Origin of the sequence: Terriglobus tenax (genome assembly GCF_025685395.1) — a bacterium.
Taxonomy (GTDB): Bacteria; Acidobacteriota; Terriglobia; order Terriglobales; family Acidobacteriaceae; genus Terriglobus; species Terriglobus tenax.
In genome coordinates this window covers 1,947,294-2,177,979 of sequence record NZ_JAGSYA010000004.1, presented here as the reverse complement: position 1 = coordinate 2,177,979, position 230,686 = coordinate 1,947,294, and the positions used below count along the sequence as shown (strand labels likewise).

Annotated in this window: 196 protein-coding genes, 2 tRNA genes and 1 pseudogene (2 of these 199 only partly in view); 108 read left to right on the top strand and 91 right to left on the bottom strand. The window is 61.2% G+C overall.

Annotation, left to right across the window (positions count from 1 at the left end; genetic code table 11):
• Both OHL13_RS14635 and OHL13_RS14630 read left to right on the top strand, forming a co-directional pair.
• Window positions 1-388: the final stretch of a LysR substrate-binding domain-containing protein gene (locus OHL13_RS14635; protein ID WP_263410868.1), read on the top strand. 512 nt of this gene lie to the left of the window's left edge; only the last 388 of its 900 coding nucleotides appear in the window; the start codon falls outside the window, past its left edge; it ends in the stop codon at window positions 386-388.
• A gap of 40 nt (window positions 389-428) precedes the next feature.
• On the top strand, window positions 429-1,070 hold the full coding sequence (locus OHL13_RS14630) for a pyridoxamine 5'-phosphate oxidase family protein (protein WP_263410867.1): 642 nt from the start codon (window positions 429-431) through the stop codon (window positions 1,068-1,070).
• On the opposite strand, the gene OHL13_RS14625 is transcribed toward OHL13_RS14630, so the two are convergent.
• Window positions 1,051-1,686: a YceH family protein gene (locus OHL13_RS14625; RefSeq protein ID WP_263410866.1), complete on the bottom strand. Its 636-nt coding sequence runs from the start codon at window positions 1,684-1,686 to the stop codon at window positions 1,051-1,053. The genes OHL13_RS14630 and OHL13_RS14625 overlap by 20 nt on opposite strands.
• 103 nt (window positions 1,687-1,789) lie before the next feature.
• Between OHL13_RS14625 and OHL13_RS14620 the strand changes: the two genes are divergently transcribed.
• From OHL13_RS14620 to OHL13_RS14610, 3 genes are all read left to right on the top strand, one after another.
• Entirely contained in the window at window positions 1,790-4,906 is a 3,117-nt protein-coding gene (locus OHL13_RS14620) for a ligand-binding sensor domain-containing protein (protein WP_263410865.1), read from the top strand.
• Between the two features lie 90 nt (window positions 4,907-4,996).
• Window positions 4,997-5,476 (top strand): MarR family winged helix-turn-helix transcriptional regulator, encoded by a 480-nt coding sequence (locus OHL13_RS14615; protein ID WP_263410864.1) that lies wholly within the window; start codon window positions 4,997-4,999, stop codon window positions 5,474-5,476.
• A gap of 243 nt (window positions 5,477-5,719) precedes the next feature.
• The gene (locus OHL13_RS14610) at window positions 5,720-6,307 is read left to right on the top strand and encodes a YceI family protein (protein WP_263410863.1); all 588 of its coding nucleotides are present in this window, start codon (window positions 5,720-5,722) and stop codon (window positions 6,305-6,307) included.
• 73 nt (window positions 6,308-6,380) lie between these two features.
• Here OHL13_RS14610 and OHL13_RS14605 read toward each other — a convergent pair whose 3' ends face one another.
• The 3 genes from OHL13_RS14605 to OHL13_RS14595 form a co-directional block, all read right to left on the bottom strand.
• Window positions 6,381-6,647 carry a hypothetical protein gene (locus OHL13_RS14605; protein WP_263410862.1) on the bottom strand — a complete coding sequence of 89 codons (267 nt, stop codon included), beginning with the start codon at window positions 6,645-6,647 and terminating at the stop codon, window positions 6,381-6,383.
• Window positions 6,648-6,845: 198 nt separating this feature from the next.
• Window positions 6,846-8,084, bottom strand: a complete 1,239-nt coding sequence (locus OHL13_RS14600) for a threonine ammonia-lyase (protein ID WP_263410861.1) — start codon at window positions 8,082-8,084, stop codon at window positions 6,846-6,848.
• Window positions 8,085-8,161: 77 nt separating this feature from the next.
• Window positions 8,162-8,620 (bottom strand): MarR family winged helix-turn-helix transcriptional regulator, encoded by a 459-nt coding sequence (locus tag OHL13_RS14595; RefSeq protein WP_263410860.1) that lies wholly within the window; start codon window positions 8,618-8,620, stop codon window positions 8,162-8,164.
• A gap of 41 nt (window positions 8,621-8,661) precedes the next feature.
• Between OHL13_RS14595 and OHL13_RS14590 the strand changes: the two genes are divergently transcribed.
• Window positions 8,662-10,248: a DHA2 family efflux MFS transporter permease subunit gene (locus tag OHL13_RS14590; RefSeq protein WP_263410859.1), complete on the top strand. Its 1,587-nt coding sequence runs from the start codon at window positions 8,662-8,664 to the stop codon at window positions 10,246-10,248.
• A gap of 65 nt (window positions 10,249-10,313) precedes the next feature.
• Here the strand turns inward: OHL13_RS14590 and OHL13_RS14585 are convergent, their stop codons facing one another.
• Window positions 10,314-10,469 carry a hypothetical protein gene (locus tag OHL13_RS14585; RefSeq protein WP_263410858.1) on the bottom strand — a complete coding sequence of 52 codons (156 nt, stop codon included), beginning with the start codon at window positions 10,467-10,469 and terminating at the stop codon, window positions 10,314-10,316.
• Between the two features lie 124 nt (window positions 10,470-10,593).
• Window positions 10,594-10,947, bottom strand: coding sequence for a hypothetical protein (locus tag OHL13_RS14580; RefSeq protein WP_263410857.1), 354 nt, complete (start codon window positions 10,945-10,947; stop codon window positions 10,594-10,596).
• A 369-nt stretch (window positions 10,948-11,316) separates the two neighbouring features.
• On the opposite strand from OHL13_RS14580, the gene trpB reads away from it, so the two are divergent.
• The 7 genes from trpB to OHL13_RS14545 all read left to right on the top strand — a co-directional run bounded on the left by trpB (window position 11,317) and on the right by OHL13_RS14545 (window position 19,061).
• Window positions 11,317-12,540 (top strand): tryptophan synthase subunit beta, encoded by a 1,224-nt coding sequence (gene trpB / locus OHL13_RS14575; protein ID WP_263410856.1) that lies wholly within the window; start codon window positions 11,317-11,319, stop codon window positions 12,538-12,540.
• 52 nt (window positions 12,541-12,592) lie between these two features.
• Window positions 12,593-13,354, top strand: coding sequence for a tryptophan synthase subunit alpha (gene trpA / locus OHL13_RS14570; protein WP_263410855.1), 762 nt, complete (start codon window positions 12,593-12,595; stop codon window positions 13,352-13,354).
• Between the two features lie 40 nt (window positions 13,355-13,394).
• Window positions 13,395-13,658 (top strand): chorismate mutase, encoded by a 264-nt coding sequence (gene pheA, locus OHL13_RS14565; protein WP_263410854.1) that lies wholly within the window; start codon window positions 13,395-13,397, stop codon window positions 13,656-13,658.
• 51 nt (window positions 13,659-13,709) lie between these two features.
• Window positions 13,710-14,726, top strand: coding sequence for a 3-deoxy-7-phosphoheptulonate synthase (aroF, locus tag OHL13_RS14560; protein ID WP_263410853.1), 1,017 nt, complete (start codon window positions 13,710-13,712; stop codon window positions 14,724-14,726).
• A gap of 275 nt (window positions 14,727-15,001) precedes the next feature.
• Window positions 15,002-16,111, top strand: coding sequence for an HlyD family secretion protein (locus tag OHL13_RS14555; RefSeq protein WP_263410852.1), 1,110 nt, complete (start codon window positions 15,002-15,004; stop codon window positions 16,109-16,111).
• On the top strand, window positions 16,111-17,730 hold the full coding sequence (locus OHL13_RS14550; RefSeq protein ID WP_263410851.1) for an MFS transporter: 1,620 nt from the start codon (window positions 16,111-16,113) through the stop codon (window positions 17,728-17,730). Before OHL13_RS14555 ends, OHL13_RS14550 begins: the two co-directional genes overlap by 1 nt.
• A gap of 11 nt (window positions 17,731-17,741) precedes the next feature.
• Window positions 17,742-19,061 carry a TolC family protein gene (locus OHL13_RS14545; protein ID WP_263410850.1) on the top strand — a complete coding sequence of 440 codons (1,320 nt, stop codon included), beginning with the start codon at window positions 17,742-17,744 and terminating at the stop codon, window positions 19,059-19,061.
• 7 nt (window positions 19,062-19,068) lie between these two features.
• Here the strand turns inward: OHL13_RS14545 and OHL13_RS14540 are convergent, their stop codons facing one another.
• The 3 genes from OHL13_RS14540 to OHL13_RS14530 form a co-directional block, all read right to left on the bottom strand.
• Window positions 19,069-19,755 carry a cell envelope integrity protein CreD gene (locus OHL13_RS14540; RefSeq protein ID WP_263410849.1) on the bottom strand — a complete coding sequence of 229 codons (687 nt, stop codon included), beginning with the start codon at window positions 19,753-19,755 and terminating at the stop codon, window positions 19,069-19,071.
• A gap of 218 nt (window positions 19,756-19,973) precedes the next feature.
• On the bottom strand, window positions 19,974-20,372 hold the full coding sequence (locus OHL13_RS14535) for a transcriptional regulator (protein ID WP_263410848.1): 399 nt from the start codon (window positions 20,370-20,372) through the stop codon (window positions 19,974-19,976).
• Window positions 20,369-20,980, bottom strand: a complete 612-nt coding sequence (locus OHL13_RS14530; RefSeq protein WP_263410847.1) for a hypothetical protein — start codon at window positions 20,978-20,980, stop codon at window positions 20,369-20,371. The genes OHL13_RS14535 and OHL13_RS14530 overlap by 4 nt, the downstream gene beginning before the upstream one ends.
• A 240-nt stretch (window positions 20,981-21,220) precedes the next feature.
• Here OHL13_RS14530 and OHL13_RS14525 point away from each other — a divergent pair, with 240 nt between their 5' ends.
• From OHL13_RS14525 to OHL13_RS14505, 5 genes are all read left to right on the top strand, one after another.
• Entirely contained in the window at window positions 21,221-21,826 is a 606-nt protein-coding gene (locus OHL13_RS14525) for an RNA polymerase sigma factor (RefSeq protein WP_263410846.1), read from the top strand.
• Window positions 21,823-22,299 carry a hypothetical protein gene (locus tag OHL13_RS14520; RefSeq protein WP_263410845.1) on the top strand — a complete coding sequence of 159 codons (477 nt, stop codon included), beginning with the start codon at window positions 21,823-21,825 and terminating at the stop codon, window positions 22,297-22,299. The genes OHL13_RS14525 and OHL13_RS14520 overlap by 4 nt, the downstream gene beginning before the upstream one ends.
• A 27-nt stretch (window positions 22,300-22,326) precedes the next feature.
• Entirely contained in the window at window positions 22,327-22,917 is a 591-nt protein-coding gene (locus OHL13_RS14515) for a periplasmic heavy metal sensor (RefSeq protein WP_263410844.1), read from the top strand.
• Window positions 22,918-23,226: 309 nt separating this feature from the next.
• Window positions 23,227-24,804: an outer membrane protein assembly factor BamB family protein gene (locus OHL13_RS14510; RefSeq protein WP_263410843.1), complete on the top strand. Its 1,578-nt coding sequence runs from the start codon at window positions 23,227-23,229 to the stop codon at window positions 24,802-24,804.
• A gap of 29 nt (window positions 24,805-24,833) precedes the next feature.
• Window positions 24,834-26,420: an outer membrane protein assembly factor BamB family protein gene (locus OHL13_RS14505; protein ID WP_263410842.1), complete on the top strand. Its 1,587-nt coding sequence runs from the start codon at window positions 24,834-24,836 to the stop codon at window positions 26,418-26,420.
• Window positions 26,421-26,479: 59 nt separating this feature from the next.
• Here OHL13_RS14505 and OHL13_RS14500 read toward each other — a convergent pair whose 3' ends face one another.
• From OHL13_RS14500 to trpC, 6 genes are all read right to left on the bottom strand, one after another.
• Complete coding sequence (locus OHL13_RS14500) at window positions 26,480-28,057, bottom strand: EAL domain-containing protein (protein WP_263410841.1); 1,578 nt, start codon at window positions 28,055-28,057, stop codon at window positions 26,480-26,482.
• Between the two features lie 115 nt (window positions 28,058-28,172).
• On the bottom strand, window positions 28,173-29,774 hold the full coding sequence (gene murJ / locus OHL13_RS14495; RefSeq protein WP_263410840.1) for a murein biosynthesis integral membrane protein MurJ: 1,602 nt from the start codon (window positions 29,772-29,774) through the stop codon (window positions 28,173-28,175).
• Window positions 29,775-29,893: 119 nt separating this feature from the next.
• On the bottom strand, window positions 29,894-30,361 hold the full coding sequence (locus OHL13_RS14490; protein ID WP_263410839.1) for a hypothetical protein: 468 nt from the start codon (window positions 30,359-30,361) through the stop codon (window positions 29,894-29,896).
• A 5-nt stretch (window positions 30,362-30,366) separates the two neighbouring features.
• Complete coding sequence (locus OHL13_RS14485) at window positions 30,367-30,867, bottom strand: MerR family transcriptional regulator (protein ID WP_263410838.1); 501 nt, start codon at window positions 30,865-30,867, stop codon at window positions 30,367-30,369.
• A gap of 142 nt (window positions 30,868-31,009) precedes the next feature.
• Complete coding sequence (locus OHL13_RS14480; protein ID WP_263410837.1) at window positions 31,010-31,681, bottom strand: phosphoribosylanthranilate isomerase; 672 nt, start codon at window positions 31,679-31,681, stop codon at window positions 31,010-31,012.
• A gap of 6 nt (window positions 31,682-31,687) precedes the next feature.
• On the bottom strand, window positions 31,688-32,470 hold the full coding sequence (gene trpC, locus OHL13_RS14475; RefSeq protein WP_263410836.1) for an indole-3-glycerol phosphate synthase TrpC: 783 nt from the start codon (window positions 32,468-32,470) through the stop codon (window positions 31,688-31,690).
• Between the two features lie 33 nt (window positions 32,471-32,503).
• Between trpC and OHL13_RS14470 the strand changes: the two genes are divergently transcribed.
• From OHL13_RS14470 to OHL13_RS14460, 3 genes are all read left to right on the top strand, one after another.
• Window positions 32,504-33,052, top strand: a complete 549-nt coding sequence (locus OHL13_RS14470; RefSeq protein ID WP_263410835.1) for an outer membrane beta-barrel protein — start codon at window positions 32,504-32,506, stop codon at window positions 33,050-33,052.
• 172 nt (window positions 33,053-33,224) lie between these two features.
• Window positions 33,225-34,586 carry an amidase gene (locus OHL13_RS14465; RefSeq protein ID WP_399255826.1) on the top strand — a complete coding sequence of 454 codons (1,362 nt, stop codon included), beginning with the start codon at window positions 33,225-33,227 and terminating at the stop codon, window positions 34,584-34,586.
• 141 nt (window positions 34,587-34,727) lie between these two features.
• Window positions 34,728-36,350, top strand: a complete 1,623-nt coding sequence (locus OHL13_RS14460) for a TIGR03435 family protein (RefSeq protein WP_263410833.1) — start codon at window positions 34,728-34,730, stop codon at window positions 36,348-36,350.
• A gap of 8 nt (window positions 36,351-36,358) precedes the next feature.
• On the opposite strand, the gene OHL13_RS14455 is transcribed toward OHL13_RS14460, so the two are convergent.
• On the bottom strand, window positions 36,359-37,759 hold the full coding sequence (locus OHL13_RS14455) for an aminotransferase class V-fold PLP-dependent enzyme (RefSeq protein WP_263410832.1): 1,401 nt from the start codon (window positions 37,757-37,759) through the stop codon (window positions 36,359-36,361).
• 7 nt (window positions 37,760-37,766) lie between these two features.
• Window positions 37,767-39,152 carry a dipeptidase gene (locus tag OHL13_RS14450; RefSeq protein WP_263410831.1) on the bottom strand — a complete coding sequence of 462 codons (1,386 nt, stop codon included), beginning with the start codon at window positions 39,150-39,152 and terminating at the stop codon, window positions 37,767-37,769.
• 140 nt (window positions 39,153-39,292) lie between these two features.
• On the opposite strand from OHL13_RS14450, the gene OHL13_RS14445 reads away from it, so the two are divergent.
• The 3 genes from OHL13_RS14445 (at window position 39,293) to OHL13_RS14435 (ending at window position 41,496) form a co-directional block, all read left to right on the top strand.
• Window positions 39,293-39,694 carry a DUF1801 domain-containing protein gene (locus tag OHL13_RS14445; protein ID WP_263410830.1) on the top strand — a complete coding sequence of 134 codons (402 nt, stop codon included), beginning with the start codon at window positions 39,293-39,295 and terminating at the stop codon, window positions 39,692-39,694.
• A 45-nt stretch (window positions 39,695-39,739) separates the two neighbouring features.
• A complete protein-coding gene (locus OHL13_RS14440; protein WP_263410829.1) occupies window positions 39,740-40,186 on the top strand; it encodes a hypothetical protein in 447 nt (148 codons plus the stop codon).
• Between the two features lie 179 nt (window positions 40,187-40,365).
• Entirely contained in the window at window positions 40,366-41,496 is a 1,131-nt protein-coding gene (locus OHL13_RS14435) for a glycoside hydrolase 5 family protein (RefSeq protein WP_263410828.1), read from the top strand.
• A 136-nt stretch (window positions 41,497-41,632) separates the two neighbouring features.
• Here OHL13_RS14435 and OHL13_RS14430 read toward each other — a convergent pair whose 3' ends face one another.
• Entirely contained in the window at window positions 41,633-42,196 is a 564-nt protein-coding gene (locus OHL13_RS14430) for a TetR/AcrR family transcriptional regulator (protein WP_263410827.1), read from the bottom strand.
• Window positions 42,197-42,306: 110 nt separating this feature from the next.
• Between OHL13_RS14430 and OHL13_RS14425 the strand changes: the two genes are divergently transcribed.
• Window positions 42,307-43,713: an amidase gene (locus OHL13_RS14425; protein ID WP_263410826.1), complete on the top strand. Its 1,407-nt coding sequence runs from the start codon at window positions 42,307-42,309 to the stop codon at window positions 43,711-43,713.
• A gap of 335 nt (window positions 43,714-44,048) precedes the next feature.
• Entirely contained in the window at window positions 44,049-46,151 is a 2,103-nt protein-coding gene (locus tag OHL13_RS14420; protein WP_263410825.1) for a right-handed parallel beta-helix repeat-containing protein, read from the top strand.
• Between the two features lie 61 nt (window positions 46,152-46,212).
• On the opposite strand, the gene OHL13_RS14415 is transcribed toward OHL13_RS14420, so the two are convergent.
• A tRNA-Leu gene (locus OHL13_RS14415) sits at window positions 46,213-46,299 on the bottom strand.
• Between the two features lie 148 nt (window positions 46,300-46,447).
• On the opposite strand from OHL13_RS14415, the gene OHL13_RS14410 reads away from it, so the two are divergent.
• Entirely contained in the window at window positions 46,448-46,687 is a 240-nt protein-coding gene (locus OHL13_RS14410; protein ID WP_263410824.1) for a hypothetical protein, read from the top strand.
• Window positions 46,688-46,732: 45 nt separating this feature from the next.
• Here OHL13_RS14410 and OHL13_RS14405 read toward each other — a convergent pair whose 3' ends face one another.
• Window positions 46,733-48,376 carry a M28 family peptidase gene (locus OHL13_RS14405; protein ID WP_263410823.1) on the bottom strand — a complete coding sequence of 548 codons (1,644 nt, stop codon included), beginning with the start codon at window positions 48,374-48,376 and terminating at the stop codon, window positions 46,733-46,735.
• A gap of 115 nt (window positions 48,377-48,491) precedes the next feature.
• On the opposite strand from OHL13_RS14405, the gene OHL13_RS14400 reads away from it, so the two are divergent.
• Entirely contained in the window at window positions 48,492-50,057 is a 1,566-nt protein-coding gene (locus OHL13_RS14400; RefSeq protein WP_263410822.1) for a methyl-accepting chemotaxis protein, read from the top strand.
• Window positions 50,058-50,255: 198 nt separating this feature from the next.
• Here OHL13_RS14400 and OHL13_RS14395 read toward each other — a convergent pair whose 3' ends face one another.
• The gene (locus OHL13_RS14395; protein WP_263410821.1) at window positions 50,256-50,789 is read right to left on the bottom strand and encodes a hypothetical protein; all 534 of its coding nucleotides are present in this window, start codon (window positions 50,787-50,789) and stop codon (window positions 50,256-50,258) included.
• Between the two features lie 103 nt (window positions 50,790-50,892).
• Here OHL13_RS14395 and trhO point away from each other — a divergent pair, with 103 nt between their 5' ends.
• The 3 genes from trhO to OHL13_RS14380 all read left to right on the top strand — a co-directional run bounded on the left by trhO (window position 50,893) and on the right by OHL13_RS14380 (window position 54,194).
• Window positions 50,893-51,609 carry an oxygen-dependent tRNA uridine(34) hydroxylase TrhO gene (trhO, locus tag OHL13_RS14390; protein ID WP_263410820.1) on the top strand — a complete coding sequence of 239 codons (717 nt, stop codon included), beginning with the start codon at window positions 50,893-50,895 and terminating at the stop codon, window positions 51,607-51,609.
• A gap of 100 nt (window positions 51,610-51,709) precedes the next feature.
• Entirely contained in the window at window positions 51,710-52,801 is a 1,092-nt protein-coding gene (locus tag OHL13_RS14385; RefSeq protein ID WP_263410819.1) for an acyltransferase family protein, read from the top strand.
• Between the two features lie 100 nt (window positions 52,802-52,901).
• A complete protein-coding gene (locus tag OHL13_RS14380) occupies window positions 52,902-54,194 on the top strand; it encodes an acetamidase/formamidase family protein (protein WP_263410818.1) in 1,293 nt (430 codons plus the stop codon).
• Window positions 54,195-54,356: 162 nt separating this feature from the next.
• Here the strand turns inward: OHL13_RS14380 and OHL13_RS14375 are convergent.
• Window positions 54,357-54,431, bottom strand: a tRNA-Phe gene (locus OHL13_RS14375).
• Between the two features lie 93 nt (window positions 54,432-54,524).
• On the opposite strand from OHL13_RS14375, the gene OHL13_RS14370 reads away from it, so the two are divergent.
• The 3 genes from OHL13_RS14370 (at window position 54,525) to glgP (ending at window position 58,269) form a co-directional block, all read left to right on the top strand.
• Window positions 54,525-56,045, top strand: a complete 1,521-nt coding sequence (locus OHL13_RS14370) for an adenosine deaminase family protein (RefSeq protein ID WP_263410817.1) — start codon at window positions 54,525-54,527, stop codon at window positions 56,043-56,045.
• The gene (locus OHL13_RS14365) at window positions 56,042-56,356 is read left to right on the top strand and encodes a hypothetical protein (RefSeq protein ID WP_263410816.1); all 315 of its coding nucleotides are present in this window, start codon (window positions 56,042-56,044) and stop codon (window positions 56,354-56,356) included. The genes OHL13_RS14370 and OHL13_RS14365 overlap by 4 nt, the downstream gene beginning before the upstream one ends.
• A 152-nt stretch (window positions 56,357-56,508) precedes the next feature.
• Window positions 56,509-58,269: an alpha-glucan family phosphorylase gene (gene glgP / locus OHL13_RS14360; protein WP_263410815.1), complete on the top strand. Its 1,761-nt coding sequence runs from the start codon at window positions 56,509-56,511 to the stop codon at window positions 58,267-58,269.
• 71 nt (window positions 58,270-58,340) lie between these two features.
• Here the strand turns inward: glgP and OHL13_RS14355 are convergent, their stop codons facing one another.
• From OHL13_RS14355 to OHL13_RS14320, 8 genes are all read right to left on the bottom strand, one after another.
• A complete protein-coding gene (locus tag OHL13_RS14355) occupies window positions 58,341-59,345 on the bottom strand; it encodes a HEAT repeat domain-containing protein (RefSeq protein WP_263410814.1) in 1,005 nt (334 codons plus the stop codon).
• A gap of 149 nt (window positions 59,346-59,494) precedes the next feature.
• Window positions 59,495-60,505: a HEAT repeat domain-containing protein gene (locus OHL13_RS14350; protein ID WP_263410813.1), complete on the bottom strand. Its 1,011-nt coding sequence runs from the start codon at window positions 60,503-60,505 to the stop codon at window positions 59,495-59,497.
• Window positions 60,506-60,535: 30 nt separating this feature from the next.
• Window positions 60,536-61,333 (bottom strand): anti-sigma factor, encoded by a 798-nt coding sequence (locus tag OHL13_RS14345; RefSeq protein WP_263410812.1) that lies wholly within the window; start codon window positions 61,331-61,333, stop codon window positions 60,536-60,538.
• Window positions 61,330-61,908 (bottom strand): RNA polymerase sigma factor, encoded by a 579-nt coding sequence (locus OHL13_RS14340; protein ID WP_263410811.1) that lies wholly within the window; start codon window positions 61,906-61,908, stop codon window positions 61,330-61,332. Before OHL13_RS14340 ends, OHL13_RS14345 begins: the two co-directional genes overlap by 4 nt.
• A 108-nt stretch (window positions 61,909-62,016) precedes the next feature.
• Window positions 62,017-63,036 (bottom strand): hypothetical protein, encoded by a 1,020-nt coding sequence (locus OHL13_RS14335; RefSeq protein WP_263410810.1) that lies wholly within the window; start codon window positions 63,034-63,036, stop codon window positions 62,017-62,019.
• 157 nt (window positions 63,037-63,193) lie between these two features.
• A complete protein-coding gene (locus OHL13_RS14330; protein ID WP_263410809.1) occupies window positions 63,194-64,048 on the bottom strand; it encodes a prephenate dehydrogenase in 855 nt (284 codons plus the stop codon).
• Entirely contained in the window at window positions 64,049-64,264 is a 216-nt protein-coding gene (iscX, locus tag OHL13_RS14325; protein WP_263410808.1) for a Fe-S cluster assembly protein IscX, read from the bottom strand.
• A 90-nt stretch (window positions 64,265-64,354) separates the two neighbouring features.
• Entirely contained in the window at window positions 64,355-64,828 is a 474-nt protein-coding gene (locus OHL13_RS14320) for a helix-hairpin-helix domain-containing protein (RefSeq protein ID WP_263410807.1), read from the bottom strand.
• Between the two features lie 342 nt (window positions 64,829-65,170).
• On the opposite strand from OHL13_RS14320, the gene OHL13_RS14315 reads away from it, so the two are divergent.
• The 7 genes from OHL13_RS14315 to OHL13_RS14285 all read left to right on the top strand — a co-directional run bounded on the left by OHL13_RS14315 (window position 65,171) and on the right by OHL13_RS14285 (window position 73,644).
• Window positions 65,171-66,769, top strand: a complete 1,599-nt coding sequence (locus tag OHL13_RS14315) for an outer membrane protein assembly factor BamB family protein (RefSeq protein WP_263410806.1) — start codon at window positions 65,171-65,173, stop codon at window positions 66,767-66,769.
• Entirely contained in the window at window positions 66,766-68,283 is a 1,518-nt protein-coding gene (locus tag OHL13_RS14310) for a PQQ-like beta-propeller repeat protein (protein WP_263410805.1), read from the top strand. Before OHL13_RS14315 ends, OHL13_RS14310 begins: the two co-directional genes overlap by 4 nt.
• Window positions 68,284-68,490: 207 nt before the next feature.
• Window positions 68,491-69,165, top strand: a complete 675-nt coding sequence (locus tag OHL13_RS14305; protein ID WP_263410804.1) for a (2Fe-2S)-binding protein — start codon at window positions 68,491-68,493, stop codon at window positions 69,163-69,165.
• Window positions 69,162-70,172, top strand: a complete 1,011-nt coding sequence (locus OHL13_RS14300; protein ID WP_263410803.1) for an FAD binding domain-containing protein — start codon at window positions 69,162-69,164, stop codon at window positions 70,170-70,172. Before OHL13_RS14305 ends, OHL13_RS14300 begins: the two co-directional genes overlap by 4 nt.
• 10 nt (window positions 70,173-70,182) lie before the next feature.
• Entirely contained in the window at window positions 70,183-72,435 is a 2,253-nt protein-coding gene (locus OHL13_RS14295; protein ID WP_263410802.1) for a xanthine dehydrogenase family protein molybdopterin-binding subunit, read from the top strand.
• A gap of 14 nt (window positions 72,436-72,449) precedes the next feature.
• Window positions 72,450-72,827, top strand: a complete 378-nt coding sequence (locus OHL13_RS14290; RefSeq protein ID WP_263410801.1) for a Dabb family protein — start codon at window positions 72,450-72,452, stop codon at window positions 72,825-72,827.
• A 28-nt stretch (window positions 72,828-72,855) separates the two neighbouring features.
• Window positions 72,856-73,644, top strand: a complete 789-nt coding sequence (locus OHL13_RS14285; RefSeq protein WP_263410800.1) for an NIPSNAP family protein — start codon at window positions 72,856-72,858, stop codon at window positions 73,642-73,644.
• On the opposite strand, the gene OHL13_RS14280 is transcribed toward OHL13_RS14285, so the two are convergent.
• The 4 genes from OHL13_RS14280 to OHL13_RS14265 form a co-directional block, all read right to left on the bottom strand.
• On the bottom strand, window positions 73,641-75,287 hold the full coding sequence (locus OHL13_RS14280; RefSeq protein WP_263410799.1) for a trehalase family glycosidase: 1,647 nt from the start codon (window positions 75,285-75,287) through the stop codon (window positions 73,641-73,643). The two genes, OHL13_RS14285 and OHL13_RS14280, sit on opposite strands and share 4 nt — an antisense overlap.
• 104 nt (window positions 75,288-75,391) lie before the next feature.
• Window positions 75,392-76,837 (bottom strand): efflux transporter outer membrane subunit, encoded by a 1,446-nt coding sequence (locus tag OHL13_RS14275; RefSeq protein ID WP_263410798.1) that lies wholly within the window; start codon window positions 76,835-76,837, stop codon window positions 75,392-75,394.
• The gene (locus OHL13_RS14270; protein ID WP_263410797.1) at window positions 76,834-78,042 is read right to left on the bottom strand and encodes an efflux RND transporter periplasmic adaptor subunit; all 1,209 of its coding nucleotides are present in this window, start codon (window positions 78,040-78,042) and stop codon (window positions 76,834-76,836) included. Before OHL13_RS14270 ends, OHL13_RS14275 begins: the two co-directional genes overlap by 4 nt.
• Window positions 78,043-78,055: 13 nt before the next feature.
• Window positions 78,056-81,250 carry an efflux RND transporter permease subunit gene (locus tag OHL13_RS14265; protein WP_263410796.1) on the bottom strand — a complete coding sequence of 1,065 codons (3,195 nt, stop codon included), beginning with the start codon at window positions 81,248-81,250 and terminating at the stop codon, window positions 78,056-78,058.
• 135 nt (window positions 81,251-81,385) lie between these two features.
• On the opposite strand from OHL13_RS14265, the gene OHL13_RS14260 reads away from it, so the two are divergent.
• The gene (locus OHL13_RS14260; RefSeq protein ID WP_263410795.1) at window positions 81,386-82,279 is read left to right on the top strand and encodes a LysR family transcriptional regulator; all 894 of its coding nucleotides are present in this window, start codon (window positions 81,386-81,388) and stop codon (window positions 82,277-82,279) included.
• On the opposite strand, the gene OHL13_RS14255 is transcribed toward OHL13_RS14260, so the two are convergent.
• Both OHL13_RS14255 and OHL13_RS14250 read right to left on the bottom strand, forming a co-directional pair.
• Complete coding sequence (locus OHL13_RS14255) at window positions 82,251-83,039, bottom strand: CHAD domain-containing protein (RefSeq protein ID WP_263410794.1); 789 nt, start codon at window positions 83,037-83,039, stop codon at window positions 82,251-82,253. The two genes, OHL13_RS14260 and OHL13_RS14255, sit on opposite strands and share 29 nt — an antisense overlap.
• Window positions 83,040-83,076: 37 nt before the next feature.
• Entirely contained in the window at window positions 83,077-83,790 is a 714-nt protein-coding gene (locus OHL13_RS14250; protein WP_263410793.1) for a class I SAM-dependent methyltransferase, read from the bottom strand.
• 47 nt (window positions 83,791-83,837) lie between these two features.
• On the opposite strand from OHL13_RS14250, the gene OHL13_RS14245 reads away from it, so the two are divergent.
• Window positions 83,838-84,332: a GNAT family N-acetyltransferase gene (locus OHL13_RS14245; protein WP_263410792.1), complete on the top strand. Its 495-nt coding sequence runs from the start codon at window positions 83,838-83,840 to the stop codon at window positions 84,330-84,332.
• On the opposite strand, the gene OHL13_RS14240 is transcribed toward OHL13_RS14245, so the two are convergent.
• From OHL13_RS14240 to OHL13_RS14230, 3 genes are read right to left on the bottom strand one after another with little or no spacing between them, the layout of a single operon-like run.
• A complete protein-coding gene (locus OHL13_RS14240) occupies window positions 84,333-84,725 on the bottom strand; it encodes a type II toxin-antitoxin system death-on-curing family toxin (RefSeq protein WP_263410791.1) in 393 nt (130 codons plus the stop codon).
• 2 nt (window positions 84,726-84,727) lie between these two features.
• The gene (locus OHL13_RS14235; protein ID WP_263410790.1) at window positions 84,728-84,955 is read right to left on the bottom strand and encodes an AbrB/MazE/SpoVT family DNA-binding domain-containing protein; all 228 of its coding nucleotides are present in this window, start codon (window positions 84,953-84,955) and stop codon (window positions 84,728-84,730) included.
• 36 nt (window positions 84,956-84,991) lie between these two features.
• On the bottom strand, window positions 84,992-85,840 hold the full coding sequence (locus OHL13_RS14230; protein ID WP_263410789.1) for a helix-turn-helix transcriptional regulator: 849 nt from the start codon (window positions 85,838-85,840) through the stop codon (window positions 84,992-84,994).
• A gap of 69 nt (window positions 85,841-85,909) precedes the next feature.
• Here OHL13_RS14230 and OHL13_RS14225 point away from each other — a divergent pair, with 69 nt between their 5' ends.
• The 3 genes from OHL13_RS14225 (at window position 85,910) to OHL13_RS14215 (ending at window position 88,327) form a co-directional block, all read left to right on the top strand.
• Window positions 85,910-86,971 carry an SDR family oxidoreductase gene (locus OHL13_RS14225; protein ID WP_263410788.1) on the top strand — a complete coding sequence of 354 codons (1,062 nt, stop codon included), beginning with the start codon at window positions 85,910-85,912 and terminating at the stop codon, window positions 86,969-86,971.
• Window positions 86,972-87,034: 63 nt separating this feature from the next.
• A complete protein-coding gene (locus OHL13_RS14220) occupies window positions 87,035-87,814 on the top strand; it encodes an SDR family NAD(P)-dependent oxidoreductase (RefSeq protein ID WP_263410787.1) in 780 nt (259 codons plus the stop codon).
• A gap of 27 nt (window positions 87,815-87,841) precedes the next feature.
• Window positions 87,842-88,327, top strand: a complete 486-nt coding sequence (locus OHL13_RS14215; protein WP_263411665.1) for a DUF488 domain-containing protein — start codon at window positions 87,842-87,844, stop codon at window positions 88,325-88,327.
• A 4-nt stretch (window positions 88,328-88,331) separates the two neighbouring features.
• On the opposite strand, the gene OHL13_RS14210 is transcribed toward OHL13_RS14215, so the two are convergent.
• On the bottom strand, window positions 88,332-88,997 hold the full coding sequence (locus OHL13_RS14210; protein ID WP_263410786.1) for a hypothetical protein: 666 nt from the start codon (window positions 88,995-88,997) through the stop codon (window positions 88,332-88,334).
• A gap of 67 nt (window positions 88,998-89,064) precedes the next feature.
• On the opposite strand from OHL13_RS14210, the gene OHL13_RS14205 reads away from it, so the two are divergent.
• From OHL13_RS14205 to OHL13_RS14185, 5 genes are all read left to right on the top strand, one after another.
• Window positions 89,065-89,847: a hypothetical protein gene (locus OHL13_RS14205; protein ID WP_263410785.1), complete on the top strand. Its 783-nt coding sequence runs from the start codon at window positions 89,065-89,067 to the stop codon at window positions 89,845-89,847.
• 79 nt (window positions 89,848-89,926) lie between these two features.
• The gene (gene ruvB / locus OHL13_RS14200) at window positions 89,927-90,979 is read left to right on the top strand and encodes a Holliday junction branch migration DNA helicase RuvB (RefSeq protein WP_317889945.1); all 1,053 of its coding nucleotides are present in this window, start codon (window positions 89,927-89,929) and stop codon (window positions 90,977-90,979) included.
• A 148-nt stretch (window positions 90,980-91,127) separates the two neighbouring features.
• The gene (locus OHL13_RS14195) at window positions 91,128-93,443 is read left to right on the top strand and encodes a xanthine dehydrogenase family protein molybdopterin-binding subunit (RefSeq protein WP_263410784.1); all 2,316 of its coding nucleotides are present in this window, start codon (window positions 91,128-91,130) and stop codon (window positions 93,441-93,443) included.
• 84 nt (window positions 93,444-93,527) lie between these two features.
• Entirely contained in the window at window positions 93,528-93,995 is a 468-nt protein-coding gene (locus OHL13_RS14190) for a (2Fe-2S)-binding protein (RefSeq protein WP_263410783.1), read from the top strand.
• 2 nt (window positions 93,996-93,997) lie between these two features.
• The gene (locus OHL13_RS14185) at window positions 93,998-94,858 is read left to right on the top strand and encodes an FAD binding domain-containing protein (protein ID WP_263410782.1); all 861 of its coding nucleotides are present in this window, start codon (window positions 93,998-94,000) and stop codon (window positions 94,856-94,858) included.
• Here the strand turns inward: OHL13_RS14185 and OHL13_RS14180 are convergent, their stop codons facing one another.
• The 5 genes from OHL13_RS14180 to kdsA all read right to left on the bottom strand — a co-directional run bounded on the left by OHL13_RS14180 (window position 94,859) and on the right by kdsA (window position 99,213).
• Window positions 94,859-95,620, bottom strand: coding sequence for an alpha/beta hydrolase (locus OHL13_RS14180; RefSeq protein ID WP_263410781.1), 762 nt, complete (start codon window positions 95,618-95,620; stop codon window positions 94,859-94,861).
• A 4-nt stretch (window positions 95,621-95,624) separates the two neighbouring features.
• Window positions 95,625-96,053: a hypothetical protein gene (locus OHL13_RS14175; protein WP_263410780.1), complete on the bottom strand. Its 429-nt coding sequence runs from the start codon at window positions 96,051-96,053 to the stop codon at window positions 95,625-95,627.
• 14 nt (window positions 96,054-96,067) lie between these two features.
• Window positions 96,068-96,625, bottom strand: coding sequence for a hypothetical protein (locus tag OHL13_RS14170; protein ID WP_263410779.1), 558 nt, complete (start codon window positions 96,623-96,625; stop codon window positions 96,068-96,070).
• 267 nt (window positions 96,626-96,892) lie between these two features.
• Window positions 96,893-98,269 carry an Nramp family divalent metal transporter gene (locus tag OHL13_RS14165; RefSeq protein WP_263410778.1) on the bottom strand — a complete coding sequence of 459 codons (1,377 nt, stop codon included), beginning with the start codon at window positions 98,267-98,269 and terminating at the stop codon, window positions 96,893-96,895.
• A 134-nt stretch (window positions 98,270-98,403) separates the two neighbouring features.
• Window positions 98,404-99,213 carry a 3-deoxy-8-phosphooctulonate synthase gene (gene kdsA / locus OHL13_RS14160; protein ID WP_263410777.1) on the bottom strand — a complete coding sequence of 270 codons (810 nt, stop codon included), beginning with the start codon at window positions 99,211-99,213 and terminating at the stop codon, window positions 98,404-98,406.
• A gap of 134 nt (window positions 99,214-99,347) precedes the next feature.
• Here kdsA and OHL13_RS14155 point away from each other — a divergent pair, with 134 nt between their 5' ends.
• Genes OHL13_RS14155 through OHL13_RS14145 form a run of 3 tightly spaced genes read left to right on the top strand, consistent with a single transcriptional unit; the run spans window position 99,348 to window position 100,821 of the window.
• Window positions 99,348-99,863 carry a rhodanese-like domain-containing protein gene (locus OHL13_RS14155; RefSeq protein WP_263410776.1) on the top strand — a complete coding sequence of 172 codons (516 nt, stop codon included), beginning with the start codon at window positions 99,348-99,350 and terminating at the stop codon, window positions 99,861-99,863.
• Window positions 99,860-100,411 (top strand): RNA polymerase sigma factor, encoded by a 552-nt coding sequence (locus OHL13_RS14150; protein ID WP_263410775.1) that lies wholly within the window; start codon window positions 99,860-99,862, stop codon window positions 100,409-100,411. Before OHL13_RS14155 ends, OHL13_RS14150 begins: the two co-directional genes overlap by 4 nt.
• Entirely contained in the window at window positions 100,408-100,821 is a 414-nt protein-coding gene (locus OHL13_RS14145; protein WP_263410774.1) for an OsmC family protein, read from the top strand. The genes OHL13_RS14150 and OHL13_RS14145 overlap by 4 nt, the downstream gene beginning before the upstream one ends.
• On the opposite strand, the gene OHL13_RS14140 is transcribed toward OHL13_RS14145, so the two are convergent.
• Both OHL13_RS14140 and OHL13_RS14135 read right to left on the bottom strand, forming a co-directional pair.
• Entirely contained in the window at window positions 100,818-101,279 is a 462-nt protein-coding gene (locus tag OHL13_RS14140) for a hypothetical protein (protein ID WP_263410773.1), read from the bottom strand. The two genes, OHL13_RS14145 and OHL13_RS14140, sit on opposite strands and share 4 nt — an antisense overlap.
• Window positions 101,280-101,326: 47 nt before the next feature.
• Window positions 101,327-101,938 (bottom strand): DUF4230 domain-containing protein, encoded by a 612-nt coding sequence (locus tag OHL13_RS14135; RefSeq protein WP_263410772.1) that lies wholly within the window; start codon window positions 101,936-101,938, stop codon window positions 101,327-101,329.
• 111 nt (window positions 101,939-102,049) lie between these two features.
• On the opposite strand from OHL13_RS14135, the gene OHL13_RS14130 reads away from it, so the two are divergent.
• Both OHL13_RS14130 and OHL13_RS14125 read left to right on the top strand, forming a co-directional pair.
• Window positions 102,050-102,508, top strand: a complete 459-nt coding sequence (locus OHL13_RS14130; RefSeq protein ID WP_263410771.1) for a hypothetical protein — start codon at window positions 102,050-102,052, stop codon at window positions 102,506-102,508.
• A 123-nt stretch (window positions 102,509-102,631) separates the two neighbouring features.
• Window positions 102,632-103,114 (top strand): Rid family hydrolase, encoded by a 483-nt coding sequence (locus OHL13_RS14125; protein ID WP_263410770.1) that lies wholly within the window; start codon window positions 102,632-102,634, stop codon window positions 103,112-103,114.
• Between the two features lie 106 nt (window positions 103,115-103,220).
• Here OHL13_RS14125 and OHL13_RS14120 read toward each other — a convergent pair whose 3' ends face one another.
• From OHL13_RS14120 to OHL13_RS14110, 3 genes are all read right to left on the bottom strand, one after another.
• The gene (locus OHL13_RS14120; RefSeq protein ID WP_263410769.1) at window positions 103,221-104,873 is read right to left on the bottom strand and encodes a CTP synthase; all 1,653 of its coding nucleotides are present in this window, start codon (window positions 104,871-104,873) and stop codon (window positions 103,221-103,223) included.
• A 172-nt stretch (window positions 104,874-105,045) separates the two neighbouring features.
• Window positions 105,046-107,634 carry a TonB-dependent receptor gene (locus OHL13_RS14115; protein WP_263410768.1) on the bottom strand — a complete coding sequence of 863 codons (2,589 nt, stop codon included), beginning with the start codon at window positions 107,632-107,634 and terminating at the stop codon, window positions 105,046-105,048.
• 92 nt (window positions 107,635-107,726) lie between these two features.
• Window positions 107,727-108,068 (bottom strand): hypothetical protein, encoded by a 342-nt coding sequence (locus OHL13_RS14110; protein ID WP_263410767.1) that lies wholly within the window; start codon window positions 108,066-108,068, stop codon window positions 107,727-107,729.
• 96 nt (window positions 108,069-108,164) lie between these two features.
• Here OHL13_RS14110 and OHL13_RS14105 point away from each other — a divergent pair, with 96 nt between their 5' ends.
• Window positions 108,165-109,160 (top strand): hypothetical protein, encoded by a 996-nt coding sequence (locus tag OHL13_RS14105; RefSeq protein WP_263410766.1) that lies wholly within the window; start codon window positions 108,165-108,167, stop codon window positions 109,158-109,160.
• Between the two features lie 117 nt (window positions 109,161-109,277).
• Here the strand turns inward: OHL13_RS14105 and OHL13_RS14100 are convergent, their stop codons facing one another.
• Window positions 109,278-109,811, bottom strand: a complete 534-nt coding sequence (locus OHL13_RS14100; RefSeq protein WP_263410765.1) for a YfiT family bacillithiol transferase — start codon at window positions 109,809-109,811, stop codon at window positions 109,278-109,280.
• 23 nt (window positions 109,812-109,834) lie between these two features.
• Here OHL13_RS14100 and OHL13_RS14095 point away from each other — a divergent pair, with 23 nt between their 5' ends.
• A complete protein-coding gene (locus tag OHL13_RS14095; RefSeq protein WP_263410764.1) occupies window positions 109,835-110,674 on the top strand; it encodes a glycoside hydrolase domain-containing protein in 840 nt (279 codons plus the stop codon).
• On the opposite strand, the gene OHL13_RS14090 is transcribed toward OHL13_RS14095, so the two are convergent.
• A complete protein-coding gene (locus tag OHL13_RS14090; protein WP_263410763.1) occupies window positions 110,671-112,239 on the bottom strand; it encodes an EAL domain-containing protein in 1,569 nt (522 codons plus the stop codon). The genes OHL13_RS14095 and OHL13_RS14090 overlap by 4 nt on opposite strands.
• A 320-nt stretch (window positions 112,240-112,559) precedes the next feature.
• Between OHL13_RS14090 and OHL13_RS14085 the strand changes: the two genes are divergently transcribed.
• From OHL13_RS14085 to rpoD, 3 genes are all read left to right on the top strand, one after another.
• Window positions 112,560-112,916 (top strand): hypothetical protein, encoded by a 357-nt coding sequence (locus tag OHL13_RS14085; protein WP_263410762.1) that lies wholly within the window; start codon window positions 112,560-112,562, stop codon window positions 112,914-112,916.
• Window positions 112,917-113,022: 106 nt separating this feature from the next.
• Complete coding sequence (locus OHL13_RS14080; RefSeq protein ID WP_263410761.1) at window positions 113,023-115,272, top strand: glycoside hydrolase family 31 protein; 2,250 nt, start codon at window positions 113,023-113,025, stop codon at window positions 115,270-115,272.
• Between the two features lie 372 nt (window positions 115,273-115,644).
• Window positions 115,645-117,342, top strand: a complete 1,698-nt coding sequence (rpoD, locus tag OHL13_RS14075) for an RNA polymerase sigma factor RpoD (protein ID WP_263411663.1) — start codon at window positions 115,645-115,647, stop codon at window positions 117,340-117,342.
• A 71-nt stretch (window positions 117,343-117,413) separates the two neighbouring features.
• Here the strand turns inward: rpoD and OHL13_RS14070 are convergent, their stop codons facing one another.
• Entirely contained in the window at window positions 117,414-118,487 is a 1,074-nt protein-coding gene (locus tag OHL13_RS14070; RefSeq protein ID WP_263410760.1) for a 3-deoxy-7-phosphoheptulonate synthase, read from the bottom strand.
• A 72-nt stretch (window positions 118,488-118,559) separates the two neighbouring features.
• Here OHL13_RS14070 and OHL13_RS14065 point away from each other — a divergent pair, with 72 nt between their 5' ends.
• Window positions 118,560-119,324, top strand: a complete 765-nt coding sequence (locus OHL13_RS14065; RefSeq protein WP_263410759.1) for an endonuclease III domain-containing protein — start codon at window positions 118,560-118,562, stop codon at window positions 119,322-119,324.
• 4 nt (window positions 119,325-119,328) lie between these two features.
• Here the strand turns inward: OHL13_RS14065 and OHL13_RS14060 are convergent, their stop codons facing one another.
• The 3 genes from OHL13_RS14060 to OHL13_RS14050 all read right to left on the bottom strand — a co-directional run bounded on the left by OHL13_RS14060 (window position 119,329) and on the right by OHL13_RS14050 (window position 124,217).
• Window positions 119,329-120,975, bottom strand: coding sequence for an AsmA family protein (locus OHL13_RS14060; RefSeq protein WP_263410758.1), 1,647 nt, complete (start codon window positions 120,973-120,975; stop codon window positions 119,329-119,331).
• A gap of 118 nt (window positions 120,976-121,093) precedes the next feature.
• A complete protein-coding gene (locus tag OHL13_RS14055) occupies window positions 121,094-123,889 on the bottom strand; it encodes a M16 family metallopeptidase (RefSeq protein WP_263410757.1) in 2,796 nt (931 codons plus the stop codon).
• A 121-nt stretch (window positions 123,890-124,010) separates the two neighbouring features.
• A complete protein-coding gene (locus tag OHL13_RS14050; protein WP_263410756.1) occupies window positions 124,011-124,217 on the bottom strand; it encodes a hypothetical protein in 207 nt (68 codons plus the stop codon).
• A gap of 223 nt (window positions 124,218-124,440) precedes the next feature.
• Between OHL13_RS14050 and OHL13_RS14045 the strand changes: the two genes are divergently transcribed.
• Window positions 124,441-124,866 carry an NINE protein gene (locus tag OHL13_RS14045; protein ID WP_263410755.1) on the top strand — a complete coding sequence of 142 codons (426 nt, stop codon included), beginning with the start codon at window positions 124,441-124,443 and terminating at the stop codon, window positions 124,864-124,866.
• 70 nt (window positions 124,867-124,936) lie between these two features.
• Here OHL13_RS14045 and OHL13_RS14040 read toward each other — a convergent pair whose 3' ends face one another.
• Window positions 124,937-125,866, bottom strand: coding sequence for a sugar phosphate isomerase/epimerase family protein (locus OHL13_RS14040; RefSeq protein WP_263410754.1), 930 nt, complete (start codon window positions 125,864-125,866; stop codon window positions 124,937-124,939).
• Window positions 125,867-125,980: 114 nt separating this feature from the next.
• Between OHL13_RS14040 and OHL13_RS14035 the strand changes: the two genes are divergently transcribed.
• Both OHL13_RS14035 and OHL13_RS14030 read left to right on the top strand, forming a co-directional pair.
• Window positions 125,981-126,376 carry a hypothetical protein gene (locus tag OHL13_RS14035; RefSeq protein WP_263410753.1) on the top strand — a complete coding sequence of 132 codons (396 nt, stop codon included), beginning with the start codon at window positions 125,981-125,983 and terminating at the stop codon, window positions 126,374-126,376.
• A 21-nt stretch (window positions 126,377-126,397) separates the two neighbouring features.
• Window positions 126,398-126,925 carry an SRPBCC family protein gene (locus OHL13_RS14030; RefSeq protein ID WP_263410752.1) on the top strand — a complete coding sequence of 176 codons (528 nt, stop codon included), beginning with the start codon at window positions 126,398-126,400 and terminating at the stop codon, window positions 126,923-126,925.
• On the opposite strand, the gene OHL13_RS14025 is transcribed toward OHL13_RS14030, so the two are convergent.
• Complete coding sequence (locus OHL13_RS14025) at window positions 126,897-128,573, bottom strand: sensor domain-containing diguanylate cyclase (protein WP_263410751.1); 1,677 nt, start codon at window positions 128,571-128,573, stop codon at window positions 126,897-126,899. The two genes, OHL13_RS14030 and OHL13_RS14025, sit on opposite strands and share 29 nt — an antisense overlap.
• 180 nt (window positions 128,574-128,753) lie before the next feature.
• Here OHL13_RS14025 and OHL13_RS14020 point away from each other — a divergent pair, with 180 nt between their 5' ends.
• Window positions 128,754-129,509: an ROK family protein gene (locus OHL13_RS14020; protein ID WP_263410750.1), complete on the top strand. Its 756-nt coding sequence runs from the start codon at window positions 128,754-128,756 to the stop codon at window positions 129,507-129,509.
• On the opposite strand, the gene OHL13_RS14015 is transcribed toward OHL13_RS14020, so the two are convergent.
• A complete protein-coding gene (locus OHL13_RS14015; protein WP_263410749.1) occupies window positions 129,506-130,531 on the bottom strand; it encodes an SPL family radical SAM protein in 1,026 nt (341 codons plus the stop codon). The genes OHL13_RS14020 and OHL13_RS14015 overlap by 4 nt on opposite strands.
• A gap of 132 nt (window positions 130,532-130,663) precedes the next feature.
• Between OHL13_RS14015 and OHL13_RS14010 the strand changes: the two genes are divergently transcribed.
• On the top strand, window positions 130,664-132,538 hold the full coding sequence (locus OHL13_RS14010) for a M61 family metallopeptidase (RefSeq protein WP_263410748.1): 1,875 nt from the start codon (window positions 130,664-130,666) through the stop codon (window positions 132,536-132,538).
• A 518-nt stretch (window positions 132,539-133,056) separates the two neighbouring features.
• Here OHL13_RS14010 and OHL13_RS14005 read toward each other — a convergent pair.
• Window positions 133,057-134,451, bottom strand: coding sequence for a TldD/PmbA family protein (locus OHL13_RS14005; RefSeq protein ID WP_263410747.1), 1,395 nt, complete (start codon window positions 134,449-134,451; stop codon window positions 133,057-133,059).
• Window positions 134,452-134,578: 127 nt separating this feature from the next.
• On the opposite strand from OHL13_RS14005, the gene OHL13_RS14000 reads away from it, so the two are divergent.
• The 3 genes from OHL13_RS14000 to OHL13_RS13990 all read left to right on the top strand — a co-directional run bounded on the left by OHL13_RS14000 (window position 134,579) and on the right by OHL13_RS13990 (window position 137,261).
• Window positions 134,579-135,367 (top strand): SDR family NAD(P)-dependent oxidoreductase, encoded by a 789-nt coding sequence (locus tag OHL13_RS14000; RefSeq protein ID WP_263410746.1) that lies wholly within the window; start codon window positions 134,579-134,581, stop codon window positions 135,365-135,367.
• Between the two features lie 257 nt (window positions 135,368-135,624).
• Window positions 135,625-136,701: an XdhC family protein gene (locus OHL13_RS13995; protein WP_263410745.1), complete on the top strand. Its 1,077-nt coding sequence runs from the start codon at window positions 135,625-135,627 to the stop codon at window positions 136,699-136,701.
• Window positions 136,698-137,261 (top strand): nucleotidyltransferase family protein, encoded by a 564-nt coding sequence (locus OHL13_RS13990; RefSeq protein WP_263410744.1) that lies wholly within the window; start codon window positions 136,698-136,700, stop codon window positions 137,259-137,261. The genes OHL13_RS13995 and OHL13_RS13990 overlap by 4 nt, the downstream gene beginning before the upstream one ends.
• Window positions 137,262-137,404: 143 nt before the next feature.
• Here OHL13_RS13990 and OHL13_RS13985 read toward each other — a convergent pair whose 3' ends face one another.
• Window positions 137,405-139,132 carry a hypothetical protein gene (locus tag OHL13_RS13985; RefSeq protein ID WP_263410743.1) on the bottom strand — a complete coding sequence of 576 codons (1,728 nt, stop codon included), beginning with the start codon at window positions 139,130-139,132 and terminating at the stop codon, window positions 137,405-137,407.
• 126 nt (window positions 139,133-139,258) lie between these two features.
• Window positions 139,259-140,881, bottom strand: a complete 1,623-nt coding sequence (locus OHL13_RS13980; protein WP_263410742.1) for an inorganic phosphate transporter — start codon at window positions 140,879-140,881, stop codon at window positions 139,259-139,261.
• A gap of 495 nt (window positions 140,882-141,376) precedes the next feature.
• Here OHL13_RS13980 and acnA point away from each other — a divergent pair, with 495 nt between their 5' ends.
• Together acnA and OHL13_RS13970 are read left to right on the top strand one after the other, a co-directional pair.
• Window positions 141,377-144,163: an aconitate hydratase AcnA gene (gene acnA / locus OHL13_RS13975; protein ID WP_263410741.1), complete on the top strand. Its 2,787-nt coding sequence runs from the start codon at window positions 141,377-141,379 to the stop codon at window positions 144,161-144,163.
• A gap of 574 nt (window positions 144,164-144,737) precedes the next feature.
• Window positions 144,738-146,483 carry a M20/M25/M40 family metallo-hydrolase gene (locus OHL13_RS13970; RefSeq protein ID WP_263410740.1) on the top strand — a complete coding sequence of 582 codons (1,746 nt, stop codon included), beginning with the start codon at window positions 144,738-144,740 and terminating at the stop codon, window positions 146,481-146,483.
• 72 nt (window positions 146,484-146,555) lie between these two features.
• Here the strand turns inward: OHL13_RS13970 and OHL13_RS13965 are convergent, their stop codons facing one another.
• Window positions 146,556-146,816: a hypothetical protein gene (locus OHL13_RS13965; RefSeq protein ID WP_263410739.1), complete on the bottom strand. Its 261-nt coding sequence runs from the start codon at window positions 146,814-146,816 to the stop codon at window positions 146,556-146,558.
• A gap of 168 nt (window positions 146,817-146,984) precedes the next feature.
• Here OHL13_RS13965 and ruvX point away from each other — a divergent pair, with 168 nt between their 5' ends.
• The 5 genes from ruvX to OHL13_RS13940 all read left to right on the top strand — a co-directional run bounded on the left by ruvX (window position 146,985) and on the right by OHL13_RS13940 (window position 150,109).
• Window positions 146,985-147,443: a Holliday junction resolvase RuvX gene (ruvX, locus tag OHL13_RS13960; RefSeq protein WP_263410738.1), complete on the top strand. Its 459-nt coding sequence runs from the start codon at window positions 146,985-146,987 to the stop codon at window positions 147,441-147,443.
• A gap of 100 nt (window positions 147,444-147,543) precedes the next feature.
• Window positions 147,544-148,017 (top strand): GreA/GreB family elongation factor, encoded by a 474-nt coding sequence (locus tag OHL13_RS13955; RefSeq protein WP_263410737.1) that lies wholly within the window; start codon window positions 147,544-147,546, stop codon window positions 148,015-148,017.
• A 5-nt stretch (window positions 148,018-148,022) separates the two neighbouring features.
• Window positions 148,023-148,361: a DUF2695 domain-containing protein gene (locus tag OHL13_RS13950; RefSeq protein ID WP_263410736.1), complete on the top strand. Its 339-nt coding sequence runs from the start codon at window positions 148,023-148,025 to the stop codon at window positions 148,359-148,361.
• 506 nt (window positions 148,362-148,867) lie between these two features.
• Window positions 148,868-149,431 (top strand): hypothetical protein, encoded by a 564-nt coding sequence (locus OHL13_RS13945; RefSeq protein ID WP_263410735.1) that lies wholly within the window; start codon window positions 148,868-148,870, stop codon window positions 149,429-149,431.
• 45 nt (window positions 149,432-149,476) lie between these two features.
• Complete coding sequence (locus OHL13_RS13940; RefSeq protein WP_263410734.1) at window positions 149,477-150,109, top strand: CDP-alcohol phosphatidyltransferase family protein; 633 nt, start codon at window positions 149,477-149,479, stop codon at window positions 150,107-150,109.
• 155 nt (window positions 150,110-150,264) lie between these two features.
• On the opposite strand, the gene OHL13_RS13935 is transcribed toward OHL13_RS13940, so the two are convergent.
• Together OHL13_RS13935 and OHL13_RS13930 are read right to left on the bottom strand one after the other, a co-directional pair.
• A complete protein-coding gene (locus OHL13_RS13935; protein WP_263410733.1) occupies window positions 150,265-150,843 on the bottom strand; it encodes a hypothetical protein in 579 nt (192 codons plus the stop codon).
• A gap of 9 nt (window positions 150,844-150,852) precedes the next feature.
• Window positions 150,853-151,908 carry a purine nucleoside permease gene (locus tag OHL13_RS13930; RefSeq protein WP_263410732.1) on the bottom strand — a complete coding sequence of 352 codons (1,056 nt, stop codon included), beginning with the start codon at window positions 151,906-151,908 and terminating at the stop codon, window positions 150,853-150,855.
• Between the two features lie 44 nt (window positions 151,909-151,952).
• Here OHL13_RS13930 and OHL13_RS13925 point away from each other — a divergent pair, with 44 nt between their 5' ends.
• Window positions 151,953-152,456, top strand: a complete 504-nt coding sequence (locus OHL13_RS13925; protein WP_263410731.1) for an O-acetyl-ADP-ribose deacetylase — start codon at window positions 151,953-151,955, stop codon at window positions 152,454-152,456.
• An 84-nt stretch (window positions 152,457-152,540) separates the two neighbouring features.
• Here OHL13_RS13925 and murQ read toward each other — a convergent pair whose 3' ends face one another.
• Window positions 152,541-153,449: an N-acetylmuramic acid 6-phosphate etherase gene (murQ, locus tag OHL13_RS13920; RefSeq protein ID WP_263410730.1), complete on the bottom strand. Its 909-nt coding sequence runs from the start codon at window positions 153,447-153,449 to the stop codon at window positions 152,541-152,543.
• A 91-nt stretch (window positions 153,450-153,540) separates the two neighbouring features.
• On the opposite strand from murQ, the gene OHL13_RS13915 reads away from it, so the two are divergent.
• The 4 genes from OHL13_RS13915 (at window position 153,541) to tldD (ending at window position 158,516) form a co-directional block, all read left to right on the top strand.
• Complete coding sequence (locus OHL13_RS13915) at window positions 153,541-154,845, top strand: alkaline phosphatase family protein (RefSeq protein ID WP_263410729.1); 1,305 nt, start codon at window positions 153,541-153,543, stop codon at window positions 154,843-154,845.
• Window positions 154,846-154,914: 69 nt separating this feature from the next.
• Window positions 154,915-155,841, top strand: a complete 927-nt coding sequence (locus tag OHL13_RS13910; protein WP_263410728.1) for a hypothetical protein — start codon at window positions 154,915-154,917, stop codon at window positions 155,839-155,841.
• Window positions 155,842-156,011: 170 nt separating this feature from the next.
• Window positions 156,012-156,794, top strand: coding sequence for a TIGR03435 family protein (locus tag OHL13_RS13905; RefSeq protein ID WP_263410727.1), 783 nt, complete (start codon window positions 156,012-156,014; stop codon window positions 156,792-156,794).
• A gap of 288 nt (window positions 156,795-157,082) precedes the next feature.
• Window positions 157,083-158,516 (top strand): metalloprotease TldD, encoded by a 1,434-nt coding sequence (gene tldD / locus OHL13_RS13900; protein ID WP_263410726.1) that lies wholly within the window; start codon window positions 157,083-157,085, stop codon window positions 158,514-158,516.
• Window positions 158,517-158,579: 63 nt separating this feature from the next.
• On the opposite strand, the gene OHL13_RS13895 is transcribed toward tldD, so the two are convergent.
• The 5 genes from OHL13_RS13895 to OHL13_RS13875 form a co-directional block, all read right to left on the bottom strand.
• The gene (locus OHL13_RS13895; RefSeq protein ID WP_263410725.1) at window positions 158,580-159,275 is read right to left on the bottom strand and encodes a phosphoadenylyl-sulfate reductase; all 696 of its coding nucleotides are present in this window, start codon (window positions 159,273-159,275) and stop codon (window positions 158,580-158,582) included.
• Window positions 159,272-160,855, bottom strand: coding sequence for a sulfate adenylyltransferase subunit CysN (cysN, locus tag OHL13_RS13890; protein WP_263410724.1), 1,584 nt, complete (start codon window positions 160,853-160,855; stop codon window positions 159,272-159,274). Before cysN ends, OHL13_RS13895 begins: the two co-directional genes overlap by 4 nt.
• Window positions 160,856-161,809 carry a sulfate adenylyltransferase subunit CysD gene (gene cysD / locus OHL13_RS13885; protein WP_263410723.1) on the bottom strand — a complete coding sequence of 318 codons (954 nt, stop codon included), beginning with the start codon at window positions 161,807-161,809 and terminating at the stop codon, window positions 160,856-160,858. It abuts the gene before it with no gap.
• A 183-nt stretch (window positions 161,810-161,992) separates the two neighbouring features.
• Window positions 161,993-165,199, bottom strand: coding sequence for a choice-of-anchor D domain-containing protein (locus OHL13_RS13880; RefSeq protein WP_263410722.1), 3,207 nt, complete (start codon window positions 165,197-165,199; stop codon window positions 161,993-161,995).
• A gap of 452 nt (window positions 165,200-165,651) precedes the next feature.
• Window positions 165,652-166,620 carry a LysR family transcriptional regulator gene (locus OHL13_RS13875; RefSeq protein WP_263410721.1) on the bottom strand — a complete coding sequence of 323 codons (969 nt, stop codon included), beginning with the start codon at window positions 166,618-166,620 and terminating at the stop codon, window positions 165,652-165,654.
• 398 nt (window positions 166,621-167,018) lie between these two features.
• Here OHL13_RS13875 and OHL13_RS13870 point away from each other — a divergent pair, with 398 nt between their 5' ends.
• Complete coding sequence (locus OHL13_RS13870; protein WP_263410720.1) at window positions 167,019-170,009, top strand: TonB-dependent receptor; 2,991 nt, start codon at window positions 167,019-167,021, stop codon at window positions 170,007-170,009.
• A gap of 190 nt (window positions 170,010-170,199) precedes the next feature.
• Complete coding sequence (locus OHL13_RS13865; protein ID WP_263410719.1) at window positions 170,200-173,271, top strand: amidohydrolase family protein; 3,072 nt, start codon at window positions 170,200-170,202, stop codon at window positions 173,269-173,271.
• Between the two features lie 98 nt (window positions 173,272-173,369).
• Here the strand turns inward: OHL13_RS13865 and OHL13_RS13860 are convergent, their stop codons facing one another.
• Window positions 173,370-175,379 carry a WD40/YVTN/BNR-like repeat-containing protein gene (locus tag OHL13_RS13860; RefSeq protein WP_263410718.1) on the bottom strand — a complete coding sequence of 670 codons (2,010 nt, stop codon included), beginning with the start codon at window positions 175,377-175,379 and terminating at the stop codon, window positions 173,370-173,372.
• 217 nt (window positions 175,380-175,596) lie between these two features.
• Here OHL13_RS13860 and OHL13_RS13855 point away from each other — a divergent pair, with 217 nt between their 5' ends.
• The 5 genes from OHL13_RS13855 to OHL13_RS13835 all read left to right on the top strand — a co-directional run bounded on the left by OHL13_RS13855 (window position 175,597) and on the right by OHL13_RS13835 (window position 181,273).
• A complete protein-coding gene (locus OHL13_RS13855) occupies window positions 175,597-176,772 on the top strand; it encodes a trans-sulfuration enzyme family protein (protein WP_263410717.1) in 1,176 nt (391 codons plus the stop codon).
• Window positions 176,773-177,043: 271 nt separating this feature from the next.
• Window positions 177,044-178,168: a trans-sulfuration enzyme family protein gene (locus OHL13_RS13850; protein ID WP_263410716.1), complete on the top strand. Its 1,125-nt coding sequence runs from the start codon at window positions 177,044-177,046 to the stop codon at window positions 178,166-178,168.
• 102 nt (window positions 178,169-178,270) lie between these two features.
• Window positions 178,271-179,146 carry a 2-dehydropantoate 2-reductase gene (locus OHL13_RS13845; protein WP_263410715.1) on the top strand — a complete coding sequence of 292 codons (876 nt, stop codon included), beginning with the start codon at window positions 178,271-178,273 and terminating at the stop codon, window positions 179,144-179,146.
• 63 nt (window positions 179,147-179,209) lie between these two features.
• Window positions 179,210-180,259, top strand: coding sequence for an SMC-Scp complex subunit ScpB (scpB, locus tag OHL13_RS13840; RefSeq protein ID WP_263410714.1), 1,050 nt, complete (start codon window positions 179,210-179,212; stop codon window positions 180,257-180,259).
• A 117-nt stretch (window positions 180,260-180,376) separates the two neighbouring features.
• Entirely contained in the window at window positions 180,377-181,273 is an 897-nt protein-coding gene (locus tag OHL13_RS13835) for a pseudouridine synthase (RefSeq protein ID WP_263410713.1), read from the top strand.
• Between the two features lie 182 nt (window positions 181,274-181,455).
• Here OHL13_RS13835 and OHL13_RS13830 read toward each other — a convergent pair whose 3' ends face one another.
• On the bottom strand, window positions 181,456-184,173 hold the full coding sequence (locus OHL13_RS13830) for an MGH1-like glycoside hydrolase domain-containing protein (RefSeq protein ID WP_263410712.1): 2,718 nt from the start codon (window positions 184,171-184,173) through the stop codon (window positions 181,456-181,458).
• Between the two features lie 185 nt (window positions 184,174-184,358).
• On the opposite strand from OHL13_RS13830, the gene msrA reads away from it, so the two are divergent.
• Complete coding sequence (gene msrA, locus OHL13_RS13825; protein WP_263410711.1) at window positions 184,359-184,835, top strand: peptide-methionine (S)-S-oxide reductase MsrA; 477 nt, start codon at window positions 184,359-184,361, stop codon at window positions 184,833-184,835.
• Between the two features lie 77 nt (window positions 184,836-184,912).
• On the opposite strand, the gene OHL13_RS13820 is transcribed toward msrA, so the two are convergent.
• On the bottom strand, window positions 184,913-186,295 hold the full coding sequence (locus tag OHL13_RS13820) for an amidohydrolase family protein (protein WP_263410710.1): 1,383 nt from the start codon (window positions 186,293-186,295) through the stop codon (window positions 184,913-184,915).
• A 373-nt stretch (window positions 186,296-186,668) separates the two neighbouring features.
• Between OHL13_RS13820 and OHL13_RS13815 the strand changes: the two genes are divergently transcribed.
• A complete protein-coding gene (locus OHL13_RS13815; RefSeq protein WP_263410709.1) occupies window positions 186,669-188,090 on the top strand; it encodes a DEAD/DEAH box helicase in 1,422 nt (473 codons plus the stop codon).
• A 60-nt stretch (window positions 188,091-188,150) separates the two neighbouring features.
• Window positions 188,151-189,041: a segregation and condensation protein A gene (locus tag OHL13_RS13810; RefSeq protein WP_263410708.1), complete on the top strand. Its 891-nt coding sequence runs from the start codon at window positions 188,151-188,153 to the stop codon at window positions 189,039-189,041.
• Here OHL13_RS13810 and OHL13_RS13805 read toward each other — a convergent pair.
• The gene (locus OHL13_RS13805; RefSeq protein WP_263410707.1) at window positions 189,038-189,460 is read right to left on the bottom strand and encodes a DUF6640 family protein; all 423 of its coding nucleotides are present in this window, start codon (window positions 189,458-189,460) and stop codon (window positions 189,038-189,040) included. The two genes, OHL13_RS13810 and OHL13_RS13805, sit on opposite strands and share 4 nt — an antisense overlap.
• 88 nt (window positions 189,461-189,548) lie before the next feature.
• On the opposite strand from OHL13_RS13805, the gene OHL13_RS13800 reads away from it, so the two are divergent.
• A complete protein-coding gene (locus OHL13_RS13800) occupies window positions 189,549-190,145 on the top strand; it encodes a TetR/AcrR family transcriptional regulator (protein ID WP_263410706.1) in 597 nt (198 codons plus the stop codon).
• Here OHL13_RS13800 and OHL13_RS13795 read toward each other — a convergent pair.
• The 4 genes and pseudogenes from OHL13_RS13795 to OHL13_RS13780 form a co-directional block, all read right to left on the bottom strand.
• On the bottom strand, window positions 190,142-190,864 hold the full coding sequence (locus OHL13_RS13795) for a hypothetical protein (protein WP_263410705.1): 723 nt from the start codon (window positions 190,862-190,864) through the stop codon (window positions 190,142-190,144). The two genes, OHL13_RS13800 and OHL13_RS13795, sit on opposite strands and share 4 nt — an antisense overlap.
• 46 nt (window positions 190,865-190,910) lie before the next feature.
• On the bottom strand, window positions 190,911-192,104 hold the full coding sequence (locus tag OHL13_RS13790; RefSeq protein ID WP_263410704.1) for a hypothetical protein: 1,194 nt from the start codon (window positions 192,102-192,104) through the stop codon (window positions 190,911-190,913).
• Window positions 192,105-192,227: 123 nt separating this feature from the next.
• Window positions 192,228-193,919: pseudogene (gene treS / locus OHL13_RS13785) on the bottom strand (maltose alpha-D-glucosyltransferase); the annotation flags it as partial.
• A gap of 76 nt (window positions 193,920-193,995) precedes the next feature.
• Complete coding sequence (locus tag OHL13_RS13780) at window positions 193,996-194,604, bottom strand: TetR/AcrR family transcriptional regulator (RefSeq protein ID WP_263410703.1); 609 nt, start codon at window positions 194,602-194,604, stop codon at window positions 193,996-193,998.
• A 78-nt stretch (window positions 194,605-194,682) separates the two neighbouring features.
• Here OHL13_RS13780 and OHL13_RS13775 point away from each other — a divergent pair, with 78 nt between their 5' ends.
• The 6 genes from OHL13_RS13775 (at window position 194,683) to OHL13_RS13750 (ending at window position 205,493) form a co-directional block, all read left to right on the top strand.
• Window positions 194,683-195,252, top strand: coding sequence for an isochorismatase family protein (locus tag OHL13_RS13775; protein WP_263410702.1), 570 nt, complete (start codon window positions 194,683-194,685; stop codon window positions 195,250-195,252).
• Window positions 195,245-196,633 carry a DHA2 family efflux MFS transporter permease subunit gene (locus OHL13_RS13770; RefSeq protein ID WP_263410701.1) on the top strand — a complete coding sequence of 463 codons (1,389 nt, stop codon included), beginning with the start codon at window positions 195,245-195,247 and terminating at the stop codon, window positions 196,631-196,633. Before OHL13_RS13775 ends, OHL13_RS13770 begins: the two co-directional genes overlap by 8 nt.
• A gap of 135 nt (window positions 196,634-196,768) precedes the next feature.
• The gene (gene treY, locus OHL13_RS13765) at window positions 196,769-199,399 is read left to right on the top strand and encodes a malto-oligosyltrehalose synthase (RefSeq protein WP_317889929.1); all 2,631 of its coding nucleotides are present in this window, start codon (window positions 196,769-196,771) and stop codon (window positions 199,397-199,399) included.
• Between the two features lie 3 nt (window positions 199,400-199,402).
• A complete protein-coding gene (gene treZ, locus OHL13_RS13760) occupies window positions 199,403-201,148 on the top strand; it encodes a malto-oligosyltrehalose trehalohydrolase (protein ID WP_263410699.1) in 1,746 nt (581 codons plus the stop codon).
• 164 nt (window positions 201,149-201,312) lie between these two features.
• Window positions 201,313-202,512 (top strand): DUF5666 domain-containing protein, encoded by a 1,200-nt coding sequence (locus tag OHL13_RS13755; RefSeq protein ID WP_263410698.1) that lies wholly within the window; start codon window positions 201,313-201,315, stop codon window positions 202,510-202,512.
• A 68-nt stretch (window positions 202,513-202,580) separates the two neighbouring features.
• On the top strand, window positions 202,581-205,493 hold the full coding sequence (locus OHL13_RS13750) for a TonB-dependent receptor (protein ID WP_263410697.1): 2,913 nt from the start codon (window positions 202,581-202,583) through the stop codon (window positions 205,491-205,493).
• A 68-nt stretch (window positions 205,494-205,561) separates the two neighbouring features.
• Here OHL13_RS13750 and OHL13_RS13745 read toward each other — a convergent pair whose 3' ends face one another.
• From OHL13_RS13745 to allB, 8 genes are all read right to left on the bottom strand, one after another.
• The gene (locus tag OHL13_RS13745; RefSeq protein WP_263410696.1) at window positions 205,562-206,929 is read right to left on the bottom strand and encodes an NAD-dependent succinate-semialdehyde dehydrogenase; all 1,368 of its coding nucleotides are present in this window, start codon (window positions 206,927-206,929) and stop codon (window positions 205,562-205,564) included.
• A gap of 15 nt (window positions 206,930-206,944) precedes the next feature.
• Window positions 206,945-208,198, bottom strand: coding sequence for a M20 family metallo-hydrolase (locus OHL13_RS13740; protein WP_263410695.1), 1,254 nt, complete (start codon window positions 208,196-208,198; stop codon window positions 206,945-206,947).
• Entirely contained in the window at window positions 208,195-208,929 is a 735-nt protein-coding gene (gene allE / locus OHL13_RS13735; protein WP_263410694.1) for a (S)-ureidoglycine aminohydrolase, read from the bottom strand. Before allE ends, OHL13_RS13740 begins: the two co-directional genes overlap by 4 nt.
• Window positions 208,922-210,124 (bottom strand): allantoate amidohydrolase, encoded by a 1,203-nt coding sequence (locus tag OHL13_RS13730; RefSeq protein ID WP_263410693.1) that lies wholly within the window; start codon window positions 210,122-210,124, stop codon window positions 208,922-208,924. Before OHL13_RS13730 ends, allE begins: the two co-directional genes overlap by 8 nt.
• 87 nt (window positions 210,125-210,211) lie before the next feature.
• Window positions 210,212-211,060 (bottom strand): factor-independent urate hydroxylase, encoded by an 849-nt coding sequence (gene pucL / locus OHL13_RS13725; protein WP_263410692.1) that lies wholly within the window; start codon window positions 211,058-211,060, stop codon window positions 210,212-210,214.
• Window positions 211,061-211,083: 23 nt separating this feature from the next.
• Window positions 211,084-211,422, bottom strand: coding sequence for a hydroxyisourate hydrolase (uraH, locus tag OHL13_RS13720; RefSeq protein ID WP_263410691.1), 339 nt, complete (start codon window positions 211,420-211,422; stop codon window positions 211,084-211,086).
• Between the two features lie 39 nt (window positions 211,423-211,461).
• Complete coding sequence (gene uraD / locus OHL13_RS13715) at window positions 211,462-211,971, bottom strand: 2-oxo-4-hydroxy-4-carboxy-5-ureidoimidazoline decarboxylase (RefSeq protein WP_263410690.1); 510 nt, start codon at window positions 211,969-211,971, stop codon at window positions 211,462-211,464.
• Window positions 211,972-211,998: 27 nt separating this feature from the next.
• Complete coding sequence (allB, locus tag OHL13_RS13710; RefSeq protein ID WP_263410689.1) at window positions 211,999-213,363, bottom strand: allantoinase AllB; 1,365 nt, start codon at window positions 213,361-213,363, stop codon at window positions 211,999-212,001.
• A 60-nt stretch (window positions 213,364-213,423) separates the two neighbouring features.
• Here allB and OHL13_RS13705 point away from each other — a divergent pair, with 60 nt between their 5' ends.
• Genes OHL13_RS13705 through OHL13_RS13695 form a run of 3 tightly spaced genes read left to right on the top strand, consistent with a single transcriptional unit; the run spans window position 213,424 to window position 216,511 of the window.
• Entirely contained in the window at window positions 213,424-213,897 is a 474-nt protein-coding gene (locus tag OHL13_RS13705) for a nucleoside deaminase (protein WP_263410688.1), read from the top strand.
• 22 nt (window positions 213,898-213,919) lie between these two features.
• The gene (locus OHL13_RS13700) at window positions 213,920-215,191 is read left to right on the top strand and encodes a homoserine dehydrogenase (protein WP_263410687.1); all 1,272 of its coding nucleotides are present in this window, start codon (window positions 213,920-213,922) and stop codon (window positions 215,189-215,191) included.
• A gap of 45 nt (window positions 215,192-215,236) precedes the next feature.
• The gene (locus OHL13_RS13695; protein ID WP_263410686.1) at window positions 215,237-216,511 is read left to right on the top strand and encodes an alkaline phosphatase family protein; all 1,275 of its coding nucleotides are present in this window, start codon (window positions 215,237-215,239) and stop codon (window positions 216,509-216,511) included.
• 70 nt (window positions 216,512-216,581) lie between these two features.
• Here the strand turns inward: OHL13_RS13695 and OHL13_RS13690 are convergent, their stop codons facing one another.
• Complete coding sequence (locus OHL13_RS13690) at window positions 216,582-217,049, bottom strand: DsrE family protein (protein ID WP_263410685.1); 468 nt, start codon at window positions 217,047-217,049, stop codon at window positions 216,582-216,584.
• Between the two features lie 116 nt (window positions 217,050-217,165).
• On the opposite strand from OHL13_RS13690, the gene OHL13_RS13685 reads away from it, so the two are divergent.
• The 5 genes from OHL13_RS13685 to OHL13_RS13665 all read left to right on the top strand — a co-directional run bounded on the left by OHL13_RS13685 (window position 217,166) and on the right by OHL13_RS13665 (window position 225,937).
• The gene (locus tag OHL13_RS13685; RefSeq protein ID WP_263410684.1) at window positions 217,166-219,427 is read left to right on the top strand and encodes a GH92 family glycosyl hydrolase; all 2,262 of its coding nucleotides are present in this window, start codon (window positions 217,166-217,168) and stop codon (window positions 219,425-219,427) included.
• A gap of 388 nt (window positions 219,428-219,815) precedes the next feature.
• Entirely contained in the window at window positions 219,816-223,034 is a 3,219-nt protein-coding gene (locus OHL13_RS13680) for a TonB-dependent receptor (RefSeq protein WP_263410683.1), read from the top strand.
• A gap of 121 nt (window positions 223,035-223,155) precedes the next feature.
• A complete protein-coding gene (locus OHL13_RS13675) occupies window positions 223,156-223,803 on the top strand; it encodes a TetR/AcrR family transcriptional regulator (RefSeq protein WP_263410682.1) in 648 nt (215 codons plus the stop codon).
• A 127-nt stretch (window positions 223,804-223,930) separates the two neighbouring features.
• Entirely contained in the window at window positions 223,931-225,547 is a 1,617-nt protein-coding gene (locus tag OHL13_RS13670; protein ID WP_263410681.1) for a glycosyl hydrolase family 79 N-terminal domain-containing protein, read from the top strand.
• Window positions 225,548-225,592: 45 nt separating this feature from the next.
• Complete coding sequence (locus tag OHL13_RS13665) at window positions 225,593-225,937, top strand: hypothetical protein (protein ID WP_263410680.1); 345 nt, start codon at window positions 225,593-225,595, stop codon at window positions 225,935-225,937.
• A 45-nt stretch (window positions 225,938-225,982) separates the two neighbouring features.
• On the opposite strand, the gene OHL13_RS13660 is transcribed toward OHL13_RS13665, so the two are convergent.
• The 3 genes from OHL13_RS13660 to eat all read right to left on the bottom strand — a co-directional run bounded on the left by OHL13_RS13660 (window position 225,983) and on the right by eat (window position 228,461).
• Window positions 225,983-226,393: a nuclear transport factor 2 family protein gene (locus OHL13_RS13660; protein ID WP_263410679.1), complete on the bottom strand. Its 411-nt coding sequence runs from the start codon at window positions 226,391-226,393 to the stop codon at window positions 225,983-225,985.
• A 106-nt stretch (window positions 226,394-226,499) separates the two neighbouring features.
• The gene (locus OHL13_RS13655; RefSeq protein WP_263410678.1) at window positions 226,500-227,078 is read right to left on the bottom strand and encodes a DJ-1/PfpI family protein; all 579 of its coding nucleotides are present in this window, start codon (window positions 227,076-227,078) and stop codon (window positions 226,500-226,502) included.
• Between the two features lie 33 nt (window positions 227,079-227,111).
• The gene (eat, locus tag OHL13_RS13650; protein ID WP_263410677.1) at window positions 227,112-228,461 is read right to left on the bottom strand and encodes an ethanolamine permease; all 1,350 of its coding nucleotides are present in this window, start codon (window positions 228,459-228,461) and stop codon (window positions 227,112-227,114) included.
• 172 nt (window positions 228,462-228,633) lie between these two features.
• Here eat and OHL13_RS13645 point away from each other — a divergent pair, with 172 nt between their 5' ends.
• On the top strand, window positions 228,634-230,686 hold the 5' portion of the coding sequence (locus OHL13_RS13645) for a transferrin receptor-like dimerization domain-containing protein (protein WP_263410676.1). The gene runs 188 nt beyond the window's last position; the window shows 2,053 of its 2,241 coding nt (coding positions 1-2,053); its start codon is at window positions 228,634-228,636; the stop codon falls past the right edge of the window.

Here is a 230,686-nt window from a genome sequence, read left to right as displayed (position 1 = left end):
GCCCAGGCAGCATCCCCTGGCAGCGAATAAGAGCATTACGGCGGCAGCGCTGCGCGACGAACCATTTGTCTTTCACACGCCGTCGGCAGGCACACGCGCCTTTGAGAAACCCATGTCTCTTTGCGAAGAACATGGCTTCCGCCCTCGCATCGTGCAGGAGGCTCCGCAATGGCTTACGCTGCTGCGCCTGGTTGGCGCCGGTTTGGGGGTCACCATTGCACCTGCCTGCGTGGAACGTATTGTGATGAACGACGTAGTCTGCGTGCGTCTGCGCGGAGCCACGGTCAGGAGCGATCTTGAGATAGCCCATCGCACCGGGGAAGACCGCATGCTGGTGCATGCCTTTGCCGCGATGGTGCGGCAGGGTCTGGGGCACACCACGAAATAAAGTTCTGCGCATTCCTGCTCCGGGGAGCACCCTAGTAAGTATGGGAAAGCGTTACGCCGAGCTCGCATTCACACCACTGGTTCAGAAGCAGCAGGAGCAACATGGCAGCCGCCGGCAGTATGAGCGTGTCCAGCAGACAGGCGAAGCAGGCGACCGCCTGGGCGAGTTTGAATCGGATTTTGTCGCTGGCCGCGACGGCTTCTATCTCGCCTCCATCAGCGAAACCGGCTGGCCCTATGTGCAGTATCGTGGCGGAGCAAATGGCTTTCTGCGCGTTCTGGATGACCGTACGCTTGGCTTTGTCGACCTGCGCGGAAACAAGCAATACATCAGCATCGGCAACCTGCAGCATGACGATCGCGTTGCGCTCTTCCTGATGGACTATGCCTACCAGCGGCGTCTGAAGATTCTCGGTCACGCGAAAATCTTTGAAGGCACCGCCGAGGCTGCCGTATGGATAGAGAAGCTGCGAGACCCCGAGGAGAAGACACCGGCGGAACGGGCCATTATCGTGCACATAGAAGCGTTCGACTGGAACTGCCCGCAGCACATTACCCCGCGTTACACGCAACAGGAGATCGCCACTGCCGTTGAACCATTGCGTCACCGCCTCGACGATCTGGAAAAGGAGAACGCGAAGCTCAGGGCCGAGCTGAAATCTGCTAGGCCCCCACGGCCGTAAGCCGCTGCTCCAGCGCAGCCATGCGCTCTTCCAGCACGGCAATCTTTGCCTCAAGCTCTTCCATGCGGTTGCTGCCTGCCGTGGTGTTTTTTGCAGCAGCAGACATCTCGGTAACATCCGGCATACCGCTCAACAGGTGCGCATAGCGAGCCTCGCGTGCCCCGGGCTGGCGTGGCAACAGCACCACCAGCGGAGTTTCGCGCTCGATCAGCCGATTCAGCGCGCTCTGTACGGCAGGGACGTCGTCAAAGGCGTACATGCGGTCGGCGCGTGTGCGTAGCTCTCCCGGTGTCTGCGGTCCGCGCAACAGCAGCAGGCACAGCAGAGCGGTTTCATCGCGGCGCAGGTTCAGCACGGTGCGTACGCGATGTTCGAACTTTGGCACGCGGCTGTCATGCGCTGTCGCGGTGTAATCCATGTCTTCCAGGTGATGCAGTGCGGCTCTCACCTCGTCCTCGCTCAGTTCCATCACCGGCTCGCGGGACGACTTCTGGTTGCATGCCGCCACCAGTGCATTCAGTGAGAGTGGGTAGTACTCCGGGGTGTTGATCTCTTTCTCGATCAAGGCTCCCAGGACGCGTATTTCATTGGCTGAAAAATCCATAGAAACCAGCATAGACCTCACCCGAAATAGCCAGTGAACTGTTTGAAAGAACGTGATATTTTCACCATGGACGAGTGATCGTTCGTGGTGTTTGTGCGCAATGGTTGGGAGGTTTATGCGTCGTTCGGCACTTGTTTTGCTGGTGCTGGCCGGCATGTTGTCAGGGAGTTCAGGCGCGGTCGCGCAGAAGGCAGCCACACCGTCGCCTGTCCTGGATGGAGAGAAACTCCAGGCCATCTCTGACCTGAACTTCGATGTCATGACCATGAAGCAGGGTCTGCCGCATGACTCTGTTTATGGTTTTGCACAGGACATTCGTGGCTATGTCTGGGTCGCCACCTTTGGTGGTGTGGCGCGTTTTGACGGCTACCAGTTCTATACCTACACCCACGACCCCCTTCTTCCCGGTTCGCTGCCTGACAACAATGTCCGCAACTTGTTGCCGCGCGAAGATGGTGGTCTGTATGTCGGCACAGGCAGCGCGGGGCTCGCCATCTACCAGCCATCGACAGACAGCTTTGTTATCCCTTCCAAAATGCCGCAGGCGCTCCGCAAGGCGCGTATCTTCTGCATGACCCCCGATGGCGAGGGCGGCGTCTGGCTCGGTACGCAGAACGGCTTCGCGCACTACTCTGACAAAACCGGTGAGTTTGAACTCTACGGCGCCCTTGCGGGCAAGTCACCGGCCAACGGAGCTCCTTCCAGCACCATCTTCGCGCTGCTGCAGGACAGGCAGAAGAACCTGTGGGTAGGTTCTGACAGCGGACTCTACCTGCGTCCCGCCGGAACCAGCGAGTTTCGCTTTATCCCGGGCGACAACGACCTCGGGCAACACGCTTCCATCTGGACTCTTTTTGAGGACCACACCGGCCTTCTCTGGGCGGGTACGGATACCACCGGCCTCGGCACGGTCGACCGCACGCAAGGTCTGTTGCGCGGCTATCCCGGGCTGGCCGGACGTAACTCCCCCATCGGTCCGCACACGGTGCGCGGCATGCTGGAGATGCAGCCGGGCATCTTCTGGTTTGTCACCTATGGCGCCGGTATCTTTTCGCTGAACAGCAACACCCACCAGGTGCTGCACTGGGCCAAGGATCCCACGGCCTCCGCACCGCTCAGCAATGACTTCATCCGGGGCATGATGCGCGATCATTCCGGCGTTGTCTGGATGGGTACCGACAGCGGTCTTTCCACCATCGTTACGGAAGGGCACGGTATCTTCAACATCCGCAGCTCGCCTCTGCGTCCTGACCGTCTCTTCGGTTCGGAGGTCCGCAGCGTCGGTGCGGGCTTCGGACGAGCGTGGGTTGGCTTTGACCAGGGCGGCTTTGCAGAGATTGACCGCGACGGAAGCATTCATGCCATCCATCCGGCTCCAGGTGTAAGCCAGGAACAGTCCTCGCATCGAGAGATTCTCTCCATCAAGCCGATCGACGAAAACACGGCCGTGGCCGGTGGCATGGGGCTGTATCTCATTGACGTACACGCACGCACCTACCGTCCGGTCGAAGATGCTTTTATTCGCAAGCAGATCATCAATGCCGTGTTGGTCGATGGCGACCAGATCTGGGCCGGCTGCTACAACGGTCTTCTGCGCTACAACCGGCGCACCGGGGAACTGAAAGTCTTCACCCACCAGCCCGGCAACCCGGCAACGCTGGTCGACGACTATGTGCGCGACATCCTGAAAGACTCACACGGCCGGTTCTGGATCACCACGCGTCTCGGCCTGGAATTGTTTGATCCCGTCCGGGAGACCTTCCGGCATATCCGCCACGATCCCAAAGACCCCACTTCGCTCGCCAATGACAACATCCAGCCCATGGCCGAGGACGCGCAGGGCCGTCTCTGGATCGGCACCGTTGGTGCGGGGCTGCAGGTCATGGAAAGCATCACGCCCGAAGGCAAAGCCACCTTCCGCACTATCGACCATGACCACAACGGCCTGCCCGACGACATTATCCTCATCACCCGTCGCGGGCTCGACGGAAGAATGTGGGTCAACACGCCGCGGGGGCTCGCCTCCGTTGACCCGAAGAACTTTACGTTGCGCCGCTATGGCATCCCGGACGGTCTTCAGACCACGGCGCAGAACCTCTTCAGCTCCGCTCTGCTCGACGATGGAACCATCCTCTTTCCAGGGAACTCCTCGGTCGTCATCGTCCGCCCGCATATGCTCCATTCCTGGGCCTTCCAGGCTCCGCTGGTTATCCCGGAGATTGAGTTGCAGGGAGCGAGCCAGTCCCCCGTGCTGCTGGCGCGCCTGGCGGCTGCCGGACAACTGAACATTCCTTCGCACCGCGGCTTTGAGATCAGCTTTGCTCTTCTGGACTACACCGCGCCGAATGACACGCTCTACTCCTATCAACTGGAAGGCTTCGACCAGTCCTGGAGTTCTCCCAGTTCCACCCGCCGTGCGGCCACCTATACCAATCTTCCCGGTGGCTCGTATACCTTCCACGTGCGCGCCATTAGCCGCAACGGCACCGGTATCGCGCAGGAAATTGCCTTCCCGCTGCGTATCCGCAACAGCATCCCGGAGAGCTGGTGGTTCCAGGCCATCCTTACCCTGCTCATCGTGGTCATTGTGCTGCTGATCCTGCGCATTCGGCTGGCCTACATGGCGCGCCGTCAGCGGGAGTTGGAAGCCCTGGTGGCCACGCGTACCCGTGAGCTGGAAAGCAGCCGCCAGGAGCTGCTTACCGCCAACAAGCAGCTGGAACGGCTTGCCCTGCACGACGAGCTGACCGGCACGCTCAACCGCCGCGGCTTCTTTGAACGGGCAACGCTGGAGGCTGCGCGTTCCCAGCGCTCCGGTCGCAGCTACAGTCTTCTGCTGGCTGACCTGGACAACTTCAAGCAGACCAACGACACCATGGGGCACAGCGCCGGCGACGCCACCCTGCGCGCCATCGCCACCATGCTCAGCGCATCCATCCGCACCTCGGACATTCTTGCCCGGTACGGTGGTGAGGAGTTCATCATCCTGCTGGCGGAAACCGATGAGGCGCAGGCGCTGCAACTGGCCGAACGTCTGCGGCAGCACGTGGAAGAACTCCCCATCGAATACGCCGGCCTGCTCTTCCACACCACCACCAGTATTGGCGTGGCCACCTCCACCGGGCAGCAGGAATCCCTGGATTCCCTGATCTCGCGCGCTGATCAGGCACTCTACCTGGCCAAGTACGCCGGCAAAAACTGCGTCCGGACCACTTCAGGCCGGCAGGTCTGAGATCCCGCCTCCCGAAGAAAAAATAGATCCTTCCATTGAATCTATTTCGACATCGAAACATCAGATGTTGTAGAAAGGATCTGGACAGGCATGAGCGAAAAGAAAGAAATCTCGGCGACCCGTCTCTGGCTGGTGATGATGAAGTCCTATGCCGCTGTCCGTACCTTTGCCGAGGATTCGATTGTCGGCACGGGCCTTGGCCTCAGCGACTTTATCGTGCTGGAGATGCTGCTGCACAAGGGTCCGCTGACCATGACGCAGATCGCCGAGAAGGCACGGCTGGCCAATGCCTCCACCACGGCGGCGATTGACCGCCTGGAGCGCCGCAACCTGGTGCATCGCAGCTTCCACGCCACCGATCGCCGCGTCCGCATCGCGGAGTTGACACCGGAAGGCGACAAGTTGATCCGCTGCACCTTCTCCACGCACGTCCGCGATCTGGACACAATGATGGAACCACTTTCTGAGGCAGACCGTCAGGCCCTCTACAATGGCCTGAAGAAGCTGGGCCAGACTGCCGAGGCCGCCAACCAGGTGAAGCCCGGTAAGCAGAAGGGAGAGACGGAATGAAGCGCATCTTCAGTAGCCCTCCCGCGCGCCCCGAGTCCCTTTCTAAAGGCATTGAACCCACAAGTTTCATTTGCAGGCAGCAAGCCAGGACGCTGGCGGGGCGATGTAGCTAGCCCCGTGTCCTGTCTGGCGGACTTCTCCGCCATGCACACGGGGGAACGTGTGCTCACTTGCTTCCGACACAACCATCAACGCGGGCGTCCGTGAGGCGCTCCTCAACCAGGATTTCTTTTGGAGACAACAATGAAGACCACTCGTACGCTTTTTGCATCGCTTCTCGGCGGCCTGCTGCTGGTTGGTTCGCACGCCTTCGCTCAGACCTCCACGTGGAAGATCGACCCGGCTCACTCGGACGCTGCCTTCCAGGTGAAGCACCTTTCGGTGTCCAACGTGCGCGGCTCGCTCGGCGCCGTCAACGGCACTGTGACCTGGGATGAGAAGGACCCCACCAAGTCCAGCGTGACCGCCACCATTGAGACCAAGGGACTGGATACCCGCGTGCAGAAGCGCGATGACCACCTGAAGTCGGCCGACTTCTTCGACGTGGAGAAGAACCCGACCGTGACCTTCAAGTCGACGGCCGTGAAGCGCGAGGGCGATGGCTTCTCCGTCGTTGGAGACCTGACCCTGAATGGCGTGACCAAGCCCGTTACCCTGACGGTTGACGGCCCCACGCCTCCGCAGAAGAATCAGCAGGGCAAGCTGGTCACCGGCTTCTCGGCCACCGGCAGCATCAAGCGTTCGGACTTCGGCTTCGGAGCCAAGTTCCCTGACGCAGTCGTCAGCGACCTGGTGAAGATCACCATCGACGTCGAGGCGGACAAGGAGTAATCCATCCTTCCCGCTGCACCATTGCAAATGGCCTCCCTTCGGGGAGGCCATCTGTTTTAGCTCTCTGGAGCGCCTAGCCCTCGTGCGATGTCTTCTGCATCCGCCATGCTCGTGCGGCCAGGAACAGCAGCGTGACAATTGCGGAGATCATGATTGCGGAACCGAGATTGATTTCCACCACATCCCCCAGGGGGTTGCCGCCTTTGTGGAAGCCCCCAAACTTCAGGGCCAGAAAAGAGAGCAACGCGACAACACCGGCTTCCACTGTAAGGCGTTGCGCAGAGGGTCGGCTTGAGCTGACCTCTTCTTCGGTCGCATATTGAAGGTTCTGTGCCATCATCGTCTTCCTTGAAACCCGATATCGTGCCAGAGTATGACTCAGCGTCTCGGCTTTGGGCTGTCATCCGTGCTCAAAAACAGCAATGCGGATGCTCCGAAGCAGAGCAGATAAATCTAACAGCAAATCGGGAAATGTTGCCTCCAGTCTAGGTCCGGAGCCGCCGCCAAACAAGAGTTACGCCGCCACTATTGTGTAACGTTACTGCACGCGCGAGTGCCGGAAGCCGCGCTCTGTCAGCGCAGCCAGCAACTCCGCCACATGCTCCGGACCGCGCGCTTCCATCGTGATGTCGATGGCCGTATCGCCCAGATTCACGTCGTAATACGCCCGGTTGTACAGCGTATCCACAATGTTGATGCGGTGGAACGCAATCAGCTCCGTCAGCTCAGACAGGGCTCCCGGCTTATCCAGCAGGTGAATGCGCAGGCGGATCAGGCGTCCGTCCTTCACCAGGCCGCGCTCGATAATGCGGCTCAGCAGTGTCACGTCAATGTTGCCGCCGCTCACCAGTACCGCCGTCTTCGTTCCCGGGGCCAATCCTGTCTTGCCCTGCATCACGGCTGCCAGCGCGGTTGCGCCAGCACCTTCAGCCAGGGTCTTTTCACCTTCCAGCAGTACCAGGATGGCGGATGCGATCTCGTCCTCATCCACCGTCACAATGCGGTCGACATAACGCTGCGCAATCGGCATGGTCACATCGCCCGCACGGCGCACGGCGATGCCGTCGGCGATGGTTGTAGCCGGATCAAGCGTCACATGGTGGCCGGCATCCACCGCTGCCTTCATGCTGGCCAGTCGCGCCGTCTGTACGCCCACGACCTGGATCTTCGGATTGCGTTCCTTCACCGCGGTCGCAATGCCGCCAACCATGCCGCCGCCGCCAATGGGAACAATCACCGCTCCCAGGTTCGGCACCTGGTCCAGCATCTCCAGGCCGATCACGCCCTGTCCTGCAATCACCGCAGGGTCGTCAAACGGATGCACGAAGGTAAAGCCATGCTCTTCGCGCAGGCGCATGGCTTCCGCATAGGCCTCGTCGTAGTTTGCGCCGTGCAGCACGACGTTCGCGCCAAAGTTCCGCGTCGCCGTCACCTTCACCAGCGGAGTCGCCAGCGGCATCACGATCGTTGCCGCAATCCCGCGCTTGGTCGCGTGATACGCCACGCCCTGCGCATGGTTGCCGGCGCTGGCGGCAATCACACCACGACGGGCCTGCTCCGGCGTCAGCGTGGCGATCTTGTTCAAAGCGCCATGTTCCTTGAAGCTGCCGGTCATCTGCAGGTTTTCCAGCTTCAGGTAGACCTCAAGACCGGTCGCCCGCGACAGCTTTTCTGACCGCGTGCAGGGAGACTCGTACACACTGCCACGAATCCGCTCCCGCGCGGTTTCAATGTCCTTCAGTGTGACCTCAACCTGAGGCGATGCTGTGGTTGCCATATCTTTCTAGGGTAAATGACAGGAAGCCGCGCGGGTCCGACATCCTGCACCGAAGCAAAGGTGCTGCTGCTCTCTGGCTACAGTCGTCCCGCTGCCACTTCCAGCAGGTCGTTCATCGCTTTCAGGTCGGTCCGCTTCACACCTTCCCACATCTCGGTCTCAATCTGCTGGACCAGCACATCGGCATCCTCCAGCAGTTTTTCTCCGGTTGGGGTCAGTTTGGCAATCCGTCGACGCTCATTGGTCGCATCGTGTTCGCGCACAATCCAGCCGTTTTTCTCTGCGCGCAGAATCAGTGCGTGGGCGGTCTGCGGCGTAATGTGGCACTCTCGTGCCACCTGGGCCCCGCTGGCCGTGGCTTCAGTCTTGATGGCGTGCAGCACGCGCAACTGGGCCAGCGTAATTCCAAGCGGGCGAAGGTCTTCATCCATCCGCGCGCGAAAACCGAGCATCAGCCGCTTCATCAGCTTCAAAGTGCGGCGTGATTCAGCCTGCTTTTTTGCAGCTTTGTCTTCGGTTTTGGTGTCGTTCATCATCAGCTACCTGATATTCTATCGCAGCTAGCTGATATCCCTCCATGTCTTACGATCACAATTGGAAGCCCCGGCACAATCCCTGGGCCATTGCGCTCACGGTCACGCTGGCCACCTTTATGGAGGTGCTCGATACCTCCATCGCCAATGTCGCCCTGCCGCACATTGCCGGTTCACTCGGCGCCAGTTCGGAAGAGGCGACCTGGGTGCTCACCAGCTACCTGGTCGCCTCCGCCATCATCCTGCCCGTCTCCGGCTGGCTCTCCAACCGTTTCGGACGCAAGCGTTTCTACATGACCTGCGTCATCATGTTTACGGTCTGCTCCTTCCTTTGCGGTATCGCCACCAGCATGCCCATGCTCATCCTTGCGCGCATCCTGCAGGGGCTTGGCGGCGGTGGCCTGGCGCCGTCAGAGCAGGCCATCCTGGCGGACACTTTCCCGACGGAAAAGCGCGGGCAGGCCTTCGCCGTCTACGGCATGGCCGTGGTGGTCGCTCCGGCCATTGGTCCCACGCTCGGTGGCTGGCTGACGGATAACTACTCCTGGCACTGGATCTTCTTCATCAACATCCCCATCGGCATCCTCTCCATCTGGCTGTCGAACCGCATGGTCGAGGACCCGCCGTACCTGAAGGAGCGGGCCGCGGAGGCGCATCGCCAACCGGTCGACTTCACCGGTCTCGGCCTGGTGGCGCTCGGCGTGGGACTGCTGGAGTTCACCCTGGACAAGGGACAGGAAAAGGACTGGTTCGGCGACCCTATGATCCGCGCCACGGCGATCGCCGCCGCGGGCCTGCTGCTCTTCTTCACCTGGTGGGAATGGCGTCACCCGGACCCGATTGTCGACCTCAAGCTCCTGAAAAATCGAAACTTCGGTACGGCTGTCTTCCTGCAACTGGTGCTCGGCATGGTGCTGTTCGGCTCTACCGTGCTTATTCCGCAGTACCTGCAGACCCTGCTTGGCTACACGGCAGAAAGGGCAGGCAAGGTGTTGTCGCCGGCCGGCTTCGTCATGATGTTCGGCATGGCCGCGGCGGGCCGGTCGCTGGGCAAAATCGACCCGCGTCTGACCGTTGTGCTCGGCTACCTGGCCACGGCGCTTGGCATCTGGAATCTCACCCGGCTCGACCTCACTGCCTCCTATGGAACGATCACGCTCTGGCGCATGCTCCAGGTCATCGGGCTGCCCTTCATCTTCATCCCCATTTCCACGCTGAACTATGTGGGAGTGCCGCCGTCGAAGATGAACCAGATCTCGTCGCTCTCCAACTTCGCCCGCAACCTGGGTGGAAGCGCGGGAACCGCCCTGTTGACGACCTTCCTGGCCCGTACCGCGCAAACGCACCAGTCGGCGCTGGCGGCCAATACGGTGCCCGGTTCACCGGCGTATGACAACTACATTGGCAGCATTGCGAACATTCTGCGCAGCCAGGGCATGAGTGCGGCGCAGGCCAGCCAGTTGGCGGTGGGCCGCGCTTACCAGGAGATGCTGCGGCAGGCGCAGATGCTCAGCTATAAGAATGCCTTTGCCCTGCTGGCCTTCGTCATCCTGCTGCTGTCGCCCTTGCCATTGCTGATGCGGCTGCCTAAAAAGAGCGAAAAACCCTCACCCGAGGCGATGGGACATTGAGCCAGTAAAAAAGGACGCCGCGAGGGGCGTCCTTTTTCGTTTCAGAGGAAGGAGCTTTTCTGTGTTTAGGCGCGGCGCGGAGACTGCGTTCCGTGAGGACGAGGTGTTCTGTCCTTGACGCGCGGAGTGTGATCGTGTGCCTTCGGCGTTGTATCGCGGGCTTCAGCAATGCCCACAGCCAGGAAGGTCATCACGGCGGCGAGAATGGTCTTTCGCAGCATGTAATTCACCAGCTTTCTGCATTAAAAGATGCAGAGTCAGCGTCAATGGGTTCAAAAACCCACGCGGTGAATGAAGTACGCCACGAAGCATCAGTCAGATGCAACAAAATTCAGGAGCTACCCATTACCTTGGGTGCGTCTCACGGTACTCTCTGGATTCCTTCTCGCGCTTGTCAGTCCCTTTTTTCTTGCGGATCTTATCGGCGACGTAGCCGCCGCCCGCGCCTACACCCGCGCCCACCAGCGCACCCTTGCCGCCGCCCATCACTCCGCCCAGCAGGGCACCGCCCGCGGCGGATCCACCAACAACTTTGGCCGTAGTGTGGTGACGTTTATCGCTGGCATCCTGCGATGCCTTGGCCCGGTCATGCGCGCGTTGTTCCTCGTAAGTGCGGTCCTGCGCAATCGCGGTGAACGGGGTCGAAAGCAGCCCCGCCAAAATCATGGTCGATCCAAACTTCGTGACGTTCTTCATCATGATGACGTCCTCCGTGGGGGCACCCTGCCTGCAAACGCATATAGCGGGTACTTCCTATAGACCCTTTAGAGCCACTGGGCAGGGAAGTGTTTGCCTCGCGCTCTGAAAAGAAAATCCGGCCCCCCGGCCATTAGGTTGCCTGCGGGGTTTGCATTTCCGGGCCAAATCCGTGTACGCTCAAAGGCGCAATGACGCACACCGCCCATTTCTTTAGCTTTACCTTCCGCTACTGGCGCACAGTAGCGGCTCCGGCGGTTTAGCGTCGCAGGTTCAGCAGTACCCAGGTAACACACGACGAGATTCCAACCGAAGCCGCGAACCCCAACAGGGTCGCGGCTTTTGTTTTGCTTGCAACAGAAGGGAATGAGTATGGAACACAGCATCATCGATCCGGTTCGAACCCTCGGCAACGGCCGTTTCGGCGCCTACGGCGGCCGCTACGTCCCTGAAACGCTGATGGCCGCCCTGCAGGAGCTGGAGCAGGCCTATGCCGCAGTCCGCGACGAAGCAGCCTTCCAGAATGAGCTTGCCGGGCTGCTGAAGGACTACGTCGGCCGCCCCACACCGCTCTACTTCGCCAAGCGGCTGACCGAGCAACTCGGCGGCGCGAAGATCTACCTGAAGCGCGAAGACCTGCTGCACACCGGAGCGCACAAGATCAACAACGCTCTCGGCCAGGCGCTGCTCGCCCGCCGCATGGGCAAGCAGCGCATCATTGCGGAGACCGGCGCAGGCCAGCACGGCGTGGCCACCGCCACCGTCTGCGCGCTCTTCGGGCTGGAGTGCGTCATCTACATGGGCGAGGAAGATATGCGCCGCCAGGAACTGAACGTCTATCGCATGCGCCTGCTGGGCGCTGAGGTGCGCGGCGTCGGCTCCGGTTCCGCCACGCTGAAGGACGCCATCAACGAGGCCATGCGCGACTGGGTCACCAACGTCCGCACCACCTTCTACATCCTGGGCTCGGCGCTCGGAGCACATCCCTACCCCACCATGGTGCGCGACTTCCACCGCGTCATCAGCAAGGAAGCCAGGCAGCAGATTCTGGAGCAGGAGGGCAAGCTGCCCGATGCCGTCATCGCCTGCGTCGGCGGCGGATCCAACGCCATCGGAGCCTTCTACGAGTTCATCCCGGATCAGAACGTCCGCCTCATCGGCGTCGAAGCCGGTGGACGCGGCACGGCTCTCGGCGAGCATGCTGCCCGCTTCAGCGGAGGCATCCCCGGCGTTCTGCAGGGAACCTACAGCTACGTCCTGCAGAACGACGCCGGACAGGTTGCCACCACGCACTCGGTCTCGGCCGGTCTGGACTATGCCTCGGTTGGCCCGGAGCACGCCATGCTGCACGACCAGGGCCGCGCGACCTACACCTTCGCCACGGATGCGGAAGCCCTCGATGCGCTGAAGGTGCTCTCACGCACGGAAGGCATCCTGCCCGCGCTGGAATCCGCCCACGCCGTAGCGGAGGCCATCAAGCAGGCTCCGAAGATGGCGAAGAGTGACGTCATCATGGTCAATGTCAGCGGCCGCGGCGATAAGGACATGGGCATCCTCCGCAAGGAGATGGATTTGAAAGGAGCTGATGGCCGCTAGCTCCTGGCCTCTAGCTAAAAGCTAGAAGCTGACAGCTAAAAGCTTGTTCGTTATGCCAATTAACTTCACCAAGAAACCCGGCCTCGTCATCTACCTCACCGCAGGCGACCCTGACCTCGCTACCACCAAGGCCATCGCCATCGCCGCCATTGACGCGGGTGCCGATGTCCTCGAACTCGGCGTGCCCTTCAGCGATCCCCTCGCCGACGGCCCCGTGATTCAGCGCGCGATGGAACGGGCGGTAGCCCGCGGCGTCCGCCTGAGCGATGTCCTCTCGCTCTGCAAGGAGATTCGCGAAGCCCGCCCGCAGGCGGGGCTGATCCTCTTCAGCTATCTGAACCCCGTCGTCCGCATGGGCATGGAGAGCTTTTGCTCTGCCGCAAAGGCCGCAGGAGCTGATGGCGTCCTGCTGACCGACATGATCGTGGAAGAGGCCACCGAGTACCTGGCCGCGATGAAGCAGAACGGCCTCGCGCCCGTCTTCCTTGCCGCGCCTACCTCACCCGACGAACGCCTGAAGGCTATCGCCCAGCACACCGAGGGCTTCCTCTACGCCATCTCGCGTACGGGAATCACCGGTGCCGGAACCACACTCTCAGAAGATGCGGAGAAGCTGGTCAACCGCATCCGCCAGTTCACCAGCAAGCCCATTGCTCTGGGCTTCGGTGTCTCGAATGCAGAACATGTCCAGGCCGTGGGACAGTATGCTGACGCGGCTGTGATCGGATCGGCTATCGTGGCCATCATCGAAAAATCCACGCCGCAGGAAGCACCTGCAGCCGCAGCGGCATTCATCAAGGGTCTGCGCGCCTAGCGCCAATTACCAGGAAGGGAAACCAAGTGAGGCAGAAACGATGGAGATAGCGGACTGGCGCAAGCGGATTGACGAGCTGGACGAGCAGATTGTGAAGCTGATCAACCAGCGGGCTGAGGCAGCCCAGAACATCGGCATGTTGAAGGCACAGCAGGCGCTCCCCGTGTATGAGCCGGGCCGCGAACAGAAGGTCTTTGAGCATATCCGCAGTTGCAACCCCGGCCCGCTGCCGGATGCGGAGCTCCAGAAAATTTACGAGCGCATCATCGACGTGATGCGTGCGCTCCAGAAGAAAGACAACTGACGGAAGGAGCGTGGGCTCCCGTCAGAAGATACGAAAGAAGAGGAAAGAGCAATGATCGTCGCAATGCAGGATGCAGCCACCGAAGAACATATACAGTCCGTCATTGAGCGCATGGTGGACCTGGGATTCGCCGTGCACCGTACTACCGGCGCCGCGCAGACCATCCTGGCCGGCGTAGGCTCGCCGCAGGCATTTGATGTCGCCGAGTTCACCGTGCTGGCTGGCGTGCAGGACGCCTATCGCATCTCCTCTCCCTATAAGCTCGCCGGCCGCAGCTTCCGCCCCGAGGGCACAAAAATCAAGTTCCGCAATGGCGTCGTCGTCGGTGGCGAAGAGATTGTCATCATGGCTGGCCCCTGCTCGGTCGAATCGAAGGAGCAGATCCACCTCTCCGCAAAACAGGTTGCCGCGTCGGGCAGCAAGTTCCTCCGTGGCGGCGCCTTCAAACCCCGCAGCTCGCCGTACAGCTTCCAGGGCATGGGTATCGAGGGCCTGAAGCTGATGCGCGAGGCCGCCGATGCGAACGGCCTTCTGGTCATCACCGAGGTCATGGAGATCTCGCAGATTGAGCCCATGCTGCCCTACGTCGACGTCTTCCAGATCGGCGCGCGCAACATGCAGAACTTCAACCTTCTGCGCGAACTGGGCCACACCCGTACCGCCTGCCTGCTGAAGCGCGGCATCGCCGCGACCATCGAGGAAGTTCTGTTGAGCGCCGAGTACATCCTCTCCGGCGGCAACTACGACCTCATGCTCTGCGAGCGCGGTATTCGCACCTTCGAGACCTATACCCGCAACACGATGGATGTCTCCGCGATCCCCGTGCTCAAGAAGCTGACCCACCTGCCTGTCTTCGGCGATCCGTCACACGGCGTGGGCAAGCGCGACCTGGTTCCCGCGCTTGCGCTGGCCTCGGTCGCCGCCGGTGCTGATGGCCTGCTGATGGAGATGCATCCCAACCCCGACAAGGCCATGAGTGACGGCGCTCAGTCCCTCTTCCCGGAGCAGCTCAACAAGCTGAACGCGCAGTTGAAGCAGCTCGCGCCGATTGTCGGCCGCAAGCTGTAACTCGCTCCACAAAAAAATCGCCCCGCTCTTCGGCACGTTCAAGAGCGGGGCTTTTTTTTGAGCCACCGCCACCTTATCGCCCCCGCCCTTCTTCCCACTCACCCGCAAGCCAGGTTTTCTTCCCCCACTTTCGGGCCGTGGATTTGTTTTTTCCGGCTGTTACATCTATGTCGTATGCTTGCGGTATCGCATCTATTTCCCCTGATCTCAGCTAGTTACTGTCTTCCATTGATGTTCCGCAAAGCTGACTTTTCTTGTTCCTGAGGAGGCACCTCGTGCTTCGCAAATTTGGTGTACCCGTTCTCGTTCTCGCCATTGCGGCAGCCCTTGCGCTTACCATTCAAGGCTGCTGGGGCTCCTGGGGCGCTAACCGCTCTGAGCAATCCACCGACGATGCTTACGTCCGCACCGACGTCACACCGCTCAGCACACGCGTCAGCGGCACGGTGAAAGAGGTGCTGGTCCAGGATTACGCCACCGTCACGCCCGGCCAGGTGCTGGTGCAGCTGCAGGACGAAGACTACCGCGCTGCTCTCGCCCAGGCACAGGCTGCGCTTGCCGCTGCTGAAGCATCACTCACCGCCAACGAAGACGCCAAGCGTGTGCAGGAAGAACAGATTCGCGGCGCGGAGACGCAGATCACCGCCGCGCAGGCAGCCGTCACCGCCGCCGATGCTGGCATTGCCGCAGCCAAGCCCGACGTGGAACACGCCAACAGCGAGCGTGCCCGTCAGGAAGCTCTGCTGGCAGCGCGCGCTTCGACCCGTCAGCGTGTGGAAGCCGTCGTAGCCGATGCCGAAAAAGCACAAGCCCTGCTCGCCAGCCGCCAGGCTGATCGTGCTCGCGCGGAAGCAGCCGCCAAGGGCGCACAGGTTGCACTCGCCGGGCAGCAGCGCGTGCTGACCTCGCTGCGCACCAAGGACGATGTGCTCCGCGCCGACATCGCCGCGAAAAAAGCGGCGATCCAGGTCGCCGAGGTCAACCTGAACTACACCGTCATCCGCGCCCCACTCGCCGGCACCGTGGGCGAGCGCAAAACACACCCCGGCCAATTGGTCGCCGCAGGCATGGAGCTCATCTCGCTGGTCGAGAGCAGCCCGTGGATCCAGGCCAACTTCAAAGAGACACAGCTTGCCCACATGAAAGCTGGCGATCCCGTGGAAGTCCACATCGATGCCCTGCCTGATGTCACGCTGAAAGGCCACGTCGCGCAGATTGCTCCCGCCAGCGGATCGCAGTTCGCTCTGCTGCCGCCGGACAATGCCACCGGCAACTTCACCAAGGTGGTGCAGCGCGTCCCGGTCAAGATTCAGCTTGATCCATCGGAGCAGATCGCGCGCCTGCGTCCCGGCTTCTCGGCAACCGTAACCGTCAAGGTGAAGTAATGCCCGCAGAGACCGCACAATCGGCCAGCGGAGAAGCTGTCCACCCGACGCACCATCCCATGATCGGCATCGTTGCCGTTCTGCTGGGCGCCATGATCGCCACCGCGCAGGGCCGCCTGCTTTCGGTCGGTCTGCCCGATCTTCGCGGCGCACTTGGCCTGGGCGCGGATGAAGCTTCGTGGCTTGGCACGGCATTCAACGCCGCCACCATGTTCATCGGTCCCTTCTCGGTGTATCTCGGCGGCCTGCTCGGACCGCGGCGCGTGTTGATGGCATGCAGCGCACTTTACACCGTCATCGCCTTCTTCCTCCCGTTCTCCGGCGGCCTGCCCATGATGCTGGTGCTGCTCGCGCTTGCGGGGCTCACGGCAGGCACCTTTTATCCGCTCACGCTTTCGTTCATCCTGCGCAACCTGCCCATGCGCTATGTGCTCTTCGGCATCGCTGTTTATGGCGCAGACGTCGTCTTCACCACACACATCGCGCATTCCACTGAAGCCATCCTCGTCGGCAACCTCTCCTGGCGATGGATCTTCTGGTTCGGCGCACTGCTTACGCCAGTGATGCTGCTCTGCGTCCACTTCGGCATCGCACCGCAGCCACTGCCGCAACCCAAGCCCGGACAGCCTCGCCCCAACTGGCGCGGCTTTCTCTACTTCAGCCTGGGCGCTGCGCTTATCTACACAGCGCTCGACCAGGGCCAGCGGCTCGACTGGTGGAACTCGCGCACCTTCATCGCTCTCCTCGCCTCCGGCCTCTTCCTCTGGACCACCGCTCTGGTACGCCGCATGATGGAGCCTAACCCGCTCATCAACCTCCGCTTCCTTCTGCGCCGCAACGTCATCTTCCTCGCAGTGCTTCTCGCGGCCTTCCGTTTCCTGTTGCTCAGTACCGTCGTTCTGCTCCCCAGCTTCCTCGCCAGCGTGCATGGCTATCGCCCCGAAGAAACCGGCCCCGTCCTTCTCTGGATTGCGCTTCCGCAGGTGCTCGCTGGCCTGCTCGGTATCTGGCTGCTGGGACGCATCGATTCGCGGCTGGTGCTCGGCATCGGCTTCACCCTCATCGCCATAGGCTGCCTGCTCAACGCGCAACTCGATGCCCAATGGGCAGGCTCCAGCTTCTGGCCCTCGCAGCTCGTGCTCGCCATGGGGCAAGGCATCGCACTCAACGGCCTGGTCGGCAGCATCATTCTTGAGGTCGTCAACTCCGGTGCCATCCAGCAGCCCATCAACGCGCTCACCTTCTCCGGCTTCTTTCAAACCGTGCGTCTGATGGGTGGAGAGCTCGGCGTCGCCTTCATGCAACACTGGATCTCTCTGCGCGAGCAGACACACTCCAACCTGCTTGGCCTGCATGTACAGATGGCCGACCCCGCCACCCAACATCGCCTGCGCCTTCTGCAGGGCGGCATGACGCCGCACTCCACCGGAACATCGGAAGCCGCCGCGCGCGCCGGTGCTCTGCTCACCCTGCAGGTGCGCCAGCAGGCCTTTACCCTCAGCATTGCCGACTGCTTCCTCACGCTCGCCTGGGCCTCCGTCGCCGCGCTCTGCGTGCTGGCCTGCGTCGGCGTCATGAAGATCGGATTCCGGGAAGCGAAAGCCGCTAACCCCTCGTAAGGAGAACCACCTTGAAGCGATACCTCTTTGCCCTGATGGTCACCGCCACCGCCTGTGCACAACAGGCCGCCCCCGTGCACCTTACGCTCAACGAGGCCATCGACCAGGCCCTGCGGCAGAACCGCACCCTCGAGCTCGCACGGCTCGAAGTCAGCGGCAAGCAGCGCGAGAAAGACGAAGCGCGCTCGCACTACTTCCCGCAACTCAGCAACGAGAGCCAGGCCTCGCACATCACCGAGCTGCAAGGCGTCACACTGCCTAAGGGTGCACTTGGCAACAACACGCCCGTCGAAACCGTCACCGTGGGCCAGGGCGCCAGCACCAGCTACCTGAGCCGCACCATGCTCAATCAACCCATGACGCAGCTCTTCAAAGTCCACGAAGGCAACAAGGCCGCGGCCGCCGGAGTCAAAGTCGCCGAGATTGAGTTGGAAGATGCGCGCGATACCGTCGCCCTGAAAGTCCGCCAGGTTTACTACGGCGTGCTGATCGCGCAATGGAAGAAGCATGCAGCCGAACAGCAACTGAAAGCCTCTGAGGCAAGCCTGCAGGAAGCCCACGACCAGGTACAGCGCGGCGAAGCACTCGACGTCTCCGAGCTTGAAAGCCGCGCCAGCGTGCTGCAGGCCAGGCAGGATCTGCTTACCGAACAGCTCGCCATCAGCGACACCAGCCTGACGCTTGCTTATCTGCTTGGCCTTCCGGTCAACACGGTCTTCGATCTTGACGAGACCTCCGCCAACGCTGCCGTCGATCTGCCATCACGCGCCGAAGGCATTCGACGCGCGCTCACAGAAAGCCCTGAGGTTCGCAGTGCCAAGGCCACCGTAGAGCGCGCCCGCGCCGGTCTTGCCGTTGCACGCGATGCCTACATCCCCGACGTCACTGCCTACGCCCACTACAACTACCAGAGCGGCATCCCTTTCCTCGTTCACAACTTCGGTGCCTTCGGGGTCGCCTTCCATTACGAACTCTTCGACGGCGGCAAGCGCGAAGCCGAGCTGGGCAAGTCGCGCATTCAACTCCGCCAGGCCGAAGTAAAGCTCGCAGACGTCACCGCGCACATCGAAGCCGAAGCCAACGCCGCCTACGACAAGGTCGAGCGCATGCAAGGCCTGGCCCATCTTGCCGAAGAGGTAAAGCAGGTGCGCGCCGAAGCCGCCCGCGTCAAGACGAAACAGGTCGAACTGCACGCCGCGCTTCCCTCACAGCAGATCACCGCTGAAGCCCAGCTCAGTTCCTCCACCGCCAGCGCCATGGAAGCCAACCTCGGCCTCGTGCTCGCGCAGGGTGAGCTGCGCAAGACACTCGGCCTTGGCCAACATGAATGAAGGCAGCCTACTCAGCCGCGCTCTCTTCATTCGAGCCCGATCCATACCAGTCCACATCGCGCGTCATGTACATGGCCAGTGCAATCGCGATAAATGCGGCAATGGCTCCAATCAACAGTGCATAGGCCTCTACCCGCAGCAGCACATAAATGAACCCATACAGCAGCGTGAAGATCGTCAACGCACGCATCGCCAAAGCTCTGCTCTTAAAGATCCACTCCGTATTGATGGAGAACAGGCTGATCGTCGCCGCGCCCGCAATCAGGAAGCTCCAGTCAAAGCCGATGTGCTCGGCTAGCGACAGCAACAGCAGGTAGAAGATCACCTGCGCCACACCCACCATCACATACTGCGCCGGATGCACGCTCTTTCCTGTCGTTACCTCGAAGAGGAAGTACGTCAGAAACACCAGCCCCAGAAAGAGCGGAATGTAATGCAGCGACCGCCGCATCGACCGGTAGGAGTCCACCATGCGGATGCCTATCACCGTCGCCGGCTGCACAGCTCCCTGGTACTCAAAGGCCGCTGCCGCAGCCCCATGGTTCCGCGCTCGCTCGTCGTTCAGGTTGTCTACAAACACGCCGGAGATGCTCATCACCAGCGCCAGGAACGAAATCACAAACAGCTTCACGCCGCGCGACCGGGCATGTCTGCCGATTACAGCAAAAGGGGTGGGGGCATTCGTACTCATCATGGTTGTATCTCTCCTTGGTTTAACTTTGTGTTGCAAAGTTCGAGAACGTACGTCGGTAAACTCCAGCACATCAAACAACATGGATTGACTCCACGAACTCCCGAAGCAAGATCCGCGCTTGTCTTTCTTGTTTGTCATCCCGTATGGATCTGCTTCTCTTCGCAGCATGCCAAACGGCCCCCACTCTTTGTCGAAGACAAAGGGTGGGATATCTCGCGTTACGCTCCCTGCGGCGCCAGCTTGCGCTGCAGCAGATCCTCGTCCGGCGTCTCCACGGCTGCTGCTGCGTCGCGCACCACCTGCTCCAGCGTCGTCAGGTACTCCAGAAAACGCTTGCGGCCCGCAGGCGTGATCCGGGCGGTGGTCTGCACACGGCCACCGGCGGAGATCTCCTCCTTGCCCAGTTTCACCATGCCATCCTCTTCCAGCACCTGCAGGTGGCGCGCCAGGTTGCCATCGGTCAGGGCGCACATCTGTTTCAATTCCAGAAAGCTCAGCCCGTGCGGATGCGTCATCAGCGAGGTCAGAATGCTCAGCCGTGCCCGCTCATGGATCACGCGATCCAGGCCTTCATAGGCAAACGGAGCCGCGGTTGCGGAGTTCTTCGGCGTCTTCATGCGTCTCCTCCTTCCTTGGCCGACAGTTGATGAACCATCGCCACCATCGCCATGCCTCCGGCGAAGGGAACCGCCATGGCCACCGGAGCCAGCGCGCGGCTGTCTCCCAGCGCAAGGCAGGCCATGCCGGTCAGCAGAAACCAGGCGCCTGCCAGCAGCATCTTCTTCGGTAATCCCCGGCAGCTGGCAAAGACACCCAGGCTGAAGATCACCTGCCACAGTCCGGGCAGCATCCAGAAGACATCCCGCGAAACCCGCAGCAGCACAAAGGGAAGCACCGTACCCGCAATAGCTGCCGGCAGAAACTGCGCTACCGCCAGCCGGATCATCGCGTCCGCCATGCCCGAGTGCAGGCGATTGGCCCGCGTCATCATCTGCGTCCCGATCAGCGCCGCGCACACCAGTGCGGTACCCAACCACAACGCGACGTACATTTGCGGATGCGCTGCCGGTTCCGTCAGCCATTGCGACTGCGCTACACCCGCCAGCAGCGCCAGCACCGCCGTCGAGGAAAGCGTCAGCGGCCCATAGCCGCGGAACTCCGTGCTGGCCGCTACCTGGCGGCGAATGTTCTGGATGTCGAGAAGTGCCCGGTTGAGATCACTCATACGCGTCCTCTACTTTGTAGTGCAAAGTTATTCTTTGCACTACAAAGTGTCAAGCGGTAGTTTTTCCGAAGCGCTCTGCAGACCGGTGGCTCCCTGCGTGACGAACCCGGCCAGCATGCGTCCAAAACCCAGTTTCTTTCGTGATGGTTTCAATGCCCAGCCAGCTGAATACGGTGATTGCATCTCCTTTGCATGGCCGGTGTACTCTAGTCCGGCGGAATCCCCGTCAAAAACAGATGTATGAACGCCACCGCCAGCACCGCGATACTCTCTTTTGCCGCACGGCAGGAGGCCCGCACGCAAGAGCTTGAAGACATTGACGCTCTGGTGCGGCTCTACCGTGCAAAGGTTTATCGGTATGTGGCGTATGCCATCAACGATACGGACCTGGCAGAATCCATCACCCAGGACTGTTTCGTGAAGGCTTATGCCAACCGGGCCAGCTTCCGCGGGGACTGCTCCGTCTCCACCTGGCTCATGTCGATTGCCACCAACCTTGTGCGCGATCAGGTTCGCACCCAGAAGTTCAAGTTCTGGCGCAACTTCCGCTCCACGGCGGCCGACGTCACTGACATGGCGCACCAGATCGGCTCGCGCTCCAGTTCGCCGGAGTCCGCGCTGATTGCCCGAGAGCGCGTCAAGGGGGTTCACGCCGCGCTTGCAACTCTTTCTGAGCGTCAGCGGTCTGTATTTGTCATGCGATTTCTTGAAGAGATGGACCTGGCGGAGATTGCCCAGGTGACCGGTATGCCGGTCAACACCGTCAAAACGCATCTGCACCGTGCCGTCACTGCCATTCGTGCGCAGTTGGGCCCAAACGCATCTACACTGGGAGGGCCACGATGAAGCACCTCACAGACGAACAGTTCACCGATCTTCTGCTGGGTCTGGACGAAGGCGGTTCTGCTGCCTCCCACCTGGCCGCCTGCGATCACTGCCGGCAGGAGCTGACCCGCGTCGAGGAGACGATGGGTATGCTGCGCGAGGTCTCCATGGATTGGAGCCGCCAGCGTGTCGCCGCCATTCCCACACCGCAGCCCGGTCTGCTGGCACGCCTGGGACTCTCGTTTCGACCCGCGGCCGGTATGGCCGTAGCTGCTGTACTCGCCATCGCGGTGGCGGTGCCGTTCCTCACACGCGACGACGCGCCGGAGCCGAACGCTGCCGTGCAGCACGCCTCCCCTGTACCGACGGCCGAACAGATCGCCGCCGACAATGCTCTGATGGCCGCCATCAACCAGGAAATCGCACAGCCCGCTGTCCAGCATGAGGCAGCCTTTGTCGAAGAAAACGGCAAAGACAAGACGGCTCGGCGATAAACTATCAACCTTCAACCCATTCGCCAGATGACATTCCGACTCCAACTCGCTGCCTGTGGCCTGCTTGCCCTTCTGTTTGCCGCCTCAACCGCACTTGCCCAGGGCCCCGGTGGCCCTGGCGGTGGTATGGGTGGCGGCGGCGGACGTCCGCCCATGGGCAATGGCGGCGGCTTCGGCGGAAACGGCAGCAACTTCCCGGACCGTCATAACGGGCCGCCCCCCTTCAGCGGCGGATCTCCCGGATCGGTCAGCACCATCCGCGGCGGGCTGCAGGTTGGCCCTCCCGGTCGCTGGTGGGACAACAAGAAGTTTGCTGAGTCCATAGGTATCCAGAAGGACCAGCGCGCCCGCATGGACGCCATCGTTGACGCCAACCGCGGCACCCTGGCCACCCTCTACCGCTCCCTGCGCAAAGAGGAAGATGCTCTTGGCCCGCTGGTTTCAGCTGAACAGCCGGACGAAAACCGCATCCTCGCGCAGATTGACCGTGTCGCCCAGGCGCGTGCCGAACTGGAGAAGGCCAATGCCCGTATGCTCCTGGGGATCCGTCGCGAGATGACGGTCGACCAGTGGCACAAGCTGGAGTCGCACCGCGGCAGCCCGCCGCCTTCGGAATAATCCGCCCCAACCCGCCAGCCCGGCGGGTTTGTTGTTTTTGCGGTCAAATTCCCTCTCTTCTGCGTCTTTCCCGGGGCCTCTCCCGTCTCATTTTGTCCAGCGTTTTCGCGGGTTTGCAACGAAGGGAGAAGCGATGTTCCCCGTTGACAACCATGTTTCGGGTATGGTCTAACGTCATCGGCTTAAGACGTCTCAAAATTTCGTTCCCTGTCCGTCCTTAAGGCCAACAGTTCACGGCTTGTCCGTATTGTTATCTGCTGCAGTACATGTCCAGAACACACTCTGGACTTCTGGAGGGAGGTCATACCCATGCGTAGGAAATATCTTTGGTCGGCATGCATCGCGGTTTCGGCGTGCGCCACACTTTGGGCTGCGGACTGGCCAAGCGTTGGCGGAAACGCACAGCGCGATGGCTGGGCCCGCAACGACAAGTACCTGACGAAGGCCGATGCCGAAAAGGGCAAGGTCAAGCTCATGTACAAGTACAAGTTTCCCAATGTCAACGCCGGTCTGGACGGCCTCTCCGCGCCGATTGACCTGACGCAGCTCATCGGATGGGCTGGCTTTAAAGAGCTCCTGTTCGTTGGTGGCAGCAGTAACACGCTGTATTCCATCGACTCCGACCTGGGCGAAAAATACTTTGAGACCAAGCTGGGCTCTAAGCCAACCGCCAAGCCTACCGCGCTCTGCTCGGGTGGCCAGACGGCCTCCGTCGTCATGCCCGGCAACAGCTCGGGCCGCCGCGGCTTCCAGCGCCTGGCCGGTTATGTCTGGTCTGTCTCCAGCGATGGCAAGCTCTATACCGCGCGCCAGCAGGACGGCAACGCCGAGTACGTTGCTCCGGTGCCTTTCGTCCCCGCCGGCTCCAAGGTCACTGGCCTGAACTTCAACAACAATGTGATCTACGGCGCTACGGTCGACAGCTGCTCCGGCGACAACGGCCTCTACGCCGCCAGCTTTACGCCGCCGGTATTGCCAGATATGCCTGACCAGCCACTGGTCAAGCCTGCCGAGTATTCTGTCACCAAGTTCCTCACGGGCGGCAGCGGGTTTTCCGGTACCGGCGGCGTCAGCATCGGCAGCAAGAACCAGGTCTACGGCATGATCGCCGAGGGCAAGGGAACCGCCGCCGGAACCTACAACGACACGGTGGTCGCGCTTGACCCCAAGTCGCTTGAGGTTACCGACTGGTTCACGCCGGCCACTTCCGCTCCGGCCCTGAAGAAGGGCGTCGCCGGAGTCACCCCGGCCGTCTTCCAGATGGCCAGCAAGGACTACGTCCTAGCCGGTGGCCGCGATGGCCGCCTGTATCTGCTGGACGGCGACAAGCTTGGTGGAACCGACCACAAGACCGCGGTCGCTACCTCTGAGCCTGTCTTCACTCCGGATGGCGTCACCAGCTTCTACGGTAACTTCGCCACCTGGGAAGACGAGTCGGCCAGCAACGCGCGCTGGGTCTACGCTTCCGTTCGCGGAGCAACCACCGCCAAGGTAGGCGCCAACGGCCCCGCGGCCAGCGGTTCCATCGTCGCCTTCAAGATTGAGAGCAAGGACGGAGCCGTAACCATCACTCAGCAGTGGGTCTCGCGCAACCTGGTCACACCAGCGGCTCCCATTGTGGGCACCGGCCTGGTGCTGGCGCTCTCGACAGGCGAAGCTCCCGTGGTGAAGAAGGACGGCAGCCTCGCTTCTATCGCTGAGGTGGTCAAGGGCTCCAAGCCGGCGACGCTCTATTTCCTGGATGCAGCCACCGGCAAGGAAGTCTGGTCCAGCGGAACGCAGATCACCAGCTTCGGCGTCGGCGGTCTGGGTTATGCCAATGGCCGTGCCTACGTTCCGACCTACGACAACACCGTGTACGCCTTTGGCGTGCCGTTTGAGCGGTAATGCGCTCCGTTTTACAGGGAGATAAGAGTATGAAGAAACTCATCACACTCGCTGCCGTGGCCCTGAGCTGCGGCGCCGCCCTCGCCCAGAACTGGACGATGGACGGTGGTGACACCATCCGCTCCGGCTGGGCCAAGGACGAGACTGTCCTGACCAAGGACAACGCCAAAGACCTCTCGCTGCTCTGGTCCATCCAGACCGACGTCAAACCCCACGCCCTGCACGCCCTCATGACGCCGCTCGCCATTCATGGCCTGAAGACGGCAGCGGGCGAGAAGAACATGCTCTATGTCCTGGGCGTGTCCGATGTTATTTACGCCTTCGATGCCGACAGCGGCAAGGAGATCTGGCGCAAGACCTTTGAGCCGGCTCCTCCGCAGCAGCAGGGCCCTCCGGGCATGCAGCGCAGCGGCCCGTCGGATCCGCGCCACCTCAATTTCCTTGGACCCGGCGGCACCACTGGTGTTCCGGCTATCTCTGACGCGGACGCCAGCGGCAAGCGCACGCTGTACATGGTTGACGGCAAGGGTAACGTCGTTGGTCTGGATGCCGCGACCGGCGATATCGTCTTCGGACCCATCGCCACCGGCGTCATCAATAAGTTCGGCGTACAGCTCTACAAAGACCAGATCATCTTTGCGGACTACCGCGGCCGCGGCGGCATCATCTCCGTCGATATCAAGACCAAAGTAGTTCACAAGACCGCCGGCTTTGGCGGCGGCGGTGGACTGTGGGGTCGCCGTGGTCCGGTCATCACTGCGGACGGCACCGTGTGGACCACCACAGGCGACGGTATCTATGACGTGACCAGCGACCCGAAGAACCCGATGATTGGCAACTCGGTCGTCGGCTTCGAGTTGAAGGAAGACGGCTTCTGGCATGTGAAGGACTGGTTCACGCCGCCGAACTGGGACTGGCTGCGCAAGCGCGACCTCGATCCCAACAACACGCCGACGGTCTTCACCTACAAGGGCAAGGAGCTGATGGCGGCCTCCGGCAAGGAGTGCAAGGTCTACCTGCTTGACCCGAAGAACCTGGGCGGCACCGCTGACCACCACACCCCTCTCTACCGCACGGAGCTGTTCTGCAACTTCGCCGCCGACTTCCAGAATGCCGGAAGCTGGGGCGCTGTCTCCTCCTGGGAGGACAAGGCCGGAACGCGCTGGGTTGTGGTTCCGTTCTGGGGTCCTTCGGCTCCTGAGCAGACCAAGTTTCCCATCACCAACACGCCTGCAGCCAAAGAAGGTGGCGTAGCTGCCTTCAAGGTGGTGGAGAAGGCCGGCAAGCCCACGCTCGATCCTGTCTGGATCTCGCATGACATGTTCCGCGGCGATCCTCCGGTCATCGCGAACGGTCTGATCATCACCCACGGCAGCGGCGACAACACGCAGCAGGCCTGGCCCGATATCGGCCTGAACTTTGATTCCACCATCCGCGCTGCCAAGTCCAACCATGCCACCGTGTATGTGCTGGACGGACAGACCGGCAAGGAGATCTGGTCCAGCGGCGACAGCATCACCGGCTTCAACCACTTCTCTGACGTCACCATCTCGAACGGCAAGCTCTACATCGGCACCTACGATGGCAAGCTCTACTGCTTCGGTCTGAAGAAGTAAGCCGTAGCATAGGAACAAGCAAGGGCCACCCGCAAGGGTGGCCCTTCTGCTTCTGTTCGTTAGTCTTCGATGCGCGACCGCATACTGTCCAGCAGTACCGGCAACGGCAGTGACCGGGAGTAGTGCCATCCCTGCGCCAGCTTGACGCCATAGGCGCGCAACTGGCTGGCCTGCGCTTCACTCTCCACACCTTCAGCCACTACACTCAGCTTCAGCAGCCGGGCCAGGTCGATAATGTGCAGCACCACGTCGCTGGTCACGCTGTCCGTGCCAATGGAGTCCACGAACGACTTATCGATCTTCAGCGTGTCGAAGCGGAACGACTGCAGCCGCGAAAGGCTGGAATAGCCAATGCCAAAGTCATCAATGGCGACCGTGATACCAAGCGAGCGTATCTGCTCCATCACCCGGCGGGTTTCCTGTCCATCGGCAAAGGCGTGTTCAGTGGCTTCAATCTCCAGGTTGGCGGCGCATACGATCTCGATGGCCAGGAGTCTTTCCAGCATCGTGATGGTGTCCTGCGACCGCAGGTCATCCGGCGACAGGTTGATGGCGACCTTGAAGGCAGGGTCCAGCTTCAGAATCTCCGGCAGGTCTTCGGCAACGCGGTCGATCACAAGCTCGGTAATCCGGCGGATCAGGTGCCGGTCCTCGGCCATGGGGATAAAGTAATCCGGGCGAATGATCGTATCTCCCTGCCTCCATCGAACCAGCGCCTCGGCGCCGGTCCAGCGTTCGGTCCTCAGGTCGACTATCGGCTGGTACTCCACGTAGAACTCTTTCCTGCGAATGGCTGCCTTCAGCCGGCTGTCAAACGAAGAGCGGGCGCGCGCCAGGTACATGCCGGCCCATATCAGCCCGGCCCCGCACAACACGCCCAGCGGAACGAAGATCAGCGCAATCTGCTTCACCTTGCGGTACATGTGCTGTCTTGGAACAGCCACCAGCACCATCAGGTCATAGCGGGAAGATCGTATGGCGGTCACCAGGTAGCCATCCACGGCATAACTGCGTTCCGTGCCTCGCGGAATGGAACGTACCCAGCGGGGATCGAGCTGTTCTCCGCGTGAGGCCACGATATTCGGTTTGTTGGTCATGGGAGTGACGATCGCAATATTCAGATCACGTTCGTCCAGTGACACATCCAGCGGCAACTCCGGGTCCGTGATCACCGCAAGGCCATTCAGCGCAAAGATATTCAGCGGACGCCACTGGCCAACTGTGATCCTCACATTTAGATACTGCGCAAGGCCGTTCTCCGCTACAAAATTCGGATCATGCAGGGGCACAGACGTCTGTCCCGTAACAGAGCTGCAGGCAATCGTGTTGTTATTGATACGCCCAATCGCCTGCACATAATCCGAATCAAGATCGATGTCGCGCATCAGCGTAAGCTCTGCTTCGGAGCAGTGTGGAAGATGTGCGGCATGGACACGTTTAACGGCATCCACCATCTGGTCCGAAGTCTTCTCCGCGCGGCGTAGTACGTCACGCGCATAAGAAAAGCTCTCGTTGCGCGCGCTTGTCTCGCTCTGCGTCCAGGACAGCTGCAGCGACACCCCAATGGGAAGCAGCAGCGATATTGAGCAAAGAACAATCGCCAGGATGGTCTTCCTGGTGTTTGGAGAAGGTGTCACCCCAAAGCTCCTTCGCTAGACGAAGCTCTGCGCATGCACCATGCAAATGTTTGTAAGGAACGGATACGTCCATGGTATTGCATCGATCGGGACTTCGCCGTTCTTATTCCGGCAACTAACGCGCGAATCTTCCCAAAATCTGGGAGGGAAGCTTTGATCCCGATGTCTTCAACACGACATACACCACCGCAAGCCACAGCAAACTGGCTCCGGCAATCGCCGCAAGGTTCTGGATATGGCCATGCAATGCAGGCAGCAGATGCAGCACAGCCGTAATCGCAGCCCATCCCGCTCCCGCGGCTACCAGCGAGCGCGCCAGCTCTCCAAACTCGAGCCCCGCAATGGGAGTAAGTCCTTTGTATTGCAGCAGCAGTGCCAGGGCAACCGTATGCAGCAGAATGCCGATATTAGAGGCCCACGCCAGCCCCTCCACGCCCATCGTGTGAAACAGCAGCCAGTACACAGGAATGGAAACCGCGGTCACGATCGTGCCGGAGAGCATGGGAGTGAACGTATTGCTGGCCGCATAAAAGGCGCGGGCATACAGGTTCTGCGATGTCCACAGAAACAGTGACAGGCAGAAGACGGTGAACAGCCACGCCGTCGTGCGTGCGCTGGCTTCATCCATGCGGCCGCCCCGCAGCGTCACATCCACCAGAGGCCCCGCCAGCGCCATCATCCACCCCGCCAGCAGGAGCGACGCGGCGATCAGGCGGGTGACAGCGCGATTCACCGCTCCGCCAAACTCCGCAAACTTGCCCTGGCTGTACAGCGATGCGAAGAAGGGAAGCGATGCCGCGCCCGCCGCCGGCCCAAGAATTCCCATCGGCGAATTGAACAACTGCTTGGCATACGCCAGGCGGCTGATGTCGCCCGCGCCCTGCGATGCAAAGAAGGTGCGGATCCACTGGTCCCACGTGGTCAGCGACTGGCCAATCATTAGCGGCAGCGCCAGCTTCAGCCATTGCTTCAACGCAGGATGCCGGAAGTCCAGCACCGGCTGCCAGCGCATGCCTTCGCGCCGTGCGCCGATCAGGTTCATCAGAAACGCCCCGAAGCCTGCGCCGGCCACCGCGCCAATCGCCAGTGAGTGCAGCCCCAGGCGCTTATGCAGCAACACGGCGCCCACAATAATGCCCAGGTTGTAGAGGATGGGGTTCAGCGCCTGGAAGACGAAGATCTTCCGCACCAGCAGCTTTGACCCGAAGACGCCGCCCATGAAGAAGAACAACTGCGCGGGCAGCAGAACGCGCGTCAGGCTTACGCACTGCGCGGCCGTCTCTGCGTCAAAGTGAGGGAACTTCACGCGCACATACCAGGGAGCAAAGAACTCAGCCGCCACAATGGCTACCGTCAGAATCAGAGCCATCGTGTTCAGAATGATGCACAGGGCACGGTCGCCCTCAGCCTCTTCACCGCGTTCGCGGTAGCCGCTCAGCAGGCTGACAAAGGTTGACGAGACCACGCCGCCGATCAGGAAGTAGCTGACCATGTCCGGCAGCTCGTAGGCGCCCAGGTAGGCATCCGTAGCGTTGGTCGCGCCAAACAGGTGCGCGATCAGCTTCTGCCGCACCAGGGCGAATACACCGCTCATCAGGCTGCTGGCCATCAACAGCAGCGATGCGGAAAACGCCGTATGCGAAGCTCCCGGTCTCAGCCAGCGCGTCCATCCGCGAGGCGAGGGTGTCTGCTCTTTTTGTTGTGGGTCAACCTGCATGCGCGCCAGAGTTGATTCTACGGGTGCGGCTTTCCGCAGGCCTCATGGCAAAGCGGATTCCTCTGCGATATCCACACCTCCACAAGCTCGGTGGAGAGTGTGGGAATCCGGTGCCGGAATTACCAGATCGCGTCGTCCTGTTCAGGCTTGCGCACCGGCTTGCTGGCCGCAGGTTTTTTGCCGGCCTGTGCCTCGGCCACCTTCACCGTGGTGTAGGGCTTATACGAGGGCGTACGCGCCTTGACGATGCTCGGGTCGTCGCCCGATCCGTCCGTCCAGCTCTTCCAGGTCTCCTGGGGCCGCGGCGCACGCGAATGGCGCACGCTGGCGGGGACCGAAAGCCCGGCCACGGGAATGCTGGCATACTGCCGCTGGCTGCAGGTCAGGCAACGCACCGGATACCGCAGCAGAAGAACCTGCGGCAGGTCAGAGGTGCGCAGCTTCGAGCGCCGGAACGAGGTTCCGGGGCAGAACAGGCAGCGTACGCCATGCTCATCTTCGCGCACCAGCCGGACACCTGTCGCGGCCTGTGCCTGTCGGCGGATCTCCCGCCGTTCGTCCTGCGATAACCGTTCGGGCCCCTGCATGTTCCTCAGAATAAACGCTCTGGTGCTGTGGAGGCGGAAGAATCTTCCGGCGTTATGTTTGGCTTGCGGCTGGCCGTACGCCGTTTGGCAGGAGAGGAAGCTGCACCCGGAGGCTGCGACAGCAGATCGATCAACGATCGCATCTCCTGGCGAATACCGTCCATCTTGCTCCGGTCCACCGTCTCTTCCATGCGGAACAGGGTGGCCGGCGCTTCCTTGTGCTTCTGTTCGGACTTGAACACCTGCCGTGCCCCGGCAATGGTGTAGCCCTCGTCGTACAAAAGCTGCTTGACGCGTAGCGCAAACTCAACATCCCGGCGGCGGTAAAGCCTTTGCCCGGTGCCGCCCTTGTTGGGCTTCAGGGCAGGGAACTCGCTCTCCCAGAAGCGCAGCACGTAGGCCGGCACGCCGCACAGGCGTGCAACTTCGCCAATCCGGAAGTACAGCTTGTCCGGAATCTTGTCCGGCTTTCCCGGTATCTTGGTTCGCGCTTCGCCCAGGGCCATGGCTACATCTTCTTCCCCGTATCGGACTGATTATAGGCCCGGAAAAGTTGCAATTTACAAACCTGAAACGTTAAAGAGAGGGGGCAAGAGCGCACTTTGGTTGCCCCGTATTTCGATGCAGGCAGAAAAAACATAGTTCGCCTCAGCCTGCCTTCGCCGCCGTAACAAACGCCTTCAGCTTCGCGGGATCTTTCTTTCCCGGGGCACATTCCACGCCGCTGGCAATATCCACGCCCCAGGGGTGCAGTGTGCGGATCGCTTCGGCGACGTTGTCCGGGGTCAGGCCACCGGCCAGCACCACCGGCATGGCACGACGTGCCACCTCAAAGCTGGGTTTCGCCATCGTCCAGTCAAAGACCGTGCCTGTGCCGCCATCGCCCTTCGGTGTCTTGGCATCCACCAGCAGCCGTGTCACCAGTCCGTCTTCGGCCACGCGGCGTGCATTGGCTTCAAACGCCTCCGCCTGCTCCAGCCCGGCGGTCACCTGCCAGTGCAGGGTCTGCAGAATGTCGATACGGCCATCGAACTCCCGGCGCAGAGCCTTGATCAGCTCAGGATCGTAGCTTCCGTGCAACTGGACCCCCGTCAGCCCGGAAAACTCCACCGCAGCGCGAATGCTTGCAAACTCCAGCTCCGCGAAGACGCCGATCTTCTCCACCGCCTCCGGCAGCTCACGCACAATTGGCGCGACCTGTTCCGGAGTTACACGGCGGGTGCTTACCGCCGCGAAGACGAAGCCCAGCGCATCCGCTCCCAGGGCAGCGGCCAGCCTGGCGTCTTCCAGGTTCGTGTTGGCGCAGATCTTTACCCACATGGCGGTTTATCCAATCAGTGTGCGCAGCATGGCGCCCGGCGACGGCTGGCGCATCAGCGTCTCGCCAATCAGAAAGGCGTCAAAGCCGGCCACGCGCAGGTTCTCTACATCCTGGCGTGAGGTGATGCCGCTCTCTGCCACCCGCACCACGCCCTCCGGAAGCTGGGAAGCCAGCTCCACGGCGCGCTCAATCGAAACATCAAAGGTCTTCAGGTTGCGGCTGTTCACGCCCACGCATTCGCAGTCCAGTTCCAGCGCGCGGTCCAGCTCCTGCTGGTCGTGCACCTCGCACAACACGTCCAGGCCATAGCTGCGGGCGGCATCGCGCAGAATGCGCAGCTCGTCGTTCGGCAGCGCCGCCATAATCAGCAGGATGCAGTCAGCTCCGGCGGCACGGGCCTCCACTACCTGGAAGGAATCGACCATAAAATCCTTGCGCAGGCAGGGAATGGTGACCTCTGCCGAGACGCGGCGCAGATTTTCCAGCCCGCCCTGAAAAAAAACCTCGTCGGTCAGGATGGAAAGGCAGGTGGCTCCGGCGGCCTCCAGCTCCTTGCCCAGGGCTACCGGCTCAAACTCGGCACGGATCAGGCCCTTCGAGGGAGAGGCTTTTTTCAACTCGGCGATTACGGCCGGGGCGATTTTGGCCCGCTCGTTCAGGGCGCGCGCAAAGCCGCGCGGCGTATGAGCTGCGGCGGACGTCTCCAGCGCGGAAAGGTCTGTCGCTGCCTTGCGGGCGGCCACCTCCACGCGGGTATTGGCTAAGATACGTTCCAGATGGGTCGACATGCCTGTCCCCATTGTAGATACACTGGTGCCAGCATGAATTTCCGTCGCCTTTCGCTGTTGCTCGCCCTTGCCGTAGCTGCCTTTACCGTCTCCGCCCGCGCCCAGTTGGGTGTTTATGGCACTGTCAATGTGCAGCAGATCGGCATCAACGGCAAAAACATTGCCCCGGTCGGTGGCGGTGGCGGCGTGTATTACGACTTCAAACAGTTCGGCCGCGTGAAGCTTGGCGCTGACCTGCGTGGCAATGTCGCCAGCAGCAAGCAGGGAAATGACAACGGCTTCAACGGCGTTGGCACGCGTGTTCACACGGTACTTGGCGGCGTTCGCGCCAGCACCACGCTGCCCGTTACCTGGATCAAGCCCTATGTGCAGGGCTCCGTCGGCTGGGGCGGCAGCAACTTCGGCATCTCGCGGGAGATCAAGGGCGGCCTTGCCTATGAGGGCTTTGCTGGCGTTGACCTGCGGCTCGCCTCCATCATGGACGTCCGCCTGGTGGAGTTCGGAGTCGGCTCCATCCACGCCAATAACACCAGCAACACGCTGAAGAGCATCAGCATGGGCGTGGTCTTCCACCTGCCGTAACGCTTTGCGGGATTCACGCCTTTTGAACCCGGCTTTGTGGCCGGGTTCAGGCTTTTAAGACACATCGTCTTCCCAGCCTCGCAATACTTCGGGGCAGGTTATCTTGATACTGTTCCCGTCTGCCGCTACATCTTCCAGAACCGCCGGCACCATGCCGGTTCTCTCGCTCGGAGTGCGTCTCTTGTCCCAACAGCCCATCGCTGTTCTCTCTCACCAGCTCAAGACCCTCCAGGTCAGCAGCCGCGGTCTTATCGAAGACTGCCTCAGCCGCATCGCCGAGCCCGGCGGCGAAGGCTCCCGCACCTTCACCCGCGTCTACAGGGACTCCGCCCTTAGCACCGCTGATGCTGCGGACGCACGTCTGCGCAATGGACAAAGCGCGGGCCCTCTGGACGGCCTCCCCATCGCCATCAAAGATCTCTTCGACGTCGCCGGGCAACCTACCCCCGCCGGCTCGGTCGTCCTGGCCGACGCGCCCCCAGCCGCCGCCGACTCCACCGTCGTGCGCCGGTTGAAGCAGGCAGGCGCAGTTCTGATCGGCCGCACCAACATGACCGAGTTTGCCTACTCCGGCCTCGGCCTGAACCCCCACTACGGCACCCCGCGCAACCCGTATGACCAGGCCACCGGACGCATCCCCGGCGGCTCTTCCTCGGGAGCTGCCACCTCCGTCGCCTACGGCATGGCCGCTGCGGGCATCGGGTCAGATACCGGTGGCTCGGTCCGCATTCCTTCGGCCCTGTGCGGTCTTACCGGCTTCAAACCCACTGCTCGCCGCATCCCCATGGACGGTGTCCTTCCGCTCTCGCCCACGCTGGACTCTATCGGCCCCATCGCTCCCACGGTTGCCTGCTGCGCCCTGGTTGACGCGGTCCTTTCCGGAGAGTCATTTCAGCCCATCGAAGCCCAACCCGTCTCTACCCTGCGTCTCGGTGTCCTGCAGGGCTACGTTCTTGAAGGTCTCGACACTCATGTCAGCCGCGCCTATGAGCGTTCTCTCGCCATGCTGCAGGCCGCCGGAGCCACGCTCATCCCGCTGCATTTTTCCGCGCTCGATCGCATCCCCGCTGCCAACCAGTTCGCCTCCGCCGAGGCCTTCTCCTGGCACCGTCATCTTCTGGAGCGCGATGGCAAGCGCTACGATCCCCACGTCGTCGCCCGCATCGAACCCGGCCGCTGGATGCTCGCCGCCGACTACATTGACTGCATCCGCCAGCGCCGCGAGATCATGCTCGAAGCACAGGCGGCCTTCCAGCCCTTCGACGCCGTCCTGTTGCCAACGACCGCCTGGATCGCACCACCCATCGCCGAGCTTGAAGCCTGTGACACCGCCTACTTCAACGCCAACGGAGCCATGCTGCGGAATCCCAGTATCTTCAACTACCTCGACGGCTGCGCTCTCTCTGTGCCCTGCCACCTGCCCGGCGAGGCACCGGTTGGACTGATGATTGCCGGCATGGGAGGACGCGACCACGCAATTCTGCGCGTCGGCTCCGCCATCGAATCCTTGCTGGCAAATCCTCATGGGGCCTGATACTCAATGAGCAGCCACGAAAAATAACGAAACCATATAGCGTTCGTCTACTGAACATCGTTGTAAATCTGGTGTGGACTCTGTGCGGGCCCTGTACTCGTTTGTTGCCGTTGAATCTCTCTGCAAGGTGAGCTGGATTTGATGAAGAAGCGTTTGCTTTTCGGACTTGGTGTGTTCGGTGTACTCAGTGCGGCAGCATGGGGGCAACAGTCGGCTGCCGCAAAACCCGCATTCACCCTTGCGGATGTGCATGACAGTCCGCGCATGATGGTTCCCATCTCCAATGGGGGGCAACTCTACGGCGACCGATACATCCTGCATCAATCCAGCATCGTCGACATCATTGCCAAGGCCTACGACGTCAAGCCGGAGATGGTGCAGGGCGGCCCCAGCTGGCTTGAGATGAAGCGTTATGAGATTGTCGCCAAGGCCGACCCCAAGACCTCCGACGCCGACCTCCGGCTCATGCTGCAATCCCTGCTCGCCGATCGCTTCAAGCTGGTGCTGCACAAGGGAGAAGCGCCGATGCCGGCATTTCTTCTGACGGCTCCTGGCGGTAAGACAAAGATGAAGCCCAGTGAAGAGGGCCAGCAGCGGGACTGCCGTCCGGAACCGAACCAGACTGCCGGTGGCGCACCTCTCATCGCCATCGCTTGCAAAGGATTTACGCCAGAGGAGCTCGCAACCTTCCTCAACCAGGCGGCCAACAGCTACCTTACGGAACCCGTACTGAACCAGACAGGTCTTGAAGGTAAGTACGACTTCAGCATCCGTTGGACTGACATGCGCGTTCGCGCCAAGGCCGGCGCGGAAGCCGTCAGCATCTTCGATGCCGTCGACAAGGACCTCGGCCTGAAGCTTGAGCTCAAGACCGCTCCCCGCTCTGTATGGATCGTCGACAGCGTCAGCGAGAAGCCTTCTCCCAACTCCCCCGCGGTTGCCAGGGAGCTGCCGCCGCGTCCGCCCGCGCAGTTCGATGTGGCTTCCATCAAGCCCAGCCAGCCCGGCGAGAATCCCATGGCTATGGTTCGCAACGGCCAGATGAACATCAGCTCCATGCCGCTCAGGTTCCTCATCGTCTTTGCCTGGGACCTCAATCCCAACGATCCCAATCTCATCGTCAACGCTCCCAAATGGCTTGAAGAGAGCAAGTTCAACATGGTGGCCAAGGCAGCCCTGCCAGAGTCCCTTCCGGGGCGCCCGCCGGCCCAGATTGATAACGACGAGTTTCGCCAGATGCTGCGCAACCTCCTGATGGAACGCTTCCAGATGAAGGTCCACATGGAAGACCGTCCCATCGACGCCTACAAGATGGTGGCCGATCATCCGAAGCTGAAAGCGGCTGATCCCAAAAGCCGGACGCGCTGCAAGGAAGGCCCTGGCCCTGACGGCAAAGACCCGCGCCAGGCCAATCCCATGATCACCGCACTGTGGAGCTGCCAGAACATCTCCATGAAGCAGCTTGGAGAAGAGCTGGCCCACTACGCCACCGGCTATGTCTACACGCCCGTGCTTGATGGCACGGGCCTGAGCGGTGGGTATGACCTCACCCTCGCCTGGAGCTCCGCGAGCCTGACCATCCTGAAGCCGCCACCGGCCCCTGGAGAGCAGAACAGCGCACAGCAGGGTGCAACCGATCCCAATGGAGCCATCACACTTTACGAGGCCATGGACAAGCAGCTCGGCATCAAGATGGTGAAGGAAAAGCGTCCCGTTCCGGTCCTCGTAATTGACCACATTGAGGAGACGCCAACGGCGAATTAGTGTGCACGCTATCCGTTCTTCGCCGCCGCCAGCTCTCCGATTGCATTCACGAACCTGTCCAGGTCCGCGAGGGTCGTGTAGACGTGTGGCGTAATGCGGTGACACTTCACGTTGTCTAAAAGCGCGATCTTCGAGTGAATCTTGTATCGCTGGAACAGGATGTCAAGCAGCTCCGCCGGTGTATACCCTTCAACGCTCACACTGCCGATGGCGCAGGAGAACTCCGGCTTTTCGGAGGTATGCAGCTTCACGCCCTTCATCTCCTTGACCCGCGATGTCCAGTAGCTCTTCAGGTAGAAGAGGCGTTCCTGCTTACGGCGTGAGCCGATGGCTTCGTGGAAGTTGAGCGCCTCGCCGATGCCCTGCTCCAGGGCAAAGCTCCGCGTCCCCAGCACCTCAAACTTGCGGATGTCCGGGCTGTGCGGCTCACCCGTACCGAGCAGTGGCCACACCTGCGCGATCTTCTCCTTCCTTACCCAGAGCATGCCGGTGCCGATGGGCGCGGAGAGGAACTTGTGCAGGCTGGTGCCAAAGTAATCACAGTTCAAATCAGAGATCTTGAAGTCCAGCAGGCCATACGAGTGCGCTCCGTCGACGATGACCTCAGCCCCATGCGCATGCGCCATGTCCGCAATCTGCCGGACAGGCAGAATCTGCCCGATGCCGTTCATGACGTGCGTGATGTGCACAAGCTTCGTCTTCGGGGTGATGGCCTGCTCATAGGCCTTCACCATGGAATCCACATCCTCGCAGGGAAGGTCGATGGTCACCTGCTTGTACACGATGCCGTCACGTTGCTGCCGCTGCCGGTACGCCTGCATCACGTGGCCGTAGTCGTACTTGCAGCCGACCACCTCATCCCCGGCCTTCAACGGCAGGCCGAAGATAATGTTATGCAGTCCCTCGGTCGTATTGCGGTTGATGGCCACCTCTTCCGCGGACACTCCGCCGAGCCTTGCCAAACGCTGCCGCAAAGGTTCGCGGCCTTCGTCCAGAATCTGCCACATGTAATAGGACGGGCCTTCGTTCGTCATCTGCAGATAGCGCTCAACCGCCTGTTGCGACACGATGGGCGAAGGGGAAACGCCGCCATTGTTCAGGTTCAGGATCAGCGGGCTCGCAGAGTATCCACGCTGAATCACGCTCCAGAAGTCCTCATTCTGCGCCACGGCCTTGCTGTCCAGGTGGCTCACGGCACGCGATGCCGCCTGCCATTCCTCGGCATGGGCCTGGTGAAACAGGCTATTGGCGGAAAAAGCACCGGCAAGGGCCGACAGCTTCAAAAATGAGCGGCGGTTCTGGAGTGGCATACCGCCACTGTAAGTCAGAGCCTTCGCTCCGCAAAGAGAAAAGCCGTCCCACAAACAACAATGGCCGCCCACCGGGCGGCCATTGTTGTTGCATCCCATCCAGATATTACTTCTGGCTCTTCTGGATCTGTTGCGCGGTCTTCTGCACCTCTCCCCAAACGCGAAGCAGGTTTCCGCTCCACAGCTTGGCGATCTGCTGCTCGGTGTAGCCGCGGCGCACCAGCTCCAGCGTTACGTTGAAGGACTCCGCCGCGCTGTTCCAGCCATCGATGCCGCCACCGCCGTCAAAGTCTGACGCGATGCCAACGTGGTCAATGCCGATCAGCTTTACGGCATAGTCGATATGGTTCACCAGGTCCTTCACGTTCGCACGAGGACCCGCCGGATACTTGGCGTTGATCTCGGCCATACCCTTTTCGTAGGCCTCGCGCTTGTCTGCCGGCAGCATGCTCAGGAACCCGGCAGCCGGTCCGCCCGCACCACCTCTGCGAGCCGCCGGCGCACCAGCGGCATCTTCCACCGGGCAGGCACGCGCCGGACGTTCAGCTCCTGCACCCGCTCCACGACCGCGACCCGCACCCGCTCCGGGATTTGGTCCGAAGACATCCTGAATCAGCTTCGACATCGCCGCCGTGCGCTCCGGCGAATCCGGCTTCAGGTACGACGCAAAGCCCACCACCTGGATCACGCCGCCGTTCTTCTTCAGCGCCAGCAACTGTTCGTCATCCATGTTGCGGCTCACACTGGGAGCCAGCGCACGCACACCGGAGTGCGACGCAATGACAGGAGCCTTCGAAAGCTTGATCGCCTCCAGGTTCGCGCCCTTCGCCGGATGCGAAAGGTCCACCATGATGCCCCACTTGTTCATCTCGGCGATGACTTCCTTGCCCTCGGCCGATAGCCCGTTGTTGTAGGAGTAGCCATCCTTCTCGCCGGTGTTTGAATCGGCAAGCTGGCTGTTGCCGTTGTGCGCCAGCGACATGTACCGCGCTCCGCGGTCGTAGAACTCCTTCACCCGTTTCACGTCCAGGCCAATCGGGTAGCCGTTCTCCACACCAATCACGGCAATCTTCTTGCCTTCCTTGTGCAGCTTCAACACATCGGCGGGCGTCAGAGCCAGGCCAATCTGGTTCGGAGCAATCTGCTCCGTCAGACGGTGAATGGCGTCGAACTTCTCAATCGCCTGCTTGTAGGCGTTGTCATACCCCTCTGGAGTCAGCGGCCCCTGACCCACATAGACGATCATGAACGATACATCCATGCCGCCTTCCACCATCTTCGGCAGGTTCACCTGCGTGGTCAGACGCATGGTGTAGTTGCAGTCCGCCGTAAAGTTTGAGGGCTCAATATCGTTGTGTGTATCCAGCGGAATCACGTGGCTGTGAATCAGCTTGGCCTTGGCGATCAAGGCCGCATCGTCCGACTGTGCGGGACTGAACTGCGCAGCGACCAGCAGCGCCGCACCCATGGAAAGAGACGTCAGGTGTTTCACAACAACCTCCAGCAACGTGAGATGAGACAGGAAAATCGAGAGAGATATCCCGGATGAAGGGAATACCCATGGAATGTACGGGAGCGTCTCGCCTAGTGTAAACGCCGCGTAACATGGGTTCGAAAGAAAATGGAGTCACCATGAAACCAGACTTGTTGCGATTCGATGGTGCGGTGGAACATGACCCCGCGATCGATGCCTGGTTCAAAGACCGCGAGGGCGAGCTGGGTGCTATTGCGCGGCAATGGTTCCGGGCGATGCTGCAATGCGGGGACGAGGTCCGCGAACTGCTGCATGACGGCTGCCCGGTCGCCTGCCTGGGAGACGTACCCTTCGGCTACGTCAATGTCTTCACCGCACACGTCAACGTGGGTTTCTTTCAGGGAGCGTCCCTGCCAGACCCCGCCCGGCTGCTGCAGGGCAGCGGAAGGTTTATGCGCCACGTAAAGCTCCGTCCCGGAACCGCCATAGATGCGGCGGCTCTCAGCAAACTTATTGAGAGAGCGTACGCAGACATCAAATCCCGTGTAGAAAACGGCTAGCCGGGGTCGCACTGCTCTGCATCCAACGGGAAGGAGAGGTTGCTTATGAAAACTCCTGTTGTACTTCTGTTTCTTGCGCCGCTGGCATTGACTCTTGCCGCCGCCGCCCAGAGTTCGCCCCAGACTCCGGATGCCGCCCCACGATCTCAGCCCGCACCAGCACCCCACGGTCGAAGTGCCGGGGGTGATATTGGCAGCGGCAGCGGCGACATCGGCAAAGGCGCTGGCAAAGGTGCCGGCAAAGGTGCCGGCAAAGCTGCCGAGGGAGCCGGCAAAGGCGCTGGCGATCTGGTCACACTGCATCCTGTTGGAGCAACGGAAAACGTAGGCAAAGGTGCCGGAGAAGCCGGGAAAGATGTCGGGGTAGGCGCCGCGAAGGGAACCGGTAAGATCGCCAAGGGAACGGGAAAAGTATTGGCGAAACCCTTCCACCACTCCAAAAAGAACGACAGCCCGGACACGCCTCCACCCTCTGCCGATACTCCACGCTAAAGCGGCACAGTTCGCCACAGTCTCTCCCGCTTTCGATGCGGGAGAGACGGAGTTGCGCCTGATCGTTTACTGCCTGTGGGCGGGAACCTTGGCGTAGTGATCTCTCATACAGGTCCCTTGTATGCTTGGGCCGTCTCAATTTCCTGCAACACCCCGTTTCGAAAGGGAAGATCTCCACCGTGATCCTTCGCAAATCTCTTGTGGCCGCTGCCCTCCTGTTCGGGCTCATCTCCTCCGCGCATGCCAACCCGCCCCGCGCGCGCTGGACGGAAGATCAGGCATGGACCTACATGCGCGGGCAGGCATGGCCGCTGGGCAGCAATTTCCTGCCAACCAACGCCATCAACCAACTGGAGATGTTCCAGAAGGAGACCTTCGATCCCGGCGAGATCGACAAGGAGTTCGGCTGGGCCGAAGCCGCCGGCATGACCACCATGCGCGTCTTCCTGCATGACCTGCTCTGGCAGCAGGATGCGGAAGGTCTGAAGCAGCGCGTCGGAGATCTGCTGACCATTGCCGCCAAACATCACATCAAGCCGGTGCTGGTGCTCTTTGATTCCTGCTGGGACCCCGATCCCAGGCTCGGTCCCCAGCGCCCGCCCATTCCCGGTATCCATAACTCCGGCTGGGTGCAGGGGCCGGGCATTGCCCTCGCCGACCCGGCCAATCACGCCCGCTTTGAGGCGTATGTCAAAGGCATCGTCGGCGCCTTCGCCAGCGACAACCGCATCCTCGCATGGGACGTTTGGAACGAGCCCGACAACGGCGGCGGAGGACGCTACACCAACAACCTGAAGAACAAGACCGAGCTGATGAACAAGCTGCTGCCGCAGGTCTTCGCCTGGGCCCGTTCACAGGGGCCGGTGCAGCCGCTCACCAGCGGCGTGTGGACGCATGACTCCTGGGCCGACGCAGCGCAATGGTCCACCACGGAGAAGATCCAGCTTACGGAAAGCGACATCCTCTCTTTCCACGACTACTCCTGGCCGGAGAAGTTTGAGAGCCGCGTTACCGCGCTCGAAAAGCTGCACCGCCCGCTGCTGTGCACGGAGTACATGGCACGCGGCGCAGGCTCGACCATTGACACCATTCTGCCCATCGCCGCCGCGCATAAGGTCGGCATGATCAATTGGGGTCTCGTTCAGGGGCGCATGCAGACCAACCTGCCCTGGGACAGCTGGCAGGTTCCCTACGTCGGCCGCGAACCCACCGTCTGGTTCCACGACCTCTTCTACCCGGACGGCAAACCCTACCGCCAACGCGAGATTGAGATCCTGCGCGACACCTCACACCGGATGAACACGAAGTAGTCAACGCTGCCGCTCTTCAACGCGTCACAACTCCGGGTACCCCATCCATCCCCAGGCGATGGATGGGAAATCACGCAAAGCGGATCGCCTTTCTCGTCCCTTGTCATCCTGTAAGGATCTGCTTTTCAAACATCTCTCAGGCGGGAAGCAATCCTGCTGCGCGATAGCCTTCCATCAGGTTGTCGTAGAGCTTGATGTCCGCCCGGCTTCTCGCCATCAGTTGAGCACCCACGATTCCGGAATAGATCGCACGCGCGCGCTTCTCCGCTTCTTTGGGTGTGGCAATCTTCGCGGCAATCAGGGTCTTCTTCAGCCATGCGACGTTTACATCGGTAAAAGCCTGCACCTCCGTCTTCACCACGTCCGGCAGGTCGTCAAACTGCGCCGACATAAAGCTGCAAAGGCACATGCGGTTGCCGTTCTCCAGCGCCCAGCGAAAGGTCTCCGGATAGCGGCGCAGCGCCTCCAGCGGACTCGCTGCGTTCTTCAGCAGGGTCTCAAGGTATGCAGCGGCATCCTCCCAGTAGCGCTTCGCCACGTTCGTAGCCAGTTCCGCCTTGCTGGGGAAGTAGTAATAGATACTCGCGGCTTTGATACCGACCTGTTCCGCCAGGTCACGGAAGTTCAACCCTGCATAACCGTGAGCCTGGGCAACCAGCTTCGCGGCAGCCAGAATCTCTTCACGGGCGTTTGCACTCACCACGCACCTCCGTCTTAGGCATCTAAAAACCTCTCTATTCCTGAATCTACCATGTGGCAGGTAGAATCTCAATGTTACCACCTGTCAAGTGGCAGGTAGAGAGGCAGGCAATGAATACTGAACTGATCTATTCCGACGCAACCCGGCTGGCTGAACTGATCCGCACACGCGAGGTCTCTCCGGTCGAAGTTATAAAGGCACATCTCGACCGCATTGAGGCCGTCAACCCAAAGGTGAATGCAATCGTCACGATCGCCGAGGATGCATTGAAACTAGCCAGGGCAGCTGAGGCTGCGGTACAGCGGGGAGACGAACTAGGCCCTCTGCACGGCGTGCCCTTCACGGCGAAGGACTCCATCGACACCGCCCATGTGCCAACTCAGCGCGGAACGCCGATCTTTCGCGGACGGACCCCCGGCACGGATGCAACCAGCGTTGCGCGTTTGAAGCAGGCAGGGGGCATTCTTCTCGCAAAGACCAACCTGCCCGAGTTTTCCTACGGAATCGAAAGTGACAACCTGCTCAGCGGCCGCACAAATAACCCCTGGAACCTGGAGATGACTCCGGGTGGCTCCAGCGGCGGTGAGTCGGCAGCGATTGTGGCAGCCATGTCTCCTCTTGGCCTGGGGACTGACCTTGCGATCTCCGTGCGTGGCCCGGCGGCCCACACAGGCATCGTATCGCTCAAGCCGACGCACGGACGCATTCCCATGACCGGTATCTGGCCGCGCGAACCGCGCCGTTTCTGGCACGTGGGGCCCATGGCGCGAAGCATTCGCGATCTGTCACTGGCCTTTGCGGAACTGGCCGGACCGGACGGGCAGGATGGCTACTCCAGCAGCGCCGTGCCACTCGATAACGGCATCGGCTCCGGCAAGCGCCCGCTGCGTGTGGGCTGGCTCGTGGAACCCGGCTTTGGCCCCATTGACCCAGAGGTCGCCGCGACGGTACAGGCCGCCGCGGAGGCGCTTCAGCAGTTCGGGCACACCGTCGCGTCCGTGCGCATCCCCGCACTGGAACACGACTTTGCGCTCGATGTATTCAGCCGCCTGCATGTCCTTGAGATGAAACCGGGCTTTGTGGAGACGACGGCCGGCCGCAGTGAAAATGAAATCGGTGCGATGGCCAGGCTCATGCTCTCACTGCCCGATACGCCGGCGGCCGATTACATCGATGCCGTGCAGGCGGCGGAGCGGCTGAAGGATGGCTATGCCCAATACTTCCAGAGCCACGACGTCCTGCTCACCCCTGTTCTGCCCACACCTTCCTTCCAGCACGGACAGGCGGAGTTACAGATCAATGGCCAGGTAGTCAATGTCCTGGGCATCATGTCCGCCACATCGCCGCTGAACGTCACCGGCCTGCCGGGCATCTCCATGCGGTTCGGCACCAGTCACAACGGGATGCCGATCGGTGTGCAGATCGTCGGCAACTGGCAGGCGGAGTCTACCATTCTTCACGTCGCTACTCTCCTGGAGCAGGTAAGCCCCGTGCGGAACCTCTATCCGCGTCTCTGAACGGCGATCAACACTCTCCTGCGATGGATGGGAGATCACACGAAGCGCGACCGCATGGCTTTTCTTGTCCTTTGCCATCCTCGAAGGCTCTGGTTTTTAAACACCCGTCATGGCACGGCTTCAACCGTGCCGAAGATCGCCACAAACAACCAGCGCCGGCCTCGATGGCCGGCGTTCCCTTTGCCAAACCAACGGTTGGAAGGGTACGGTTTCTTCCGGCAGAAAGGTGTGCAGATGCGGCGAAGCAGGTTCCAGCGTGTGCCTCCGGGAGCGTTCCTTTGGTCTTGACGGATGTGCGGTCTTTTGTGGTTTTTGCTTTTTTGGCGTTTTATTCTGTGGCACGGGTTCGAGGTGAGGAGTTTTATGTTTCGCCGAGAGGGGCTGACACCAATCCCGGCACGAAGTCTCAGCCCTTTGCATCACTCGAACGCGCACGGGATGCAGCGCGTGCTGCGAAGCATGACGCGCCCATTACTATCTGGCTGCGGGGTGGCGATTACCGCAGAACAACGACCTTTGCGCTGACCTCCGTGGATAGCGGAACCGCGGCGGCGCCCGTGGTCTATCGCGCCATGCCGGGAGAGAAGGTGCGGATTGTCGGCGGCGTGCCGGTCAGGAAATTCAGGAAGTGGCGAGGAGAGGTTGTGCGCGCCGACTTACGTGCACAAGGAATTACCAACTACGGAGACCTTCTCTCTCGCGGCATGCGGCGGCCAAACATTGCGTCACTGGAGCTCTTTTTCAAGGGGCAGCCAATGACGCTGGCACGCTGGCCGAACACTGGCTGGGCCTTCACCGGAGCAGCCACCACGGATAAAGCCCAGAACCAGTTTGCGTATGAGGGCGAACGTGCGGCGCGCTGGGTCAAAGCCCCCGATGCCTGGGTACATGGCTACTGGTATTACGACTGGGCCGATCATTACGAGCGCATCGCCTCCATTGATACCTCGCAACATCTCATCAGCACCGCAGCGCCCAACCCGAACTACAACTACAGGGCAGGGCAGCGCTGGCGGGTGGTGAATGTGCTGGAGGAACTGGACGAACCGGGCGAGTGGTATCTGGATCGCGCTGCAGGGTCGTTGTACTTCTGGCCGCCGTCTCCCATTGCTTCCGGAGTTGCGGAGGTCTCTCTCCTCGATCAACCGTTGGTCAGCATCGAAGGCACGTCCTACGTGGAGTTCCGCGATCTCGCGTTCGAGCTGACGCGCGCCGATGGCATCGTCATGGATCAGGGCAGCCATAACCGCATCGTCCATTGCATTCTCGCCAACATCGGCAACACGGGCGTGGTGATCCGCGGTGGAGTAGCGAGCACCGTGGAAGACTCGGAGGTCCGCGCAACGGGCGATGGAGGCATCGATCTCGATGGTGGAGACCGCAAGACTCTCACGCCTGCCGCGCACCTTGCGGCCCGCAATCATATTCACGACTATGCCCGCTGGTCACGCACCTATACGCCGGCCATCAATGTGTCGGGCGTGGGCAACCGCGTCCTTGGCAATACGATTGATCACGCTCCTCACTTCGCCATCTGGGTGCATGGCAACGACCACCTGATCGAAGGCAACGATCTGCACACCGTCGCTATGGAGACGGCCGATGCCAGCGCCTACTACATCGGCGCGGACACCACCGAGCGCGGTAACACGGTGCGCGGCAATTACTTCCACAACCTCGGCTTGGGAGACATCAACGCCGTCTATCTCGACGACGAATCCAGCGGGTCGTTCGTCATCGGCAATGTGATTCGCGGAGCCGCTCGCGGCGTGAAGATCGGCGGCGGCAACGACAACGTTGTTGAGAAGAACAGGTTCGTGAACGACGACATCGGTATTCACTTTGACGCGCGTGGCATGGGCTGGCAAAAGGCCTACTTTGACGGCACCAACCCGGCACTGCTGAACCGTTTGAAGGCCATGCCGTACAAGGAAGAACCATGGCGCAGCCGCTATCCGCAACTGCCGAACTTCCTGAACCAGACGCCCGGCCTGCCCACAGGCACCATCATTCGCGACAACGAGTGCTGGTGCCGGCTCTGGATTGACTATCGTGACAAGCTGACGGAAAAGAACCTGCTGGACTCGTCCGGCAACCAGGCGCATCCGCAGACGGCCGCGTGGAACCCCGAATGGGGGAAAGGCATCGGCCTCGACATCGACACGCCCCAGTTAACGCGCCGCCTGACGGAGGTAAGTCCGACGCAGGCAACGCTGACCATCGAAAACCAGGGCCCCAGTCCGCAGACCGGAGTATTCGAGCTATGGATCGCGCCGGGAGAGGACGGCAGGATTGTGACATCGCCGGAGATTCCGTTCTCCCTCAAACCAGGCGAAAAGACGGAACGGACGATTACGATTGAGCACGCCGGCCCGGTTCACCTGGGTGCATACCTGAAGGGAGAGAGCTTTGTTCCGGCGGGAATCAAGATGAAATAAGGGGTGCGAATCCAGCCTCAAACGCAAGAAAACCCGGCCAGTAGCCGGGTTTCAAACTTGATGGTGCCGAAGAGAGGACTCGAACCTCCACACCCTTGCGAGTACATGGACCTGAACCATGCGCGTCTGCCAATTCCGCCACTTCGGCACGGGAAAACCACAAACACGTCGTGGCCTTGCAGAAGTCTTAGTGTTACAAACCGGCGGCGGAATGTCAAACCGGCGGGGCTTGCTCTTCATGGTCCCGGCCTGTATTTTGTGAAACATCGCGCATTCCAGCGCGTCTGATGAGAATCATGACCGATCCGAAACAGGACCAGGTAATTCCCGAGGATCTCGCACTCGAGATTCGTAAGCTGGCGCACGATCTTTCCAATGCGCTGGAGATCATTGTGCAGACCAGCTACCTGCTTTCCACCGCAGACCTGAAGCCGCCAGCCTCGGACTGGCTGGGGATGATGGACTCCGGCGTGCAAAAGGCGCTGGACCTGAACCTGCAACTGCGCAATTACATCAAGACCCACAGCCCGAAATAGCGCGTTTTAAGCACGTTTTTGGTGCTTAAAACGCCTTCAAAAGCGCTATTTCGCTGCCATTCTGGTCGCCGCAAACGAGCTCTCCGGGTACCACTCCGGGCGCGCCTTTGCATCCGCGACCCGCAGGGCCAGTTGCGCCAGCAGGCTGGAGAACTGTGCTGCGCCCACCTTGTCCACCGGCTGCTGCAGATCGTCCGACGGGCGGTGATAGCGCACCTTCACCCAGTCGTTGAAGGTCTTTTCCTCGGGTGAGTCCGGCGTCCAGCCAAACTTGAAGGCCAGCGCGGGGATGCCCTGCTTCACAAAGTTCACCTGGTCGCTACGGATGAAGCGGTTCTCGTCCGGCTGCTTATCGAACTGCGGCTCCACGTCGTTCAACTGGCAGACGGCGCGGGCGTCGTTGCCCAGCGTGGACTCGCCCAGGCCCTGAATCTCCAGGTAGCGCAGCGGGAACAGCGGCAGGTACATGTCCATGTTCAGATCGCCGACGATGGCCGGTTTCGGCACGGTGGGTTTAGAGGCAAAGTACTGCGAGCCGAGCTCGCCCATCTCCTCGGCCGAGAGTGCCACGAAGAGGATGGACCGCTTCGGGCGTGGCCCGGCGGCCAGCAGCCTGGCTGTTTCGATCAGCGAGGCGACGCCGGAGGCGTTGTCCATGGCGCCGTTGTAGATGGTGTCGCCCTCGACGGCGCGGCCAATGCCCAGGTGGTCCAGATGGGCGCTGATGACCAGGTACTCCTTCTTCAGCTTCGGGTCAGAGCCTTCCATCAGGCCGACAACGTTGGGCGCGTGCAGGTGTTCGCCGGTTTTGACGGCGGTGACGGCGTGCAGCGTCCCGGGAAAGGCGAAGTGGGGCAGGGGTTTTCCGGCGTCACCCGTAGCCTTGATCTCGGCAAAGCTTTTGCCCGCGGAGGCGAAGAGCCTGGTGGCTCCCTTTTCCGTAAGCGCGGCGTAGACCTTCAGGCCAGGCAGGCTTTCAAGCGCGGGGTCGGCGAAGAGCATCACCGGCGGTGGGGCGTTGCGCGGAGTGGCCACGGGGCTGGGCGGAGCGCCCGGGCGTGGCGGCGTGAACAGCACCATGCCGATAGCTCCGGCGGCGTGCAGGGCCTTCCAACGTTCGCCGGCGATGCGCGCATAGGCGCGCTGTGGGCCCAGGACGTTCTCCGGTGCGGCGCCGTAGATAACGACGACCTTGCCCTTCAGGTTTTCCCCCGCGACATCGTCAATGTGCTTTTTCGGGAGGGACAGACCGTAGCCAAGGAAGACCATGGGCGCGTCGACGGTTCCGGCGCCGTCGACGTGGGCGTTCAGTTGCAGGTCCGTGCCTAGCTCGTACGAGACTTTATCCACAGCGAAGCTCGATTTATCCACATCGACGCTGGTGGGCACTAACTCGACATCCTGCCTGTATTTACTGGTTCCTGCGGGCTTTAAGCCGATGTTTTGGAACTGGCTTTCCACGTATTCCACAGCCTTGAAGTAGCCGGGGGAACCGGCGCGGCGGCCCTCCAGTTTGTCGTCGGCAAGGTACTGCACGTGGGACCACCAGGCGTTGGCGGCGGGTGTCCAGTCTTTGACCGGACCGGGGGTCTGGGCAGAGAGGGCGGAAGTGAGAACAAGGACTGAGGCAAGCAGCGGCTTCGGCGTCAACACAAGCTCCGGGAAATCGATGTGAAGGCAGTATGGCATGGGGCCCGGTATTTTCGTCCGGGTGTTGGGCACGCGGCATTCATGTTTTTACCCATGCCGCCGATGAACCCCAGTGCATCGTCTCGTTGAAAGAAAAGCGGTGAAAGGTTTAGGAATGAAGAATCTCACGATTAAACAAAAGCTGTTGGCAGCGAGTGGGGCGCTGACCCTGATTGCGATGGTTCTGTGCGGGACATTTATCTATCGTCTGCAGTCGATGAGCCAGACGGTGCGGAGCCTGGGTGTGGATTACGCCCGGAAGTCGTATTTTGCGGGAGTTGCGGACGCGAGTGGATCGGAGATGGTGGCTGCGCAGCGTGGCATGCTGGCCCAGGCGGCGCTTGGCAACTGGGATTTGTTGGCGCAGCGGCAGACCCAGTTTGGAGAGCAGAAGTCCGCGTTGTTGAACAGCGTGGCTGAGATCAGAAAGATCGGCGTCGCGCCCGCCGGAGAGCAGCTTCTGAAGGAGCAGGAAGATGCGGTGAACCGTATGGAACCGGTTTTTCAGCGCTATGCGGATGCTCTAAATCACCATGACGTACGCCTGGCCGAGCAGATCAATCTGAAAGAGCTGATGCCGCTGATCCAGAAGGTGGACGATATGAGCACCGGCCTCCTGGATCATCAGCGGGAGGTAATGAGCCAGGCCAATGATCGAGCGCAGGAGTCGATTTCGGTTTCGCGGCAGATTGTCTACTACATGCTGGTGCTATCGTTGCTGGCTTCGGCGGCTTGTGTATGGATTGTGCTGATGCTGGAGAAGGTGCTGCGGCGCAATGTGCATGAGCTGAACCAGGGCGCGGAGCAGATTGCCTCTGCTGCGACGCAGATTGCGGGCAGCAGCCAGGCGCTGGCGCGCGACAGCTCTGAACAGGCCGCGATGATTGAAGAGACCTCGGCATCGTCGCAGGAGATTTCCATCATGGCCAAGCAGAATGCGGACAGCGCCAGGGAAGCCATGGGCGTGGTGGGTGGCGCGGTGCAGGCATCGCAGGAGAGCACTCACGCCATGGATGAGTGCGTGGAGTCGATGGCCGGTATTCACGAGAGCTCGCAGCAGATTGCGAAGATCATCAGCGTGATCGACAAGATCTCGTTTCAGACGAATATCCTCGCGCTGAACGCCGCGGTGGAAGCCGCGCGGGCGGGTGAGGCAGGCGCGGGCTTTGCCGTGGTGGCGGAGGAGGTCCGCAACCTGGCGCAGCGTTCGGCCGAGGCGGCGCGCGAAACCTCCACGCTGATTAAAGCGGCGTTGGCCAATGCAGACAGTGGCCGTGAACGAATCAAACTGCTGGTGGAAAGCGGTCACAAGATGGAGGCCGCGTTTGCCGACATCAAGCGGCTGGTGGACCAGATCGGCAGCGGCAGCTCGGAGCAGGTCTCCGGTGTGTCGCAGATTTCCGGAGCGATTTCGCGCATGGAGGGCGTGACGCAAAAGAGTGCGGCCAATGCGGAGGAGTCGGCCGCGGCGGCACAGCAGTTGAACGCACAGTCGGACGCGATGCGTTTGCTGGCGGCGGAGCTTGGAACGATGGTTGGACTGAACGAGGTCACCAGCAAGCCAAAAGCTCCGGGGCGCAGAAACACTCCCACGGCACCCAGGCTCAATAAGCCGGTATCCGTTCCCATGAAGCCGGCATTGGCTTCGGCAGGAAACGACGGTGGTTTTGTCGACTTCTAGACAGAAGGGTGTCTGGGGTTTTCGAGAAGGCTATTCATTGGAGGTTTTTGGGCCACTGAAACCGGGATCAACGATAGGGCTAAAGCCCTTTCCTTCTTCAGTTTGTTCAAAAGGGGCCTGAAGGCCCCTGCCGCTCCGGTCTGCGAGCTAAAGCTCTCAGACAAAATTCTCGAACAGCAGAGGCATTAGTGCCGGTAGCTATTTTTGCGCACTGCCGGGAATCAGCCGGAAGCCGTTCAGCTGTGCGCGGCAGGCGGAGAATGCCGTGGGGTGCCAGACGGTCCCGTCGGCGAACTGCATCTCGGTTACCTCGGCAGAGCGAAGCACGGTGATGCCGTTGACGATGACTTTGTCCCGGGCGGAGCCGTCCTGCCAGGCCGTTGGGGTGAGACGGAAGCTGCGTGACTCCTTCTTTTCCGGGCTGCCGCTGGTTTCCAGGTAGAGTCCGGTCTGGTTCGCTCCATGCACGACAATGGTGGCGCTGGTCAACGAATGTCCGTCCTTGTTGTGGAACTGGAGCGAGACGGCCTGGCGGTTCGTCCGGTCTGCGCCGTCCAGGGTTCGCGCCATTCTTGAGAGGCTGTTGGCCTGCGCGGTGAAGCCGATGGGGCAGGTGGGCTGCAGGATACTAAGGGGCCGTTCCTGCGGAGCGGTGATGAGCGTGGGCTGCTGCGCGATGGCCGAGGAAGCAAGCAGTACGGCGAGCGAAATGGCGGCAACGGATGAGCGCATGGGGTGTCTCTCCTGCGGCGGAAATTTTCGTGACCGAAGAATAGACCGGAAACCGGGGATGCGGTTAGGGAAAATTGCGGCTCGACGTATGATTTAAGAGAGCGTGACCTACACGATTGCAGCGCTGTACCGGTTTGTTGAAGTGCCCGATCCCGAGGCCCTGGCGGCGGAGATCCGCGCCCTGTTTACGGGCGGCGATCTGCGCGGAACCCTGCTGGTGGCGCCGGAGGGTGTGAACGGCACGCTGGCCGGCAGCGCGGAGACGATTGACCGGCTGCTGACCGCTCTGGAAGAAAAGGTGGGGCTGGAGCGGAGCGAGGTGAAGTTCTCCGCTTCGGAGGAAGAGCCGTTCCAGCGGCTGAAGATCAAGGTAAAGAAGGAGATCATCACCTTCCGCACCGCCAGGGTCGATCCCAACCGTCCTGGCACCTATGTGCAGCCCGAGGACTGGAACGCGTTGATTGCACAGGAAGACGTGCTGGTGCTGGACACGCGCAACAGCTACGAGACCGAGATTGGCACCTTTGCCGGTGCGGTGTTGCCGGAGACGGCGAACTTCTCAGAGTTTGCCACCTATGTGCGCGAAAACCTGGACCCGGCGAAGCATCGCAGGGTAGCCATGTTCTGCACCGGCGGCATCCGCTGTGAGAAGGCCTCGGCCTTCATGCTGCAGGAGGGCTTCCCGGAGGTGTACCACCTGCGCGGCGGCATTCTGAAGTACCTGGAGCAGGTTCCGGAAGACGAGAGTACCTGGCAGGGCGAGTGCTACATCTTCGACAAGCGTGTGGCTGTCCGCTCCAAGGACCTTGTTAAGACCTGACGGAACAGGAATCCGCTAAGTAACGAAGCACTGTCTCCGTATCCTCAGGACGATGCCGTAGAGTAAGTTCACTCGGCGCGATTCTCCGCGATTCCTGAACATGAAAACCGCACACACTGGCAGGCTGCATGGCCTGGATACCCTTCGTGCGTTCGCTGTGCTGATGGTCATGCTGTACCACCTGACCATCTTCGGCGAACTGCCTTTGCGCCTTCTCCCCGTGACCTATCACGGGTGGATGGGCGTTGACCTTTTCTTTGTGCTGAGCGGATTCCTGATCGGCCAGCAGGTACTGCGGCCCCATGTCAGCGGACAGCGATTGCAGCTCGGTGACTTCTACGCGCGGCGGGCGTTTCGCATTCTGCCGGCGTACCTGGTGGTGCTGGCGCTGTATGCCTTTGTGCCGGCGTGGCGCGATTATCCGCACATGGCGCCGCTGTGGAAGTACCTGACCTTCACCATGAACTTCGGCTTCACCTTCAGCCAGCGCGCGTTCTCACATGCGTGGTCGTTATGCGTGGAGGAACACTTCTACCTGCTGCTGCCGGTGCTGGTCATGCTGCTGACGCGCAGGCCGTCGGTGCGGAAGACGGCCGCGGTGCTGGCAGCGGTTGTCGTGGGTGGCATCGCGCTGCGGTGGTGGCTGGTGTTGCGCTATCCGGAGGAGATCTGGACGAAGGTCTACTACCCCAGTTATGCGCGGCTGGACGGTCTAACGGTGGGCGTGGCGCTGGTCGTGGTGCGCCTGTTCCGTCCGGCATGGTGGCAGAGAATGATGCGGCATGGCCATGCGCTGTTTTTTGCTGGAGCAGTCTGCGTGGGCAGCGTGGTGGGCATGTTCCGCGCCATGAACCTGGGAGACGATACGGGCTCGGCGAAGTGGGGCGTGATTGTTGGTTTTCCTTTGCTGGCGCTGGGGTGGGGGCTGATCCTGGCCTCCAGCGTGAGCCGCAACGGCGTGTTGTCACGCGTGAAGGTGCCCGGTGCGCAGACGTTGGCGGCTCTGGCCTTCGCGCTGTACCTGACGCACAAACCGGTGGGCCACCTGGTGATGGTGAGCTTTCCGGCGATGACACAGCCACAGGGGCCGGGATCATGGGTGCTGTATGTGGCTGCGTGTTCCGGGGCGGCGGTGGTGCTGTACTTCGGGGTGGAACGGCCGTTTCTAAAGCTGCGGGACAGGGTGTTGTGAGAGCAGGATGATTTGCCGGGGAACTTTTGTACGAACTGTTTCGTAATATACGAAGCAGTTCGTACAAGTTCTTCTCAACATCATCTCCGGAGCTTTTCTGATGAAGCGTACCTTTGTCCTTCTTCTACTGAGTGTTTCCGCGCTTGCGCAGCAGTCTGCTTCTACGGCCAAAGAGCGCTGGCTGCTAACGGCTGATTTCTATGGCTCAACGCGCTACTTCCGCCTGGACATGGACCGTCATGATGCGGCGCATGTAACGGGTAGCTTCAGCGGCACAGCGCTGACGGGCTCGCTCGACGGCGGGCACCTGGTGCTGCACGGCAAGGATCCGGACGGCAGCACGACGGAGATTGACGCCACGCTGACGGGCGAGAGCCTGACGGGAAAGATTGGTGGTGTGAATCCCGGGGAGCCGCCGTTGTCCTTCGCCTTCAAGGCAGAGGTGGTGAAGCCGCTGGCGAAGGGCACGCCGAAGACACACGAGTTCACACCGACGGTCTTCTATCGGCAGTTTTCTCCGTTCTATAAGCCGGTGCTGACGGTGAAGCCGGGAGACACCATCCACACGACGACGGTGGATGCCGGCGGAACGGATGGGCAGAACATCAAGCGCATTGCCGGCGGCAATCCGCAGACCGGGCCGTTTTACATTGAGGGAGCGCAGCCGGGCGACACCCTGGTGGTGCATATCAACCGGCTGAAGCTGAACCGCGACACGGCAGGGTCCGACGATCAACTGGTGCAATCGGCCCTGTCGCCGGGGCTGGCCATCAAGACGCGCGATAACAACAAGAGCATCCAGTGGAAGCTGGACCTGGAGGGGATGACGGCGACGCCGGAGCCGGTGGGCGAACACCTGAAGGAGCTGAAGATTCCGCTGCACCCCATGCTGGGCTGCGTGGCGGTGGCAACTTCGCCCAGCTCCGCACCGCCGCCGACGGGTGACTCCGGCAACTTTGGCGGCAACCTGGACTTCAACGAGATTGCCGAGGGCGCAACGGTGTATCTGCCGGTAATGAATCCGGGGGCTTTGCTGTATTTCGGCGATGGGCATGCGTTGCAGGGGGACGGGGAATTGAACGGCAATGCGCTGGAGACTTCGATGGACGTCACGCTGACCGTCGACCTGATCCAGGACAAGCGGCTGAACTTTCCGCGCGTGGAGACGGAGAAACAGGTCATCGCGCTGGGGTACTCAGGCTACCTGGACGATGCCTTCAAGGACGCGACCAGCAACATGGCCAACTGGCTGATGAGCGATTACAAGCTGACGCCGAGCGAGGTGGCCCAGTTTCTGGGTGTGGCAGCGCAGTACCGCGTGACCGAGGTGGCGGACAGGAACTCGGGTGTGGCCCTGAAGGTGGAGAAGTCGGTGTTGAAGAATCTGCGATGAACCTCAGGGGGCGGAAGCACGATTTGTGGTGGATTGGATGGTCAGGGTTGAAGACCTGACATGCTGGTGTTGGGCTACATCATTTGGTGTGGGAGGGGTTTGGATTGGTACAGGTCGGTCGTGGCCCTTAAACACCAAACCCGCCGGATGGCGGGAATCAGATGGTGGCCAGAGACGGGATCGAACCGCCGACGCCGGCCTTTTCAGGGCCGCGCTCTACCACTGAGCTATCTGGCCCTGTGTGGAGTGTCTTTAGTATAGCAATCCTGCGGCGGTGGGACAAACCGGGGTGCGGTATGCTGGGCCTGTTTCCTTGAAAGGGTTCTACGGATGAGATCAGGACTGGTTTTGACGGCAGTGGTGTGTCTGGCGATGACAGCAGCGGCGCAGACGCCGGGTGAGTTGAAGGCCGCGCGTGTGCTGGCTGCGGATGTGAAGCAGGGGCCGTTGGCGGCGCATGCTTTTCTTGCAAAGATGCCCAAGGGCAGTGACCTGCATGTCCACCTGTCGGGCGCGGTCTACGCCGAGACCTTTCTGAAGAACGGGGCCGAGGACGGCCTGTGCATCAATACGACGGCGAAGGCTTTCGCAAAGAAGCAGGGGAGCGAATGCGCGAAGGGCGATGTCCCGGCCGAGAGCGTCTTCAAGAACCAGGCGCTGTATGACGCCATGATCAATTCCTTCTCCATGCGGTCGTTCGTTCCTTCCTCCGGCTGGAGCGGGCATGACCAGTTCTTTGCCACCTTTGGCAAGTTCGGCGGCCTGGATAAGAAGCATGCTGGCGAGTGGGTGGACGAGGTGGCCAGCCGTGCCGCCGGCCAGAACGAGCAGTACCTTGAGATCATGCACACGCCGGACTTCGGGCCCAGCGCTTCGCTGGGCTACAAGCTGGGCTGGAGCGACGATCTTGAAGCCCTGCGCGAGAAGCTGCTGACCGGGGCCGTGCGCGAGAACGTGAAGAGCGCCATCGCGGAGATTGATGCCGTGGAGGCGACGCGGAAGTCGGTTGCCCATTGCGGAACTCCGCAGGCTGCGCCGGCATGCACCATGACGGTGCGTTACATCTTCCAGGTGCTGCGCGCCTTCCCGCCGCAGCAGGTGTTTGCGCAGACGCTGCTTGGCTTTGAGCTGGCCAGTGTGGACCCGCGTGTGGTGGGCATCAACTATGTGCAGCCCGAGGACACGTACATGTCCATGAGCGAGTACGACCGGCAGATGAAGTTTTTGCAGTTTCTGAAGACGAAGTATCCGAAGGTGCATTTGAGCCTGCATGCGGGCGAACTGGCGCCGGGCATGGTGGCGCCGGAGGGGCTGAAGTTTCACATCCGCGAGGCGGTAGAGGTAGCCGGAGCCGAGCGCATTGGCCACGGAGTGGACGTGATGTATGAGACGGATGCGGACACGCTGTTGAAGGAGATGGCAGAGAAGCACGTCATGGTGGAGATCAACCTGACCAGCAATGACGGCATCCTGGGCATTACGGGGAAGAATCACCCGCTGGCGAACTACCGCGCGGCGAAGGTGCCGGTGTCGCTGTCGACCGATGATGAAGGGGTTTCACGCGGCAACCTGACGCAGGAGTACACCCGCGCGGCGATGGAGCAGGGACTTACCTACCTGGAGCTCAAGAACATGGCGCGCACCGGCATGGAGCATAACTTTCTGCCAGGTGAAGACCTGTGGACGCAACCCGATGCGTGGGGCAAGCCGCGAGCGGTGTGCGCGGGGCAGGCACTTGGCGGTGACAGGCCAACAGCCAAGTGCACGGAGTTTCTGAAGGGAAGCGAAAAGGCGGCACAGCAGTGGGAGCTGGAACGCCGCTTCCGGGTGTTTGAGGCGGGTGTGCAATGAAGAAGATGATGATTGCCATTGTCGAAATGCTGCTGCTGTTTATCGCGGCGATGGTGGGCTTTGCGATGCACCCGTTCAACGTGGAGCGGGTGTTGCGCGTGGAAAACGGTGCGACACGGGTGATGGTCTATGACTGGATCCTGGTGACGGCGATTGTGTGGGTGCTGCTGACCGCCGTGGAGATGGGACTTGGCCGTAAAGCGAACAAACCATGGCTTCGCCCGACGATTTGTTTTGCGGTGGTGGTGTTGCTTGGTTTCATCGCGCACCTTGGTCTGAAGACGACCGAGGTGGGTTTATACCGTTTTTGAGGCGAAGATCACACGTTTTTCTCGCAAATAAAGATTGATTCTCCGGCCCGTTGCGCGGAGTCTATTCGGTAGGGGCCCGCGTATTTCGAATTGAAGCGAGCAGGTCGCACGACCGCCTGCGGGTAGCGGGCGTCCGTGTGAGGTTTTCTGGCATGACGGTGCAGGAGCTGGCGGCAGAGGCATTGCGGAACTGCCGCGTTGCGTACTTCTCAATGGAAATCGCGCTGGAGGAGAATCTTCCGACCTACTCCGGTGGTCTTGGTGTGCTGGCAGGCGACACATTGCGGTCGGCCGCCGATCTCGGTATTCCGATGGTGGCCGTAACCCTGGCACATCGCATGGGCTACTTTCGGCAGATGCTGGACAGCGATGGACGGCAGACCGAGGAACCGATGCCGTGGCTTCCGGAGGAACGTCTTCCGGCTGCCGGTGCGGAGGTCTCTGTCCAGGTACAGAACCGCGAGCTGAGAATTCGCGGCTGGCGGTATGACGTGGTGGGCGTTACCGGCCACGTGATTCCCGTGCTGCTGCTGGATACGGATGTTGAGGCGAACGAGCCGTGGGACCGTACCTTTACGGACACACTGTACGGCGGCGATACATACTACCGGCTATGCCAGGAGGCGGTGCTGGGCCTGGGCGGCGTGGCCATGCTGAAGGCGCTGGGTGTTACGCCCGAGGTCTTCCACATGAACGAAGGCCATGCGGCGTTGCTGACCACAGCCCTGTTGGAGCAGCGGCTGAAAGGCCGCGCGCTTGCCACTGCGACGGACGAGGATGTGGAGGCTGTCAAACAGCAGTGCGTCTTCACCACACACACTCCGGTGCCGGCAGGGCATGACAAGTTTGGCCAGGACCAGATGCATGCGGTTCTGGGGCCGGAGCGGTCTGAGATCTATGGCCGTTTTGGCGGCATCCATGAGGGTCTGTTGAACATGACCTACATCGCCCTGCGTTTTTCGCGCTATGTGAATGGCGTTGCGATGCAGCATGGCAAGGTTTCGCAGGCGATGTTTCCGGATACGCCGATCCACTCCATCACGAATGGCGTTCACGCGGGCACGTGGGTGTCCTCGGCGATGGCGGAACTGTTTGACCGCCGTCTGGATGGATGGCGCGAGGACAATGATGCACTGCGCAGCATCTACGGCGTGGAGCTGCAGGAGATTACCGAGGCGCATGCCGTCAGCAAGCGCCGCCTGATCGAAGAAGTACAACGCCGCACCGGGGTTGCCTTCCGCGAGGATGTGCTGACGCTGGGCTTTGCGCGCCGTGCGGCCACCTACAAACGAGCCACGCTGCTGTTTGAAGACACGCAGAGGCTTCTGCGCATTGCCCAGCAGCTGGGCGGTCTGCAGATTGTGTATGCGGGCAAGGCCCATCCGGCGGATGCTCCGGGGAAGGCGCTGATTCATGAGGTAATCAGCGCGGCGCATGGGCTGAAGCAGAGCGTGGTGCACGTGGTGTACCTGGAGAACTATGACATGCAGCTTGGCGGCATGCTGACGGCGGGTGCGGACATCTGGGTGAATACGCCACGGCGGCCCTATGAAGCCAGCGGCACCAGCGGTATGAAGGCCGCTCTGAATGGTGTGCCCAGCCTGAGCATCCTGGATGGCTGGTGGATGGAAGGCTGTGCCGACGGGACGACCGGATGGGCGATTGAAGATGGCGCCAGTGACGAGGAAGAAGCTACGCACCTGTACCAGAAGCTGGAGACGGAGATTGTGCCGGCTTACCAGAACAAGCAGGCATGGGCGAAGGTGATGCAGCACTGCATCGGGATGAACGGCACCTTCTTCAATACTCAGCGCATGGTGGCCCAGTACTGGCGGCGGGCGTACTTCCCGGAGCAGGCTGGCGTTGTGCTGCCGGGGAAGAGGGAAATGGCGGAGATCGGCGCAGCCGTTTAGTCGGAAAAGAAAATAGCCCGCAGCGGGATGCGAAACCGTTGCGGGCTTTTAAGTGTTTCGAGGGTCCTCAGTTATTCCCTGAGGATCTTGGTCAGGTAGTCCAACGCTTTGGGGTCCTTGGATTGTCCGAGCCAGAAGATGGCCTGCTTGCGGACTTCAGGATCCTTGTTGGTCTCTGCTACCTGGATCAGTTGCGCGGCTGCTTCATCCTGCGGCAGACGCGAGATGGCGAAGACGGCCGAGCGGCGGATTCCGCGGTCGGGGTCGTTCTGTACGATTTGACGAAGCTCACCTGCTGCACGTTTCCCCGCTTTCTGGGCCATCCAGAACTGGGCTTCCTTGCGGACGTGCGGTGCAGCGTCATTCTTTGCCATCCAGATGAGTTCATCGACAGCGGCAGGATTGTCTTTAGCCAGGGTGAGGTCAAAGGCAAGCTTGCCGCGCAGGTGTTCGTCCTGCTCCGTGCGGGTGAGTGCGAGAATGGCCTTTGTGCCGTCCTGTCCGCGATGCGCCGCGAGCCAGAAGGCTGCCTTCTCTCTCAGGAAGGAGTCGCCGGACTTTGCCATGCCGGCCAGTGTGCTGGTGGCGACCGGTGACTGGTGCTGTGCGACGATCATGACGGCGGCGTCGCGTACCTTGCGCTCCTGCGCGGTATTCGAGGCCAGGGCACTGAACTCACGCAGGCTCTCTTCCTGGGAGACTCCCTCAAGCCACACGAACTTTACTCCGCCGGTATCGAGCTTGCGGTTGGGCGTCACGATGCGCACTTTGGAAACCTCGCCCTTCTCCATGCGGAGAAGGAGGTTGGCGTGGTCAAATTCCTGCCGGTCTTCCTGGGAGCGGTAGTCGCCATCCCGGGAGCCTTCGAGGTAGATGGTCTGGTTGTCACTCTCAGTAAAGTGACCCAGCACCGGGATGGAATAGCCTACCCAGGCTGTGCCCGCGGAGGCGAGATCTGCATGCAAATTGTGGACAGTATGTGTTTCCATCTGCGTTCCAGCAACCAGCGGCTGCTGCGCCGCGAGCGGAGCGGCGAGGGTAAAAGAAAACACGAGGGTGCGAAAGGCAATTCTCATGGCCTTATCTCCTGATACGAGTGAAGTGTGGGAAAAGTTCTTGACGTGCGGAGGGATTATTGGAGTCTTCATCCATGCTTCTGGACGAAGGGGAAGACCCGGTGTGGTTTCATTGGGCGCCGCGATGCTTTCGCGGCGCCCAATGCCTGTTACTTCAAGAGCTCCAGCATGTAGTCCTGTGCGACCTTGTCGTTCATCAGGGCAAGCTGGGAGACGATCTGGCGCTTCATCTCCAGGTCTTTCTCGCCGCGGGCAAGTTCGACCAGCTTCTGCGCATCACCGGAGATGAACATCGAAGAGATGGCCGACTTTTTGATCTTCACGTCGGTGGACTGGCGGTAAATCTCTGCCAGAGTGTCGTTGGCCTTTTTGCCCTGCGTGATCGCCAGCATCTGCATGGCCTGACGCTGCAGAGCGGGATTCTGCTTGCCGAGAGCAATCTCACGCAGCAGGGCCTGGCACTCCGGAGTCTTGTTCTGGCCCAGGACGAAGAGCGCCTGTTTCTTCACGGCGTCGGACTGGTTGCCGTTGAGTAGCTCGCGGATCACAGGCACGGCGCGGGTGGCGTCCTGGTTCATCAGCGAGTTCAGGGCGAGAATCTTCAGATCAGAGTTCGGATCACCGGAGTCTCCGCGGCCTGACCTGTAGCCGGTGTTCCAGCTCAGCGGCGTGGGCGGGGTGGGAGGAGTCGGCGGCATGGGTCCGATCATGAAGGTGTCGTCATCGCTGCTGCTGGAACTGGAAGTGGAGGTGCTGGTTCTTCCGTCCTGGGAGCGTACGACCACGTGCACGGTGCGGTTCCCAATGCCGAGCGCGGCGCAGTCTTTGATCCAGGTGGACTTTGGGAACTCACCGCGTAACTGGCCGCAGGTTGCGGCTGACTCTTCACGGCGGCTGAGCTTGTTGAGGGCATAGGCCTTCCAGTAGAGAGAGGCATCGGCCTTCGCGCCCTTGGCGTCGATGATCTTGTCAAAGACGGTGATGGCGTCCTGCCAGCGCTGCTCGTTCATGGCGCGGGTGCCGGCGGCGTAGCTGTCTTCCGCGGCGGCTGCCGCGCCGGGGTCGGTGGTGAGGATGGCGGGTTGCAAGACCTCGGTTGCCAGCGCGGCGTGTGCGCCGCTGCCGAGGGCCAGACCTGCAAACAAGATCCAGTGCTTCATGGGTGCTTCTCCTTTGGTGCAAAACTTGTCTTACTGCCGGGTACGGCTGTGCTCGTCGTTCTGGCGCAATACGCGAAGATCCAGCAACAGGCCGTCGGTGTTCATCTCCAGGCGCAGTTGCCAGGTGCTCCTCGGCGTCTCCGGAGCGTGGTCCAGGCCGATGAGAACGCGGCCAAGGTTATCGAGCACCGCGGCCTCTGACAGGTCACCGCGTTCGCGCGCGGTCTGCGTGTAGACGGCGTTCTTCAGCAGTAGATCGTGCGCCTGCGAACGGGTGGTTTCGTCCAGAGGCCCGTCTTCATGGCTGACAGCGGTCAGCAGACGCTCGGCGGAATCAAGGTGCGCGGTGATCTGAGGATTGTCGTTCGGTATATCCGTCAGCGGACCGTGGCCGTTGATGGGATGCGCCTGGTTGTGGCGTCCGACGAGACTCTTCAGCGTGTCGCTGATGGAGGCCTTTTGCTGCGGTCCTGGCTCGCCGCTGGCGGGAATGTCGGTCTTGCGGATGTGCAGGCCGAGCACCACCATAACGACCAGGGCGGCGGTGCATACTCCGGCGGCGGGCCACATCCATACGGCGAACCAGCGCTTCTTTTGCGGAACTTCCAGGACTGCGAGGTTGCCGCGCAGCCGCTGCCAGCTTGCGTCCATCTGCGCCGTGGAGCGCATGGGGACGGGCTCGGCGGAGAAGACACGGAGTGTTTCCGCGATGGATTCGGCCAGGGTGGCGCATGCGGCGCAGTCTTCCAGATGCGCGCGGATGGCGTGGGCTTCGGAGGCATCGCCCATTTGATAGGCGATGAGATCTTCTTCGGTGTAGTGCTTCATCGCGTACCTCCTGCGACAGGTTCCAGCGCGCGGCGCAGCTTGCCGACGGCGCGAAAAACAGCCTGCTTGGCGGAATTGACCGGAACTCCCAGGGCATCGGCAATTTCTGCCATGCCGACCTCTTCCATGTGGCGCAGGGTGAAAGCGGTGCGCTCCATGGGGGTAAGCGCGGACATGGCGGCGTTGCGCAGGGTCGCGGTCTCCATGTCGAGCAGGACACGCTCGGGCCCGGCGCGGTGGCTGGCCACCTGCACTTCGCCCTCGGCGACCTCGTCCCCGATGCGGGGGGCGTAGTGCGACAGGTCGCGGTTTCTGCGCTCGATCAGGTTCATGGCCGTGTTCATGGCAATCCTCGTAACCCAGGTTCCAAAGGCAGAGTCCTGCCGGAACTCGGGAAGCTTGTTATAGGCACGCAGAAAGCTTTCCTGCGCAGCTTCTTCCGCGTCGGCTTCATTGCCGGTAATGCGGAAGGCGATCCGGAAGACGGCAGGGTAGTGACGGTCCATCAGGACGCGGTACGCGTCTCTGTCGCCGGCAAGGACCAGCCGGATCGCCTCTTTCTCTGACTTCTCCATTTCGCCTCCTTAGACAGGGGGATGGGGGTGCGGTTAGGTCGATTGGCGGAGATTTTTTACAGGCAGGAAGTTGCCAGTTTCCGATTCCAGTTATCAGGAACTCTCAGTTCAGTCGGTAGCAGTGATCGTCTTCAAATATCGGTAACGGTCAAGGGTGACTTCAGCCTGGACGGCAGCGGCTTTGCCTGGATCGCAGGTTTGGGCAAATGCCACCCAGGCGTCTCGGTATGCCTGCCAGCTCTTCTGAACCTTGGCGAGATTCCCGGCGGAGACATTTTCTCCTTCGAACATCTCCTGATTCGTCTGCTTTCCAGGTGCGGTGATCTGGCGGTGGTACTCGGCGCTCATCTGCGACTCAGCCCGTTCGGCAGATACTTTCGTAGCTGGCCACTGGTTACGGAGAAACCTGATAACCTCGACGCGAAAAAGGTCTTTCAGAATGGCCTGGGAACCCATGGTGCGTACGCCGCGGATGGTGCCGCCCTGATAAACCTCAAGCCGGTGAAGATCGATAAAGTTCTTTTCTGCTGCCAGCAAATGGTCAAACGCTGCCTGTTGTGGTGGAGTCATTTCAGTCTTCAAGCTTTGAAAGAAACGCCACTGGCGTTGATCTTCGATCTTCTGCTTCAGAGAGAAGCACTCATTTATGGCAATGGTGGTTACCGCGTAGTCGCAAAGTTCGAAACGCCGCTTGTCCGGTTTAGGCTTGTCGATCGCCTCGATGGCTTCGGCACGCACCACGCCTTCCACTTCGCAGACGAAGCGTTTGGCCAGTGGCAGATTTTTCTCTACGCCGAGGCCATTGGCATAAAGATCCGCCAGGGTGAGTGATCCTCCCGCAACGACATATCCGTCAATGTGATCAGGATCAGAGAGGCGTTGTTGCCGCTGCTTCCACGCGCAAGCACCGGCTCTTCGGTAATTCACCGCCTGCCCCAAGCCGCGATAAAGATCGTAGGAATCGCATACGGCTCCATCCTTCTGCGAGCTTGTGGCTTCGGCTGGCAGAGCGACCTTCTCATACGGAGAGCATTCATCGATAGAATCCTGAGCGAACAAGCTGGCAGCCATCAGGAAAAGCACTATTACAGCTAGCAGACGCGTGCGCAGATCAATCACAAAGCCCATGTGGGCGCAGTATAGGACAACTTCTTCGCGTCAGGTGATGACAAAAAACAAAAGCAGATTCCTCCGCTACGCTGCGGAATGACAAACAAGAAGAAAAGCAGGTCCTTCGCTGCGCTCAGGATGAAACTGGGGAGCGCGATTCGCCTTACTCGCAGCCCTAGCGGGGTTCGCGGAACTTGTTGGCTTTTTTGAACTCTTCGCGCAGCTCAGGGGTGCGGAGGTTTTCCCTCAGATGCTGCAGGCGTTGTTCCAGCGCCAGCAGCGAATCCGCCAGCGGCTTGGTGTTCGTCATCGCCACATCGCGCCACATGCTGTAAGGACTTGAGCCCAGGCGGGTCATCTCGCGCAGGGCGCGGCCACCGATAGCGCGCAGGTCCTCATCGTCGCCGAAGGTGTCTTCCAGAAGGGCCGAAAGAGCCGTTGAGACCATCTGCGGAAGGTGGCTGACCCAGGCCAGCAGATCGTCATGCCGCGACGGGTCAAGGTCCAGTACCTTGGCGCCGATCTTTGTCATCCAGCTGCGCCATTCCCTCTCTTCGGCGGTCAGCGTGGTTGCCGTGGGAGTGAAGATCCACACCGCGTTCTGGAAGAGTGTGGCTTCGGCGATGGCTGCTCCGCCGGACTCTTTGCCCGCCATGGGGTGGCCGGGTAGAAAGTGCGGGCCTTCCGGCGTGGTGAAGAGCTTCGCCGCCGCCTCGGCGATCTGGGCCTTGGTGCTGCCGGTGTCGGTGACCAGTTGGCCGGGCTTCAGGATAGGTCCCAGCAAGTTGATCCAGTCGAGAATGGCGAGCACAGGGACGGCAAGCAGGATAACGTCGGCATCGCGGGCTGCATCAAGGGCGGCATCGCGCGAGCGCACGGCGATATCAATGGCTCCGCGTTCCAGTGCGACTTCCAGCTCGTGTCCGCTGGCGTCAAAGCCGGTCACGGTGCCGGTAAAGCCTGCGGCCTTCAGCGCGAGTCCGGTGGACGCGCCGATGAGGCCGGTGCCGACGATGAGGAGATGGTTCACCTACTGGGCGTCCTTGAACTCTTCGTACCAGGCCATCTGGATGGCTTCGAGGATGCCTTCGTTGGACTTGGCGGGGTCGCCGATGAAGCCTGGCAGCTCAGTAACGTACTTGTGCAGGTCCGTGAAGCGGATGGTGAGGGGATCCAGGTCGGGGAACTTTTCCTGCAGCTGGATGCCGATCTCTTCGGAGTCGGTCCATTCGATTTCGCGAGGCATGTTTGGTCTCCAGTGGACAGTTTATCTGGAGGAAGCCTCGCCGCCGAACCCGCCTCGGGTTGCGAGGTGGGGCATCCGGGCGGGATGGAGCTAGGGAGTGAGGCGGTCTTTCTTGGCGTCGACTTTGGCGGGATCCAGTCCGGGGACCTTCTTCAGGTCGTCCAGGGTTTTGAAGTCGCCGTTCTTGTCGCGGTATTCGATGATGGCCCGGGAGAGGGGGCGAGGAATGGCAAGGGTAGTTTCAAACTGCACGGCGGTCATCTTGTTGATGTTCAGCTTTTGTATGGTTTCCGCCGGCAGGTTGGTGGCCAGATAGTCGACGATCTTTTTCAGGTCATCGTCGCTGGTCTGCAGACCAAGGCTCACCATTTTGTTGACGACTGCGGTCCAGCCGTCCTTGTCCTGGTGCTGCGAAAGCACACGTTCGAACTCGTGACAGCGCGAGCAGGTGTTGGTCACCAGATCGCGTGTCGGGCCTTCGGGCAATTGCTGTGCGTGGAGTCCACGGACCTGGGAGAGCAGGGCGAGGGCGGCAACGGCGACAGCAAGGCAGGAGCGACGCATGATCGACCACGCTAGCAGAGGCGAGGCTCCAGACTCAAGGATTTTCTGAAACGTCTCATTCTTTATTTCCCATGCGGAAGAGGTCCTGAGAACCGGTTGTTGCCGGAAAGAGCATGTCTTTCCGGGAGGAAAGCTCCCGGAGGCGAAGCCCGGGAAAAGGGCTTTAAATTCCCGGTTGACGAGGGTTATTTGCTGCGGGTACTCTTGCCCGCGAAATTGGGTTGGGGTCATAGGCATTCCGTAAGCAGGGGCTTTGTTCGGGGTATTTTGTGTGCCTGAAATGAAACGTCTCATCAGAATTTGTCCCTCTTCCCACATTTCAGCGTCTTTTGAGGCCAGGTCATGATGCGTACTTTTTGCTGGAAAAAACTGCTGTTGCCGACGCTGCTGTTGTGTGGCGGAGCCGGGGCGTGGGCGGTCAACATCCTGACCGAAGGCGTGGATATTGGCCGCACCGGCTGGGTGCAGGGCGATAAGAGCTTCACGGTGCAGAACGTGAAGGGCATGAAGCTGCTGTGGAAGGTGCAGCTGGATTCCAAGCCGCGCGAGATGCACAACCTGTTCCCTCCCCTGCTGGTGGAGAACGTGGACACCGCCGCGGGCAAACGGGATGTTGCCGTGGTGGCCGGCGTGCTGGATGAGCTGTATGGCCTGGACGCGAAGACCGGCAAAGAGATCTGGCATGTGACCTACAAGACCGACTTCCCGAAGCCGGCCGTGGCTGGAACGCTGTGCCCGGGCGGACAGACGGCGGTGCCGGTGATTGTGCCGGGAGAGAAGGCTGGGGAGTGGGTGGTCTGGGCCGTTGGCTGGGACGGCTACCTGCGCAAGATGAACGTGGCGGACGGCAAGGACCTGCAGGCTCCGGCAAAGTTTCTGCCCGGCAATGGCAAGCCGTATGCACTGAACTACCGGAATGGCGTGATCTACACCAGCACGGCGCAGGGTTGCGGCGGACTGACGAACTCCACCTATGCGTATGACACGAAGACGCGCATTGCGACCGCATTTATTCCATCGGGTGGCGGGCTGTGGGGACGGCGCGGCGTTGGTCTTAGCCCCGAGGGCGAAAGCTACATGGGCACCGGCGATGGCTTGTGGGATGTGGAGAATGGCCACCTGGGCAACGGCATCATCGGCGTGAAGCTGGACAAGAGCGGCGAGCTGCAGCTGGAAGACTTCTTCGCACCGAGGAACGCCGAGTACATGTTCAAGCGCGACCTGGATGTGAATGTGACGCCTGTGGCCGTGGATTGGAAGGGACACAAGTTGCTGATCGGCACCAGCAAGGAGTGCCGCATCTGGATGCTGGATCGCGACAACTTTGGCGGCGATGACCACCGCACGCCGCTGGCGCAGACTCCGCTGCTGTGCAACGTGAACGCCAACTTTGCGGAAGAAGGGGTGTGGGGCGCCATCAGCTCGTACGTTGACGCGAAGGGCGACCTGTACGTGGTGGTGCCGTTCTTCGGGCCGGCGAACCCGAAGTATATCGGTGCGACGCACTACGCTCCTGCTCCGAAGATGGGCGGCGGCGGCGTAACGACGCTGAAGGTGACGGAGACCAATGGCAAGCTGGGCTTTACACCCGTGTGGACCAGCGCGGACATCGATCATCCGGATGAGGCGGTGATCGCCAATGGTGTCATCTTCATCAACGGCGCGGGCGAGGACGCGCGGCAGCAGTGGGATGACAACTACTGGGACAAGACGCCGGAGAAGCTGCCGAGTGGTCCGTGGTCGCAGCAGTCGAACACGCGCATTGCCTATTCGCGCCATGCGGTGCTGGTGGCGCTGGATGCGGCAACGGGAAAGACGCTGTGGGAGAGCGGAAACCAGATCAAGAGCTGGAACCACTTTTCCGGCATCACGGCGGCAAACGGCCGGGTGTATCTGCCCACCTATGACGGCATGCTGTACTGCTTCGGAGTGGCCAAATGAAGACCGCACATGTGACGAAACTCTCTCTCGCGGCCAGCCTGGCGCTTGCCTCCACCGCAATGATGGCGCAACGCAATGGCCCGGACTGGAACACCGCTGGTTTCGATGTGCAGCGTTCGCACTGGATGAAGGCCGACAAGGATGTGACCTCGGCGTCGGTGGCGAAGCAGGGATTTGAACTGATCTGGAAACAGAAGATTGACGGTGTGAAGGTTGGCCTGAGCGAGCCCATCATCGTGGGCACCTTCATCGGGTGGAAGGGCTTCAAGGATCTTGTGCTCTTCCAGGACGGTACCGGCAATCTGTATGTGTATGACAGTGACCTGGGTGTGCCGTACTTTGACAAGCGCTTCAACAACACCAGCGCGGCAAAACCCTGCGCGCTCGCCTCAATCGGTGCTCCGGGACGGCCTTCGCTGCTGGAGCCTGCGGCTGCGATGACACGGCCCGGTGCTTCGCCGTATCACAGCGTGATCGGCAAACCGGACGAAGGCGTGCCGGGTGGGATGAACCCGCAGCGCTTTGGACGGCCTCCGGGGGCAACGCAGCCGGAAGCGACTCCCGGGCTCAACCAGGGTGGACGTGCGGCAACGCCGATGTATACCGTCACGGCCGACGGCACGTTGCACATCATGGCGCACGGCACGGGCAATGAGTATGAAAAGCCCACGCCGTTTGTTCCGGCGGGCAGCGCGGCGTCGGATATCTCGTCCGTGAACAAGGTGGTGTATGTGGCCACGCTGCAGGGCTGCGGCGCCAGTCCCAACACTCTGTTCGCGATGGACCGCACTGACCCTGCCAAGCCTGTAGTGAAGCAGTGGAAGCCGGAGAGCGGCAACATCCTGGGAGCACCTGCGTTCTCAACCGGGGGCAACCTGTATGTGACGACAACGAAGCAGATGGCCGCGCTCGATCCGAAGACTCTGAATGCGAAGGTGATGTCGAATAAGGGCTTTGCTTCGACACCGATGATCTTCACGACAGCGGACAAGAAGGAATACGTTGCGGCGGGGACGGCGGACGGCAAGCTGGTGGTGATGGATGCCGGCACCGGCGCCGTGGTCGCCTCGGCCGGAGAAGAGCAGAAGACCCCGTTCATGCCAACGGCAATGGCCACGTGGGATGCCGCGGGTACGCGCTACATACTTGTTACCGACAAGACAAAGCAGAAGGCGCCCGTGGTGGCCTATACGTTTAGCGGCGGCAAGCTGCAGACGGCTTGGACGACGACGGAGCTGGAGGCTCCAGGGAATCCCTTGGTTCTGAATGGCGTGGTGTTTGTGCTGGCGACGGGGGAACAGCGCGGTAGTGCTGACCCTGCAGATCGCGCCAAGGGCAAGCCTGCGGTGCTGTATGCGTATGACGGCAAGACCGGCAAAGCGCTCTGGAACAGCGGCACGGCAATTGCGGCGGCTGTGACTACCAGCGGAATTGCGACGGGCAGCGGGATGTTGTATCTCGCCGACTCGGCTAACACGATTTACGCCTTTGGCTTTCCTCAGGAACGCCAGTAAGGCCGTAAATAACTCGACTCCTCGGCCGGCCCAAAGGGCCGGCCATTTTTTGTGGAGATTCAGGCAATGTTTATGGAGGTTTGCGCAGCAAACCAAGCGGCTGCGGATAGCGTCTGTCTCATAGATAGACCGACATCCCAATCTGTACTCGTACGCAGACAGATTGCTATCGTCCCCACGGCAACCACAGCAGGAATGAGGTCCGGCATGAGCACGGAAACGCTCGAACCCGAAATTGTTAATCCCGAGAAGGCACCCGAGGACAAGCCGCCAGTCTTTGGCAGCTACAGCCGCCGGTCGTTCCTGGCGCGGCTGGGCGCTACAGGCGTAGCGGTCGCTTCGCCCGCGGCCGCCATGGCGCAGGCTGTTGACCCACAGGTAGCGGCAATCCGCAAAGGAACACACGCAGTCCATCTCAGCATCAACGGCAAGCTGCACACGCTGCAGCTTGAGCCGCGTGTGACGTTGCTGGACTGTCTGCGCGAGGTGGTGCAGCTTACCGGGACGAAGAAGGGCTGCGATCACGGACAGTGCGGCGCCTGCACGGTGCATGTGAACGGTGTGCGCATCAATAGCTGTCTCAGCTTTGCCGCCATGCATGAAGGTGATGAGATCACCACCATTGAAGGGCTGGGTTCGCCCAATGAGATGCACGCTATGCAGGCCGCGTTCGTGGAGCATGACGGCTACCAGTGCGGCTACTGCACCAGCGGCCAGATCATGTCTGCCGTGGGCCTGTTGAAGGAGCCATGCGGGCCGGATGACCATGACGTGCGCGAGGCGATGAGCGGCAACATCTGCCGCTGCGGAGCATATCCCAACATCGTGAAGGCTGTGCAGATGGTGCGCGGACGCATGGCGCAGCAGAGGGTAGACGCATGATTGACTTTGAGCTGACACGCGCAGGCACGCCCGATGTGGCCGTGCGGATTGCCGCTGCAACGCCGACGGCGCAGCAGGGAGCAACCGTACGTTTTGTTGCCGGTGGAACCAACCTGATCGACTTCATGAAGCTGGATGTGGAGACACCGCAGCATGTGGTCGACATCAACCGCATTCCCGATCTTGCCAAGGTGGAGAAGCAACCCGATGGCTCGCTGAAGATTGGCGCGCTGGTGCGCAACTCTGACCTTGCGTATAACGCCGAGGTGAAGTCGATGTTCCCGGTGCTGTCGCAGGCGATTCTTTCGGGAGCCTCCGCGCAGCTTCGCAACAAGGCGACGACTGCCGGCAACCTGTTGCAGCGGACGCGCTGCCCGTACTTCCGTGACCTGGCCTATGCGGAGTGCAACAAGCGCACGCCGGGTTCGGGCTGCGCGGCGATTGCAGGGCATCATCGCAACCATGCCATTCTCGGCGTGAGCGATCAGTGCATTGCGACGCATCCGTCGGACATGGACGTGGCGCTGATGGCGTTGGAGGCCACGATCCATGTACAGGGAGCCAAAGGGGAACGCGCGATTGGGATTGGCGAGTTCTACAAGCTGCCGGGTACAACGCCGCATATCGAGAATGCCCTGGAACCGGGAGACCTGATCACGCATGTCACGGTGCCGGCCGCTGCGGGGAAAACGAAGCAGGTGTATCTGAAGCTGCGTGACCGTGCTTCGTATGAGTTCGCCCTGACTTCGGCTGCCGTGGTGGCGCAGGTAGAAGGCGGCAGGCTGCGGCATGTGCGCGTGGCCATGGGCGGCATAGGAACGCGGCCGTGGCGTATGGCGGATGCGGAGAAAGCGCTGGAGGGAAAGGCGCCTGGCGAAAGCGTGTTTCATGCGGCTGCGGAAGCGGCGCTCAAGAACGCCAGGCCGCATACGGACAATGCCTTCAAGGTGGAACTGGCGAAGCGCTGCCTGGTGCGCGCCCTAACCATGGCGACAACCAACGCATAAGGAGAGCACGATGGCGAACGAAACTGCAGCGACAACGACCGTCGGCACTCCGGTGCCGCGCATTGATGGCCCCTACAAGACAACGGGCGCAGCGAAGTATTCCTCGGACTATAACTTCCCTGGACTGGTGCATGCCATTCCGGTGAAAGCCACAATCGCCAAGGGAAAGATTGTCAGCATTGATACCAGTGCAGCGGAGAAGATGCGCGGTGTGCTGAAGATCTATCACTATGGCAACGCGCCGCATCTATATCGCCCCATTCCGCGCGGGGATGCGCATGTGGACGAGGCGCGGCCCGCGTTTGAGGATGAAAATATCTACTACACCGGCCAGTATGTCGCTGTTGTTGTCGCGGAGACGATGGAGCAGGCACGGGCTGCCGCGCGTGCGGTCAAGGTGACGTACAGCGCGGAAAAGCCGGACAACCGGCTGGACCTGTCCGACGGCTTCGACGAAGCGAAGATGAAGGTCGACAGCAAGCGCGGCGATGTGGACACAGCGTTTGCCTCCGCTGCGGTGAAGGTGGATGAGACGTATGTCACGCCGGTGGAGACGCACAATCCCATGGAGCTGCACGCCTCGGTTGCAACGTATGAGGGCGGCAGATTCGTGCTGTATGAAACAACGCAGTCGCTGATGAACCATCGCAGCGCCATGGCGCAGATGCTGGGCGTTCCGAAGGAAAATGTGCAGATCATCATGCGCTTTCTCGGCTCGGGCTTTGGCGGCAAGCTGTGGGTGTGGCAGCACTCGTTGCTGGCTGCGGCCGCGGCGCGCGACCTGAACCTCCCCGTCAAGTTTGTTACCGATCGTCAGTCGCAGTTTACGAATGTGGGTCATCGTCCGCGCACGCAGCAGCGTGTACGGCTTGGCGCCACGGCAGATGGCAAGCTGACCTGCATTCAGCATGACTATGTCACGGAGACCTCCATCCTGGATGACGTGCCGGAGAACTGTGGTGAGTCGACGCCGTTCCTGTGGAGCACCGCGAACCTGCGCGTGCGGTCGGCCTTGTCGCGCCGCAATGTTGGCACGCCGACGGCGATGCGCGGGCCGGGTGCGGTTCCCGGCCTGTATGCCCTGGAGTCAGCGATGGATGAGCTGGCCATCAGGCTGAAGATGGACCCGGTGGAGCTTCGTCTCAAGAACGAGCCGGAGAAGGATGAGGAGAAGAACCTTCCTTTCTCATCGCGCCACATGAAGGAGTGCCTGACGCTGGGTGCGGAGAAGTTCGGTTGGGCAAAACGGAATCCCGCGATCGGTTCCATGAAGAAGCCGGACGGCACCATCCTGGGCTGGGGCGTGGCGGCTGCATCGTGGAGCGCGGGGCGTTTTCCCGCATCGGCAAACTTCGCATTCAAAGACGATGGATCGGTGCGCGTGGGCTCTGCCACGCAGGATATTGGTACGGGCACCTACACCGTCTTCGCGCAGATGGTGCAGCACATCACGGGGATTCCGCTGGGCAGGATTGAAGTGGCGCTCGGCGATACCTCGCTTCCACCGGGGCCGATCTCCGGTGGATCGCGCGTTACCGGTTCGGTGTATCCGGCGATTCAGGAAGCCATTACTACTGCGACGAAGCAGTTGCTGACCTTTGCCACGACCGGCGAGAAAGCGTCGTTCAAGGGAGTCAAAGCAGACGAGCTTGCGCTGACCGAAGGCCGGGTGCATCGCAGGTCGGAAGCCGCTTCTTCCGGTGTGCGATTCGAGGAAATTCTTCGTGCGGCAAATCTGAAGTCGGCGCTTGGCGAGGGATCGTCGATTGCGTCGCAGCAGGATCCTAAGCTGAAGGGGCTGTCGCTGCACAGCTTCGCGGCGCAGTTCGTTGAGGTGGAGTGGGATCCCGGCATTGCGCGGCTGCGTGTCTCGCGCGTGGTTTCCGTCGTGGATGGCGGGCAGATTATCAACATGAAGGCAGCCACCAACCAGATGGAAGGCGCCATCGTGATGGGTGTGGGCATGGGGCTTCTGGAGGAGACGCTGTATGACCAGCGCTATGGGCACCCCATCAATGCGAACTTTGCCGACTACATGGTGGCGACACATGCTGACTGTCCTGCATTGATTGATGTAACCTTCCTTGACTACCCGGACAAGGCCATCAGCGAAATTGGAGCGCGAGGCATTGGCGAAATCGGGCTGGCTGGCATAGCTCCTGCCATTACAGCTGCTGTGCATCACGCAACGGGCATCCGCGTGCGCGAACTTCCGGTAAGGATTGAAGATCTGTTGAAGCCCGCAACGAAGTTGAGGGCTTAGAAGAGAGAGAAGCGATGAAGACATCTCGACGCAGACTGTTGCAGCACGCGGGAATTGCTACCGCGGCTGCGGCTTTGCCTTTAACAGCGATGGCAGAGACGGCGAAGTTCTTTCACGTTTTTGCCTTCCAGTGGAAGCCGCAGGCGACCGCTGCGGACAAGCAGCGCGCGGCGAAAGATACGCTTGCCTTCAAGGGCGTGATTCCCGGCCTTCTTGCAGTCAATGTGGGTGACAACATCTCGCCCAAAGGCAAGGGCTATACCTATGCCGGCGTGATGCAGTTTGCCGACGAGGCATCTTACAAGGCCTATCCCACGCACCCGGCGCACCAGGCGCTGCTGAAGTGGCTTGTGCCGCTGATTGACCCGATTGAGTTTGATTTTCACGCTTAGCTGAACCGCAAGGAGAACGACCAGAGCCATGCAGCGCCGTCAATTTCTGAAGTCTGCTCTTACTGCTTCTGCAGCCACGGTTGCCGCTACCGGCACATCGTTGGCTCAACCCGCTGCCGGTGGCCGCGAGTACTACCAGCTCCGCAAGTATCACCTGTTTCGCGGGCCTGGCGTGCAACGGACTGAAGGCTACTTCCGCGATGCGTTGATTCCCACGCTGAACCGCATGGGCATGAAGAACATTGGCGCCTTCAGTGTGAACTACGGTCCGGAGACGCCGACCTACTACCTGGTGATTCCCGGCAGTGACCTGACAACGCTGGCGAACCTGGACAATGTACTGGCGAAGGACGAGGCGTTTGTGAAGCTGGCCGAGCCTTACTGGAAGGCTCCCGCCGGGCAGCCGAACTTCATCACATCCGAGTATTCGCTGCTCTCGGCGTTTGAAGGATGGCCGAAGATCACTCCTCCGGACACGACGAAGAAGCGCATCTTCCACCTGCGCACGTACATCAGCCCCACGCACTTCGATCACGTCCGCAAGGTGGAGATGTTCCACCATGGCGAGTTCAAGATCTTCAACGAAGCTGGCTGCGGACAGGTCTTCTATGGGGATCGCATCATCGGCCAGCCGATGCCTTCGCTGACATACATGCTGACCTTCCCGGACATGGCCGCTCTGGAGGCGGGCTGGGCGAAGTTCATCGCGCACCCGGAGTGGAAGAAGCTTTCCACCGATCCGTACTACGCGTTTGAGCCCACCGTGACGAGCGTGGACAGCATCGTGCTGAACCCGCTTTCCATGTCGCAGGTTTAGCGCGCGGCGCGGGCGGGAATCGTCGTGGCGCAATCACTGGAGCGGCCTGCGAACAGCAGGCCGTTCATCTTTAAGTAGGCAGCGTTGGTCCATCCAAAGCCGATGACGTTGCTCTTGTAACCAGCGGCCACTTCAACGTCCTTCTGTGGATCGGCAACGTTGTATTTTTCGCGCAGGGTTCCATCGCGCTCGTAGTTCTCGCGGATGGAGTGCATGAAGCCGTGCGAGATGCGTGATGCCGCGGCGGCATAGCCATAGCAGCTCATGCCGTCGACGGCGATCCAGTTTGCGGGCGCCCATCCAAAGGGAGCATCCCACTGCATGCCGCTGGTGGTGGTGCTCATGGCCAGGCCACCCTCATGCTCCAGCGCACGCAGGCGTCGCACGGTTGAGGCGGCCTGTGCGCGCGTCGCAAGGCCCGCCCACAGCGGATATGCCGCGGTGGCGTACAGGTAGGTGGAGCGGCGGTGATGCACAAAGTCATAGTCGGTGAAGTTGCCGGTGCGCGCGTCCCACAGGTAGCGGTTGATGGCGCCCTTGCGGGCTTCGGCCGCATCGGTCCACTGCTTCGCCTTCGTGTCGTCGCCGAGCCGGGTGTAGAAGCCGGCAAGGTCTGCCTCATAGCGGTACAGCAGGGCATTCAGGCAGACGGGTGCATAGTCGGTGGTCGATCCGCTGAAGGGTCCGAAGCGAAAGCTGACATCGAAGCCGGACTCGCGCATGGCGCGATCGCTGCGATAGAAAGCGGGTGTAAGCCGCCATCCCTGGTACTCCGTATTGGCGCAGACGGCGCTTGCGCCTGAGGCGCAGGCCTGGCCTTCTTTCGACTGTGTCAGGTAGCTGGTCTTTGTTTCGGGATGGGCGAGCAGCCACTTGATGACGTCGACGTAATAGGTGCTGTCATCCTCCATCTCCGGCACGGGGCCGCTGCCAAGATCGAAGTACCGGGCAAGGCCGGTATCTCCCGCCTTGTGGGCATCGCTGGTCCACAGCGCGTGGTCACGTTCCAGGTAGGGCATGGACTTGTCCAGCCACGCCTTTGCGGCATCGGGGTCGCGCTTGTTGATGGACTTGTAGACCTCATCGACCATGCGTGAGAGGAACGGCGGCTGCGATCGTGTGAGGTAGTAGGTGCGGTTGGCGTTCAGGATGGCGCCGTAGTTCTCAATCTCGAAGAAGAAGTTTTCGACGATGCCCTGGGCCAGGGGTTCGCGGCCTTCCGCCAGAAGTCCCAGAAGGATGAAGTAGCTGTCCCAGCCATACATCTCGTTGAAGCGTCCGCCGGGAACAACATAGCGATGCGGCAGGTAGAGAAGACCGGGCGACTTCAGTTCCGACGGCATCAGGTCGCCTTCTTTGGCGATGACGCGCGGCAGCCGTTCCACGCGTACGTTGCATTTGGTGCGCAGGGCCGCGAGCGAGGCAGGGATGGTGTATCCATGCGGCACATAAACAACGGATGGGCCGGAGAGCTTGGGGTCATGCACGGTGGCGCAGTCGGTGATGGAGCGCGTAAGCGACGACCAGCCTTTGCGGATGTATTGCTCGACGGGAACGTCTGCCTGCCCCTGGGGTTGCTGCTCCTGCTGTTGTGCAATTGCGGGAGTCAGGCAAAGAAGCAGCAGCAAAGGGAGATAACGCATGGAAGATTCGATGACGATTCTGGTTGCGGTGTTTGCCGGGCCCAAGAGAAAACCCCATCCACGAGGAGATGGATGGGGTTGAGGAAGCGGTGGTTCGCTATGGTTTATCCCTTGGGGAACTGGGGGAGCTTCGAGGTATCCCAGCCTCCGCCGGTGGCCTTGATGAGCAGGATGCTGGCATCGAGGCGGCGGCGCAGGATGTCGATCTCGTTGCGCTGGTTCTGCAGGGCTGTGGTCTGCGAGGTGATGACCTGGAGGTAGGTGTCGACACCGCCCTCATAGCGTGTGCGGAACAGCCCCAGCGCCTCTTCCGCGGCCTGTGTGGCTTCGCGCTGCTGCTGCGCTTCGGTCTCAAGCTGCTTCAGGGCGACAAGATTGTCTTCCACCTGCTGGAAGGCGGTAAGCGCTGACTGGCGGTAGCTGGCGACGGTGGCGTCATACTGCGCCACGGCTGTATTGGTACGGGCACGGCGCCGGCCGGCATCGAAGATCTGCTCAGAGAACTGTGGGCTGACGGCCCAGATGCGGCTGGTCCACAGGAACCAGGTCGGCATGGAGTTGCCTGTGAATCCGGCGTCGGCCGCAAGGTTCAGGCGCGGGTAGAAGGCGGACTTGGCAATGCCGATCTGCTCGTTGGCAGCGGCCATGCGGCGTTCCTGCGCGGCAATGTCAGGCCGGCGCTCCAGCAGCTCCGATGGCAGAACGCCAGGGATGGCCGGAATGCCCGGTGTGCTCTCCGTCAGGGGTTTGACCGGGATGGAGAGATCGGCCGGAGGCTTGCCAATGAGCACGGCGATGGAGTGCTCATACTGCGCGCGGGCGATGGTGACCTCTGTCGATTGCACCAGGGCCTGCTGCAACTGCGTGCGAGCCTGGGCCACGTCGGACTCAGGAGCAACGCCGCCGTCGGCGCGGTCAGTGGTCAGCTGAAGAGCGTCCTTGTAGGCGGCAACCGTCTCATCCAGCAGCTTCTTCTGCGCATCGGCGCTGCGCAGGTTGAAGTAGTTCATCGCCAGTTCGGCGTGCAGGCTCAGGCGGGCCGTCTCCAGGTCGGCGACATAGGCCTGTGTCGTGTCCTGCGCGGAGGTGATGGCGCGGCGCACACGTCCCCACAGATCGATCTCGTAGGTCAGGTCCAGCGGCATAACAAAGTTGCCCTGGCCTGAACTGGTGGGCAGGTTGTTACGGTAGGGCTGGTTTGCGGAGATGCGGGTTGCGCCGAGCGTCGGGTCAACGCTCAGCGTTGGCGCCAGGTCAGCACGGTTCTGCCGGATGACGTTACGGGCGGCGCGGAAGTTGGCCTCCGCCTGCTTCAGTGTCTGGTTGGCAGGGTCAATCTGTTCTTCCAGAGCATTCAGCTGCTGGTCGTTGTACATTTCCCACCACTTGCCGCGCGCCATGGCATCGTTTGGCGTGGCGGCCTTCCACTCGCTGTCTTCCTTGAAGGCAGGCGCGGTGGGAGCGCTGGGCTTTACGTAGTTCGGTCCTACACGGCAACCGGCAAGCGAGACGGTCATCGCGGCGAGGGCGAGCAGCTTCTTCGGGTTCACTTCTGCTCTCCCTTCGGCTGGGCGATCTTTACCTCCATACCGGTTTCAAGCGAGTCTGACGGGTCAAGGACGACGGCGTCATGGGCGCTCAGGCCGCTGACGACTTCGACAGACGATCCGAAGTCGCGGCCGATTTTGATCGGCGTCAGTTGGACATGGTTGTCGCGAACCACACCCACGCTCAGCCCTTCAGAACGGAAGAGAAGCGTATTGGAAGGCAGTGTGACCGCGTGCGCCTTGCCTGCCAGGTTGAAGTGCGCGAAGACATACGCTCCCGGCAGCAGGGTGCCCTTTGGGTTGTCGACGTCGACTTCCACGTTTAGGGTGCGCGAGCTCTGGTCAATGGCGCTGGCGTTGCGGACGATGGTGCCGACGAACTTTTCATCGGGCGTAGCGTCCTGCGTCAGCGTCACCTTCATGCCGTCCTGCACTTCGGTTGAGTAGACTTCCGGCACGGCCACGAAGACACGCAGCTTGCCCATGGAGGCCAGGTGGAACAGCTCCTGCGCGGTGCCTGTCTGGCCGGAGCCGCCGCCGGCCGCGGTAATCAGAGCGCCCACATCCGTGTTACGGGCGGTGATGGTTCCATCAAACGGAGCCGTGACGCGTTCAAACTGCTGCAGCTGCTGCAGACGGCGTACATTGGCTTCCGCGGCCGCAACCACTGACAGGCGAGCCTGCAGGGTAGCTTCTGCCTGGTCGGCTTCCTGCTTGGAGACAGCGCGCTTTGAGACCAGCGCCTGCCAGCGCTCATTGGTGGTGCGGGCCAGTTCCAGGTTGGCCTGTGCCTGCTTCAGGTCAGCCTGTGCGGCCTCAACCTGCTGGTCCAGTTCCGGCGTTTCAATGGTCGCCAGCAACTGGCCGGCTTTTACATGCTGGCCAATGTTGGCGTACCACTTGCGCAGATAACCACCGGTACGCGCGTAGATTGGCGTATCGACGTAGGCCTGTGCGTTGCCGGGCAGGATCAGCTCCTGGCCGGCAGCGCCGCCGGCGCTTGCGCCACCGGGGTGAACCACGCTTACCGTCTGGATAGCGGCGGCAAGGGTTTCATGCTTTAGTTCGCTCTCGGCATGGACGCGGTCATGGATGCCCCAGGCGACGGCGGCCACCAGAGCGACAGCGGCCACGCCTACAGCCACGTACATGGGCTTGCGGTTGGTCGTTGTTTCGTTGGTTTGGGTCTGCTGTGTCGTCTCGCTCATAACTCTCTCTCTGTTACGCCGGCAGCGCTTCGGCGCTCTCGGTCGAAGAAACATTCGTGGGCTTCGGCTTGCGTCCGTGAATCAGCGCGAAGACAGTGGGAACAAAGACCAGGGTGGCAACCGTGGCACACATCAGGCCGCCGATAACGGCGCGGCCAAGGGGTGCGTTCTGCTCGCCGCCGTCACCCATGCCCAGGGCCATGGGCACCATGCCGATGATCATGGCCAGTGCCGTCATCATGACGGGGCGGAAGCGGGTGAAACCGGCTTCGGTAGCGGCCTGGATGGCGTCGCCGTGGTCCTCATACCGAAGCTTTGCGAAGCTGACCACAAGGATGGAGTTGGCCGTGGCCACGCCCATGCACATGATGGCTCCCATCAGCGCCGGAACACTGAGACGGGTTGCGGTAATGAAGAGGAACAGTACGATGCCTGCAAGCGCGGCGGGCAGAGCCGTGATGATGATGAACGGATCGACCCAGCTCTGGAAGTTGACCACGATCAGCAGGTAGACCAGAACGATGGAGAACGCCAGACCGCCGATCAGGCCGATGTAGCTGCTCTTCATCGTCTCCACCTGTCCGCGCAGGGTGAGGAAGACGCCCTTGGGCAGGGTCTTGCGGTGCTTGTCCAGAATCTTGTTGATGTCGCGGCTGACCGAGCCAAGATCACGGCCCTGCACTGCGCCGTAGATATCGACGACGCGGCGGATGTTGTAGTGGTTGACCGTGGCCATCTCCGTGCCACGCTCAACGGTTGCTACGTTATTCAGTGTTTCAGGCTGCCGGTTGGCTGCATTGCCCAGCGATCCGCGGTTCAAGGGAATATTCTGCAGCGCCGCCAGAGAGTCCATCTTGTACTGCGGTGTCTGCGCCACGACGTTGTAGTTCACGTTGTTCTTCCAGTTCAGGAAGAAGATCGGGTTCACCTGGAAGCTGCCGCTCAGCGTGTTGCGAAGGCTGGTGGTCACGTCGGTTGCGGTGAAGCCGCCCTGCAACGCCTTGGTGCGGTCCAGGTTGAGCTTCAGCGTCGGATAGTCCATCGGCTGCTGAATGCGCAGATCGGTCAGGCCCGGTACCGCGCGCAGCTCCTCCATGACCTTCGAAGCCAGTTCATGGTTCTGAGCCGGGTTCGATCCTTCGAACTGAACGTCAATCGGAGCAGGCAGACCAAAGTTCAGGATCTGCGTCGTGATGTCGGCCGGAAGGAAGTAGAAGGTCGTGCCGGGAAACATCTTCGGCAGGTCGCGGCGCAGGTGCGCAACGTAGCGGTCCGTTGGGTGGTGGTCTTCCTTCAGGCTCACCATCACGTCACCATCAAAAGGACCAATGGTTCCGTTCGTAAGGTGAGTGGTATTGATCTGGCTGAAGGGCAGGCCGATATTGTCCAGGATGCTCGACATCTCATCCTGCGGAATCTCCTGGCGGATATGGCTTTCCACCTGGTCGGTCAGGCGGGCCATATCTTCAATGCGCGTTCCGGAAGGTGCGCGCACATGCAGAATGAACTGGCCGCTGTCGGTCGAGGGGAAGAAGTCCTGCCCCAGGAACGGAATCAGAAGGAACATCAGCAGGCAGACACCCAGGAAGCAGGGGATGAACAGCTTGCGATGCGTAACCAGCATCTCCAGCAGGCCATGGTACGCATTGCGGACGGTCTCGAAGACCCGTTCAAAGCCGCGCTGGAACAGCACCAGCGGGTTGCGCGTGGCCTGCGGACCATGGTGGCTCTTGGCCTTCAGCAGGTACATGGCCAGGGTCGGCACCAGGGTACGCGACAGCATGTAGGAAGCCAGCATGGCGAAGACCACGGCCTCCGCCAGGGGAACAAACAGGTACCGCGAAACGCCGCTGAGGAAGAACATCGGCAGGAACACAATGCAGATGCAGAGGGTGGAGACCAGCGCCGGAACGCTGATTTGTGCCGCTCCTTCCAGGATGGACTCATGCAGTCCCTGTCCTTCTTCCAGGAAGCGTTCGATGTTCTCAATCGTTACGGTGGCGTCATCCACCAGGATGCCGACGGCCAGCGCCAGACCGCCAAGGGTCATGGTGTTGATGGTTTCGCCCAGCAGGCCAAGGACAATGACGCTGGTCAGAATCGACAGCGGAATGGAGACGGCGATGATCAGCGTGGAGCGCCAGCTGCCGAGGAAGAGCAGGATCATCAGGCCGGTAAGCGCCGCGGCGATGATCGCTTCGCGGATAACGCCTTGCACCGCGCTGCGGACGAAGATCGACTGGTCGCCCAGTGGCGTCATCTTCAGGTTGTCCGGAACCAGGGTCTGCACGCGGGGCAGCAGGCGCTTGATGCCGGAGACAACGTCCAGCGTGGAGGCGTCGCCGTTCTTGTAGACGGTGATCAAAACACCGCGCCGGCCATCCTGGCGAACAACGTTGGACTGAACACCCGCGCCGTCGCTCACGGTGGCAAGGTCGCGCACGTAGATGGTGGTGCCGTTTACCTGCTTGACCGGCAGGTTCTGCAGGTCTTCCACCAGCCGGGGAGCAGCGTTCGAGGTAACGTCGTATTCCTTGGTGCCGATCTTGATGGTGCCGGACGGGCTGACGACGTTCTGCTGTGCAATTGCGGAGAGCAGGTCGCCCGGGGCAATGCCCTTGGACTGCATCGCTGCCTGGTCCATGGCAATCGATACCTGGCGCTGCTTACCGCCGAACGGGAACGGAACCTGCGCTCCGGGCACTGAGACAAGCTGCGTACGGATGACGTTCTGCGCATTGTCGTTCAGGACCTGCTCGCTGAGTCCCTCGCCGCTGACGCCGATCTGAAGAATCGGAACGCTGGAGGCCGAAAAGTTCACAATCAGTGGCGGCAGAATGCCCGGGGGGAGCTGCCGCAAAGCGCTCTGTGCAGCCGCGGTCACCTGCGCATTCGCCGTGTCAGGATGCGCATTCGGCTGCAGGTACACCTTGATGACGGAGACGCCGTTGTAGCTGGTCGACTCAATATGCTCGATATTGTCGACAAGCGTCGTCAGCACCTTTTCAAACGGGGTGGTGAGGCGGCCCTCAACCTCTTCCGCATTCAAACCCGAGTACTGGAACGCCACAGCAATGACGGGAATATTGATATTCGGGAAGATGTCCGTCGGCGTCCGCAGAATCATCACAGGGCTGAGCAGCAGGATGAGCAGCGCCAGCACGATGAACGTGTACGGACGATTCAGAGCTAGCTTTACGATCCACATCGGCGGTTTCCTTCAAGGAGAGTTTCAGGCCGGTTACACGCAGGAAACGGCTCATAATAAAGATTGGCCAGTGCCTACTAGGGTCGCACGGTTTGTTCCGAAGGGTTTGATCGGAAAAACCGATAATATGACCGTATGGAACTCCGGCACCTGCGATATTTCGTGGCTGTTGCTGAATCGGGCGGCTTTTCCCGCGCAGCCCGCCGTTTATACGTCTCACAGTCCGCGCTCAGTGAGCAGATCGCCGATCTTGAGGCTGAGCTGGGTGTGCAGTTGTTTGACCGTTCCCGCCTGCGCGCCGCACTCACAGCGCCTGGAGAGCTCTTTCTCAAAGAGGCACGCAAGGTACTTGGCAGTGCGGATCAGGCCATGAAAGTGGCCCGGGATTCCGCCTCCGGCGACCTGGGAGAGATCCGTATCGGCTTCTTTACCGGAGGCGTCGGTCCAAACTTCTCACGGTTAATCCAGCGTTTCCGGCAGGCCCATCCGCGTGTCCGCATCTCCCTGCACGAGATGATTCCCGCGCTGCAGTGGAAAGCCCTGGCCGAGGGACGCATTGATATCGCTTTTACGCGGCGGCTGGGCGTCTCCAATGACGCTCATCTGCGCGTGGAGGTGCTTCGCAAGGACCCGCTGTATGCCGTACTGCCCAGGAACCACCCGCTGGCGCCCGGGCCGGTGGACGTCCGTGCGCTGGCGAACGAGCGTTTCGTCCTGTGCGTGCGCGAGACCTCGCCGGCGCTCTTCGATAAGGTGATTGAGATGTGTTCGGAGGCGGGCTTTTCGCCGGAAATTGCCAATACGGCCAATGTCTGGAGCTCGATTGTGATGCTGGTGCAGGCCGGTGAGGGCATTTCGATTCTGCCGACCAACACGCTGCAGGAGTTGCCGAAGAGCGGCCTTGCCTTCTGTCCGCTGAAGCAGAAAAACGCCTGGGTGGAACTGGTGATGGCCTGGTCACCGGAGCGGGAATCCACCGTGCTGCACCACCTGCAGCAGATCATCCGCGAGGCCGGCGGAAGGGTTTAAGCAGGCGCACGAAGCTGGCGTGGTGGCTCTTTGCGCGGTCACGGGTCAACTGGGCCAGGGCATCGTTCTTTCCCAGCGTCTTTCTCGCAAACTGCGCCAGCAGCAGCGAATCATGCCAGCGACCACCGCTTTGCTGCAGACGGTTGTAGCGCACAGCCGCGGCGTCCGCCTGTTTGGAGGGAAGACCCGTTTCCGCCATGTAGCGAGAGACCTTGGCGGCCTTGCGCAGGGAGTGCAGGTCCTCCTCGCGCGTGAGCTTCAGGCCATGGGTGCGGCGGAGGTACCAGGCATCGGCAATGGGCAGCAGGTCTTTGACGGCGAGCGATCTCTCGCGTGCCGGTTTCAGGGCGGCAAACAGCTCCTCGGTCACCTGGGCGAGGGCGGGGATGTGTTTCTTCAGGCGCTTCTTCAGTGCATCGGCGCGCTTGTGGCGGCGGTCTTCCAGGGCCTGCAGCAGCTGGGGGCGGTGACTGTGTTCCGGCAGGCGCAGGGCGCGCAGCATCTGCTCCAGGACATCCAGGTCGCGGACCTCGCCCGCCAGTCTGCGGACGGATTTCAGCGTCTGGCGAAAGAGGGCGGCCTGCTCGCGATGCGGCGGAAATCCCTTGATCTGTGCGAGCAACTCCAGTTGCGCTTCCATACGGCGGGTGGCGGTGCGCAGCTTATGGACGGCTTTCCTGTGCGGCTGTGCGATACACACAGCCAGTGCCGCTTCCAGGGCGGTAGCCTGCTCGCGAAGAACCTGGATGGGTCTGGCCATTCCCTTTGTTAGATGATTCCGGCGGGATAGACGGATGCTACTCCTGGTCCATTTGCCAGCGCCAGAGACTGCACCGCTCGTAGCCTTCCACGGCGTAAAGCCCGTGTGCGTCGCGGCGAATGGTGGCGCGGTCGGCCTCGTCGTCCTCATCTGACAGATGCAGGTCGCCGCTCCACAACGACTGCCAGCGGCCATGCTTCTGCAGAACACCCCGGTGCTCGTCGTTGACGTAGATCAGGTCAATAGGCGTCGGGTGCGTGGACTGGCGCGCGTCCAGCTTCTTCATCAGGCGGCGAAGCACGGTGGCCCCGAAAGGATTGAAGAGATAGAGCAGCAGCGGCCCCGCCGGCAGCGGGAAGGTCATGATATCGCCTTCAAGAATGCTGACCGGGGTGACAGCATAGGGCGCGAAGGTGGTGATATTCTGCCGGGCGATCTGCGCCAGCGCGGGGTTCAGCTCCACGCCGGTGATGCTGCGGAAGTGCATTCTAGCGGCGAGAAACGAGGAACGACCCTTGCCCGCGCCGATGTCGACAAAGGCGTAGTCGCTGGGCGGAACCGGGGTCCAGGTGTTCTGCCACAGCTCCATGATCTGCGCAAAGAGCGACGGAGCCGTACCGTGATAGGCGGTGTTGTGGCGGTCATGCATGTGGCCGGTCTTCAGCTTCGGACCGGGGATCAGGCCGCCGGTGTCGGTGCCGAACTTTGCGTCAAAAGGATGAACGACCGGAGCTGTCTGCTTGCGTGCCACTATCTTCAAGGGTGCAGGTGAACAGGCCTTCAGTGCAAGATGAGGGAATGAACCTTCGCCCTGCAACGCCGGATGACGCGGAAGCGATCGCGCGGATCTACGCGCACTATGTACTGACCAGCACCGCCACCTTTGAGCTGGAACCGCCCTCCGCTGGGGAGATTCAGGCGCGCATGGCGGCAGTTGTTGAGATGGGATTGCCGTACCTTGTGGCGGAGGTAGGTGGTGAGATTGTGGGCTATGCCTATGCCGGTCCCTACCGCCCGCGTGCGGCCTATCGCTACACGGTGGAGAACTCGGTGTATCTCGCCCCGAAGTTTGCCGGAAAGGGAATTGGGCACCTGCTGATGGAGAGGCTGATCACCCTGTGCAAGCAGGCAGGCGCACGGCAAATGGTGGCTGTGATCGGCGGCGGTGAGGAGAATGCGGCTTCCATGCATTTGCACCAGCGGCTTGGGTTTACCCGCGTCGGTGTGCTGCAGGGGGTGGGCTGGAAGTTTGACCGCGCGGTGGATTCACTGCTGATGCAGAGGGCGTTATAGCTACCGGAGGGGTCGCGCCCGCTGTTCCAACCAATTTGTGAATTCGCCCTGGCTGATCTGGCCTGCAGCAATCCAGATATACATCAGATACTTCTCTTCCTTCTCTGAGAGGACCCGATAGCCGTTCAGGATCAGGAAGCCTTCGCAGGCGAGCAGGGCCACGCGTTTGTTCCCGTCAACAAAGGGATGATTTCGCGCGATGCCGAAGGCATAGTCGGCTGCTAGATCAAAGAGTGTTGCATGTGCCTCATAGGCGAATGTGTTGAGAGGACGGGCTAACGCAGACTCTAAAAGCCCTTCATCACGCACGCCCGACGCACCACCATCAATCGAAAGTTCTCGGGAGTGAATTTGCAGGATGGCCGCTTTGCTGATCCAGCGTGGCGCCTCCATGTTTATTCCGCCAGGCGGCGAAGAACATCGCGGTTCTCGCGCATCACGGTTTCCATGGCTTCAATCTGGCGGGCGAACTCCTCGTCATAGGGAGTGAGCTGGATGCCGTCAGCAGTTTCCGTCAGGTAAAGCGTGTCGCCCTTCTCAAGATTCAGGCGCGCGAGCGTTTCCTTAGGAAGAATGATCCCTGCAGAGTTGCCAATGGTCGTGATCTTTACCGAAGTCGCCATTCTTTGATTATAACGAACGTTATAACGTAAATATTCTTATTTCTGCTCGGGAATATACGTCACGATCCGCAAACGGGAAGGCCGGGAGAGCTCCATGTCGAAGGTGTTGTAGATCTTTTTCCCTTCGGGCAGCAGTAGTTCCTTCCGCCAGCTATGCGGCCAGGCGACGTTGTGCTGCGCCCACCACTCGCGGAAGTGGGGGCTGCGCTTTTTCAGGTGCGCGACCATGCGCAGCCAGTAGGGATCGTCGACGTTCGCAGCGGAGTCTGACCGGAAATGCGCCAGGGCGCAGCGGGCAACATCTTCCCAGTTGATGAAGATCCTCTGGAAGCTGGGCGACGTGAAGATCAGCTTGACGAAGTTGCGTTCCTCGAAGGGCAGATCGCCCAGCGGTCCGAACAGGGCTTCGGTCCCGCGGTTCCAGGCGACGAAGTGCCACTGCGGGTCCAGCACATAGGCGGGGTGGGGCTCCATGCCCTGCAGCATGGCGCGCAGCGGAGTCATGACGATGTCGTCCTGCTGCGGAATGGGGACGGCGATGGGCTGGCCGGCGAGCTGGAAGAGGTGGGCTCGCTCCTGCGGCTTCAGGTGCAGGGCGTCGCCAATGCTGTCAAGCGTGGCCAGGGAGAGATTCAGGTCGCGGGCCTGTTCAATCCAGGTGTACCAGGCGGTGCTGATGCCTGCGGCCTCGGCAACCTCCTCGCGGCGCAGGCCGCGGACGCGGCGGCGGCTGGTGCGCGGCAGGCCGATGGCCTCCGGCGAGAGCATCTCACGTCGTGAGCGCAGAAAATTCGCCAGCTCGCGGCGGCGGGAGTCCCCGTGGAGAGGGACCGGCCGGCTGAGAGTAGGAGTGCCAGTCCCAGGATACGCAATGACTTGTTCCATGATGTGCGAGTCTCCACAGTAGAAGATGCGCCACCGGGCCTGAGAGCTTCAGTGGTAGAAGGAGTAGCCATGCAAACAGCATTAATCGTGGGTGTTTCAGGAATCGTCGGCGGCAACCTGGCCGATCTGCTGGTGGCCCAGGGGGACTGGACGGTTTACGGTGTGGCTCGGCGTCCGGGCAACCGTGAGGGGGTTCTCCCCGTTGCCGTGGACCTGCGGGATGCCGCCGCCGTGGCCGCAGCGCTGAAAGAGGTGAAGCCGACGCATGTCTTTCTGGCCACATGGCTGCGCCAGCCCACAGAGGCGGAGAACATCCGCGTCAATGCGGGTATGGTGCGGAACGTGCTCGACGCGGTTTCCGCTGCGAAAAGCGTGAAGCACGTGGCCCTGGTCACCGGCCTGAAGCATTACCTTGGGCCGTTTGAGGCCTACGGCAAGGGCGCCCTGCCGGCGACGCCTTTCCGCGAAGAGCAGGAGCGGCTGCCGCTGGAAAACTTCTACTACGCGCAGGAGGATGAGGTCTTTGCCGCCGCCGCGCGCGATGGCTATGGCTGGAGCGTCCATCGTCCGCACACCATCATTGGCCACGCGGTGGGCAACACCATGAATATGGGCACCACGCTGGCGGTCTATGCTTCTCTCTGCAAGGAACTGGGGAAGCCTATGCGTTTTCCGGGCTCGTCTGTCCAGTGGAACAGCCTAACGGACATGACCGACGCGCGGTTGCTGGCGAAGCATCTGCTATGGGCGGCAACCTCGCCCGCGGCGCGGGACGAAGCCTTCAACGTGGTGAACGGCGACGTCTTCCGCTGGAGCTGGATGTGGCAGCGCATCGCCGACTGGTTCGGCGTGGAGACGGAAAAGCTGCGGGGCGAAGGCACGCCGCTGGAGCAGCAACTGGTGGATGCCGAACCGGTGTGGCGGCAGATCACCGCAAAGCACGGCCTGGTGGAAAGCGACCTGCATGTGCTGGCCTCCGCCTGGCATACGGACGCCGACCTTGGCCGCCCCATCGAGGTGGTCACCGATATGTCCAAGAGCCGCAGGCTCGGCTTTACGGAGTACCAGGCAACGGATGAGAGCTTCTTCGAGCTGTTCGCGCGTCTGCGGGCGGAGCGGTTGATTCCGTAACAAGCTGCAAATCGAAGCAAATGATCGAAGCATCCAAACGCAACAGGAACAGGAGATACGGCAATGGATCTGAAACTGAAGGGCAAGCAGGCACTGGTGACAGGCGGAAGCGCAGGCATCGGCCTGGCAATTGTGAAGGCACTGGTGGAGGAAGGTGTCCACGTCACGGTACCGGGCCGCGATGAGAAGAAGCTGAAGGCCGCGCTGGGCGAGTTCGGCGACAAGGTAACGATCGTGGTCGCCGACCCCGGAACCGCGGAAGGTGCGGAAGCAGTGATCAAGGCCGTTCCTGAGACTGACATCCTGGTGAACAACCTTGGTATCTACGAGGCGAAGAAGTTTGAGGACATTACCGACGCCGACTGGCAGAAGCTGTTCGACGTAAACGTGATGAGCGGTGTGCGCCTGTCGCGGCATTACTTCCCACTGATGCTGAAGAAGAACGATGGCCGCGTGATCTTCATCTCCAGCGAGAGCGGTGTAATGACTCCGGGCGAGATGGTGCACTACGGCATGACCAAGTCCGCGCAGCTGGCCATCAGCCGCGGCATGGCAGAGGCCACGAAGGGCACGCGCGTCACGGTGAACACAGTGCTGCCGGGGCCGACACGCAGCGAGGGCATTGTGAGCTTCCTCGAGAGCATCGCATCGAAGCCCAACCCCACGCCCGAAGAGGCCGAGAAGGAGTTCTTCGAGAAGCATCGCCAGAGCTCGCTGCTGCAGCGGCTGATTGAGAGCGAAGAGGTGGCGACGACGGTTGCCTATCTTGCCAGCCCGCTCAGCGCGGCGACCAATGGCGCGGCAATCCGGGTTGAGGGCGGGTTGCTGCGGTCGATTTACTAACCAATATGCTGTGAGCAGACCGCAGTGATGACATGCCTCTACACCATCGGCCACTCCCGCCACACGGTAGAGACATTCCTCGGTCTGCTGACGCAGCATGGCATTCAAACGCTGGCGGACATCCGCTCGATTCCCGCATCGCGGCGGATGCCGTGGTTCTCGCGCGAGCCGCTGCGGGCTGCACTGCAACAAGCAGGCATTCGCTATGTGTGGATGGGCGCCCGTCTCGGCGGACGCCCACGGGATGCTTCGCTTTATAACGCGGACGGCGGCGTGGACTACGCCCGCGTGCGCGAGACAGCTTCCTTTCAAACCGGAATGGAGCTTCTGGAACGCACGGCTTCAGCCAGCGTAACGGCCATCATGTGTGCCGAAGAAGATCCCATGCATTGCCATCGCTGGCTGTTACTTGGTCCGGCGATGGATGCACGTGGGATGGAAGTGCTGCACATCCGCGGCGATGGCCAGCTGCAGCAGATGGCGGCGGTGCAGAGAGAACTGTTCCAGCCGTAAGGGGCTACTCTTCGTCCTTCGGACCTTCCGCTGGCGCGGCGGCAAAGGAACGGACGCTGGCCGCATTCTTCACTGCGGTCATGGCCTGTTTAGCGCGGTCGCAGAGCTGGCTCTTCTGTGTTGATGTCTTGCAGGAGAACTCGTACGCCGCGCGAATCTCCAGCTCTGCCTGTTGCACATCGTTGGCCAGCAGAAGCTCCAGGCCGCGATGAATGTGCGCCTCGGCAAGACGCACGGAAGCCTCTTCAGCGTCAGCCTGGTTGCGCACGATCCATACTTCCTCGCGGCGATAGGCTTCAATGGACGCAGCGCGGAACGGCCTCTCGGTCTCACCACCATCGCGAGCCATGCGCGAGTAGATGCCACCAAGCTCACGCTCCAGCGCTTCCATCGCCAGGCTGGAGCTAGTGCCGTCCGTAGCAGCGCGCATCTCCTCCAGGGCCTTCTCGCCCTCAGCACGCTGCGAAGGCAGCTGCACGGCGGCGAGGATGAACTCAGCGATGAGGCTTGGATTGCTCGAATCCTTTCGCGCGCCTTCCATCAACGCATAAGCCGCGGCCAGGTTTCCACTCTGTCGCAAGGATCGGGCCTGCTGCCAGACGGCATCTATCTGCGCACCACCGGGACCGGCTGCGGCGAGAACGAGAAGGAGAAGAGCGGTGGGCTTCATTGGGCTGGTTTGATCTTATTGTCTCGTAGCCAGCATGTACGCTGTTGGCGGAGACGCAGCAGCCGTTATGCCATTTGATCCACTACAGTTTCAGGCCGAGGTCTCCCTCAACCGTATTCCTACAGAGAAAATACCTCTGGTTGCGCAGGAAGCGATGGAGACTGGCTTTGATGGTCCGCATGTTGTGCGGATGGCGATTCTGGAGAACGCTTCTTTTTCTGAGATAAGCGATGCGCTGCCCCACATGATGACGGAACTGGGGCTATCCCAAATGCCCATCGATGCCGCTGCCATTCGTATCGCCAGGAAGCGTGCTGTTGAGATTCTGGAAAATGGTGAGGATCCACTGCCGTCGCTTCCTTTCTTCTACTACCTAATGGTGCAGGCGGATTATCCAGAAGAGCTTACAGAGGTGGGCTATGTTGAGGATTCATTTCCTAGCGATCCGGAAGATCTTGAGCAGTGCCGGGCGTGGGCAACAGAGGCACTGGAGAACCTGCTTGATCCGGAACTGCGTGAAGCAAGATACGCAGATCGCAGAAAAGTCGTAGAAGAACAGCGTAAGGCCGCTCTCAACGAATGGCCCTATGTATGGAACTCCGCAGGACGACGTGCTCTTTTGCGAGAACGGTACCAGGAATTCCTGAAAGATCGCCCACCCCTGTGGCTGCTGGTGGTCGCTGCTGCTCTGTTGGGATGGGGCATCAACTCCTGGCGGATTCCGCTCGTTCTTCTTGCCGTGGAGATACCTCTTGTTTTCCTGCTGGTGTATTGGGGACAGTATCGCAAGCTCCAACAGGAGTGCCGCAACATACTGCTGCGCATGAACTATCCGGAAGACAAAATCTGAGATTTTGCCTTCCGGGGACTTTCGCCGTACCATCGCCCTTGAGACTTCTATCCGCGTGGACTTTTCCAAACCCAGCTTCGTGAACAAAAAGATTGACCTGAACCGCCGTGCCAAGGATGACGCCGAGCGGCTGGTCTCTGCCGGTGCGACCGATGAAGACTCAGCCTTCGAGCTGAAGCTGCGCCCCAAGCGGCTGAACGAGTTCATTGGCCAGTCGAAAGCCAAGGAGCAGTTGGCCATCGCGCTTGAGGCAGCGAAGTCCCGTGGCGAGGCGCTGGACCATGTGCTGCTCTTTGGGCCTCCCGGGTTGGGTAAGACGACGCTGGCCACCATCATTGCCAATGAGCTGGAGGTCGGCTTCCAGCAGACCAGCGGGCCGGCGCTGGGCATTGCCGGTGACCTGACGGCGATCCTGACCAACCTGCGCGAGAAGCAGGTGCTGTTTCTCGACGAAATCCACCGCTTGCAGCCCGTTCTTGAGGAAAAGCTGTACACGGCGCTTGAAGACTACAAGCTGGACATCATGATCGGGCAGGGTCCGGCGGCGCGCACACATGTAATGGAGCTGAAGCCCTTCACCTTTGTGGCGGCCACCACGCGCCCGGGCCTGCTGAGCTCGCCTCTCAGGTCACGGTTCGGCATTCTTCTGCGGCTGGAGTTCTATACCGACGACGAGTTGCGCTTCATCGTGCAGCGCTCAGCAGAGGTGCTCGGTATTCCGTGCGACGAAGACGGTGCGGCCGAGATTGCCATGCGCTGCCGTGGGACACCTCGTATCGCCAACCGCCTGCTGCGCCGCGTGCGCGACTACGCGCAGGTGCGCGGCAATGGCGTGATTGACCGTGCCACCGCGCAGAAGGCTTTGGAGATGCTGGAGGTGGATGCGCACGGCTTTGACGAGCTGGATCGCCGCCTGCTACGCACCATCATTGAAAAGTACGACGGCGGCCCCGTTGGCCTGAACACACTGGCCGCGGCACTGGCCGAAGAGGAAGACGCGCTCGAAGAGGTGTACGAGCCGTTCCTCATCCAGATCGGTTTCCTGAACCGCACGCCGCGCGGGCGCGTGGCAACTCGACTGGCGTATGACCACCTCGGAATTCCCATGCCGGGAAAACTTTCGCTTTTCTAAGCAGTAGCTGTCCATCATCTTTTTTGACGTGCGGCGCAACAGCATTCACGTCGGCACAAGAGCAGAAACCCCAAAGAAACCGCCGCATAGAAACCCACTACCGCAATTGCGTGGGCGGATGTAGGCTATGCGAATACTTTTGGGGACCATGGCAATCAAGACGGACATTGTCGGCGCACCGGCGCTTCGTTACGAAGGCGAAGCCAAGGTGCGGGGACGCGCGCAGTACATTGACGATCTGCACCTTCCGCGGATGATTCACGGCGCGACCGTGCGCAGCAAATTCGCCCGCGGACGCATCACGGCTATTCGCTACGGTGACGGCATTCCGTGGGATGAGTTCATCGTCGTCACCGCTAGGGATATTCCCGGCGAGAACACGATCATCCATCTCTTCAAAGATCATCCCTGCCTTGCCGTAGAGTTCGTCAATCATCCGGAAGAGCCCATCGTTCTTCTAGCTCATCCTGACAAGGCATTGCTGCGCAAGGCTGTCGATGCCGTCACCATCGAGTACGAGCCGCTGCCTGCTGTCTTCACGATTGAAGAGAGTGAGGCGTTGGATGCTCCGGTGATCTGGAACAATGATGCCGGTGACTCACCGAACGTCTTCAAGACCTACCTGATGGAGAAGGGCAACGTCGACGAGGTGTGGGACGTCGCCGACTACATCATCGAAGGCGAGTACAGCACCGGCGCGCAGGAACAGCTTTACATCGAGAACAACGGTGTCATCGCGCAGTACAACGATGAAGGCGTAACGGTCTGGGCGTCCATGCAGTGCCCCTACTACCTGCATCACGCTCTGCAGGTGTGTTTCGGATTGCCGGAAGACAGGTGCCGCGCCATCCAGGTGGAAACCGGCGGAGCCTTTGGCGGCAAGGAAGACTACCCCTCCGTTATCGGCTGCCATGCCGCGCTGCTGGCCATGAAGGCGGGCGTTCCGGTGAAGATGGTGTACGACCGCATGGAGGACATGGCCGCTACCACCAAGCGCCACCCTTCGCGTACGCGGCACCGCACGGCGGTCAGCAAAGACGGCAAGCTCCTGGGCGGCGAGATTGAGTTCGCCATCGATGGCGGAGCCTACGTCACGCTGTCGCCCGTCGTGCTGTCGCGTGGCACCATTCATGCGGCCGGGCCGTACCATTGGCCTCACCTGCGCATCCGCGCTAAAGCGGTTGCCACCAACTGTCCTCCGCACGGAGCCTTCCGCGGCTTTGGCGCGCCGCAGTCCATCTTTGGCCTGGAACGCCACATGGACCTTGTCGCGAAGACAGTTGGCCTTACGCCCGAAGAGCTGCGCCGCCGCAACTTTCTGCACACCGGTGGAACCACGGCAACGGGCCAGTTGATCAAAGACCCCATCGACATGGATGCCATGCTGATGCGCGCGCTGACCGAGAGCGGCTATCACCAGAAGCGCGCGGAGTTCACGACGAGCAACGCAACCAGTCCCATCAAGCGCGGCATGGGGTTTGCCGCCTTCATGCACGGAGCGGGCTTTACTGGCAGCGGTGAGCGGCGTTTGAACTCGCTCGTCGCCATCGAGATCGATCACGAAGGTCACCCGGAGATTCTTGTCTCCTCGACCGAGTTCGGTCAGGGGACCAACACCATTCTGTGCCAGGTAGCTGCGCAGACGTTGAAGATTCCATACAGCGACATTCGCATCGCGCAGCCGGACACGAAGCGTGTTCCCAACAGTGGACCGACTGTTGCCAGTCGTACGGCGATGATCGTCGGCAAGCTGGTGGAGACAGCCAGCGAAAACCTGTTGACCTGCATGCGAACCGCTGGCGTGCTCGGCCAGGAGTACACACCGCAGCAGTTCTGCCATGCGGCCATGGAGTACAGGCAGCAGCATGGCACGCTGCGCGCGGAAGCTCGCTACCAGGCGCCCGGCGACATCTTCTGGGACGACGACAAATATCGCGGCGATGCGTATCCCGCGTACGCCTGGGCCATCTACGTTGCGGAGGTTGCTGTCGACACCCGCACCTACATGGCGACGTGCGAGAACTTCTGGGCGCTCCAGGAGGTCGGCAAGGTGCTGAACCCTACACTCGCCAAAGGACAGGTCGAAGGCGGCGTGGCGCAGGGCATTGGCTACGCGCTCTATGAGAAGTGCGTGTGGAAAGACGGCGTGATGGCCAACAACCAGATGACCAACTACATCATGCCGACAAGCGCCGATCTGCCCGCCATCCACGTGCTCTTCGACGAGGTGCCCTCGATCCACGGAGCCTTCGGCGCCAAAGGCATCGGTGAGCTGCCGATGGACGGCCCCGCGCCCGCCATTTTGAATGCGATTGAAGCAGCCACCGGCATCCGTTTCAACCACTGCCCTCTGCTGCCGGAGGATATCTTCGAAGTCCTCGCCGACCCTGGCGGCACCGCAGCCGACAGCTCGCATCTTGAGCCTGCCATCGCCGGGCCGAACTTCACAGGAACCGCGCCATGACAACCAGCCACCACTTCGGCGGCCATTCGGCGCAAAGCGCGACGGTTTTTCCTGATAACTAACAACTAAGAACTGGCAACTTTTATGATCTCCTTCACCCTTAACGGCAGCCCCACCACCATCGACGCCCCGCCGATGACGCGCCTGCTCGACCTTCTGCGCGAACACCTGCACCTGACCGGCACCAAGGAAGGCTGCGGCGAAGGCGAGTGCGGCTCCTGCTCCGTCCTGCTCAACGGTGAGCTGGTGAACTCCTGCCTCGTCCCTTCGTTGCAAGTGGAAGGCGCGACTGTTACCACCATTGAAGGCCTGGGCCAGTCCGCGCACCTGCACCCTATCCAGCAGTGCTTTCTGGAACAAGGCGGAGCCCAGTGCGGCATCTGCACGCCGGGCATGATCCTGGCTACCCAGCACCTGCTCAACAAGCATCCGCAGCCCACGCTCACGCAGATCAAGGAAGGTCTCAGTGGCAACCTCTGCCGTTGCACCGGCTACATGCGCATCTTTGAAGCCGTGCTGGAAACAGCGAAGCTGGCGGAGGCAGGGAAGTAGCCATGCGATCCGACGCCCGCGACTACACCCTCACTGCTCCCGGCTCGCTCGAAGCCGTGCTCACGGCGCTCGCCGCTAATCCAAAGCTCACGCCCATCGCCGGCGGTACTGAGCTGATGGTGGCGCTCGGTGTTGGCCGTCTTGCCGCGCGCGAGCTTGTCTCGCTGGGCGGCTTGCAGGAGCTGCGCTTCACGCGCGAGACAGCAGACACCCTCACCCTCGGTGCGGGCACAACCTTCACGGACATCCGCAAGAGCGAGATCATCGCGAACGAGTTTCCCCTGCTCGCGCAGACGGCTTCATGGACCGGCTCCATCGCCAACCAGAACCGCGGGACGCTGGGCGGTAACATTGCTAACGCATCGCCGGCGGCGGACAACCCTCCGGCGCTGCTGGCCTACGACGCACAGATCGAACTCATCAGCACCCAGGGCAAACGCACTCTTTTCTATGACGGTTTTCACCTTGGCTACAAGAAGACACTGCTGCAGCCGGGCGAGCTGATCTACGCCATCCACCTGCCGCGCCGCTTCTTCGCGCACCGGCAGTATGTGCGCAAGGTGGGCACGCGCAACGCACAGGCCATCTCGAAGATTGCGCTGGCAGCGACCGTGCTAATCGAGAGCGCGACAGTGAAAGAGATTCGTCTCGCCGGAGCCAGCCTGGCTGACCGTCCTGCGCGTCTTCACGCAACGGAAGCTGCGTTGCTCCATCAACCCATCAACGCCGATACGCGCACCGCCGCAGCGGCTGCGCTTGCCTCTGAGATCAAACCCATCGACGACATCCGTTCCACAGCGAAGTACCGCATCGCCGTCGCGTGCAACCTGCTGGATGAGTTTCTCTTGTCGCTTGTGTCGTAGCTATCCCAGGTGCGTGCTGAACCACGCCACCAGCTTCTCCGTCACCTGCGGCCAGATGGCGTGCATGTCATGCGGAGCCTCGGGATAGATCTTCAGCTCTGACCCTGTTGGCAGGCGATGGATCGCCTTCTGCGCGATGGCGGCCAGCATGCGTTCCTCGTCATCGCCCCCACCATGGATCAGCAGCACCGGGATGTTGATGGGGTTCAGCAGGTCGTCGGCGGAGAAGCTGTTGAAGGCCAGAATCATCTCGCGCGAGGCACGGATGACGGTGCGATGTTCCGAACGCCCCGGAGCAGCCAGAACACCGGTGCGTTCCATCTCGGCCAGCGCGTCGGCGGGGAAGAACTCTTCAAAGCGATAGTGCGCCGCTCCGGTGCCGGCGCCAGTCGTGGCCAATGCCTTGATTCCCGGCTGATACGAGGCAATGGAGATCGTCCCACCCAGCGAATGCCCATACAGCCCGATGTGCCGGAAGCCCTTCTGTTCAAGGAAGCGGATGGCCGAGTGCAGATCGTCGCGCAGGCCATCGGGTGTCAGAATGTCATCGTCCGACTCGCCGCACCCGGCGAAGTCATAGCGCAACGTGGAGATGCCGGCGGCATTCAACGCCGCAGCCAGGGCGGGCAGGCGTCCGCGCCCGTTGCGGTCGCTCATAAAACCATGCGACAGGATGACGGCATGCGTCGGGCTGACCGTCGCAAGGTCGCCGATCAGCGTCAGGTTGCGGGAGTTCTGAAAAGTGATACGCGCTTCTGCCATGAAGCTATTTGATCAGGTCGCGCCACCAGGACCATGCGGTTCCGGCGGCGGTCAGCAACAGCACGGTAATCTCAACCGTCTTCAGGTGGCCACCCACGGCCTTGGACTGCGCTGTCAGATAGGCCGCGACGATGGACGCGATCACGAACACCAGCCCGATCCAGCTCTTCTTCGTCACACGCAGCAGGGCGAACTGCACTGCGCCCAGCGTGGCCACGCTGACCGGTTCATTCGCCGCGCCCTTCCACTTGCCGGAGAGGATGTTGTCCACGTCCGTCGGAGCCACATCCCAGGCGGCGAGCGTGGCCCGCGCCGTCTGGCGGAACCGCCCTTTCACCGCCTTCAGGCGCACGCGGTCCTTCGCGGTAATGCCCCACGGATTGCCCGGAGCAAACAGCAGCGTATCGCCGTCCAACGCGGCATCATGGCGCACTCTCCCTGACTTGCTCATTCGGCCATCTCGCGTTCGGTTTGCAGGTAGGCGGGGAACAGTGTGTTGGGCAACTCGGTAAAGTCGATGATGGTGACGGCCGTGGCCAGCCGCGCCAGCATGGCCTGCGGCGTCATGCCTTCGCCCGCAAGCTGCGGCAGTACACGCGACGCCAACTGCTGGCCGAAGTAGTTGTACAGCGTGGCGTTCACATCGGTCAGGGCTTCGCGAACCTTTTCAACCAGCAGGTCTGACGCCGTAGTGTACTCGGCTTTGAAGGTCTCGGCGGTGTAGGTCTGCCCTCCGCCACTCGTGGGACCGCCAGGCCGCGTGGGCGAGGAGCCGCCGCCACCACCGCTTCCACCCGGAGGCCCGCTGCGCGGCGAGATGCTGGCCGGAATACAGATGCCGCACTCATACCGCCGCTGCAGCGAGTTGCGCAACGCATGCCGGTCGCAGGCAAAGATGGAACAGATGCCGCATCCGCCCAGCGGGTCGCCCGCCGGGCCGCCACCGTTGCTGATGGAGTAGGAACCGGTGTTTCCGTAGACGCAGAGATAACAGGTAGCTGCCATTGCGGTTTCTCCTGGGAGTACGAAACCAAACAACAACGGGCCCGGATGAGAGATGGACTATAGCGCAGAGAAGGGTGGGTTAGGAAGAGGGCACAGTGTGGATGCTGGTGAACTATCGGCGTGGGTGAAGTCACAGATCTGGGTGCCCCATCCATACGCGAAGCGGATGGGTGGGATGGGCGGTACGGGTTCGAGCTTCGCTCGAATCTCCCATTCATGCTTCGCATGAATGGGGCACCCAGAGTTTACTTAGGGGGAAGACCCTGCTTACCCAACAAACGTCTGCCACAGCAGCAGCACATTCAGCGCAACAATAATGCTGACGATCAGCCAGCCCGCATAGTTGGTGCGCTTTGAGTTCACAAAGTCATCCATCACGTCCTTGCGGCTGGTCAGCAGCAGCAGCGGAATCAGCGCGAAGGGCAGGGCGAAGCTGAGCACCACCTGCGAGAGGATGAGGATCTTCAGCGGGTCAAGTCCGATGCCGATGACCACCAGTGCGGGGATGATCGTCAGCAGGCGGCGCAGGAAGATGGAGAACTTGATGTCGAGGAAGCCCTCCAGCACTACCTGCCCGGCCATCACACCGACGGTGGACGATGACAGCCCCGAGCACAGCAGCGCCACCGCAAACACCGTGGCGGAGATGCCGCCCAGTAGCGGGCCCAGCGTGTGATGTGCGTCCTCAATGCTTGAGACGGGCGGCAGTCCTTTTGCGGCAAAGCTGGCGAAGGCTCCGGCGGCCATCACCACCATGGCGGCGTTGATGAAGAAGGCCCCGTTCATGGCGACGAAGACGTCAATCAGCTCAAACCGCAGGTAGCGGGAACGGAACAGGCGTCCGGGCAGGCCGCCGCGTTTGGTCTCGTCCTTGATGCGCGGCTGCACCAGCGCTGAGTGCAGGTAGATGACATGCGGCATCACCGTTGCGCCCAGCATGCCTACGGCCACGTAGATGCTGCCCTGCCGGTCCTTGGTGTCGAACGATGGAAGCAGCGTGTGATACGCGGCCAGCTTCCAGTCCGGGTGTACCAGGAAGATCTCAATGGCGTAGCAGATGCCGATGATGGCGACGAAGGCCATGATGCCCCACTCCAGGAAGCGGAAGCCGGCAAGGTCCAGCGCCAGGATGAGGAAGACGCAGACGGTGGTCAGCAGGGCGGCCGCGAACATCACCTCGGTGCGTGTCCATCCGTGCGAGAGCAGCCATGGGCCAACCAGGAGGTAGAAGCCGAGTGCAGCGCCCAGGAACTCGGCCAGGTCGGTGGCCAGAGCGGCGACCTCCGCGGCGAGCCACAGAAAGATGTTGGTGCTGCGCTTGTAGGTCTTGCGGCAGTTCTGCGGCAGGGTGTGCCCGGTCACGATGCCCAGCTTGGCCGACAGGTACTGGATCAGGATGGCCATGATGTTGGACCACAACAGCACCCAGAGCAGGCGATATCCGAAGCGCGTTCCGCCGTCGATATTCGTGGCGAAGTTGCCGGGGTCGATGTAGGCGACCGATGCCACGAATGCGGGGCCAAAGTAGGTCCACAGCTCGCCGCGTTTCAGCTCCGGCAGCAGGCGGAAGCCACCTTCGCGGCAGGCGGCCTCGGTGGCGGGTGTGGACGGGTTGGTCTGGGGCCGGATCTGGGTTTCTGGCATCGCGAATATTTAGGCAAACCTAAATTAGGTCGTCCTAAACAAGGTACAGCACCGCGCGGAGATGCGCCACCCCTCGATTGAGGGAAGTGATCGAGGGAAAAACTAGGAATGACAGATGGGGCACCCGGGGTGATCTAGCTCACGGCCGCATGTACAGCCAGCAGCTTCTCCAACACAGCCTTCAGATGATTCAAATGCAGCGCGTTGGCGCCGTCGCTCTTGGCGTGCGCGGGGTCATCGTGCACCTCCAGGAAGATGCCATCCACCCCCGCGGCCACGGCAGCGCGGGCAAGCACCGGGATAAACTCCGGCTGGCCGCCGCTGACGCCGTTGGCGGCTGATGGTGTCTGCACCGAGTGCGTGCCGTCGAAGATCACCGGTGCAAAGCCACGCATAATAGGTAGCGAGCGCATGTCCACCACCAGGTTGTTGTAGCCGAAGCTGGCTCCGCGCTCCGTCAGGCAGACGCGCGGGTTGCCACTGTCCTTTACCTTCTCGACGGCATGGCGCATGTCCAGCGGAGCGACAAACTGGCCCTTCTTCACATTAATGGCGCGGCCGGTAGCGGCGGCGGCGGCCAGCAGGTCGGTCTGGCGGCAAAGGAAGGCGGGAATCTGCAGCACATCGACGGCCTCGCCGACGGCGGCGCAGTCCTGCGGCGTGTGTACGTCGGTCAGTACGGGCAGTTCGTGGCTCTCCCGAATGGCCTTCAGGATGCGGCAGCCTTCTTCCAGGCCAGGGCCGCGAAAGCTCTTGATGGAGGTGCGGTTGGCCTTGTCGTAGCTGGCTTTGAAGATGTACGGCACGCCCAGGTCGCTGGTTATGCGCTGGATGGCGTCGGCCATGGTGCGGGCGTGGGTCTCGCTTTCAATCACGCAGGGGCCGGCGATCAGGAAGAGCTTTCCGCCGCCAATCTGGACTCCGGAAACGTCGAAGTGACTCATATCTCTTAGGATTGGAACACAGGCTTACCTCGGGCGCGAACGCCCGCGGGCGAAATGAATCCTTTTCATTCCCGGACCATTCTTCCGTTCTGAAGAGAAGGAATGAAGGCAAAACAATGACAGAAAAAACGACCATGGCAGAAGAAATTGTTCCATCGGTGCTGGCAGGCTGGATTCACCAGGGAGAAGCTCTGCGGATGATCGATGTGCGGTCGCCATCGGAGTTTGCCGCTGGCCACATTCCGGGGGCGGTCAACATTCCTCTGGAGACGCTGACTACGCAGGCCTGCCATCCGGGGGAACAGGTAGTTTTGTTGTGCCAGGGCGGAACGCGCGCACGCATCGCGCAACAGAAACTGGAGAGTGTGGGTATTGCGGCTTATGTGCTGCGCGGTGGCACGGCGGCATGGGCCAGCGACGGCCGCACTTTGCAAAGAGCCACCGCAACCAGTTGGTCGCTGGAACGGCAGGTGCGTCTTGGTGCGGGCTTGCTGGTGTTTTCTGGAACGTTGTTGGCTGCCATGGTCAGCACGAAGTGGCTCTGGCTAACGGGCTTTGTGGGCGCCGGGCTTACCTTTGCCGGGCTAACGGATATCTGTATGATGGGCCGCCTTCTGGCCCGCATGCCATGGAACCGGCGGATTGCATGACGAATGGAAGTGGTCAATACGATTTTGAGGCGCTGGCCAACCAGCACAAGGATGCTGTTTACCGGCAGATGCTGCGCGCCTGCGGCAACCGCGAGGATGCCGAGGATGTGTTGATCGAGTCGCTGATGCGCGCCTATCAGCACCTTGATTCGCTGCGCGCGGCGGAGTCGTTCCGCGGATGGCTCGCCATCATCGCGCGTCGCGTATGCAGCAATCTGCGCGAGCGTGAAAGCATGCAGCCGTTGCTTCGCCTGGCGGAGATGGAAGAGAAAGGCCATGAGATTGCCGCCCCTGCCGTGGCCATGGAAGAGCAGTTGGACGCACGCGTTCTGCGCGATGCCCTGCATGAGGCGATGGAGTTTCTGCCGCCACGGCTGCGCGAGGTCTACCGCCGCCGCGATCTGGAAGAGCAGCCGGGAGAAAAGGTCGCTGCCGACCTCAACATCTCACTGGCCGCCATGAAGTCTCGCCTGCACCGGGCACGGCAGATGGTGCGGCAACATTTAGACAGTGCCCTGCTGGCACAGAAGAAGGAAAAGACAGTATGAAGATCACGGTCGATCACATGGGCGATGTGCAGTTCTCGATGAAGACGCGCACGCACACCATCTACACCGATCAGCCCACGGACAACAACGGATGGGATGAAGCGATGACTCCGCCGGAACTCTTCCTGTCGGCTATCGGCTCCTGCGCCGCGTTCTATGCCGTGGCGTACCTGAAGAAGAAGGGCCTGCCCTTTGAAGGCACGCAGGTCGAGATCCATGCCGAAAAGCTGACCGCGCCCACGCGCCTGGGCGAGATGCGCATCGTCGTGCACACGCCATCGGAACTCAGCGAGGAACACAAGGCAGGCGTGGATGACAGCGTGCACCGCTGCATTCTGCACAACACCCTCACCCATCCGCCGGAGATCAAGGTGGAGATTGGCGAGCCGCTGCCTGCACTCGCTGTTTAGCGGTGATAGGTATAACTGCCGCACAGAGAGGTCGTGTTGGAGATGGCCTCCGGTGTGAAGACGGGCATGGAGCTGCCGGAGAAGAAGACCAGCCGCAGCGTGCGCCCGGTAACAAAGGTCGCCATCCACTGCGTCTCTTCATTGCCGCACAGCGTGTTGCGGTGCAGGAACTTCTTATCGCCGGGAATGCTGAGCCGGTAAAGAATGCCCTTGTTGCCGTTTTCGGCAGGGACGTCAAAGGCCGCGCTTACCTCGGTGTAGCTCAGCGGACGGATGTCCGCGATGGTGAAGCGCGTGAAATTCATCATCAGCTTCTCGCCGGAGATGGCAATGTCGCCCGTAATGGACTCGGCGGTCTTGCTCTCCGCGCGCCAGTATCCGGCATCCTGCTGTGCACCTGCCGCCAGGCAGCAGGAGAAGAGAACGGCGGCCGCCGCGCCTTGCATCATTCGAATCATGCAGAAAGCATGACACCGGACGAGACGGGATGGCAAACTTCGCCTCATTACTTCACGTCCACGCGCGCAAAGCCAAGTCCATTCAGCATGGTCGTTACCGTGGCGCGGGCGTTGCGCTTCGCGTTGTCCAGAATGCCGTCCTGCATCGCGGCATTCTTCAACTGCTCCTCGGCCTTGCTCCGGGTCTCGGTCTCAAGGTTCTGGTCGGCTGGAACAAACAGGCCTGTCGTGCGCAGGTAGACACGCGTCTTCTTGTTGTCGATGGCCGTGGTGAAAATCTCCGACGGTGGAAGCTCCACGTGGATCGCCCCGTTCGTGACCTTCACATCCTCCGGTTTCAGCTTCGACAGGTCGATGCCCGCAATAGCCTGGCCATGAACCACCAGCAGCAGCCGGTCGCCGAAGAGAAGGTCCGGCAGGATGTCGCTGGTACGCTTGCCTTCAACAATCGTGTCCATCGAGTAGGAGACCGTCTCCAGCCGTTGCAGCGACTGGATCTTCTCAACGACAACAGGCACTGACGTGTCATAGCTGACCGGGCGGCCCAGCAGCAGCGTGGCAATGCGGCCGGAGACGCCTGTCACCGCATGGCGCAGATAAACCACCGTGGCAATGGATCCAACCAGAAAAACAATCGCCAGCGCGAGGAGAAGGCGCAAGGCCCGCTTGCTTCGTGTCCGTTCTTCGACCATAGCTAACCAATAAGATGCGTCCCGGCAGCGTATTTGAGGAATGATGCATCAAAAAATGAAGCAAGGAGACAACAAGAAATGACTCTTTCCACGAAATCCTATCTTCGTGCACTCGTTTTTCTGGCAGGCGCAACCGCAGTGACCGCAAATGCGCAGCCCGGGCACGGATACCCTCCCCCGGGGCAGGCGAAGCATGACGATCACTATGATGACCGCCGCGATAACCGGTACGACAATCGTCATGACAACCGTCCCGACTGGCACTTCCGGGGAAATGAGCGTGACCGCTTCCGTGGCTACTACTCGAACGACATTCGCCGCTGGCAGGGCCGCCGCCGCCCGAACTTCTATGCCGGCTATGCCATTCCGCGTACTTATCGCGTGCAGCCGGTTCCTCCGCCGTACTACAACGGTCTTCAGCCGCCTCCGCCGGGCTACCAGTATGGCTACTATGGCGGCTACGTCGTTGCCTATAACCCAACGACGCGCGTGATTGCCGATGTGGTCGACCTGATCGGTACGCTGGCGAACCGCTAAGTTCCGCGCAATAAACAAACGGGCTGAGGGAGATTTTCCCTCAGCCCGTTTGTTTATTGACTGTCATCCGAACACTACGAATCTTGATGCCGGAAGTCCGCAAGCAGGAATAGTTTTAACCGCATGACGACCAAGCCTCTTTCCCTATTGGCGGTTGTGCTGATCGGCTCTCTGACGGTTTCAGCGCAAAAACTAAAACAGCTTCCACTCCCTGCAAGCCAAAACCCCACGAATGCGGATATTCCAGTCTCTGGAGCCGTGTGGGCAGGCAATATGTTGTTTGTGAGCGGGTGGCTCGACCCGGATATGAAGACGCACACCGATACCGCGTCCCAGACGGTGGGTGTCCTGAAAGACCTGCAAGCGTTCCTTGCGACGCAGAAACTGACCCTGGGAGACGTGGCGATGGTGCGCGTGTTTCTCGGCGGCGATCCTGCGAGAGATGGCAAGGCCGACACCGCCGGAATGACGACTGGATACCGACAGTTCTTCGGCACGAAAGAACAACCGCACAAGCCTGCACGCACAACACTGCAGGTGGTTCTTCCAGCCGCATCGCGTGGCGCTCTGGTGGAAATCGACCTGGTGGCTGTGCGTTCGAAGTAGATTGCAATGGAGGTTGTGGTTCGTCCGGCAGATCCGTATCGCAGATGCAAAACGCGCTTCTCGTCAGGGACAAGAAGCGCGTTTTAAGAGATGCGATGCGGTGAAGTTACTCCGCCAGCGCCGTTGCGTGGCCCTCGGTCAGCGGAGCCGCCTTCTTGCCGCGGTTCTTGTAGCTCGCAGCAACAAAGTCGCGGAAGATGGGATGCGGCTCCAGCGGCTTCGACTTGAACTCCGGGTGGAACTGCACGCCGATGAAGAACGGATGCGTCGGGATCTCCACGATCTCAACGTACGTGGCGTCCGGCGTTGTGCCGGTCAGGCGCAGTCCGCCGCCGGTCAGCACCGCCTCATATTCGCGGTTGAACTCGTAGCGGTGGCGATGGCGCTCGCTGATCTCGGTTGCGCCGTAGGCCTTGGCTGCCAGCGAATCGGGCTCCATCACGCAGGTCCACGCGCCCAGGCGCATGGTGCCGCCCATCTCTTCCACGCCAATCAGCTCGCGCAGCTTGTAGATGATGCGGTGCGGCGTGGAAGGATCGAACTCACCCGAGTTCGCGCCCGTCAGGCCGCAGACATTGCGTGCGTACTCAATGCAGGCAGTCTGCATGCCCAGGCAGATACCGAAGTACGGCACCTTTTCCTCGCGCGCGTAACGGATGGCATTGAGCATGCCTTCAATACCGCGCTTGCCGAAGCCGCCCGGTACCAGGATGCCGTCAAAGCCATGCAGCTGAGTGCGATAGCTGTCGTCCGCCGTCTCCAGGCCTTCGGCCTCGATCCAGGTAACGCGCAGCTTCAGGTTGTGGTGCAGGGCGCCGTGAATCAGCGCTTCCTTCAAAGACTTGTAGCTGTCTTCATACTCCACGTACTTGCCCACAATGCCGATGTGGACTTCGTCCTTGGGATGGTAGGCGCGATGCACCAGGTCCTCCCACTTGGACATATCCGCCGGCTTGGTTTCAACGCGCAGGTACTTCAGGATCAGCTCGTCGGCCTTCTCCGCAGCCAGTGCGAGGGGCAGTTCGTAGATCGTGTCCACGTCGCGGGCGGCGATAACGGCCGCTTCTTCCACGTTGCAGAACAGCGCAATCTTTGACCGCATGTCCTTGGGCAGGTTGCGCTCGGCGCGGCACAGCAGCACGTCGGGCTGAATGCCGATCGACAGCATCTCTTTAACCGAGTGCTGCGTGGGCTTGGTCTTCAGCTCCTGCGCCGCGGCGATCCACGGAACCAGTGTCACGTGGACAAAGCAGGTGTTGTCGCGGCCAAGATCCTGGCGCATCTGGCGGATGGCTTCCAGGAAGGGCAGCGATTCGATGTCGCCGACGGTTCCGCCAATCTCGACAATGGCGATATCGCAGTCCGCCGCAACCTTGCGCATGGCGGCCTTGATCTCGTTGGTGACGTGCGGAATCACCTGCACGGTTTTGCCCAGGTAGTCGCCGCGGCGCTCCTTGGTGATCACCTGCTCGTAAATCCGTCCGCTGGTCAGGTTGTTGTCGCGCGAAAGGCGCGCGTGGGTAAAGCGCTCGTAGTGACCCAGGTCCAGGTCGGTCTCCGCGCCGTCGTCGGTCACAAAGACCTCGCCGTGCTGGAAGGGGGACATGGTGCCGGGATCGACATTCAGATAGGGGTCAAACTTCATCAGGTTGACCCGCAGACCGCGAGCCTCCAGCAGGCTGCCGATGGAGGCCGCCGAAAGGCCTTTACCTAAAGAAGACACAACTCCGCCTGTTACAAAGATGTACTTTGCAGACATCTCGGCCTCCGTATATTCAATTGTTCAGGATTGGCTCCGCAGGGGTGCACGATCAAGTATACCGCAGCGGTTTTGAGGAAAAAAGGACTCTCCAGACGTGGAAAAGCCCTGGCGGGGAACCAGGGCTTCCGGGGTGCCGTTCAACCGTTATAAAAACCGGGGGAGGGCTGTATTAGAAGTTGAACGACACCTGCCCGTTGACCGTTCGTGGCGAAACAAAGTGCGTTCCGCTGAACGTCGACAAGAAGTTGTACAGCGCATACTTGTTTGTCAGATTCACAACAGTCAGGCTGATATTCGTTTTGATTCGGTCCTTATGGAAAAGGTTGTCCCAGCCCAGACCTGCATCGAACATGGTGCGTGGAGCGATGCGGGGCGGGTTGCGGTCGTCATCTTCCGTTCCCGGAGCCGGGATGGACAGCAGCGGCGACTGGAGCTGATTAGGAGCGCAGCTGGTCAGCGGAGCGTTGAGGGTCGCCTTGACGCCGCCGCAGCTCAGGGCAATCTGCTGCTGCTGGTCGGCCGTCAGGCCGGTCAGGTCCACCGGCGTTGTGGTATCCGTGGCAAACGGAGCGCTTCCAGCCACCAGGCCGCTTTCGTAGCGCCAGGTGAAACCGCCCCAGGGACCGTTCTTTTTCGGCTGCCACTGCAGGTGCGTGGTCTGCTGGAAGGCCTGGTCGTGGTCAATGCGGAAGACGGTGGCATCGGTCACGCTGGGGTCGTTGAACAGAACACCTCCGGTCTCCGGCCCAAAGAAGCGCGAGCGCGTGTGGCCCAGCACCGAGTAGGCTGAGACGCCATGCTGCTGCGGAACATTGATCTTGATACCAAAGCCGTCAATCTTCGACTTGCGCCACTGGATGGGGAAGGCCAGGGGGGTGTTGAACAGAACGCCGAAGTCGAAGTCGCGATCGGTGTACTTCCAGAAGTACTCGCCGCTGACCACCACCAGCTTGCCGAAGCCCTGCTCAAAGCCCACGTTGTACTGGTCGCGCGCCGCCGGCTTCAGCGGTACAGCGGCGGAAGCTCCCTGCAGGCCGCCAATGCCGGTGGAGCTGGAGACGATCAGATTTTCGTTATAGGGAGTCAGGAACAGCTTGCCGTAACCAGCGCGCAGAACCGTGTTTGACTTGGGAACGGTATAGCTCATGCCCAGGCGCGGCTGCACCATGCTGCGGCGGCTCAGGCCGTTGTAGTTGTCGGCGCGCACGCCAAGCTGCAGCTGTACGCCCTTCCAGTTGTAGGCATCCTGCACGTACAGGGCTTCCTGTTTGATATCGGTTTTGCCGTTGAAGCGGTAGAGCGATCCGCCACGGGTCAGGTCATAGGCCACCGCGCCGGGGATAAACGCGTCGTTCACGGTATAACCGTTGCCGGCGCACTGCGCGGTGGAGGTGATGGTCGGGTCGGTCACCACATCGCCGTTCGCATCAAAGCAGACCGCGTTGTAGCCGGGGTCGGTAATACCCAGCGAGAAGCCTTCATGCAGGAAGGTGTGGTAGAAGTTGCCGCCCACCTTCAGCGTGTTCGTGCCCTTGGTCCAGGAAAAATCGGCCTTGATGCCGGCGTTCTGCAGGCGGCGGCTCTGCGACAGGGTTGCCGGGGTGTCGTTGAAAGGATTGGCCGAAGGGTAGTAGTGGAAGTTGTCCTGGCGCAGGTACGGATTCACGCTGAACAGGGTGTGATCATTGACCACGTGCGTCCAACTGGGGGAGAGGTTGTAGCTCAGAATCTTGCCCTTCTGGTCCTGCCCGGCGGCCTGCTGGTCATACTGGTTCGGGTTCTGGAACCAGGAGCGCGAGGCCGAAAGGTTCAGCTGGAGGGTGTTCCGGTCGTCGGGCTTGTAGTCAAAGCGGTCAAAGAAGTTCTGGTTGTTGCCGTGCGCGTGGACCGGGTTGAACTCCGGCGTATCCAGGTAGCGGCCGCTGTTCACGCCGTCCAGGCTGAAGAAGTTGCCGAAGTGGTCGCCGCCGACGCCCAGGGCAAAGTTCAGTGTGGCCGAACCGAAGGTGCCGTAGCTGGCGCCCAGGGTTCCGGTCGGCTTCTTCTGGCCCAGGCCGGAGCGGGTGGTGGTCTGCACCACCAGGCTGGCTTTGTCGCCATATTCGGCCGGGGCAATGCCTTCAATCACGTTGATGGACTGAATGGCGTTGACCGACATCTGGTTGCCGAAGACGCGGCTCTGCTGGTCGCTGACCGGCTGGCCATCAATCGAGTAGCTGGTATCGGCATGCTCTCCCATCGGGTGGAACAGGCCGTTCGAGTCCGACGCAATGCCGGGGGTGCTGAGAGTGATCAGGGAGGAAAGCGGGGCCGCGGTGCTCTCTGTGGGGAGCTTTTCATACAGGCTGCGGTCCACCTGGGTCGCAGCTACCGGATCTTTGCTCAGCAGATCTTCGGCGTCCGACTCCACCGTGACGACGGTGTTGCCTGCCGAGACGCCGAGCTTGAAGTCGAGCGGAAGAGCTGCCGCCGATTTGACGACGACATCTCCCGTGGAAGGTTGAAAGCCGGTGGAACCGGCGGAGACATGGTAACGGCCAAAGGGAAGGTTGCTGACGGTGTAACGGCCGTCGTTGCCGGTCGTCGTGGTTTGTTCATGGCCGCTCACCGGATTGGTGATGGTCACGATGGCATTGGGAATCACGGCCCCGGTGGAATCGGTCACAACGCCGCTGATGCTGCCGGCGGTTCCCTGGGCGTAAGCGTACGAGGCAAGCAGAACAATTCCGCTCAGCACGAGCAGAAAAAGCTTCTTCATGGGGATACTCCTGATCTGTAGGTGAGGAAGACTCGTCATGCAAGGACGCGCCTCTTCTTACGGACAGCAGAAGATACAGCGAGACCCTTGCCTTACAGAGCGATCAGGTTCGCGAAAGGAGGAGGTCTGCTGGCAAGACCATGCGCCCACAGAAGACGGCGGCGCGTATCTATCGCCGGACCCTGCACCGTGCCCACCATCATCACCGGCTCCGGCGCCACCTGCAGGGCAGTGGGCAGGGCGGAGTGCATGGCGACGCACAACGGGCAGTGGTCGGTCGGGGCGGTCTGTCCCTGTTTCTGCAGGGGTTTCACCGCATCCGGATGGGTATGGCACAGCTCAACCGTGCTGGCCACCATGATCAGCAGCATGCACAGCACGGCTACCCAGCGCATCCATGTGCGCCGCTCGCCGGTGGTGATCTGTTGCATCATGCCCATCTTCATTTGACCGTAACACAGTTGCGAAAGCGCACACGAATGCGTCTAATCGTTTGGCTGCTTATGTTCAAGACGCTACCAGGAACGAAAATGTCGCGTTTTTTTCTGCCGGTTGTTCTGCTTGGAACAACCCTTCTACCCGCCCAACAACCTTATAACGGGCCCCAGCGCACACGCCTCATTCTGAAAGACGGCAGCTACCAGGTCGTCACAAAATATCGTATTTCCGGCCCGAATGTGATCTATCTCTCGGCCGAACGCGGCGCCGCGCAGGAGGAGATCCCGTCCAGCCTGATCGACTGGGTCGCGACCGAAAAATATCAGAAGGATCACGCTCCCGGCGCGAAGGATGCACCAAGTACGGTGCAACTCGATCCCGAATTGGAAAAGGAAGAGGCTGACCTGCGCGCCCGCACACCGGAGGTCGCGCCGAACCTGCGGCTGCCGGAAGATACCTCCGTTCTGGTGATGGATACCTTCCAGGGAACGCCGGAGCTGGTCTCGCTGGCGCAGTCCTCCGGCGAGCTGAACAAGCAGACCGCGCACAACATTCTGAAGGCTGCCATCAATCCGCTGTCGACCTCGCACCAGGTGGTGCAGCTCAAGGGGCAGCGCTCTCCCATTCAACTGCACGTGCCGGACGCGCCGCTCTACATCCGCGTTGGCGACGATGACACCGAGCCGCCCTCAAACGCCTTTGAAGTCAACACGCATGGCGCTGACCAGAAGCAGGCGCCCACTGGCGGATCGGACAAGAGTACCTACGTCATCGTGCGCTGCGATGTCCGCCGCGATGTCCGCGTGGTCTCCAGCTTCAACATCTCGATGGTCGGCACCACGAAGCGGCAGGAAGATGTGATTCCCACCGCCGTCGAAATGCTGCCCGGCGGCCACTGGATGAAGCTGACACCAAAGGAACCATTGGAGTTTGGCGAATACGCGCTGATGGAGATTCTCTCGGAGAAAGAGATCAACCTCGGCGTATGGGACTTCGGCGTTCACCCTAACGCACCGGAGAACCGCGAAGTCATCAAGCCGCAGGAGCGTAAGCGCGCCACGCTGGGCATCCGCAAGCCGGTCCAGTGAAGACCGTTGTGAGTTGTTGGTTCTTAGTTATGAGTAAAAACATTGCGACAAGCAAAGGTCGTGGTGGGGGGTTGCTTTCCGGACCACGGCCTTTTGCCTTTAACTAACAACTGGCAACTAAGAACCAACAATTTTTTTCGCAGCAACGATATGCGCAACATGGTGCCGCGAGTGCCAGCCGTAGATCAGCGTCAGCATCTCGATCGTCCACGGAACCTGCTTCTCCGGGTGTTGCAGCAGGCGCTTCCACTGCGCTTCCTCCAGCGACTCCAGCAGCATGGCCCAGCGCGTGTGCAGCGGTTTGATCAACTCCAGGCTAAGCGCTACGTCGAATTTGGCATCCGCGGTCAGAGCCCATCCCTTCTCGTCATACGGGCGGATCACCGGCGTCTCTTCCGTCAGCGCCAGTTTCAGCCGCGTGAAGGCGTTCATATGCGAGTCGGCAATGTGGTGCACAAGTTGGCGTACGGTCCATCCGCCTTCGCGGTAAGGCGAGTCAAGCTCGGCCTCGGTCATCCCTTCCAGTGCGGCGCTCAGTTTCGCGGCCATCGTGGCAATGTCGGCTATGGCTTCCTTACGAAGTTCCGGCGTGATGGTTGCAGGAAGCGAAAGCTTTCCGATGGGATAACAAGGATCAATGGCTGAGCTCATGCGCTTGAAGGTAGCATGAGTATGTGCGTCTGACTTCGCGGAACTTTCGATGGCTTCTATTGGCGCTGACGATGGGTGCCGGAACACTGGCGCACGCACAGACGCAGCTTGGCTTTGACCGCAACGACTACCCCGGTGATGCCGCCATGCATGCCGCAAAGTCGCGCTTCGCCTTTACCGGCTACTGGCTGAACAATCCTCCCGGCGCGACGAAGAACACCTGGGCAGGGAAGCGCGAGAGCATCCGAGCCATGGGCTATGGATTTCTGATCCTGTGGAACGGCAAGCTGGATGCGCAGATTAAAGCCAATGCAAAGCGCGGTGTTACACCACAGATGCTTGGCAAGGGCGAAGCAGTCGCTGCGGTGGCTGCCGCAAAGCGCGAGGGCTTTCCCGCGGGAGCCGTCCTCTTTCTTGACCTGGAAGAAGGTGGCCGCCTGCTGGAAGAGCAGCGCGCGTACACACTGGCGTGGACGGAAGCAGTCGCCGCCGCTGGCTACACGCCCGGGGTATATTGCAGCGGCCAGCCAGTCGACGAAGGTGGAGGAGTGCACATCACCACGGCGGATGACATCACCGCCTGGGTAAAGAAGCTTCACCTGCACGAAGTCACGTTGTGGGTGGCGCAGGATGCCTGCGGTCCCGCGCCTGGATGTGTTTCCACCACGGCCCCGAAGATGGCCGACAGCGGCACCATGAACGCGACCGTGTGGCAGTTTGCGCAGTCGCCGCGACGGCCTGAGATTACCGCAAGCTGCGCAAAAACCTACGCGCGCGATGGCAACTGCTATGCTGCGGAGATGCCCGGCCTGCACATTGATCTGAACGCCAGCAACAGCAGCGATCCCTCACACGGCCGCTAGTTCTGCTGTTTGAGCCTCTCCACAAGATCGTCCAAAGGCATCGGCATGCCTAGAAGATACCCTTGTCCCATCAGCCTGCCGGAGACGCTGCCCAGGTAATCCATCTGCTCCTGTGTTTCGATCCCTTCCACTACCACAGCCAGCCCAAGACTCTCGGCCATGGAAAGAATCTGCGGAACGATACTGGCCATAATGGAGCCGTTCGCGATTGTTTGCGTAAAAACGCGGTCGACCTTCACGACATCGACAGTCAGGTCTTTCAGATAGGCCAGGCTGGAGTAGCCGGTGCCGAAGTCGTCAATGTAGATCATGTGTCCACGGCGCCGCAGTTCGCGGATTGCCGCAGACAGGCTCTGCGGGCAGGCTTTGGAGCGTTCTGTCAGCTCAAAGCTCAGATGGTGTGTGGCGATTCCGCTCTTTCGCAACAGGTCATCCACGGTGGCGGCAAACTGTGCGTCGCTCAGGTCATGTGCCGACAGGTTGACGGAGATGCGGAAGGAGGGTGCCACGCGCAGCGCGGAAGGAAGATCGTCGATGGTACGTCTGAGGACGTGGCATGTTAGTTCGTGGATGAAGCCGCGTTCTTCCGCAAGCGCAACGAAGTGGTCGGGGCTTACCTCGCATCCGTCCTGGTCAGCCCAGCGAGACAGAGCCTCCGCAGCCACAATCCGGCCGGAGGAGAGGTCGATGATCGGCTGGTAGACAACCCGGAGATCGCCTTTAAGGATGGCGCGCTGCAGACGCCATGCCATCGATCCCCATTTGCGGCGCAGTATCAGGGTGGCAATGCAGAACAGGCTTCCGGCCAGCGCTCCTTCCACGGCGGCAAACAGTAGATCGCGATTATTGGGTTGCAGCACGTCTGCATCGGCAATGCCCACCACAACACAGTCCGGCCTCACGTTGGAACAGGCGGAGTAGTAGAGAGTCCCTTTACGGTTCAGGTACTTGCCGACAGGGACGTAGTCGGGATGGCCCTGCGCGGGAAAGTTCGTATAGGTATACAAACGCTTCTGCGTGCGGATGCTGCGAATGTAACCGGCATAGTACAGCGGCGGACGGTTGAAGTTGGTGAAGACATTCGGATTCACAACAACAAACGCATCGCCGTTCTGAATGGTCTGCGCCTTGTAGCCTTCCACGGCGGGCAACGGATGGTTGTAGAAAATTTTGCGTCCGCCATCGGTGGTCAGGTCGGGGGTTCCAAACGGAACGGGGTGCGGCAACACGCCGCCCACCGCGGAGCAGACCAGGTTGTTCTGGTTCTGCAAACGTCCGATATCTTTCAGAAAATCGGAACGGAACAACAGCCTGCGCATCTGCATCAGCTCCGGCTCGCTGCAGGCCGGTAGCGTGGACTCATTCACTGCAGCCAGGCTGCCGGTGATGTTGACCGCGAGCGTTTCATCAAACCGGATCAGCTCATTCGCATAGGCGGACAAGCGGGAGCGGGAGGCGTCCAAAACCAGCCATCGCGCGGTCAGCAGGGCAATGGCCGCACCGGCGGCTCCGGTCAGCAACAGCAGAAGGGTCGATCGAACGAAAGGATGAACTTTACCTGGCAAGGTGTCTTCCAAGAACAGCAGAGAATCACAAACGATGGCTTCGGGGCCAACGGTACACAACAGCGCAAACTAGACGGGAATCCGCGACAGAAGTATGTCACCTCTTCGCAAAGTACGGCCATGAAAAATGCCGCATGTCCTATTCCCAAATTGGATTTCGCTGGTTGCCGATGCGTATTTTGCCTTTGCGGATGCGGAATTTTACTGCGGGCATCCAGCCGTGTATTACGGAAATGAAACCAACCATTCGTTCGCAACTCTGCGTCTGAACACGGGTATTCACAAATGCCCGGGAAGTAAGAGAGGGCGGAGGAAACAAAATGATCAGCAAACGACTTGCAGGATTTTCTCTCGCGGCTGTGATGTTGGCAGGCACTTTTACCGCGAACGCCATTGCACAGGGGCCGCCGCCTCCTCCGCCGCCGGGATACGGTTGGGATGCTCCTCCGCGTGAGTTCCGCGCCATTGAGCAGCAGGGCTTCCGCGATGGCATCTACGGCGCGCAGAAAGACTTTGAGAACCATCGCCGCCCCACGCCGAACAACCGCGATGAGTATCGTCGGCCTCCTGTAGCGCGCCGCGATATGAACGCCTATCGCAGCGGCTTCCAGCGCGGCTACCGCGTCGGCTGGGACCACATCACCAACGGTCCCCGCAATGGTTTCTACGGACGGTAAGCCTGCGTCTTAAATAATTCGTGTCCCGAAGCATATAGAATGGCCTGCGCCGCTGAGATACGCCGCAGGCCGTTCTGTTTAACCAGCAACCATGGAGTGACTTCGCGTGACCGTACTGCGCCGACTTCTGCCCGTCGTTCTTCTTTCTGCCGCAGCCTTTGCACAAACCCAGCGCCCCGCCGATCCGCAGCGTGTGGGCGATCCTCCGGTAGAGGGCTTTGACCGCCGCGGCACAGATTCGATTGCGCTCACGCTTCCCGGCCTTCGGCCTGGACCGACAGCCATTGAGATCAAGGACCTGGTGCTGCATGACTTCAGCTTCGAAGGCTCACCGGTTGCCGTGTCGAAGCTTCACCTGAAGCAGCTTGGTGAAGGCATCTACGAGATCACCTCGCTGGCCTATGCCGTCGGGGACTGGGAGTTCCAGGTGCACGATGGCGCCGCCGGATACTTCGGCCTGGGCGAGCACTACAACACGCTGAACCACTCCCACGAGGTCATCCGCAACCTGTCGCAGGACAATGCCTATTCCAAGGGTGCGGGCACCTATAAGCCCATCCCGTTCTATCTTTCGACTACCGGTTACGGCCTGTGGGTGGACACCACCGCCGAGGCTGTCTTCGACATGAACGCCGCCGATCGCTACGAAGTGAATGTCTCTGTCCCCGCCGAGCGGCTGCGTATCGTCCTCTTTACCGGACCGGAGTTCCCGAAGATCCTTGACCGCTTCACCGCCACGGTGGGACGCCCCATGCTGCCGCCCTACTGGGCCTTCGCTCCATGGATCGGCCGTGACTACCATCGCAACGATGCCGATGTGCGCGAGGACGTCGACAAGACGCGCATCCTTGGCCTGCCCGCAAGCGTGGAGCTGGTCGACTCGCCCTGGGCCACGGGCTATAACAGCTACGAGTTCAACCCGAAGCAGTTTTCTGACATTACCGGCACCATCAAGCATGTGCATGAGGAGGGCTTCAAGCTGGTGCTGTGGCACACGCCGTGGATCAACAGCCAGACAAAGACTCCTGGCGAGCCGGGCTTTGCCGACAAGGTAGATGTCGAAAGCTCCAACTACAAGGAGGCTGCGGCAGGCGGCTACTTCGTGAAGAACGAAGACGGCTCGCCTTACGTGGGCGAATGGTGGAAGGGCAAAGGCTCGATCATCGATTTCACCAACCCGGCGGCGAAGCAGTGGTGGCAGGACCAGATTCGCAAGGTCATCAAGCTGGGGGCCGACGGCTTCAAGGACGATGACGCCGAAGGCAACTTCATTGGCCCGGTCAAGTTTGCAGACGGCACCGACCAGCGGCTGATGCGGAATAAGTTCGCGGTGCTCTACAACAACGCGATGGAAGAGCTGATTCAGAAAGACCTGAAAGGCAACGGCGTTCTGTTCGCACGTTCCGCCACGGTGGGAAACCACAACATCGCCATGCTGTGGGGCGGCGACAACGAGGGCAGCTTCTCGCCGGAAGACGGCCTGCCGACCGTGGTGACCGCAGGTCTGGGCGCTGGTATGAGCGGTATGGCCATGTGGACCGCCGACCTCGGCGGATACTTCGGTGGGGCGGAGCCTGATCCTGTGAACTTCATGCGCTGGACACAGGTGGCCGCCTTTTCGCCCGCCATGGAGGTGTTGAACACCAAGAACCGTGGCCCGTGGAGCTACGGTGACGAAGCTCTGCGCAACTATCGCAAGTACGCCGTGCTGCACATGAGCCTGTTTCCGTATCGCTATGCCGCCGCGCAGCAGGCCAGCAAAACCGGCATGCCGCTGATGCGTGCCCTGGTGCTGCACTACCAGGACGACAAGCAGGCCCGTGAGTCGAAAGACGAATTTCTGTTCGGCGACGATTTCCTGGTCGCCCCCGTTCTCAACGAAGGCACGCAGCGGCCGGTCTACCTGCCTGCGGGCGACTGGGTGAACTACTGGACCGGCGGGCAGGCCGCCGGCGGCAAGACCATCGTGGTGGAGGCTTCCATGGATGTGCTGCCGCTCTACGTCCGTGCCGGCGCGGTGATCGCGAAGATCCCTGAGGATGTCATGACGCTGGTGCCGTCCGGGGAGTCCGGCAGCAAGACCGTGAAGACGCTGGACGACCGCCGCGTCTATGAGCTGATCTCCGGCTTCTCCGGCCCGGCCAAAACGATCGAGGACTTTGAGGGCCGCACGGTGACCCGCGACGCCGATTCGCTGAAGATCAAGGGTAAGGCGGCAAAGATCACGATCCGCTGGAAGTTCGGCCGTGTGCGGTCCGTCACCGTCAATGGGACTTCGGCGAAGCTGATGACAGACTCTGCCGGTCCTTACGTGGAATTCAGCCACGCGGACGAGTCCAGCATCGAGTGGAAATAGCCCCTTTGCACTGGTTTTTCTCCGGACACGGCCCCGTCTGCCACCCTTCGTGGGCGGGGCTATCTTCTCCAGGCCACGCAGGCGGGCGCTTTAGCATCCTCAACCGGGTAGGGAGGGGGCAAATGAGTCCAAATGGCACTCCGGAGCGTCTATAAGGATGTGGTATTCTGTGGTTCGCTGGGATTCTGCGCCCAAACTATGCCCTCACCCTTCGCGGTAAGAGGAGCTGTGGCCCAGGCGGTTTCAACCGCTACTTCGTTTTCCAGCCCCCGTAACAACCCCGGGACACGTGTCGGCGGTTTCGCCTGATACGAAAAATATTTTCCCCGCATCCAGAATGCGGGAAGGGATGCATTTGTGGCTAACGAAGAAATGGACAATTTCGGAGAGACAGCGATTGACCAGAACAGTCTGGACAAGCTGATCGATGCCGGCAAGGAAAAGGGCTACCTCACCTATGGCGAGGCGAATGACCTGATCCCCGGCGATATGACCAACGCGGACGACCTGGACGACCTGCTGACGACGATCAATACGCAGGGTATCGATGTCCTGTCGCCCGACGCCAAGTTCGACAAGCGTGACGGCTATGAAGCGGAGGCCGAGGACGACGATGTTGAGCTGGACCTGACTCCTGGCCAGCTTGAGAAGACCAACGACCCGGTGCGCATGTACCTGCGCGAGATGGGTACGGTTCCGCTGCTGACCCGCGAGGGCGAAGTTGAGATCGCCAAGCGCATTGAGCGCGGCCAGCTCCGCGTGATGAAGGCCATCTCGCGCTCGTCCATCGTCATTCGCGAGATCCTGGCGCTGGGCGAAGACCTGAAGCGCGGCGTCCGCAACATCAAGGAAGTAGTCACCTTCGACGAAGAAGAGCTGACCGAAGAGATCCTGATGTCGCGCGTCAAGGCGACCGTCAAGAAGATTGACGCAATCTCCGCCCACCAGAAGAAGGCCGAAGAGTTTGCCGCCAAGCTGGCCGATGGAAAGCTGAAGTCCGCCAAGGACCAGCGTAAGCATCGCTGGCTGATGGGCCGTGAGCGCGTGAAGGCGACGCGTATCGTCCGCGACCTGAAGTACACCAACGCTGAGAAGAAGCGCCTGCTCGACAAGGTCAACAAGACAGTCGACTCCATGCGCACGCTGGAGCGCCAGATCAAGTCGCTGGACGCCAAGTTTGAAGCCTCGCGTTCGGAAGAGCTGAAGAAGGAATATCGCCGCCAGCAGAAGAACTGCAAGGTCGATCTCGACCGCCTGGAAGGCGAAGCCGGCCTGACCATCGACGAGTTGAAGCGCACGCAGCGCGAGATGATCCAGGGCGATATGGACGCGGAGAAGGCCAAGCGCGAGCTGATCGAAGCCAACCTTCGTCTCGTCGTCTCCATCGCGAAGAAGTACACCAACCGCGGCCTCCAGTTCCTCGACCTGATCCAGGAAGGCAACATCGGCCTGATGAAGGCCGTCGACAAGTTCGAGTACCGTCGTGGCTACAAGTTCTCGACCTATGCAACGTGGTGGATCCGCCAGGCCATTACCCGCGCCATCGCGGACCAGGCCCGCACCATCCGTATCCCGGTGCACATGATCGAGACCATCAACAAGCTCATCCGTACCAGCCGCCAGCTGGTGCAGGAGCTTGGCCGCGAACCTTCGTCAGAAGAGATCGCCAAGCGCATGGACATCCCGGTAGCGAAGGTCCGCAAGGTCCTGAAGATCGCACAGGAGCCCATCTCGCTCGAGACTCCGATCGGTGAAGAGGAAGATTCGCACCTTGGCGACTTCATCGAAGACCGCATGGCCGTCAGCCCGTCCGACGCCGTCATCTCGGTCAACCTGAAGGAGTACACCTCGCAGGTGCTGCGTACCCTGACCCCGCGCGAAGAGCGCGTGATCAAGATGCGCTTCGGCCTGGAAGATGGCTCCGAGCACACGCTGGAAGAAGTCGGCCAGAGCTTCCAGGTCACCCGCGAGCGCATCCGCCAGATAGAGGCCAAGGCCCTGCGCAAGCTGCGTCACCCCAGCCGCAGCCGCAAGCTGCGCGCGTTTGTGGACGGCGTCAAGGAAATCTAACGTCTGTTCTTCAGCAGCAACAACAAAGGCCGCGCAATGCGCGGCCTTTGTTGTTTGTGTTCCGGAACAGACTACCCTGCGTTCTCCACCGCCCGCCGCTTCTTCACGGCGTTGGCCAGCTCGCGGAGCAGAGTCTGCGTCTCGGGCCAGTCGATGCAGGCATCGGTGATGCTTTGTCCGTAGACAAGCGCCTTGCCGTTAACCAGGGACTGCGATCCGGCGACGAGATTGCTCTCGATCATCACGCCCATGATGTGGCGGTTTTCCCCTGTCGCTACCTGTTCCGCCACGGCGTGGCATACGGCGGCCTGCTTGCGGTGGTCTTTGCTGCTGTTGGCGTGGCTGAAGTCGATCATGATGCGCGGCTGGGCGCCAGCCCGTTCCATCTGCACGGCCGTGGAGGCAACCGAGGCGGCATCGTAGTTGGTCACCTGGCGGCCACCGCGCAGGATCACGTGGCAATCCGGATTACCTGCGGTCAGAAGGATCGCAGACTGTCCGTTCTCCGAGGTTCCCAGGAAGGTATGCGGATGGTTGGCCGAAAGAATCGCTTCAATCGCGATCTGCACATTGCCGGAGGTGCCGTTTTTGAAGCCCACCGGGCAGGAGAGGCCGGAGACGAGCTGACGGTGCACCTGGCTCTCGGTCGTGCGCGCTCCAATGGCGCCCCAGCTCACAAGGTCAGACACATACTGCGGCGAAATCATGTCCAGGAACTCGGTTCCGGCGGGCACGCCCATCTCCGCCAGGTCCAGCAGCAGGCTGCGGGCAATGCGCAGACCATCACTGATGCGGAAGGACTCGTCGAAGTAAGGATCGTTGATCAATCCCTTCCATCCCAGCGTGGTGCGCGGCTTCTCAAAGTACACGCGCATCACGATCATCAGCTCGTCGGAGAGCTCCGCAATGGCCTCCTTCAGCAGGCCGGCATACTCGCGTGCGGCCACGGGATCGTGGATGGAACAGGGGCCGACAACGACGACCAGGCGGTCGTCCGTTCCGTTCAGAATGTCGACAATATGGCGCCGCGCGTCAAACACGGTGCGCGAGGCATTGTCCGTGACGGGCATCTCTTCTTCAAGAAAGATGGGAGGTAGAACAACGCGGGTGGATTTGATTCGGAGGTTGTTGGTGGGATATGCCATGGCTGCTTCATAAGGATACTAGGATGTGGGGTTTCGCTGGGGCTGCACGTTAGCATGGAAAGAACCGGCCGCGTGGAATCGCGGCCTTTCTGTTGCCGCATGCTCTCCCTCTTCGAACCCGCTCCTCCCAACCGCCTGCCGGAGATCCACCAGCGTCTGCTCGCCCACTACGGCAGGCCGGCGGCGCGCGATGTGTGGGACCCGCTGACGCAGTTGATCTACTCCCTTCTGTCAGCCAGGACGAAGACCGAGGTCTCGCTGCAGATCATCCGCGACCTGCGGAACCGGTTCGACGGCTGGGATGGAGACTGGACGCGGCTGCGCGATGCCCCGATTGCCGAAATCCAGGAAGTCATCCGCCCGGTTACCCACTACGAGAAGAAGTCGTACCAGCTTAAAGACACGCTGCAGCAGATCAGCAGCCGCATCGGCGTGCTGCGTCTGGAACCCTTGGCGAAGTACCGCACGGAGAAGATTCGCGCGTGGCTGGAACAGCTTCCCGGCGTCGGTGTGAAGACCTCCGCGGCGGTGGTGAACTTCACAACGCTGCACCGCCGTGCGCTGTGCATTGACGGCCATCATCAGAGGATCGCGCAAAGGCTGGGGCTTAGCTCTTCTAAGGCGGATGCGCGCCAGGTGGAGGCCGACCTGATGGCGCTTGTGCCCGAGGACTGGACACCGGAGATGCTGGATGAAGACCACTCGCTCTTCAAGCTGCATGGGCAAACGCTCTGCACGTTGAACGAGCTGCGCTGTACGCGGTGTCCGCTGCTGGACCTGTGTCCCACGGGCAAGGAAAGGGCCACACCGAAGCGTGGCCCGTATCCTGCCGGCTAACCGGCTATCGCTTGAACAGCCCGCTCAGCGCCTTGCCCAGAGGACTGGACTGAAGGTTCTGCTTCTGTTGCGTATTTCCGCCGATCATCTTGCCAAGGTCCGGCGTAAACACCGGGTTGGCGGTGGTGCCGGAGATGGTGACCGGAATGCCATTGGCCGTTGCCTGTGCCACGGTGGAGCCGAAGACCCCCGGCAGCATGCCCATCGCCTGCGTCGCCAGGCCGCCCACACCGGTGGAGTCCAGCTTGATCAGCAGCCGGTAGTTCAGCGCGTTGCTGGGGCTGATGGAGCCGCTGCCCGAAGCCGAACCAAGTCCGGAAACCACTGCCGCAAGACTGTTCGTCTGCACGCCTTCCGTGCTGTAGCGAAGGTTGGTGCTCAGCACCTGGATCGTGGTGTTTGACCCTGTCTTTGCGCCGGTCAGCGACTGGATGCTGGCCAGCTTCTGACCCAGGTCAAAGCCCGCAAGCTGCGTGTTGGTCACGCGCACCGGGCCGGTGATCACCGGCGCCGTTACCGGCCCCGTAATGTCGAGCGTAGTGTTCAGCGTGCCGCCCTGCAGGCGCGATCCGGAGGGCAGTTGCACACCCAGCGAAGGCAGGAAGGCGACCAGGTCGTCGATCGGCATGTTCTTTCCATCCACATTGATCTGAGTCGTGGTGGTGTTGCCGGTCGTCTGGTAGGTCCCGGTAATGCCAAGCACGGCCTTGCTCACCTGCACGCTGGCGCTGTTGATCTTGCCGGAGAGCGACTGCAGGTCCTGGCCAACGGAGAACTGCACATCCACCGGCTGTGACGACGGTGTTCCGTTCTTTGCCAGCTTCAACTGCGTCAGGTGCAGCTTGCCATCAGCCTGCGCGGTCTGCCCGTTGGATACAAGCTTCGTATCGAGGTCCGCAATGCCGGAGATACCCTGGCTTGCTTCCACCAGCCCCGCGTTCACCAGGTCGGCATGCTTCAGCGCTACCTGCGCGGTGATGGGTGTCAGAGAGGCATCGCGCTGGTTCACCGGGCCTGCATTGCCTGTCACGTCAATGCTTCCTCCAGCCGGCAGCTTGCCGCTTACGGTGAACGGGAAGGCGCTGGCGAACGAGAACTTCTGCACGTTCAGATTCAGTTCGCTGTACACACGCGGCTGTCCCTGCTGCGGCAGCGTGCCCAGGGTCACGGTGCCGTCCTTGATCTCAATCTTGTTGACGGTCAGGTTCGGCAGCAGGCTCTCCGTATCCGCGGACGGAGCCTTACGCTTGCCTTCGCTGCCCAGGCTGGAATAGTTCCACGTCCCGTTTGCGGCGCGAACCAGCAGGATCTTCGGCTGGTCGATGGTGAAGCTCTGGATATGCAGCTCGCGGCGCAGGATGAGCGGCATTACTTCCACACCAATGCGGACATCCTTCGCCGTCAGGAAAGATTGATTACTGAAAGCTGGATCATCGGCAATCGACGGAGACTCGGCCAGCAGGCTTCCGGAGAAGAGCGAGAAATCCAGGTGCCCCAGCTGTACCGGGCGCCCCAGTGAATCCGACAGCGCCTTCTCAATGCGTCCGCGATAGGTGTCCGCATCCAGCAGATGGCTGATGGCAAATATGCCGATCAGTACCAGTACGATTACGCCACCTATCACCATCCAACTGCGCTTTATCGCTGCCATCGTCTCTCCTGTTCCAACGTATTAAAGCTTACGCTCGCCTTGCCGGATAAAAGATTGGATGCACAAAGAGGGGGCCACATTCCGTGGCCCCCTCTTCTTCCTTGGTGTGGGATTGCTTTTACTTCACCGGTTCTGCGTCCAGCGTCCACTCCTCAATGGGAGCGATGTTCAACTCCTTCAGTCCGGGTTCAATCTTCGCCTTGTCGCCGACAGCGACAAGGATCATCTGTTCCGGATGGAGGTAGCTGGTGGCGGCTTCCGCAGCCTGTTTTGCCGTAACGGCGTTGATCTTGGCCGGCAGCGAGCGGTAATAGTCCACCGGCAGACCGTAAGCGAAGATGTTACCCGTAGACCCCACGATGCCGGCGTTGGTTTCAAACTCCCCGGGCAGTGAACGCGCGTAGCTGTCGCGCGCCATGGTCAGTTCGGCGTCGCTCAGCGGCTCCGTGCGGATGCGCGTGAGCTCGTGCATCAACTCCTTCGCTGCGGGCGCGGTTACATCCGTGCGGACTGAGGCTCCTGCGAGGAACGGTCCATTGCCGCGGCGGAAGGTAAAGCGCGAGCTGGCGCCGTAGGTGTAACCGTGCTCCTCGCGCAGGTTCATGTTAATGCGGCTGGAGAACAGGTCGCCCAGCATGGTGTTCATCACCACCACCGGAACATAGTCTGCCGTGGAACGCGGCAGGCCAAGCTGGAAGGCATAGAGCGCCGTCTGGGGCGCTCCGGGCTTGTCCACCACGATCACCCGCTTGGTGGCCGCGGCCGGGGCAGCCGGAGGAGCAGCCACGGCGGCCGTTCCCGTCCATCCGCCAAAGTACTTGGTCGCCAGCGCACGCGCGTTGGCCAGCGTAATGTCCCCGGAGAGCACCAGCGCGGAGTTCTTCGGGCCCACGCTCGTGGTGTAGAACGCCGTCAGATCCGCCGAAGTCACTTCCTTTACGGAGGCAGGGGTTCCCAGCAGGTTATGACCATACGCGCTGGCCGGACCAAACAACGCGGCTGCGCCTACCTGCTGCGCCACGGCGGGAGGCTGGTCGCGCTGCTGCAACAGTTGCGTCAGGCGGCGCGCGCGAACGCGATCCACCTCTTTCTGGTCGAAGGCAGGACGGAGGGCCACATCCGAGAACAGGTCAAACGCATTGTCCAGCTTCGTGGTCAGTCCGCTGACGGAAACCGTCAGAGCATCGTAGCCCGCCACGCCGGAGAGCCCAAGTGCAAGATCGCCCGTCTGGTCGGCAATCGCAGAGGAAGAGCGCGACTTCGTGCCCTCCGTCAGCATGGCAGCGGCAAAGCCCGCGATGCCGGGTTTGCCGGCGGGGTCCTGCGAGGCTCCGCTCAGCGAAACCAGGTTGGCAGCAAACAGCGGCAGCTTGTGGTTCTCGTTCACATAGACCTTCAGGCCATTAGCCAGGGTAAAGGTCTGCGGTACGGGCAGGGTGAAGGCAGGCAGAGGGCCGGCCTTCGGAGCGGACTTGCGCCAGGCCTGCGTCGCCTCAAACTCGGCCGTGTATTCCTTCTCGATCTTCACATCGGCGTCGGTGTTCTCCGGGCTGCGGGCCACATCGTCGATCACCTTTTTGCCCGGCACACCGTAAATCACCACGCGGTGGTTGCTGGCCAGCAGATCGCGCGCGTACTTCATGATGGTGGCGCTGTCGGCATTCTGGTAACGGGCAATGTCCTTCGGCAGATAGCCAGGGTCGCCCGTGAAGTGGTTGTAGTAGTTCAGCCGGTCCGCAACGCGGCCAATACGCTCCAGCGGACGGATCAGTCCCGCGATGGTCTTGGTGCGGGCACGCTCAATCTCTTCCGGCGTCGCTCCGTTTTCCAGAAAGTCGTCCAGCACGGCGTTCGCTGCCTTTTCCAGGTCGGCGGCTTTCACGCCTGGCCGCGCCGTGATCTCGCACTCAAAGACTGAGGCTGCCTGGGCCGATTCATTTGCGCAGGTCGCTGCCTGCGCCACCTGCTGCTCGTAGACCAGCTTCTTGTACATGCGGCTTGACCGGCCGCCGCCCAGCACATCGGCGGCAAAGTCCATCTCCGCGTCTCCGGCGGCATAGGCCTTCGGTGTCAGCCATGCAAAGTACACGCGCTCCAGTTGCACGGTATCGGTGACGGTTTGGCGCTTCTCCGTGGTAATGGCCGGTGTATCCACATTCAGCTTCGGAATCTCGCCACCCTTCTTCAGGGGTCCGAAGTACTTCTCCACCAGCGCCTTAGCCTGGGCTTTGTCAAAGCTGCCGGCAATCACCACGGTTGCGTTGTTGGGTGCGTAGTAGGTCTTGAAGAAGTTGCGAACGTCATTCAGGCGAGCCGCTTCAATGTCCTTGTGCGATCCAATCACAACGCCGTGGTACGGGTGCGGTTCCGGAAACAGGTTGCCGTACAGGGCTTCCTCCACCACGCCATACGGCTGGTTCTCGGTGGACTGGCGGCGCTCGTTCCGTACAACATCCCGCTGGTTGGTCAGCTTGGCGCGATCCAGCGTATCCAGCAGAAAGCCCATGCGGTCGCTCTCAAGCCACAGCGCCAGCTCAAGCTGGTTGGACGGCACGGTCTCAAAGTAGTTCGTTCGGTCAAAGTTCGTGCTGCCGTTGATGTCCGAGGCGCCGGCGGCTTCCAGATACTTGAAGTGGTTCTTCTCACCCACGTTCTTTGAGCCTTCAAACATCATGTGCTCGAACAGGTGCGCAAAGCCGGTAAGTCCCGGACGTTCATTCACCGCGCCCACGTGATACCAGACATTCACGCTGACCAGGGGCAGCGACTTGTCTTCCGTGAAGATGACCTGCAGCCCGTTGGGCAGCTTGTACTGGTCATAGGCAAGGGTGGGGGCCTTGATGGCCGGTGGTTGTGCGGCTGCCGGAAGACTCAGGGCTACGGCAGAGAGAAGTGCTGCGATGCGCAGTTTCATAAAAAGGAGGACTCCGTGCGACTCAGAATGAGTTTTCACAGAGTATCCCCGCACACGCCAAAGGAAAAGGGGCAGCGCATTTGCGCTGCCCCTGTCGGTAAAGATAAATCTTCAGGAAAGCTTACGCCGCAGCAGCCGGCGTAAAGCCATCGCAACCGCTGATGGGGGTCACCTTCAGGTGCAAGGTGGAATGCTTCGGGTGGCCGCACTCGTCCAGCAACGTCTCTTCCGCCTGCTTGCTGGTCATAATGGAGACCAGGATGTTGTCTCTGTGGGTTTCACCAAAGTGGGCACAAAGTCCGCACTGACCGTTGGAAAGCATCTGCATAGAAAAACCTCCACTCGCTTGGATTAGAGCCTGCAGCAACTCCCTCACGTTGCCTGTACTCAGAAGAATGCACCTCGCAAAACCCCTTGTAAATTGCGACAAATCCGGGCCGAGATGTCAGGTAACTACGACTGAACCTGTCGGAAAAAGAGTGGAACTCCATCCGCGCGGCTTGCGTATCTGGCTTACGGAAACAAGGGTCGTAAGACCAATGAGGTGGGAAATGACAGGCGATCTTTACACGGCAAATATGAACGACGCGCAGCGGGCATACTTCTACTCCGAATACCAGCGGCTGCGCAAAGACGAGATAGCCGGCATTCTCTTCGCCTTTTTCCTGGGCGGCTTTGGAGCGCATCACTTTTACCTGCGACGCAACGGCCTGGGTATTCTCTACGCCTGTTTCTGCTGGACCGGCATCCCCAGCCTCATCGCTCTGGTGGAATGCTTCCTGATGCCCGGCCGCGTGCGGGAGTACAACACCCTGCTCGCTCTGCAACTGCAGGATTCCATTCTGCGAGGCGTCCCGGTACTGGCGCCCATGGCTCCGGATGCTTCGCCGTTCACCGTGCGCACCTGCGGCCAGTGTGGAACGCCGATGGAGCAGGAGGCTGTCTTCTGTACGAAGTGCGGTGCCCGGGCTGCGTAACTGGCAGAAAAAAGGCGCAGGTGGCGGGCGTTTGCCCATGCCTCCTGCGCCTTTTGATTCGGAAAGCCGCTTAGACCAGCGTGTGCAGGTAGTCGAAGTCGGCCTTCGCCGCTTCCAGCGGAGGCAACGTGTACGGAGCTTCCTGCTCCACGAAGATGTGCTCAATGCCCTGGCCCTTCACGCTGGCGAAGATCGCCTTGTAGTCCACCTTGCCCTTGCCGATCTCGGTGCCCTTGGCGCTCTCGCCCGTCTTACCCGTCTCCCACGTAGAGAAGTCCTTGATGTGCAGCATCTTGATGCGGCCCGGATACTTCTTCACATAGTCGCCCGGCTTGTAGCCCGCCACGGTAATCCATCCGCAGTCGATCTCGAACTTTACGTTGGCCGCGCTGGTGTTCTTGATCAGGTAGTCGTAACCCGGAACGCCGTCTACCAGGGCAAACTCCATGGTGTGGTTGTGCGCGCCAAACACCAGGCCATTCTTCTTGGCCTCTTCTCCCACCTTGTTCATGGCCACGGCCAGCTTCTTGAAGTCGTCCCCGGTCAGCGGAGCCACCATCTTGGCGCGCCAGGCGGCACGCTCGGCATCGGACATCTCCGCCATCGGCTTGCTCGGCCTCTCCTGGATCAACTGCTTCGGCACCGACGCCGTTGCGTACTTACAGCCCAGCGCCTTGGCTTCGTCAAACGACTTCTGCAGGTTGTTCATGTCCCACTGCAGGTGAGCGCTGGGGCACTTCAGGCCGGCATCGTCCAGCAACTTGCGGAACTCGGCTGCGGTCTTCAACGTGCCAAAGCCGGCTGTCTCCACTTCCTTGTATCCCATGGCGGCCACCTGCTTTACGGTGCCGACAGTGTCTTTCATCATGGGGTCGCGTACGGTGTAAAGCTGGATGCCGATGGGCAGGCCCAGCGGGTCAGCCCACGCCGTGCGTCCCAACGCTCCTGCTGCCATTACCGCTGCCGCGCCACCTACAAACTGCCGCCGATTCATCCGCATCTCTCTTCTCTCCTCACGGGGAAATCCTACGTGAGCGAGTCTCTGCGCTTTTCTGACTGCTTGTCAATCATCGTCATGTAAGATTGCTCCACCCGATTCTGAGGAGTGCACCCAATGAAACGTTTCGCCGCGCTTGTTCTCGCCGTCGCAGGCACCAGCTTTGCCGCCACCACGCCCGTCACCGGTAACTGGAACATCTACGGCGACGTCAGTGGTTATCCCGTCAATGAAACCTGCACCTTCTCCATCGACCAGGACAACCAGATCACCGGCAAATGCGCCATGGCGGAGAAATCCTACGACGTAAAGGGCACACTTGCCGACAAGAAGCTGACCTTCACTCACGCAGGTGAGTACCAGGGACAGCCGCTGGTTCTTACCTGGACCGGCACGCTGGCCGAAGATGGCTCGCTGGCCGGTACTATTGACGTTCAGCCCCTTGGATATGACGGCACCTTCACCGCCAAAAAGGCCGACGAGAAACCGGCCGAAAAACCCGCCGGCCTCTAATCCCTTTTGCGGAGTATCCGCATGTTTCGACTCCTGGCAATTGCAGTCGCGTTGGTGGTGGCGGTCATCCTGATCCTGGCTGCCACCAAGCCCTCCACCTACCACGTGGAGCGTTCCATCTCCATCTCCGCGCCGCCGCAGAAGACCGCCAACCTGGTGGATGATTTCCACCTGTGGGACCGCTGGTCACCCTGGGCCAAACTCGACCCTGAGATGAAGGTCACCTACTCCGGCCCGCAGAGCGGCATCGGTTCCATCTATCACTGGAAGGGCAACAGCAAGGTCGGCGAGGGCGAGATGGAGATCCTCTCCGTCGAGCCCGGCAAAACCACCATCCGGCTGGATTTCCTCAAGCCCTTCGAAGGCAACAACACCACCGTCTTTTACTTTGCCGGAAATCCTGACGGACCGGTCACAGTGCGCTGGACCATGGACGGGCCCGCCAACTTCATGACCAGGGTGATGCTGGTGTTTACGAGCATGGACAAGATGATTGGCCCTGACTTTGAGCAGGGGCTGGCTAACCTGAAGACTGCCGCCGAGCGCTAAGATCTCCTACCTCGCTGGCAAACACCACGCGGTTGCGTCCGCTTCGCTTTGCCTCGTACAGGGCATCGTCTGAGAGCTTTCGTAGCGCGTCCAGTTCCGTCGCGTCCTCGGGATACAGCGCCACGCCAATGCTGATGGTGATGGGCACGGTCAGTCCGTCAATCTCAAGCGGCTTCTCAAACAGACGTAGCAGGTTGCCGGCCAGCACCCTTGCACCTTCTTCGGACGATACCTGCCCCACCACCAGCGTGAACTCCTCGCCGCCGGTGCGGGCCAGCGTATCGCTCTGGCGTATGCGCGACTGCAGCCGGTTGGCGACCTGTTTCAGGCACTCGTCGCCCACCAGGTGTCCATAGGTGTCGTTCACCAGCTTGAAGCGGTCCAGGTCAATGGTCATCAACGCCGCGGGCTTGATGTTCCGCTGCGCCATCGACAGCCACTGCCGCATGCGGTCTTCCAGCAGGGTCCGGTTGGGCAGGCCGGTCAACGGATCGTGGTGTGCCTGGCGCACCAGTTCGAGGTTCAGCTCCACGTTGGCGGTGGTATCCACCACCAGCAGAAACCGCGCCCAGCTGCTTTGAAAGGTCACAGGGTACATGGTCATCTCCGCATAGAAGACGCTGCCATCCTGGCGCCGGCTCTTGGTCTGGTACTGGTCCAGGCGGCGCTCCGAACGCATCTGCCGGGCGCGCTTCGTGGCCTCCTCCGGCAGAAAGATCGCGCCAATCTCCATCCTCAGCAGCTCGTCCAGGCTGTAACCATAGGCTGTCTGCGCCGCCCGGTTGGCGGAAAGAAAACGTCCGCTCGACGGCGAGAAGACAAACATCGGATGTGGATTGCCTTCATACAGAAGGCGGTACTCCTCCGTCAGGGTTCGCACTTGCGCCTGGTCTTCTTCCATCACGCGCAGAATCATGCCAAAGGCCGCCAGATACTTGGGCAGATACCAGAGGTTGTTCAGCGTCGCAATGGCGTGGGGCCAGTTGGCTTTGTCCGCCATCCAGCCATACAGCGGGTACTCTGCCGCCCAGAAGAAGAAGCCCTGCGCCACAATCCATTGTCCGGCGCGGCCACGCATCGGCAGCGTCAGAAACATGAGTCCGGCGGCGGTAAAGATCTCTGCCAGCACCACGATGTACAGCTTGTCTGTGCAGCCATGGGTCGCCAGCCACAGCATGGCCGCGCCGCTCACGGTGGCAACAAGATCCAGCAGCAGTATGCGGTATTTGGATTGCAGCCCAAAGCTGCGCCGCATGGCCCAGACTGCCAGAATCTCCCCGGCAACAATCAGGGAAAGAATGATCCACGGCCGCCCTAGTCCAAGATTGATCAGCAGGATGCCCACGCACGCCGGCACGCTGAGCAGCAGCGCAAAGTTCCGCAACTGCGGCAGGGTCAGCTCCTTCTGGCCAAATGAGATCAGGAATGCAATGCCGGCCAGCATCATGGCCCACAGACGGAAGGTCTCGGCCGCCGGGGTCGCGGCACTCTCAACGCGCTCCCACTCCCAGATCGCCATGCTGGCCAGCACCAGCAGCCACCCGCCCAGCCACAAGCGGTAGCGCCGCTGCGGCCGTCCTCTTTGCAACACAGCAAAGAAAAAGGTCAGCAACGGGACCATGATCAAATCGAACAGTTCTTCCCTCATCGGCTCCTGACGCACAGAAACCCCGCCAGCCTGAGGCTCAGCTGTACTCTGCGTGGCATTGTCGGTTAACTGTTACTATCCCACCTGACTGTAGCCGCGCCTAGCAAAGTTGTCTGCAAACTGGGTACGGCAGGAACCGATTGAAGTAACGTGGAAAAAAACTGATTGGAGCATCTCCACATGCACAAAGTTCTGGCAATTGACGTCGGTGGAACCCATATCAAGGTTCTCGCCACGGGAAAGAAAACACCCATCAAAATCGCCTCCGGCCCTGACGCCACAGCCAGCTACATGGTGGAACAGGTGCTGGCCGCAACGGCTTCCTGGGAGTATGACCGTATCTCCATCGGCTACCCCGGCCCGGTCATTCGCAATAAGCCCGCCGATGAGCCGCACAACCTCGGCCCCGGTTGGGTCGACTTCGACTACGAAAAGGCCTTCGGTAAGCCCGTACGCATCCTGAACGATGCCGCCATGCAGGCCCTTGGCAGCTATGAGGGGGGACGCATGCTCTTTCTCGGCCTGGGGACAGGGCTGGGTACGGCAATGATCCTCGACGGCACCATCGCTTCCATGGAACTGGCCCACCTGCCGTATCGCAAGGGAAAGACCTATGAAGAGTTCGTCGGTAAGGATGGCCTGAAGCTTCGCGGCCGCAAAAAGTGGCAGAGGTCGGTCCACGACATCATCGAGCGGCTGCGTGCTGCGCTGTTGTGCGAGTATGTCGTCCTTGGCGGCGGAAATGCCAAGCTGCTGGAGGAGTTGCCTGAAGGCGTTCTGATGGGGACAAACGCCAATGCATTCGCCGGCGGCTTCCGCCTGTGGGACGAGACGCCGATTACAGGCAATCCCAAGAACGTCATCGAGATCGGCCGCGCACATATCCGCCAGTCCGCCGCACGCCGGCACCAGCACGCGCATCCCAGAAACACTTAGCCAAACAAACGTGCCTGTCCCGGAGCAGTGTCTCTCTCCGCGATACCCGGCGGCATCTTCAGTGCCACCTCGGACGACAGCAGGGAATCCATCGAGCGCTTGTTCAGGTGGTACTTGCGGCACAGCGCCGTCACCATCGCGCTCAGCCGCGCGGCGTAGGCCGTCTCGGCAAACTCCCGGTCCTGGAACCGGCGGGCGTATTCCGGTTCCAGGGCAGGGAAGTGCTCGCGAACAAAGCTCAGGTACGTGGGACGCGAGCACGGTTTCAAAAACAGCGGGTTGGCCGCAAAGAAGCACGCGCCATGTTCCGAGGCAAGGCGCGCCATGCGGTCCATCTCCGCCAGTCCATCGGTAATGCCGGGCAGCAGCGGCGAGTTCAGCACACCCACCCATATGCCCGCATCCCGAAGCTTGCGTACGGTGGCCAGCCGCAGGTCTGGCCGCGGAGCGCGCGGCTCCAGCTTCCGCGCCAGCTCCACGTCCGGCGTGGTGATGGTGATGTGCACCACCAGCGTGCTTTTGCGGGCAATCTGCTCCAGCAGGTCGATATCCCGCGCAATCAGCGCCGACTTGGTCACCATGCCCACGCGAAGGCCGCTGCGGCGCGCCAGAACCTCCAGCAGGCTCCGCGTCACACGCAGCTTCCGTTCAATGGGCTGCCACGGATCGGTCGCCGTCCCAAGCGCGATCTCCTCCGCGATGCGGCCCTGCCGCTCCAGTTGCCGAAGCTCCTGCTCCAGCAGCCACGCGGCATTCTCCTTCACGAAGATCTTCCGTTCGAAGACCTCCGGATCATGGAAGTCCGGCTGACCCTCCCCCGGTCCGTCCTTGGGCGCCAGGAACGTATGCGTATATCGCGCGTAACAGTACCTGCAGCCGAACTCGCAACCGCGGTATGGATTGATGCTCCAGGCCATCCAGCGCATCCGCTTGGAGACGGATTTGTTCAGCACACTGCCGACCTTCATCCCGGCAAACTCCACCAGATGGCCGTCATCCAGAGGACCAGCTTCAGCAGCCATCCGGACCATTCCAGAGCTTTGCCGGAGGATGGGAAAGAGAGTCTCGATATTCGCTTTTTCTTCTCCATCCATGAAGTGAGATTAGGCCCGTTTTCTTTCCCCGTCAACCAACTTCTTCAGTGGAAAACTCAAATGCCGGCGGGTATCTTCGTAGCTGTGAATCCACTCAAGTCCGCGCTCACATTCACCTCGTTCGCCCTGCTCGCTGCTGCGGCACAGGCGCAGTCCACGGAGTACCGCATTTCCTTCCAGGACCGCGTTCACCACGTCCTCCAGGTGGAGGCCACCTTCCGCGGTATCCCGGCCAGCCAGCCGCTGCGTGTGCAGATGAGCCGCTCCTCGCCCGGCCGCTACGCTGCCTTTGAGTACGCCGAAAATCTCTTCGACGAACAGATCACCGGCGCCGACAACCAGCCGCTGAAAGCCACACGTCCCGACCCGCGTACGTGGCAGATCACCGGCCACAAGGGCACCGTGCACATCACCTACCACCTCTTCGGAGACCGAGTGGACGGCACCTTTATGGCCGTCGATACCACGCACGCGCACCTGAACTGGCCGGCCACCGTCCTGTGGGCGCATGGCCTCGAAGAGAAGCCCACAAAGATCACCTTCGTTCTTCCAACGGACTCAAAGTGGAAGATAGCCACTCAGCTCTACCCCACCAGCGATCCCACCACCTTCACCGCGCCCAACCTGCAGTACCTGATGGACAGCCCGGCTGAACTCAGCGATTACATGCTGCGCACCTTCACCGTCGCTCCGCTCACTCCTGGTGGCAAGACACAGACCATCCGCGTCGTCGTGCACACGCACGGCACCGACGCACAGATGGACGCCTTCACCAGGGACGTCGAGACCATCGTGCGCGAGCAGCAGGCCATCTACGGCGAACTGCCCGACTACGAGCCCGGCTACTACACCTTCCTCTGCGACTACCTGCCCTGGGACAACGGCGACGGCATGGAGCATCGAAACTCCACCGTCATCACGCAGGCCTCGGCCTTCGGCAACCGCCGCCTCACCGGCACCGTGGCGCATGAGTACTTCCACAACTGGAACGTCGAGCGCATCCGCCCGCAGGGCCTTGAGCCCTTCAACTTCGCCGACGTCAATATGAGCTTCGGCATGTTCCTGGCCGAGGGCTTCACCCAGTACTACGGCCCGCTGGCGCAGGCACGCGGCGGCATCATCGAACGCGAACAGGCGCTTGCCCAGATGGCCGGTGCGATCAGTGCCGTGCAGAATTCGCCCGGAACGAAGTACCGCTCCGCCACGGACATGAGCCGCTTCGCGCCCTTCGCCGACGGAGCCAGCCGCGCACAGCCCGTCTACAACGCCAACACTTTCGTCTCCTACTACACCTTCGGAGCGGCCATTGCCACCGGCCTCGACCTCTCGCTGCGCTCAAAGACCAACGGCAAGGTCTCACTCGATGACTTTATGCGCGCCATGTGGAAGGCCTACGGCAAGCCCGGCGGCTCGGCTCCGGGACTCGTTGGCCACCCCTACACTCTTGCCGATGTGAAGACGCAGCTCGCACTGGTAAGCGGCGACAAGGCATGGGCCGATGACTTCGTCACACGCTACATGGATGGTACCGACCGCATCGACTACGCTCCTCTACTGTTGCGCGCCGGGTACGTTCTACGGCCGGTTCAGGGGCAGGCTGTGCTTGGTGTCCGCGTCGATAAGAAAGGGAACGCCGCGGTCGTCGATACTCCCACCATCGTCGGTTCGCCCGCCTACAACGCGGGCCTGGACCTGGACGATGAGCTGATCTCCATTGCGGGAACACCCATCACTGCACAAGAAGACGTCGTGAAAGTGGTTGCCGGCAAGAAGGCAGGCGACCAGGTCGAGCTGGTCTTCAAGCGCCGCGGTGAGGAGATCCACGCCACCGCAACCCTCGCGCCCGACCAGCGGCTGGAGATCGTTTCCGTCCCCACCCCAACAGAGGAACAGAAAGCCTTCCGCGAAGCCTGGCTTGGAAGCAAGGTGAAGTAGCAGGCGTTGGTTTGAGAGCTTCAGCTCTCAAACGGATTAAGCAGTGGCCTTCAGGCCACTGAATCTGAAGCCGAAACAAAAGGGCTTTAGCCCTGGGTCCCTGCAACAGGCTCAGGGCCGAAAGCCCTTCTTCGTTGCACGCTTAGTCCCTAGTACTGTCCATAGCGCGGATACGTTCTCCGCGAACGCCGTACCCGGTGCCGCGCAGCTACCCTGCGGTGCTTCCGCGTCTTCACGCGAGCACTCCGATGCGCCCGCGTGTTGGAACGATGACGATGACGGGTCATGCCCGCATGAGCGATGGAACCAATGGACAAAAACGCCAGCAGAAGGAACAGAAGGATTCGGTTACGCATAAAAGATATGCGTGATGATGACATGGTTCCTGCCGTTGAAAACATAAATCCTCTGCGAGATTTAACCACCGCAGAGGATTGCTTTTCGTGCTTTGTCATTCCGGAGCGCATCGGGATCCCCGGCCAGCTCGCTGACTGGGGTGAAAGCGAAGGAGTTTCCTTCTACGCTCCAGCAATCGTCATCCCCTCAATGCGGATCGTCGGGCTGGCGCTGGCGCTGCGGAAGCGCAGGTCATTCCCAATCGCGGAGATGTTCCTGTACATCTCCTTCAAATTGCCGGCGATGGTAATCTCTTCCACCGGATATGCCAGCTCGCCGTTCTCAATCCACAGGCCGCTTGCGCCCTGGGAGTAGTCGCCCGTCACCAGGTTCACGCCGAAGCCCATCGTCTCGGTCACGTACAGGCCGCTCTTCACCTCGCCAATCAGTTCTTCCGGCGTCATGCTGCCCGGCTGCAGGAAGAAGTTGCCCGCGCCGATGCCCGGCGTTCCCGCCAGACCGCGTGAGGCGTTGCCGGTGGACTTCATGCCCAGTTTGCGCCCGGTATAGCTGTTCAGGGGGTAGTTCCTGAAGATGCCGTTTTCGACGATCACCGTGCGCCGCGTCGGCAACCCTTCGCCATCAAACGGCGATGTGCCAAAGCCGCCCACGCCATCAAACACGAGCGTGCCATCGTCCACAATCGTGACGTTCTCACCTGCCACCTGCTCGCCCAACTGGCCGGCGAAGAAAGTGGCATGGCGATAGATCGCGTCGCCGTTCGCGGCGTCAAAGATGTTGCCCATCAGGCTGCGCGCAATCTCCGGCGAGAAGACCACCTGGGCCTTCTGCGTCGGTACGCGGCGCGCTCCCAGCCGGCGCAGGGCGCGCCGTGCGGCCTGCTGGCCAATCTCTTCCGGCGATTCCAGGTCGCCAATCCGCCGCGCCGACGAGTACCACGAGTCCCGCTGCATGCCCCCGGTCGCTTCCTGTGCAATGGGGGAGACCGAGAAGCCGCAGTAGCTGCGGCGATATTCGCCGCGGAAGCCGCGTGAGTTCACCATCATCTTGCGCGAGGTTGCCGCATCAAAGTCCGCTCCCGACGAGTTCTGGATACGCGTATCGAAGGCCATCGCGGCGGCTTCGCAGCGGCGGGCAATCTCAATCCGCTCCTCCACCGGCAGGGAGTAGACATCGTCAAAGTACAGCCCCAGGTCGCCCTGCAACTGCCCAAACTCGTCCTTCTCCGGCAGACCGGCAAAGGGGTCTTCGCTGGTAATCTTCGCCAGCGAGACGGCTCCGCTCACCAGCCGCTCAATCGATGCTTCTGAGAGGTCCGAAGACGAAGTATTGGCCGTGCGCTGGCCGATAAAGACACGCAATCCAATGGCGCGCGAGCCTGACTCCTGCAGCGTCTCCACCTGTCCCAGGCGAACGCGCGTGGAGAACTCATCGCCCTCGTAAACGACGGCCTCGGCGTCCGTGGCGCCCGCCTTCAGGGCGCGCTCCACCACCTGCTGGGCAAGAAGGTTCAGGTCGGTCTGCGGCAAGATTGCATCTGCGGTCGGGATACTCATTGCTTTGAGGATATCTGTTCGGCTGGGACGTGTCTGTTGCCCCATTCTTCGCCATGGGCGAAGAATGGGTAGGGCGCGGCAGCGCCACCGTCTTGCAACGCTCGAATGGGCAAAGAACGTTCTGCATATGCGAGACTTCTTCACGATGGAGATGACCCAGTTTGCAACCTACCCAAGCCTGCGCAGCCGCGTTGTGCTGGTCACCGGCGGAGCCAGCGGCATTGGCGCGGCCATCGTGGAAGCCTTCGCACAGCAGGGGGCGCGCATCGCTTTCCTTGATCTGGCACGGCAGCAGGGCGAATCCCTCGCGGCCCGGCTCACGGCAGCAGGACACACCGCGCTCTTCCTGCCCTGCGACCTGACCGATACCGCAGCAGCGCAACAGGCCGTCCGCGCTGTCGAAGAGCAATGGGGCCCTCTGGACGTGCTGGTGAACAACGCCGCCAATGACGTGCGCCACACGGTGGAGGAGATCACGCCTGAGCGCTGGGACCAGTTGATGGCGGTCAACCTGAAGCACCAGTTCTTCCTGGCGCAGGCGGTTCTGCCGGGGATGCAGCGGCAGCAGCACGGCTCCATCATCAACATGGGCTCCATCTCGTGGGCCATTCCGTCGACGGATCTGCCGGTCTACACCACGGCCAAGGCGGCCATCGTCGGGCTTACCAAGACGCTGGCGCATCTCGCGGGTCAGTACAACATCCGTGTGAACTGTGTCATGCCCGGAGCCATTCTTACCGAGAAGCAGCAGCGGCTGTGGCTTACGCCGGAGTACAAGCAGCACGTCCTGGCCGCGCAGGCCATCCAGCGCATGATCCAGCCCGAAGAGGTGGCCCGGCTGGTATTGTTTCTTGCCGCGGACGACAGCACCGCGATCACCAGCCAATGCCACGTCATCGACGGCGGGTGGATCTAGAACAAGGCCGGGGTGTCGCATATTCGATTGAGCGAGTCTTTCTACCTTTTGTCAAAGAAGCTTTGTCGTCTCGACCGGAGCACAACGCGCGGAGCGGAGAGACCTGCATCTGGACGCCATCAGGCCTCCTGCTCCAGTCGGAAGGACAGCCTTTCATACCTTCTCAATTTGTCGATATCTCTAGCCAAATCCGCCAACTTTCTTTACCCGCACCCACATTTCGCTAACGCCTGTTGCGGAGTAGCATCTCACTACGTATGAAAGAGCGCAGAGACATTGTCGCGCTGGCAGGACACGCCACCGGTGGCGTTCTGGTCACGCTGGTGCGCGTGGAAGGCTCCAGCTACCGCAGGCCCGGAGCACGTCTGCTGCTGCTGCCCGATGGCCGCACCGCCGGGACCATCAGTGGTGGTTGCCTGGAGGCGGAGGTGCTGCGCAAAGCCTTGTGGAAGGTGCGCGACGGCGCTGTGATGGAGCGTTTCTCCACCGCCTTTGACGACACCGAAGAGATTCCCTACGGCCTTGGTTGTGGCGGTGTGGTGGACCTGCTGCTGGAACCCGCTGACTCGCAGGCGTGCCGCGCTCTGCTGGGCGCCATGGCGGCATCCCTGCACGGCTACCCGTGCCAGGTCACCACGTGGCTTCCACGACCCGGCGAAAAGGGTCTGAAGCGGCTGGTCCGCACGGCAGATGGCGAAGAGCTATTCGCTGACGAAGGCTTTCAGGATTGCGACGACCCCGAGCGCTGTTTTGAAGAGACACTTGTTACCCCGCAGCGGCTCATTGTTCTTGGCGCGGGCGACGACGCCAAGCCGCTGGTCCGCATGGCGGGCGAACTTGGCTGGAGCATCATCGTTGCCGACGGCCGCCCGCAGCTTGCGAAGTATGACCGCTTTCCCGGGGCAGAGGCCGTGGGCGTTGCCGACTCACTCGAGAGCCTGAAGATCAGGCCGGACGATGCTGTCGTCCTGATGACCCACAGCTATGAACAGGACCGCAGCTGGATGGCCGAGCTGCTGCCCGTCGCTCCCCGCTACCTGGGACTGCTGGGCGCACGGCATCGCTCCAGCCTGCTGATCCAGCAGAGCGCTGCCATGGCCGGTCTGCCCTTGGAAACCGCCTGTGAGCGGGTTCACGCGCCGGTCGGTCTGGACCTGGGCGGCGATGGCCCGGAGGCGGTCGCTCTTGCCATTCTGTCGGAGGCGCAGGCCGTGGTGAACGGGCGGCCCGCGGGGTCACGCCAGCTGACTGCGGACAGTGTGCAAACCATCCTCGCCGAGGGGCCGGAGATTCGCTACGAAGGCGTCGTATGTGCCCTGGATGCGCTGTCATGAAGACCGCGGCGCTGGTGCTTGCGGCGGGAGCCTCCACGCGGCTGGGCCAGCCCAAGCAGCTGGTGCCTCTTCAGGGGGAAACTCTCCTGGAACGGGCGCTTCGCCTGGCCTGCAAGGCAGGCTGCGAACCGGTGATCGCCGTGCTGGGCGCGCATGCGGGCAAAATCGAAGCCGTCGTCAGCTTTGACGGTATCCATGTGGTTCACAACCCTGCCTGGCAGGAAGGCATGGCCTCCTCCATTCGAGCCGGGCTGCATGACCTGGTGATGGGCAGGGCAGAGCGGCTTCTGGTCATGGCCTGTGACCAGCCTTCGGTCACCGCTGGGCACCTGCAGGCGCTCCTGCAGCAGGAAGAAGGAATCGTCGCCAGCGGATACGCCGGCCGCCGCGGTATTCCTGCTGTCTTTCCACGTTCCATGTTTGGAGATCTGATGCACCTGCGCGGCGATGCCGGCGCGCGCGATCTTCTGCGCGGTGAGTCTGTTACCGTCATCGACCTTCCTGAAGGGGAGCTCGACATCGACACACCTGCAGACCTGGCTCGCCTCTCGCAAACCTGACCGGCAAAGCTTCCCCCCATTTCTCGCGTTCTTTGCGAAGGGTGGGTATCGCGCTTGTGCGCGACCGTGTCCAGCCGATGGCCCCAAAGCAAAAGCTAAGGAGGAGGCCGAAGCCTCCTCCCTGTGTGCTGCGATTGTGACTGTTACCGTCCGTGGCCATGCTCGCCGCCACCGTGCGGAGCCTCAGGACGTTCACCACCCTGAGGTCGCGGAGCCTGCTGACGCTGTTGTTGCTGCTGCTGGCGCTGCTGCATCTGCTGTTGACGTTGCTGCTGTTGTTGCTGCATCCGCTGCTGTTGTTCCGCCTGGCGCTGTTGCGTTTGTTGCTGCTGCGCCTGCTGCCGTTGCTGCATCATCTGCTGTTGGCGCTGCTGTTCCTGCTGAACGCGCTGCTGGTTCTGCGCATCCGCCTGCCGTTGCTGTTGCATCTGCTGCTGGTGTTGCTGCTCGGCCTGTTGACGCTGTTGCTGCGCCTGTTGGGCCTGCTGCTGCCGTTGCTGCAACTGCTGCTGCTGTTCCTGCTGGCGCTGCTGTTGCGCATGCTGCTGGTCCTGCATGCGTTGCTGGTTCTGCTGCTGCATCTGCTGGTTGCGCTGCTGCTCCTGTTGCTGGCGTTGCTGATCAAACCCGCCGCGATTCATGTTCTGCGGTTGCTGCTGCTGTCCTGGGGGCACGATGCGCCCGTTCTGGTTGAAGCCGTTGTTGAATCCGCCACGGTTTATCTGCGGGTTGGTATTCAAAGGCACCGGCGTCACACGCTGCTGGTTCTGCGGTTGCTGCGAACGCTGCTGCTGCATCTGCTGCTGTCGCTGCTGCCACTGCGGGTTCACGGCATTCTGGGCCGGGCGCTGGAAGCCGTGGTCGGCCTGCAGAGGACGGCTTACCGCTGCCTCCTGCGGACGTCCCCGGTTAGCCGCAAAGAAATTATTGCGGTTCTGCTGCGCTTCCTGCCGCAGGTTCAGCTGCTGCGTCATCGGACGCACATGCTGCTCGCGGTAGGCATAGCGTTCCTGCGGAGCCGGGGCGCGGTTGATGCCTCCGCGGCCGCCGTAATAAGCCACCCGCGTGTTGTTGATATACGTGTTGTTCACCACGGTGATGTTGCGCTGGTAGACGTACGTCACATGCGGAGGAACACGGTTCACCATGCGGTTGTAGTAGAAGTGGTTGTTGTTCCAGTAGCCGCCCTGATAGCCAAAGCCAATGTAGCCAAAGCCATAGTTAATGCCGCCATAGAAGCCGACATGCGGTCCCCAGTAGCCGCGATGGAAGCGATACCGGTTGCCATACCAGCCCCAGTAGCCAGGCGTCCAAAGCGCACCCATATAGGGCGGATAGACCCATGCACCGGGAACCCAGTAATAGCCCGTCGGAGCGTAGTACCAGTAGCCGGGGGTCCAGATGTAATCCGGCCCGGGAGCGACGGGTTGATCATACGTAGGCAGTTCCGGCGGAGGAGCGTCGGCCACCGTCTCGTCCAGCGCATCTGCTCCCTGGTTGTAATAAGTGTCGTCGTCCGCGTACTGGCCGTTAGGATCGCCCTGTGTGTTCTGGTCCTGGTACTGCGCGTTCGGGTCCTGATACGCCGGCTGCTGCGCAGGATAGTTCTGCGCCGTCTGGACACTCTGTGCCCGGACCGGCTGGTTGGTCTGCGCTGTGGGTTGGCCGTTCTGGTAGCTCTGGGCCTGGGTGTAGGCCTCATTCTGTTGGCTGTTGCCCTGCAGCGGTACCTGCGCCAGGTTGGCGTCGGCAGGATTTGCCGAGCCCGGTTCCTGCAGCGCCGCCTGCGCACTGCTGTGGCAGCCAACCAGCGGAAATGCCAGAGTTACCGCTAATATGCTGATTCTGAGAGAGATTCCGTTCCGGCCCATCGCGTTCACCTCGTTCGTCCACGCCGGGTCTTTCCGTCGCCCGGCTTTCAACCTACCTACCAATAGACACGCGGCAACGCCGAAGCGTTGCCGCATCTTTTTGTTGGGATTGGGGTTGTACGAAAGTTATTTCACAACAAGGCGCAGGGCATAGTAGATGCCGCCCGCGATAAACGCTGCCGCCGGCAGCGTAAAGACCCACGCCAGCAGGATGTTACGGATCGTCTGCATCCGCAGGCCGCTGCCATTGGCCAGCATGGTTCCGGCCACGCCGGAACTCAGCACGTGCGTCGTACTCACCGGCAGGTGGAACTGGTCGGCCGCAATGATGGTGCAGGCCGCAACAATCTCCGCCGAGGCACCCTGCGCATACGTCAGGTGCTCCTTGCCGATGCGTTCGCCCACGGTGATGACGATGCGCTTCCAGCCCACCATGGTTCCCATGCCGAGCGCCAGGGCCACGGCCACCTTCACCCAGGTGGGAATGAACTTGGTGGCGTGGTCAAGGTGGTTCTCGTAGTTTTTCAGGGTCTCTTTATCAACCGGGGAAAAGGGCGGAACTCCCTTTTCTTCGTTCGACTTGGCCAGCAGGCGCAGAGTTTCGCTCTCGATGTACATGTCATTGCGTACATTGCGCTGCTGGTCATCGGGAACATCCGACAACTGGTGCAGCGGAGCAACCTCGTGCGTAATCTCTTCCGACAGGCGGCGGGCGGCGGGAATCACATTCGGCGCCAGTTCCTTGGTGCGGATATAGCTGGCCAGCACGGTACGGGCGTCGTTCACCTCAATACCGCCCGGCGCATAGCTCTCAAACACACGCGAGGCCGACTCGCTGACCGCCACAAAATCCTGCGTCTGCGAGAAGCCCAGGGCGTGGTTCAGGGCATACGCCGTCGGCACGGTGCCGATCAGGATCAGCATGATCAGGCCCATGCCCTTCTGGCCGTCGTTCGATCCGTGGCCGAAGCTGACGCCGGTGCAGGTCAGAATCAGCAGCACGCGGATCCAGAACGGAGGAGGCTCATTGCCCTCCGGAGCGCGATACAGCTCCTGGTCCTTCACCACCTGCTTCAGGATGATCAGCATCAGCGCGGCAAAGGAGAAGCCGACCACCGGCGAGATAAACAGGGCACGGAAGACGTTGCCTACCTGGCCCCAGTCCACGCCGCTGGCGCCGTTGGCGCCATTCATCAGCTGGTGGGCGATGCCCACGCCAAGCATCGATCCGATCAGGGTGTGCGAACTGGAGGCGGGCAGGCCAAGCGCCCAGGTGCCCAGGTTCCAGGCAATGGCAGCCAACAGCAGGGCAAAGACGGCGGCAAATCCGGCGCCGGAACCGGCTTTCAGCACAATTTCAATGGGAAGCAACGAGAGAACCGCGAAGGCGACGCCTCCCGAAGAGGCCAGAACACCAATCAGGTTCCAGATACCGGACCAGATGACGGCGGTATGCGGATCAAGCGAGTGGGTATAGATAACCGTGGCGACAGCGTTGGCCGTGTCATGGAATCCATTCACGAACTCAAAGCCCAGGGCAATCAGAAGGGCGAGTCCAAGAAGGATATAAGGCCAGCCTGTGAGATTCGGAACCCGGCTCAGGTCGCGGCTGATATGCACTCCGGCGTATACGATACCCGCCAGAATCACGGCGCCAAAGACGCCAAAACTACGTTTGCCTGGACTGCGTTTCAGCTTTGCCTGTAATGCGGCTGACTGACCAACGCTTTCTTTGACGGCTACCGTCACACAACACGCTCCGGTGCGCTCGCCTATGGGCAAGGCACCCCAATGGATAGTACCAATCGGATGCTCCCCGAAGGCGACGGGAGTGTTACAGCAATGTTAAAAACACCGTTTGCACCATTCCGGGTGAAATTGCGGTTTTCGGGTTTTATCCGGTCCTCCGTTTGGAAATCTGGGTCGCCTGATGGCGCAGAGGCTGCCACGAATCGTTTTCCGGACATACATATTGGTAAACCTCTGGTCGTAACGCCCCGGCATGGGCTGGAACAACAACCATCTGGCGCATCGTCATTCCGGCTGGCTACAATAGCAGCCATGCGCAGGCCTTCCATCTTGAAGCGCTTTCGCCGCGGCAAGCATGATCGCGGCCGCAACCTCCTGTAATCCTTTCTCTGCCAACCTCTGCTAAGCTTCATACCGCCTGCAGGACGCCCCTTCCATCGCGCGTTCTGCGGAAAACCGCGCCCGTTCGCGGCGCACCTTGAGGATCCTAAGATTATGAGCACCCTGAATAGCTTCGGCGCAAAAGCCACCCTCGCCTCTGGTGGCAAGGACTATACCTATTACCGTCTTGACGCTCTGCACACCGTCCAGCTCTCCCGTCTGCCGTTCTCGCTGAAGATCCTGCTCGAGAACCTGCTGCGCCGCGAAGACGGGGTCACCGTCACCAAGGACGACATCGAATTCCTGGTCAACTGGGACTCCGCCGCCGAGCCCAGCCGCGAGATCGCCTACATGCCCGCCCGCGTCCTCATGCAGGACTTCACCGGCGTTCCCGCCATTGTCGACCTGGCCGCCATGCGCGATGCCATGAAGGCCATCGGCGGCGATGCCCAGAAGATCAACCCGCTGGTCCCCGCCGAGCTGGTTATTGACCACTCCGTGCAGGTGGACGAGTACGGCACCGCCAACGCCTATGACCTGAACTCGCTGCTCGAGTTCCAGCGCAACCGCGAGCGCTACGCCTTCCTGAAGTGGGGACAGACCGGCTTCCGTAACTTCTCCGCCGTGCCTCCCGGCATGGGCATCTGCCACCAGGTCAACCTGGAGTACCTGGCTCGCGTCGTCTTCACCACGGACGAGAACGTCGCCTACCCTGACACGCTGGTTGGCACCGACTCGCACACCACCATGGTCAACGGTCTGGGTGTTCTGGGCTGGGGCGTTGGCGGCATTGAGGCCGAGGCCGCCATGCTGGGCCAGGCTGTCTCCATGCTGGTTCCGCAGGTGGTCGGCTTCAAACTGACGGGCAAGCTGAAGCAGGGAACCACCGCCACCGACCTCGTTCTGACCGTCACCGAGATGCTGCGCAAGCATGGCGTTGTCGGCAAGTTCGTCGAGTTCTTTGGCTCGGGCATCAGCGCCCTGCCGCTGGCCGACCGTGCCACCATCGCCAACATGGCGCCGGAATACGGCGCGACCTGCGGTATCTTCCCCGTGGACCACGAGACACTGAACTACCTGCGTCTGACCGGCCGCAGCGAAGAGCAGATCGCCCTGGTCGAGGCCTATTACAAGGCCCAGGGCATGTTCCACACCGCCGACGCGAAGGAGGCCACCTACACCTCCACCCTGGAACTGGACCTCAGCAAGGTAGAGCCCAGCGTTGCCGGTCCCAAGCGTCCTCAGGACCGTGTCCTGCTCTCCAAGACCGCCGAGAGCTTCAAGTCGCAGCTCCCGTCGCTCTTCGGCCCCAACGGTGACAAGTCCTCTGACCGCCAGGTCGCACGCTGGCAGGGTGAGGGTGGCCACGGCGAAGCAAACGGCGTGGTTGCCACCAAGGACGAGCCGATTGCCAGCATCAAGGACCGTCTTGGCGTAGACGTGGATCAGTACCTGCACCACGGATCGATCGTCATTGCAGCCATCACCAGCTGCACCAACACCTCCAACCCCAACGTCATGCTGGCCGCCGGGCTTCTCGCCAAAAAAGCGGTCGAGAAGGGTCTCAGCACTCCGCCGTGGGTTAAGACCTCGCTCGCACCGGGTTCGCGTGTCGTTACGGACTACTACGACAAGGCCGGCCTGACCGAGTACCTGAACAAGCTGCGCTTCAACACCGTCGGCTACGGCTGCACCACCTGCATCGGCAACTCGGGCGCTCTGCCCACTGATGTCTCGAAGGCGATTGAAGACCACGGTCTGGTGGCGGTTTCGGTGCTCTCCGGCAACCGTAACTTTGAAGGCCGTATCAACTCCGACGTGCGTGCCAACTACCTGATGTCGCCGCCGCTGGTTGTGGCTTATGCCCTGGCTGGCCGCATTGACTTCGACTTCGACAGCGAGCCGCTGGGCAAGGGCAAGGACGGCATGCCGGTTTACCTGCGCGACATCTGGCCGTCGCAGGAAGAGGTGGCCCAGACAGTCGCCAGCTCCATCGACAGCAGCATGTTCCACAAGGAGTACTCCACCGTTGCCGACGGCGATATCAACTGGCAGAACCTGAAGTTCCCGCTGGGCGATACCTACGGATGGGAAGCTGATTCCACCTACATCCGCCAGGCTCCGTACTTTGACAACATGCCGGCCACCCCGGCTCCTGTCACGGACATCACCGCGGCCCGCGTGCTGGCGGTGCTGGGTGACTCCATCACCACCGATCACATCTCGCCCGCCGGCTCCATCAAGCTGAACTCGCCTGCCGGCAAGTACCTGACCGAGCATGGTGTGAAGCCCGCCGACTTTAATAGCTACGGTTCGCGCCGCGGCAACCACGAAGTCATGGTGCGCGGTACCTTCGCCAATGTTCGTCTGAAGAACCGCCTTGCTCCTGGCACCGAAGGTGGCGTAACGCGCCTTCTGCCCGAGGGCGAGCAGATGTCCATCTACGACGCCTCCATCACCTACGCCGAGCGCGGCGTGCCGCTGGCCATCCTCGCAGGCAAGGAGTACGGTTCCGGCTCCTCGCGCGACTGGGCTGCCAAAGGCACGCGCCTTCTGGGTGTCCGCTTCGTCATCGCGGAGAGCTACGAGCGTATCCACCGCAGCAACCTGGTGGGCATGGGCATCCTGCCCCTGCAGTTCCTTCCGGGCGACTGCGTCGATTCGCTCAACCTCAAGGGCGAGGAGATCTTCCACCTGGGCACCAAGCCGGGCGAACTGAAGGAGATGCTGGACTCGAAGTTCGCCGGCGGCAAGCTGCTGACCGTCACCACCGAGAACACCGTCGGCGAAACGAAGAGCTTCAACGTGCAGGTGCGTATCGACACCCCGCAGGAGATCCTCTACTACCAGCACGGCGGCATCCTGCAGTACGTTCTGCGCCAGCTCGCCGGCAAGGCATAACCATCACGCACAAATACAAAAGGCCCGGAGCGAATACTCCGGGCCTTTCTACGTTCAAACTCTTTTTTACGCTGCCTGGGAGCCGTTGGGGCTTTCGGCAGCCTGGTCGCAATAGCCGGACTCATAGTGATAGGACTGCAGATGACAATCGACGCATTCCCAACGGCTCAGCCGCATCCGGGCCATGGCTTTCATGAGCAACCGGGAATCTGAAGCCGTCATGCGAACACATGGGCCGGCACACCGGGAGCAGGTTATTTCCTGGGGTTGTTGATGCATGTAGCTCTTCCACTCCTGCAATCGTGTTGTCTTGGCAAAAGCAACTGCCATGCCAAAGTGACGCCGCGGCAAATCGAATCAATACAAGGAGTTCCGCGATTCTGAGCGACTCCCCAACGTATCCGGCGTCGGGAAAATCATTCCCGGCGGGGAATTTCTTCCCCGCCCCGCAGCATTGACTTTCCGCCGCGAATCACGCTACGTTGAAGTTCCTTTCATCTTCTGAAAGAACGCCAACTGACAACCCAGCCGTACGCAGTCCCGCAGTCCACTTCCTTACCCAGAGGTGTTGTTCATGCGCAGGTCCGCTTTTGCCGCTGTCTCCGTCTGTCTTCTCGTCCTTGCTGCGGGCTGTAACAGCAAGCCTTCCGGGGTGCCCATCGCAAGCAGTTCCGCGCCAAAGCTCGGCATCCGTCCCCACGGCGACGAGACCATCAAGTGGGATGAATCGAAGCTCGCTCCAGAAGCGAAGAAGGCTTTCGACTACATTGATGCCCACATCGACGAGCATGTGGTGAACCTGCAGAACTGGATCAAGCAGCCCTCCATCTCCAACTCCGGTGAAGGCATTCCCGAGTCTGCCGAGATGGTGAAGGGCTTCTTTGACAAGTTCGGCTGCCAGCAGACCCGCGTCTACGACGTGGGCATTACGGAGTACGGCACGCCGGGCAATCCCGTGGTCTACGCCAACTGCAACTTCAACGCACCCAAGACACTGGTCTTCTACTGGATGTACGACACCATGCCGGTCACACAGCCTGACCTCTGGGTGGCTCCGCCGTTTGAAGGACGTATCGTGCCCGGTGAGGTGGCCGGAGTACCAGCGGCCGCCAAGGTAATGGTGGCCCGCGGCGCAGTCAACACCAAGGGCAGCCAGATGGTTACTCTCAATGCGCTCATGTCGCTCAAGGAGACAATGGGAGGAAAGCTCCCGGTCAACATCATCTTCGTTGCCGAGGGCGATGAAGAGCGCATGTCCATTGGCCTTCGCCAGTTCATGAAGCAGCACTCCGACCTCTTCAAGGAAGCCGACGCTCTTTACGCCGGTGGACCGTCGGAAGGCTGCGTCTATGTGGAGCTCACGACCAGCGGCACGAAGTGGGGCCGTGGCCCCACCGTCTCGGATGTTCATGGCATCTGGAAGCGCGCGGCCGACTCGCCCGCGTGGCGGCATATCACCATGCTCTCCAAACTCATCTCGGAGGATGGCAACACGCCGAAGATCAAGGGCTTCTTCGACAACATGGAAAAGCCTACGCCGGAGCAGCTGGCGCGTCTGAAGATGGCCGGCGCAAAGATGAATCTTGCGGACGCGGCGAAGGCCATCGGCCTGGCCCGCTTTATGGCGGACGATCCCGCAAAGATGCTCCAGGACCTGCAATACGGCACCAGCTTCAACCTGGATGGCATCTGGGGCGGTAACATGTACGCCGGCGGCGCCGGAGCCATCCTGCCTAACAAGATCACCTCCAAGCACAATATTCGTTACGTCCCGAAGATGAACGGCCTGGACCTGGTGAAGAAACTGCGCTCGCAACTGGATGCCAACGGCTATAAGGACGTCGAAGTGAAACTCATTGGCGACGTGCCATGGTCGCGCGGCTCTGACCCGAAGAACGACATCAGCTCTGCTCATAACCAGACCATGGCGATGCTGGGCATGAATGCCATGGACACCATGAGCATGTTCATGGGCACCGATCCCAACAAGGAAGAGAAAAAGCCTGCCGGAGACAAGATCGGCTTTGTCTCACCGGATGCTCCCATGATCACGGACCGCCCCGTCGCTGGAGGGTACTGGCCCTCGTACCTGTTTACGGATGGCGAGGTAGGCGAGAAGGTGGGCAGTGTTTCCATCCCCATGGGAATGACCTTCGGCAGCTTCTCCGCCGGCGGGCGCGCTCATGCGGCGAACGAATACTTTGTGATTGAGGGCAAGGGCAAGATGCCCGGTATGGCCACGGCGGAGAAGTATGTCGTTGCCACCGTGCTGAACTACGCCCACACCACGACCACGCCGATCAAGCCGAAGTCAAAGTAGGGGTCTGAAATGGCAAATGCCCGGCATGCCGTCAAAGCGGCATCCGGGCATCGTGCCAGAGCAGGTGTTGGGTCAGGCGGCCCAGGAGTCGGAGCGTTCGCTGCGGATCACGCGGTCATGCACAGCGGCGCGGCTCAGGCCATCCACCTTGGGGTTGTAGCGGACATCGCCGCGGTCACGACTGTAGACCGAACGGGCACACTTGTCGCACTCCCACGGAAAGAGCCGGAAGATCTGACACATATAACGTTGCCACGCATTCGCGCTGGCGCGGCGGTGGAAGCGGCCTTGGCCGCAGTTTGGACAGGTAGCCGTCGCAGGATGGAGGATCATGTTGCGCGGGAATCTCCTTCGCCTGGTTTTTAATATCTGCTGCATCTCGCGGGCCAAATATAACTCATTGAATTCAATAGGTTTTTCGCGTCGTTCCAGCCGCAGCGAAGAAAAAAGGATGCAACCCGCGGCAGATTTTTCCTTGCCGGAAGGGCTACAGTGGACGGAATGGACGTACCCACCCACCGCATTCTGGCCATGGACATCGGGGATACCTTCGTCGGCTTGGCGATGACCACCGGCGTGGGTGACGCCGTCGAACCCCTGTTCACCCTGCGCCGCACCAAGCTGAAAGAGGACGCGAAGAACATCGCCCGCCTGCTGCGTAAGCACCAGGTGGCGGAACTGGTGGCCGGCCTGCCCCGCAATATGGATGGCACGGAAGGCAAACAGGCGCTGGCCGCGCGCGCGTTCGGTGACGCCGTAGCGGCTGCCAGTGGCATGCAGGTGGTTTATTTTGACGAACGCCTGACCACGCAGGAGGCTCACCAGCGGCTGAACCAGTCCGGCTACGGAACCGGCAATCGCAAGCTGGTGCTGGACCAGGTGGCGGCCATCGTTCTGCTGGAGAGCTACCTGGCTGAGAGGTCGTACCTCGAGGCCCGGCTTCGCCCACCCGTCGTATAATCAGTGTTCCGAACGAATGCCGCATGTGGGCGCTGCCCTCGCGTGGTTCCAACAGCGCGAGTGGATGCGCTGTATTTCATTTCAAAGGCCTGAAGCGAAGATGCCTGAGCACATCAAAAAGAGACTCGAAGAACAGATCAAGGCGCTGGAGTATGAGCTGACCACCGAGCTGCCGGCAGAGATCAAGCGTGCCGTCGCCCTGGGCGATCTGAGTGAAAACGCGGAGTACCATTCCGCCAAGCAGCGCCAGGAATTCGTCAACGCCCACCTGGGCCAGCTGAAGAAGCGCATGGCCGAGCTGTCGATGGTCAACCTGGCCAACATTCCGCACAACAAGGTCGGCTTCGGTTCTACCGTTGTGGTGTTTGATTCCAGCAAGGATGAAGAGATTACCTACAAGCTGGTCACCAGCGAAGAGTCCGACGTGACCCTGGGACTGATCTCCACCACCTCGCCCATCGGTCGTTCGCTGGTCGGCAAGGAAGTCGGCGACATCGCCACCGTGGTAACCCCCGGCGGCAAGCGCGAGCTGGAAGTGCTGAAGCTCACCACCATTCACGATTCGGCGGAGTAACTGAGATGGCAAAGGACTTTGACTTCGATCAATTTGTCGAAGACATTGCTCCTGATGTCATGGCCGTATTGGAACGCCAGAATTTCTTCTCGCAGTTGGAGACAGAGATTTATCCGACCGGAAAGATGGAGGAATCGCGTTGTATCCACGATTTCTCCGTATCGCTGCGTCTGCTTACCAATTTAGGGCACGATAAAGATGCGCAAGAGGATGTGCTGTCTGTCCTTCGTTCAAAGGGTGGGTTTTGCGACTGCGAAGCCGTTTTGAACGCGGCTCCGGAGAGTGAAGTGCGCAAGGCCTACTGGATGGCAGAACACGCAAAATTACAGATCAAATCTTCCTGATTAACGGGGAACCTACGTTCTGGGCATCGCGCACTTCCTTTCATCATGAAGACTCCGGGTGCCCCATCCATACGCGCAGCGGATGGGTGGGAACCCCGCATCTGCCGGGTGCCCCACCCTCGCAACGCTAGGGTGGGTTCGACAGCCACTGCCTTTCTTGTTTGTCATCCCGCAGCGCAGCGAAGGGATCTGCTTTTCTCTTGCCCCTAATCCCTAACCCCTTGCATCCTGCCCCCCTTTCCCCTAACCCGGGTGCCCCACCCTCGCAACGCTAGGGTGGGCGGTGAGCCACCACTCTGGGTGCCCCCTCCATACGCGCAGCGGATGGGTGGGATGCGGATGCCCGGGAAAACCGGCGGGCCAAAGGCCCCATCCATACCAGCCTGGGGCAACGCCCCAGGTCACAAGCCAAAGACAGAGAAAAAGCACTGAAAGTGCGCCCTATAAGAAACGTTACCCATCTCCAACGGAACCGAACATCCGTCCCCGGCGTACTCCCTTCCATCATGAAGACGCTCCTCCTCGCCCTCGTTCTAGCAACTGGCAACGTGTACCTGGCAACCGCCCAACCCCCCACCACCGCCAGCCAGCAGCAGGAGATCTACACCGCTCTCACCGGCGAGTGGACAGGCGTTCTGGAATACCGTGACTACCAGTCGGATGGCCGCGTGAAGCTGCCCACCTGGCTGCGCATCCATCCCGAGGGGAACGGTCTGCGCTTCTCCTACATCTACGATGACGGCCCAACCAAGACGGTCGTTGAGTCCTCGTTGGTCACCATCGACCCCGCGAAAGCGCTCTACATCTCGCAGAGCGAGACCGGGAAGCCCGACCCTTCCGCCATCACCGGCCTGGAGAAGCTGAAAAACGGACGCGGCACGCTGGTGCTCAGCGGTACGGGAACCGACAACAACAAGCCCGCCGAGGTTCGCACCACCCTGCGGATCACCCGCAATCTGCTGGAGATGACGCGCGAAGTGAAGCTGGCCGGAGAAGACTACAAGTTCCGTCACGCCTACACCTTCACCCGGTCCGCAGCTCCTTCCACCATGAATGCCATCCAGCATTGATTTGGCCTCTCCGCTCCGGGCATTTAGACTAGTAAACGGTACATAATGACCTGGACAAGTGCATTTGGAAGCGCCTGCGGCTGGTTGCTGCAGAAGATCGTCAACGGTCTGGCGCTCTCCCGCATCTCCCCGAACACGCTCACCTTCATCGGCCTGATCATCAACATCGTGGCAGCCTTCTTCTTTGGCTACGCACGGGCCGCGAATGCTGACCGTATGTTCCTCTACGCCGGGCTGGTCATCATTGGCGCCGGATTGTTTGACATGGTGGATGGCCGCGTCGCGCGCCAGACCAACCAGGTCTCGGTCTTCGGAGCCTTCTTCGATTCCGTCATCGACCGCTACTCTGATGTCGCTCTGTTCTTCGGCCTTCTGGTCTTCTACGCGCGCGGCAACCGGTTCTTCTACGTCTTCCTGGCGGCGTTCGTCATGACCACCAGCCTCATGGTCAGCTACACCCGCGCACGCGCCGAGGCGCTGATCGGCAGCTGCAAGGTCGGCTTCATGGAGCGCCCGGAGCGCATCGTGCTCATCATCCTGGGCGCGCTGTTCAACCACTGGGGAACCATGGCTCCTGCTCTGTGGGTGCTGGCCGTGCTGTCCACCATCACGGTGATCCACCGCATCCGCTACACGTATCTGGAAACCGAACGGCGCAAGCTTCAACCGGCCAGGTAAAGCCCATCGTCAGGGCATGGCTTTAGCCATGCCGCACAGACCCACAAAAAGAACCGGCTTTAGCCGCTGAGGTAGATCACTCTCAGGGGCTAAAGCCCTTTGTCTTTCTGCACGCCATTGGCACGGCATAAAGCCATGCCGTGACGGGAGCCGCCCTAGCCCTTAAACCCGCCCCCGATGTGTTCTCCCGTCTTCAGGTCCACCACGAAGGGGACCTCCTTGTCGGCCATCATGTCCCATCCCACGCCGTGCAGCGTGGCGCCTTCCACACGCAGGCCGGTCATGCCTTCCCATGTCAGCTTCTTCGTCTGCCATGCCACGCCGCCGGCTCCGTAAGCCACCACCGTGTGGAAGCCCGCGAACAGCAGCAGCCCGGCCTCGACCGACACCAGTACTTCTGTGACCGGGCGCTGCGGAACCAGCAGCGCCTGCTCCGGGGCAGCCGTATCCACCACGCACGCATAACCGCCGGAGACCAGGCAGATCTCCTGCGGGCGGGGGCAGCTCCAGATACCGTTCGGCAGGGAAGCATCAGCAAAGCCCCGCGCGCAGGTGGCCAGAAACTCGCCCCCCGTGGCGGGCTTTACCGTGGCATACATCGCACCACGCGCCAGCGCCTCTTCTTCGCCCGCAACCGCGCGAGGATAGGTGAACTGCCGTGCAGGAGCTATCAGCGGAGGCCCGGTCAACACCTGGGCCTTCCAATCAGCAGGAAACGAAAGCGTAAGACTCACACTTCTAGCTTATTCGCCGGGAACGTGCGGGCCATACTTGTCCCAGTTGTTGGTGATCTCATGCAGCGCCTTGCTGCCCACACGCCATGCGTTCTCCACGGCGGGCCGCGTGCCAATGTACGGCGAGTTCACGCTCTGGATAGCCGTATACCCGGGCCGCGGCATGGAGAAGTTTGACCCCGTGCGCAGCACCATTAGCCGGTTGAAGTTGGCCTTCTTCATATGCTCCAGCCGCTTCAGGGCCTCGGCAAAGGCGGAGTCTTCCATCTCCGTCATCACGAAGTTGCCCTGCCCGTCGGTGAACAGCTTCACCCAGTCATTGGCGAAGTCAGTCATCAGCTTGCCGTGCCAGTAGCTGTCTGACGCGAAACTGTCTCCGATCAGCACAAACGGCGGCTTCTGCGCATTGGGATAACCGGTGAAGCTCTTGCGGAACTCGGCGACCTTGGGGTCATCCAGCAGCTCGGTATCCTTGGTCAGCTTGTATGCCCAGGCGGTCAGACCTGGGTTCAGCGCATAGGCGTTCACGCGGTCGTTGATCACGCCACCGGCCGGCGGCAGTTTGTTGGGCTCATGCGCGCCAATCGCGAAATAACCCGTCGACCAGTCTTTCGGCATCTCGCGCGGGTCAATGTAGCGGGAGATATCGTTGATCACGTAGTTGGCCCACGCCGCCGATCCGATGCCCGCATCGCTGGGGTCCACGCCCGCAATGCCGTTCACCAGCCAATACGCCTGCGTCAGGTCAAAGCGCGGATCAAGCCCCAGCGCCATCAGCGAGGTGCTGGCATTCACCAGCGTCGTCCCGCTGACGATGCCCAGCACCGTGTGGTCCTTGTTCGAGCGGATGGGATGGATGCCGCCGGGGAACTCGAGGGTCTCCGTCAGGTGCTCGCGTTCCACCCACAGCTGGAACTCCCCCGGAATGTCGCCTTCATCCTTGCCGATCTCAAAGGTCGTGACAATAACGGCCTTCACCGGCCACGGCTTCTGCGCCTGCTGCGCGCAGGCAAGGGGGGCAAGGATCGAGAGCAGGCCAATGGCGGCGCGGCGAAGAGACAGCATGAAAATTTCTCCTGTATGGGGCGAGAATAGCATCTGAGAGAGCTATGGCAGTGCTCGAAGTCCATCGCGGAGACATTACCCGGCTGGCGGTCGACGCTATCGTCAACGCCGCCAACTCGTCGCTCCTCGGTGGCGGAGGCGTGGACGGAGCCATCCATCGCGCCGCCGGCATGCAGCTGGTGGAGGCCTGCCGCAAGCTCCACGGCTGCAGGACCGGAGAGGCCAAGGCCACTCCCGGCTTCCGCCTGCCCGCAAAGTTCGTCTTCCACACGGTGGGTCCGGTGTGGAACGGCGGCAGCCTGAACGAAGAAGCTCTGCTGGCAAGCTGCTACAGCCGCTGCCTCGATCTCGCACGCGACCATGGCGTGCAGACCCTCGCCTTCCCGGCCATCTCCACCGGCATCTACCGCTTCCCGGTCAAGCTCGCGACAGAGATTGCCGTCCGCACCGTGTGCGCGCACGAATACACCGCACAGCTTGAACGCGTTCTGTTCGTGGTCTTCAACGACGAAGCCGAGCAGGCATACTCCGCTCTGCTCGGCTTATAGTTCGTCTCCCGTCTTTCTGTGTCATCTCGACCGGAGCGAAGAGACCTGCATTTTCAGAGAGCAGTCGCGTCAGCGACTGCCACTTCACTCCGTTTCCAGAGCCTCGCGCAGGCGTCCGCCCGCATGCTGCAGCTTGGCCACCGCTCCATCCACGGACAACCCAAGCTTCTGCATCACCACGGCCACCTTCACGTTGCCGGCCTCTGCCAGCAGGCCGGTGGCGGTGTCATGGTTCACCTCTGCAATCTCCATGATGATGCGCTCGGCGCGGTCCACCAGCTTCTCATTCGTGGGCTGCACATTCACCATCAGGTTGCTGTACGTCAGCCCGGTCTTGATCATCAGCCCGGTGGTGATCATGTTCAGCACCAGCTTGGTGGCAGTACCCGCCTTCATGCGCGTGCTTCCGGTCAGCACTTCGGGGCCGGGAACAGGTGTGATCTGCAGTTCGGCGGCCTTGGAGACAGGCGAGTCCGGCACGCAGGAGAACCCCACTGTCAGCGCTCCAATCGACCGGGCCCAGGCAATGGCGCCCAGCACGTAGGGCGTGCGTCCGCTGGCGGCAATGCCCACCAGCGTATCGCCTTCGGCAAAGCCGGCGGCTTCCAGGTCTTTCGCGCCCAGCTCGGGCGAGTCCTCAATCTTCTCGGCGGCCTTCCTCAGCGCGGAATCACCACCGGCGATCAGCCCCTGCACCAGCGTGGGAGACACGCTGAAGGTCGGCGGGCACTCCGAGGCATCCAGAACGCCCAGGCGGCCCGAGGTTCCGGCCCCGATATAAAACAGCCGTCCGCCACCGACAATTCGCGGAACAAGCGCGTCCAACACAGCAGCAATGCGCGGCACTTCGGCCTCAACGGCGGTGATCACGGCTGCGTCTTCACGGTTCATCAGCGCCAGCATCTCTTCCGTTGGCAGGGAATCGATATTCGTGGTGCGGGGGTTACGGCTCTCAGTAGGAATGCTTGCGAGTTGGACAGAATCAATCGGCACGAGACAATTATCTAGTTGTTGGTTCACGGTTGTCAGTTTTTAGAGCGAAGGCGGCAGGCGCATGCGGAAGTTTGGAGTTCTCGGAATTTTTTTGGCAACGGCACTCGCCTGCATGGCGCAGGCAAAGAAGCCGCTGGTGGTCGTCGTCTCGGTCGATGGCATGCGGCCCGACTACATCACCTACGCCGAGGAGCACAAACTGGAGGTGCCCTTCCTTCTGGGCATGATGCACAACGGCGTCTACGCCCACGGCGTCACCGGTGTTCTGCCTACCTATACCTATCCTTCGCACACCACGCTGGTCACCGGTGTTTGGCCCATCAAACACGGCGTGCTGAATAACCGGCCCTTCGATCCGCTGGGCAAAGACCCCTCCGCCTGGTGGTGGAACTACGACACCATCAAGTCGCCCACGCTGTGGCAGGCCGCGCACCAGGCCGGCGTGAAGACCGCTGCCGTCAACTGGCCCGTCACCAAGGGCGCGCCTATTGACGTCAACATCCCCGAGTTCTGGAACCCCGCGCGCGATGACGACGGTTCCACGCTTGAAAACGCCAGTACTCCGGCGGGCATGCTGAAGGACCTCGAAAAGACCCTGGGCCGCTACCCCAGCAAGGTCGTGGACGTCGCCAACGACCACAAGCGCGTCGACTTCGCCATCGCCATCCTGAAGCAGTACCACCCCGGCCTTCTGGCCGTGCACCTGGCAGGGCTGGACACCGCCCAGCACGAACACGGCCCCTTCTCGGACGCTGCCAACGCCGCCGTGCAGGAAGAGGACAAGCTGGTCAAGCAGATCTACGACGCTGCCCTCGCCCAGGACAAGGACGTCATCTTCTGCGTGCTCAGCGACCACGGCTTTGAGCCGGTCAGCTACTACCTCTCGCTCAAACGCGCCTTCATCGACGCCGGCCTCATCACCGCAGACGCCAAGGGCAACGTCACCAGTTGGAAGGCCATGCCCTGGGTCAGCGGCGGAACAGCAGCCATCCAGTTGAACGACCCCGCAGACGACGCCACCAAGCAGAAGGTGTTCACCCTGCTGCGTACCCTGGCAACGGACCCGGCCAACGGCATCGGTCACGTTTACACCCACAATGAAATCGTGGCCATGGGCGGCTATCCGGACGCTGCCTTCCTCGTCGCCCTGCGTCCCGGCTGGCAGGCCATTGCCGAGCTGAAGCCTGATGTTGTCACCGGGGTCAGCGGCCTGGGGTCCCACGGCTACCTGGCCAGCGACCCCGCCCTGCGCTCGGCGTTTTTCATCATGGGGCCGGGGATCAAGGCCGGTAAAGACCTTGGCATCATCGACATGCGGCAGATCGCCCCCACCCTTGCAGGGGAGCTGGGAGCCAGCCTGCCCACCGCCGACGGTAAGCCAATCGACCTGAAATAGGCCCTTCCGGGGCGCAAAATCGCCCTCAAAATGCCCTAAAATAGTAGTTTCTGGGAGAAAACACGAACCATGGCAGCAGCAACGCAGCTCAGCCTGCAGCAGCAGGTCGAAGACGCCGCGAAGATCGCGGGTCTGAAGGTCACCGAAACCACCTCCGGCACCGATTTCACCGGCAAGCCCACCACGAAGTTCACCCTCGCCAACGCTGAGGGCAAGACCGAGACGCTGGAGTTCAGCGCCAACTTCGACTTCGGCCGCGCCGAGATCCAGGAAGAGCTGAAGACCTACTTTGCCCACGCCGCCAAGCGCCTCCGCAATCCGCGGCCGGACTGCTACGTGACCATCCACGGCCTGCCCCTCAGCTTCCGTAACTTTGCCTGGCCCTTCCACACCTCCACCTCCGGCGCGGACACCTACATCGTCCACGGCGAGGCCTGGCTGGAAGACGGCGCCGAGGCCGTTCTGCACGCCAAGATCTCCGCCTCCATGACGCTGACCTTCGCCGAGATCGTTCCGGCCATGGAACAGCCCTTCGCCGAGAACTTCATCTACAACGCCGTCCGCAAGACCATGGACCAGGGCCAGCTGGAGCTGGTGAAGTCCGGCAACCGCCAGCCGGTGCCCGTCACCACGCGCTACTACTCGCGCTGGCGCAAGAGCTTCGTCTTCAACGACACCACGGAGCAGCTCCGCCTGGACTTCATCGCCAAGAAGGTCTACTGGCTCTCCGGCGTTCTGGGCGCAGGCCAGCCCGTCTGGGTCGTCGACCCCCGCGACGCGCAGTACCTGAACACCACGGTCGAAGACCTGAAGAAGATCGCCAACGACCTGGCCTCCGACGGCGTCATCCAGCTGACCGAGGGCATGGAATACGCCACCCCCACCGAAGGCCTGATGCAGCACCGCGCCGAGTTCGAAAAAGAACTGCAGGACTCCCTGAACTTCGCCAAGCCCCAGTTCAACGAAGACATGCGCGCCGGCAAGGCGAATATGTAACCGGTAGTTTTAGGAATGACAAAAGCCCCGCGCATGCGGGGCTTTTCGCTTTGTGTAGAGCCACCATTTCGGGTGCCCCATCCATCGCGCTCATCGCGATGGGTGGGATGGATGGGGCACCCGGTTTTTCTCCCTTATCCCGGGCGCCGTTTTTCGCTATGCTCTGGAGCATGCAACGACTCGCCCGCCTGCTCGCCCTCGCGCTGGGCTTCGGACTCGCCCTCCCGTCCACCCTCCGCGCCGCCCAGCCCACGCAGCCGCAGTTTGAAGTTGCCACCGTCAAGCTCGACCCCGGCGGAGACCCCCGCCTCGGCTTCTGGAGCATCCCCAATAAGGGCGAGTTCCGCGCCGAGCATGTCACCCTCACCCGCCTGTTCCAACTCGCCTACAACATCGACGCCAGCCAGATCGCCAACCGCCCCTCGTGGATGGACACCGAACTCTACTCAGTGCTGGCGCGGCCGGAGGAGGGTGTCGCCCTCAGCCGCGAAGAGCTCCGCCCCGGCCTGCAGGCGCTGCTGCGCGAAAGACTCCACCTCGTCTGCCACACCGAACTGCGCCAGCGCCGCGGCTACGCCCTCGTCTCCAGCGAGACAGGAACCTGGCGCCCCGGCCCCGGCATCGTCCCCACCAAGGGCGACCACTTCCCCGGCTACCGCATCGACACTGAGAACGGCCACATGGAAGGCTGCAACTGGACGATGGCCACCCTCGCCCAGTACCTCACCCCCGTCACCGGCTTCCCCGTAACCGACGAGACCGGCATCAAGGGCAGCTATGACATCGCCTTCACCTTCGACCCCACCCCGGACGACACCCCGGACACCGGCAGCAACCAGCCCCGCCTCGAAACCGCCCTCCGCCGCGCAACCGGCCTGGAACTACGGGTAAAGACAGTGCCCGTGCAGACAGTGGTGATCGATTCGGTCGATCGGGTGCCGGTGGAGAATTAGCTAGTGGCCAGTAGAAATCAACAGGCCGATTGACCTTTAGTTATTCCCTCACTCCACGCTTTCAAAATTGAAAGGCAAGCTGCGAAATATTCTGAATTTGTTATCGCGTCGGTTGAAAAGGTCTTCACTTCACCCACAGCTGAGGTCTTCGGAGAAGAGCGCGGAAAGACCGAAGCCAATTCAGAAGTCGTGGACAAGATTCTAAAAAGTGTTGGTGGCTTGGCAGATTCGCTCTCTAAGCTGAAGGAGTGACAGGCTGAGGGCAGGCGAAACGACTAGAATCACCACATGACCCACACCGACCACAAGCGGTATTTCATTGACGTCCTCGGCGTCTCCGAGCGCACCATGGAGCGCTGTCTGGGGGAGGCGCTTTCTGCCGGCGGCGACTATGCCGATCTCTACTTTGAGTCGGTGACGACTACCTCCATCGGTGTGGATGAGTCGCTGGTGAAGTCCGCCAGCCAGGGCATCAGCGTGGGCTGCGGCATCCGCGTCCTCTCGGGCGAGCGCACCGGCTTTGCGTACACCGACGATCTTTCCCCGGAGAAGCTTCTGCGCGCGGCCCGTACCGCCGCGCTGATCGCCTCCGGTCCGGCGAAGCAGCAGGTGCAGGGCTTTACCTCGCCTCATACGCCAGAGCTGTATCCCGTGGCCGGCGCCAGCACCGATGCGGAGATTGCGCAGAAGCTCGAACTGATTCTGCGTGCTGACCGTGCCGCGCGTGCCTTCGACAACCGCATTACGCAGGTGCGCGCCGGGTACAACGACGAGCTGCGCCGCATCCTTGTAGCCGCCAGCGACGGCACCTTTGCCAGTGATACCCAGCCGCTGGCCCGCTTCAACGTCTTCGTCATCGCCAAGGACGCGACCAATACCGCGCGCGGCACCAGCGGTGGCGGCGGCCGCGTGACGCTGGACTTCTTTGAAGGCGCGAAGAGCCCCGAGCACTTTGCCCGCGAGGCGGCGCGTACCGCCATTCTGCAGCTTGGCGCCATTGCCGCCCCGGCAGGCGAGATGCCCGTGGTGCTGGGCCCCGGCTGGCCCGGCGTTCTGCTTCACGAGGCGGTAGGCCACGGCCTGGAGGCGGACTTCAACCGCAAGAAGACCTCGGCCTTTGCCGGGTTGATTGGCCAGCAGGTGGCCAGCAGCAAGGTGACGGTGGTGGACAACGGCATCATGCCCAACCGCCGCGGCAGCCTGAACGTGGACGACGAAGGCACCCCGACGCGCGAGAATGTGCTGATTGAAAACGGCATCCTGCGCGGGTATCTGTCGGACAAGCTGTCCGCGCGGCTGATGGGCATACCGTCGACCGGCAGCGGGCGGCGCGAGAGCTACCAGCACATCACCATGCCGCGCATGACCAACACCTATATGCTCGCGGGCGAGGACCAGCCCGAGGACATCATCAAGAGCGTGAAGCGCGGGCTGTACGCGGTGAACTTCGGCGGCGGCCAGGTGGACATCACGAACGGCAAGTTCGTCTTCAGTGCCAGCGAGGCTTACCTGATTGAAGACGGTAAGGTGACGGCCCCGGTGAAGGGCGCAACCCTGATCGGCAACGGACCGGAGGCGCTGAAGTATGTGTCGATGGTGGGCAACGATCTGGCTCTGGATGAGGGCATCGGCACCTGCGGTAAGAGCGGGCAGAGCGTCCCGGTGGGCGTCGGCATGCCAACCGTCAAGCTGGACAAGATGACCGTCGGCGGAACGAACTAAGCTTTCCAGAACAAACAAATGAGGGAGCCGAAAGGCTCCCTCATTTCATGCAATCAACCGCGGCTACTCTGTCTTCTCACTGAACGTGTGAATGCCGCACTCCAGCTTCTTGCCGCCCCAGCGTCCGGCGCGGGCGTTGTTCGGGTCGGTGGAGATAGCCGTGCACGGCTCGCAGCCAATCGACGTATATCCCTTCGCATACAGCGGCAGCTCGGGAATGGCGTGCTGCTTCGCGTACGCGGTCACCTGGTCCCAGGTCCAGTCGGCCAGCAGCGAGATCTTCTTCAGCTCGTGGCCGTTGGGTGTGCGGTGGTCTTCCACCTTCTTCAGGTTGGCGCGCGTGGGCGACTGCTCACGGCGCAGGCCGGTGAACCACACGCCGTATGGCTCCAGCGACTTCATCAGCGGACCCACCTTGCGCAGGTTGCAGCACTCGGTCGGGTTCACGATGTAGAGCAGGCCGCGCTTCGATTCATGCTCGGCCTTCGTGTCCTCGGGCAGGGCATTGATCAGGTTCAGCTTCCACTCGCGCACCATGCGGTCGCGGTACTCATACGTCTCGGCAAAGTGGTAGCCGGTCTCCAGAAAGATGACGGGGATCTCCGGCTGCTGTTTGCGCAGGATGTCGAGAACCACCATGTCTTCCGTCTGGAAGCTGCAGGTAAAGCACGCGGGCACGCCGGTGAACTCGGCAAAGATCTGCGCGGCCAGTTGCTCGGCGTTCAGCGATTCGTACTCGACAGGCGTAGCAACGCTCATACGGTCACTCCCATCTCCACCAGGGCCGCGGTCAGCGCGGCATCGTCGGTAGCGGTGATGGAGACTGCGCCCTCCGCGTCTCCGGCAACAATCGCAATGACTCCGGCAAGCTGCAGGGCGCGGACCGCCACGGGAACCTCGGCAGCGGTAAAGCCCTGCAGCACGACGGCGCGATGTCCGGCAGCGGCCAGCAGTTCGCGCAGGCGCGTGGCAACGGTGGTGTCCTTTACGGCGATCAGCTTCGGAAGCTCGGCCTTCTTCGCGGCTTCAACAGCACGGTCGATCATCAGCGCGCCCACCGTCGCGTTGCTCAGCGGATCGATCAGGATCGCTGCGCCCGTTACGCGGTTGTCGCGATAGGTATCGAAGAACAGCGGCAGGTTGGTCTCAAACTCAACCTCCGCAATGTCGTTCATCTTCAGTTCAGCCGCATCCAGATGCTCAAAGGTGTTCACGTCGACGCGGTAGGGAATGCGCTTTACTTCGGCGCGCACCACGCGCGAGGTCTGCTTCAGCAGGTAGGTCTTACCCACCTCCAGCGGCTCCTCGTGCATCCACACCACCTTCGCTCCAAAGGCATTGCTGACGGTGGGCACGGAGTTGGCCTGCGCATCGGGCGAGATCAGCATCTCGCCGCGGCTCAGGTCAATCTCGTCGGCCAGCTCCAGCGTGATGCTTTCGCCCGGACCCGCGGCCTTCAGGTCGCCGTCCCAGGTCACAATGCGTTTCACCTGCGTGCGGCGTCCGCTGGGCAGCGCCACAACATGCTGACCTTCGCGCACCACGCCGCTGGCCACCTGTCCGGCAAAGCCACGGAAGGTACGGTCGGGGCGCACGACAAGCTGTACCGGGAAGCGCAACGGCTGGTTGGCCACATGCTCGCGCAACGGCACCGTCTCCAGGTAATCCAGCAGCGTGGGGCCGCCGTACCAGGCCATGTTGGTAGAGGGGCTAACGACGTTATCGCCTTCCAGCGCGGAGACCGGGATGATCTCCACATTGCGCAGGCCAAGGCGCCTGGCCAGGGCGCGGAAGTCGGTCTCAATGGTGCGGAACTTCGCCTCGTCGTAGCCAACAAGGTCCATCTTGTTCACGGCGGCGACCACATGCGGAATGCCCAGCAGCGATGCGATGAACGAATGGCGGCGCGACTGCGGCAGAATGCCCTTCGATCCGTCGACCAGCACAATCGCGACATCGGCGGTCGAGGCTCCGGTAGCCATGTTGCGCGTGTACTGCTCGTGGCCCGGCGTGTCGGCAATGATGAACTTGCGCTTCGAGGTCGCGAAGTAACGATACGCCACATCAATCGTGATGCCCTGCTCGCGCTCGGCACGCAGGCCGTCGGTCAGCAGGGACAAGTCCACGCGGCCATTGCCGGCGCGGTTCACACGGCTCTTCGCAACGGATGCGAGCTGGTCCTCGTACACGCTCTTTGTGTCATGCAGCAGGCGGCCAATCAGTGTGCTCTTGCCATCGTCCACGGATCCGGCGGTGGTAAAGCGCAGCAGGTCGCGATCCAGGTGCGCGTCCAGAAACTCGCGGAAGTCGTTGGGGGTATTTACGGCGGTCGTTGCCATTTAGAAGTAGCCCTCCCGCTTCTTGGTTTCCATCGATCCCTCTTCGTCGTGGTCAATCGCGCGGTTCTCACGCTCTGACCTGCGGAAGCTGATCAGTTCCGCTATGATCTTTTCAATCGTGTCTGCCTCGCTGCGGATCGCGCCCGTGCAGGGCATGCAGCCCAGGCTGCGCATCCGGCACATCACCGGCTCAATCTTTTCGCCCGGCAGCAGACGCGTGTTCGGATAGGTCAGCGTGATCTGCCCGCTGCGGATCACCGCTTCGCGCTCGCGTGCAAAGTACAGCGGCACAATAGGAATCTGCTCGGCGTACAGGTAGAGCCAGATATCGAGTTCCGTCCAGTTCGACAACGGAAACACGCGGATGCTCTCACCCTTCTTCAGGCGGGAATTATAGGTCTGCCACAGCTCCGGCCGCTGGTTCTTGGGGTCCCACTGTCCGTTGCCGTCGCGGAAGCTGTACACGCGTTCCTTCGCCCGGCTCTTCTCTTCATCACGGCGAGCGCCGCCAAAGGCAGCGTCGTAGCCGCCCTCTTCCAGGGCATCCAGCAGAGAGCGTGTCTTCAGCAGGCCGCAGCAGTTCTGCGTTCCCAGGTCGAGCGGGTTCGCGCCGTCGGCAATGGCCTTCTCGTTGCGGTGCACAATCAGGTCCGCGCCAATCTCCTTGGCGTAGTTATCGCGAAAGCTGATCATCTCCGGAAACTTGTAGCTGGTGTCAATGTGCAGCAGCGGGAAAGGGAACTTGCCGGGGTAGAAGGCTTTCTGCGCCAGGCGCAGCATGACGCTCGAATCCTTGCCGATGGAGTAGAGCATGACGGGGCGGGCAAACTCGGCCACCGCCTCGCGCAGAATGAAGATGCTCTCAGCCTCCAGCGCGCGAAGGTGGTCCATCTTGCGCGGCGTCAGCAGCTCGGCAACGGACGATGCGGCGTCAGTGGGAAGAAGGGTACTCATAGGCTCCGGGTGAATCCAGATATGTAAATAGGGAAGAACAATGCGCGGGCGCGGGAAGGGCGCTTAGAGAAGACAACAACAGCGGTCTGTAAAGACGCGGCGCATTCTCTTGATTCTAGCAAAAAAATGCGGAGCAGCCTGGAGTGTCGGGCTGCCCCGCGAGCGCAAAACCTTGTATTGCAGCTACTTGGCGGTAACGGTCATGGTGTACGTGGCAGACCGCGTCAGGGTCCCGTCCGTGGCGGACACGGTGATGGTGTACGTGCCGGGATAGGTGGGGTCGGTGTTCCTGCCCGGCAGCTTACCGCTGCAACCGCCCAGCGGCAGCAGGACGGCCAGTGCCAATGCACAGAGAGCGGCCAGCCGCATCATGCCCTGCACACGCCTGCGGGCAAACCACAGCAGTGCTCCTCCTGCTGCTGCGAAGACAGCCATCCACCCACCAAAGCCGCCGGTATAACCAATGACCTGGTACTGCGAGGTTGTGGTGATGGTCAACGCATCCGTCGTTACCGCCGAGAAGGTGGGTGAGCTGCTGGCGAAGCCGCACTTCGTGCCGCCTGCCGTGGTGGAGCAGCTCAGGTTCACCGTCCCGTTGAATCCGCCGATCGGCGTCAACGTCACCGTGGAAGCCAGCGAGTAGCCCGCAATCGTGTTGCCCGATGCGGGGTTCAAGGCGATGGAGAAGTCCACGCCGTTGCCGGTCAGCGCAACCGTTACCACCGGCACCTTGGTGTCGTTGGTATTGATGGTCAACGTGCCGGTGCGTGTACCGGTGGTGGTCGGCGTAAATGTGATGGTCGCCGTGCAGCTGGCAAGCCCCGCCAGCGTGCCGCCGCAGGTGGTGGTGTAGGCGTAGTCGCCTGTAATCGAGAGGGAAGTTAGCGCGATGGCCGCGTTGGTGTAGTTGGTGATGGTCACTGCCTGCGCCGCGGAGCGAAGACCAAGATCCACGTTGCCAAAGCTGAGTGAGGTCGGGGAAGCTTCCACGTCTGCCACGCCGCGACCGGTCAGGGATGCGGTCAACGTGCCATTCACGCTGCTGGTGGAGGTAAGGGTCAGCGTCCCGGTCTGTGTTCCCAGCGCCGCCGGTGCAAAAGCCACCAGCACCGTGCAGCTTGATGAGGCGGCCACCGTGCCGCAATTGTTCGCGGCAATGGTCCAGCCGCTGCTCACCGTTGCGGAGCTTACCTTCAGCGCAATCGTGCTGGTGTTGGTCCAGGTAAAGGTCTGCGCCGTGCTGGTCGAGTTCAGCACCACGTTGCCATAGCTGGCGCTGGTGGGTGACAGCGTTGCCGTGGTGGGCAGTCCATTGCCGGTCAGCGATACTGTCATCGCCGATCCCGTGGTTGCATCGGTCGTGATGGTCAGGGTGGCCGCGCGCGTGCCGATCGCCGTCGGTGCAAAGGTGACGGTCACGGTGCAGGTCGCCTGGTCCGCCAGCGACAGGCAGTCAGAAGTCTGCGTGTAATCGCCCGCATTGGTGCCGCTGATGGCGATGTTGCTTACGTTCACCGTCGAGGTAAAGCCCGAGGTGTTCTGTACCGTCACCGAGAGCGACTTCGAGCCGCCAACATACACATCGCCAAAGCTCAGTGAGCTGGCAGAGACCGTAGCCGAGGTCGGCACGGCGGGAATCAGGAAGCTGACCACCTGGCCATCGTTGGCCGTCAATCCGGCGGCGGTGGAGGAGCTGTTGGCGTTCGCCGCCGCGAAGTCCGCGGAGAAGTGCGGCTGCACCACGCTGGTCTCATAGCTGGCCAGCGAGTTCTGCGCCGTGGTCGATGCGGTCACGGTAGAAGACGCAAGAATATGCTCCACCGCCTCCGAGTTGCCCCGCGTAATCGCGTTATAGCGCTGCAGGGTGGTCACGCTCCTGGTGAAGTTCTGCAAAGCTCCGGTCGTGGCCGTCGCTTGATACAGCGTCACGGCGGTTGCCGCCGCCGGCGATCCTCGGATGACGCCCAGCACATCCACATAGCCGTCGCTGAACTCCGTGGCGTTGAAGTTGCCGTTTACCAGAACGTTCTCTCCGGCATCCTGCTCGGTCTGCACTAGCTGGCTTACGAAATAGGCCTGCGCTGCGCGGCGAGCGCGAACATCGGCACCCAGCGTGGTGTCGCCAATGTTGTCGCGGCTGGCCAGGTGCACGTTGATCACCGTCACCGGGTAGTTCTTCCCCACCCGGTGTACACCCGCCTTCAGCATCAGTGGAGGCCGCTCAAACAGCGTCCCTCCGCTGTACGTGGTGCTGGCGCCTACCTGCGCTACAGACTCCACATCGATACGCGAGGTATTCACCAGGAAGCCAGGGTTCAGGCTGTTCGTATCGTTAGTCAACCCCAGGTAGCCCTGGTAGCTGGTGCCCGCCAGTGTGTTCACCGCGTTGGCAAGATCGTTCAGCGTGGCCTGGTCCTGCACCTCCTGCACGCTCAGAATGTCCGGCGTGCCCAGTGAGTTCACAATGGCCAGTGCTGCCTTGGTCAGGCGGCGCGTATAGGCAGCCGCGCTGATAGCTACGGACCCGGTCGTCGCTCCCGTGGTCGAGTAGAAGCGGTTCAGATCCAGCGTGCCCACCTGGAAGTGCGTGGAGTCCGCCGTAGCCGAGGTGGTGGTGGCGACACTGCCGCCCACAGTGCAGACACTGGTGGGGAAGACGAGTAGCCGCGCATAGCCCAGCGTGTAGTCAATCAGGCCGATACCCGCCGTCGCACCCACCTTAATGTTTGCCCCCGTAGTGCAGCTGATCGTCTGTCCCACGGTGATATCCACTGCCGTGCCGCCAAAGGTGGTCGTATCAATCAGAATGCGCTGCGGATTGCCGCCCCAGGTCGCCACCGTGCCGGGAGCGCCCGTGGGTACATACTCATCGCCCGCGATGCCCGTTGCGCGGAACAGGTGGTTGTTGGTAGCACTGTTCGAGTTCAGCGTCGCCCAGAACTGGCCGTTCGAGGTCACCGTTTCGGTCGCCTCATCCAGCGTTCCGCCGGTGGGCGAAACGGCGTAAAACGTGGCGGAGGTCGTCATACCGGTGTACTTCAGCGCGTCGCCAAAGCTGGTCAGCACGCCGCTCACCGAGATGGACTGCGTCATGGTTCCGCCGGTGGCGGTCGTCGTGCAGGAGGTCGGCGTAATGCCCGTGCCTGGGGTATTCGCGGCGGTCAGAGCGGTGGTATTGGTCACCATGCCCACCACGGTCACGGTGTTTCCCACCACGGCGCAGGCGGGGTTGGCTCCGGCCGCATAGAAGACGGGGATGCCCTCGGCGGTGGCCACGCTGTTGTCCCAGTTGCCGCTGGGTTCTGAGATGTAGAAGCCGCCGGTAGTCATCACGCCGACAACGATGCCGGAGGTCGAGACGCTCTTGCCCAGGTAAGGTGAGTTCGGCATGTTTGTCATGATGTCGTGAATGGAGACGGAGGTTTGCGCAAGGCCGGCGCATGAAAAAAGAAGCAGGGACAGCAAACCAGAGGCAGTGCGAGTGAACTGTTGCAAGACGCGGCTCGATTCCGCCCATAGCTCCGCCATGGCGGCTTTACCGCCTGCGTGTGCAGATCTTCAGGGCAGGGAGTGAATATCGATTCGCCAATACAGACGCAGGCTTTGTGAGCCATGGTTACATGGCCGTCAGATTGCCAGGCGTCATTTGGAAGCAAAAGAAAGGTGCCACGAACAGAGTCGTGGCACCTATCGCTTGTATGGAGGCGGGCTGCTCGTCCCCCACGAACAGCCGCTGCCACCCACTCAGGAGGTTTTCAGAGGTCCCCGAAAAATCCCCCTATGGACGAAGACGGGCCATAGAGGGCGTGGGTTACAGCCCAGGCGGCAAATTCTGTTGATAACTAGACCGCCAGCTCGCGGCGGGAAGGAAATTCCTTCACCATCACCGGAGACGGCGCCAGCCGCGGCGCTCCATTTGCAGCCGCAAGCCTTCGGCTGGCCACCAGCACCACCTTGCGGAAGATCTTCAGGGCAGGCGAGTGATTGTTTTCAAGGAAAGCCAGGCCAAGCGTCACGGCTGACAACTCTTCCTCAAACGGAAGCACGGTCACTCCCGGAACCACGCAGGATCGCATGCCATCGGTCGTCATGGCGATGCCTTCTCCAGCGGCTGCATAGGCAAACTGCACCGAGCACGACTGTGGGCTCTCCGTAATCTTCGGCGTAATGCCGAACGGAGCCAGCATACTGTGCAGCGAAGGCTGGTGGAACCGGCAGTCCTTCAGGCGGGATGCAATGATCGGCGTCGAGCGGAAGACCTGGACACTGACCGAGCTTTGCCGCGCCAGCTGGCTTTCGGAACTGACCGCGGCCATCATCTTTTCCTGTCGCAGTGGATCGAAATGGATGCCCTCAATCGGAAGAGCGGGCATCATCAGCAGGGCGTCGACCTTGCCCTCGGGCAGGGCAGCCATCTGCTGCTCGGTGGTCATCTCGCAGACCTCGAGCTCAAAGTTCGGGTACTCGCTGGCCAGCAGCCGAATCACATTCGGCAGCAGAACGAACTGACCCACCGGGCCGCAGGCAATGGTTAGCCGCAGGCGGGAGTCAAGCGATTGCAGGCAGTCGCGCGCCGAATCCACCGTGTCCAGGATGGACTTGGCATACTCGCGGAAGGCCGCTCCGGCCTCCGTCAGGCGCACATGCTGGCGTGTGCGCTCAAACAGGCGGACGCCCAGCGCATGTTCCAGGCCCTTGATTTGAAAGGTCAGCGTGGGCTGACTGATATACAGCGAGCGAGCGGTCTTGCCGTAGTTCAACACCTCGGCAAGGGTAAGAAAACACTGCAACTGCCGGATACGAAAGTCCAAAACCCTCTTCTCCCAGTCCAGATCCTGCTCAGGTTGTCGTGCTTGTTGGTCGCGATGAGCTTCTAGTTTTGCCCCGGTTTGGTTCCTTGTCAATACACGATGAATTCTTCATTTATGAATCACACCTGAAAATTTTTCGATTAGACATCCCGCCCGCCCGCTTTTACGCTGCTCTCACACACGATTAAAAAATTCGTTGTTCCTGCGGAGGAGAGCCACATGGCCATCTTCCCTCTTTCTTCCAGGCGGACCAGCTTTCTGTAGCGCTCAGTCTCCGTCACCCCAGCAGCACCGGATCAAAAAAAGAACCACGGGCCCCAGTGTCACGAATCATCGTTATCGATATCGTGCGCGAGGCAGCTCTCTATCTGACCTGTTTCTGTGAGGTATTTCCTGGCATGAAGACATTCCTTCGCTCCCTGTTTCTCCTCGTTGCATTGGCTGTGGTGGCAACCGCGGCCCGCGCTCAACAGACCGGCTTTACCGGAAAAATCACGGACGCTCAGGGAGCGTCCATTGCGGGCGCCACGGTGGATGTCACGCGTGTCGGCGGCGCTACCTTCCACGCCATTACGAACTCTGAAGGCATCTACCTGGTGCCGTCGCTGGTAGCCGCGGATTACGAGGTGATGGCCTCGGCTTCTGGATTCACGCCGGTCAAAAAGCCCGTCACCCTGCTGGTGGGCCAGTTGGTCACCCTTGACCTGTCGCTGCCCGTTGCGTCCACCACCACCTCGGTCGTGGTGGAAGGCGAGTCGGTCGCCATCGATACCACCTCGTCGGTTGTGGCTGGCAATGTAACGCCGCAGGAAGTGCAGGGAGTACCCATCAACGGCCGCAATTACATGTCGCTGGCCACGCTGGTTCCGGGCATCAAAATCAACGCCGTCACCTCGGACGTGCCGGTCGGCTCGGCATCGGAGTCGGGCAAGTTCCTCATCACCATGGACGGCCTGCAGGTCTCGCAGGACACCGCCGGCGCCAGCTTCGGCCAGCCGCGCTTCTCGCAGGACGCCATCTCGCAGTTCCAGATCATTACCAACCGCTTTGACGCCACACTCGGCCGTTCCGCCGGTGTGTATGTCAACTCGCAGTCCAAGTCCGGCTCCAACAGCTACCACGGTGGAGCCTTCGGCTACTTCCGCAACGACTCGCTCAATGCTCCCGATCCGGTCGCCAAGCGCGTTTTGCCCTTCAGCGATCAGCAGTTCGGCGGCACCATGGGCGGCCCCATCAAGAAAGACAAGCTCTGGTTCTTCGGATCGTATGAAGGTGAGCGCAAGCCGGACACCGCCACCACGGTCAACCTGGTCACAAACGCCGCCTTCTCCCATCCCAACACGCTGCGCGTCAACGAGTACCTGGGACGCGGCGACTACCAGATCAACGACAAGAACCGCCTCTTCCTGCGCGGCGACGGCTTCACCTACAAGAGCGATTACCTGGGCGTAAGCGGCAACGCCGATCCCTCGCGCGCCTACCAGGGAACCCGCACCAGCTATGGCTATGTGGCCGACTGGAACTCGAACCTGACGCCCAACATCGTCAACGATCTCCGCGCCGGCTTCCACCATTTCGGCTGGCAGAACCTGCCCTACACGCAGTCGATGGAGATCATCTTCTCCAACATCACCGTCGGCGGCCCCTACAACTACCCGCAGATCTTTGCCCAGAACAGCCAGGACTACCGCGATGACGTCTTCTGGCTGAAGGGCAAGCACTCGGTCAAGTTCGGCGGGGAGTACATCTACACCGGCCACGGCGGCTTCTTCCAGCAGAACGTGCGCGGCCGCATCAATCCCTGCTCCGCTTCCATCAGCGCTGCGCAGTACAACAGCATGTTCCCTAACGGAACCTCGGACTCCACGACCTGGAATTTCACGGCGATCAACTCCATCTGCGGATCCAACGCGACCTACATCCAGGGCTTCGGTAACTTCACCGTGGACGTGCCGCGCTCCATCTTCGGCTTCTGGTTCCAGGATGACTGGAAGATCCTGCCCCGCCTTACGGTCAACCTGGGCGTGCGCTACGACAACGACTTCGGCGCCTTCACCGGCGGACCCAAGCTGACCAACGGCCTGCTGGCTCCGCAGGGCAATGACAATAACAACTTTGCTCCGCGCGTCGGTTTTGCGTGGGACCCGATGGGCAACGGCAAGACCAGCATCCGCGGCGGCGCCGGCCTGTACTTTGCCGACATCTCCGCCAACCAGATCATTGACCAGCAGATCTTCAACGGCCAGTCCACCATTCAGGCTTCGGTGACGGGTACGCCTGCCAGTCCCATCAACTTCTCCAACCCCTTCAACGGCGGCAACCCGGCCACCAACCCCTCGGCATACGCCCAGGCGGTACAGCCGCTGGCCAAGGACGCCAAGGTGCCCTACGCCCTGCAGCTCTCCTTCGGTGTACAGCGTGAGCTGCCATGGAAGACGGTCATGAACATGGACTTCGTTCATACCCGCGCCTATGACGACTGGATCCGCCTGAACGGCAACTTCCTGGTTGACCCCGCCAACGCGCAGCGCAACCTGAACCCCAACTCGACCCTGTCCTCCAGCGTGACCCGCGTCTGCGGCAACGGTTCGGTCGCTCTGGATACCATCGGCACCTACGGCAGCACAACGCGCCAGGTCTGCAACCAGAGCTTCACTTCGGTCTCGCAGTTCTTCACGCCGGGCGGCGCGGGCAGTATCTATGACGCCCTGCAGCTTGGCATCAAGCACTCCACTACAGCTGGTTTTACCGGCGCTCTGGCCTACACCTGGGCACGGACCAAGAACTCCACCGAGGGCCCGTTCTACTACCCCAACAAGCCCTTCGCCTCCGGCATCAAGGATGAGTGGGCCAACGGCACCGACGATCAGCGCCACTCCCTCACCCTGAATGGCGAGTACAAGTGGAAGTACGGTCTCTCCCTCAGCTCGCTCTTCCGCTTCGGCTCGGGTCTCGCGTATGGCACAGCCACCGGAACCGCTTCCCCCAACGGCGGAACACCCTCCTTCAACCGCACCGTGGCCGCGGGCACCACGCCTATCCAGGCTGGTACTACCTGCACCACTTCGCCGTGCCTCTCGGTCTATGCGCCGGTTTCGAAGTTCTACTACGACGCCAGCTACGGCTACTACGTCATGGCGCGCAACGCCTTCCGCGGACGTGCCTATGAGCGCATCGACAGCCGCCTGCAGGAAGCCTTCCCCATCGGGGAAAAGGTCAAGGCCATTGTCGCTGTTGAGGTCTTCAACCTCTTCAACCACTTCAATCCCTACAGCTACAACACCAACGCCAACTCCTCCGCCTACGGTGCGCCCACGGCAGCCGGTGGCAGCGGCTTCCTGGAGTTTGCTCCCCGTCAGCTCCAGTTCATTGGCCGCATCAGCTTCTAACAATCACCCTCGTTGCCCATCCATCGCGCTTCTGCGATGGGTGGGGCAACGAGCAAAGCGAGACCCGTTGTCATCCTGAACGAAGGGAAAGACTTGCTTCTCTTTACAGGATGTAAAGTTTCATCTATCCACGCAGTGCGTCTCTCAAAAGACGCACTGCGTTCTCCCGTTCAAGGAGCTTTCAAGGTTCATGCGTCTCTCCGTCCTCGCATCCGCTGCTCTGTTCCTCTCTGTCTCCGCCTTCTCTCAGGCTGCCAAACCTGCCGCAGCCAAACCGGCAACCGCCGCCGCATCGAAGACAAAGATCATCACCATCCACGAAGGCACCAACATGGCCTCCACCGTCTCGCCGGATGGCAAGACGGTCATCCTCGATCTGCAGGGCATTCTCTACTCGCTGCCCATTGCGGGCGGTAAGGCCAGGCAGCTCACCACGCCTTTCGATGAAGCGGCGTATCCGAACTATGCGCCCGACGGCAAGACCGTCATCTTCCAGTCCTACGCCGGCGGCACCTTCCACGTATGGAAGATGAACGCCGATGGAACGGCACTGAAGCAGGTCACCACCGGCCACGGTGACGATCGCGAGCCGCGCATCTCGCCCGACGGCAAGACCATCGCCTTTGCCTCTGACCGCGACTTCAAGGGCTCTTACGACATCTGGACCGTTCCCGTCGAAGGCGGCGAGCCGAAGCAGATCACTACCGGCGCGAACGATGAGTTCGAACCCGGCTGGACCCCCGACGGAAAGATCGTCTACGTCGCAGCCGTCGAGGAAGAGATCATCCCCGGCATGCGCGTCGCGACCGGCCGCCAGGTCATCCAGATCGATCCGAAGACACTGGACAAGAAAGTAGTCGCCGAAGTGAAAACCGGCCGCATTGACTCGCCCTCGGTCTCTCCCGACGGCAAGCTCTCCTACGTCTACTTCTCAGGCGGCGGACAGACGCTCTATCCCTCGAAGCTGATTGTCGACGGCAAGCCCATCAGCGACAAGTACGACGACGCTTTCCCTTTCCAGGCTGCATGGCTCTCGCCCACCACGCTGCTTTACACCGCCAACGGCAAGCTGGTGAAGGCCGACCTCGCCGCGAAGTCTGAGACGGAGATTCCCTTCACCGCCGACGTGAAGTCCATCCGCCCCATCTTCAAGTCGAAGGACTATCACTTCGACTCGAAGCTGCCGCGGCAGGCGCTCGGTCTTTACGGCCCGGCGCTCTCACCGGACGGCAAGCAGGTGGCATTCGTTGCGCTCAACCAGCTCTATCTGCTCACCATCGGCAACCCAACGCCTAAGGCGCTGACCAGCGACAGCTTCTACAAGCAGGGACCCATGTGGTCGGCCGATGGCAAATGGATCGCCTACGTGTCGGACAAGGACGGCGTCGAGAACGTCTACCTGCTCGACCCGAAGACCGGCGCGGAGCTGCACCCCTCGCCCTCAAAGACCACCGCGCAGATCTTCCCCGCACTCTCTCCCGATGGCAAGTGGTTCACCTCGCAGGACCAGGCCGGAGCCACGCACCTCACCGAGATCGCCACCGGCAAGGACTCTATCGTTGCGCCGGCCACTTTCTTCCCGGGCCGCGCCAGCTTCTCCACCAACGGCAAAACGTTGGCTATCGCCACCATTCATCCCTACACCAAGCGCTTCCGCGAGGGCACCAGCGACATCCTCCTCGTCGATATCGCCACCAAAAAAACAAGCTGGCACAAGCCCGCTCCGTTTGAGTCGGTCACCACTCGTACGGAAGACGGCCCCATCTACTCGCCGACAGGGAAGGAGATGGCCTTCGTTCTCTCGGACCTGCTGGCCGTCATGCCCGTCGACGCAGACGGCACGCCCTCCGGCAAAGCCGAGTACCTGAACAACGAGGTCACCGACGCGCCAACGTACTCCGGCGATGGATCGAAGATCCTCTACCTGAACAATGGCAAGCTGAAGCTTCTCGATCGCAAGACCAAGGCCATCACGCCTGTCGCTGTGAACCTGAAGTACACGCAGGAACAGCCCACCGGCTCTACCGTTATCCACGCCGGAAAATTCTGGAAGGGCAGCGGTCCGGACTCGCTGAAGGATGTCGATGTGCTGGTCACGGGGAATCGCATCGTCTCGGTTACGCCGCATGGCACAGCCAAGCTGCCCATGGAAGCCAAAGTGATTGAGGCTCCCAACTCTACCGTGATGCCCGGTCTGTGGGAGAACCACTCCCACCCCAACTCCGACAACTCCATCTACTACGGCGACCGCATGGGCCGCCTGTGGATGGCCTACGGCATCACCACGCTGCGCGACATGGCCGACAATGCCTACCGCGCGGTGGAGGAGAAGGAAGCCTTCATCTCCGGCGCTGCCGTCGGCCCGCGCCTCTTCGCCACCGGCGAGGCCGTGGACGGCGAGCGCGTCTACTACCCCATGATGATCGCCACCACCAGCGAAGCGCAGCTGCAGCGCGAGTTCCAGCGCCTGCATGCCCTCGACTTCGACTTCCTCAAGCTCTACGTGCGCCTGCCGTTCACATGGATGAAGAAGGGGGACGACTTCGCGCATAACGTGATGGGCGTGCAGACCGCATCGCATTACCTCATCCCGGCCGTGGCTGTCGGCAACGACGGCATGAGCCACGTCTCCGCCACGGCCCGTACCGGCTGGGCGTATTCCCGCTCGCTCACCGGCTTCAGCTACTCGGACGTGCAGCAGCTTGAGGCCGAGTCCGGCATGTGGACCATCTCCACGCTGCTGAACCAGAGCATCATCGGCAACTGGCCCAACATGGCAGACGATACCCGTTACAACATCGCTCCGCCATGGGAGAAGACCCGCCTCCTCAACGCCCGCAATGCAGCGGTGAAGACACCCTCCACCGCCAGCGAAGACCGCGTCATGCGCGAGGAGTCCACAGTGAAGGGAGTGCTCGATCGCAAGGGCCTCTACATCGGCGGAACCGACTCACCGCTCGACCTACCCTCCACCTCGCTGCACCTGAACCTGCGCAGCCAGGTGAAGTACGGCCTGGCCCCGTGGCAGGCGCTTGAGACCGTCACAAGCATCGCCGCGAAGGCAGCCCTGCTGGACAAGGACCTGGGCACTCTGGAAAAGGGCAAACTCGCCGACCTCATCCTGGTCGACGGCGACCCGCTCACCAACATCAACGACGTCATCAACGTGCAGTGCGTGATGACCAACGGCCACCTGCGTTCCGTGGCAGAGATCGCAGCGCCCTTTGAAAAGCTGACCGCCGGCGCCAATATGTGCAAGTAGTGGGACGGTGTGATGGTTCAACAACAGAAGGCCGGCTCAATGCCGGCCTTCTGCTTTTCTTGTCTTTGTCATCCAGTAAGGATCTGTCGTTGCGGCAGCTACTTCTTCTCTGTCATCGCCACATCCTCACCATCCACGCGCGGCTGCAGCACAACACCTTCATAGCTTGTAGCCCCTGCAAGTCGATCCCCCACCGGCCTTACCTGGCGAAGAATCCATCCGGCGTCCCAATGGGTCACCTTCATGTCCTGCGTATTCAGCGCAAACACCAGCGTGTCCGGGCCGTTGGAGGTCACCAGCAGGCGGCTCCGAGCGCCGTCGAAGTACAGCGCGTTCACGTTCGGCACAAACATGTCCTTGTGCACCTGCCAACTAGCGCCGTCATCCTGCGAGTAGTACACGCCTTCGCGTCCGCCAACCCACATGCGGCCCGTGTTATCCACCGCCGTTGCGGAGATCGCCGTCAGCCCGTTCGGCAGGCTCACCGTACGGAAGTTCTCGCCGCCGTCGGTTGAGAGCAGCACCTGGTTGGTCGCCGCGGCCAGCACGCGCTCTCCCTGCGCGGCCACGCTGCGGAACGGCATACCTGCCGCCGTCCTCACATGCTTCCAGTTGTGGCCATCATCGATGGACTCAACCACGCCGTCCTCGCTGGTCGCAATCATGGTCTTGTCCGTCGCCGTGAAGGCGTCCACGCGCGAGGCTGTTTCGATCGCGGGCTTTGGCTTCGGCTGCTTCACCTGCACGGTGATTACCTTGCGTCCGCGCTTGATGGTCTTCGGTGGAATCGGTTCCGGCTGCAGCGGCAGCGTCATGCCGGAGGGCTTCCACGTATCGCCCTCCATCCGGAAGATGCCATGCGCCGTGCCTGCCAGCAGGGTTCCCTGTGGAGTCTGAGCCAGCGCCAGAACGTCGGCTCCATTCAGACCCGCACTCCTCTGCTGCCAGTGCTGGCCGCCATCGCTGCTCATAAAGACGCCGCCCGCGGTCTTGTCATTCAGCACGCCCACATACAATTGCTGCGGATTCTTCGCGTCCTGCATCATGGCCGTGATCTGCCGCGTCGAAAAGCCGTCATTGGACTGTGCAAAGCTGCGTCCGCCATCGGTAGAGAGCAGTACGCCATGCCGGTCCGTCGCCAACAGGACACGGTTGCTATCGGTCGGGTCAATGTTCACGTCGTTCACAATCCACGCTGCATCGCCGTTGCGCTGAAAGGCCTGCCCTGCGTTCTCCGTGCGCCAGATGCCTTCTGTCGTTCCCGCAAACACCACGTTCGGCTGCTTTGCATCTTCCATCAGCACACGCGTGCGACGCGCGGATGCGGGAATGCCCTGCACCTTGGTAAAGCTAGCGCCTTTGTTCGTGCTGCGATAAATCCCCGAACACGCCGATAGATACACGTTCGACTCGTTCACCGGGTCCACGATGATGGAGAACACATCCGAGTCATCGATGATGCCCTGCGTCATCTTCGTCCAGTTGGCTCCGCCATCGGTGGTCTTCCACGGCAGGTGCCATGTCCCGGCGTAGATGGTTTTCGGGTCCTTGGGATCGATGGCAACCGACTCCACCTCGTGAATTTCCTGGTTCTCCATCGGAGAAATGCGGTTCCAGCTCTCCCCGTTATCCGTGGAGCGGTACACGCCATCCAGCGCGCCCGCAATCATGGTCTTCGGTTCAGAAGAAGCCATGCTCAAGGCGCGGATCGAGTGCCCCGCCATCTGCGGGTTTGCTGCCCATGTCTTCCCGGCATCGTGCGAAACGTAGATGCCGCCATCGGTCTTGCCCAGCACCCATGCCCCCAGCACCATGTGCTTCGGCTCGGCCGGGTCCACCAGAATGTTATCCAGGGCCAGGTCGTCCCGCTTGTCGATCTGTCCCAGTCGCTCCCACTTCCGCCCGCCATCATGGGACTCATACAAAGCTCCAAAAGCCGTGCCCAGGTAAAGATGGTTGTGGTCGGAAGGATCCGTCACCAGCGCGCGCGCATCACCGCCGCCAGGGCCATAGGGTATCCAGGGAAGCTTGGCTGAGGTCTGGGATAAGGTCTGGGCTGTAAGGGAAGAGGCTGCAACGGCCAGCAGCAGGGTACTGAGGTATTTCATCACAAGGGCACTCCGGTACGACAGCGTCTATGGATGTCCCCATCGCAAAGCCGCGTTGCCCCGCTTGTTTTCATGCCATGAAGGCAACCTTTCGGCAATGTGCAGTTGCCATCCAACCCCTGCAACCTGCCCTTCAGCCTGCTACTGTCCCCATCCGGCCATCCCCCTATCCCACCATCCGGCCCTCCTGTGTTCCAATCAACACAAGAGGAACAGCATGTCAGAACGTCCAGATTTCGATCCATCGACTCTCGTCATCCACTCCAATCGCTCGTACGAGATGCAGTCGAACTCGATCCTCTTTCCCATCCATCAGACTGCCACCTACATCCATGAGTCGGTCGGCGTCACCAAGGGCTACGGTTATTCGCGTGGAGCCAACCCCACCGTCAACGCCCTGGAACAGGCCATCGCCGCCATTGAGAACACGGCCACCGCGCTCTGTTTCCGCTCCGGCATGTCCGCCATCCATACGCTGTGTATGGCCATCCTCAAGGCAGGCGACCACGTCATCCTGTCCGACGTTATCTACGGCGGCACCATGCGCCTGTTCCACCAGGTGCTCGGCAACTTCGGCATTCAGTACAGCTACGTCGACACCTCCAGTCCCGAAGCGGTTGAGGCTGCCATCAAGCCCAATACCCGCCTCGTCTTCATGGAAACGCCCGCGAACCCCACGCTGAAGATCAGCGATATCCGCGGTGTCTCCGCAGTGGCGCACAGGCACGAGAACATCCTCGTCGCCGTCGACAACACCTTCCTCACGCCGTTGCTGCAGGACTGCCTCAACCTCGGCGCGGATGTGTCCATGCTTTCGACGACGAAGTACATTGACGGCCACAACGCCACCATCGGCGGCTCGCTGGCCACGCATGACGAGAAGCTGATCGAGCGGCTGCGCCTGGTCCGCAAGACCATCGGCAGCATCCAGACTCCGTTCGATAGCTGGCTCGCCCTGCAGGGCATCAAGACGCTTCCCGCCCGCCTTCACTTCCACTGCGCCAACGCCAAGATCGTCGCCGCATGGCTGGAAGCCAATCCCCGCGTTGCCAGGGTGAACTACCCCGGCCTCGACTCCTTCCCGCAGAAGGCTCTCGCCGCCAGCCAGCAAAGCGACTTCGGCGGCATGTTGAGCTTTGAACTCGATGCTTCCACTGAGGACTCGCTCAAGTTCATGAACGCTCTGAAGCTCTGCACCTGCGCCGAATCGCTTGGATCGGTCGAAACGCTGGCCACCAACCCGGCCACGGCCTCGCACTGCGACCTGACGAAGGAGGCCCGCGAAGCCCTCGGCATCAATGACCGCCTCATCCGCCTCTCCGTCGGCCTCGAAGCCCCCAAGGACCTGATCCGCGATTTCGAGCAGGCCTTCGAAGCCGTCTTCGGTAAGTAAGAAACAAGCCGGGTGCCCATATCTGCACAGCAGATGTGGGCCTCCCGCTTTGCGCAGCCGCTTACTCCTGTTTGTCATCCCGACCGCAGTGAAGCGAAGTGAGGGACCGGCATTTGCCTTTCTTGCCTTTTGTCATCCTGAAAGGATCTGCTTCTTCCCTCACGGTATGGGGAGTACCGTCAGGGCACGGCTTCAGCCGTGCCGAAACAGCTCGATAAAACAAACCATGGCCGGCCTCGATAGCCGGCCGCCATGTAGCCTAACAATAGCCATGAAATTCGCCACCAGGCTCGTCCACTTCAACGCCGCTCCCGGCGACCCGCTGCACCCCTCCAACACCCCTATCTACCAGACCGCGACCTTCGCGCAGGAGGAAGCCGACGCCTTCGGTAAGTTCGATTACTCGCGCTCCGGCAATCCCACCCGCAAGGTGCTGGAAGACCAGGTAGCAGCTCTCGAACAGGGCACGCGTGGCTTTGCCTTCTCCAGCGGCATGGCCGCCATCGCCACCGTCACGCACCTGCTCTCCGCAGGCGACGAGATCGTCGCCGACTACGACCTCTACGGCGGAGCCTCGCGCCTCTTCGGCAAGGTCATCGGCCGTGCCGGGCTTACGGTCAGCTTCGTCGACGCGCAGGACCTCGCCGCCCTCGAAGCCGCCATCACGCCGAAGATAAAACTCGTCTACATCGAGTCACCCACCAACCCTCTGCTGCGCATCCTCGACATCGCGGCCATCTCTCAGATCGCGCACCGCCACAACGCCCTGGTCTGCGTCGACAGCTCCGTCATGTCGCCCTACCTGCAGAACCCGCTCGTCCTCGGCGCGGACATCGCCCTGCACTCCGGCACCAAGTTCCTCTGCGGCCACTCGGATGTGACGGCCGGCGTCATCGCGGTCCAGGACGAGAAGCTGGCGCAGGATATCTACTTCCTGCAGAACGCCGAAGGCACCGCACTCGCCCCGTTCGACAGCTACCTCCTGCTGCGCGGCCTTAAGACACTCAAGCTCCGTATGGATGCCCAGCAGGCCAGCGCCCTGAAGGTCGCCCAGTTCCTGGCAGCACATCCCAGAGTCAGCGAAGTGAACTACCCAGGCCTGCCCACGCACCCCGGCTACGAACTCCAGAAGAAGCAGGCCACCGGTCCCGGCACGCTACTCACCTTCCGCGCCGGCTCCCGCGAAGCCGCCAAGCGTATCGCCGAACAGACCGAGTATCTGAAGATCGCCGTCAGCTTCGGCAGCGTGAACTCCACCATCAGCATTCCGGCGGCGATGTCCCACGCCAGCGTCCCCGCCGAACACGCCCGCCAGATTCCGGACGACCTGCTCCGCCTCTCGCTCGGCATTGAAGACGTGGACGACCTGCTCGCCGCCCTCAACGCTTCGCTCTAATCAGCCACTACACCGGGTGCCCCATTCATGCGAAGCATGAGTGGGACATCGCGCAAAGCGCTGCTCATGAGAACACTCAGTCGCTCAGTGTATGGTGCGGATATGGCGAAGATCGCAGTCATCGGCCTGGGAGCCATCGGCTCCGTAACCGCGGCGGCCCTGGAGCAGACCGGGCAACACCAGCTCTTCCTGTGCACGCGCAGGCCGCTTGCAGGCCTGCAGGTGGAAACCCCGGCAGGAGTCATCACGGTGCAGGGCAGCAACCTGACGGAGCCCTCGCAGGCTGCGCCAGTGGACTGGGTCGTCATCGCCACCAAGGCGTATGACGCCGAATCGACCGCCACGTGGTTCGCCGGTCTGTGCGGCGCGCAGACCAGGGGTGCGGTTCTGCAGAACGGCGTGGAACATCGGGAACGCTTTTCTCCATGGCTTGCTGCCGAACGGCTTCTGCCGGTCATCATCGACTGCCCGGCAGAGAAGCGCTCGGATGGTTCCGTGCTGCAGCGGGCATGGGCCCGCATGGCGGTCGAACAGACTCCGCTCGGGCAGCAGTTCGCCAGCCTGTTCCACGGCAGCGGCGCAATCACGGAGCTGACCTCGGACTTTACGACGGCGGCCTGGAAGAAGCTCTGCCTCAACGCGCAGGGCGCGCTCTCCGCCATCACAAAGCTGCCCAACCGCGTGATCGCGGTTCCTGGCATGGAGGCCATCGCTCTGGACATGGTGCAGGAGTGTGCCGCCGTTGGCCGTGCCGCCGGGGCCGCAATCGAAGAAGAATTTCCGGCCCAGGTGATCGCAGGCGCCAAAGCCGCCGCGCCGGAGGGTGTGAACTCCATGCTGGCGGACCGCCTGGCCGGCAGACAGATGGAGATTGACGCCCGCAACGGCGCCATTGTCCGCTTCGGACAGCGCCTGGGAGTGCCCACACCGTTGAACGCAATGGCCGCCGCCCTTCTGCAGGCCGTGCAAAATGCCTGAAACAGGAAATTTGTTCCAGGTAATCCACCACTCCCGGCCATATAAACTGTCACGGATAGAAAAATGAGCCTTAAACCTAAGATCGAAGCCATCATCTATGCAGCGGAAGAGCCGGTAACGCTGGCACAGCTGCTCACCCTCCTTGGGCCAGACCTGGAGCAGGTGCTGGCCGAGCAGGATGCCGTCCAGCCCGAGCTGCCGATGGAAGAGACTCCGGAAACCGTCTCTGAGGCTGCGGAAAATGCCGTGGAAGCCGCTCCGGAGAGTGCGGAAACGGTGCCAAATGACGCCGAAAACGCCTCTTTAAGCACCGAAAGTGCGCCGGAAACAGCCCCTGAGACCACCCCGGCGGAGGTCGAAACCGAGCCGCTTCTGGCCGACGAGAAAAAGCTGGCGCAGCAGCGCGAGCGCCGTCTCCGCGACCTTCTGAAGGCGGAAATCGCCGCCCTGATGGAGAGCTACGAGGACCGCGGCGTATATATCTCCGAGGTCGCCTCCGGCTACCGCATGTCCACCAAGCCGGAGTATCACGACCTGATCCGCGACTTTGCCAAGAGCCTGAAACCGGCGCTTAAGCTGTCGCTTCCGGCGCTGGAGACCCTGGCTGTCATCGCCTACAAACAGCCCGTAACGGCGGCGGAAGTGGGTGAAATCAGAGGAGTTGACTCCGGCGGCGTGCTCGGCGGCCTGATGACCCGCAAGCTGATCACAACGGCTGGCCGCAAGCAGGTGATCGGCCGTCCGATCCTGTACAAGACCACCAAGGAATTCCTTCTCCGCTTCGGCCTGAAAGACGTGGCCGAGCTTCCCAGCATCGAAGAGTTCGAGAAGATGGCCGGCGAACTTGCCGAGCAGGAGGACCTTGAGATGCAGCCGAACTTCAATACCGACGTAGTCCCCGCCGAGCCGGAGAGGGAACCGGATCCTGAGGTAGAGCCGGTCGTGGGTGAAGGCGGCGAGGTGCCGCACACCCCTGAACCGGAGCCGCAGGCCGATGGCTCGGGCGACTCCGTGGACGCGCCCGAGGTGCCGGAGACCCCGGCTTCCGACGTGGAAAACGGCCCCGCCGACGCAGAAGAGCGCGAGGCAGCCGCAGGCATCGAAAACGAGTAAAAAGCTGTCAGGAGACGATCTATCCGGGCACGGCGAAGGCCGTGCCTTCTCCTTTTATGCCCCATTCCGCAGGGATGTGGGGAAACCTGGGGAGGAATCAGGGATAATAGGAAGGTTATGAGCGAGCCCGTACGTCTCCAGAAAATTATTGCCCAGGCTGGGCTCGCGTCGCGCCGTGCGTCGGAGGAGTTGATTCTCTCCGGCCGCGTTACGTTGAACGGCGAGATCGTCACCGAACTCGGCACCAAGGCCGACCCCGAAAAAGATCACATCCGTGTGGACGGCAAGCTGTTACAGGGGCCGCAGCGCCACCGCTATTTTGTGCTGAACAAGCCGCGCGGTTATGTGACGACGCTGCGTGACCCGGAAGGCCGCCCGACCATCCTGGAGCTTCTGGCGCAGTCGCCCAAGGCTCCGCGCGAGCGTCTTTACCCGGTCGGCCGCCTGGACTACCTCTCCGAGGGTCTGATCATCCTGACCAATGACGGAGAGCTGGCGAACTCGCTCTCGAAGGCCGCCAGCGGCGTCGCCAAGACGTACCTGGTGAAGGTCTCAGGCCAGCCCAGCCCGGAGGCGATCCAGCAGCTTCGCACCGGCATCATGATTGAGCGTGGACGCCTGCAGGAGGGCCAGAGCGCCCGCCGCAACCGCGTCCTGACGCAGCCTGCCGAGATTGAACTGACCCGCGGCGGCGAGAACCCGTGGTACTCGGTCACGCTGACCGAGGGCCGCAACCGCCAGCTTCGCAAGATGTTTGAAGAGGTGGGCCACCACGTCGAGAAGATCCGCCGCATTGCGTATGGCGGTCTGGTGCTGGATGTGGAGCCGGGCGAGTTCCGCGAACTGACGCCGGGCGAGGTAACGGCTCTTGGCCGCGCCAGCCAGGGCCGCAAGGTGGAGCGCAAGAAGGTTCTGCCGGAGGCCGCGAAGCTGAAGGAGCCGGGCAAGCCGAAGCGCAAGCCGGGCTTTAAATCCGGCTTCAAGCCTGCGGGACCGAAGCGCCGTTCGCGCTAGATACAGGCGAAACGGTCTTTTTCAAAACCCTTCTAGTCAAAAACTGTGTCATCTCGACCGGAGCGCCGCGCGCGAGTGGAGAGATCTGCATTTGAACTCAAACCAATATCCAATGCAGGTTCCTCTACTCCGCAGAACGCCATACGGCGCTCTGCTCTGGTCGGAATGACAGAGTTTCAGGTTTACTGAGCGCGGTTCCTGATCTCCCGGCGGGTGTAGAGCCCTTCAATCAGGCTGGCGGCCAGGGCGGTCCATCCCGTCTGGTGCGACGCGCCCACGCCACGGCCTGTATCCCCATCAAAGTACTCGTAGAACAGCATCAAGTCTTTCCAGTAGGGATCGTTGGCGAAGCGGGCCTCGCTTGCCTGGCAGGGACGGCGACCGTCCGGGCCGGGAAGGAACAGGTTCACCAGCCGCCGGGCGATGTCTTCGGCAATCTCCACCAGCGTGTGCTGCTCTCCGCTGCCGGTGGGGTACTCGAGCTTCAGGTCATCGCCATAGACGAGCGAGTAGCGCTCCAGGGCGTTGATGAAGAGCATGTTCATGGGGAACCACACCGGTCCGCGCCAGTTACTGTTGCCGCCAAACATGCCGCTGTCGCCCTCGGCCGGAGTGTAGCGGACGCTGAAGCGCTGCCCGTTGAGTTCGGTCTCAAAGGGATGGTCGTGATGGTAGCGTGAAAGCGCGCGGACTCCGTTGCCGGAGAGAAACTCTGATTCGTCCAGAACGCGCTGCAGAATGCGGCGGAAGCGGTCCTGCGGTGCAATCGCAATCCAGCGGGAGCCATGCAGGTCCGGGTGATGCGTGGTCGCCGTGCTGACATATGCGGAAAGCTTGCGGTTGTAGTTCAGAAACCAGTCTGTCCGCTTGTAGAAGTCCGGCAGGTCTTCAACGGTGTCTTTTTTCAGGATGCAGACGGCAAACAAGGGCGCGATACCGACCATCGACCGTACCTTCAGCGTCAGGTTTTCACCGTTCAAGCCTTCCAGGTGATCGAAGTAGAAGCCGTCTTCCTCATCCCACAGGCCGCTGCCACCCACGGTATTGATGGCGTCGATAACGGCGATGTAGTGCTCAAAGAATTTGCTGGCAATGTCTTCGTAGGCCTTGGAGCGGTGATGAGCAAGCTCCATGGCGATCTGCAGCATCACGGAGCAGTACAGGCCCATCCATGCCGTGCCATCGGCCTGGTGCAGGCTGACTCCATCCGGTAAAGGGACGGAGCGGTCAAAGACGCCGATGTTGTCCAGTCCCAGAAAACCTCCGCCAAAGAGGTTGCGGCCTTTCTCGTCGTTGCGGTTCACCCACCAGGTAAAGTTCAGCATCAGCTTTTGGAAGGCGCGTTCCAGAAAATCCAGGTCGCCCACGCCGTTTTCATCCACACCCAGGCGGTAGACATGCCACACCGCCCATCCGTGCACCGGCGGATTCACATCGCTGAAGGAGAACTCGTAGGCAGGAATCTGCCCGTTGGGGTGCATGTACCACTCGCGTAGCAGCAGCAGGAGCTGGTTCTTGGCGAACTCGGCGTCAATGCGCGCCATGGGGATCATGTGGAAGGCCGTGTCCCACGCGGCGAACCATGGGTACTCCCACTTGTCGGGCATGGAGAGCACGTCGCGGCAGAAGAGGTGTTTCCAGGGCTCGCTCTTTTTGGCTCGCTCCGGCGGCGGAGCAATCTGCGTCTTGTCGCCGCTCATCCACTGCTCGGCGATGAAGTAATAGAACTGCTTGGACCATAGCAGGCCGGCATAAGCCTGGCGCGCAACCAGGCACTCCTGCGGCGTGGCCTCGGCGGGAATACGCTGTGCGTAGAACTCATCGGCCTCTTTCAGCCGGGTGGCGAAGATCTCTTCCGCCTGCTGTAACGAGTAAGACGAGGCTGGCTCCGTGGAGCTTTCGTCCTCCAGACGCACCAGGCGGAGCAGGACGGAGCAGCTTTCGCCGGGAGGAATCTGCCAGCGGTAGACCAGTGCGCAGCGGGTGCCTTCGCCAGCCTTCACGGCATTTTCTTCGCCGTGGACGATCAGACGGTCAAAGCCGTCCTTGCTGAAGTGATCGTCTCCCTGGAAATTCGGGTCCAGGCGGCGGAAGTTGGAGTCGTTTTCTGTGAAAACAAGGCGTTCCGGCTGCAAGGCATCGTCTTCCAGCGGGTAGAACGCATAGTTGCCCAGGACCTTGTGGTGAGCGTGAACGCGGAAGTCCGCGGTCTGGCGCAGGTAGGGCCGTGTGTTGCCGGTCTCTTCCAGGTTCTTCCAGGACCAGTTGTTGCGCAGCGTGAGTTGCGGAAGCAGGGTCAGCGGCGCAGCGTCCGGGCCGCGGTTCCAGGCGGTCAGGCGGATGAGGGTGTCCTCGTCGCCGGCCTTGGCGTATTCCACGAAGACGTCAAAGTAACGGCTTTCATCGAAGATGCCGGTGTCGATCAGTTCGTATTCGGGGTCGTTGTAGCCGCGCCTGCGGTTTTCCTCGCGCAGTTGCTGGTAGGGGAAGGCGCTCTGGGGGTACTTGTAGAGGCCTTTGCAGTAGCTGTGGGTCGGGGTGGCGTCCAGGTAGTAGAACTGCTCTTTGACGTCTTCGCCGTGGTTGCCCTCCGGGTTTCCCAGGCCGAAGAGGCGCTCTTTCAGCGTCGCGTCCTGGCCGTTCCAGAGCACGGGGCTGAAGCAGAGGCGGCACTGGCGGTCGGTCCAGCCCAGAAGTCCATCTTCGCCCCAGCGGTAGGCGCGGTATTGGCCCATCTCGTAGGGGAAAGAGTTCCACACGTCACCGTTGTAGGAGTAGTCTTCGCGGACGGTGCCCCACTGTCGTTCCGGCAGGTAGGTGCCCCAGCGTTGCCAGTTTCTGGTGCGGGCTTTGTTCTCGTCCAGGCGGTCATCTTCGGCGGTGCGGGTGAGCGGATCCATGCTACCGGGTAGGATGCAAAACCATTCCATGGCGCCTGGCTACCACTCGCAACCTGTTGTTAACAAACGGGACTATCTTTCAGACATTTCACACGATTGTTGATGACAAACCATATGCGGCTGGCATCTTATTCCTGTCTGGAGTTGTGAGTTGTTTGCTGTACCAGCAGGAAAGGAAGTACGCAGTGCCAATTGAAAAAGCAACGTTTGGTGCCGGATGCTTTTGGGGCGTGCAGACGCGCTTCGATGAGCTATCCGGTGTGTTAGAAACCGCAGTCGGCTACGAGGGTGGTGCCCTCGAGCATCCCACATATAAAGAGGTCTGCACGGACCGGACAGGCCATGCTGAAGTGGTAGAGGTTACTTTTGACCCCAGCCGCATCAGCTACGATCGCCTGCTCGATGCCTTTTTCTCGTTGCATGACCCAACGCAGCTGAATCGTCAGGGGCCGGACTGGGGAACCCAGTACCGTTCCGTTGTTTTCACCCACTCCCAGCAGCAGGCCCAAGCAGCGCAGGCGAAGATCGCCGAGCTTTCTGCCTCCGGAGTTTTCCCACGTCCCATCGTGACGTCCGTGGAACCAGCGCAGAACTTCTGGAAAGCCGAGGAATACCACCAGAAGTATCTTGAAAAGCGGGGCATGGTCGCCTGTCACATCTGAGCGAAGACTCAGTCCTGGAATACCAGAATGAGAAAAGGCCGGCGAGACGCCGGCCTTTTCCTTTGCATAGAACCACGTTACTCGGTCGCCAGGTCGCCCACGAGCTGGCCGTTATGCCAGACACCGGTAATCTTTTCGGTGTTGTCGATCTGCGACAGCGGGTCGGCGTCCAACACGATCAGGTTGGCGTTTTTGCCGGCGGCGATGGTGCCGGTGTCTCGTAGTTGCAGCAGTTCCGCCGCCTTCGAAGTGGCCAGTGTGATCGCCTGCATGGGCGTAAGTCCTGCCTGTACCATCAGTTGCAGCTCCCGGTGTTCCATCACGCCAGGAATGCGGACGGGGAAGGCCCCGGCGTCGGTCCCAAAGCCCACTTTCACTCCCGATTCGACCATGCGGCGCAGGTTTTCCTGGGCCATCTTCAGATCCTGCCGTTTGACGGCTGTGGCGGGGTCGGCCTGAACCTTCGCTTTGTAGGCGGGGTCTTTCAGCTTGCTGACCAGAACCGGGCCGGCGGCCAGGCTGACAAAGCTGCTTTCCAGCAGTTCCGGATGGTCCAGGTAGGTGAAGCTGGATTCATCGGCGGCCAGGGTGGCGATGTACCAGGTGCCGTGGGCTTTCATGGCGTCAATCAGGGGCTGGTCGACGGCAGTATCGCGAACGGAGTGGGCAAGGATATCGACACCGCTGTTGACCAGGTCCTTCGCGTCGGCCAGGTAGTAAACATGGGCGGCGACGCGCAGGTGGTTTTTGTGGGCTTCGTCGATGACGGCGCGGTAGATCTCCGGCGACATGGAAGGCTTGCTGCCGCGCAGGGAATCGACCCAGACCTTGATGAAGTCAACCTTCTGCTTCGCCATGATGCGGACGTCTTCGCGGGCCTCCTGCGCCGTGGTGACGCGATAGATGGCGTCCGGCTGCGCGGCCAGCGGGGGCGCTCCGCCCTCAATACCGATGCCGCGACCGGCGGTCAGCAGGGTGGAGCCACCGATATTGCCCTGCTTCTGCCGCTTACGCAGGTCATAGACCAGGTCGCGGTTCATGCCCAGCGAGTTGATGGTGGTGACGCCATAGCGCTGGAAACGGTAGAGCTCGCCGACAACGTTGGCCTCTGTGTAGGCATCGGCGGAGCTTTCGCCCTTTTCGTGCAGCACAAGGCCAAGGTGTGCATGATCGTCAATCAGGCCGGGAATGACGGTTTTGCCCTGCCAGTTAAGCACTTCGGAGTGCTTTGGGGTAGCAATTTCAAGGTTCGGGCCAATGGCGACAATCTTTTTCTTATGGATGACGATGGCCATATCGTCTTTGGGCGGTGCGCCGGTGCCGTCAATCACGCGAACGCCGCGGATCACGGTGGTATCTGGCAGGGGATGGGTGGTGATGTGATATTTCGGGCCTGCCAGGGCGGCAGAGCTAACGCATCCGAGAACAGCAATGGTGAGATACCGCAGGGCTTGCTTCATCCGGGCCTCTTTTCGTATGTCCCTTCTTTTCTTTTTCCTATCTCAGATGCTCGACGAGGCGGAATGGCCACAAAACCTTAGACGGGGAAGCATGGTACGCTGGAGATACAAGTTGTGGATGGGGAGCGTCGCAAAAAACACTTGCGGCGTGGCCAGAGACCAACACAATGGATGCTGTAGCGCAGAATCTTACTCTGGCTTGGATGGAAGATGAAAAGTCTTCCTCGCCATGTTGCACAGCACGCGTCCCGCGGATGATTGGGTTTCTTACGTAAAAACGCAGTGCTGCTCTTACCCGGTGATGGTTGTTCATTGCCGCTGCGTTGTAGAAAACCACACGCGCTCCTAGAAGGAGTGCCCGCAAAGGATTGCTTTGACCAAGACGATTTCCGCAGAACCTACCCCTGTTTCCACCCCTACCGTTCAATTTTCCGACTTTGCTGTCTCCCCTGAGCTGAAGCAGCGACTGACCAAGGCCAAGTTCATTACGCCCACTCCGGTGCAGGCGGGTGCAGTTCCCCCGGCGCTGGAGGGTAAGGATGTTCTAGCCACGGCCGCGACCGGCACCGGCAAGACGCTGAGCTTCCTGATTCCGCTGATCCACCGCCTGGAGAGCCGCCCGTCGACCTCTGAGGTGAAGAAGCCGATTCGTGCGCTGATCCTGCTGCCGACCCGCGAGCTGGCGATGCAGGTGATTGAGGGCTATTCGAAGATTGAGCCGAACGCCAAGAAGGATTCCGTACTGGTGGTGGGCGGTCTGAGCGAAGGTCAGCAGCTGGACCAGCTTCGCCGTGGACCGCGCCTGGTGGTTGCCACCCCGGGCCGCCTGGAAGACTTTGTGAAGCGCGGCGAGGTGAACCTGAAGCACGTTGAGATCCTGGTGCTGGACGAAGTGGACCGCATGCTGGACATGGGCTTCCTGCCCTCGATCCGCCGCATTGTGGGCGCTTTGCCGAAGACGCGCCAGACGATGTGCTACTCCGCCACGCTGGACGCCAACATCGAGCACGTTCTGTCGGACTACGTGAAGCAGCCGGTCCGCATCAAGATTGGCACCACCAGCAAGCCGACCGAGCGCGTGAACCTGCGCGCGTTCATCGTGATGCAGGACCAGAAGCTGGCCTTGCTGGACAAGGAACTGAAGGAGCACGAGGGCAGCTTCCTGGTGTTTTCACGCACCAAGCATGGCGCCGACCGCATTGCCCGCAAGCTGCAGAAGCTGGGCCACGATGCCACGGTTATCCACGGTGACCGCTCGCAGTCGCAGCGTACAGCTGCTCTGAAGAGCTTTGCCGATGGCAACCACCGCATCCTGGTGGCCACGGACGTCGCGGCGCGCGGTATCGATATCTCGCACATTGCGCACGTGGTGAACTACGACCTGCCCAATGCGTCGGACGACTTTGTCCACCGCATTGGCCGCACCGGACGCGCGGGCGCGACGGGTACAGCGACCACCTACGTGATGCCGCAGGAGCGCGGCGAAGCCAAGAAGCTGGAACGCGAGCTGACCTTCAGCTTCAAGTGGATTGAGGTTGACCACAAGACGCTGGAGAAGGAAGAGCGGAACTCTCCGGTGGACCTGGGCAAGATCGACATGAACGATATCGGCGCGCTGCTGGCGCTGGAGACCCGTTCGTGGAAGAACGATCCGAATGCGGCACCTGCGCCGGCTTCCAAGGGAAGCGGCAGTGGCGGTGGTGGACGCCGCCGCAGCAGTGGCCGTTCCTCCTCGGGCAGCTCCTCGAGCCGTCCGTCGTCGGGTGGACGTTCTGCAGGACGCCGCCGCCGGTAATTGCGGAAGGGGAGTTTTCTCCTATTTTTCCGCGACGAGCCACAGCCTAAAATAGTACGGATGCCGGAAGAGACCATCATCGAGCCGACGCAGACCGCAGCCCCCGAGGCTGCGTCTGCGTCCGTGCCTGCCAGGGTTGACCCCAAGCGCCCCGATCCTGCCAAGGAAGAGGCGTCGCAGTCGCCGTTCTCCATCCTGGTGGGTCAGGTGTATGAAGGCCCGCTGGACCTGCTGCTGGACCTGATCCGCAAGCAGTCGATCGATATTTACGACATCCCGATCGCGAAGATCACCCAGCAGTTCCTGGCCTACTGCGAGCACCTGAAGCAGACGGACGTGGACGCGGCGGGCGAGTTCATCTACATGGCCTCGCTGCTGATCCACATCAAGAGCAAGATGCTGCTGCCGCGCGAGGCCGCCGAGGTGGCCGCCGGAGAGGCGGAAGATCCTCGCCGCGAGCTGGTGGAACGGCTGCTGGAGCACGAGAAGTTCAAGGCAGCCGCGCAGATGCTGCTGCAGAAGCAGCAGATTGAAGAAGCGGTGTGGACCAATCCGGGCCTGCGCGACTTCAAGCAGATTACCGAAGGCGACCGCGAGATTGCGGCCGACACGGTCGACCTGGTGCGTGTCTTCCAGGAAATTCTGGACCGCGTAAAGTCGCGACCGGTGCTGAACGTGGACGAGGAATCGGTCACGGTGGCGCAGATGATCGACTACGTGAAACGCCGCATGGTGATGGAAGACCGTCCGGTCTCTTTGCGGAAGCTGCTGCTCAACACGCACTCGCAGCGCGCTCTGATCTGCATGTTCCTGGCAATGCTGGAACTGGTAAGGCTGCAGGCGGTTCTGCTGCGCCAGGGCGAAGCCTTCGGCGACATCATGATCAAGAAGTCGGAAGACTTTGACCGCGTGATGGAAGAGCAGGAAGCCGTGCGCGACGACTGGCGCTAGGCTGCTTTTCTTCCGATTCCCCACGCAATCAGGGTCAGCATAAGAAACAGCCCGATCACCAGCAGGTTCGGGTAGAAGATCATCCCATGAAAGTGGGGTTCATGCCCGGGTGTGCCCGCCCAGTACGAAGCCTGCGGTAACACCAGCGGAACGAAGAAGAAAGGCATCCAGTAGGAGGCGGAGAGCGCTGCCGCTGCGGTAACACCCGCCCTGGGGTCGTTCTCACGCCATAAAAGCCACAATCCAGTAGCCGCCACGCCGGCGAAGAAGAACAGCAGGACGGCGGAGTGGAAACGGGCGTGCGGGTGCCAAAGCGGGTTGAGCAGGTGATTGCGGCTCCAGTCCAGAACAAAGGACATGGCACTGCCAAAGACGAGGATAAAGCTGAGGAGGATTCTGGAAAGCAGAAGGCGGTTCATCGGATCGACTCCATGATGAGTGAGTGCTCACTATGTTTAATACTCCTGAATCCATCTGGAAGTTCCAAAAAAATTACAATGGCGGCAGATGCCGAAGCCGACCGGGAAAAGCCCCAAACGAAACCGCAAGACCGAGATTGTGCTGGCCGCTGAAACTCTGCTGCGGGAACGAGGCCTGAGCGGTGTGACCACGCGAGCGATTGCGGAGGCTGTGCCCTGCTCGGAAGGCGCGATCTACGTCCATTTCTCCGGCCGTACCCAACTGCTGCTGGCAGTGCTGGAGCAAAGTCTGCCGGAGATGCTGATTCCGTTGCGGAAGCTGGAGGAGAGTGCAGGCATGCTGACTCCGGAACGTAACCTGGCGGCGGCCATGCTGGGGTTACAGCGTTTCCATGAGCGCGTGGCGCCTATGGTGTCCTCTTTGTTTGCGGAGCCGGAGCTGCTTGCCAGCTTCCGGCAGAGCCTGGACAGCCGCGCGAAGGGGCCACGTGGCGGCATTGCACGCATCGCCCGCTATCTGGATGCAGAGCAGAAGCTGGGCAGGATCCCCGAACATGTCAACGTGGAGACGGTGGCTGCTTTGCTTATGTCGGCGTCCTTCTTCCGTGCGTTCAGTAGTGCGCTGACAGGACAGGCGATTCCTGCATTGAATCACCGCGACCTGGTCCAGGAGCTGCTCCGCTAAAAATGCCGGACCTGCGGTTTCTCCTGGGGTGGCGGCGTGGGGAACGGGTCCTGCGGCGTATTTTTTTCGAGCGAGCGGGAGACCATGTCGCGGGAGCCCAGGCCGACGGCGAGTGACAGCGTGAGCACGATACCGCCGAAGAGGATGCCGAAGGCCAGCTCGATGATGGCTCCGCCAATCTGCAGGTGGTCCAGGATCATGGCGGCGGTGAGCACCAGCACCAGCCACTTGATGCCGAGCGACAGAATGCGCGCGTATTGCAGGCGCATATTCACGGCACCGATCAGCACGGTCCGCGCCAGGAACCGGGCCGCCAGGTTGCCGATGAGGAAGATGATGATGGCCCCGACCGAGTGCGTAACGTAGGGCAGGAAGAAGACCGTCATCTGGTCTTTGGAGTCGGCCGAAACATCGAGCGTGGAGATACCGATGATGAAGCCGAGCACGACGAATCCCCACAGCACGACGCGGGAGATGAGCAGCGTGGCGGAGCGGCGCGGGGCAAAGTCCGAGACGCTGGTGGGGGCGCCGGAGTTGATGCGGTCGTCGAACTTGAACGCGGTAAGGATGCGGCGCACCACCCATGCCAGGGCGGCGCCGATCAGCGTGCAGATGAGTATGGCCAGCAGCAGCGCTACCAGCCCGGGAAGAAGGCTGGCCAGCCGTGACAGGACACGGTGGGCTGAGCCGTAAAGGGCCTCATGAACCTGTTGCCACATCGTGTTGTCTCCTTTCGGGGGTCATATTTCGTTCGCAGGATCGCGGTTATGGATTGAAGCGGTCCGGCCAGCGCCAGCGCGAGACCAGGTACGGCTTGTCAGAGTCAAAGGCGGCGGCCAGCGCTTCAAGATGCGCCTGCTGCTTGCCGCCGAGGATATAGCCCGCCACCCACGCCAGGTAGAGCGGCGTCAGTGCGCCCAGCAGGTGTGCCCGGTTGATGGTGCGCAGGCGCCAGGCCAGAAGAAAGTCATAGACGATGCGCACCCAGAGGGCGTCCGGCATGAAGAAGGTCTCCTGTTCCAGGACAGAGAGCTTTTTGAGGCCGAGCAGAGAGTTGGGCGGCAGCACCAGAGACCAGATCTCGGAGAGGTTCTGGTAGCCGATGCGGAAGGTCTCGATCATGGTGGAGACGTCGGGCCGGGGCGGCTCCTCGCTGAAGGTGAGCGGGGCGGTGCCGGCGACGGCGGCCTGGGGGCGTGCGCGCTGCCAGTAGGTGGCCTTGGCCTCAACCTCGGTGAAGAGCGAGCCGGCGACCAGCGTCAGCAACTGGGTCAGGTCGGTGACCTCCGGTACCGGGAACGACCGGGTGCCCATGGGCACCTCCTGCACGGTAAAGCCGGCGGAACAGGCTTCCCCAACGGGCCAGAGCAGGGCGTCGTTCTGGTTGGCGGCGGTGTAGCGCTGTGCAACGGTGGCCAGGCGCTCCGCCATGCGCGCGGAGAAGACGACATCGAGCGGCTGGGGGGTATGCGCCTTGACGGAAAAAAGAGCACGCGTCACCGGCGCAAGGATGATGTTGTTGACCAGCGCATCGTAGGGTGAGGTGGTGTAGCGAGGCAGCACCAGGTCGGCATTGCTGTCGATGGCGATGGTAACCAGGGTGCGAAGACACTCAGGCGCCAGGGTCCAGAACTCGGCGCCAAGCAGCAGGCAGCGGGGCAACTGGTACTCGGTCAGCAGCTTGTGGACGTTCAGGTACTCGGCGGCGGTGTGGACCCAGGGGATGCGTGCGACCGGCGCTGAGGGTGTAACGGCAACCGTGGGCAAAGGGAAGTGGAGCGGCTCTTCCGCCTCGCCAGGATAAGCCACAAGGACAGGCAGACCCGCGAGCGATGCGGCCAGGTGGCTGAAAGCGGCCTGTAACTGCTCATGGTCCAGCAGCGGCAGGGCGAGCAGCAGCGCGGGCGTGGATGCCTGCGGCGTGCTGGTCGATGGTTGGGGAACGGCAGTGGTCGACATCGTGCTCTCAAAGCAGTTTAGTTGCAGTGGAGGTGCTATACGTTAGCCAAGTTCCGGTGGGCCCGGAATCTCTTCTACGGGATGGCCGACTGGTTCGGTGAACAACAGTAAGTCTTTTGCCGGTTCGTGCTGTTGCTGCTGGGTGAGCAGGTCGGGTTGGGCGGGGGCGGTTTGCAGTTCCAGCCAGAAGAAGCTGTAGGGGGCCAGCGTCAGCGGGTAGGGCTCTTCGCCGATGATGGGGAAGGGGACGTAGCCCAGCATCTCCACCGGCATCATGCCGGCGAAGCGGGAGAGATCGAGCGAGACCGGCTGCGCGAAGCGCGACAGGTTGGCGACGCAGACCACCTTTTCGCCATCCCACTCGCGAATATAGGCCAGCACCTTGCGGTTGTCGGGAGTCAGGAATTCGAGCGAGCCGCGGCCGAAGACCTGGAAGAGCTTGCGTAGCGCCACCATGTTGCGCGTCCAGTGCAGCAGCGATGAGGTGTCGGCCTGCTGTGCCTCCACGTTGATGGTCTGGTAGCCCCAGATGGGGTCCATGATGACGGGGGAGTAGAGCTTCTCCGGGTTAGCGCGGGAGAAGCCGGCGTTGCGGTCGCCGTTCCACTGCATGGGCGTGCGGACTCCGTTGCGGTCGCCCAGGTAGATGTTGTCTCCCATGCCGATCTCGTCGCCGTAGTAGATGATGGGCGTTCCTGGGAAGCTGAGCAGGATGGAGTTGAGCAGCTCAATGCGGCGGCGGTTGTTGTCCACCAGCGGAGCCAGACGGCGGCGGATGCCCACATTGATGCGCATGCGCGGGTCGGCCGAGTAGGCCAGGTACATGTAGTCGCGTTCGTCGTCGGTGACCATCTCCAGCGTCAGCTCATCGTGGTTACGCAGGAAGAGCGCCCACTGGCAGTTGTCCGGGATGGGCGGCGTGCGCGTCATGATGTCGGTGATGGGCAGGCGGTCTTCCTGCCGCAGAGCCATGTAAATGCGCGGCATCAGCGGAAAGTGGAAGCACATGTTGCACTCGTCTCCATCGCCGTAGAAGGGGCGCACATCTTCGGGCCACTGGTTGGCCTCGGCCAGCAGAAAACGGCTGGTGTATTCGTCGTCGATAATGGCGCGGATCTTTTTGATGATCTCGTGCGTCTCGGGCAGGGCGTCGCAGCGGGTACCGTCGCGTTCGACCAGGTAGGGGATGGCGTCCAGGCGGAAGCCGTCCACGCCGAGGTCGAGCCAGAAGCGCAGCGCCTTGACCACTTCCTCAAAAACCAGCGGATTGTCGAAGTTCAGATCCGGCTGGTGATGGAAGAAGCGGTGCCAGTAGTACATGCCGACCTCTTCATCCCAGGTCCAGTTGGACTTCTCCGTGTCTTTGAAGATGATGGGCACGCCGGGATACTTCTTGTCGGTGTCGGACCAGACATAGAACTCGCGCTCAGGGGAGCCAGCGGGAGCTTTGCGTGCGCGCTGGAACCAGGGATGCTGGTCACTGGTGTGGTTCACCACCAGTTCGATGACCACCTGCATGCCGCGCCGGTGAGCCTCATTGAGGAAGAGCTTGAAGTCGTCCAGCGTGCCGTAGGCCGGGTGGACGGAGACATAGTCGGCGATGTCGTATCCGTCGTCCCGCAGAGGCGAAGGGAAAAAGGGCAGAAGCCACAGGCAGGTAACGCCCAGGTCCTGCAGGTAGTCGAGCTTCGAGACCAGGCCCGGGAAGTCGCCAATGCCGTCGTTGTTGGAGTCGCAGAAGGCTTTCACGTGCAACTCGTAGATGATGGCGTCTTTGTACCAGAGTGGGTCGTTCGCGCTGCCGGCTTTCTTCACGTTCGCAAGTGCCTCGTTCACGGTGCTCAAACCCGTTGGATGCAATCTGACACCAGAACGTAACAGGAAGAGGTGTCTAGATCCGCTCAGGAGAAAAAATACTTTCCAAATAAAGCGCGAGCACCTTTTTGAACTCCGCGATGACGGCAGGCCTGTCCCTGGGGATGGACTCGGACAGCATGGCCGTCATGCCCTTCACCATCTGCAGTGCAACATTGGCCGTCATCAAGGCGCGTTCTTCGCTGAGCCGGGGGTCTTTGGCGCGGAGGGCTCCGGCAACCACGACGCGGAGAGAATGGCGCACCTTGGGATCTCGGCGGAACCGCACAGGGGCGGCCAGAAGGCTCAGGTATGCGGGGCGCTCTTCGATGAACTCCCGGATGCACTCCATGAAGCGGTCCGCGAACTGGTTGTGGGAGAGTTCGCGGGCGTCTTCGACCAGCGGCTTCCAGTGGTCTTCAATCTCCTGCCCGTACTGCGTCACCAGGGCCGATGCCAGGGAGAGTTTGTCCGGGAAGTAGTTGTAGAGCGCTCCAATGGATGATCCGCTGCGTTCGGCCACGGCGGTCATGGTTGTGCCTTCATAACCCATCTCGACGAAGAGCTCCGCCGCGGCATCAAGACATGCCTGTACGCGCCGGGCAGAACGCTGCTGCACGGGCGCGGTGCGGAGCGATTTTGACAAACTCGAGGGCACCCTCATATTCTAGGCAAAGAAAATCGAGGGTGTCCTCGATTTCATGAAAAAGGAGATCTCTGGCCCATGTCCTCCCTCTCGTTTGATCCCAAGAAAACCGCCCTTGTCGTGATTGACCTGCAAAACGGCATCGTTGCCCTGGATACGAAGCCGCACAGCCCATCCCAGGTGATGCAGAACTCCCGCGCACTGGCGGAGGCGCTGCGCGCCAAAGGCGGCACTGTGTTGTATGTGCATGTGGACATGGAGAAGTATCGCCGCCTGACGTCCGATCAGCAGATGCGTGACCCGAATGCCGCGCTGCCGGCGAATGCTTCTGAGATTGCCGAAGGTGCGGGCATGCAGCCGGGCGACCTGCTGGTAACCAAGTACGGTTGGGACGCATTTGCGCAGACCAGTCTTGAGCAGCAGTTGCGCGAGCGGGGCATTGAAACGGTTGTGTTGACGGGCATTGCGACCAACATGGGCGTGGAGTCGACGCTGCGGCATGGAACCGGACTTGGCTTCCACTTTGTGACAGTGGAGGATGCCTGCAGCACCTTTACGCCGGAGGCGCAGAACTTTGCATTCGGCTTCATCTTCCCGCGGCTTTCGAATGTGCGGTCGACGGCTCAGGTGCTGGAAGCTCTTGCCTGACGAGACGAAAGACAAAGCCAGCAGCGTGCCGGCGGTGTGGAAGGTGGTCGTGGTGGCAGCCATCGGATCGCTGCTGGCGCAGCTGGATTCGACCATCATCAATGTTTCGCTGTCCTCGCTGGCGCAGGACCTGGGAACGACGCTGTCGACGATTCAGTGGGTGACCAGCGGCTACCTGCTGGCGTTGGCGCTGATGCTGCCGTTGAATGCGTGGCTGGTGCATCGCATGGGCGTGCGCCGGTTGTACCTGGTGTGCTTTGCCTGCTTTACAGCGGCATCCGCATTGTGCGGGTTTGCGTGGTCTCCGGAGTCGCTGATCGGGTTTCGCGTGCTGCAGAGCATGGGCGGAGGCCTGATGGCTCCGCTGGCGCAGATGATGGTGGCGCGTGTTGCGGGGCGCAATATGGCGCGCGTTATGGGCTATGCGGCCGCACCTGTGCTGTTGGGGCCGATTCTTGGGCCAGTGATTGCCGGGCTGATTCTGCAGCATGCGACGTGGCGCTGGCTGTTTTATGTGAATGTGCCGGTGGGCGCGCTGGGCATTGCGCTGGCAGTGTTGTTTCTACCGAAAGATGAAGCAGATCTGCGGCGTACAAGCTTTGATCTGCCGGGCTTCTTGTTCCTGTCGCCGGGGCTGGTGCTGTTTTTGTATGGTGCGGACCACATGCGTGAGAACGCAGGGTGGGTGGCTCTTGCAGGTGGTCTGGCCTTGCTGAGTGTTTTTGTGCGGTTTGCACTGCGCAAGGGCGATGCGGCGATTCTCGACTTAAAGCTCTTCCGCGGGGATGTATTTCGCGTGGCGACCGCGGCGCAGTTTCTGTCCAACGGAGTTTCGTACTCTGCGCAGATGCTGATTCCTTTCTTCCTCATCCGCGTCTGTGGCCGGTCACCCGCGGCGACTGGGCTGATGATGATGCCCCTGGGGCTGGGTATGTTCTGCTCATACCCGATGATGGGAGCGGTGACGCGGCGGTTTGGTATTCGCCGCGTGGCGGTTGCGGGCTCTCTGCTGTCGCTGGGGGCTACACTGCCGTTTGTGTATTTGAGCCTGCATGGGCTGATGACCGTGCTACTGGCGGGAATGCTGTTTGTGCGTGGTGTGGGGATGGGGGCGATCGGGATTCCGTCGGTCTCGTCAGCGTACGCGGCGGTACCGCGGGAGCAGTTGCCGATGGCGACGACGACGCTGAACATTGTGCAGCGGCTTGGCGGGCCTACGCTGACCACGCTGGTGGCGACCTTCCTGGCCTGGAGACTCAGCATGGCCTCCGCTACGGCGTTTCCCGCAGCGTTCGCGCTGCTGTGTGTTTTCCACATGCTGCAGGTCGTGGCTGCGCGCCGGTTGCCGGTAGAGCTTCCGACGCGCGGTGTAAATGGCTGATACGACGGAACCTAGCGCAGCCATCCAACCCCATGGGAGGAAACCGCTTCTTAACCCTGTAGACCATCGTGTGTTCCCAAGGACCGAGACAAAACATGCCATCAGAGAAAGTAGAGAAGAATGGCCCGCATCCCTATGTCCACGTATCGTCTGCAGTTGCATGCAGGCTTCGACTTTGATCATGCGTCCGCCATTGCGGACTATCTGCGTGATCTAGGTATTTCGCATATCTACTGTTCGCCGTATCTGCAGGCCGCTCCTGGGTCGATGCATGGGTACGACGTTGTCGACCATCGCAAGGTGAATGAAGAGCTGGGTGGCCTGGAGGGCCATGGCCGGCTGCGCTGGCGCCTGGGCGAACTTGGCCTGGGGCAGATTCTGGACATCGTGCCGAACCACATGGCGCTGGGCTCGGGAAACGGGCTGTGGTGGGACGTGCTGGAAAACGGTCCGTCGTCGCGCTATTCGACGTGGTTCGATGTGAACTGGCATCCGGAGGAAGCAAAGCTGCAGAACAAGGTACTGGTGCCGATTCTTGGCGACCAGTACGGCAAGGTGCTGGCCGATGGCCAGATCCAGCTGGTGCGCCGTGGCGCCGGGTTTGTGATTGCGTACTTTGACGGTGTGTATCCCGTGGCGCCCCGCTCCCTGTATGGCTTGCTGCAGCGGGCGGCCGAGTATGCGCACAGTGATTCGCTGAGCTTTATTGCAGACTCGTTCGCGCGTTTGCCCGCACCGGAGTCAACCGACCTGAGTGTTGCGGCCAACCGTCATCGCGACAAGGCGGTGATCTACGCCCTGCTGGAACGGCTCTGCGAGGAGGATCTCCACATCTGCCAGTCGATTGACCTGGCGGTGTCAGACCTGAACAACAACATCGACGCGCTGGATGATTTTCTGAACCAGCAGAACTACCGGCTTGCGTTCTGGCGCACGGCGGACCAGGAGCTGGGGTACCGGCGCTTCTTTGATGTGAACACCCTGATTGGCCTGCGCGTCGAGCGGGAGCACGTGTTTGAAGAGACGCATGCGCTGGTGCTGCAGTGGCTGAAGGAAGGCGTTCTGGATGGTGTCCGTGTCGATCATCCGGATGGTTTGCGTGATCCGGAGGGCTACTTCCGCCGCTTGCGGGAGCATTCGCCGGATGGATGGATTATCGGTGAGAAGATTCTTGAGCCCGGCGAATACCTGCGGCAGGAGTGGCCGATCCACGGCACCAGCGGATATGACTTCCTGAACGTGTGCAATGGCCTGCTGGTGCATGGCGAAGGCCTGGAGGAGATGACGACCATCTACGCGGACTTTACCCATGAACCGGTGGAGTTTGACGATGTGGCCCATGAGAAGAAGCACCATGTGACGCAGGAGGCTCTGGGCTCCGATGTCAACCGGCTGGCAGCGCTGCTGGTGGAGATCTGCGAGAACAACCGCGACCGCCGCGACACGACGCGGGCGGAGATTCGCCGCGTCATCCGCGAGGTGGCAAGCTGCTTCCAGGTCTATCGCACGTATGTGGCGACCGACCGCGATGAAATCACGGATGAAGATCGTTACCGCGTGTGGCAGGCCATCCATGAAGCCAAGCGGCGGCGGCCCGATCTCGATCCGGGGCTGTTTGATTTTGTGGGCGATGTACTGACGCTGAAGGTACGCGGCTTCCGCGAGAACGAGTTTGTGATGCGCTTCCAGCAGTTCACCTCTCCGGTGATGGCCAAGGGCGTGGAAGACACGGCGTTCTACACCTACAACCGGATGATCGGATTGAACGAGGTGGGTGCGGACCCGGCGCGTAAGAGCATCGGCGTGGAAGAGTTCCATAGCTACTGCACCACGATGCAGCAGACACATCCGCAGACCATGACGACGCTGTCGACGCATGACACCAAGCGTTCCGATGATGTGCGTGCACGGCTTGCGGTGCTGACGGAGATGCCGGCGCGATGGCGTGCCGCCTTGAATCGCTGGTCCCGCATGAACGCGGAGTTCCGCGGAGAGAAGTATCCCGATCGCAACACGGAGTACTTCCTGTACCAGACGATGATCGGCGTATGGCCGATCAGCAGGGAACGCCTGATTCCTTACATGGATAAGGCGATGCGTGAGGCCAAGCAGCATACGTCGTGGACGAACAACAATCGCGAGTATGAAGAAGCTTTGCATGGGTTTATTGAGCGCATTCTGGAGCACGAGCCGTTTGTGAAGGAGCTGGAGCAGATGGTGGAGCGTGTGCAGGAGGCGGGATGGATGAACTCGCTGACGCAGACACTGGTGAAGTACACCGCTCCGGGCATACCGGACCTGTACCAGGGCGGCGAGCTGTGGGACTTTTCGCTGGTGGACCCGGATAATCGCAGGCCGGTGGATTACGATCTGCGGCGGCGTCTGCTGGGCGAAGCCGCGGAACTTTCTCCGGAGCAGATGATGGAACGCATGCCGGAGGGATTGCCGAAGCTATGGCTGATCCACAAGGCGCTGTTGCTGCGCCGGGAGCATCCGGAGTGGTTTGGGCCGCATGCAGCCTATACGCCGCTGGAGGTGCAGGGGCAGAAGGCGGCACATATCGTGGCGTATCTGCGGAACCACAGCGTGATTACGCTGGCCCCGCGCTGGCGCATGAAGCTGGGCGACAGTTGGGCTGGAACAACGGTCGAGATTCCCGAGGGCCGCTGGCGCAATGTGTTGACGGGTGAGATGGAACATGGCGGCCGCCAGAAGGTCGCGAGCTTTCTGCAGCGCTTTCCAGTCGCGCTGCTGGTGCGGGAGTAGAGGATGCATCGTTTTAAGGTGTGGGCGCCCCGGGCGTCGCGGGTACGCGTGCAGGTGAACAAGGGACTGCGGGAGATGAATCCGCCTGCGGGTGTGGATGATCACGGGTGGTGGCATCTTGAGGCCGAGGATGCCGGCCCGGGGACGCGTTATGGCTTCGCCGTGGATGACGATGACCAGGCGTGGCCCGATCCGCGGTCGCTGTGGCAGCCGGACGGTGTGCATGGCCTCTCGTGCGTATATGATCAACGCGCCTTCCAGTGGACGGACAAAAGCTTCCAGGCAAGACCTCTGTCGAGCGGCGTGATCTATGAGCTGCACCCTGGCACCTTTACGCAGGAAGGCACGCTGTATGCGGCGATTGCGCGGCTGGACTTCCTGGTGGAGTTGGGGATTACGCATGTGGAGCTGCTGCCGGTGGCGGCGTTCCCCGGCCATTTCGGCTGGGGATACGACGGCGTTGCGCTGTATGCGGTCCATGAGCCGTATGGCGGTCCGGATGCGCTGAAGCGGTTTGTGGATGCAGCGCATGGCAAGGGGTTGGCCGTGCTGCTGGACGTGGTCTACAACCACTTTGGCCCGGTGGGCAATTACACCGGCAAGTATGGGCCGTATCTGACAGAGACGCACCACACGCCGTGGGGTGGAGCGGTGAACTTTGAGGACTGGGGCTCGGACCAGGTACGCCGCTTCTTCATCGACAATGCGCTGATGTGGATGCGCGACTTTCACATGGACGGTCTGCGGCTGGATGCGGTGCACGCGTTCGTCGACCGTTCGGCGATCCACTTCCTGGAGCAGCTTTCGGCCGAGGTGGAGCACCTGGGAGCTTCAACCGGAAGGCAGCTTGTGCTGATCGCAGAGAGTGACCTGAACGATCCTCGGGTGGTCACGCCGCGCGAAGCCGGCGGCCTTGGCATCGACGCGCAGTGGAGCGACGACTTCCACCACGCGCTGTTTACCGCCGTGGCTCCGCAGGAGACGAAGGGCTACTACGAGGACTTTGGCGGTCTGGCGAAGCTGGCCAAGTCGCTGGAGAAGACCTTTGTGTACGACGGGGTCTATTCGAAGCATCGCAACCGCACGCATGGGCGTCCGGTGGGTGCTCTGGACCAGCACCGGTTCCTGGGCTATATCCAGAACCACGACCAGATTGGCAACCGGGCGCAGGGCGACCGTGTCTCGTCCATCGCCGGGCTGGAGAGGGCGAAGGCGGCGGCGGCGCTGGTGCTTCTGGGCCCATTTGTGCCCATGCTCTTCCAGGGTGAGGAGTGGGCTGCGTCGACTCCGTTTCTGTACTTTGCCGAGCATGAAGACCCGGCGATGGCCAAGGCGGTGCGCAACGGCCGCCGCAGGGAGTTTGCGGGGTTTGGCTGGAAGCCGAAGGATGTTCCCGATCCGGTGGACCGCGCGACCTTCGAGCGCAGCCGTTTGCAGTGGGATGAGCTGGAAAAACCCGATCATGCTGCGATGCTGGACTGGTATCGCAGCCTGATTGCGCTGCGCCACGCGGTGCCGGAACTGCAGGATGGAGCGCCGGGCAACTGCAGGGTGGAGTTCGACGAACAGAAGGGCTGGCTGGTGATGCACCGCGGCCCTATCTCCGTTGCGGTAAACCTCGGGAAAGAAAGCGTCCAGATTCCTGTACAGCCCTTTACCGAGGTGGTTCTCCCTGGCGGGAACGGCGCTGCGCCGGAGCGTACACTGACGCTGGAAGCAGGCGGTTCCGCAGTGCTGCGGCGTCATTAGACGAGCGCTTATAGAGAAGGTTTCAGCGCAATTTCCTTTGAAATTTCGTGAAACTTGTATGGCGGTTCGACCGTACTCCCTGCAGACTCCCCAACTGCAGTACGGTCCGCCAGATATGCGAGATTGGCCGGCTGTGTCCCGGGGTTAAGTACGAGGATTTGGCTATGATCGCGACCAAGAAGGATTTTCTGGCGACCCTGTTCACCGCAACCGCGGTGGTCATGAGTGTGTCGCCCAGCGCGGTGGCGCAGAATGCGTCAGCGCTTGGCACGGTGAAGAGTGTAAGCAGCACGTCGCTAACGGTGGCCACGGACAAGGGCGCTACCGTGGCGGTGACCCTGGGTGACTCCACCAAGGTAGTTCAGCTTGCCCCGGGCAGCACGGATCTGAAGACGGCGCAGCCGTCCACGGCCAGTGAGATTGCCGCCGGCGACCGCGTCCTGGCGATCGGGCCGGGAGATGCTTCCGCAATTACGGCGACACGTGTGGTCTTGATGAAGTCCGGCGACATCGCACAGCGGAACGCGACGGCGCAGGCGGACTGGCAGCGCCGTGGTTCCGGCGGTCTGGTCAGCGCGGTCAACGGCGGAGCCATCACGGTGAAGTCGGGCCAGAAGACGGTGGAGATCAGCACGACTCCGAAGACGATCTTCCGCCGCTATGCGGCTGATTCGGTGAAGTTTGAGGATGCCAAGCCGGGTACGCTGGCCGACATCAAGGCGGGCGACCAGCTTCGTGTGCGTGGCGACAAGAACGAGGACGGTACCGCGATTGCGGCCGACGAGATTGTAAGCGGAGCCTTCCGCAACCTGGCCGGAACCGTAACCAGTGTGGATGCGGCCAGCGGCAAGCTGGTGCTGAAGGACCTGACCAGCAAGAAGAACGTCACCGTGATGGTGACAGCGAACTCTGATTTCCGTGAACTGCCTCCGCAGGCGGCGGCGATGTTTGCAGCCCGTGCGCGCGGCCAGCAGCCGGGAGCAGCGGGCGCAGCGCCAGGTGCACAGGGCGGCGGAGCCCCGCAGGGCGCACCGCGTCCGGCGGGTGGTGAAGGTGCTGCTGCCGGTGGTGGTGAAGGTCGCCGCTTTGGGGGACCGGGCGGAGCAGGTGGCCCGGGTGGGCCGGGTGGTCGAGGGATGGACCTGGCGTCGATGTTGTCTCGTCTGCCAGCGGGCCAGCTTGCAACGGTAAAGAACGGCGACGCGCTCATGATTGTCGGGACCGGTGCGGCGAATGCAGATACTGTCACGGCGGTAACCATGCTGAGCGGAGTTGAGCCGATCCTGGCCGCTCCGAACGGAGCCAGTTCGATGAACCTGGCGCCGTGGAGCATGGGTGGCGGCGGCGGCGGCGACGCACAGTAAGAAGAACGAATACGACGTACGCGGTTGAATGCAATTTTTTTGTGGCACGTGTGTGCCTGGGAGCTGAGATGAAACGCTCATGGTTGAAGTGTGTCTGGCTGCTGGTGGTTTTGGCAGTAAGTGTTGCCGCACAGGCGCAGCAGGCAGGAACGATTCACGGACTCGTGACGGATCCTGATGCGGCGGTGGTGCCGGGAGCGACGATTACCGCGACGGCGGGCAATGGCAAGGCCGTGACGGGAACAAGCAAGGGAGATGGAAGCTACTCCATCTCGAACGTGCCGGCTGGAACCTACTCGCTGACGGTGACCATGCTTGGCTTCTCGTCGTTTGTGCGGACGGGTGTGCGTGTGGCCGCCGGCCAGTCGCTGAACCTGGATGTCAAGCTGGTGGTCGCCGAGGCGAATACTGAGGTCAACGTAACCACGCAGACCGCGCAGGTAAGCACGGATGCGGACTCAAACGCGAGCGCCACGGTGATCAAGGACAAGGACCTGGACGCGCTCTCGGACGATCCCGATGAACTGCAGAGCCAGTTGACGGCACTGGCCGGACCGGCTGCGGGACCGAATGGCGGACAGATCTACATTGACGGCTTTACCGGTGGCACGCTGCCTCCGAAGTCGTCCATCCGCGAGATCCGTGTGAACCAGAACCCCTTCTCGGCGCAGTATGACAAGCTGGGCTTCGGCCGTGTGGAAGTGCTGACGAAGCCGGGCACGGACAAGTTCCGCGGTAACGCCAGCGTCCAGGGCAACCAGAAGTGGATGAACACCAGCAATCCGTTCAGCAAGAACCAGCCGGATTATCACACCTTCTTCTTCTTTGGAGGCCTGAGCGGCCCGCTGACCAAGAAGTCGTCATTCAATGCGAATGGCAACTACCGCGACATTGAAGACAACAACATCATCAGCAATGTGCCGATCTATGCAAGGAACCTGAGCGATCTTTCGACGATCTGCGCTCCCGGTGCGCTTGCGTCATCGGGATGCATCAACGGAACCTATACCGGTGGCGCGGTGCCGCATCCGCAGAAGCGCTGGCAGATCAGCCCGCGCGTGGACTTTGCGGTGACGGACAAGAACACACTGACGGCCCGTTACGGATACGAGAGCAGCAAAGTCGAGAACAACGGCATTGGCAACTTCGTGCTGAACAGCCGCGGCTATACCTCGGGCAACAACGAGCACACCATCCAGATCAGCGATTCGCAGATTGTCAGCGCGAAGGTGGTCAACGAGACACGCTTCGAGTATCAGCGCACCAATGCGACGGTAACGGCACAGAACGTCACGCCGGCAGTGAACGTTTCAGGTGGTATGAACACCGGCGGTTCGCCGACGGGTAACTCCAACACGACGGATACGCACATCGAGGTGCAGAACTACACCTCGGTCGCTCTGCAGAAGCACTTCATCCGCATGGGTGGACGCCTGCGCTACACCAAGGAAGAGGCGTACTCGATTGCTGGCCAGAATGGTACCTTTACCTACGCCAGTCTGAATGACTACATCAGCGGCACGCTGAACCAGTACACGGTGTCGCAGATCAACCAGACTACGGTTTCCAACAGCGTGGTGGATGCGGGCCTGTATGCCGAGGACGACTGGAAGGTGCGTCCCAACCTGACGATCAGCGGTGGTATCCGTTACGAGACGCAGAACCAGATCAACTCGGCTCGCGACTTCGCTCCGCGTCTGTCGATTGCCTGGGGTGTGCCCAGCAAGTCGGGTTCGCCGAAGACGGTTGTGCGCGCCGGTTACGGTCTGTTTTATGACCGCTTCGACCTGGCGCAGGTGATGAACGTGACCCGCCAGAACGGGACGAATGTTCAGACGCGCACCATTCAGGCATCGACGACGGCGATTCCGAGCACCTGCACCCCGAGCAATCCTACCGCTTGCCCCACACAGGCTTCGGGTCTGATAACCAAGTACACGATCGGCGATACTCGTTCCGGCTACATCATGCAGTTTGCCGCGGGTGTGGACCAGCAGGTGGGTAAGTCGATTTCGATCTCGGCCAACTATCTGAATGCGCGCGGTGTTCACCAGTACATGACGCGTGCCTTCACAACCGCCTCCAACTACGACTATCGCTATGACTCGGGCGGCGTCTTCAACCAGAACCAGCTCTTTGTGAACGGCACGGCCCGTGTGGGCAGCAAGTTCACGCTGTTCGGTTTCTATGCTCTGGGCTTTGCCAAGGGCAACACCGGCGGTGCGACCTTCACCACCTCGCGTACCTACGATACGAAGGCCGACTACGGTCGTACCTCGTTTGACGTGCGTAACCGCGGGCTGCTGGCTGGCAGCTTCAACTTCAAGTACGCCATTACGGCCAGCCCGTTCGTGATGATCAACTCAGGTTCACCGTTCAGCGTGACCGCCGGTCAGGACATCAACGTCGACTCGGTTTATAACGATCGTCCTATGTGGACCAGTGCCGGAAGCGCATCGCTTGCGGGCGCCTGCTCGACTGCGGCAGGACAGAACTTTGTCACGAACTCCGACGGCAGCAGAAGCAATGCCTACTACACCATTCCGAAAACGGGAACCACGAACTATCAGCAGATCCCGATCAACTCCTGCGAGGGTCCCCGCTTCTTCAGCTTCAACCTGCGCCTGGCGAAGACCTTCGGTTTTGGTGAGAGGACTGGCGGTGCTGCCGGGCAGAATGGACGTCAGCGTCAGCAGGGCGGCATGATGCCTCCTCCGGGAGGCGGCGGTGGTGGCGGCCGTGGCGGCCCGGGTGGCGGCGGTCCTGGCGGTGGTGGTCCGTTCGGCGGAGCCAGCTCCGGCCATAAGTACACCATGACCCTGGCGGCGCAGGGCAGCAACCTGTTCAACGTGGTGAACTATGGTGCACCGGTTGGAACGCTGAGCTCGCCGGTCTTCGGTCAGTCGAATGCGATCAATGCCGGTGGTGGTTCGTCCAACGCGGTCCGTCGTATCACTCTGCAGTTGAACTTCAACTTCTAACGCAAACACGCAGTAAGAAAGGGCGCAGCCACTGGCTGCGCCCTTTTGCCTGTCTGAACGATGTATCTCTAGGCGATGAAAACCGTCTTGGCGTTCAGGAATTCGCGCATGCCGGCCGCGGCCAGTTCGCGGCCATAGCCGGACTGCTTGATGCCGCCGAAGGGCAGGCGTGGATCACTGGCCACCATGGCATTGAGGAAGACGGCGCCCGCCTGCAGGTCCCGCACGAAGCGTTGCTGATCCACGGGATCGCGGGTCCAGGCAGAGGCTCCGAGACCGAAGGGCGTGTCATTGGCGAACTCGATTGCCTGGTCCAGCGAGGTGACGCGGAAGAGCAGAGCGACCGGGCCGAAGATCTCTTCCTGGTAGACAGCCGAGGTGCGAGGAAGCCCGCTGATGACGGTGGGTTCGAAGTAGTGGCCCTGCTCGCCCAGCATGCGCTCGCCGCCTGTAATCAGGCGCGCTCCCGCATGGAGGCAGGCTTTGACCTGGGCTTCGATTTCCAGCAGACCCTGCTCGGTGGCAAGCGGTCCAATGTCCGTATCCTCGCGCAAAGGGTCGCCGACCTTCAGTGTGTCCATGGCAATGGCGAAGCGTTCTTCAAACTCGGAGTAAACACCTTCATGCACAATGAAGCGCTTGGCCGCGATGCAGGACTGCCCGTTGTTGACGGTGCGCGCCTTCACGGCGGTGTCGATGGCCACGTGCAGATCGGCCGAGGGCATCACGATAAAAGGGTCGGAGCCGCCAAGCTCCAGCACGGATTTCTTGATGTGCTTACCGGCGAGCGAGGCGACGGAGGAACCGGCCGGATTGCTGCCGGTGACGGTGACGGCGGCCACCCGGGGATCTTCAATAACCTTTGCAACCGTGGAGGACTCAATCAGCAGCGATTGGAAGACGCCACGGGGAAAGCCGGCGCGGCGGGTAAGGGCTTCAATCGTCAGCGAGCACTGCGGCACATTGGAGGCGTGCTTCAGCAGGCCACAGTTGCCCGCCATCAGTGCAGGAGCAAGAAAGCGGAAGACCTGCCACAGGGGAAAGTTCCATGGCATAACGGCCAGCACGACGCCAAGCGGATCGAAGCGCACGTAGCTGCTGGAGGCCTCTGTCGGGATGACCTCCGGCGTAAGGAACTTCGCGGCGTGCTCCGCATAGTAGCGGCATGCGGTGGCGCACTTCTGCACCTCCGCACGTGCGCCGCGAATGGGCTTGCCCATCTCCAGCGTGATGAGGCGGGCCAGTTCGTCGGCCTCATCGTCCAGCAGGGAGGCAAGTTTGCGCATGCAGAGAGCGCGGTGCTCCAGCGGGACTTCCTGGTAGGCCTTCCATGCGGAAGCGGCCAGCGCCAGCTTGGCCTCAAGCTGTTCTGAGGTCAGCGGCTCGAAGTGGCGGAGTATTTTCCCGGTGGAGGGATTGGTCGATGTGATCGGCATGCGCGTACGTGCCTTCTATTGTGCCGCAAGGCGGGCAAGTGTGGCTGCAAGTACATGAACTCCGGTGGCAATGGCCTGCGGCGAAGAGTATTCATCCGGCTTGTGAGAAACACCGTTGCGGCAGGGAATAAAGATCATGGCGACGGGCGCGATGCGAGCCATGAAGAGAGAGTCGTGATACGCGCGGCTGACCATTTTTTTGTACGGGATGCCGGATTCAGTGCAGACCGCTTCAAGGGTAGAGACGATTGTGGTGTCGCTGGTGGCGGGCGGGTCGGCGTTGACCAGCTCTTCCGTGATGGTGACGCCGCGGTGGGTCTGGATCTCCGCGATATCGCGGCGAATGGCTTCAATGACAGACTCGCGGCGCACGGGGTCAATGTCGCGCAGATCCAGCTCCAGCGTGACGCGGCTGGGTACGGAGTTCACGGCACCGGGATAGATCTGTGCCGTGCCGACGGTGCCGACCGTATCGATGACCCCGGTCGCCAGCGTATTCCGTTCCACTGAAAGAATGAGTTCGGCTGCGGCGCAAAGGGCATCTTTGCGGTCCGGCATCAACAGCGCGCCGGCGTGTCCACCGAAGCCTTCGAGGTGGAACCGGTAGCCGGCGGGGGCGGCGATGGCGGTGACGATCCCGATGGGAAGGCCCTCGCGCTCCAGCAGCGGACCCTGCTCGATGTGCAACTCAACCCAGTTCTGGTAGTAGCCTGTGGGGAGTTTGACCGTGGCCAGGTCACCGGAGAAATTGGCGGCCGTGCGTACCTGCTCCAGCGGCTGGCCATGCTTGTCGACGAGAGAATCGGCCTTCTCAGGATCGAGCGTGCCGCTGAGCAGCCGCGATCCCAGGCAGCCGATGCCGAAGCGCGTCGGCTCCTCGGAGGTGAACAGCAGCAGTTCAATGCTGCGCGTGGGCTGGAAGCCAGCCTCCTTCAGCGTGCGGATGGCCTCGAGCCCTCCAAGGACGCCGACGGTGCCGTCATACATACCGGCGTGCGGAATGGCATCGATGTGCGAGCCGGTGCCGACAGGCGCGAGCGACGGATCAGAGCCCTTCCAGCGGAAGAAGGTATTGCCGACGGCATCACGGCGAACGTCGAGATCAATCTTGTGCGCAAGGGCTTCGAGAAAGGTGCGGGCTTCCAGATCCGTGTTGGTGAAGACAACGCGCGTGACAGCCGTGCCTTCGTCCGACGGTGGAGCGTCAGAGAAGCTGGCCAGATCTTCGAGCTCCGAGGAGAGGCGATGAATGTTGACGTTGATCTTCATGCGAGCGGGTGCCTGTTCCAATCCTTGTAGATCAAATACTTCGCGGGCTGCTTGCCCAGAGCGCCGAACCACTGCGGGCAGAAGGGCGCCATGTAGATGAAGTCACCGGCGGTGACCGGGTACCACTGGTCGCCCAGCTTGTAGATGCCGCCGCCGGTCAGCATCAGCAGGCCGTGCTCCATGACGTGGATCTCCGTCTGCGCCAGCGTGGCGCCGGGAACATAGCCCATGGTGTTGACGGCGAAGTCGAAGCTGCTGTCGCCAGGCAGCAGCGTGCGCACCGCAAGGTCTTCGTCACCATTCAAAGCAGTGGGTGTGATCCTGGTTTCGTCGCCGATGAAGAGGCCGGGAGCTTCGACACCGTCCAGCACCTGGTACTTCTTCTCGATGACGGCCAGCTTAGCGGGTTGTGTGCTGGTGATGCTGTGTTCCAGGTCTTCCGGAATGTAGGCATAGCCGTTGGCGTTGAGCGTGTGCGTGCTGTCTTCGGCAGAGAGCACAACGCTGCCCTCCAGCACGTAAACAAAGCGCTGTGCCGCGGCTGGGCCAAGCGAACCGTTGGCGGCAAGCTCCGCGGTGTACTGCGTGAAGGCTGCACCGACGGCAGGCGAGACATGCACAATGGCAGTTGCGTTGGTCATGCCGGGCAGCGCGGCGCGGATGAAGGTATCGGCCGTGAGCAGGAAGTGGTCGCCGGCGGTGCGGCTGCGGGAGTGTCCCAGGTTAAACATTGGCAATCCGTTCCAGAAACCGTAGCCCGGTTTCAAAGGCTAACTGTACATCGGATGGCAGCACGGTTTCATCCGGATGATGCGACAAACCACCCGGCGTGCGCAGGAAGAGCATGGTTGCGGGAAGGTGCGGCGCCAGGACCATCGCGTCGTGGCCCGCCCCGCTGGCCAGTGTGAGCGGGCGAGTGGGAGCGGCGGCTTCCGCGAGAAGCCCGGTAAGCGAGGTGTCCATGGGCACAGCGGGTTGATCGAGCTTGAACGTGTGTGTGATGCGAACTCTGCGTGTTACGGAAATGCTGTTTGCAGTGGCCAGCAGAGCCTCGACACTGGCATGACGAACGCTGTCATCCGCGTGGCGTACATCCAGCGAGAGCGCGACCTCGCCGGGGATAACGTTACCTGCTCCGGGATACGGCGTGAGCCGGCCAACGGTGGCAACGAGTCCTGGTGTGTTGCGTGCCAGTGTTTCCGTTGCGAGAACAAATTCGCTGGCAGCGGTAAGCGCGTCGTGACGCAGGTGCATGGGCGTGGTGCCGGCGTGGTTTGCCTTGCCGGTAAAGGTGAGCTGCAGGCGCGACTGGCCGATGATGGCGGTGACGATGCCGAGTGCGCGGTCTTCATGTTCCAGCACAGGCCCCTGCTCGATATGGAACTCGAGATAGCCGAAGTGGCCGGGGTGAAGTATTGCCTCGGGAAGCTCGCCGGGATTCAGCCCGTATGCAGTGATGGCTTCGCGGACGTTGATGCCGTGCGTGTCCGTACGTGTGAGAAGTTCTTCTGTCAGCTCGCCTGTCAGCGCTTTGCTGCCGATGAAAGGGAAGCCAAAGCGCACGCCCTCTTCTTCGCTGAAGGCGATGAGCTCCAGATGAAAGGGAAGCGGCGGAGCTTCTTCCAGCAGTGCGAGCCCGAGCAGGATGCCGAGCGGGCCATCGTAGGCTCCGGCATTGGGAACGGTGTCGAGATGCGACGCGAGCAGGAAGGTCTTCTGCGTGACGATGTCGGCATTACGCAGAATGTGGAGGTTGCCCGCGGCATCGTAGCGCGTGGTGAAGCTTTTCTCCGTGGCCCATGCGGCCAGTTGATCATTCGCGCGGCGCATGGCGGGCGAGAGGAAGGTTCGCGTGGTTTCCCCTTCCACATCGGTGATGCCGGCAAGCTCACGGCAGCGCGCAACAATACGTTCTCCAACCTGCATTCAGACAAGGTAGCAGGAGACAGGCGGGTGGGTAAGTGGGTTCTTCGCGGAGGAAACACGCACCGCACCCGCCGCGAAGAGGATGGACTACATGCGCACCAGTGTGGCCTGGATAGTGCCATGTGGCTCATCCGTGGGCACGAAGATCTGGTTGTTGTTCTTCAGCCCGAAACGTTCCAGGTCGATGAGCAGCGCATGCTTGTTGGGCATGGTCAGCGTGATCTCGCGGATCTCCGGCACGGCTTCGAGTACAGCTTCGCCCATGGCATAAAGTGTCTGCTGTACCGATTTCGAATCATGGTTCGCGAAGGTGCTCAGCATCGTCTCGCGGGCGCATTCGCGCAGGGCGTTGTAATGCAGCGGAGCCGAGTGGATGTACTTCCACGTGGCCGTGCATGCCGTGGCGAAGATGCGGTCGCTGGTGGGCTTCAGCGTGGTCAGCTCGTCGACAATGTAATCCTCGAAGCCGGACTGCGCGGTTTTCATGATGACCAGGTTGCTGACACCGGAGGTGACCTGGAAGCCCTCGGGCTGAATGCGCTGCACGTGCGTGGTCTGCTGCTCATCGCTGCCGCGGATGAAGGCCGTGGGATGCAGGCCGCCATCCACCTTCATGTGCTTCCACAGCGCGGAGTGGATGGTGACCTCGGCCGCGGTAACCTGCGGGTTGCGTGAGAGCAGAAAATCGATCAGCTCTTCCGCGAAGCCCTCCATGGAGGCGGCCTGCGAACGGTGCGCCATGTAGTACACGGTGTTCTTCATGGTGTCCGTCGGAAGAATCTGAGAGTTATCGCCTTCGACGTGGGCGGACTCGAAGTCGCCCTGCAGCAGCACTTCGACGGTCCACTCGTCCACATGGTGGTGCGCTTCGTGACGGGTGACCTTCAGCAGGCGGACGCGGGATTTGCCGTAACGGTTCTGTGCGAGCTTGATCATTGGGTTCCTAGAGTACAGCCTGACTACGTTCCGCGGTAGGTGGTAAATCCGTTGGCGGAGAGCAGCAGCGGTATGTGGTAATGTTGCTCGCCTTCGCGCACGGTGAATGTGATGTCGATCACCGGATACAGCGTCTCCTGCTGCAGAGCGGCGAAGTAGGCGCCGGTGAAGAAGCTGATGCGGTACAGGCCGGGAAGCATTCTGGTCTCCGCCGGCAACAGCGCGCGGATGCGGCCGTCGCTATCAGTCTGTGCCAGCGCCAGCTGTGTCCAGGCGTCGAATTCGAAGCGGCACAGGCGGGCATCGACACGCGTCGCCGGGCGTCCGGCGGAGGTGTCGAGAATGTGGGTCGAGATGGACATAGAAAAGGTGTAAGGTGCCACACGCGAGTGCGCAAGTGGCTAACTTGCGGCCAGCCATTTACGCAGGCGAAGCTGCGTGATCTGCCGCTGCTGCTCGGCAGCCTCGGCGAACTCGGTTTCCTCGTCGTTGTGCAGACGCTGTTCAAGAATCGCAAGCATCTGCTGCTGCGTTTTGCCGGTGGCGCACACGATGAAGATGCGGCCGAAGGTTTCTTCATATTTCTGGTTGGCTTCCGCCAGCGCCTGCTGCACGCGCTCATCGTCCGAGAGTGTCTGCTCCTGCGACGACCATGTGAGCGACTGCGCGGTGGCTTCCTTCGCGGCGTGGCGCTGACCAATACGCGGGTGCGAATCGAAGGCCTGCTGCTTTGCGTCATCGCTCAGGTGGTACCAGATGTGGTCGGCTACTTCAAAGAGCGTCTGCTCGCCGGGATAAGGCCGGTGCGATGCCATCTGCTCGGCCCACGCCTGTGATCCGTTGGTGGGAAGAATGACGGCCGCGGCTTCGTCGGCGGGGAGCGTGTTCCAGTGGGCAAGCGTGGGATTCATGGGAGGTTATTGTCGCAGATGGAACAACTACACTGACAGGTCGCGACCGTTCGCCAGCATGGCAAATCCCCCCGCGCTGTAAACCGCTTCGCCGTGCAGATAGGTGGCCACCACCTCGCCTGTCAGCGTGCGGCCAAGGTAAGGCGAGATGGCATGGCGATAGTGCAGGCGGTCTGCGGTGACGGTCCAGTGCTTCTCAGGCGCGAAGACAACGAAGTTCGCCGGACGCGCGAAGGCAAGCTGGCCGTGCGATTTCGTCAGGCCCGCGAGCTTTGCCGGTGCAATCGAAAACCAGCGCACAAGGTCTTCGAGTGTGAAGCCGCGCCTCTGCGCTTCGGTCCAGGTGACGGGCACGGCGGTGGAGAGCGACGCGATGCCTCCCCATGCCTTGTCAAAGGCACCGCTGGGCTTCATCTCCGGCGGGCAGGGCGAGTGGTCGGTCGAGACCAGGTCGATAACGCCGTCGCGCAGCGCCTGCCATAGACCATCCTGGTTGTTTTTGCTGCGGATCGGCGGGGCGCATTTGAACTGTGTTGCGCCGTCGGGAATTTGCTCTGCGCTGATGGCCAGGTAATGCGTGCAGGTCTCCACCGTAATCGGCAGACCCTCAGCCCTGGCGGCGGCCAGCATGGGCACGGCCTGCGCCGTGGCCAGGTGAACAATGTGCAGCGGAAAGCGGAACTCGCGCACAAGATCAATCAGCGCGCGGATGGCGGCAAGCTCGGCTTCGTCAGGCCGCGACGCGAGGTAGGTTGCGTACTTTGTCCAGTCCGCATGGTGTGCGTATAAGGCCTTGCTGGCTTCCATCACCGGGCCTTCCAGCTCGGCGTGGACGAGGAGTGGCTTGCCCAGCCGCGCCAGCGTTGGTGCAGCGCGGCGCAGTTGCGCCAGGGAGAGATGCGAAAGGCCTTCGCAGCCGGGGTAGAGCAGGAAGCATTTGAAGCCGGGCACACCGGCTTCAACCATCGGTTCCAGGTGCTCCAGGTTCGCGGTCTCGTCCTCCCCGGGGCCGACCAGGCCGCCCCACGGCAGCCAGTCAATGTAGGTAAGCCCCCTGGCGGCGATGCGTTTCTGCTCTAGCGCGTCGACGGTGATGGTCTCCGGCAGGCAGTTCAGCGGCATGTCCACCACGGTAGTAAATCCACCCGCTGCTGCGGCGCGCGTTGCCGTCTCGAAGCCTTCCCATTCTGTACGGCCGGGCTGGTTGATGTGTGTATGCACGTCGGTCAGGCCAGGCAGAATGGCGTGGTCGCCGAAGTCCGTCAATGCCACATCGGGCGGAAGCGCGCCCGTAGTGAGCACACGTGTGATCAGGCCATCCTGCACCAGCAGTGTGGCCGGGCGGGTGCCCTCGGGCAGGACGACGCGATTGGATCGAAAGGCCTGTGCCATAATCAGAGTTACGCGTGATTTTACGCGCTAAACGCGTATTTTCAAGCGTTTGTGAGCGAGATGAGCGGCAATCAGAAATTCATGCAGCGCGCCATTGAGTTGGCGACCGAGAATGTTCGCTCTGGCCGTGGCGGCCCGTTTGGCTGTGTGATTGTGAAGGATGGCGAGATTGTTGCCGAGGGCATGAACCTGGTAACAAGCACAAACGATCCCACGGCACACGGCGAGGTGGTAGCTATTCGCCGGGCTTGTGAAAAGCTGGGTACCTTCTGCCTGGACGACTGCGAGGTCTATACCAGTTGCGAGCCCTGCCCCATGTGCCTGGCGGCCATCTACTGGTCGCGCTGCAAGGCCATCTACTACGGCAACACGGCGGCGGATGCGGCCGCAATCGGATTTGATGACAGCTTTCTCTACGACGAGGTAAAGCGCCCGCTGGAGCAGCGGACGATTCCTACCCGTCAACTGCTGCATGACGAGGCGTTGGAAAGCTTCCACGCCTGGGCAGACAGCGCCAAGAAGATCGAATACTAACGAAAGAATCGGCAACAAGATTATGGCGAAGACAAAAGTAGCAATCCTGGGATTTGGCACGGTAGGCGGCGGTGTAGCGGATGTGTTGGCGGCGCGGAAGTTTGCCGACATTGAAATTACGCACGTCTACAACCGCGATTACGAGCGCAAGCTCTCGCGACCGCAGGCGAAGAAGCTGCCGAAGACTGTTGTCTGGACCGACGACATCAACGTCATCCTGAAGAGCGACGTCGATGTGATCCTGGAACTGATCGGCGGCCTTGACCCGATCGAGGGCTGGCTGAAGAAGGCGATCTCCGCGGGCAAGAGCGTGGTGACCGCCAACAAGCAATTGATTGCCTATCGCGGCGCGGCGCTGGAAAAGTTCGCGGCAAGGAAGGGTGTATCGCTGCTGTATGGCGCGGCCGTGGCCGGCGGTGTGCCGGTGATCCCCGGTGCGCTGCAGGGCATTGGCGGCGACGCCATTGTGAAGATCAGCGGCATTGTGAACGGCACCTGTAACTTCATCCTGAGCCACATGGAGCAGGGCGCGGAGTATGACGAGGTTCTGGCTGAGGCGCAGAAGCTAGGCTATGCCGAGGCGAATCCTTCGGCGGATGTGGATGGCTTCGACGCTCGTGCAAAGCTGTGCATCCTGTCGCGCGTTGCCATGCACGCGGAGCTGAATCCCGACGAGGTGCCGACGCAGTCCATCAGCAAGGTGTCGGCTATCGATTTCCAGTACGCGAAGGAGCTTGGTTGCACCATTCGCCAGGTAAGCCGTGCGCAGGTGCAGGATGGAGCAGTTCATGCGCGCGTGGGACCAATGCTGGTTCCCATGGAGTCGCCGATTGCCTGGAGCCACGGCACGCAGAACATGGTGGTAACCAGCGGACGCTTTGGCGGCGATGTGGTCTTCAGCGGGCACGGCGCGGGCGCGCATCCCACGGCGGTGGCCGTGGTCAGTGATCTGCTGGCCGTGGCGCAGCAGTGCGGCGTGGTCCGCCAGCCGGTGCGCAAGCGTGCGGTGGTGGGCGAGTTCCTGGCTCCGCATTACCTGCGCTTCGTCGTCAGTGACAAGCCCGGCATCGTCTCCGCCATTGCCGGAGCGCTGGCCAAGGTGGGCGCGAACATCGATTCGATCCTGCAGCGGCCGGGACACCCCAAGGACCGTCTTCCGTTTGTGGTGACGACGGAGCCCTGTCTGACCTCCGTTGTTGAGCGTGCGTTACGCTCCATTACGAAGATGGACTGCATGCTGGAGAAGCCGCTGTGCCTGCAGATGCTGCGCATCGAAGACAAGGCCGAAGACTAGGCATTGCATGCAGCGGAGGCGCCGCGCGCAGGCTTGTGGGGGAGCATGATTCGTTGGCAATGGTTGCGGATTGCGGTTCTGGCATGCGTTTGCACAAGCGCGCTGGCGCAGGATATTGCTCCGGTTCAACATGAGCCTGGCGCGCTGAACTCCGGCAAAGCGCGCCGGGCCCATTACGTGGTGCTGGTCTCGCTCGATGGTTTCCGCTATGACTACGCGAAGCTGCACCGCGCCAGCAACCTGCTGCAGATGGCGCAGGACGGTGCGTCCACTCCGGATGGCATGATTCCGTCCTACCCCACGCTTACCTTTCCCAATCACTACACCCTGGTGACCGGGCTTTATCCGGAACATCACGGCATTGTGAGCAACAAGTTTTTGGACCCCGCGCGCGGCTATGAGGAGTACTCCTACAACGGGCCGTCCAGCAAAGACGGCAGCTGGTACGGCGGAACTCCGCTGTGGGTGCTGGCGCAGAAGCAGGGCATGCGCGCGGCGACTTTCTTCTGGGCCGGCGCGGACGCGAAGATCGATGGCATGCGTCCGGACTACTGGGTTCCGTTTGACGACAAGTATGACGATGCCAAACGCGTGGACCAGGTAGTGTCCTGGCTGAAGTTGCCCGCAGCCCAGCGCCCGCACTTCATCACGCTCTACTACTCCAACGTCGATCACGCCGCGCATGACCACGGACCGGATTCGCCGGAGCTGGATGCGGCCGTGCATCACCTGGACGCGCTGATCGGAGATCTGCGACAGAAGCTGAAGGCGACGAAGCTGCCGGTGGATCTGATCGTGGTCTCAGACCATGGAGGCATCGCCTTCAAGGACCGCCACTGGGTGGAACTGAACAAGGATGCTGACCTGTCGAGCGTAAAACCCGGGCCGGAGGCGCACATGTACGGCGCCGACGATGCCGCGAGCGAGAAAGCGTATGAGTCGTTGAAGGCGCTGCATGACGACCGGTACGAGGTCTACCGCCGCAAGGACGTGCCCGCGCGTCTGCACTTCAACAGCAATCCGCGCATCGGCGATCCGGTGATCATCTGGAAGCAGGCCTATCCCTTCCGCACCATGGTCGATCCCGCACGTCCCAAGGACACGGTGATTCACGACGGTCCGGGGGAGCATGGCTTCGATGTGGCGACGATGCCGGAGATGAAGGCAAGCTTTTACGCCGAGGGGCCGGACATCAGGCGCGGTGTCCAGTTACCCAGCTTTGAGAATGTGAACGTGTACGACTTTGTGTGCGGCCTGCTGGGGCTGAAGCCCGCGAAGAACGACGGCTCACCCGTTGTACTAAAACACGCGCGAAGATAAGGCCTCGGGCCACAAAGCAAAAGGCCGGGATTATCTCCGGGCCTTTTGCTTTTACTATCCAACCATCCATCTACTTGATGGACTTGTCATCCAGTACGGTCCAGCCCTCGGCCTTGCGGGCGGCAATCTCGCGGCCGCCGCTGGGCACGATTCCGACTCCGGTGGTGAGCTGGTTATCCGCCACCTTGTTGGCACGCATGGAAGCGTGGCAGGCAACGAAGCTGACGTCCTTGCCGATGGACTGTGTAACTTCGCTTGAGAGGGCGTTGTTCTTGTCAATCAGCTTCAGGCCATCGCCGGTGGCCAGAATCTCAACGCGGGTGTCATAGGGCTTGGCGGCGGAGCTCATCAGCTCGTTCGCTTTCTTGACGGCGGCGTTCCAGTCTTCGGGTTTGTCGGAGTGCACATGAATCAGCACACGCTGCGTGGGCAGGTTCGGCGTGGTGGCAGGTGCGGGTGCCGCAGCCTGGGCCAGCAGGCCGGCGGTGGGAAGCAGGAGCAGAGAGCTGAGGCGGAAGATCCAGGAGCGGCGTGTCATGTCAGGTTTCCTTTTGGTTCTGCGGTGCAAATGTCTGTGCGTCGAGTGTAACCGGGATGCTGATTGAGTTGCTTGATAAGCAAGAGATGCAAACTCGTGGCTATACTTTTCCTGCCATGCGTACCCTCCTCGTCGCCGCCCTGACCCTTGCTCCTCTTCCCCTCGCCGCGCAAGTTAAGACCGCATCGTCTGACCTGGTGCGGTATGTTGATCCGTTGATTGGCAGCGAGAAGACAGCGGAAGGCTATGGCCGCACGCTGCCGCTGGTGGAACCTCCGTTCGCCATGACCGGATGGATTCCGCAGACGCGGCAGAACAAGATCAGCGTGTTGTCGTACGAGTGGCATGACACGACGATGTCCGGCTTTATGGGCACACACCAGCCTGCCATGTGGATGGGCGACTTTGGCTATGTCACCGTGATTCCGCAGGTAGGGGATGCGCTGCGCACCACCCCGGAGACGCGGGCGATGAAGTTTCGCCACGAGGACGAACAGTCACATCCGGATGTATACACGGTGACGCTGGATGCGGGCGAAGGGCAATCCCTGAAGGGCGAGATGACCGCTACCGAACGCTGCGGCATGATGCGCTTCCGTTTCCCCGCGAAGGGGGCGGCTCGCATTCTTGTAGAAGCATCCCGGCCAGGCATCAATGGATGGGCCGCGGTCGATGTTGCCACGGGTGAGATCACCGGATGGAATCCGCATCGCATGGACGCGCACCTTGGTCCCGGCAGCATGCCGAATGCAGGAGCCGCGGCGCTGCCCAACTTCAAGGGATACTTCGTCGTGCAGTTCCGCAAGCTGCCGAAGATGGGCAATACCTACGGCAAGGATGCGAAGGAGTATCGCGGTGCGTATGTTGAGTTCGCTCCGGGTGAGATGGTGGAGCTTCGCGTCGGTACCTCGTTCATCAGCCTGGAGCAGGCGCGCGCGAACCTGAAGGCCGAGATGCCAACGTGGGATTTCGATAGATTGCAGAAGAAGCTGCATGCGATGTGGCAGCAGAAGCTGGCGCACCTGCAGGTGCAGGGCGCAAGTGACGATGACAAGGTACGGCTGTACACGGCCTTCTATCGCTCGCAGTTGTTTCCGCGCATCATGACGGAGGGCGATCGTTACTATTCGGGCTTTGACGACACGGTGCACGAGGGTACCAGCTACACGGCCTACTCCATCTGGGATACCTTCCGCGCGGAGTGGAGCTGGCTGACACTGACAGCTCCGGAGCATATCGACGGCATGGTGACGGCCCTGCTGAACGATTACAAGGAAGGCGGCTGGATGCCCAAGTGGCCGAACCTCAGCTACACCAACATCATGATCGGAACGCATGCGGACTCACTGGTAGCCGAGGCCATGCGCAAGGGCTTCCACGGCTTCGATCGTGAGCTGGCATGGCAGGCTGCGTGGAAAGACGCGACGGTTCCTCCGGATGGCGATACGACGCGCCGCTGGCTCGACCGCGAAGAGAAGACTCCGTATGAGGCTCGCGCGGGGCTGACGTATTACAAGACGCTCGGTTACATTCCGACCGACAAGATTGACGAGGCCGCCAGCCGCACCATTGAAGACAGCTACGATGACTGGTGCGTCGCGCAGATCGCGAAGGCCCTTGGCAAGGACAAGGAATACAAGGAGCTGATGCAGCGCTCACTGAATGCGCGTCATCTCTACAATCCCGCACTGCACCTGATGAACGGCAAGCGCAGCGACGGAAGCTGGGCGCCGATCAGCGGCGGCGAAGGCGGCGACACCAATACCAATCGCACGCTTGCCGGATGGACCGAGGGTGATGCCTGGGTCTACACCTGGGGTGTGTTTCACGATCAGGCCGGATTGATGGAGTTGATGGGCGGCGCGGAAAACTACACGAAGTATCTGGACGCGCACTTCGCCGGCGGCCACAACGACCACAACAACGAACCCAGTCATCACTACGGCTACCTGTATGACTTTGCCGGGCAACCATGGAAAACGCAGGAACGCGTCCGCCAGATTGCGGCCGACCACTACAAGACCGGCCCGGCTGGCTTGATTGGAGATGATGACTGCGGGCAGATGTCGTCGTGGTTTATCTTCACGGCCATGGGCTTCTACCCGGTGAATGCAGCCAGCGGCGAGTACATGATCGGGTCGCCGCTGTACCGCCATATGAGCCTGAAACTTGCGAATGGCAAAACCTTTACGGTGGACGCGGTGAATAACTCCACGGAGAACAAGTACATCCAGTTAGCCACGATCAATGGCAAGCCGCTGACGCAGCCGGTGCTGACGTGGGAACAGATTCAGAGCGGTGCGACAGTGCAATTCGTGATGGGGCCGAAGCCGTCGCAGTGGGCAAGCCAGTATCGGGCAGCAGCGGCAGTCCGGTAGCTACTGCTGGTTCAGAATGCGACAGGACACCGCAGGCTCAGACCATAACCGACGGACAAGGCGCGGGGGAAGTTACCTGCTGTTGGACTGCCCGCTTAGTCATCTTTCTTGCCGGCGAAATAAATGGGTCGTAAATTTATGTTGCGCGAATGCTGGAGATGAGTGAATATCTCATCAAATGATGACCCCGGCTCATGAAGCCTGGGGCGTTCTGGCCATCCTCATACGATTGTTGTCTTTCCTTTAGAAGGGGCTTCCGCCAGGAGCCTGTGTCAATCGTTGAAATAGCACCACGCAGGAACTCGTCTTTTTCCAAGAAAAACAAGCAGGTTGCGGTCGCATTGTGCCGACACGCCGCCCCATATCTGTATCTGCACGGAGGAGCATCATGACGTTCTGGCAGTCGTGTATCCGTTTTCCGAAATCCTTTCTTCTACTCACACTTACAGCGCTCTTTCTCTTTACCGTCGCTCCGCTTTCCTCACAAACATTCCGCGGAGGTATCAATGGCGAGGTCGCCGATCCTACCGGGGCCACAATCGCTGGAGCAACCGTCACACTGATCAACGAAGCTACCCAGAGTAACTACAGCACCGTCACCTCAAGCGCGGGAACCTTTCTCTTCAACGATCTGCCGCTTGGCGCCTACACCTTGACGGCAACTCACTCCGGTTTCAGCACCGCGAAATTTAATAAGATTCCCGTCTCTGCCGGTGTGATCTATTCCTTGCCTTCCATCAAGCTTTTCGCCTCGGCGATGCAGATGGTGGAGGTGCAGGCTTCTGACATTACGCTGGATACGACAACGGTCACGCAAAACATCGTGTTGGAGTCGAAGACGGTTGCGGACATGCCATTGAATGGCCGCGATTTCACGCAGATGATTCAGCTGACACCTGGTTTCGCCGGCTATACCGGCGGCGGATACGGATCACTGAACGGAACCCGCGCCAACCAGATGAACTGGCAGATTGACGGTGTGGACAACAACGACCTGTGGCATAACGTACCGGCGGTGAACCAGGGCGGCGTCTCCGGTATTGCCGGTATCGTGCTGCCGATCGATGCAGTGGAGCAGTTCTCCGCGCAAACGCAGGCTGGCCCTGAGGGTGGACGTAACCCGGGTGGCACCATTAACCTGACACTCAAATCAGGCACAAATCGGCTGCACGGGTCGGCGTATTACTTCAATCGCAATGAGCTGTTTGGAGCGAAGAGTCCTTTCAGCGATACCAAGCAGAAGGTGCGGAACTATAACGTCGGCTTCTCCGTGGGAGCTCCGCTTCTGAAGGACAAGCTCTTCGCCTTCCTCACCTTTGAGAAGCAGCGCTTTGTGATTGGTGAATCGGGTACGGCGACTGAGCCTTCGGTCGGCTGGCAGAATCAGGCCAAGGCGATTCTGGCCGCGCACAATATCCCGGTCAACACCACCATGCAGAATGTGCTGAACACACTCTGGGCCGGCGGCAACCTCTCCGCAGATACGGCCGGTGTGGTGAATAACTTCCACTCCAGTGTCCCGGAGTTCGGTTACAGCTATAACGGCCTGGGCAAGGTGGATTACCACATCACGGACAAGGACAGCCTGAGCGCGCACTGGTTTGTAGGACAGGGCAACCAGGTCGCTCCCGTGGGATCGCAGCTGTACGACTACTTCGAAGTTGCGCCGATCCATGTACAGAACATCGCCCTTGTCTATAACCGCATGGTGACGCCGTCCATCTCAAACCAGCTGCTGGTGGGTGTGAACTACTTCAACCAGGTCTTCAACGATGCGAATACCAACTTCAACGTGCAGTCGCTGGGCTTCAATACCGGAGCCAGCTTTACCAATGCACCCAACATCACCATTACCGGCTTCGATCCTGTCGGTATGACGCCGCCCGAAGGCCGCAACGATATCACCGGCCACTTGACCGACCAGTTGAGCTGGGTGAAGGGCAAGCACCAGATCCGCCTTGGCGGGGAGTTCCGCCAGGCGCAGCTGGATGAGTTCTACAAGCGGCACTCGGTCGGTTCGTTCACCTTTGATGGAACGCGTATTGGCGTCTCCGGCCAGGCGGGCGCGCTGGCAGACTTTCTGGCAGGCTACACCTCGGCTGCCTCCATCGCCATTGGCGATCCGGAGCGCCAGGTCTTCGTCAACACGTGGGAATTGAATGCCGGAGACTCCTGGCAGCTCTCACGCAAAATCACCATCAACTATGGCCTTCGCTATGACTATGTCGGACCGCTGCACAACAGCAACAAAGACCTCTCGGTCTTTCGCCCGGAGCTTACCTCTTTCAATGGCATTGCATTTCAGGGCAACCAGATCAGCTCGCTCTATCAGCAGTACTACAAGAACTTCAGTCCGCGCGTGGGCATGACCTATGGTCTCGACGAGAAGACGGTCGTTCGCATTGGCTATGGCTTCTACTTCGACACGCCGAACCTGAATCCCTTCCTCGACAACCGTCCCGGCAACCAGGCGCCGAATGGCGTGGAAGGCAACCCTGCCGGTCCGAACCCGGTGTACACCATCAGCGCCGCCGGGAAGGCGATTCCGATTGACCCGACGGTCCAGCCCGGCAAAACCACTATCGTTGCAGGACAGGCGATCTTTCCTTCGACAATCAGCTACCCATGCTCCTCTTCCAGTCCATGCGGTGTCTTCTCGGTTGACCGTAACTTCCGCACACCGTACAACCAGAACTACAGCCTGAACATTGAGCGCACGCTTGGCGCTAACATGATCGCGCAGCTTGGGTATGTTGGCAGCGAAGGCCGTCGCCTGCTGAGCCTGCTTGATCTGAACCAGCTCAACGTTTCCGCCGGAGCCTCATCGTTGCCGTACAGCACCAGCTATCCGCAGTACGGCAACATCAACCAGATTGAGAGCATTGGCACCTCAAACTACAACGCTCTGCAGGCGCAGCTTCGCATCTCCCGCTGGCATGGATTGATGACGCAGGCGGCCTACACCTGGAGCCATAACCTGGACGAAGTGACGGCCTACCGCGGCAGCCTGCCGCAGGACAACTTCAACTTCAAAGGCGACTACGGCAACAGCGACTTTGACACCCGCAATACGCTCACCGCCCTTATGGGCTACGAGATCCCGGGCTCTTCCTGGGGTCCGAAAGAGCTGACGCATGGATGGCAGTTGAACTCCTTGTTCAGCTTCCACGGCGGCCAGCCCTTTACGGTGCACGCTTCCGGCGACATCAGCGGAACGAACGAAGGCAACGATCGCGCGGTGCAGATTGGCGATCCGAAGAAAGGTTTCCAGGGGCAGAAGCCTGGAGCGAGCTGGCTGGATCCTTCCGCCTTTACGGATGCGGCGGCCGGCCACTTCGGCACCACGCGACGGAACGCCTACTACGGCCCCGGTTACTCCGACGTCGACTTCTCGGTCTTCAAGAACACGAAGATCAAGGAGCTGATGACGGTGCAGTTCCGGGTGGAGATGTTCAACCTCTTCAACCGCATCAACTATGCTCCGCCCAGCAGCACGGTCGGCGGAAGCTTCAGCCTGTATGACACTATCGGCGATTACAACGGAGCTCCTGGTATCGGCGCCGGTGAACCTTTCAACACGCAGTTCGGGTTGAAAATCCTGTTCTAACTCCCTCCCATTCGAGGCCGGGCGTGCGCATGCGCCCGGCCTATTTTTTGCCGGTTTGCGAGGTCCTAATCGTGATCCATACTCTTTCCGGCGGGTCGGAGGATCACGTAGGATCACGTGGATGAAGAGTTCGACACGGAATAAACACCAGATCAAGAGCGAAACGACACGCGCAGCGCTGCTGCAGGCGGCAGAGACGATCTTTGCGCGCGATGGGTTTGAGCGCGCCCAGATTGATGAGATCGCCCGGGAGTCCGGGCGTACGCGCGGTGCCGTGTACGCGCAGTACAAGACCAAGGAGCAATTGTTCTTCGCGCTGCAGACCAATCGCATCCGTCAGGCCGTGCAGGAGTTTCAGGAACTGGTGGCTGATAGCGCGCAGGATGATTTTGAGGGAAGACTGGCTGCGTTGCGCAGGTACTATGCCGACAGCCTGTATGTAGAAACGGCCCTGCTGGATCTTGAGATGAAGCTGTATGCCTTGCGGCACACGGAATCGGTTGAGGATTTGCGCGAAAGCTACCGACAGATGTATCCCACGGGAAACGTTACGCGGGAGTTTGGTATCGCCAATGAGCCGGGACGATCGCGTGTGGAAAGTCGCGTGCTGGCGTTGAGCGCCATCAAGAGCGGGCTGGTTCTGGCCATGCAGTTTCAGCCTGACGTGCTCAGCCGGAAAGAAATTAAGAGACTGCTCGCGGAGGTTTTCGACGGGCTCTTCCCGGAGAAATCGATTCGTCGTAAAGGAAAACGAGCGGCACGGAAGTAGGTTTTGTGCGCGCTTTGCGGGCAGGTGTTGAATCTTTTAATAAAATACATGTTGACACGTATGTAATTTGAAAAGTATCACCCTTATACCGCCGTTCCGCGGAGGAGCGGGAGGATGGAGCTTTTGCGTGTCGAAGAGAGTGCATTCCGGATTTGTGGCGGCAGCATTTGGCTGCCTCGGTTTTGGGTTCGGTGCGGTTGCTTTGACGGCGCAGGTTGCATTGAGCCCACAAACGATGCCGGGGATGGCCAGGGTGGATCCGCGTTTTGTTTCGTACAACATTGAAGCGGTAGAGATCACCGGGGGCCGGTTCTGGAAACCCTACAGCGATGAGGTGAGGCAGCGACTGGCCGCAAGCGTGTCTCAAGGCCCGGGGAAGGCCAACGGCTTGGCGGGGCTTGATCAGAACCTATTCCAGTACCGTCCGCCCATCAACCTGGCAAATTCAAAGCTGCGCAATCTGTCCGCTGCACTGGGGCCGGCGTATATCCGGGTGAGCGGCACCTGGAGAAACACAACATACTTTCAGGACGACGATGCGCCGGCGCTGCAGCAGCCTCCAGCGGGATACAAGGGGGTAATGACACGCGCGCAGTGGAAAGGTGTGGTCGATTTCGCACGCGCTACCGGCGGTGCAATCGTGACCTCCGTTGCGATTGGTGATGGAGCACGGAATACAGACGGCTCCTGGAATCCGGAATCGGCAAGAGGGCTGTTTGAGTACACCCGTCACATCGGTGGCCACATTGCCGCGGCTGAGTTCATGAATGAGCCGACCTACTATCTGGCGGGCGGAGCTCCGCGGGGCTACAGCGCGAAGACATTTGCTACGGACGTCAGGACGTTTCGCGCATTTCTGAAGGAAGCCTCACCGCAGACGATTTTTCTCGGTCCGGGAAGCGTGGGCGAAGGCGTTGAGATGACTCCAGCGAATGCGCCGAAACAACCAGTGCTGAGAGCAGAAGATCTCCTCCAGGCTTCAGGACCGGTGTTTGATGTGTTTTCGTATCACTTCTATGGCACGATTTCGCATCGTTGCGCCGCCATGTTAGGCCCGGCCGCTGGGACAACGCTGGAGCAGGCGCTGACTTCGGACTGGTTTGCGCGCAATACCGCGGTGGAAGAGTTCTATGCGAAGCTGCGCGATACGTATCTGCCCGGCAAGGAGCTGTGGCTCACTGAAACGGGTCAGTCAGGCTGCGGCGGAGACGCATGGGCCGCTACCTTTGCGGACAGCTTCCGCTATCTGGACCAGCTAGGAACATTGGCGCAGAGAGGCGTGAAGACCGTCATGCACAACACGCTTGCATCCAGCGACTATGGCCTGCTGGACGAAGAGACGTTTGACCCACGCCCAAACTACTGGGCGGCGCTGTTGTGGACACGCAGCATGGGAACGACCGCACTCAGTCCCGGTGTGAAAGAGACAGGAGATCTGCACCTTTTCGCGCACTGCGCAAAAGGCAATCAGGGCGGCGTTACTCTGCTTGTCCTCAATACAAGCGCATCAACAGTGGATACCCTGCGTCTGCCGGTCGCGGGCGAGGTGTACACACTGACAGCGACGGAGCTGCAGAGCCGCAACGTGATGCTGAACGGCGTGGAGCTTCGCGCAAATGCGGATGGTACGCTGCCTGCGCTAACGGCGAAGAAGACCGCTGCCGGCCAGGTTCAGTTTGCGCCGCGCAGCATCAGCTTTCTTCTGCTTCCCACGGTGCATAACAAGAACTGCATGCGGCAGTAGCTTTTATCTCTGCGGCTGCCACAACTCCAGAAGGAGAACTATCCGATGAAACTGCTTTCGACTTTGTTTCTGCTGGCTTCCGCAGCGGCTCCGGCATTTGCCCAGAGCGCAACGGTCAACGGCGAATGGGCGCTGCACCTGAACGTCTCCGGTAACGAGGCGGACGACACCTGCACCTTCAAGCAGGATGGCGAAAAGCTGACCGGTACGTGCAAAACCTTTACCAACGTAACCGGCAAGATCGCAGGCGACGTTATAACGCTGGACCTGACCGGGAGCCAGGCTACGCTGGGTGTGAGCGCGAAGCTCGAAGACCACAAGATCGTCGGAACAGTCCTGGTGAAGGAGTATGGGATGGAAGGCTCTTTCACCGCTACGCAAGCGAAGTAAACATCCCGGTTGGCCCCGCCGTGGGACCAACCTGAAACAGCCGGTCTACAGCGTGCGTTCCGATTCCTTGATGGGCAGGTCGTTGATGCTTGCTTCGCGGCGCTGCATCTGGCCGGACGGAGCAAACTCCCACAGTTCGTTCCCGTAGCTTCTGTACCAGTGGCCGGCGTCGTCATGCCATTCGTAGTGGAACTTTACAGCGATGCGGTTGTCGTGGAAGCTCCAGAGCTCTTTCTTCAGCTTGTAATCGAGCTCGCGGTTCCACTTGCGTGTAAGGAACTCGACAACGGCTTTGCGTCCCTGAAGAAAGTCCGTGCGATTCCGCCATACGGTGTCTTCGGTATAGGCAAGCGCCACGCGCTCGGGGTCGCGGGTGTTCCACAGATCCTCGGCCATCTGCACTTTCTTTGCGGCCATCTCTGCGGAGGTAAATGGGGGAGCGATGATGATGCTCATAGGTACCTCTTACAGTCATTAGACCTGCGAAGCCGTGCCGGGGTCGCAGGTAAAAATGCAAACGGAGCCCAGGACGGGCTCCGGCGCGTTGTTCTGCAAGAAGAATCTAGGCCAGGTGTGCCTGCAATACCGTTTCAAACTGGCGCAGCCACTCCGGGTGAGCGGGCCAGGCCGGACCGGTAACCAGTTTGCCGTCCGTCACCGCGTCCGTAACGTTGAGCGAGACGAATTCACCTCCGGCAAGCTCGACCTCCGGTGCGCATGCGGGGTAGGCGTTCAGGCGCTTACCCTGAAGAATGCGTGCCGCAGCCAGAAGCTGGGGCCCATGGCAGATAGCCGCAATAGGCTTATCCGCCTTGTGGAAGTACTGCACGATTTCGAGGACGCGCTTATCCAGGCGAAGATACTCCGGAGCGCGGCCACCGGGAACAACGAGCCCGTCGTACTCCGTTTCATCCACTTCACTGAAGGTGGCGTTCAGGGCGAAGTTGTGGCCGGGCTTTTCGCTGTAAGTCTGGTCACCTTCAAAGTCATGAATCGCGGTGCGGACAGTGTCGCCCGACTTTTTGCCGGGGCATACGGCATCCACGCTGTGTCCCAGAACCTGCAGGGCCTGGAACGGAACCATGACCTCGTAATCCTCCACGAAATCTCCAACAATCATCAGCAGACGTGCGCTTGCCATGCGAATGTTCCTCCACTTCCAGTATGGCGCATGCTACACAGCATGACGCTTTTTGCGCCACCCAAGCCGTAGGGCAAGATAGCCAAGCAGCAGCAGCGCGGTGAACAATGCAGCGATCAGGCGGTTGTAATAGATAAGGCTGGCGAGGCAGACAACCGCACACAGCAGCGCCCACAGGGGCAGCAGCGGATACAACGGCGTGCGAAAGGGCCTCGCCATGACGGGTTCACACCTGCGCAGCCGGAACAGCGCGAGCATGCTGACGATGTACATTACCAGGGCGCCAAGCACGGACATGGTGACAATGTTGGCCGTCAATGGCTGACCGCCGAACCGGATCCAGTTGTCACTGTAGATGGCTGCGATGCCGATAATTCCGCCGGCAACGACAGCGATCCACGGTGTGCGGAAGCGTGGATGAATCCTGCCCAGCACCGCGGGAAGATAGCCCGCACGCGCCAGCGCATACACCTGCCGCGAGTAGCCGAAGATGATGCCATGCAGCGACGCAACCAGCCCGAAGAGTCCGAGCCAGACCAACATGTGCAGCCATCCGCTGCTGGCGCCGACGATGATCTTCATGGCCTGCGGCAAAGGATCGTTGATATTGGCCAGAATGCGCCAGTCGCCCACGCCGCCCGCAAACAGCATGACGCCAAGCGCGAGCAGAAGCAGCGTGACGATCCCGCCGATGTAGGCAATGGGAATGGAGCGCGTTGGCTTCTTCACCTCTTCGGCGGCCATGGCCACGCCTTCAATGGCAAGGAAGAACCAGATGGCAAAAGGCACGGCGGCAAACATGCCGGTGGTGGTGTGCAGTGTCAGGTGTTCGTGTCCGGCCCATCCATGGGCAAGGAAGTTGCTCAGGCGGAAGCCCGGTGCCACAACGCCCATGAAGACCAGCAGTTCTACGATGGCCAGCAGCGTGACCACCAGTTCAAAGCTGGCGGCAATTTGTACGCCCACAATGTTGATGGCCATAAAGAGCAGGTAGGCCAGCACCGCGGCGTTTCTGGGTGCGAGCCCTGGAAACTGCACATGCAGATATGCTCCGATGGCGAGTGCAATGGCAGGCGGTGCAAACAGGAACTCGACCAGCGTAGCGGCGGCAGCGATGTAACCGCCGGTATCGCCAAAGGCGCGTTGCGCATAGGCAAACGGCCCACCGGCGTGGGGAATCGCCGTGGTCAGCTCGGTAAAGCTGAAGATGAAAGCCGTGTACATGGTCGCTACCAGCAGGGTGACCGCGAGAAAGCCAAGGGTGCCGGCGCTGGCCCATCCGTAGCTCCACCCGAAGTACTCGCCGGAGATGACAAGGCCAACGGCAATGCCCCACAGCTGCCAGGTGTTGAGCGTGGCTTTCAGGTGCGAGTGTTCTTCCAAAGGGGAATCCTCAGCCCCATTATGCCCGTTGTGGGTCAAAGCGCTATGCTCGGAGATCTTCTGAAAAGGCAGAAATGGCCTGGAGAACAAGCGGGAGGTGTTCACGTTCTGTTAGAACAGATTTATCTAAAAATTCAATCGCTCCTCCCAGAGCGCGCAGGAGAGAAGTGCCGTGCGTCAGCTAGCAGCAGCCATCCTCTTGTTGAGTCTTCCCTTCGAAGGCTTGGCCCAACAGCCCGCAGCGAAACCGCTGCCGGGGTACACCAGCACAAGCTCTGCGACGGAGCTTGATTGGGAAAAGCGCTTCCGCGAGATTCCGGAGGCGAAGCGCGCACACGAGAACATGAAGGTTCTGGCTGCCCATCCGCACCATGTCGGATCGGAGGCGCAACGCAAGAACGCCGAGTGGATGGTTAAGCAGTACAAGTCCTGGGGCTGGGACGCGAAGATTGAGCAGTTCGACGTGCTCTATCCCACGCCAAAATCGCAGCTGGTGGAGATGATTGCTCCCACCAAATTCGTGATGAAGCTCACGGAGACCCCGCTGGCCGAAGACCCGTACACGCACGAGACCACGACGCAGCTCCCGGGCTTCAACATCTACTCGGCGGACGGCGATGTGACCGGTCCGCTGGTCTACGCCAACTACGGCATGCGCGATGACTACGAGGAGCTGGAGCGGCAGGGCATCAGCGTCAAGGGCGCCATTGTGATTACGCGCTATGGCGGCGGCTGGCGCGGCTTGAAGCCGAAACTGGCCTACGAGCATGGAGCCGTGGGTTGCATCATCTACTCTGATCCCGCCGACGATGGCTACGGCCAGAATGATGTTCTTCCCAAGGGCCCCATGCGTCCTTCCATGGGAGTACAGCGCGGCAGCGTTGCCGATACGTCGCTGTACTCCGGCGACCCGCTGACGCCCGGAGAGGGCTCGGTGAAGGGGACGAAGCGCCTGAAGATTGAAGAGTCGAAGGCCATCATGAAGATTCCCGTACTGCCGGTCAGCTACGGCGATGCGGAGCCGCTGCTCAAATCGCTGGATGGCCCGGCGGTTCCGTCCACATGGCGCGGAGCTCTTCCGTTCACTTATCACTTCGGTGCGGGCAAGACCAAGGTTCACATGAACCTGAAGTTCAACTGGGAGACCAAGCCTGTCCTCGACGTGGTTGCGACGATGAAGGGCTCCACGGAGCCTGATCAGTGGATCGTACGCGGCAACCACTACGACGGCTGGGTCAACGGAGCGGATGATCCTATCTCCGGCCAGTCGGGTCTGCTGGAAGAGGCGCGCGCCCTGGGCGAGCTGCACAAGAAGGGCTGGAACCCGAAGCGCACGCTGATCTACACCGCGTGGGACGGCGAAGAGCCTGGCTTGCTGGGCTCCACCGAATGGGCAGAGACCCATGCGGCTGACCTGGACAAACACGCCATCCTGTACGTGAACAGCGATGAAAGCAATCGCGGTTTTCTGAACGCCGCCGGCAGCTATCAGACCGAGCAGCTGGTGAATGATATCGCCCGCCAGATTACCGACCCCGAGACAAAGGTCTCCGTGTGGGATCGTCAGTTTGCGGCGCGTGCCACCCGTGCGGGCCGCGGCGGCGCTGCTCCCTCGGGAGATATCATCCCCATCGGCGCCGTGGGCAGCGGATCGGACTTCCAGGCCTTTGTCGATCACCTTGGCATCACCACGGTCAGCCTAGGCTTCGGCGGGGAAGACCGCAGCGGTACATATCACTCCGCCTATGACACGCCGTGGTTCATTGAGCACTTCGGCGATAAGGAGTCGCTCTACGGCAAGGCCATTGCCGACATGGCGGGCACACTGGTGATGCGTGTTGCCGATGCGGACGTGCTGCCGTATGACTTCCGGAACCTGGCCTCGACCGTCAAGGGATACTCCAGCGAGATCCAGGCGCTGGTGAAGCAGATGCAGCGCGCTGCATCGGAACGAAAGAAGAACATCGACGCGGGCTACTACAAGCTGGCCGCCGATCCGACAAAGACGGTGAAGCTGCCGGAGGCTCTGACGCCGGTGCCGGAGATGGACTTCACGGCTCTGGACGCTGCGATTGCGCAGCTTGCCAAAGCCGCCGCTGAGTTGAAGGCCGCCGAAGACGCTGCCGGTCCCCTGGATGCCGCCAGGGCTGCCTCCATCAATACGAAGCTGTCGCTTGCGGAGCGCAAGTTCCTGAACCCTGCCGGTCTGCCGCGCCGTCCGTGGA

Excerpts from the sequence above, each read along its gene's own strand:
- OHL13_RS13680 (WP_263410683.1), top strand. The coding sequence starts at position 219,816 with ATGACGTTCTGGCAGTCGTGTATCCGTTTTCCGAAATCCTTTCTTCTA.
- OHL13_RS13665 (WP_263410680.1), top strand. The coding sequence starts at position 225,593 with ATGAAACTGCTTTCGACTTTGTTTCTGCTGGCTTCCGCAGCGGCTCCG.
- OHL13_RS13990 (WP_263410744.1), top strand. The coding sequence starts at position 136,698 with ATGAAGACCGCGGCGCTGGTGCTTGCGGCGGGAGCCTCCACGCGGCTG.
- OHL13_RS14060 (WP_263410758.1), bottom strand. The coding sequence starts at position 120,975 with ATGGCAGCGATAAAGCGCAGTTGGATGGTGATAGGTGGCGTAATCGTA.
- OHL13_RS13835 (WP_263410713.1), top strand. The coding sequence starts at position 180,377 with ATGAGCGAGCCCGTACGTCTCCAGAAAATTATTGCCCAGGCTGGGCTC.
- OHL13_RS13845 (WP_263410715.1), top strand. The coding sequence starts at position 178,271 with ATGGCGAAGATCGCAGTCATCGGCCTGGGAGCCATCGGCTCCGTAACC.
- OHL13_RS13690 (WP_263410685.1), bottom strand. The coding sequence starts at position 217,049 with ATGACACGCCGCTCCTGGATCTTCCGCCTCAGCTCTCTGCTCCTGCTT.
- OHL13_RS13950 (WP_263410736.1), top strand. The coding sequence starts at position 148,023 with ATGGCAAAGGACTTTGACTTCGATCAATTTGTCGAAGACATTGCTCCT.
- cysD (WP_263410723.1), bottom strand. The coding sequence starts at position 161,809 with ATGAGTACCCTTCTTCCCACTGACGCCGCATCGTCCGTTGCCGAGCTG.
- OHL13_RS14030 (WP_263410752.1), top strand. The coding sequence starts at position 126,398 with ATGTTTCGACTCCTGGCAATTGCAGTCGCGTTGGTGGTGGCGGTCATC.
- OHL13_RS13740 (WP_263410695.1), bottom strand. The coding sequence starts at position 208,198 with ATGAAGATCAACGTCAACATTCATCGCCTCTCCTCGGAGCTCGAAGAT.
- OHL13_RS14015 (WP_263410749.1), bottom strand. The coding sequence starts at position 130,531 with ATGGCTGCTGAAGCTGGTCCTCTGGATGACGGCCATCTGGTGGAGTTT.
- OHL13_RS13755 (WP_263410698.1), top strand. The coding sequence starts at position 201,313 with ATGATCGCGACCAAGAAGGATTTTCTGGCGACCCTGTTCACCGCAACC.
- OHL13_RS14585 (WP_263410858.1), bottom strand. The coding sequence starts at position 10,469 with ATGCTGCGAAAGACCATTCTCGCCGCCGTGATGACCTTCCTGGCTGTG.
- OHL13_RS14290 (WP_263410801.1), top strand. The coding sequence starts at position 72,450 with ATGAAGACATCTCGACGCAGACTGTTGCAGCACGCGGGAATTGCTACC.
- OHL13_RS14255 (WP_263410794.1), bottom strand. The coding sequence starts at position 83,039 with ATGGCCAGACCCATCCAGGTTCTTCGCGAGCAGGCTACCGCCCTGGAA.
- OHL13_RS14620 (WP_263410865.1), top strand. The coding sequence starts at position 1,790 with ATGCGTCGTTCGGCACTTGTTTTGCTGGTGCTGGCCGGCATGTTGTCA.
- OHL13_RS13705 (WP_263410688.1), top strand. The coding sequence starts at position 213,424 with ATGAGCGGCAATCAGAAATTCATGCAGCGCGCCATTGAGTTGGCGACC.
- OHL13_RS14480 (WP_263410837.1), bottom strand. The coding sequence starts at position 31,681 with ATGTGGGTAAAGATCTGCGCCAACACGAACCTGGAAGACGCCAGGCTG.
- OHL13_RS13685 (WP_263410684.1), top strand. The coding sequence starts at position 217,166 with ATGCGTACCCTCCTCGTCGCCGCCCTGACCCTTGCTCCTCTTCCCCTC.
- OHL13_RS14110 (WP_263410767.1), bottom strand. The coding sequence starts at position 108,068 with ATGATGCAACAGATCACCACCGGCGAGCGGCGCACATGGATGCGCTGG.
- OHL13_RS13745 (WP_263410696.1), bottom strand. The coding sequence starts at position 206,929 with ATGCCGATCACATCGACCAATCCCTCCACCGGGAAAATACTCCGCCAC.
- uraH (WP_263410691.1), bottom strand. The coding sequence starts at position 211,422 with ATGTCCATCTCGACCCACATTCTCGACACCTCCGCCGGACGCCCGGCG.
- OHL13_RS14125 (WP_263410770.1), top strand. The coding sequence starts at position 102,632 with ATGACGACCAAGCCTCTTTCCCTATTGGCGGTTGTGCTGATCGGCTCT.
- OHL13_RS13775 (WP_263410702.1), top strand. The coding sequence starts at position 194,683 with ATGTCCTCCCTCTCGTTTGATCCCAAGAAAACCGCCCTTGTCGTGATT.
- allE (WP_263410694.1), bottom strand. The coding sequence starts at position 208,929 with ATGTTTAACCTGGGACACTCCCGCAGCCGCACCGCCGGCGACCACTTC.
- OHL13_RS14460 (WP_263410833.1), top strand. The coding sequence starts at position 34,728 with ATGAAGAAGCGTTTGCTTTTCGGACTTGGTGTGTTCGGTGTACTCAGT.
- OHL13_RS14085 (WP_263410762.1), top strand. The coding sequence starts at position 112,560 with ATGATCAGCAAACGACTTGCAGGATTTTCTCTCGCGGCTGTGATGTTG.
- OHL13_RS13870 (WP_263410720.1), top strand. The coding sequence starts at position 167,019 with ATGAAGACATTCCTTCGCTCCCTGTTTCTCCTCGTTGCATTGGCTGTG.
- OHL13_RS14510 (WP_263410843.1), top strand. The coding sequence starts at position 23,227 with ATGCGTAGGAAATATCTTTGGTCGGCATGCATCGCGGTTTCGGCGTGC.
- OHL13_RS14440 (WP_263410829.1), top strand. The coding sequence starts at position 39,740 with ATGAAAACTCCTGTTGTACTTCTGTTTCTTGCGCCGCTGGCATTGACT.
- OHL13_RS14485 (WP_263410838.1), bottom strand. The coding sequence starts at position 30,867 with ATGGCCCTGGGCGAAGCGCGAACCAAGATACCGGGAAAGCCGGACAAG.
- OHL13_RS13750 (WP_263410697.1), top strand. The coding sequence starts at position 202,581 with ATGAAACGCTCATGGTTGAAGTGTGTCTGGCTGCTGGTGGTTTTGGCA.
- OHL13_RS14005 (WP_263410747.1), bottom strand. The coding sequence starts at position 134,451 with ATGAGTATCCCGACCGCAGATGCAATCTTGCCGCAGACCGACCTGAAC.
- trpA (WP_263410855.1), top strand. The coding sequence starts at position 12,593 with ATGCCAATTAACTTCACCAAGAAACCCGGCCTCGTCATCTACCTCACC.
- OHL13_RS14210 (WP_263410786.1), bottom strand. The coding sequence starts at position 88,997 with ATGAAGCCCACCGCTCTTCTCCTTCTCGTTCTCGCCGCAGCCGGTCCC.
- OHL13_RS14550 (WP_263410851.1), top strand. The coding sequence starts at position 16,111 with ATGCCCGCAGAGACCGCACAATCGGCCAGCGGAGAAGCTGTCCACCCG.
- OHL13_RS14530 (WP_263410847.1), bottom strand. The coding sequence starts at position 20,980 with ATGAGTGATCTCAACCGGGCACTTCTCGACATCCAGAACATTCGCCGC.
- OHL13_RS13830 (WP_263410712.1), bottom strand. The coding sequence starts at position 184,173 with ATGGATCCGCTCACCCGCACCGCCGAAGATGACCGCCTGGACGAGAAC.
- OHL13_RS13855 (WP_263410717.1), top strand. The coding sequence starts at position 175,597 with ATGTCAGAACGTCCAGATTTCGATCCATCGACTCTCGTCATCCACTCC.
- OHL13_RS13850 (WP_263410716.1), top strand. The coding sequence starts at position 177,044 with ATGAAATTCGCCACCAGGCTCGTCCACTTCAACGCCGCTCCCGGCGAC.
- OHL13_RS13965 (WP_263410739.1), bottom strand. The coding sequence starts at position 146,816 with ATGATCCTCCATCCTGCGACGGCTACCTGTCCAAACTGCGGCCAAGGC.
- rpoD (WP_263411663.1), top strand. The coding sequence starts at position 115,645 with ATGGACAATTTCGGAGAGACAGCGATTGACCAGAACAGTCTGGACAAG.
- OHL13_RS14350 (WP_263410813.1), bottom strand. The coding sequence starts at position 60,505 with ATGAAGCACTGGATCTTGTTTGCAGGTCTGGCCCTCGGCAGCGGCGCA.
- OHL13_RS14605 (WP_263410862.1), bottom strand. The coding sequence starts at position 6,647 with ATGATGGCACAGAACCTTCAATATGCGACCGAAGAAGAGGTCAGCTCA.
- OHL13_RS14395 (WP_263410821.1), bottom strand. The coding sequence starts at position 50,789 with ATGCGCTCATCCGTTGCCGCCATTTCGCTCGCCGTACTGCTTGCTTCC.
- acnA (WP_263410741.1), top strand. The coding sequence starts at position 141,377 with ATGAGCACCCTGAATAGCTTCGGCGCAAAAGCCACCCTCGCCTCTGGT.
- OHL13_RS14445 (WP_263410830.1), top strand. The coding sequence starts at position 39,293 with ATGAAACCAGACTTGTTGCGATTCGATGGTGCGGTGGAACATGACCCC.
- OHL13_RS14280 (WP_263410799.1), bottom strand. The coding sequence starts at position 75,287 with ATGCGTTATCTCCCTTTGCTGCTGCTTCTTTGCCTGACTCCCGCAATT.
- OHL13_RS14165 (WP_263410778.1), bottom strand. The coding sequence starts at position 98,269 with ATGCCAGAAACCCAGATCCGGCCCCAGACCAACCCGTCCACACCCGCC.
- OHL13_RS13675 (WP_263410682.1), top strand. The coding sequence starts at position 223,156 with ATGAAGAGTTCGACACGGAATAAACACCAGATCAAGAGCGAAACGACA.
- OHL13_RS14040 (WP_263410754.1), bottom strand. The coding sequence starts at position 125,866 with ATGCGGATGAATCGGCGGCAGTTTGTAGGTGGCGCGGCAGCGGTAATG.
- OHL13_RS14600 (WP_263410861.1), bottom strand. The coding sequence starts at position 8,084 with ATGGCAACCACAGCATCGCCTCAGGTTGAGGTCACACTGAAGGACATT.
- OHL13_RS13810 (WP_263410708.1), top strand. The coding sequence starts at position 188,151 with ATGCCGGAAGAGACCATCATCGAGCCGACGCAGACCGCAGCCCCCGAG.
- trpB (WP_263410856.1), top strand. The coding sequence starts at position 11,317 with ATGGAACACAGCATCATCGATCCGGTTCGAACCCTCGGCAACGGCCGT.
- OHL13_RS14150 (WP_263410775.1), top strand. The coding sequence starts at position 99,860 with ATGACGAATGGAAGTGGTCAATACGATTTTGAGGCGCTGGCCAACCAG.
- OHL13_RS14235 (WP_263410790.1), bottom strand. The coding sequence starts at position 84,955 with ATGGCGACTTCGGTAAAGATCACGACCATTGGCAACTCTGCAGGGATC.
- OHL13_RS14630 (WP_263410867.1), top strand. The coding sequence starts at position 429 with ATGGGAAAGCGTTACGCCGAGCTCGCATTCACACCACTGGTTCAGAAG.
- OHL13_RS13910 (WP_263410728.1), top strand. The coding sequence starts at position 154,915 with ATGGCAGCAGCAACGCAGCTCAGCCTGCAGCAGCAGGTCGAAGACGCC.
- OHL13_RS14020 (WP_263410750.1), top strand. The coding sequence starts at position 128,754 with ATGCACAAAGTTCTGGCAATTGACGTCGGTGGAACCCATATCAAGGTT.
- treZ (WP_263410699.1), top strand. The coding sequence starts at position 199,403 with ATGCATCGTTTTAAGGTGTGGGCGCCCCGGGCGTCGCGGGTACGCGTG.
- OHL13_RS14115 (WP_263410768.1), bottom strand. The coding sequence starts at position 107,634 with ATGAAGAAGCTTTTTCTGCTCGTGCTGAGCGGAATTGTTCTGCTTGCC.
- OHL13_RS14025 (WP_263410751.1), bottom strand. The coding sequence starts at position 128,573 with ATGAGGGAAGAACTGTTCGATTTGATCATGGTCCCGTTGCTGACCTTT.
- OHL13_RS14300 (WP_263410803.1), top strand. The coding sequence starts at position 69,162 with ATGATTGACTTTGAGCTGACACGCGCAGGCACGCCCGATGTGGCCGTG.
- OHL13_RS14455 (WP_263410832.1), bottom strand. The coding sequence starts at position 37,759 with ATGGGATGCAACAACAATGGCCGCCCGGTGGGCGGCCATTGTTGTTTG.
- OHL13_RS13985 (WP_263410743.1), bottom strand. The coding sequence starts at position 139,132 with ATGGGCCGGAACGGAATCTCTCTCAGAATCAGCATATTAGCGGTAACT.
- OHL13_RS14615 (WP_263410864.1), top strand. The coding sequence starts at position 4,997 with ATGAGCGAAAAGAAAGAAATCTCGGCGACCCGTCTCTGGCTGGTGATG.
- OHL13_RS14100 (WP_263410765.1), bottom strand. The coding sequence starts at position 109,811 with ATGAGCTCAGCCATTGATCCTTGTTATCCCATCGGAAAGCTTTCGCTT.
- OHL13_RS14195 (WP_263410784.1), top strand. The coding sequence starts at position 91,128 with ATGGCAATCAAGACGGACATTGTCGGCGCACCGGCGCTTCGTTACGAA.
- trpC (WP_263410836.1), bottom strand. The coding sequence starts at position 32,470 with ATGTCGACCCATCTGGAACGTATCTTAGCCAATACCCGCGTGGAGGTG.
- OHL13_RS13895 (WP_263410725.1), bottom strand. The coding sequence starts at position 159,275 with ATGAGCGTTGCTACGCCTGTCGAGTACGAATCGCTGAACGCCGAGCAA.
- OHL13_RS14405 (WP_263410823.1), bottom strand. The coding sequence starts at position 48,376 with ATGCCATACTGCCTTCACATCGATTTCCCGGAGCTTGTGTTGACGCCG.
- OHL13_RS14320 (WP_263410807.1), bottom strand. The coding sequence starts at position 64,828 with ATGCGTCGCTCCTGCCTTGCTGTCGCCGTTGCCGCCCTCGCCCTGCTC.
- OHL13_RS13970 (WP_263410740.1), top strand. The coding sequence starts at position 144,738 with ATGCGCAGGTCCGCTTTTGCCGCTGTCTCCGTCTGTCTTCTCGTCCTT.
- OHL13_RS14070 (WP_263410760.1), bottom strand. The coding sequence starts at position 118,487 with ATGGCATATCCCACCAACAACCTCCGAATCAAATCCACCCGCGTTGTT.
- OHL13_RS14340 (WP_263410811.1), bottom strand. The coding sequence starts at position 61,908 with ATGGAGAAGTCAGAGAAAGAGGCGATCCGGCTGGTCCTTGCCGGCGAC.
- OHL13_RS13880 (WP_263410722.1), bottom strand. The coding sequence starts at position 165,199 with ATGCCGAACTCACCTTACCTGGGCAAGAGCGTCTCGACCTCCGGCATC.
- OHL13_RS14580 (WP_263410857.1), bottom strand. The coding sequence starts at position 10,947 with ATGATGAAGAACGTCACGAAGTTTGGATCGACCATGATTTTGGCGGGG.
- OHL13_RS13925 (WP_263410731.1), top strand. The coding sequence starts at position 151,953 with ATGGCAGTGCTCGAAGTCCATCGCGGAGACATTACCCGGCTGGCGGTC.
- OHL13_RS14270 (WP_263410797.1), bottom strand. The coding sequence starts at position 78,042 with ATGAGCGAGACGACACAGCAGACCCAAACCAACGAAACAACGACCAAC.
- OHL13_RS13820 (WP_263410710.1), bottom strand. The coding sequence starts at position 186,295 with ATGAAGCAAGCCCTGCGGTATCTCACCATTGCTGTTCTCGGATGCGTT.
- OHL13_RS14120 (WP_263410769.1), bottom strand. The coding sequence starts at position 104,873 with ATGTCTGCAAAGTACATCTTTGTAACAGGCGGAGTTGTGTCTTCTTTA.
- cysN (WP_263410724.1), bottom strand. The coding sequence starts at position 160,855 with ATGGCAACGACCGCCGTAAATACCCCCAACGACTTCCGCGAGTTTCTG.
- OHL13_RS14170 (WP_263410779.1), bottom strand. The coding sequence starts at position 96,625 with ATGGCAGCTACCTGTTATCTCTGCGTCTACGGAAACACCGGTTCCTAC.
- OHL13_RS14225 (WP_263410788.1), top strand. The coding sequence starts at position 85,910 with ATGCAAACAGCATTAATCGTGGGTGTTTCAGGAATCGTCGGCGGCAAC.
- pucL (WP_263410692.1), bottom strand. The coding sequence starts at position 211,060 with ATGATCAAGCTCGCACAGAACCGTTACGGCAAATCCCGCGTCCGCCTG.
- OHL13_RS13655 (WP_263410678.1), bottom strand. The coding sequence starts at position 227,078 with ATGGCAAGCGCACGTCTGCTGATGATTGTTGGAGATTTCGTGGAGGAT.
- scpB (WP_263410714.1), top strand. The coding sequence starts at position 179,210 with ATGAGCCTTAAACCTAAGATCGAAGCCATCATCTATGCAGCGGAAGAG.
- OHL13_RS14610 (WP_263410863.1), top strand. The coding sequence starts at position 5,720 with ATGAAGACCACTCGTACGCTTTTTGCATCGCTTCTCGGCGGCCTGCTG.
- OHL13_RS14145 (WP_263410774.1), top strand. The coding sequence starts at position 100,408 with ATGAAGATCACGGTCGATCACATGGGCGATGTGCAGTTCTCGATGAAG.
- ruvX (WP_263410738.1), top strand. The coding sequence starts at position 146,985 with ATGGACGTACCCACCCACCGCATTCTGGCCATGGACATCGGGGATACC.
- OHL13_RS14045 (WP_263410755.1), top strand. The coding sequence starts at position 124,441 with ATGACAGGCGATCTTTACACGGCAAATATGAACGACGCGCAGCGGGCA.
- OHL13_RS14490 (WP_263410839.1), bottom strand. The coding sequence starts at position 30,361 with ATGCAGGGGCCCGAACGGTTATCGCAGGACGAACGGCGGGAGATCCGC.
- OHL13_RS14590 (WP_263410859.1), top strand. The coding sequence starts at position 8,662 with ATGTCTTACGATCACAATTGGAAGCCCCGGCACAATCCCTGGGCCATT.
- kdsA (WP_263410777.1), bottom strand. The coding sequence starts at position 99,213 with ATGAGTCACTTCGACGTTTCCGGAGTCCAGATTGGCGGCGGAAAGCTC.
- OHL13_RS13800 (WP_263410706.1), top strand. The coding sequence starts at position 189,549 with ATGCCGAAGCCGACCGGGAAAAGCCCCAAACGAAACCGCAAGACCGAG.
- OHL13_RS14515 (WP_263410844.1), top strand. The coding sequence starts at position 22,327 with ATGACATTCCGACTCCAACTCGCTGCCTGTGGCCTGCTTGCCCTTCTG.
- treY (WP_317889929.1), top strand. The coding sequence starts at position 196,769 with ATGTCCACGTATCGTCTGCAGTTGCATGCAGGCTTCGACTTTGATCAT.
- OHL13_RS14595 (WP_263410860.1), bottom strand. The coding sequence starts at position 8,620 with ATGATGAACGACACCAAAACCGAAGACAAAGCTGCAAAAAAGCAGGCT.
- OHL13_RS14230 (WP_263410789.1), bottom strand. The coding sequence starts at position 85,840 with ATGGAACAAGTCATTGCGTATCCTGGGACTGGCACTCCTACTCTCAGC.
- OHL13_RS13940 (WP_263410734.1), top strand. The coding sequence starts at position 149,477 with ATGACCTGGACAAGTGCATTTGGAAGCGCCTGCGGCTGGTTGCTGCAG.
- OHL13_RS13795 (WP_263410705.1), bottom strand. The coding sequence starts at position 190,864 with ATGTGGCAACAGGTTCATGAGGCCCTTTACGGCTCAGCCCACCGTGTC.
- OHL13_RS14215 (WP_263411665.1), top strand. The coding sequence starts at position 87,842 with ATGACATGCCTCTACACCATCGGCCACTCCCGCCACACGGTAGAGACA.
- OHL13_RS14285 (WP_263410800.1), top strand. The coding sequence starts at position 72,856 with ATGCAGCGCCGTCAATTTCTGAAGTCTGCTCTTACTGCTTCTGCAGCC.
- OHL13_RS14295 (WP_263410802.1), top strand. The coding sequence starts at position 70,183 with ATGGCGAACGAAACTGCAGCGACAACGACCGTCGGCACTCCGGTGCCG.
- OHL13_RS13930 (WP_263410732.1), bottom strand. The coding sequence starts at position 151,908 with ATGCTGTCTCTTCGCCGCGCCGCCATTGGCCTGCTCTCGATCCTTGCC.
- OHL13_RS14220 (WP_263410787.1), top strand. The coding sequence starts at position 87,035 with ATGGATCTGAAACTGAAGGGCAAGCAGGCACTGGTGACAGGCGGAAGC.
- OHL13_RS14370 (WP_263410817.1), top strand. The coding sequence starts at position 54,525 with ATGAGATCAGGACTGGTTTTGACGGCAGTGGTGTGTCTGGCGATGACA.
- OHL13_RS14050 (WP_263410756.1), bottom strand. The coding sequence starts at position 124,217 with ATGCAGATGCTTTCCAACGGTCAGTGCGGACTTTGTGCCCACTTTGGT.
- OHL13_RS13955 (WP_263410737.1), top strand. The coding sequence starts at position 147,544 with ATGCCTGAGCACATCAAAAAGAGACTCGAAGAACAGATCAAGGCGCTG.
- OHL13_RS13865 (WP_263410719.1), top strand. The coding sequence starts at position 170,200 with ATGCGTCTCTCCGTCCTCGCATCCGCTGCTCTGTTCCTCTCTGTCTCC.
- OHL13_RS13995 (WP_263410745.1), top strand. The coding sequence starts at position 135,625 with ATGAAAGAGCGCAGAGACATTGTCGCGCTGGCAGGACACGCCACCGGT.
- OHL13_RS14315 (WP_263410806.1), top strand. The coding sequence starts at position 65,171 with ATGATGCGTACTTTTTGCTGGAAAAAACTGCTGTTGCCGACGCTGCTG.
- OHL13_RS14520 (WP_263410845.1), top strand. The coding sequence starts at position 21,823 with ATGAAGCACCTCACAGACGAACAGTTCACCGATCTTCTGCTGGGTCTG.
- glgP (WP_263410815.1), top strand. The coding sequence starts at position 56,509 with ATGACGGTGCAGGAGCTGGCGGCAGAGGCATTGCGGAACTGCCGCGTT.
- OHL13_RS14365 (WP_263410816.1), top strand. The coding sequence starts at position 56,042 with ATGAAGAAGATGATGATTGCCATTGTCGAAATGCTGCTGCTGTTTATC.
- tldD (WP_263410726.1), top strand. The coding sequence starts at position 157,083 with ATGACCCACACCGACCACAAGCGGTATTTCATTGACGTCCTCGGCGTC.
- OHL13_RS14335 (WP_263410810.1), bottom strand. The coding sequence starts at position 63,036 with ATGGGCTTTGTGATTGATCTGCGCACGCGTCTGCTAGCTGTAATAGTG.
- OHL13_RS14035 (WP_263410753.1), top strand. The coding sequence starts at position 125,981 with ATGAAACGTTTCGCCGCGCTTGTTCTCGCCGTCGCAGGCACCAGCTTT.
- pheA (WP_263410854.1), top strand. The coding sequence starts at position 13,395 with ATGGAGATAGCGGACTGGCGCAAGCGGATTGACGAGCTGGACGAGCAG.
- OHL13_RS13945 (WP_263410735.1), top strand. The coding sequence starts at position 148,868 with ATGAAGACGCTCCTCCTCGCCCTCGTTCTAGCAACTGGCAACGTGTAC.
- OHL13_RS14425 (WP_263410826.1), top strand. The coding sequence starts at position 42,307 with ATGAATACTGAACTGATCTATTCCGACGCAACCCGGCTGGCTGAACTG.
- OHL13_RS14180 (WP_263410781.1), bottom strand. The coding sequence starts at position 95,620 with ATGGCAGAAGCGCGTATCACTTTTCAGAACTCCCGCAACCTGACGCTG.
- OHL13_RS14140 (WP_263410773.1), bottom strand. The coding sequence starts at position 101,279 with ATGATTCGAATGATGCAAGGCGCGGCGGCCGCCGTTCTCTTCTCCTGC.
- OHL13_RS14265 (WP_263410796.1), bottom strand. The coding sequence starts at position 81,250 with ATGTGGATCGTAAAGCTAGCTCTGAATCGTCCGTACACGTTCATCGTG.
- OHL13_RS14155 (WP_263410776.1), top strand. The coding sequence starts at position 99,348 with ATGGCAGAAGAAATTGTTCCATCGGTGCTGGCAGGCTGGATTCACCAG.
- OHL13_RS13700 (WP_263410687.1), top strand. The coding sequence starts at position 213,920 with ATGGCGAAGACAAAAGTAGCAATCCTGGGATTTGGCACGGTAGGCGGC.
- OHL13_RS13905 (WP_263410727.1), top strand. The coding sequence starts at position 156,012 with ATGCAACGACTCGCCCGCCTGCTCGCCCTCGCGCTGGGCTTCGGACTC.
- OHL13_RS14345 (WP_263410812.1), bottom strand. The coding sequence starts at position 61,333 with ATGAAGCACTACACCGAAGAAGATCTCATCGCCTATCAAATGGGCGAT.
- OHL13_RS14205 (WP_263410785.1), top strand. The coding sequence starts at position 89,065 with ATGCCATTTGATCCACTACAGTTTCAGGCCGAGGTCTCCCTCAACCGT.
- OHL13_RS13660 (WP_263410679.1), bottom strand. The coding sequence starts at position 226,393 with ATGAGCATCATCATCGCTCCCCCATTTACCTCCGCAGAGATGGCCGCA.
- iscX (WP_263410808.1), bottom strand. The coding sequence starts at position 64,264 with ATGCCTCGCGAAATCGAATGGACCGACTCCGAAGAGATCGGCATCCAG.
- OHL13_RS14130 (WP_263410771.1), top strand. The coding sequence starts at position 102,050 with ATGACTCTTTCCACGAAATCCTATCTTCGTGCACTCGTTTTTCTGGCA.
- OHL13_RS14380 (WP_263410818.1), top strand. The coding sequence starts at position 52,902 with ATGAAGCGTACCTTTGTCCTTCTTCTACTGAGTGTTTCCGCGCTTGCG.
- OHL13_RS13860 (WP_263410718.1), bottom strand. The coding sequence starts at position 175,379 with ATGAAATACCTCAGTACCCTGCTGCTGGCCGTTGCAGCCTCTTCCCTT.
- OHL13_RS14240 (WP_263410791.1), bottom strand. The coding sequence starts at position 84,725 with ATGGAGGCGCCACGCTGGATCAGCAAAGCGGCCATCCTGCAAATTCAC.
- OHL13_RS14400 (WP_263410822.1), top strand. The coding sequence starts at position 48,492 with ATGAAGAATCTCACGATTAAACAAAAGCTGTTGGCAGCGAGTGGGGCG.
- OHL13_RS13730 (WP_263410693.1), bottom strand. The coding sequence starts at position 210,124 with ATGCAGGTTGGAGAACGTATTGTTGCGCGCTGCCGTGAGCTTGCCGGC.
- OHL13_RS14305 (WP_263410804.1), top strand. The coding sequence starts at position 68,491 with ATGAGCACGGAAACGCTCGAACCCGAAATTGTTAATCCCGAGAAGGCA.
- OHL13_RS14385 (WP_263410819.1), top strand. The coding sequence starts at position 51,710 with ATGAAAACCGCACACACTGGCAGGCTGCATGGCCTGGATACCCTTCGT.
- aroF (WP_263410853.1), top strand. The coding sequence starts at position 13,710 with ATGATCGTCGCAATGCAGGATGCAGCCACCGAAGAACATATACAGTCC.
- OHL13_RS14010 (WP_263410748.1), top strand. The coding sequence starts at position 130,664 with ATGCCGGCGGGTATCTTCGTAGCTGTGAATCCACTCAAGTCCGCGCTC.
- OHL13_RS14505 (WP_263410842.1), top strand. The coding sequence starts at position 24,834 with ATGAAGAAACTCATCACACTCGCTGCCGTGGCCCTGAGCTGCGGCGCC.
- OHL13_RS14245 (WP_263410792.1), top strand. The coding sequence starts at position 83,838 with ATGAACCTTCGCCCTGCAACGCCGGATGACGCGGAAGCGATCGCGCGG.
- murJ (WP_263410840.1), bottom strand. The coding sequence starts at position 29,774 with ATGCAGGTTGACCCACAACAAAAAGAGCAGACACCCTCGCCTCGCGGA.
- OHL13_RS14535 (WP_263410848.1), bottom strand. The coding sequence starts at position 20,372 with ATGAAGACGCCGAAGAACTCCGCAACCGCGGCTCCGTTTGCCTATGAA.
- uraD (WP_263410690.1), bottom strand. The coding sequence starts at position 211,971 with ATGAATCCCACGCTTGCCCACTGGAACACGCTCCCCGCCGACGAAGCC.
- OHL13_RS13695 (WP_263410686.1), top strand. The coding sequence starts at position 215,237 with ATGATTCGTTGGCAATGGTTGCGGATTGCGGTTCTGGCATGCGTTTGC.
- OHL13_RS13790 (WP_263410704.1), bottom strand. The coding sequence starts at position 192,104 with ATGTCGACCACTGCCGTTCCCCAACCATCGACCAGCACGCCGCAGGCA.
- OHL13_RS14355 (WP_263410814.1), bottom strand. The coding sequence starts at position 59,345 with ATGAGAATTGCCTTTCGCACCCTCGTGTTTTCTTTTACCCTCGCCGCT.
- OHL13_RS14410 (WP_263410824.1), top strand. The coding sequence starts at position 46,448 with ATGACCGATCCGAAACAGGACCAGGTAATTCCCGAGGATCTCGCACTC.
- OHL13_RS14000 (WP_263410746.1), top strand. The coding sequence starts at position 134,579 with ATGCGAGACTTCTTCACGATGGAGATGACCCAGTTTGCAACCTACCCA.
- OHL13_RS13805 (WP_263410707.1), bottom strand. The coding sequence starts at position 189,460 with ATGAACCGCCTTCTGCTTTCCAGAATCCTCCTCAGCTTTATCCTCGTC.
- OHL13_RS14540 (WP_263410849.1), bottom strand. The coding sequence starts at position 19,755 with ATGATGAGTACGAATGCCCCCACCCCTTTTGCTGTAATCGGCAGACAT.
- OHL13_RS14260 (WP_263410795.1), top strand. The coding sequence starts at position 81,386 with ATGGAACTCCGGCACCTGCGATATTTCGTGGCTGTTGCTGAATCGGGC.
- OHL13_RS14190 (WP_263410783.1), top strand. The coding sequence starts at position 93,528 with ATGATCTCCTTCACCCTTAACGGCAGCCCCACCACCATCGACGCCCCG.
- OHL13_RS14525 (WP_263410846.1), top strand. The coding sequence starts at position 21,221 with ATGAACGCCACCGCCAGCACCGCGATACTCTCTTTTGCCGCACGGCAG.
- OHL13_RS14105 (WP_263410766.1), top strand. The coding sequence starts at position 108,165 with ATGTCGCGTTTTTTTCTGCCGGTTGTTCTGCTTGGAACAACCCTTCTA.
- OHL13_RS14185 (WP_263410782.1), top strand. The coding sequence starts at position 93,998 with ATGCGATCCGACGCCCGCGACTACACCCTCACTGCTCCCGGCTCGCTC.
- OHL13_RS14625 (WP_263410866.1), bottom strand. The coding sequence starts at position 1,686 with ATGCTGGTTTCTATGGATTTTTCAGCCAATGAAATACGCGTCCTGGGA.
- OHL13_RS14470 (WP_263410835.1), top strand. The coding sequence starts at position 32,504 with ATGAATTTCCGTCGCCTTTCGCTGTTGCTCGCCCTTGCCGTAGCTGCC.
- OHL13_RS14310 (WP_263410805.1), top strand. The coding sequence starts at position 66,766 with ATGAAGACCGCACATGTGACGAAACTCTCTCTCGCGGCCAGCCTGGCG.
- OHL13_RS14055 (WP_263410757.1), bottom strand. The coding sequence starts at position 123,889 with ATGAAACTGCGCATCGCAGCACTTCTCTCTGCCGTAGCCCTGAGTCTT.
- allB (WP_263410689.1), bottom strand. The coding sequence starts at position 213,363 with ATGGCACAGGCCTTTCGATCCAATCGCGTCGTCCTGCCCGAGGGCACC.